The organism is Bradyrhizobium sp. CCBAU 051011, from assembly GCF_009930815.1.
GTDB lineage: Bacteria > Pseudomonadota > Alphaproteobacteria > Rhizobiales > Xanthobacteraceae > Bradyrhizobium.
The window spans coordinates 5,177,963-5,408,648 of record NZ_CP022222.1; the positions used below are offsets into that span (position 1 = coordinate 5,177,963).

Here is a 230,686-nt window from a genome sequence, read left to right on the forward strand (position 1 = left end):
CTCTTGGCCTCGTCGGCGTTCTTGGCGGCCGGCGCTGAACAGCCGCCGGACGCCTTCACATAGGTTTTGGCCATGTAGAGCTTGCCGTCGCTGAGTTCGGCCACGGAATGAACGTCGGTGTAATTGTTGACGCGGACACGGGTGGAGATTTCCGACACCCTGGCGTCAGGACCGAGCTGGAATTTTGCCGCCATCGGCGCAGGGTTCTGGTCGATGACCAGCGTAATACTTAGCACCTGACGGCTGTCATCAAGCGAAAGCTTGGTTCGCAAGGTCACCGGAACGATTGCCGCATCCTCAGCCCGGGCCGGCATCTCGATGCCGATCACGTCGCTGCCATCGTTCATCGGACGATTGTTGAAGATATCCTGGACCAGGCCGGGCCAGGGGTCATTTGTCTCGGCCGCGAGCGCCAGCGGCGCGCCAAACAGTAGCAAGGCAGCAACACCGAGCAGGCGGACGAGATATCCAAACATGGTCACCACCTTCACGCGATGGAAGCAACGGACGCAATATAGGGCAATGCGAATCCTATTCCCATTCAATTTCCGAGAATGCTGCGGTTGCGTTGCGGGCGTTGAAGTCGTCGAACAATTGCCATCGGGATCTCTCAGTCCCCGCTGCCGTGCCCGCTGCCGCGATCGGCTCGCCGCGGGCGACCAGCCCGCGTACATCTGAGGCCAACGTCTCGAGATAACGGCGTTCGTCGGCGAGGGCGGCAGGCCATTCGCTCACGGGGCCGTGACCGGGAACCACCCGCTGCGCGGGCAGGGCGCCAAGTTCGCCGATCGTGCGCAGCCAGCCGCGAAGGCTGCCATCCAGCACGGGCGTGTGAGCAAGAAACACGAGGTCGCCCGCGAACAGGGTTGCGGTCTTTTCATCAAGCACCGTGAGGTCGCAATCGCTGTGCGCGGCGGGCCACGCCCGCAAGACGAGCGTCCGTCCGCCGAGATCGAGATTGAGGGTGCCGTCGACGAGCAGCATCGGCGGTACGATGCGGACCTCGCCGATCAGTTGATCGCCCATCGTGCGGCGAAAGGCGTCAAGATAGAATTGTCCGCGCGCGGCCAGCGCTCGCGGCAGGTTAGCATGGCCGACAAAGCTCGTTCCGTCCTGCACGAAGGCGCCGTTACCGAAAACGTGATCGGGGTGGCCGTGGGTATTGATGACGTAGCGGATCGGCTTGTTGGTCCGGGCACGAATGGCCGCCAGCAATTGCCGTCCCTCGTGGAGGCTGCCGCCCGTATCGATCACTGCAACCGCATCGTCGCCAACGACGAATCCGACATTGGCGATCGCGCCGTGATTCTCGCGCGTCATCTGCGCAGTCTGGCCGGTGTGCACGAATACGCCATCCGCAATGGAGTCGACGGGCAACTCCGGTTGCTGCGCGAACGAGGATGACGCCGTAGCGAACATCGCGAGGGGGTGAGCCATATTTCGGCCTCCGTCTCACCACGAAGCGCTGCGGCATTTCCATGCGTCATCGCGGCGATAGTTTGCGTCGCAGCACAGGCAGCGAGTCCGCCACGAAGATTATTCCTGTTGCAGGCCCCAATTGACAAGCATAGCATTTTGCTTGTCTGCGGCTTCAACGGAACTTTGTTCGTCGAGGTCGCTGATGTTATTCCGAAGTTGGCAACCATGGCGGGCCGGAAGTGCAGCAGCTTTCGATGACATATGCCGGACAAAAGCGCTGGCTGGTGGTTTCCATAGCGGCGATCTTCGCCGTGCTGTTCGGGCGCGATGTCGCGTACGCGCAGATCAAGGAAGGCGGCGATCTGTCGATTGAACTCGTCGATCCCAAGGTGCTGCGCGTTTGCGCCGACCCGCACAATTTGCCATTTTCCAACGACAAGGGCGAGGGGTTCGAGAACAAGCTCGCTGAGCTGTTCGCCGAGAAGCTGAACAAGAAACTGGACTACATGTACTTCCCGCAGGCGACGGGCTTCGTCCGGATGACGCTCGGCGCCCATCGTTGCGACGTCATCATGGGCTTCCCGCAGGGAGACGACCTGGTTCAGGGCAGCAATCCCTATTACCGCACCGCCTATGCGCTGGTCGTCAAGAAGGGCAGCGGCCTCGAGGAAGTGACGACGCTGGAAGACGAGCGTCTCAAAGCCAAGCATATCGGCATCGTGGCCGGAACACCGCCTGCCACGAATATGGCGGTCAACGGCCTGATGGCGAATGCCAAGCCATATCACTTGATGGTCGATACCCGTTTGGAGTCGTCAGCGGAGGTGATGATAGCCGACCTGACGTCCGGCAAGATCGACGCCGGCATTCTCTGGGGACCGATGGCGGGCTTCTATGCGAAGAAGGCGAACCCGCCGCTCCAGGTCACGCCGCTCGTGAAAGAAAAGGCAGGCCCGCGATTGGCGTTTCGTATCGGCATGGGGGTGCGGGCGGCCGACCAGAACTGGAAGCGGCAGCTTAATCGCCTGATCCAGGAAAACCAGCCCGCCATCAACAAGATACTGATCGACTTCGGCGTTCCCCTGCTCGACGAGAATGACCGGCCAATCGGCGCGGAGACGGCAACGAAAGCGCCATGAGGGCTATGCTCGCAGGCCTGATCCTTGCGGCATTCCCATTCATCGTCTCGCCACTCGCGCAGGAAAGACCTCCCGAACCCGACGATTACCGCATGGAGGATTACCGCGCGCCGGTTCCTGCAACGCTTGCCGGCGCACGCGTTCTTGTTACCGCGGAGGCGGAATCGATCTGGCAAACGAAGACGGGCGTGTTCATCGACGTCATGCCCCGCGCGCCGAAACCGCCAAATCTTCCGCAAGGCACGATCTGGCGTGACAAGCCACGGCTTAACATTCCGGGTAGCATATGGCTGCCGGACACCGGCTACGGGAAGCTTGCGGCTGTGACGGAAGACTATCTGCGGCGCGGCTTGGTTCGTGCGACGGCCGGCAACATGGCCGCGCTGATTGTGGTTTACTGCCAGGCCGATTGCTGGATGTCCTGGAACGCGGCGAAGCGAATTCTGTCGTATGGCTATACCAGCGTGGCCTGGTATCTGGAAGGAACTGACAGTTGGGAGCAGGCCGGCTTGCCGCTGACTGAATCGCGGCCGGAGCCGCGGGCAGATGAGGGGATCGCATCGCCGCGTTAGCGGCTATTCGATCTCCTGCTGAATCGTTCGTCCGAGCGCGAACAGCCGTTGGTCGATTGCCGTCGGAACCTCGCAGACGAACTTGATGACATTCCGTCGGTCCTCGAAGATGCGCGTCTGCCAGACGAGCTGATTGCCGAGCTCGTCGACCTTGGTCTGGTCGCGCGGCGTTTCACCCTGCAGCGCCTGCAAGGCCAGCGTGTCGGCGCGGATCTTGTCCGCCGCCTCGCGTTGCTTGCGGGTGACGCGTTCCAGCCCGTTCATCACCTGGGAGCGTTGGGCATTGAGCGATTCGAACAGGCCGGAAAACAGCAGTTTTCCGCTGGCAGTCTTGTCGGCTGCACCGTTCAGATATTCCGTGATCGCCTTTTGCGCTTCCTCGAGCGGGATCCGCCTTGCCGCGAGCCGCGCGACCAGTGTGCTGACGTTGGGATTGTCCTTCCATTTGCCGGCGACGTCGTCGAGCGGCGGGCCCGCCCACACCGCGGCTAGCGAAATCTCGGGCACCTTGGCCTGGGTGCACGGCCAGTCCGGATAACGGGGATCGGCGGCATGGCAGAAGGCCGTCGTCACCGTAACGGCGAGCAATGCCGCGATCGCGATTCGATGTTTCATGTCTCGCCTCCGGCCGGCCCACGGCGGATCAGGCCGCGCGAGGGATCGTAGGCCAGGATCGCACCGACCATGAAGACGATCGTGCAGCCTCCGACGACCGCGAGCGCGATCCAGTTGATCTGTCCGTATAGCGCAAAACGTATCAGCTCCACGGCATGCGTGAACGGATTGAACAGGCAGACATAGTAGAGCATCGGGCTGCTTTCGAGGATGCGCCACAGCGGATAGAGCGCTGACGAAGCGAAGAACATCGGAAAGATGACAAAGTTCATCACGCCTGCAAAGTTCTCGAGCTGCTTGATGCCGGAAGAGATCAGCATCCCCAGCGCGCCGAGCATCAGGCCTGAGAGGACCAGCGCCGGCAGCACCGTGAGATAGCCGGCCGGCGGCGGCGCAATGTCCCAGAACCAGGCAATCAGCAGGAAGGCGTAGACCTGAAGCAGCGAGACCGCGGTTCCCGCCAGAAGCTTGCAGGACAAGAGAAACCAGCGCGGCAGCGGGCTCACCAGCAAGGTCCGCATATTGCCCATCTCGCGGTCGTAGACCATCGAGAGCGAGGACTGCATGCCGTTGAAGAGCTGGATCATCGCCATCAGGCCGGGCGCGATGTAGACCTCATACAGGATGTAGGTTTCGTAGGGCGGGATGATGGAGAGGCCGAGCACCTGGCGGAAGCCGGCGGCGAAGATGAACAGCCACACCAGCGGCCGCACCAGAGCCGAGATGAAGCGTTCGCGCTGATGCAGGAAGCGAAGCGCCTCGCGCCACACAATGCCGTTCAGGCAGGTGAGATATTCGGCGACCGAGAAGCCGCTCCGGCTTGGCGTGATGGTTGTCGAGGTCATGACGGAGCGTCTCCGCTCGGTCCGGCGGAGCCGGTCAATCGCATGAACGCCGTGTTGATGTCGCTACCCCCGGCCTCCGCGATCACGCGCGGTGCCTTGCCTTTGGCCAATACCCGACCCTGATGCAGGACAACGAGATCATCGTTTGCGCCGATCTCGTCGAACAGATGCGTCGCCCACAGCACGCTTATTCCCTGTTCGGCCACGAGTTGGCGGACGTGGTTGAGAATGTCGGCGCGCGCCTTGACGTCGAGGCCGACGGTTGCCTCGTCGAGTAGGAGCAGGCGCGGCCGGTGCAATAGCGCCCGCGCGATTTCCAGTCGCCGCATCTGGCCGCCGGAGAGATCGCGCACTTTGCTGCCGGCGCGGTCAGCAAGGCCGATGCGCGTCAGCACCTCGTGGCTGCGCGCACGGGCGTCGCGCCTGCCGATGCCGTGCAGGGCGGCGTGATAGAGCAGGTTCTGCGTCACCGAGAGGTCAAGATCGAGGGTGCGGGGCTGAAACACCACGCCGAGCAGCCGCAATGCTTCGCCGGGGGTGCGTGCGATGTCATGGCCGAAAATTCCGATTCGTCCGTGCTGGATTCCGAACAGTCGCGTGATCAGTGAGAACAGCGTGCTCTTGCCGGCGCCGTTCAGGCCGAGCAACGCCGTGAAACTTGCCGGTGCGACGGAAAAGCCGATGTCGATTAGCGCGCGCCGAGCGCCATAGGAATGGCTGACGCCGTCGATCGACAATGCCGGCGTCTCCATGGCGTCGGGCCGGGAAGGGATGTCCCGCGTACCCTGACCGGACGAATATGCGTCAGTGGCCGTCATGGTTGTGCAATCGTGATACCCCAGGGTAGTTCGCCGACCTGGATCGTCTTGATGACCTTTTGCGCGGCGACGTCGATCACAGAGACGTCGTTCGATACGCCATTGGTAGTCAGCAAATATTTCTCATCCGGGGTGAATGCCATATGCCAGACCCGCTGTCCCACCAGCAGATATTTCGTGACCTTGTGGCTGGCGACATCGACCACCGCGACGCGGTTGGCGGGGCCTAGCGCGACGAAGGCGGTCTTGCCGTCCTTGGTCATGCCGATGCCGACCGGCTGGATGGCTTCGCTCCGAAGCCCGGGAATCTCGAATGTGATCTTCTTGGTCACCTCCCGCTTGACCGGATCGATCACCGAAACGGTGCCGCCGATCTCCGACGATACCCATACTTCGGAGTTGTCGCGCTTGAACTCGGCGTAGCGTGGGCGCGCATCGACCAGCACATTGGCGACGATCTGGCGCGTCGCGGTGTCGATGAAATGCGCCATGTTGGTGGTCTCGGACGTATTGATCAGGATCTTGCCGTCCGGGCTGATGGCCATGCCTTCCGGCTCGACGCCGACCTGGATGTCGCCGAGACGGGAGCGCTTCTCGACGTCGATGATGGTCACCGTATTGTCGTTCTCGTTGGCGACGTAAAGTATCTTGCCGTCAGCATCGAGAGCGAACAGTTCGGGATCTGGTCCAGAGGGCAGGGTATCGACGACTTCCTGCTTGGCCACGTCGATGACCTGAATGCTGTCGTCGTCGCCGACGGCGACGAACACGAACTTGCCGTCCCGCGTGAACTCGATGCCGCGCGGCCGCTGACCGACCTTGATGGTCTTGATGACAGACCAGTTGTTCGTATCGATCACCGATACGGTGTTGCTCTTCTCGTTAGAGACATAGGCGATGAAGGCCGATGCGGGGCTCGCCGCCGCGAGCCAGAGGGCGATTCCGGAAATCAGGCAGTGACGCCACATGCGCAATCTCTTTCTCCTCAACGCAATTTGCATTTCGTTTCCGGCCGATCGGCGCCAAGCGTGTCGAGCTCGGACACCTGATGCAGGAATCCCTCTTGCGGCGAAACCGAGACCACCATGCGTCCATCGACCAGCAGGATCGGCTGGCGAAGCTGCAGGTTCCAGTCCCGCAATGTCAACCGCCGGCCCTTGAACGCCGCAATGGAAAAATCGGGCCCCTTGAGGAAATTCGATATCGGCTTGGAATCGCCGGACTTCGTGCGCGACGTCGCTTCACCGATCATGCGCGCTGCCGTCCACGCTTGCATGTCCAATGCGGTCATGTGTCGCGAGTTCAACTTTACAAACCGGTTTTGAATCTGGATCGCGCCCCATTGATCCTGCGCGGCATGCCAGCTGGTCGGAACGAGGCCTGCGGAGCCGGCGACCGGCCGCGGGTCCCAGGTGCGGTAGGGCAGGTAGGACGCGAACACCTCGCTCTCGTCAGCGGCAACGAGGACGTCATAGGCCGGCGCCTGCTGGGTGAAGGTCGGCATTTGCCGCTGGATCAGGGTGACGCCGCTGTCGGTGCGGCGGGCACCGCCGGTGTCCTCAAAAGTTCGTTCCTGAACGATCTTGGCGCCGAAGCGCGTGGCGGCGCGGCGCAAGGCGTCGGCAAAGAGCTTGTCCTGATCATGCGAGCCGACGACGAACAGCCAGCGCTTCCACTGCTTCCACACCAGATACTGGGCGAGCGCATCCGCTAGCATCGAGCGTGCCGGCGCGACATGGATGACGTTCGCGCGGCAATCCTGCTCGCGCAACCGATCGTCGATGGCGCCGGCGTTCAACAGCAGCGTTCCGCGATCGCGAAGCGCGTCAGCGGCCTTCAGCAGATCGTCCGCCGGGAGGTCGGCAATGATGAAGCCGGTGCGCTCGGCAAGCGTCGCCGCGGCTTTCGCGACGTCTTCGTTGTCCTTGAGCCGGACCTCTTCGAGCGTGAAGCGCTGGTTGAGGAATTTGCCCGTGGTGTTGTTGTCCTCGACGGCAAGACGGGCGCCGGCCACGCCATCGTTTTCGGCCGGCAGCTCGACGAGCGACAATTTCGCTTTCACGCCGGCGCGGCCGAGATAGCCGATGCCGATCTCGATGGGGTCGGCCGCGAGCACGGGGGCAGCCGCGACGCTCAAGCCGATCGCAGCGACCAACCATCGGATCATGGCTTCTCCCTAAAAGGTCTTCTCGACTTCGCGCTATGGAAGACCGTTAGCTTGAACCATGACCGAATTGTTTCGGCTTGCAACTCAATTCTGTTGCGCGGGCATCAGCCTTTCAGGCGTGCGGCATGCCAACGCAGATGATCGCCCATGAACGTGGAGATGAAGTAGTAGCTGTGGTCGTAGCCGGGCTGCCGGCGCAAGGTAAGGGGTATCTTGACCTTCTCGCATGCGCTTTGCAGCAGTTCGGGACGGAGCTGTTCCGTCAAAAACTGATCGGCATCGCCGTAGTCGACCAGTAGATCCGGCAGCCTGGCACCGTCCTCGATCAAGGCTACCGCATCGTGCTTGCGCCATGCTTGCCGGTCGGTGCCGAGATAACCGCCGAGCGCCTTGATGCCCCATGGCACCTGCGAGGGAGCGACGATCGGCGCGAATGCGCTGGCCGCGCGGTAGCGACCCGGATGGCGCAACGCGACTGTCAGCGCACCGTGGCCGCCCATGGAATGACCAAAAATGGATTGCCGAGCAGGATCGACGGGAAACTTGTCAGCGACCAGCTTCGGCAGTTCTTCCGTCACGTAGCTCCACATGCGGTAATTGCGGGCGAACGGCTCTTGTGTCGCATCGACATAGAAGCCGGCGCCAAGCCCGAAGTCATAGGCATTGCCGGGATCGCCGGGCACGCCTTCGCCGCGCGGGCTGGTATCGGGCGCAACGAAGATCAATCCAAGTTCGGCGCAGGCGCTGCGGAATTCGCCTTTCTCCGTCACGTTGGCATGGGTGCAGGTCAGGCCGGAAAGATACCAGACCACCGGCAGCCTGGCGCCGGCGGCGTGCGGAGGGATATAGACCGAGAAGGTCATGTCGGTGCGTGTTTCGCCGCTGGCATGTCGATAGACACCCTGCGTTCCGCCATATGAGGTGTTGAGCGAAACGGTCTGCATGCTCATGATCTTGCTACTCCGGCGCCGTGCGGCACGGTTACGCCGATGCCGCTTTCGATCGCCAGCCGCACCAATTCGGCGGAAGTTCGCACGCCAAGTTTCTGGCGCATGATCGACGATGTGTTGGCAACGGTCTTGTACGAGGAATGAACCAGCCACGCGATCTCGGAAAGGCTCTTGCCCGCGCTGAGCAGGCGGAGGATTTCCATCTCTCGCGACGTGAGTTTGGAAAGCGGGCTGCGGGCGAATGCAGGTCCGGCGAAGGCGATGCTTCGCGCGATCGCAGACGGCAGATAGACGCCGCCCTTGCCGACTTCACGAATAGCCTCGACCAGATCCTGCGGATCGCCCGTTTTCGCGACATAGCCCTTGGCGCCGATGTCGATGGCGCGCGCGGCGAAGACCGGATCGTCGTTCATGCTGAACATGATGATTCGTGCGGAAGCGGCGCGTGCAAGAATGCGCCGCGCCAGCTCGAATCCGGACACGGTCGGCAGGTTGATGTCGATCACGCAGATGTCGGGTCGTTCAGCGATGAACACCCGTTCACCGCTCTCCGCGTCGGCAGCCTCCAGCAGCACGACCTCCGGATCGTCGGCAAATACCGTGCGGCAGCCGGAAGCGACAATGGGATGGTCATCGACGATCAGTACACGCATTACATCGATCCCCGAGCTGCTTCGGCCGCGTTGTTGCATCGCATCACGTTACGTAGACGTCGGCGCGAGGCCGATCATGCAACGCCGACGCGATTGCTGTACGCTTCAATCTGATCGTCGGTTTTTCGACTGTCAACGGTCCTCTCGTCGGGGAACTGATTGCGACGCGATTGGGGCAAACGTTATGTGGCAGAAATTATCGTTGCGTTCCCGGATCAATTTGCTGCTGGCGGTGGGGCTTACGCTAGGTTTAGCGATCAACATCGCGCGGCTGGTGGTAGAGGCGGCGCCCCGTGTTCGCGCCGAAGATCAGAGCGTCATCCGGCTGGCGCGCGAGTTCGTCGAGACGATCGTGCCAAGCCTGAACGAGGCGCCGGACCCGGATGCGCGGCTGAACCAGATCGCGTCTGACCTCAGCCGGCTCCGTCATGTCAGCATCACACGGCAGGGCGACGCCGCCACAGGTGAACACCCCGGCAACAGCGACGGGGAGCGGTCGCCGCCGGCGTGGTTCATCGCGCTCGTGCATCCGGAAACCACAACCGTGAGCGTACCGATCACGATCCACGGCAAGCCGCAATCGCTGCTGATCACCTCGCATCCGAACGACGAGGTGGCCGAGATCTGGGACGGAATCGTGACCCAGCTCGCGGTCGGCTCCGCGCTCGCCATCGCGCTCTTTCTGGTTACGATGATAGTGATTGGCCGCGCGCTGGCGCCGCTGCAGGCGCTTTCGCAGACCATGGCGAACATCGAGGCTGGACAGTACGCATCGCGCGTCGAGCCCGGCGGCGCGCCCGAGCTGGCGGTAATCTGTACCAAGCTGAATCACCTTGCAGGCGCCCTCGGCGAGGCCGTCGAGGACAAGCGCCGGCTCGCCGAACGCACGGTCTCGCTGCAGGATATGGAGCGCAAGGAGATTGCGCGCGAACTTCATGACGAGTTCGGGCCGTATCTCTTTACGCTGCGCGCCCACGCCGGCGCGCTGACGCGGCTTTCCGAGGATGGGCGTGCGCCGAGCGCCGATGCGCTGCGCAAGCATGCCACCGCCATCATGGAGCAGACCAATGCGCTTCAGCAATTCAACCGCAGGATATTGGAAAAGCTGCGGCCTGTCGGGCTGGCGGAGCTTGGACTATCCGAGGCGCTCGGCGTGCTGCTGCGCTTGTGGCGTGAGTCTCGACCCGATGTTGCCATTGAGGCGAACATTGCATGCGCGCCAGGCGAGGGCGGAGAAGTCGCTGATCTGACGATCTACCGCACCGTCCAGGAAGCCTTGACGAACGCTTTCCGCCACGCCGACGCGACGTCCGTCAGCGTCACGGTCGAACAGGCCGAAGGCATCCATGGAAGTCGCGGCTGCGCCCTGGTGCGCGTGAGCGACAACGGCCGCGGCTTGGCGCCGGATCACAAGTCCGGCTTCGGCCTGGTCGGGATGCGCGAGAGAATACTGGCGCTGGGCGGGACGCTGAATGTCATCTCCGACAATGGGGGCGTAACGGTCGAGGCGGTCGTCCCCCACGGGTCGCATCCTTGATCGATTGCGAGTTGCTGTCCGGGAATTTGTCCCGGTCCCCGTCGGGAGGAATGCAAGGTGAGGAACCAGACCTTTTGCGGCTAGCGCGTATCGTTGTCTTCTCACTAGTATCGTCGACATCGAACCGGCAGGGGACAAGCCGGTATGTCGTGGGGTGGGGATATGGGTGCACGCGTACGGGTGGTCGGGACGATCTCGATCTGTCTGGCTCCCGGGCTGGACTGTGCTCAGGCCCAAACCGCACCCGCAGCCAGCGACGTTTTGCCGGCCATCGAGGTCGTAGCGCCGGCGACGAGCGCCAAACCAGCGCGCGCCCGAGGTGCAACTCGGGCGCCCGCAAGGAATGTTCGCAGGGTCTTTGTTTACCCGACCGCGCCTACGCCGACGGTCGGCTCGGGAATGGATGTCGATAAGGTGGCCGCAGCGGTCAATGCCGTCGGTGCCGGGCAGATTGCGCGCACCGGCTCGCTGAACATCGCGGATGCGCTGCAGCAACAGGTGCCGGGTATTGTCATCAGCGATACGACCGGCAACCCGTTCATGCCGGACATACAATTTCGAGGTTTCGTTGCATCTCCCGTCTCGGGCACACCCCAGGGACTGGCGGTTTACCAGAACGGGGTGCGCGTCAACGAAGCGTTCGGCGACACTGTCAATTGGGATTTGATCCCGACTGCCGCGATCAGGTCGGTTACCGTCGTAACCAACAATCCCGCGTTTGGTCTCAATGCCTTGGGCGGTGCCGTCAACGTGCAGATGAAGGACGGCTTCAACTATCAGGGCGGCGAAATCAACACGATGGGCGGCTCGTTCGGCCGCATCCAGAGTTCGGCGCAGTATGGCAAGCAGATCGGCAATTTCTCGGTCTATGGCGCGCTCGAAGGCGTGCGTGACAACGGCTATCGCAATTTTTCGGAATCGGCGATTCGCCGGTTTTACGGTGACGTCGGTTACCGGACCGACAGCAGCGAATTTCACCTCAACGTGGGCGTTGCCAAGAACAATTTCGGCGCGGCGGCGGCCGTTCCGGTCGAACTGCTCCAGAAATATTGGGGGGCGACCTATACGACGCCGCAGACGCACGACAACCGCGTTGCCTACGCCAATCTGACCGGAAAGGTCGAGGTGACGCCGACCTGGACGATCGAAGGCTCGGCGCGCGTCCGCGCGTTCCGGCAGAAGACGGTCGATGGTAATCCGACCGAGACGGCGCCATGTGTTGGCGATCCGACTCTGCTTTGCTTCAACGAAGAAGACACCGTGCCAGGAGCGCCGGCGAACGGGCTCAATGGAGTCCAGCTCGCAAATCCGTTCCCAACCGACGCCGTGCTGGGGCAGATCGACCGGACGACCACCCGTTCGACCACGACCGGGGTGACCCTGCAGGCCACCAATACCGACCAGTTGTTCGGACACAACAACCAGTTCATGGTCGGCACCAGTTTCGATTCCGGCGTCACCCGCTTCGGGGCCAGCGCGGAACTGGGCACGATCGGTTCAAATTACGTCGTCAGCGGTAGCGGCATCTTCCTCGGACCATCAGGCATTCCGATTTCGATCGGTCCGGTCTCGCTTCGCGCCACCAATAAGTACACCGGGTTCTACGCGCTCGACACCTTTGACGTGACGGACGCGTTTTCAATTTCGGGCGGCGGCCGCTTCAACCATGCAAATATCGTCCTTCAGGATCTGATCGGCACCGATCTCAACGGCAATCATACGTTCAGCCGCTTCAATCCGATGATCGGCGGCACCTACAAGATTATGCCTGAACTGACGGCTTATGCCGGGTATTCCGAAGCCAATCGCGCACCCACCCCGCTGGAACTCGCATGCGCCGACCCTGCGCGCCCCTGTATCGCCGCGGCATTCCTCATCGCCGACCCGCCGCTGAAGCAGGTTGTCTCCCGCACCGTCGAGGCCGGCTTCCGCGGCACCAAGGAGCTGAATATCGGCACGCTCGGGTGGAAAGTCGGCGCGTTTCGCGCGACCAATGCCGATGACATCCTGGCGATCCCGAGCCCGGAGTTGCAGGGATTTGGCTATTTCCAGAACGTAGGCCGGACGCGCCGCCAGGGCATCGAAGCCCAGGTCAATCTGACGTCGAAGACGCTGCAGCTCTACGCCAGCTACGCCCTAGTCGATGCGCGCTTCCTCGACGCCCTGCAGATCGGCTCCAATAGCCCATTCGCCGTTGACGACGTAATCCAGGTCCAGCCAGGCAATCGTATACCGGCGATACCTCGCAACCGGGTCAAGGTGGGCATCGACTATTCGGTCACCGACGCCTTCAAGGTCGGGGGCGATGCATTGTTCGTCGGCAGCCAGTATTTTGTGGGCGATGAATCGAACCAGGCCGCGAGGCTGCCCGGGTATTCGGTTTTCAACCTGCACGCCTCGTATCAAATCAACAAGACATTCCAGATCTACGGTCGCGTCGACAATATCTTCGATAATCGCTATGCGACCTACGGGACGTTCTTTGATACTGGTGACGTGCCCAATTTCACCAACGGGGGCGCGGAGTTTACCGATCCGCGTTCGGTCAGCCCGGCGCGGCCGCGCGCGTTCTATGCAGGGCTAAGGGCAACCTTTTAGGTGCGTGATGCGGGTTGTCTCAACCGGGACGTTCGCCTCAGGAAGCATCCAGCGCCGGATCGATGCAATGCGCCTTGTGGATGGTAGAGGGCGCGAAGCCAAAATGCTTCCGGAACACGCGGCTGAAGTGCGACGAGCTGGAAAAGCCCCAGGAAAACGCGACGTCCGTGATCGTCTTTCCATGCTGGGTCTCCAGCTCCTGCCGGCAGTGCAGCAGCCGCGCCCGCCAGATGTAATCGCTGACGGTCATGCCCTTGTCGCTGAACAGCATGTGCAGATAGCGCTTGGTGCAGCCCAGCGCCGCCGAGATCTGGTCGATGCAAAGCTCCGGGTCGCGCAAATGTTCCCGGATGAAAGCCTGGGCGCGGATGTACATTGCTTCGGGACCGACGCGATCGAACATCGTGTCGGCCTCGCGCAACGGCAACAGCAGCAAATCGATCAGCGAATCGGCGACGCCGATGGCGTTGTAGGGCGATAGCCGGTTCGCTTCATCAAACGCGGTGTGCACGAAGTCGTAGGCAATACGGCCGGTGCCGTTACGTGCGGAAAGCTTGCACGGCAACATCTTCGACGTGCGGAAGCCGCGTTCGTGAAGCAGTTCCTTCGGCACGATCACGACCTCGTGCCGGGTCAGCGAGGGGCTGACGATCGTGTGCGGGCAGGAGACGTCATAGGCGAGACAATCGCCGGGCATGATGTCCATGCGCCGGCCGGCCTGTTCGAAATGCGAGATGCCGTAGGTCTGGAACAGTATCTTGACGTAGGGGTGTTCGCTCAGCTTGGTGCCTGAGACCGTGTGCGCGATACGATGCTGGCTTGCCTCGATCTGGCACAGCTTCAACTGCGAGACGGTCGTGTAGTTTATCCGCCCCTCCAGCGAGGAACCTTCCAGCGGATCGACGTCGAACTGACCGCACAGATCCGTCAGCGCATCTGACCAAGTTTGCAGCTGCTTCTTCGGCGCCAACCCGGAAGTGCTGAGTGAGCGGACTGTATCGGACATGGTCGAAGCACCGATTCGAGAACAGGCCACGACCTCGGCAAAAGCTTCGGTCACAGGACGCTACATTTGCCTCGACTTAAGGCGGTCGTGGGGAAGTCGCGCAGATTCTTCCCAATATCCCTTTGACAATCCTCCAACTTAGTTTCGGCTGCGTCAAGGGGAACCTCAGCCTCGGGACGCGCGGGTGCTTGTGGGAACGAGCCCACGATTGATGCTTCGCAGCATGAGAGGGACGGCTCTCGACGTTCCCAAAATTAAAAAGTTTATTGTGTTTCGCTTCTGAGCAAACGCGCTTCGCTCTTGGGCAAGTTTCCCATTTCCGAACGGGATAGGAATAGGGACCAAGAATGGAAAATGGGCCGTCTCGACGGAAACCCTAAACCCTCAATCTGGGAGGAACCACTATGCGCAAAGTGCTATCCGCTGCCTGTCTCGGCGCCGTGGCGGCATTCGCTGCCGGCGTTGCGTATGCCAATGACGAACTGATCAAGATGTCGCAGAACCCAAAGGATTGGGTGATGCCGACGGGCGACTACGCCAATACGCGCTACTCGAAGCTCAACCAGATTACTGCAGCCAACGCCGGCAAGTTGCAGGTCGCATGGTCGTTCTCGACCGGCGTGCTGCGCGGCCACGAGGGCGGACCGCTCATTATCGGCAACATGATGTACGTCCACACACCGTTCCCGAACAAAGTCTATGCTCTTGACCTATCCCAGGAGCAGAAGATCGTTTGGGTATATGAACCCAAACAGGATCCGAACGTCATCCCGGTGATGTGCTGCGACACGGTGAATCGTGGCGTGGCCTACGGCGATGGAAAAATCTTTTTGCACCAGGCCGACACGACCCTTGTCGCCCTCGATGCCAAGACCGGGAAGCTGGTCTGGTCGGTGAAGAACGGAGATCCCAGCAAAGGTGAGACCGGGACGTCGGCACCGATGGTTTTTAAAGACAAGGTCCTCACCGGCATCTCGGGCGGCGAATTCGGCGTTCGTGGTTCGGTGACTGCCTACAGCATCAAGGACGGCAAGCGGGTCTGGCGCGGCTATTCGATGGGACCCGACAGCGACACGCTGATGGATCCGGTGAAGACCACGCATCTAGGTAAGCCGGTCGGTAAGGACTCCGGCATCGATACTTGGCAGGGCGACCAGTGGAAGATCGGCGGCGGACCGACGTGGGGCTGGTATTCTTATGATCCCGAGCTGAACCTGATATATTACGGAACCGGCAACCCCTCGACCTGGAATCCAAAGCAGCGGCCGGGAGACAATCGCTGGTCGATGACCATCTTTGCGCGGGACGCCGACACCGGCATGGCCCGCTGGGTCTATCAGATGACCCCGCACGACGAGTGGGACTACGACGGCGTCAACGAAGTGATCCTCAGCGATCAACAGATCGGCGGTCAAGCGCGTAAGCTACTGACCCATTTCGACCGCAACGGGCTCGCCTATACGATGGACCGCACCAACGGCGAATTGCTGGTGGCGGAGAAGTACGATCCGAAGGTCAACTGGACCAGCGGCGTCGACATGAACAAGAGCTCGCCCACCTATGGTCGACCGAAGGTCGTCGACCAATATTCGACCGACAAGCAGGGCGAGGACGTCAACGTCAAGGGTATCTGCCCGGCCGCGCTCGGCACCAAGGACCAGCAGCCGGCGGCGTATTCGCCGGACACGCAACTGTTCTACGTGCCGACCAACCACGTTTGCATGGACTACGAGCCGTTCAAGGTGAACTACACTGCGGGCCAACCCTATGTCGGGGCGACGCTCTCGATGTATCCGCCTCCTGGCGAAACCCACATGGGCAACTTCATCGCGTGGGACAACAAGACCGGCAAGATCGTGTGGTCGAACAAGGAAATGTTCTCGGTGTGGTCCGGTGCGCTCGCTACCGCCGGCGGCGTGGTGTTCTACGGAACGCTCGAAGGCTACCTGAAGGCGGTCGATGCCAAGACTGGCAAGGAGCTCTACAAGTTCAAGACCCCGTCCGGCATTATCGGGAACGTCACGACCTACGAACAGGGCGGCCGGCAATACGTGGCCGTGCTTTCCGGCGTGGGCGGCTGGGCCGGCATCGGCTTGGCGGCCGGGCTGATGAGCCCGGAGGGTGCCGCTGAATGGCAGGGCGCTGCGGGCCGTGCAGCGGCGGGCCGGGCATTGGAATCCGCCGCGAGGAACGTGGACACCGCCGGCCTCGGCGCCGTCGGCGGTTACGCTGCCCTTAGCAACTACACCGCGCTCGGCGGAACTCTGACCGTATTCGCTCTGCCGCAGTAAGCTGAGCCAACTTCGTTCCGGCGCATGGAGTTGCTCCATGCGCCGGTTCGCCTACCACCGAATCTCGAGGACAAGCTCTTGCGTAAAATCTGGTTTGTGGGTGCTGCGATGATCTTCGTGGTATCAGGAGGAATTTCCTTCGCCGAAAACGCGGTCGACCCGGCTGCCGTCAAATCCGAGGACGGAAAGTACCTCGACAAGGAAGGCAATCCGACCTTCAAGGTTGGGGCCGACGGAACGGTGGATTGGTACACCTACTCCGGTTACCGGCGCTATCACTCGGAATGCCACGTCTGCCATGGCCCCGACGGGATGGGATCGACCTACGCCCCTGGCCTCACGAATTCACTCAAGACCATGAATTACGGCGACTTCGTCGGCGTAGTCGCGAGCGGTCGCAAGAACGGCAACTCCGTCATGCCTGCGCTCGGCGATAATCCGAACGTCGCCTGCTACATGGACGACCTCTACATCTATCTGCGTGCCCGCGCCAATGACGCCGTCGGGCGTGTGCGTCCCGCCAAGAAGGAAGACAAGCCGGAGGCCTACACCCAGGCGGAGAATTCCTGCATGGGCAAGAAATGATCCGTCGGCATGTGCAAAGGACCAGTCACACTGCGTTGTTGCAGCGGCTCGAAAAGCGAAAGTGGAGTTGAAAATGAAGACACGCGCTGCAGTCGCATTCGAAGCCAAGAAGCCGCTTGAAATCGTCGAGGTCGACCTGGAAGGCCCGAAGGCCGGTGAAGTTCTCGTCGAGATCAAGGCGACCGGAATCTGCCACACCGATGCCTATACGCTCGACGGATTCGACAGCGAAGGAATCTTTCCTTCGATCCTCGGTCATGAGGGCGCGGGCATCGTCCGCGAAGTCGGCCCGGGCGTGACGTCGGTCAAGGCCGGCGATCACGTGATTCCGCTGTACACGCCGGAATGTCGCCAGTGCAAAAGCTGCCTGAGCGGCAAGACCAATCTATGCACCGCCATCCGCGCCACCCAGGGCAAGGGGCTGATGCCGGACGGCACCTCGCGCTTCAGCCATAAGGGCAAGCCGATCTTCCATTACATGGGCTGCTCGACGTTCTCGAACTTTACCGTGCTGCCGGAAATCGCGGTGGCGAAGATTCGCGAGGACGCGCCCTTCGACAAGAGCTGCTACATCGGTTGCGGGGTGACGACGGGCGTTGGCGCCGTGGTGAATACCGCCAAGGTGACACCTGGCGCCAACGTCGTCGTTTTCGGTCTCGGCGGCATCGGGCTCAACGTCATCCAGGGCGCGAAGATGGTGGGCGCCGACAAGATCGTCGGCGTCGACATCAACGATGCCAAGGAGGATTGGGGCCGCCGCTTCGGCATGACGCATTTCGTCAATCCGACCAAGGTCAGTGACATCATCCAGCATCTGGTCGGGCTCACCGACGGCGGCGCCGACTACACCTTCGACTGCACCGGCAATACCACCGTGATGCGGCAGGCACTCGAAGCGTGCCATCGCGGCTGGGGCGTCTCCGTCGTGATCGGGGTTGCTGAGTCGGGCAAGGAAATCGCTACCCGGCCGTTCCAGCTCGTGACCGGCCGCGTCTGGAAGGGAACGGCTTTTGGCGGCGCGCGTGGCCGTACGGACGTGCCGAAGATTGTCGACTGGTACATGAACGGAAAGATCGAGATCGATCCGATGATCACGCATGTGCTCAAGCTGGAGGAGATCAATCAGGGATTCGATCTCATGCACCAGGGCAAGTCGATCCGTTCGGTTGTCGTGTTCTGAATAGGGGAACTTCAAACACAAGGAGGAGAGGCCCATGACTGTTCACATCCACCCATCGGTTGACAGCGGCGTAAAACAGGGGACCGGCAGCTTCGCCGGCGGCACCTTGGTCTGCAAGTGCTCGGACAGGCCGGTCAAGGTCGCCATCAAGGGCGACGTTGCCCACAATCACGCTTGCGGCTGCACCAAATGCTGGAAGCCCGAAGGCGCGATCTTCTCCGTTGTCGCCGTCGTTCCGCGCGACAATGTGAAAGTGATCGAGAATGGCGACAAGCTGCAGATCGTCGACCAGGCGGCCACGATCCAGCGCTATGCCTGCAAGGCCTGCGGCACGCATATGTACGGCCGGATCGAGAACACGGGACATCCGTTCTATGGCCTCGATTTCATCCATCCCGAGCTGTTCCAGGAAGGCGGCTCGGCGGCTCCGGGGTTTGCGGCGTTTGTGTCGTCCGTTCTGGAGTCCGGCGTCCAACCAGGGGAGATGGCTGGAATCAGGGCTCGCCTGAAGGAACTCGGACTGGAGCCTTATGACTGCCTGTCGCCGCCATTGATGGATGCGATCTCGAGCCACGTCGCCAAGTCCAAGGCCAAGGCGGCCTAGACAAGGCGAAGCGGGCACTGGCCCGATCTAGCGAGATACCGAACTTGCGCTGATGGCGATCGCCGTCAGCGCAGAAGCAGGGCCACCATGTGGTGCCACTCCTTGGTTGAGCGCCGGCCGGAGAGGGTTGCGCAGCCATCACAGACCCGCGGCATTCCGGCGGGATTGTGCCGCATGTAATTCCCGGACATCGAATCTCGTAGCGGTCTTTGTTCGACCGCCATGCGCAAGACCAGATTGCCTGCGCGTGTAATCGGTCGCATTTGACCAATCGTCTGATTTTGCATGCTGCGGCGCGATGAACCTGTACCGGCGGCCGCGGTGCCGACGTCGGCCCCTCCCTGAAGGTGTTGACCCGTCCAGCGGTTTCCCTTCTATGGACGGTGCTGCCCTGACCGCACACACGCCCCCTCGCGAGGACTCCCACGATGCCGATCGTCACCGACGCTGCTTTCATCCTGCCCGACGATTTCGCCGACGCCGCGCTGATGGGGCGGATCTGGCGTCCCGACCTTGCCGGGCCGTCGGTGGTCGCGATTCGTCAGGACGGCGTGTTCGACGTCACCGACGAATTTCCCACCGCCAGCCAGCTTGCCGCCGTTGCCGATCCGGCCGGGGCGCTGCGTGCTGCGCGTGGCGAGCGGGTTGGCGCGCTGCAGGATCTCCTGAACAATACGCCGCCCGACACCCGCGACCCGGCCAGGCCATGGTTGCTGGCCCCGATCGACCTGCAGGTGATCAAGGCCGCCGGCGTCACCTTCGCCGTCTCGATGCTTGAGCGGGTGATCGAGGAGCGAGCGCGCGGCAATCCGGATTCGGCGGAAGCGATCCGGGCCGAGGTGACGCGGATCGTCGGCACCGATCTGTCGCAATTGAAGCCGGGCTCGGCCGAAGCGCAGCATGTCAAGGACGTGCTGGTTTCGCAGAACGCCTGGAGCCAGTATCTCGAAGTCGGCATCGGGCCGGATGCCGAGGTGTTCACCAAGGCTCCCGTGCTGTCGGCGGTCGGCACCTGCGTGGATGCGGGCCTGCATCCGAAATCGACCTGGAATAATCCAGAGCCCGAGGTGGTGCTGGTGGTAGCCAGCGATGGCCGCATCGTCGGCGCCACACTCGGCAACGATGTCAATCTCCGCGACTTCGAGGGGCGCTCGGCGCTGTTGTTATCCAAGGCGAAGGACAACAACGCGTCCTGTGCCATCGGCCCGTTCGTGCGATTCTTCGACGCGAGCTTCACGCTCGACGACGTCAGGAAGATGGATATCTCGCTGGAAGTGAAGGGACCGGAGGGTTTCGTCCTGCACGGCGCATCCTCGTTGACAAAGATCAGCCGCGATCCGGCCGACATCGTCGGGCAGACGATCAACGAGAACCATCAGTATCCCGACGGCTTCGTGTTGTTCCTCGGCACGATGTTCGCGCCGATCCAGGACCGTTTCGCGAAGGGGCAGGGGTTTACCCACGTGGAAGGCGATCTGGTGACGGTCGCCACGCCGAAACTCGGCCGGCTGACCAACCGCATGCGTCACAGCGGCGATTGTGAACCCTGGCGGTTCGGCCTGACCGAGCTCTTCGCCACGTTGATGCGCCGTAAGGCCGGCCGAAGCAGCAATTAGCGCCCCGAACCACGCCAGCAATTCGGTCTTGGTCGACGAGGGAGGCATTCCGCAGATGGCGAAAATCAGGATCGGCCTGGCCGGCTGCGGCTTCGTGTCCGAGCTGCACATGCATGCCTACCGTCGCGTTTACGGTGTGAACGTTGAGGTCGCCGCTGTTGCTGCGAGAGGCAATCATGTCGTCGAGTTTGCCGGCCGCCACCAGATTCCGACGGTCTATCGCAGCTTTCGCGACCTCATCGCCGATGCTGATCTCGACGTCATCGATATCTGCACGCCGCCCAATCTGCACACCTCGATGATCGTCGAGGCGATGCAGGCCGGCAAACACGTCATCTGCGAAAAGCCGTTCGCCGGCTATTTCGGCCGGGATGGCGACACGGCGCCGATCGGCAAGCATGTGCCGAAGGCATTGATGTATGAGCGCGTGCTGGAGGAAATGGAGAAGACCCGCGCGGCAATCGGCAACACCGGCAAGCTCTTCATGTATGCCGAGGACTGGATCTACGCGCCGGCGGTGACCAAGACTGTGGAGATCCTCAAAGCCACCAGGGACAAGATCCTGTTCATGAAGGGGGAGGAGAGCCACTCCGGCTCGCATGCCGCGCACGCCGCGCAATGGGCGATGACCGGCGGCGGCTCGTTGATCCGGATGGGATGCCATCCATTGTCGGCGGTGCTCTATCTCAAGCAGGTCGAGGCGAAGGCGCGCGGCGAGACGATCGGTGTTGCCAGCGTGACGTGTGACGTCGGCAACGTGACGGCGTGCCTGCGTCCGGACGAACGGACCGCACTCAAGGCCAATCCCGTGGATGTCGAGGATTGGGGCGTGCTCACGGCCACCTTCTCGGACGGTACCAAGGCCACGGTGTTTTCCGGCGACATGATCCTTGGCGGCGTCCGCAACCTGATCGAAACCTATACCAGCAGCGGCTCGCTGTTCGCCAACATCACGCCGAACACGCACATGATGAGCTATCAGACCAGCGAGGAGAAGCTGGCCAACGTCTACATTACTGAAAAAGTCGACCGGAAGACCGGCTGGCAATACATCTGCCTCGAAGAGGAATGGACGCGCGGCTACACGCAGGAAATCCAGGATTTCATGGAATGCGTGGCGACAGGCCGCCAGCCGCTCTCGGATCTGACGCTGGCCTTTGAGACCATCAAGGTCAACTACGCCGGCTATTGGGCGGCGGAGGAGGGGCGGCGCGTGACGCTTTAACGGCAATCTCTCTTCTCGCCTTGTGGGAGAAGGTGGCACGCGCAGCGTGCCGGATGAGGGGTTCTGTCCGCGGACTCAATTGCGAGAGGTTCATTCGCGGAGAGAGATCCGTCGCTCTTCGATGCGAAGCATCGAAGCCACCCTCTCCCAACAGCAAGGGGAGAGGGTGAAAGATCGACCTACGCCGCATACACCGACGATTTCGGCAGCGGGAATACCGGGTCCTGCGTCCTGATATTGGTCGGCCAGACCACCGAGATATGCTCGCCGGCATTCTGCATCACGACAGGGGTCGAGCGCTCGTTCTGGCCGGAGAGCGGCGTGCCGGGCCGATAGAATTTCACGCCATAGCCCTGGATGGTGCCGCCCGGCGGGATATCGACGTCGAGCGCCGCCTTGCGAATGGCTTCGGGATCGAAGCCGCCATACTTCTCCTTGGCCACCGGCAGCACGCTGTTGAGCAGGATCCAGGTCTGATTGAAGCCCATCGAGCAGTGCGGCGGAATATCGGTCGCGTTGGTCTTCTCCTTGTAGCGCGCGATCATCACCTTGGTGAGGTCGCCGATCCCGGGCGCGAGCTTCGAAGCATCGAGCAACTGTGCCGGCACCGGATCGATATTGCAGAAATTGTCGATGTCGGCGCCGAAGGTCGCCCGCAATTTGTCGAGCTGGCTGTAGCCGGCGCCGGCGCCGAACAGCATCTTGAACTTGAGGCCGTTCTCGCGCGCCTGGCGCAGGAACAGGGTGATATCAGGGTTGTATCCCGCGTGCGAGATGACGTCGGCCCTGGCGCGCTTGATCTTGGTTACCAGCACTGAGAGGTCGGGGGCGGATGCAGAATAGCCTTCCTTGAGCACGACCTGCAGGCCGGCCTCCTTCGCATAGGCCTCATCGGCGGCGGCGACACCGACCCCATAAGGACCATCCTCGTGGATCAGCGCGACCTTGACGTCCTTGGGCTCCATGCCGAGCTTCGCCTTGGCGTGCTCAGTGATGAAGCTCGCAAAGGCCTGGCCATATTGGTCGGAATGAATCTGCGCGCGGAAGACGTATTGCAGGTTCTTGTCCTTGAACACGGCGGTCGAAACCGCGGTCGTGATCCAGAGGATCTTCTTCTGCTGCTCGACCTTGGCCGCGAGCGGGACCGCATGCGAACTCGCGTAGACGCCGTTGATGATGTCGATCTTCTCCTGGTCGATCAGGCGATTGGCCTCGTTGATCGCGACATCGGGCTTGCTCTGGGAATCCGCGGCGATGGCGGCAACCTTGTACTTGCCGCCGACGCCACCCTTTTCGTTGACGAGGTCGATGGCGATCTGCGCACCGATCGAGGACGCGACGGAGCCGCCCGCGGCAAAGGGACCGGTCAGATCGTAAATCAGACCGATGCGGACCGTCTCGGCTTGCGCCTGCGCGCGGGTCCAATCGAAGGTGAATGCAGCGGCGGCAGCCGCAGAAGTCTTCAGCAGTGTTCTGCGTGAAGTCGGCATCGTGTCCTCCCTTTTTTATCTGTTTTATCTGTCGCCGGGACAGCTTGTCTGCGCTTTTTGCCAAGTATTTGGAGAAGAGGACAGGATGTCAACCTGTCGGCGACTGCTGCTTGATTAGGTCCGGTGGCGTGCCGGGAGGGAGGTACTCAGACTTTCGTCTCATCGCACCATCCAGGGCCGATGATCGGCATTCCGCAGTCTTTATTGGCTGCTCGGGCAACGTCACCGCCGCTTGCCGCGCGCCGACGTCCGGGTGATCCTGATCCTGCCCTGGGTTCGCGGCAGGAATTGCGCGCCGCGGGCGCTGAGGAAGTCCAGCATGGCGCGCGCCGGGGGCAGAAGGATCTTGTCCTTGCGGGAGAGGGCGAACCATTGCCTGACAATGGGAAGGCCGACTACATCCAGCGTGACCAGCCGTCGCTCGTCGAGTTCGGTGGCGACCGTATGCGCGGAAATAAATGCAATGCCGAGTCCGGCGATCACCGCCTGCTTGATCGTCTCATTGCTGCTCATCGCCATGCCGATGTTCGGGCGAATCCCTGCCGTCTCGAACAGTTGCTCCATCAGGCCGCGCGTCCCCGAGCCGGGCTCGCGCATCAGGAACGTCTCGTTGGCGAGGTCGCTCAGCGCAATGCGCGACTTTCGCGCCAGGCGATGGCTGGTCGGCGCGATAATGACATGCGGATGATCGCCGATCGGATGGACGTCCATCTCGATGTCGGCCGGGGGGCGGCCCATGATCGCGAAGTCGAGATCGTAGCCGCGTAGTGCGGTGCCGATCTCCTGGCGGTTTCCGATCGAGAGCGTGACATCGATATTCGGATGCCGTTTCGAAAATCCCGAGATCATGAACGGCACGAAATATTTCGCAGTACTGACCGCGCCGATCGAGATGCGCCCTGCCGTTTTGCCTGCGATCATCTCCAGCGAGGTTTCGCAGTCTGCAATCGCCGCTTCGATGCGCTCCGAAAGCGTCAGCACCTCGCGCCCGGCGTCGGTCAGCAGCATGCCGTCATTGGTGCGCTGGATCAGCGGCACACCCGCAATCTCCTGCAGATTGCGGATCTGCAACGTGACCGCCGGCTGCGTCAGATGCAGTCGCTTCGCGGCCGCGGTAACCGACCGATCGCTGTGAACGGCTGCCAGCGCGCGCAACTGGCGAATGGTCAATTCTCGCCGAAACCTGTTTGCCATGGGCCTGTCCAATATAAGAAAAACTTTGGCAAAGCCAAAGATAAGAAAATTTCACTAATTTTGCAAACTGGGTTGTTGTTAGGCGCGGAGTGCGGATGGGCACGACGCTTTGCAATCGCCCCGAAAGCGGGCGCCAAACGGGGAACGGCCATGGGCGCACGCGTGACCTTGTGCTCGCATCTTGATCAAACGGGGTCGGAGACACCGGTCGGGCCGGCCGTGTCCACCGTGATTGAGGCGATCGCTGCTGCGGCGATCGGCCTTGCCGATCTCATTGCCGACGGACCGTTGGCGGGCATTACCGGGAAAACCGATAGCGTCAATTCCGACGGCGATTTTCAGAGAGACATCGATCTCGCCGCCGACGGAATGATGCGCGCAGCGTTGCGCAAGTCGCCGGTCGCCGCCGTTCTATCAGAGGAATCGGAACTGCCGGAAGTGTTCGATGCCGGGGCATCGCTCTGCGTCGCGATCGATCCGCTCGACGGGTCCGCCAACCTCGAAAACAACATTTCCGTCGGAACCATCTTTTCGATCCGCTCGCGCGGCAACGACATCGTCTCCACTTTCTTCGAGCCCGGCACGGCGCAGTGCGCGGCAGGCTTCGTGGTCTATGGCCCGCAAACCACGCTGGTGCTGGCGTTCGACGAGCGCGTCGACATCTTCATTCTGGACCGGCGCGCGAGGGAATTCCTGCTGATCGCGCGCCGCGTCAGGATCGCGCCCGACACGCCCGAATTCGCCATCAATGCCTCGAACCGCCGGCACTGGCACGGACCGGTGCGGACCTATATCGACGAGTGCCTGGCCGGCACCAACGGCAGCTGCGCGGCCGATTTCAACATGCGCTGGATCGGCTCGCTGGTTGCGGAGTCGCTTCGCATTCTCGTTCGCGGCGGGGTGTTCCTGTATCCGGCGGATGCGCGACCGGCCTATCGCGAGGGACGTCTTCGCCTGCTTTACGAGGCGCATCCGATGGCACTGGTGATGGAGTGGGCGGGCGGTGCCGCGACCACCGGCCGCCGCCGCATCCTCGAATTGTCGGCGAAAACGCCGCACCAGCGGGTGCCGCTGATCATGGGGTCGATGCGCGGCGTTCGCGACGTCACCGCCATTCATGAAGGCACCCAGCCGATGTTCGACAACAGCGACGCGCCGCTATTCGCGCGGCGTGGCCTGTTTCGCTGACAGGGAAGAGCGCAGATGTCACGCAGCTACCCCATCATATCGATTACGGGTTCATCGGGCGCCGGCACGACGTCGGTGAAGAAGACGTTTGAAAACATCTTCCGCCGCGAGAACGTCGCCGCCGCCTATGTCGAGGGTGACGCCTTCCATCGCTACAACCGCTTTGAGATGCGCACGAAAATGGCCGAGGAAGCCGAGCGCGGCAACAAGCATTTCAGCCATTTCAGCCCGGAAACCAACCTGTTCGAAGAGCTGGAGAAGCTGTTTCGCGACTACGGCGAGTCCGGGACCGGCACCACGCGGCACTACGTCCATGACGATGAGGAAGCAAGACTGTACGGCGCAAAGCCGGGCACATTCACCGAATGGGCGCCGCTGCCGGAAAATTCCGATCTGTTGTTCTATGAGGGACTGCATGGCGCTGTCGTGACCGACAAGGTCAACATCGCGCAACATGCCGACCTCAAGATCGGCGTCGTTCCCGTCATCAATCTGGAATGGATCCAAAAGCTGCATCGCGATCGCCGCGACCGCGGTTACACCGCAGAAGCGGTGACCGACACGATCCTGCGGCGGATGCCTGACTACGTGAACTATATCTGTCCGCAGTTCACCGAGACCGACATCAATTTCCAGCGGGTGCCGACCGTCGACACCTCGAATCCCTTCATCGCGCGTTGGATACCGACGCCGGACGAATCGATGGTGGTGATCCGGCTGAAGAATCCGCGCGGCATCGATTTTCCCTATCTGCTGTCGATGATCCCAAACAGCTTCATGTCGCGCGCCAATTCGATCGTGATCCATGGCTCGAAGCTCGACCTCGCCATGCAGCTCATCCTCACCCCGCTGATCCTGCAACTGATGGAACGTAAGAGGCGCATGATATGACCGATCTAGCTCTATCCCGCGTTGCCAACGATTCGACTGTTTCGCACGCGGAAATGGCGAACGCGATCCGCTTCCTGGCCATCGACGCCGTCGAGAAGGCGAAGTCCGGCCATCCCGGCATGCCGATGGGAATGGCGGACGTCGCCACTGTGCTGTTCTCGCGTTTCCTCAAATTCGATGCCGCCGATCCGGCGTGGCCGGATCGCGACCGGTTCGTGCTGTCGGCCGGTCACGGCTCGATGCTCTTATATGCGCTGCTGAACCTGACCGGCTACGAGGGCGTGACGGCGGACGAACTGAAGGCGTTCAGGCAATGGGGATCGAAAACCCCTGGTCATCCCGAGTACGGACATACGCCCGGCGTTGAGACGACCACGGGCCCGCTGGGGCAGGGCATTGCCACAGCGGTCGGCATGGCGCTGGCGGAGCGCCTGATGAACGCGCGCTTCGGCGACGACCTCGTCGATCACTATACTTATGTGATCGCCGGCGACGGCTGTCTGATGGAGGGTCTCAGCCACGAAGCGATTTCGCTGGCGGGACATCTCAGGCTCAGCCGGTTGATCGTGCTCTATGATGACAACGAGATTTCGATCGACGGCGCCACGTCGTTGTCATGCTCGGATGACCAGCTTGCGCGCTTCAAGGCGTCCGGCTGGTCAGCGGTCCGGATCGATGGCCATGACCCCGAAGCGATTGCGGCAGCGATCCGTCGCGCCCGGCAGAGCGACCGGCCATCCCTGATTGCTTGCCGTACGGTGATCGGTTTCGGCGCGCCGAATCGGCAGGGCACCGAAAAGGCGCATGGCGCGCCGCTCGGAGCCGATGAAGTCGGGAAAACGCGCGGCGCGTTGAACTGGCCGCATGCGCCATTTGAGGTTCCGGAAGCCGTCATCGATGCCTGGCGCGAAATAGGTGCGCAGGGACATGCCTCTCGGCGCGCCTGGGTCGAGCGGAGCAGGCGGGTCAATTCGGCGGGACGGTCGCCGTTTCACGATGCGCTGAACCGGAATTTGCCCTGCGGATATGCCGACGTCATGGCGCAACTACGGGTCCGGTTCGGCAGCGAGCGGCCGCGGGTCGCCACCCGGCAGGCGTCGCAAACGGTGATCGACGCGATCGCCGAAGCGCTGCCGAATCTCCTCGGCGGCTCGGCTGATCTCACCCATTCGAACCTGACGCGCGCCAAGACGCAGCAATCGGTGCGGGCCGATAGGCTCGAAGGCAGCTATATTCATTACGGTGTCCGCGAACATGCGATGGCTGCCGCGATGAACGGCATCGCGCTGCATGGCGGCTTCATTCCCTATGGCGGCACGTTTCTCAGCTTCGCTGATTACAGCCGCCCGGCGATCAGGCTGGCGGCGCTGATGGGCATCCGCGTCATCCATGTCATGACGCATGACTCGATCGGCCTGGGTGAGGACGGTCCGACGCATCAGCCCGTCGAGCATCTGGCGTCGCTGCGGGCCATCCCGAACTTGCTGGTATTTCGGCCCGGCGATGCCGTCGAGACCGCGGAGGCGTGGGATTGTGCATTGCGGCAGCTCAGCGCTCCGTCCGTGCTGTGCCTGTCGCGGCAGGCGGTCCCGACGTTCCGTGAAGTCACTGACCAAACCAATCTGGTCGCGTTCGGCGCTTACGTCGTCGTTGAACCGGAGGCCGGCCGCGACGTCACTCTGATCGCAACGGGTTCCGAAGTATCGATCGCGCTCGAGGCGGCAAGATTGCTCGAGAAGGACAACGTCCGCGCCGCGGTGGTCTCGGCGCCGTGCTTCGATCTGTTTCGCCAGCAATCCCGCGAATATCGGACCGCCGTTCTGGGTCGCGTTCCAAGGGTAGGCGTTGAGGCCGCGGTCGAAGGCGACTGGGCCCACTGGCTTGGCGATCGCGGCGAATTCGTCGGCATGACCGGCTTTGGAGCATCCGCGCCGGCCGAGACGCTCTACCGCGAGTTCGGCATTACGCCGCAGGCGGTTGCGACCGCCGCCATGCGTTGCCTGGCCCGAACCAGAATGACGGAGACCTACGCATGATGATGAACGTAACGCCGAACCAGAAAAGGAGGCGCCGATGGCCAGAATCACGTTGAGGCAATTGCTGGATCATGCCGCCGAGCACGGCTACGGCGTGCCGGCATTCAACATCAATAATATGGAGCAGGGGCTCGCGATCATGGAAGCGGCTGCGGATGCGGATGCGCCCGTGATCATCCAGGCCTCGCGGGGGGCGCGCTCCTACGCCAATGACATCATGCTGTCGAGGATGATCGACGCGCTGGAGGAGATGCATCCGCAGATTCCGATCTGCCTGCATCAGGACCATGGCAACGAGGAGTCGACCTGCGCCACCGCGCTTCAGCATGGCTTCACCTCCGTGATGATGGACGGCTCGCTGAAGGCGGACGCCAAGACCGCGGCGGATTACGACTACAATGTCGACATTACCCGCCGCGTCGTCGAGCTGGCGCATTGGATCGGCGCGTCGGTGGAGGGTGAACTCGGCGTGCTCGGCTCGCTCGAACATGGCGGCGGCGAACAGGAGGACGGTCACGGTGTCGAAGGCGAGGTCAGCCACGATCAATTGCTGACCGATCCCGACCAGGCCGTCGACTTCGTTCGCGCCACCAAGGTCGATGCGCTGGCGATCGCGATGGGCACCTCGCACGGCGCCTATAAATTCTCGCGCAAGCCGGACGGCGACATCCTTGCCATGAGGGTGGTGGAGGAAATCCATCGCCGGCTGCCCAATACGCATCTGGTGATGCACGGTTCGTCCTCGGTGCCGCAGCCATTGCAGGACGCCTTCAATGCATTCGGCGGCGAGATGCCGCAGACCTGGGGCGTGCCGGTCGAGGAAATCGTCCGCGGCATCAGGCACGGCGTGCGCAAGGTCAATATCGACACCGATTGCCGGCTGGCGATGACGGCGGCGTTCCGCAAGGTCGCAGCGCAAAGCAAAAGCGAATTCGATCCGCGAAAATTCCTCAAGCCGGCGATGGATGCACTGCGTGACCTTTGCCGTGAACGGTTCGAGCAATTCGGCACGGCGGGCCATGCCTCGCAAATCAAGGTCATTCCATTGGCCGAGATGGCCCGGCGCTATCGCTCCGGCGCGCTCGATCCAAGGATGGGAGGGATGGCCGATGCCGCAGAATGACCTGACGACGCGTTCGATCCCGACCAGTCGCCGCACACCAGCCAAGGAGGCCGATATGAACATGCACTCGATGACTATCCGCGGCAAGGATCGCTACAAATCCGGCGTCCTCGAATACAAGAAGATGGGCTATTGGGAGCCTGACTACCAGCCCAAGGACACCGATATCATCGCGCTGTTCCGCGTCACGCCGCAGGACGGGGTCGATCCGATCGAGGCGTCGGCGGCGGTCGCCGGCGAATCCTCGACCGCGACCTGGACCGTGGTGTGGACCGACCGGCTGACGGCAGCGGAGAAATATCGCGCAAAATGCTACCGCGTCGACCCCGTGCCGAATGCGCCGGGACAGTATTTTGCCTACATCGCCTACGATCTCGACCTGTTCGAGCCCGGATCGATCGCCAATTTGTCGGCCTCGATCATCGGCAACGTGTTCGGCTTCAAGCCGCTAAAGGCGCTGCGGCTGGAGGACATGCGGTTACCGGTGGCCTACGTCAAGACATTCCAGGGGCCGGCGACCGGCATCGTCGTGGAGCGCGAGCGCATGGATAAGTTCGGCCGTCCGCTGCTGGGCGCCACCGTGAAGCCGAAACTTGGCCTCTCGGGGCGCAACTATGGACGCGTGGTCTACGAGGCGCTGAAAGGCGGTCTCGACTTCACCAAGGACGACGAGAACATCAACTCACAGCCATTCATGCACTGGCGCGAGCGGTTTCTGTACTGCATGGAGGCCGTCAACAAGGCGCAGGCAGCATCCGGCGAGATCAAGGGCACCTATCTCAACGTCACCGCCGGCACCATGGAGGACATGTACGAGCGCGCCGAGTTCGCCAAGGAGCTCGGATCGGTCATTATCATGATCGACCTGGTGATCGGCTACACCGCGATCCAGTCGATGGCCAAGTGGGCGCGGCGCAACGATATGATCCTGCATCTGCACCGGGCAGGGCATTCCACCTATACGAGGCAGCGCAGCCACGGTGTCTCGTTCCGTGTTATCGCGAAATGGATGCGGCTCGCGGGTGTCGATCACATTCATGCCGGCACGGTGGTCGGCAAGCTGGAAGGAGATCCCGCGACCACCCGCGGCTATTACGACATCTGCCGCGAGGACTATAACCCAGCGCGGCTCGAACATGGCGTGTTCTTCGACCAGCATTGGGCGAGCCTCAACAAGATGATGCCGGTGGCGTCGGGCGGCATTCATGCCGGCCAGATGCACCAGTTGCTGGACCATCTCGGCGAGGACGTGGTGCTGCAGTTCGGCGGCGGCACCATCGGTCATCCGATGGGCATCCAGGCCGGCGCCACCGCCAACCGGGTGGCGCTGGAAGCGATGATCCTCGCGCGCAACGAGGGCCGCGACTACCTGCACGAGGGACCCGAGATTCTCGCCAAGGCAGCGGCGACCTGTACGCCGCTAAAGGCCGCGCTCGAAGTCTGGAAGGACGTCACCTTCAACTACGAATCAACAGACATGCCGGACTATGTGCCGACCGCCAGCGTCGCGATGTAAGGAGAGAAGATCATGCGTATCACTCAGGGATGTTTTTCGTTTCTGCCTGATCTTACCGATGAGCAGATCACCCGGCAGGTGCAGTATTGCCTCGGCAAGGGATGGGCGGTGAACATCGAATTCACCGACGATCCGCACCCGCGCAATAATTTTTGGGAGATGTGGGGCCTGCCGATGTTCGACCTGCCCGATGCCGCGGGCGTGCTGATGGAACTCAACGAGTGCCGCAAGGTCTATGGCGATCGCTACATCCGGATGTCGGCCTACGATTCCAGCCATGGCTGGGAGTCGCTGCGGCTGTCGTTCATCGTCAACCGGCCGAAGGATGAGCCCGGCTTCCGCCTCGAACGCCACGAGATGGCCGGCCGCAACATCAGGTACACGACGACATCCTATGCCGCCGACCGCCCGGAGGGCCGGCGCTACGGGTAAACAACTCCTCGGGCCGGCGGACGAGTTCTCCCTGATCGTTGCTGCGTTCGCCGGAACTGCTCCGTCGCTGTGCAAGCGGCGACGGAGGTTTTTTGTTTCTCAGGAATGCGCGCTGAGGTTCGGCAGATGGATATGGATGTGCCAACAACCACGGACAGGGTAAGCCTTCGGGAGGAGCTCGAGGCCGTCGGCATCGAGGAAATCCTGACGCAGCTCGATCGCGAGCTGATCGGCTTGAAGCCGGTCAAGACGCGAATCCGCGAGATCGCGTCGCTGCTGCTGATCGAGCGCATCCGCAAGCGCATGGGACTGACGTCGGAAGCACCGACGCTGCACATGTCGTTTACGGGGAATCCCGGCACCGGAAAGACCACGGTGGCGCTGCGGATCGCCGATATCCTGCACAGGCTCGGCTATATCCGTCGCGGCCAGGTGGTGTCGGTGACGCGTGACGAGCTGGTCGGACAATATATCGGTCACACCGCGCCGAAGACCAAGGAGATACTGAAGAAGGCAATGGGCGGCGTGCTGTTCATCGACGAAGCTTATTACCTGTACCGGCCGGACAACGAGCGCGACTACGGCCAGGAGGCGATCGAGATCCTGCTGCAGGTGATGGAATCGCAACGTGACGATCTGGTGGTGATCCTTGCCGGCTACGGCGACCGCATGGACAAGTTCTTCGCCAGCAATCCCGGCTTCCGTTCACGCATCGCGCACCACATCGACTTTCCCGATTATTTCGACGATGAGCTGATCGACATCGCGGAACTGATGCTGCGGGAGATGAATTACAAGTTCACGCCGGAGGCGCGGGCGGAGTTCGTTCGCTACATCGCATTGCGCAAGAACCAGCCGCTGTTCTCCAACGCACGCTCGATCCGAAATGCCCTGGATCGTCTGCGGCTGCGCCAGGCCAATCGTCTGATCGCCGATCTCGACCATGTCCTGACGGTAGACGACATCAGGTCGATTGAGGCGTCGGACGTGCTGGCGAGTCGCGTGTTCAGGAAGGGAGAAAAATCCGCCGAAGCGAATTAGCGCGTGCCTTCTCGGCGCCGGATAGACGACTGCGATCAACGAAGCTAACGCTGTAATGCCGTTTCAGGGATCGCCCTGCGAACCACTTCGCGCATCGCAAAGCTCGAATGGATGCGCGCGACGCCGGGCATCCGCGAAAGGTGCTGTTTGTGGATGCGCTCGAAGTCGGCAATGTCGCGCGCGATCACCTGCAGATGGTAGTCATCGCTGCCCGACATCAGGTGGCAGGACACCACGTCGGGACAGCGGGCAATCGCCGCTTCGAACGCGGCGAGATAATCCTCACTCTGTTTTTCCAGCGTAATGGTGACGACAACCGTCGTGACGAGTCCGAGCGCAGTCGGTTCGAGATCGGCCCGATAGCCGCGAATGATGCCGGCTTCCTCGAGCTGACGAATGCGACGCGCGCAAGCGGTCGGCGACAGCCCGACCTTTTCGGCGAGTTCGATCTGGCTTGCCCTCGCATCGGAGAGCAGCTCAGCCAGAATCCGAAGATCAATACGATCTAGCCCTGTCACGCCGTTATTCTCTAATTTTTATCAGCAAAGAGAAGAATATCTGCACAAATGGATGCCGGCAAGCCGTAATTCGCAGAGAAGCGTTGCCCGTTCAGAGGTAGTTTTTCTGGCACAGGAAAGCAGCCTCCAATGCAGGAGCAGCGCCATGCGAATCGGTGTGCCCAGGGAAATCAAGGTCGAGGAATATCGCGTTGGGCTCACGCCGGCGTCGGTGCGGGAATATGTGGCGCATGGACACCACGTGATCGTCGAGCAAGGCGCCGGGCTCGGCATCGGCGCCAGCGACGATATCTATCGTTCGGCCGGCGCAGCGGTCGTGGACACGGCAGCCGAGATCTTCGCGACCGCCGACATGGTGGTCAAGGTCAAGGAACCGCAGCCGACGGAATGGCGCCAGCTTCGCGAGAACCAGATCCTCTTTACCTATCTGCACCTTGCGCCGGATACCGCGCAGACGAAGGGGCTTCTCGCGTCCGGCTGCACGGCGATCGCCTACGAGACGGTGACGGATGCCCATGGCGGGCTCCCGCTGCTGGCGCCGATGAGCGAGGTGGCGGGACGGCTGGCGATCGAGGCGGCAGGCGCCGCCTTGCGAAAACCGGCTGATGGCATGGGCAAGCTGATCGGCGGCGTGCCCGGCGTCGCGCCGAGCCGGATCGCCGTGATCGGCGGTGGCGTGGTTGGTACGCATGCCGCCAGGATGGCGGCAGGCCTGGGCGCCGATGTCGTCATCCTTGACCGCTCTCTGCCGCGGCTTCGCGTCCTTGACGAGATGTTCCTCGGTCGCGTTCGCACGCGCTATGCGACGCAGGAAGCGATCGAGGAGGAGAGCATCGGCGCCGACGTCGTCATTGGCGCGGTGCTGGTGCCGGGCGCCAGCGCGCCGAAACTCGTCTCTCGCGCGCATCTCGCCCGCATGAAGCGCCGCGCCGTGCTGGTCGATGTCGCGATCGACCAAGGGGGTTGCTTCGAGACGTCGCGGCCGACGACCCATCAGGCGCCGACCTATCTGGTCGACGAGATCGTGCATTATTGCGTCGCCAACATGCCCGGTGCCGTGCCGGTGACGTCGAGCCACGCGCTCAATAATGCCACGCTGCCGTTAGGCCTTGCGCTGGCCGGGAAGGGTATCCGCGCGCTGATCGAGGATCCGCATCTGCGCGCCGGGCTCAACGTGCATCGCGGGCAGATCACCAACCGTGCGGTCGCCGACAGCCAGAATTTGCCCGCGGAGACGCCCGAGAAAATTCTGGCGGCGTGAAGTCCGGCGGTCGAGCCTTGAGCACCCCGCGCGATTGTCTTTGATGAACAATCGTTTTGCGCCGACCCGGTATTGACCAGAGATGAGAAAAAAGGCGGCCAACGAATGCATGGCCGCCTCCTTATTGCTCTTCGCTACAAGTGCCGCGGCTACTTGCCTTTGGTATCGACCTTCTGCTTTTCGTCTTCGTTCATTTTCTTCACCACTGGATCGCGACTGGCTTCGCCGGTGGTCTGGGTTGTCGTGGCAGGCGGGGCTTCGTTTGGCATGGAGGTTTGCCCCGGCGGTGTCGTTGCCGGCCGCGTTGCGGTTGCGCTCGGCGGCGACGTGGTTTGAGCGGTCGCCGCCTGAGCATTCAATAGAAGCACGCCCGACAGTAGCGATACCGTGAGCGCCGTTGAGCTGGGTTTCATCGGCCTGAACTCCTCTCAGACCAAGGAAAACGGCCCGTCCGGTCTAAACGTTCCCCCTACACCTCCAATTGCTTGCCGATCGGCAGCGCGCGAATGCGCTTGCCGGTCGCGGCGAAGATCGCGTTGATCAACGCAGGCGCAACGGGCGGCAGTCCTGGCTCGCCAACGCCGCTGGGCGGCGTGTCGGGGCCCGCAGGCGCGATATAGACGTTGGTCACAGCGGGGGCTTCGTCGATCCGAATTACCGGGAAATCGTCGAAATTGCCCTGTTGCACCTTGCCGTCCTTGAAAGTGATCTCGCCATATTTGGCGAAGCTCATGCCCATGATTACAGCGCCTTCCATCTGCGCCTGGATTCGCTCCGGATTGACGTGAGTTCCGCAATCGATCGCGGTATCCACCCGGGGCACGGTGAGCTTGCCCTTGTCGTCGAAAGCTACCTCGACAATGGTCGCGATGTAGCTGACGAAGCTGCGGTGCGCGGCAATGCCGAGCCCGTGGCCCTTGGGCACGGACCGTCCCCAACCGCCCTTGTCCGCGACCAGCTCGACGACCTTGCGAAGGCGCGCGGTATCGATTGGATAGCTGTCATAAGGCTCACCATAGTTCCAGAGGTCCTTCACGGAATCTAGCTTGAGGATCCGGGGAGAGCCGATCAGCTCCAGCAGCATGGCCTTTTGATCGCGGTTGGTGGCATGGGCGAGTTCGCCCACCATCGATTGCACCGCAAAGGCGCGCGGGATATTCGACACCGAGCGGAACCAGCCGATGCGGGTCCGCGCGGCCGCTTCCGGATTCTCGCATTGCACATTAGCGATCTCGAAGGGCATGTCGACAAGCCCCATGCCAAGCTCAAACGGCGCCTGATGCACCGCGCCAGCCTCAAAGGTCGAGGCGATGGTCGGCGCGACGCTGCGATGCCGCCAGGCCGTCACCTTGCCGCTCTTGTCGAGGCCGGCCTCGATGCGTTCCACCGAGACGGTGTGCAGGAAGCAGTTGCGAATGTCGTCTTCCCGCGTCCATTGCACCTTGACGGGAGCGCCGAGCTCCTTTGAAAGCAGTGCCGCCTCGAGGGCGAAATCGCACTTCGACTTGCGCCCGAACCCGCCGCCGAGCAGCGTGACGTTGACGGTGACATTCTCCTGGGGAATGCCAAGCGTCTTGGCGACGTCCTCGCGCGTTCCGCCCGCGCTTTGCACCGGTGCCCAGATCTCCGCCTTGTCGCCCTTGACGTCCGCGACCGCGACCGGCGGTTCCATGCTGGCATGGGCATGATGCGGCACGTAGTACTCACCGACGATCACCTTGTCGGCGCCCTTCAAGGCGGCCTCCACGTCGCCCTCCTTGCGTACCACCAGGCCGGGTTTCCGTGCGGCTTGCTCCAGCTCGGCGCGGTAGGCGACCGACTCGTATTTGCCGTTGGCGCCATCGTCCCAGACGACCTTCAACGCGTTGCGGCCCTTGATTGCCGCGCCGGTGTTCCGCGCGATCACGGCAACGCCGCCGAGTGGCTGGAATTTGGATGGCCACGGCCAGCCCTTGACTTCCATGACTTTCTCGACGCCGGAAACCTTCATCGCTTCCGCCCCGTCGAACGACGCGACCTTGCCGCCGGTCACCGGCGGCCGGGCAATGACGGCGTATTTCATGCCGGGCAAACGGACGTCGGCGCCGTAACGAGCGGCGCCCACCGTGATGTCGCGACCGTCGACGATGCCGATCGCGCCCTTGCCGAGATAACGGAAGTCCTTCGGGTCCTTGAGCCTCAAGCCTTCGACACTCGGCACCGACTCCCTGGCGGCATCGGCTGCTAGCTCGCCGAAGCCAATGCGGCGTCCGCTCGCATTGTGAACGACCTCGTGATTGATCGCCTTCACTTCGGTCGCCGGCACGCCCCAACGTTTCGCCGCGGCGGCTTCCAGCATCGTGCGGGCGGAAGCGCCGATCTGGCGCATTGGCATCAGATAGTGCCGCGTGCTGCGCGATCCGTCGGTATCCTGGTTGCCAAACTTGACCTCGTCGCCAGGCGCCTGCTGGACGCGAACGCGCGACCAGTCGGCTTCCATTTCTTCGGCGACGATCATCGGCAGGCTGGTGCGGACACCCGTTCCCATCTCGGCGCGGTGCGCGACGATCGTCACTGTTCCGTCGGATGCGATAGAAACGAAAACGCGCGGGTTCACCACGGTACCGTGCGGCATCTGGTCCGCACCGGTCTGGTACGCAGCAAAGCCGGGGCGCGACATCACGGGAGCGGCGAGCACAAAACCGCCGGCCAGCCCGAGGCCCTTCAAGATACTGCGGCGTGAAACGTTGTCGACCTTGATGTGCCGTTCGAAGCCACGGAGCTTGTTGGGATTGGTTGACATATTCATGGTCACACCCCCGTCGATGCGAGATGCACAGCCTTCTCGATGCGTTGATAAGTGCCGCAACGGCAGATGTTGCCCGACATCGCTTCGCGTATCTGGTCGTGATTGGGCTTTGGATTTTCCATCAACAGGGCCGCCGCCTGCATGATCTGGCCGACCTGGCAGAAGCCGCATTGCGGAACATTGAGCTGGCGCCAGGCCTTCTGAACTGCATGATCGCCTGTGGGGTGAAGACCTTCGATCGTTGTGACCTCCCGGTCGACCACGTCGGAGACCGACGTGATGCAGGAGCGTACCGCCTGCTTGTCGACGATGACGGTACAGGCGCCGCAAAGCGCCTGGCCGCAGCCGAATTTCGTACCCGTCAGCCCGACTTCGTCGCGGAGGAACCAGAGTAGCGGAAGATCGGGATCGCCATCCCAGTTCTTTTGCTGGCCGTTAATCTTCAAAGTAATCATGATCGATCCTCGCTCTTCATAAGCTGCTGATGGTTGCTCCGACGTGCGCGATAACAGTCCTGCTGACCGCTCGACGCCGTCGCTTCGAAATTCCTTGCTGTCTGGCTGGGATTTCTGTGAGCCATCCTCCTGATCGTTATTATTGGCTGTTGTTCAGTAGGCCGCGCTTCTCGATCACTACCACAAGGCGTTCTACATTTTGCTTCCGCATGTTTGGCGAAAGCGGGGCATCGCCAAAGAATTGCATTTGGTAAGCGACGCTGACGCAGTGAGGGCGAACAATGCGCAATTGCGTCAAACTTGAATGTTCCCGTCGGGACAAAATGGAAGATCGCCTCGTCGACGTTGTGCGGCCAGCATCGGCGTGCACCGTGCGCGCAACGGACACCGGGATGCGCCGCTTGCGGGCCCGTAACGCACTGCACATCGCCAAAGGCTGAGCTGTTCTGCGAAATACGCATGAGGCGTCGAGCTGCAATGGCGATCTCAGGAAATGCGAAGGGTGCTTACTGTTACGGGCGTTTGTTGCAATCGCTGTCACCAGACGGAAGAAAAGTTTGCTCAAGGCGCAATCTGTCTGTCGCCTTTTTTTTGACCGACTCTCTCCTTCAGGTTGAGTGATGTGCAAATCAGATCAGGCAACAACGTCGATCACACGCACAGACACGGAGCTTGCGACAGCGATGTGTCAGGATCCAACGCGGCGCGCACTCATCCTGACGGCTCTTGCGACCGGGGCCTGCTTGGCGTCATCCAGCCCCTCCATTGCCGAGGAAGATTTGCCTGGAAGCAACGAGCGGCCCCAGAAGGGCGACGTTCTGGTTTTCGCCGAAGGGGATCGTGCGGGCGAGGTGATCAAGCCGCAGGATTTGCAGGCTGGTGGACCGCCGGTTCGGGCCTGGCCAAAGGATCCCAAGACATCGGTCGTGCGCAAGGGCTCGCGCCTGAACGAGGTGCTCGTCGTAAAACTGGAACCGACTGAGCTGGATGAAGAAACGCGCTCACGCGCCGCCGGCGGCGTGGTGGCCTATTCGGCAATCTGCGTCCACACCGGTTGTCCGATCACTGCATGGGTAAAGGCGGCAGGCGGCGACAAGGACGTGTTCAAATGCGTTTGCCATAATTCGGAATATGACCCCCGGCAAAGCGCGCAAGTCATCTTTGGACCGGCGCCCCGGCGTCTGCCGGCGCTTCCGTTGGCGCCAGATGACGGTCCGCTGACGGTGGCCGCAACATTCATTGGAAAGGTAGGTGCGCAGCAAGCCAGATGACGGCGGGAAGCCGTCGATCCACGACAAAAACAGAATTCGTGAGAGGAAAACAAAAAGGGGAGTGCTGCGCTATGGCCTTGAAGCAATGGATCTTGTCGGGTTTGCTTGCGTCCACATGCCTCGTTTCGATCGCTGCCGCCGGCCCGATCGAGAATTACAGCCCGGTAACCACCGAACGGCTCAAGAATCCCGAACCCGGCAACTGGATGCATTATCGCCGGACTTATGACGGCCAAGGATACAGCCCGCTCGACCAGATCAACACCTCGAACGTGAAAAACCTGACGCCAGCGTGGACATTCTCGACCGGTGTGGTCGAGGGACACCAGGCGCCGCCGATCATCAACAATGGCGTGATGTTCGTCTCAACGCCGGAGGGACAGGTGATCGCGCTCAACGCCAAGACCGGCGATGAGTACTGGCGATACAAACGCCAGCTTCCCGAAGATCTCTTTCAACTGCACCCGACCAACCGCGGCGTAGGACTGTGGGAGGACAAGCTGTACCTCGCCACGACGGACGACCATCTGGTCGCGCTCGATGCCAAGACCGGCAAAGTAGTCTGGGACACCAAGGTTCAGGACTACAAGAAGGGACAGTATTTGACGCTGATGCCGCTGGTCGTCGACGGCAAGGTGATCGTCGGCGGTTCCGGCGGCGAATTCGGCATCCGCGGTTATATCGTTGCCTACGATGCCAACACAGGCAAGGAGCTTTGGCGAACCTTCACCATACCCGGCCCGGGCGAGCCCGGCCATGACACGTGGAGCGGAGACGACTGGAAAACCGGGGGTGCACCTGCCTGGATGACAGGCACCTACGATGTGGACACCAGAACGGTCTACTGGGGCACCGGCAACGCCGCGCCCTGGCCAGGCGAAACCCACCCCGGCGACAATCTCTACTCGACATCGGTGCTCGCGCTCGATCCCGACAGCGGCAAGATGAAATCATATTTCCAGTACCATCAAAACGATTCCTGGGACTGGGACGAGGTGGACGCCCCCATGCTGATCGACCTGCAAAGGGACGGCCGCACCATCAAGAGCTTGGTTCATCCCGGACGCAACGCGATCTTCTGGGTGCTCGAGCGCAAGCCGGAGGGCATCAAATACGTCGCCGGCTGGCCTTTCGTTTATACCAACGTCTGGAAGAGTATCGATCCCAACGGCAAGCCGATTGCGGATCCCGCCCACAAGCCGGGAATTGGCAAGCGGGTTGAATTCTGCCCGTCCCTGTGGGGCGGCAAGGATTGGCCGTCGGCGGCATATAGTCAGAAGACCGGATTGGTCTACGTTCCCGCCAACGAGAATTTCTGCGGCGGCTTTACCGGCGAGAAAGTGCCGCTCGTTGCCGGCAAGCTTTGGCTCGGGACCAAGCCCGAGGATATCGGCTTGACGCCCCGTCCCGGCGCTACCCACTTTGGCGAACTGCAGGCGTGGGATCCGGCCACGGGCAAGAAGGCCTGGTCGCATAATTTCCCAAAGTCACAACTGTTCGGTTCGGTGACCGCTACCGCCGGCGACCTCGTCTTTGTCGGCGGCACCAATGACCGGATGTTCCGCGCCTTCCATGCCAAGACCGGTGAACTGCTTTGGGAGCAAAAGACCAACTCCGGGATCGTCGGCATGCCGATCGCCTATGAGGTGGACGGCACGCAATATATCGCCGTCCAGTCGGGTTGGGGTGTCGACGCGCAGCGCATTCAGGACGCATTGGTGGGCAAGGTCCCTGGCTTGGAGAATAACGTGCCGCAAGGCGGCGTCGTCTGGGTGTTCGCCGTTAAGAAGTGACGGCGAGCGGTCGCGTCGGACGTCTGGCTGCTGCGGCGGCAGTGGCGAGGCGCTGGCGCGATCCAGTCCTCTCACGCGTGCCGGACGGCTATGCCTCGTTCAAAGCCTGTGCGAGGTCTGCGATCAGGTCGGACGGGTGCTCGATGCCGATCGACAGCCGGATCGTGCAGTCGAGAACGCCGATTTTCTGTCGAATGTCGGCCGGAACGCCGGAGTGGGTCATGCTTGCGGGCAGGCTGGCAAGCGATTCAGTGCCGCCCAGGCTCACCGCCAGCTTGAAGATCTGCAGCGCGTTGAGGAATTTCGAAGCGGCGGCTTGGCCGCCGACGATGTCGAACGAGAATGTGGAACCTGCGCCGCTGCATTGGCGCGCGAACAGACGGCCGGCGACGGAGTCCGGTTCGTGGTGAGCAAGGTAATGGACCTTCGCCACCTTGTTGTGTTCGCGCAGGTAATCCGCCACGAGCCGCGCGTTTCGGTCTGCTTTTTCCATTCGCAGGCTCAGCGTCTCGAGCGATCGGCCGATCATCCAGCAGGAGTGCGGATCGAGTTGGGTGCCGATGGCGCTTCGCAGTGCCTTGATATCCTTCAAGATGGCTTTTGAGCCGATCGCCGCGCCCGCGATCAGGTCGGAATGACCGCCGACATATTTGGTCAGCGAGTACACCGAAAGATCAGCGCCGTGTTCGATCGGCCGCTGAAACACCGGCCCGAGCAAGGTATTGTCGCACGCAACGATCGGCGTGTGCCGCTGGGTCTGCCCGATCATATCGGCGACGCGGCGGATCATCGCGATATCGACCAGTCCATTGGTGGGGTTTGCCGGAGTTTCGATGAAAATCATCGCAACCCGGCCTTTCTGCATGGCATCCTCCGCCGCCAGCCTGACCGCAGTTTCGTCGAGGCCGTCGGCAAAGCCCACGGCGCCGATCGAGAGACCGGCAAGCGTCTTCGCAAGCAGCGTCTCCGTTCCGCCATAGAGCGGCTGAGAGTGCAGAATGACGTCACCGGGGCGGACGAACGCAAGAATCGTGGTCGCGATCGCCGCCATGCCCGAAGAGAACAGCGCGCAATTCTCGGCGCGTTCGTAGACGGAGAGCCTGTCCTCGACAATCTCGCTGTTGGGGTGATTGAAACGCGAGTAAACCAGACCCGCGCCCATCCCCTCCGGAGGCTCGCGCCGGCCTGAGACGAAATCGAAAAAATCCTGTCCGTCTTCGGCGGTCCTGAAGACGAAGGTAGAGGTCAGGAAGACCGGTGGCTTGACGGCTCCTTCCGACAGTTGCGGATCGTAGCCGTAGTTCAGCATCAACGTTTCCGGATGCAGCATGTGGTTGCCGATGTGGGTCTTCGACGGAAACGGTTTCACCATGGCTGTCTCCCTGTCGGGGATGCGGAGCGTCGCACTGCGTTGGAGGTTCGCAATGGCGAGGCGGTCAGGAGCGATCGATGCGGCGGCATCCAACGGCCCCAGCTAACGTCGCAAGCAGGGATCAGCGTAGCAAAATTCGGAACTGATTTCACCGCATCCCGGGCAGATTTCGCAAGCGCGCGATCGTCAGGCGTGAACCGCAACCTTCAGTGCCTCGGCGCGGATCTCTTCCACGAGCCGTTCCTTCAGGCTGACGAATTCGGGCGTGGTCTTGATCTTGTAGGATCGCGGGTGCGGCAGATCGATCGCGATCTCCGCCTTGATGCGGCCGGGACGGGCGCTCATGACGATAACGCGGCTGCCGAGGAAGATCGCTTCCTCGATATCATGGGTGACGAATAGTACGGTCTTCTGGTCGCGTTCCCAGATGCCGAGCAACATTTCCTGCATCAGCACGCGGGTTTGATTGTCCAGTGCGCCGAACGGCTCGTCGAGCAGCAGGATTTTTGGATCGTTGGCAAGGGCCCGCGCGATCGCCGTGCGTTGCTGCATGCCGCCGGAGAGTTGCTTCGGCCAATGATTCTCGAAGCCCGACAGGCCGACGCGCTGGATGAAGCCGTCGGCGATTTTTTCGCGGTCCGCTTCCGAAATCCCGCGTTCGCGCAGGCCGAACGCGATGTTTTCGCGCACGGTCAGCCATGGAAACAGCGTGTAGGACTGAAACACCATGCCGCGATCCGCACCAGGACCCGTGACCCCCTGTCCGTCCAGAATGACGCGGCCACTGGTCGGCCGGTCGAGCCCGGCGATGATGCGCAGCAGCGTCGATTTTCCGCAGCCCGACGGGCCGAGGATGGTGACGAAGTCATTGTTGCCGACGTTGAGGTCAATCGGTTCCAGGGCACGGGTCGGCGCATGGCCCTGGCGCGCGGGGAAGGTGCGGGCGACCTGATCGATTCTGAGTTCGGTCATGCCAGTTTCCACGGGAACAGCCAGGCGTTGAAAGCCTTGAACAGAAAGTCCGACACCAGGCCGATCAGCCCGATGACGATGATGCCGAAGATGATCTGACCGGTGTTGAGCAGGGCCTGGCTGTCGGTGATCATGTGGCCGATGCCCGAGGATGATCCGATCAACTCGGCGACGATGACATAGGTCCATGCCCAGCCGAGAACGAGTCGAAGGATTTCCGCGACCTCGGGGGCAGAGGAGGGCAGCAGCACCCGGTTGATGATGCCGCGGTCGCTGGCGCCGAGCGTGTAGGCGGCCTCAACGAGGTCGCGCCTGGTGTTGCCGACCGTCACGGTGACCATCAGGATGATCTGGAACACCGAGCCGATGAAAATGACCAGGAGCTTTTGCAGTTCGCCAATACCCGCCCACAGGATCAACAGCGGGATGAAGGCTGAGGCAGGCAAATAGCGGGCAAACGAGACGAACGGCTCCAGGAAGGCTTCGATCGGCTTGTACGCGCCCATCAGGACGCCGAGCGGAACGGCTATGATGGCCGCCAGTACGAAGCCGCCGACGACCCGCCAGATCGTCATGCCGATGTCGAACAGGAAGCCGTGCTTGGTCAGGAGTTCAAAGCCTTCCTGTAGCATGGTCAGTGGGTTCGCGAGAAACGTTTTGGATACGTAGCCGCCAAACGTTGCCCATGCCCACACGGCAACGAACAGGATGAAGAACGCCAGGCCATAGGCGGCGCGTTGCTTCGACGTCACAGGATCGAGAGGACGTATCACAGGGCATATTCCTCAAAGCGGTGCGCTGATCGCGGAACGTCCTGCTTCCACATCTGTGGAAGCAGGACCAGTGCGGCGCCGACCGAACCTACTTGATGAAGCTCGTGTCAACGAGGTCGTCGATCTTCGGAACCGATTTGATGATGCCGATCTCAAGCAACAAGTCCGCAGCCTCCTTGGTAAAGGCCTGCCACTCGCCTGCGAAGAACTTCTGGTTCGCGGCCTTGTCCTGCCAGCGCAGATACTTTGCCGAATTGCCGAACTGTTCGCCGGACTGCTTCACATCGGAGCCCATGATCTCGTAGGACTTGGCCTGATCTTTCTCGATCAAGGCGACGGCCTCGAAATAGCTGTCGGCCAGCGCCTTCGCGGCTTTCGGATTCTCGGTCAGGAATTTCGGCGTGCAGCCGAACGTGTCCATGATCATCGGGTAGTCGAGCGTGGTGGCGATGATCTTGCCCTTTTCCGGCGCGGCGCGCACGGTCGAGAGGTAAGGCTCATAGGTCATGGCTGCATCGTTCTGGCCGGACACGAATGCCTGCGCGGCTGCAGCCGGCTCCAGGTTCACCACGGTCACGTCCTTGACCGAAAGGCCGTTCTTCTTGAGCATCCAGGCCAGCGTGAAATAGGGCGCTGTACCGGGCGCGGAAGCGGCGACCGTCTTGCCCTTCAGATCCTTGATCGCTGCGATATCGTTTCGCGTTGCCATGCCGTCGGCGCCGTAGCTCTTGTCGAGCTGGAAGATCTGCTTGGTGGCGACGCCATTGGCATTCCAGGATATCCATGTCTCGACCGTGGTCGCCGCGCACTGGATGTCGCCGGAGGCGATGGCAAGATGGCGATCCTTCTGCGGGATCTTCTTGATCGTCACGTCGAGGCCGTTCTTCTTGAAGATGCCGGCCTGGTTTGCGAGCGTGAGCGGCGCAAAGCCGGTCCATCCGGAAATGCCGATGCCGACCTTTACGTCCTGAGCGGCGGCCGGTGCGGTGACTATGAGAGCGGCGGCTGCCGCGAAAAATCCAAAACTACGCATGGCTGTATCCCTTTTGCTGGTTCCTGGATGTGTCTTGGTCTGTTCACGTTTCTTGCATTGAAGCTCGTTGCGTCTAACTGCTGCATAGTCTGTGCCAGATCTTGCGTGCATCATTGTCCCCCTCAGCCGCCTTTGAAGCGAGCAACCAGTTTATGGGACTCGCCCGGATAGAGCAGGCGCACGGCGGTCAGCGGCCGGGCGCTGCGCCAGGTGTGCCGGTCGATCACGAGGCAGGGGGCGCCAATCGCGATGTCCAATGCCGCCGCAGCTTGCTCGTCAGCTACGATGGCGCTGATCGAATGTTCGGCTTCCGTCCATGGCACATGGTGAAGCAGCCACGTGCCAGGTGGCTCGGTCGCAAAATCCGCCGTGGCCGCTTCGGGCACCGCGTCGAGGTCGATCAGCCTGTCCTCGATGGCGAACGGCACGTCGTCGGCGCTGTGACGGCATGCAATCGCGATCACCTTGCCGGTTTTGCTTGCGCCGAGGCGGGCTCGGTCGGCGGCATTTGCGGCGCGTCGCGAGCACTGGATCAGCTCATAGCCGTAACTGCGGCCGAGCGCGCCGATCTCCGCACGGATGTCGGAGATCTTGAGCACCGCCGACAGAAATGTGGGCCGGCGGACAAAGCTGCCGGCCTTGCGCCGCCGCTCGATAAGATCGGCTTGCGCGAGCTCCGACAGCGCCTTGCTCACCGTCATGCGCGAGCAGCCATAGAGCGACATCAGCTCGTGCTCAAACGGGATGCGGTGACCGGGCGGCCATTCTCCGGTCAGGATGCGGCGCTCGATATCGATCCGGATCTGCTTGTACAGCGTCGGCTTGTCGGCTGCGACGGGTTTGCCGCGATCGGTGGCGAGGCTCATGCCACGAGCCTCCGGACCGTTGTGTTGAACGTGTCCCGCGCGCTCTCGCGGAGCCTGTGGCGTCCATTCTCGACGACCTTGGCGCCGCCTGCCCAGACCGTGTCGACGGCGCCCGCGCTCGTCGCAAAAATCCAGCCGTCGAGGACGGCGTCTCCGTGACGTCCGGCGAGCGAGGGTTGGGTGGTATCGAGGGTCACGATGTCCGCGCGCGCACCTGCCTGAAGCCCGGCGGTTGGCTGCGCGAGCGCCTGGGCGCCGCCGGTGAGCGCTGCTTCGAACAGCGCACGGCCGGTCGACAGGCCGGGACCGCTGGACAGCATATTGCGTTCGCCGTGCTTCAAGCGCTGGCCATATTCAAGCTGACGCAGTTCGTCGGTGACGCCGACCAGCACGTTGGAGTCCGTACCGATGCCGAACCGGCCGCCGGCCCCGAGGAATTCGCGGGCCGGAAAAATGCCGTCGCCAAGGCTGCCTTCGGTGACCGGGCAGAGTCCGGCGACCGCGCCGCTTCGTGCGAGCGCGATGGTTTCCGCCTCCGTCATATGGGTCGCATGGATGAGACACCAGCGCTGATCGACGGGTGCATGTTCGAGCAGCCACTCAACCGGCCGCCGGCCCGACCAGGCGATACAGTCCTCAACTTCTTTTGTCTGTTCAGCGGCATGGATATGCACCGGTCCGCCTTCTGCCAGTGGCGCCACGGCCGCCAATTCGTCCGGCGTCACGGCGCGCAGGCTGTGCGGCGCAATGCCGACATTGGCTCCGGGCAACGCGCGAATGGCGATGCGCGTCGCGTCGATCAGCTTCGTAAACTGGTCAACCGAGCAGATGAATCGGCGCTGGCCGGCATGGGGCGCAGCCCCGCCGAATGAGCCGTGTGCGTAAAAACTCGGCAGCAGCGTCAATCCGATGCCGGCGATTTCGGCCGCCCGCGCAATTCGCATCGCCATCTCGGCGGGATTGGCGTAGGGCGCGCCGTCGTGGTCATGGTGGAGATAGTGGAATTCGCCGACGCGCGTATAGCCTTGCTCGAGCATCTCGACATAGAGCAGCGTGGCGACGGCTTCGGTGTCGTCCGGCGTCATCTCGAGCGCGAAGCGATACATGGTCTCGCGCCATGTCCAGAACGTATCCGCAGAATCGCCGCGCGTTTCGGCAAGCCCCGCCATGCCACGCTGGAACGCATGGCTGTGCAGGCTCGCTATCCCCGGAATGGCCAGCCTGTGGCGTTCGTCGTGCGGTCCCGGCGGAACGCCGGCCGTAACCTTCGCGATGGTCTGTTCCGTCACCACCACCTGCACGTCATCGGCCCACCCGGAGGGGAGCAGCGCTGATGCGAAATGCAGTGTCGACATGTTTCGAAACCGGCTGGACAGAACACCCGCACGATTTTATGTATAGACATATCGATACGTCAAGCTCCTGCCGCGGAGGAGAACTGCATGGCCGAGCGCTTCGATCGAATCTGGCTTAACGCCCGGCTCGCCACGGTCCGGGAGGATCTGCCCGGGCTCGGTGTGATCGAGGACGGCGTGGTCGCCGCGCGCGGCGGCCGCATCGCCTTCGCAGGCAATCGTTCCGACCTTGCATTGGACGTCGACGCGAATGAACGGATTGATTGCGCCGGGCGCTGGATCACGCCGGGACTGGTGGATTGTCACACCCATCTGGTGTTTGGCGGAAACCGTGCGCATGAGTTCGAGTTGCGACTGCAGGGTGCAAGCTACGAAGAAATCGCGCGTGCCGGGGGCGGCATTGTCTCGACGGTCGCGGCAACGCGGGCGTCCAGCGAGGCCGAGCTTGTGGCCGGCGCGTTGCCAAGGCTCGACGCCCTGATTGGCGAGGGCGTGACGACGCTGGAGATCAAATCCGGCTATGGCCTCAATACGGAAACCGAGATGCGCCAACTGTCGGCAGCGCGGGCGCTGGGAGACAAGCGGCCGGTCGCCATCAAGACATCGTTTCTTGGCGCGCACGCGCTGCCGCCGGAAGCTGATGGCGACAAGGACCGATACATCGACCTTGTCTGCCGCGAGATGTTGCCGGCAGTGGCGCAGGCCGGATTGGCCGACGCGGTTGATGCCTTCATGGAAGGCATTGCGTTCTCGGGAGAGCAAACGACGCGGGTGTTCCGCGCGGCCAAGGCGCTCGGATTGCCGGTCAAGCTGCACGCGGATCAACTGTCGAACCTCGGGGGAGCCGCGCTTGCCGCGGAATTTTCCGCTTTATCCGCCGATCATCTGGAGCACACGGACGAGGCCGGCGTTGCCGCCATGGCGCGGGCAGGGACGGTGGCCGTCCTGCTGCCGGGCGCATTCTATTTCATTCGCGAGACGAAAAAGCCGCCGGTCCAACTGTTCCGCACCCACGGCGTGAAGATGGCGCTTGCCACCGACTGCAATCCCGGCAGCTCGCCGCTGACATCGCTGCTGCTGGCCATGAATATGGCCGCGACCCTGTTCCGAATGACCGTTGCCGAATGCCTCACCGGCGTAACGCGGGAAGGTGCGCGCGCGCTCGGCATTCTCGGCGAGACCGGTACGCTCCAGGCCGGCAAGTGGTGCGATCTCGCGATCTGGGATATCGAGCGGCCGGCCGAGCTCATTTACCGGATGGGTTTCAATCCGTTGCACAGCCGGGTGTGGAGGGGACAGTGAGCCACCCCGACTCCTCCATTGTGGTTTCGCCTGGAAGGGTCAGCCTCGACGATCTGGCGCAGGTCCTTGCCGGTGCTCCGGTCGTGCTCGATCCATCCTTCTGGCCGCGCGTTGAAGCTGCATCTTCGATCGTTGCCGCGGCTGCGCGCGCGGAAGCACCCGTCTACGGCATTAATACCGGATTCGGAAAACTGGCGTCGAAACGGATCGCGGCCGACCAGACGGCGCTGCTGCAGCACAATCTCATTGTGTCGCATTGCTGCGGGGTAGGGCCGCCGACGCCCGAGCCGATCGTCCGGTTGATGATGGCGCTCAAGGTCGTCTCGCTGGGGCGAGGCGCTTCAGGCGTGCGCCGCGAAATCATCGAGCAGCTTCAGGCCATGCTGGCGCGAGGCATTTGTCCGCTGGTGCCGCAGCAGGGATCGGTCGGAGCGTCCGGCGATCTGGCGCCGCTCGCACATATGACCGCCGTCATGATCGGCGAGGGGCAGGCGCTGGTCGGCGGAAGCGTTGTGCCGGCGCGCGAGGCGCTGGCCGCCGCCAATCTCACGCCGATCACGCTCGGGCCGAAGGAAGGCCTTGCTCTGATCAACGGCACGCAGTTTTCCACCGCTTATGCCATTTCCGGATTGCTGCGCGCCCATGGCCTGGCTTGCGCGGCGCTTGCGACAGGCGCCTTGTCGGTCGATGCGGCAATGGCTTCGACGGCGCCGTTTCGCCCGGAAATCCAGCAACTGCGGGAGCATGCCGGACAAATCGCGGCAGCCGCCACTCTGATGGCATTGCTTGAAGGCAGTGATATCCGCATGTCGCACCTCGAAGGCGATGAGCGCGTGCAGGATCCCTATTGCCTGCGCTGCCAACCCCAGGTGGCCGGCGCCGCGCTTGATCTGCTCACGCAAGCCGCTCGCACGTTGGCGATCGAAGCCAACGCCGTCACGGATAATCCGCTGGTCCTGGTCGACACCGGAGAGATCGTCTCGGGCGGCAATTTTCACGCGGAGCCGGTCGCGTTTGCCGCCGATCAGATCGCATTGGCGCTGTCCGAGATCGGCGCGATCAGCGAGCGGCGCATCGCGACCCTCGTCGATCCCGCGCTCAATTTCGGCCTGCCGCCGTTCCTCACTCCCGATCCCGGCCTCAACTCCGGCTTCATGATCGCCGAAGTGACGGCGGCCGCGCTCTACGCCGAGAACAAGCAACGCGCCGCCGCCTGTTCGATCGATTCGACGCCGACCAGCGCCAACCAGGAAGACCATGTGTCAATGGCCGCGCACGCCGCGCGCCGCTTGTCCGACATGGCGGACAATCTTGCCACTATCCTCGGCATCGAACTGCTGGTTGCAGCGCAGGGCATCACCCTGCGCGCACCGCATTCGACCAGTCCCGCCCTTGCGGCTGTCATTGCAGCGTTGCGCGAACAGGTGCCGGCGCTGGGTAGCGATCGCTACATGGCCGACGATCTCGCCAAGGCAACGGCGCTGGTTGCATCCGGTGCATTGCCGATGGCCGCGATGTCGGTCCTCGAACAGAACCCGTTTCCAATCCTTGCCGAGAGAGGCCATTTGCCATGAACCGCCGACTGGACAACGACCGCACGATCCGGGCGCCCCACGGCTCTGAAATCAGCGCCAAGAGCTGGCTGACGGAAGCGCCGCTCCGAATGCTGATGAATAATCTTGATCCCGACGTTGCCGAACGTCCGAGCGAACTTGTCGTCTATGGCGGGATCGGGCGTGCCGCCCGCGATTGGGAAAGTTTCGATCGGATCGTTGCCTCGCTGCGCAAGCTCGAGAGCGACCAGACGCTAGTCGTTCAGTCGGGCAAGCCGGTCGGAATTTTCCGCACCCATGCCGATGCGCCGCGCGTGCTGATCGCGAACTCGAATTTGGTGCCGCACTGGGCAACGCTCGATCACTTCAATGAGCTCGACAAGGCCGGGCTGATGATGTTCGGCCAGATGACGGCCGGCTCGTGGATCTACATCGGCAGCCAGGGCATCGTGCAGGGGACGTATGAAACCTTTGTCGAGGTCGGGCGACGTCACTACGGCGGCAACCTCGCGGGCAAGTGGATATTGACGGCAGGTCTCGGCGGGATGGGCGGCGCCCAGCCGCTTGCCGCGACCATGGCCGGGGCGTCGATGCTCGCGATCGAATGCCAGCCGAGCCGCATCGAGATGCGCTTGCGCACGGGTTACCTCGACCGGCAGGCAAGTTCGCTCGACGAGGCGCTCACGATCATGGCGGAAGCGGCGCAAAGCAAGAACGCGGTCTCTGTCGGCCTGCTCGGCAATGCCGCCGATATTTTTCCCGAGCTGGTGCGCCGCGGCGTCAGACCGGACATCGTCACCGATCAGACCAGCGCGCACGATCCGATCAACGGCTATCTACCGAAGGGATGGACGCTCGCCGAGTGGGAGGCGAAACGCAGCGACGATCCGAAAGCGGTTGAAGCGGCGGCCAAGACCTCCATGGTCGGCCACGTCCAGGCCATGCTGGATTTCCACGCGCAGGGCATTCCCACGCTCGACTATGGCAACAACATTCGCCAGATGGCGAAGGACATGGGACTGAAAAACGCGTTCGATTTCCCCGGCTTCGTTCCGGCCTACATCCGTCCGCTGTTCTGCCGCGGCGTCGGCCCGTTCCGGTGGGCGGCACTCTCGGGCGATCCCGAGGATATCTTCCGCACTGATGCCAAGGTGAAGGAGCTGATGCCTGACGACAAGCATCTGCACAATTGGCTCGACATGGCGAAAGCACGGATCAAGTTTCAGGGGCTGCCGGCGCGGATCTGCTGGGTCGGCCTTGGTGATCGCCATCGGCTCGGCATGGCGTTCAACGAAATGGTGGCGAAGGGCGAGTTGAAAGCGCCGATCGTCATCGGCCGTGATCATCTCGACAGTGGCTCGGTTGCAAGCCCGAACCGCGAAACCGAAGCGATGCGCGACGGTTCGGATGCGGTGTCCGACTGGCCGCTGCTCAATGCGCTGCTCAATTGTGCCAGCGGCGCCACCTGGGTCTCGCTGCACCATGGCGGGGGCGTCGGGATCGGCTATTCGCAGCACGCCGGCATGGTCATCGTCGCCGACGGAACGCCCGAGGCTGCGCGCCGTCTCGAACGTGTGTTGTGGAACGATCCGGCGACCGGCGTCATGCGCCATGCCGACGCGGGCTATGAAAGTGCTGTCGCATGTGCCCGCGCCAACGGGCTCGATCTGCCGAGTCTGACGTAATAGTGCACCGGATCGGCGCGTGCGTCGCCAGCGTCGTTGATTACCCTAAAAAGTGATCAAGCGTTGATACCGGTGATTTACCCTTTGGCGTCCTTCAGCCGTGGATTCCGGTCAGCCGACGGCCCTGGTCCGGCGGGCGGATTTACCTCTCTTGATTGTTGTGTATTCGCGCAACTTACCTATATAATGCAGTATGGGTCAGTGACCCGCGCAAATTTAGTTGGTTCTCCGGTCAGGCCCGTCATTCAGGCGGGCCGTTGCCGTTTTGGGACTACCGAAAGATGAGCCAGTCCAATCGTACCGACCATATCCGCCTGACATCGCATCCGGTGCCGGGTGCGACGCATGAATTCCCGATCGTGTGGGGCGCGCCGACCGCGCGCGAACGTGGTCCGATCATCGGGACGGTATCGCGTCCGCAGGATCGTAACGTGATTGGCACCCATGGCGGTTCCTATGCGGTTTACCGCGCGCTTGCCGTATCTTCCGGCACGCTGGACCCGATCCGTCGCCCTGATCTGACCAACACACACCCGGCCGCGACCGTTGGGCCGTTCTCGCAATGGATCGATCCGGAGCGCATTGTTGCCCTTGACCCATGGGGACATCTCGTCGCCGAGAACTTCCGCTCCGAAATCGCTGAGGGCATCGATATCAGGCCGAGCATCGCGATCACGCGCGCTCGTCTTGATTTGCCCGAAATTCAGGCGGCTCTGGCGGCCAAGCGCTTGGAGCCCGATGGCGAGTTCGTTCACGCCAGCGGTTCGGTCTCCGTCGTCAAGATCGCGATCGATCCGGTATGGTATCTGCCGGGGATCGCGCAGCGCTTCGGCACGAGCGTGACCAATCTGCGCCGCGCGCTGTTCGAGCAGACGGCCGGCATGTTTCCCGAGCTTGTCACGCGCCCCGATTTGCAGGTCTTCCTTCCGCCGATCGGCGGAACGACCGTCTATCTGTTCGGCGACGTCACGAAGCTTCCGGACCATCGGACCAAGATCACCTGCCGGGTCCATGACGAGTGCAACGGCTCGGACGTCTTCGGCTCCGATATCTGCACCTGCCGTCCTTATCTCATCCATGGCATCGAGGAATGCGCGCGCGCCGGACAAGCCGGCGGTTTGGGCGTCATCGTCTACAACCGCAAGGAAGGTCGGGCGCTCGGCGAGGTCACGAAGTTTCTGGTCTACAACGCGCGCAAGCGTCAGGAAGCAGGCGACGATGCAGCCGCCTATTTCGAACGAACGGAATGCGTTGCCGGGGTTCAGGATGCGCGCTTCCAGCAATTGATGCCGGATGTCATTCACTGGCTGGGATTGAAGCGGATCGACCGCTTCATCTCGATGAGCGACATGAAGTATGACGCATTGACGGGACAGGGCATCGATATTGTCGAGCGCGTCGCCATTCCCGACGACATGATTCCGGCCGACGCCCATGTGGAGATCGCAGCCAAGAAGGCCGCTGGATATTTTTCGCCTGACCAGAAGCCTGAGGACCTGATCGCCTCCGGCCGACCGCTCGAAAAATACTAGGGCGGGCCGGACCTTTGATCGTGACCGCAGACACGACCGCAGATGCCTTTTCTCTTTTGAGTGCGCAAGCGGTGCGCGCTCGCGCCCACAGGATGCTGGAAATCGGCTTGAACGACCAGCTTCGGCATTTCCGAGTGAACTTGGGCCGGCTCGACAACGCGGTTGATCTCGTGCTTGCGGCAACGCGCACGGCCTATCCGACGTTCGACGTGCCCTTTCATTCGCGCTGGCGCCATTTCGTCGTTGGCGGCGTCGATCGCTGGACGGCGCTCGCCGATGCGAGGGAATGGCGCAACGGCAACGAGCGCGCCCGCGCCGAATTCGACCTCGCCATCATCAGCGTGCTTCTCGACGCCGGAGCAGGTCCGTCGTGGCGCTATCGTGATCCCTTGACAGGCACAAGCATTGGCCGTTCGGAGGGGCTGGCGCTTGCCAGTCTGGATATGTTTGCGCGCGGAATCTTCTCGGCAAAGGTCGACGAACCGCTGCGGGCCGATGCCGCTGTCCTTCAGCGGCTGACCGTTGCCGATCTGGAGACCGGCTTTCAGATTGCGGACGACAATGCGCTGGTTGGCCTCGATGGTCGTGCCGGCCTTCTTCGCCGGCTGGGCGAACAGGTATCGGCAGCGCCGCAGGTTTTCGCCCGCAACGACACCGCCCGGCCCGGCGGATTGTTCGATCACCTCACGGGGGTGGCCGAGCAGGGGGCGATCGAGGCCCCGACGATCTTGTCGGAGCTGTTGCGCCAGCTGGGGTCGATCTGGCCGTCGCGGATAGCGCTTGGCGGAATTGCGTTGGGAGATTGCTGGCGTCATCCGGCGCTCAAGACCGAGGATGCGACCAGCGAGCTGGTGCCGCTGCACAAGCTGTCGCAGTGGTTGTCGTATTCGCTGATCGAGCCGATGCAGCGGGCGGGGCTGCGGGTGACCGACATCGACGGCCTGACGGGCCTTGCGGAATACCGCAATGGCGGATTGTTTGTCGACGCCGGGGTGCTGCAGTTCCGCGACCCCGTGGACGCGCAACGCGAACACGATGTCGCGTCTCCGCTCGTGGTCGAGTGGAGGGCGTTGACGGTTGCGCTGCTGGACGGGCTGGCGGATCTGCTGCGGCAACGCGTAGGTCTTGATGCCGTCTCGCTTCCACTGGCTAAGATTCTGGAAGGCGGCACCTGGGCGGCGGGAAGGGCGATGGCGTTCGAACGCCGGCCCGACGGTTCGCCGCCTGTCAAGGTCGTCAGCGACGGTACGGTTTTCTAAGCGCGATTATTCGCAAGAGGGCAAGAGCATGGAAGGCGTTACGATCGTGGATCACCCGCTGGTCCAACACAAGCTTACGCTGATCCGGGACAAGACGATTTCGACCAAGTCCTTTCGCGAACTCCTCAAGGAGATCGGGATGCTGCTCTGCTATGAGGTGACGCGCGATCTGCCGTTGACCGATGTGGAGGTCGAAACACCTCTTGCACGCATGCACTCCGCCAAGATCGCGGGAAAGAAACTGGTTTTCGTGCCGGTATTGCGGGCAGGGGTGACCTTTGTCGACGGCATGCTGGACCTCGTTCCGACCGCCCGCGTCGCGCATATCGGCCTCTACCGCGAACCGCAGACATTCGTGGCGGTCGAATATTTCTTCAAATCGCCGTCCGATCTTCACGAGCGGCTCGCCATCGTTGTCTCGCCGGTTCTTGCAACCGCAAACACGGCTGTGGCGGCGGTGGACAGGCTGAAGGAACGCGGTGCGAAGGATATCCGGTTGGTATGTCTGCTTGCCGCGCCGGAGGGGGTGGAGCGCTTCCGTGGCCTGCATCCCGACGTGCGGTTGTGGACCGCCGGTATCGACGAGGGGTTGGACGCGAATGCCTTTATTTTGCCCGGCCTCGGCGATGCCGGGGATCGCGCTTACGGGACGCGATAGCTGGCAGGTTGCGGCTTACTGGAAAGCCGTTTCCGAGAAGTTTCGAAGCTTGCGCGAATGTAGCCGCTCGAGCGGCATGTCCGCCAGCTTCTCCAACGCCCTGATTCCGATCGTCAAATGCTGGCCGACCTGCCGCTTGTAGAATTCGGTGGCCATGCCGGGCAGCTTCAGTTCTCCGTGCAAGGGCTTGTCTGACACGCATAACAAGGTTCCGTAGGGCACGCGAAAGCGAAACCCGTTGGCTGCGATCGTCGCCGATTCCATATCAAGCGCGATCGCCCGCGACTGCGATAGCCGTTGCACCGGACCACGCCGGTCGCGCAGTTCCCAGTTGCGGTTATCGATGGAGGCAACGGTGCCGGTGCGCATGATGCGCTTCAGGTCGTATCCGGAAAGTCCCGTAACTTCCGCCACGGCTTCCTCGAGCGCGACCTGGATTTCGGCGAGCGCAGGAATAGGGACCCACAACGGGAGATCGTCGTCGAGAACATGGTCCTCGCGCACGTAAGCGTGAGCCAGCACGTAATCGCCCAGCGCCTGCGTGTCGCGCAGTCCGGCGCAGTGTCCGAGCATCAGCCACGCATGCGGTCTCAGCACGGCGATGTGGTCGGTGATCGTCTTGGCGTTTGCCGGCCCGACGCCGATGTTGACCATGGTAATGCCGCCATAGTCTGGCTTCTTCAAATGATACGCCGGCATCTGCGGCAGACGTAGTGCCAGTGCGCCGGCATCCAGCCGCTGTTCGCCGGGGTAGGTGATGACGTTGCCCGGCTCGACGAATTCGGTATAGCCGCCGCCGCCCTTTGCCATTCGGTCCCTGGCGCGCGCACAGAATTCATCGATGTAGAATTGGTAGTTGGTGAAAAGTACGAAATTCTGGAAGTGCTGGGGGCTGGTGGCCGTGTAGTGCGTCAGGCGATGCAGCGAATAGTCGACACGCTGTGCCGTGAATTGCGCAAGCGGCCGCGGCCGGCCGACCGGCGCTTCATACGTGCCGTTGGCAATCTGATCGTCAGTTCCGTCAAGGTCGGGAACGTCGAACAGGTCCCGGAGCGGCCGCTTGATGTGCTTGGCGGCGCTGCCGTCAACATACGTGCCTTCGAGAAAAGCAAAATGCAGCGGGATCGGCGTATCCGATTCCGATACGACGACCGGAACGCCATGATTGTGCATGATGAGATCAAGCTGCTCGACGAGATAGGTTTCGAACAGGTCCGGCTGGGTGATTGTGGTTGAGAAGTGCCCGGGCGTTGGCATATGGCCATAGGCTTGACGGGAATCGATCTGCGTATACGAGTTCGTGGTGACGCTGACTTCTGGATAGAAGGCCCGGTAGCGCCGGTTACTGTCGGCACCAGCCGCGAGCGCAGCGAAGGAGTCGCGCAGGAACGAAGTGTTTCTCGCATAAATCGATCGCAAGGCCGCGACCGCCTCCCGCGCGTCGTCGAAGCTTTGCCGCGGGAAGGGCTCTGGCGTGGCGATTGAACCGATGGCTTGGGACTGGCCGTGATTCTTCATGGCCCTAACATAGTATCCTGGACGCCCCATGGGGAGGCTTGACGGGTCGGTCCGGTCAGGAACCTGTTTGGTCCAAAGCAGGCTCGCCTGCCGGTTTTCGTCCAGAAAATGCCCTGGCCAGACGCGACGGCGGCCCTGCTTCCGCCTTTGCGTCGCAGAATTACGGGTAACAGGTTGGCGCCGCCGTGAACGATCTCGGACTTCGCATCTTATCTGAGCGGGGGCCTGGTCTGTTGCCAAAGAAGCCACCTGAACTGCCACAGTCACAACATCAGGATCGGAATGGCGAACCGAAGCGCAGCGACGCTGATGACCGCGTTCTGTCCGGCGGAGCAGGGAGACGAGACGCCTCCGCTCCCAAGCGATGTTTTGCGGAATGATTGGATTGGAAACGTGCGTTCGTGACCAAATTCGCATATGTACGCAGCCTTGGGCGTAGCTCCCGCATCGGAGCGCGTCTGTTCGAAGCAATACGCGCCATCAGCATCGGCTGGTCGCGAATCAACGACGGATTCAACGTGGGTCGTTCCAGCAAAGCGCGCGTTGCCAGCAAGGCAACGAAGCGAAAAAGTTCTCTATCGCGAACTGCGATCTCTTCTTCATCGTCCCTGGGCATGGCGGCCCTCCATCTGCTCGCGCAGTGGAGGAAGTCGGGTCGCAAAGGCGTCGTCTTTCTTGCTGAAAGCGACCATAGGGCCGAGCGGCTGGGCGCCGTCATCCATGCCCTCGCCCCCTCGTGCGATGTGCTGGTCTTTCCGAGACTGAATACGTTGCCGTTCGATCAGCTGGAGCCGTCGCACGAAATCGCGGGTAGACGAAGCTCGGTCTTGAGGCGTCTTGCCAAGCCCGAGAAGCCAATCTTGCTTGTGTCCACGGCTGAGGCTGTGATGGAGCGCCTGCCTACGCCGGCGAGTTGGTCCCGCGTAATCCTCCGTTTGAAGGTGGGCGCCGCGTTTTCCGAACAAGATCTTCGGGCGCGGCTCGAGGCCCTCGGATACGATCTCGATGACGAGGCGGATTATCCCGGCGGCGCGCTGTTTCACGGGAAGACATTCGAGATTTTTCCCGCCGGCGCACTGGGACCGTTCAGAGTAGAGCATTCCGGCGGGGTGATACGCCGGATCGTGGCGTTCGACCCGATAGAACATGACATCGTTTCCGAGACGAAGGAACTTCTCATCGACCCGATGTCGGAGCGGCTGGCGTTCGGGAATGTGCGAGGAAAGCGCTCAACTCTGTTCGACTATTGTGGGCGGGCCAAGTGGATAGCGGATGCAGGGGTTTCAGCGCACGCTGATAGCTGGCTTGGCACGATCGAAGAGGCGGCCGGTCGCACGGACAGAGAGCACGAATACCTTGGGGGGCGCGAATGGAAGCAGGCGACCAGACGTATGAACGTGTTGTCGCAAAAAGCATCCTTCGCTCCCACACCGGACTTTTCGCAGGTCGCATCACCCAGGAAGGCGCTGCGTGCATTCGTCGACGAGACGCGACGCGCCGGCTCGCGATTGGTTTTCGTCGCAGCGCACGCGGACGACTTGCGCGCGATGGAGCGAATGAGCGGGATCAAGCCGGAGCGCTTTGCGGACTGGGATCAGGCGACGGCCGGACGCAATCGTGAAGCTGCGCTTCTGGCCGACTTCGACAGAGGTTTTGTCTTTCCTGGCCGGAAACCTCTTGTCGTCGTGACTGCTTCCGATGTGCTTGGCAGCAGGGCACATCATCCGCAGCCCCTGGCCAGGAACTGGAGTGCGGCTTTCGACCATGCAGATGTGCCGGAGCAGGGTACGGTGGTCGTTCATCTGCAGCGAGGACTGGCCTTGCTCGACGGCTTGCAGACCGTGGCAACGGGGGGCGGGTCGTCGCGCGAAATGGTCAGGCTCGTATTTGCGGGGGATGACGCGGTACTCGTTCCGCCCGCCGACCTCGCGATGATCTGGCCATACGCGTCGGAGCTCGGCGAGCTGACTCTCGACAAAGCGGATGGAAGTACGTGGTGGAGCCGGCGTACTGAGGCGGAGCGCGAAATCCAAATCGCTGGCAAGCAGCTCTCCAAACACATCAGCCAGCGACGCCGCCGACGAGCTCAGAAACTTGTGCCTCGGGGGCCCGTCTATGAGAGGTTCGTCGCGCGTTTTCCCTATTTCACGACGGTCGACCAGGCGAAGGCCATTCGGGACGTTTTGGATGATCTTGCGTCGGGCCATCCCATGGACAGGGTCATTTGCGGCGACGTCGGGTTCGGCAAGACCGAGGTGGCGTTGCGAGCCGCGGCCGCCGTGGTGTTGTCAGGGAAGCAGGTCGCGATCGCGGTACCGACCACGGTCCTGGCAAGACAGCATGTCGCGACTTTCCGCAAACGTTTCGTTCCGTTCGGTATCGAAGTGGGAAGCTTGTCGCGGACTGATTCCGGCGCGCAGACAAGAGAGGTGAAGGAGGGACTGAAGAGCGGAAGATTGAAGGTCGTCGTTGGAACGCAGGCTCTCGCCTCGAAGGACGTGAAGTTCGCCGACCTCGGCCTGGTCATCATCGACGAGGAACAGCATTTTGGAGCGGCAGAGAAGGCGAAACTTTCCGGGTTGGCCAAGAGTATTCATGCCCTTTGGATGAGCGCCACGCCGATCCCGCGGACCCTCGCGGCAGGTCTCGCCGGCTTCAGGGATCTCAGCGTCATTGCCTCTCCGCCCGTACATCGACTTCCGGTCGTCACCAAGGTCGCCCCGCTTTCGGACGCGGCCATCGCCGCGGCATTGCTGCGCGAACAAAGACGCCATGGACAAAGCTTCTTGATCTGTCCGCGCATTCAGGATCTCGATCCGATGCTGGCGCGAGTTCAGTCGATGGCCCCGGATCTCCGCATCGTCTGTCTTCACGGCAAGTTGCCCGCCGACGAGATAGACGACCGAATGATGAGTTTCGTGGAAGGCACGGCGGACGTTCTGCTGGCGACCAACATCGTCGAGAGCGGTCTCGATATTCCGCGGGCAAACACGATCGTGGTCTGTTGGCCCGAAAGATTCGGTCTTGCACAACTCCATCAACTCCGAGGAAGGGTGGGACGCGGCGGAATACGCGCGTTTGCGTATTTGCTGAGCGATTCGGACTCGGAACGATCCGAGAAGCGATTGGCTGTTTTGGAGGAGTTCAACAGACCAGGTGCGGGTTTTGCCATCAGCGCGCGGGATCTGGACCTCAGGGGGGCAGGCGACCTGCTTTCCGAGCGGCAGTCGGGCCATGTCCAGGTGTTCGGACCGGTGCTCTATAGCCACCTTCTGAAATTGGCCTCGGAGAAAGCAGACGACAGGGCAGCCGACCTGTGGGTGCCCGATCTCAACCTGCCGATCCCGGACATGTTGCCGGCAGGCTACGTGCAATCTGAGGCGGTTCGGCTGGAAATCTACGCCCGTGCCGCGCGGTGCCCAAGCGAAGACGAGTTGAACGACCTCGAGGAGGAGACTTCCCGTCGTTTCGGCAAATTGCCACCGGCGGCACGCGATTTCTTTGCCGCAGCAAGGCTCAGGATCGACTGCAGGCGAAGAGGAATCGTAAGGCTCGATGTCGGAGCGGATGCCGTAGCCGCGACGTTCTTGCCGGGAAGACTTGGCAAATCAAGGGCGAGATCCCTGCAACGCGACGGCGATCGGGTCGTCTACATCAGCAAAGATCGCGAGGGACCGCTTCGAAAGGTGGAAGGCTTCCTCGACGTTCTGGACGAGTGATCGCGACGAAGGCTGTTCATTCGACATCAGAGACAACTGATCCTGGTCTTTTCATCCGTCGCAGACCGCTCCGGGCCAACGCGAGTCGAAAACCCGCCGACCTTAGTTGTGCGGCGAGCCTTGCGCCTTCCACAAGCCTGCCTCCCGTTGAGTTCAGCTGAACTGCTTCGATTGTTCTTCACGCAGCATTTTTCCGCGTGCTGGCTGCGACGAAGAGGTTCGCTTCGTCCGGCTCGATCTGGCTCGAAGCCTCGACAACAACGCAGCCGCAAATATCGTTAACGTAACGGCGGATCGCGGAGGTACCTCGGAATTTCCAGCCGCATCGCTCCGTGTAACTACGGAAAAGCGCTGCCGCAGCAAGTGACAGCGTTTTGGCCGAACATTAGAGTGGGAAAAGTTGGCAATGGCTTCATCTGCCAACGCTTCTGGAATTTTTCTTGCCAGCGGTTCTGCAAATTCATCGTGAAAGAAGGGATTTCTCCTATGTTGAAATACTACGTCAAGACCACGGAAGCCCTGAAGCGTCTGCGCACGGACCAGGACGGCGTGGTGTCGTTCGAGTACATTATCGTCGCGGCCTGCATCATCGGCGCAGTGACTGCTGCGTTTGGTACTGGAGCCGGTGGTGCGATCGCGACGGCGCTGACTGGCGGGATCGCCGCTATCACCGCCGCTTTCACTGCGGCCGTGTAATCCAGGCATCTCGCCCCGGAGGGGGGCATAGGAATCTGCCCCCCACTTTATTGGATTGCTCCAGTCCTGCCTTCGGCCCAAAGTAAGGATTCCTCGTATGTTGAGGTATCGGGTTGAGTCCACGGACGCGTTGAAGCGTCTGCGCACGGACAAGGACGGCGTGGTGTCGTTCGAATACGTGATGGTGGCGGCTTGTGTCGTCGGCGCAGTGAGTGCTGCTTTCGGTACTAGCGCTGGTGGAGCCGCCGCGACGACGCTGACGAGCGGGATTAGCACGATCAGCGCCGCTATCAGCACTGCCGTCGGAAGCTAATGCAGCCGTCTGGTCTCATGGAGGCACGGGAGATCTGTCACCATATTTTCTAAGGCGATTTGATGAGTTGGATTGTTCCCATAACCTCGTTTCTCGAAATCCTATTGTTGCTCTATGTCGCAACGATCGATGTCGCGACACGATTGATCCGAAATGAGATCTGTCTGGCGCTGGCGCTCATTGGGATCGCCGGTCAACTTGCCAGCCCGATGCAGCTTGTCGAATCCATGATCGCCGCGACGATCTTGTTCTTGTTGCTGTTCATGATTTACCAGCGGGGGTGGATTGGCGGCGGCGACGTCAAGTTGCTGGTTGCTTTGGCGATCGGTCTGCCGTTGACGGCCGTGATTCAGTTGTTGACCGTAACCGCGCTGGCCGGCGGCATTCTTGCCCTGGTGCATCTGATGATGCGCCTCCTGCCATATCCCAGGCTAGCGCCCGCCGGATCGTCGCTCGTACGCCGCGTCTACGCGATAGAGCGTTGGCGCCATTTGCGACACGCGCCGCTACCTTACGGGGTTGCCATAGCGTGCGGTGGTATCTGGACCGTTCTTAGCAAAGGACTTTGATATGTCATCCGCTTTGCGCCTCTCGATCATCATGGTGTTTTTCTTCGCGACCGTTGCGCTCGGGCTTATCGCCTACAACATGAACCTGCCAAAACAGGCCCCGGTGGAAGTCGTGGAGAAGGCGCCGGTGGCACCTGCGACCGTCGGGTATTTCGTTGCGGCACGTCCGCTGTCCAAAGGTACGTTAGCCCGCGAAGAAGATTTCACGGTACGCTCGGCCCTGCCGGAACGTGTTCCGGCAGGGGCGATCCTTGAGACGCCCGACTCCAAGATCGGACTTCCCGGCTCCCTGGTTCGCAAGTTCGTCGACGCTGGCAGTCCCATCACTTTGCAAGAGATATTGCGCCCGCGGGATCGCGGTTTTCTCGCCAGCGTCCTGGCGCCGGATAGCCGCGCCATCAGCATCAAGGTTGACGAGGAGTCGGGCGTCTCAGGATTGATCCGACCGGGCGACTATGTGGATGTCGGACTGACTCAGCTGTTCGACAAGGTGGATCCCGCGCGTCGCGCCCTGAGCGAAACCGTTCTGCGCAATGTTCGAGTCATTGCGATTGACCAGGACATTGCGCAAGGCGGGCATGCCGCTAGCGCAAAAGGCAAGGCCGCCCAAACCGTGTCGCTGGAGCTCACGCCAGAGCAGGTCAAGAAGATCGCAGTCGCAAAACAGCTCGGGACGCTCTCCCTGGCCGTACGTGCAGCAGTCGAGCAATGGAATACGGCGGACACCGGCGCGATGTCCAGTTGCGACGTGTCACCGGAACTTGCGCGCCAGAATGCAATTGCCGGCCAAACGACAGCGGTGGTGGTTCATGTTGGCGGTGAGGTCAAGCAATACTCGGTCAGGAAGCAGTACGCGGACGACATCGCCGGCTGCGATGGATCACCGGACGTTGCTCGCCAGACTGCAGTCGCAACGGGATACGGTGGCAAGAGGTCGGAGAAACGTTGATGAATATCGCCGTAGTCAATGCGCCTGAAGCTGCATCTCCTGAAGCTGCATCTGTCGTAACGCGCGACCGGGTCGTCTGTTTCGTAAATGACGATCTTAGCGCTGCGGCTCTGCGCAAAGGTCTCGAAGGCAGCAACCTGTCGATCAGGCGTGGTACGATCCGCAATGCCATACGGATGCTCGAAACCGACACTGATCTATCCGCGTTGGTGACGGACATCAGTGGGATCGAAGATCCATTCACCGAACTGGAAAGGTTGGCCGGCGTCTGCCCACCCGACGTTCGGGTGGCTCTGATCGGTGAGAGCAGGGAGATCACCTTCTATCGCGAACTGATGGAGCTCGGCTTGACGGAGTATCTGCCGAGGCCGCTCACGCGCGATATGGTGCTGGACCAACTGCGCCCGAAGCTGCTTGGCGACGCGGCGCTCGGTCCGACGGATCGGGGCGGTCATGTGGTCTCGATCTGCGGTGCGCAGGGGGGCGCCGGAGCAACAAGTATCGCCATCAACCTCGCACTACAACTGGCCGAGACCACCAAGGCTAAGGTCGCGCTGCTCGATCTTCACCTTCAAGGTGGTGAAACGGCAGTGATGTTGGGTGTTCAGCCCGGGCCGGGCTTGCGCATCGCTCTGGAAAACCCGATGCGGGCTGACACGCTGTTCCTCGAGCGCGCGGCAATTGAAGTCAACGAGCGGGTTTGCCTGATCTCCGCCGATGAGGAGCTGGATGCGCAGCTGGACATCACTGAAGCGGGCGTGCGACACGTGCTGGGTCTGCTCCGTCAACGGTTCAATTACATCGTTGTCGACATACCGGTCCCATTTCCGCCATCGATTCATCCGGTGATCAACCTCTCCCGTCACGTGCTGGTGCTGCTGGAAGCGGAGGTGACCGGACTTCGCAATGCCCATGCACTCCGCAACGCCGTCACCAACATCGCCGGCAAAGATCGCGTCTTTACCTTGCTCAATCGTGCCGGTCGTGCCGGGGGCCTTCCCAGAGCCACGATTGTCAAGGCGCTGGGCGCAGAACCGGACATGGTGATTCCCGATCTCGGGAAGGGGATGACCCAGGCGGTCAATCTCGGAATTCCAGCTCTAAAGCACGTATCAGGACTGCGACGCCACCTCGCTCCGATTGTACGAGAGATCGCGGGTATCGGTGCCGAGCGGAAGGGATGGTTGAGAAGGCTGCTAAGGCTATGAAGAGATTTGGCCGCCGCGCAGACGATACGCCAGTTCGTTTGCCTTCATTAGTGCCAAGCCCGCCTGCGTCGGCGCCGAGCCCGTCTGTGCAGGGCTTGGCTGCATCCGCACCAGCCGCATCGACCACAGGTGTGCCCGCGTCGACGCCAAGGCGCGATGAACCTTCCGCTCATCATCCCGTGATGCCGGCTTCGCTGCGCGAACGAGTCATCGAGCAGATTGAGCCGTCGGTGGCCGCAACTGTTTCGCGCGATGTGCTTCGGCGGCAGATTGAGGAGATCATCCACGGAATCGCCAACGAGGAACGGCTTGAATTGTCAGGCCGCGAGCAGTTTCAACTGGCGGACGAGATTGCGGACGACATGACCGGCTACGGGCCGCTCCGCCCGCTGCTGCTGGATCAGTCGATTAACGACATCATGGTCAACGGAGCGAGCAACGTTTATGTCGAGCGGCACGGCAAGCTGGAACGGATCGCGGTACGATTCCGCGACAATGATCACATCGCCTCGGTGGCGCAGAAGATTGCAGCGCAAGTCGGCCGGCGCGTTGACGAATCCAGTCCGATGGTGGATTGCCGCTTGCCGGACGGCAGCCGGGTCAACATCATCCTTCCGCCGCTCGCGATCCATAGCCCGTGCATTTCCATTCGGAAATTTCCAAGCCGCCGCTTGAATATGACTGGAATGATCGAAAACGGCTCAATGACCCCGGCCATTGGACAGCTGCTGGAGATTGCCGCGCGATCCCGGCTCAATGTTCTTGTCTCTGGCGGTACCGGTTCGGGCAAGACGACGCTGTTGAACGCCATGAGCCAGTTCATCGATCACAGCGAACGCGTTGTCACCATCGAAGATGCAGCCGAGTTGCAGTTGCAACAGCCGCACGTGATCAGCCTGGAGACCCGGCCTGCCAGCCTGGAAGGCACGGGGCAGGTGACACAACGCGATCTGGTGTGGAATGCGCTGCGCATGCGTCCTGACCGGATCGTCGTAGGTGAGGTGCGCGGCGCTGAAGCGTTTGACATGCTGCAAGCAATGAACACAGGCCATGATGGTTCGATATCCACGGTGCATGCCAATAGCGCCCGCGACGCAATGACCCGTATTGAAAACATGGTCCAGATGGGACAGCCAAATCTGCCACTCCGGGCAATTCGATCTCAGATCGTCGCTGCGTTGGACATCATTGTGCAGGTAGAACGCATGCGGGATGGACAGCGTCGCGTTATCCAGATTAGCGAGGTGATCGGGCTGGAAGGCGAGGTGATCACCACCAATGACATCGCGGCGTTCGAGTACGAACACGAGGATGTTCACGGCCGGATATCGGGCGCCTACAGGTCCACACACGCAGTCCCAAAGTTCAAGAGCCGTCTTACCTATTATGGGCTTGATCGAGCCTGGGCCGAGGCTATGAGGCAGCTATAATGCCGCAGTTTCTGACCACCATTGACCTGGTGCTCCTGATATGCGCGGCAGCCGCGACGTTGTGGCTCGACGCACGAGAACGGCGCATCGCTCGTCAACTATCGATAGCTCTGCCAATTTCGCATTCAGCGAAGCTGCCCTCCATTCGTCGGTTGGAGGCCGGGTCCCGCTCGCAGTTTCTCTTCCGCATAGCCGGTTACAAGACTGGGATAGTTTACGCTTGGCACCCCGCGTATGTGCTGTTTGCCGGTGTGATCGCAGCAGTCGCAATCCTTTACGCCAATAGCGTGCTGAAGTTTTCTAACTTCTACGCGTATCCGGCGGCTGCAGTTGTCGCCATCATGGTCGTGCGAGGCCTGTTTGGATGGCAACGACATCGCCTCGCCAGTCAACTGTTCCGACAGCTACCCGACACGATCCAGCTGGTTACGAGTACTGTTCGAGCTGGGCTACCCGTGACCGAAGCATTTCGCACCATTGCTCGCGAGATGCCGCAACCAACAGCTGGGCAGTTTGCAATCGTATGCAGCGAACTGAGTATGGGGAGACCTCCAGAGGAGGCTGTAGAAGCTGTCTATCGGCGAACGCAAGTGACAGAGTATGGGATCTTTGCGGTCACACTTGCAGTCCAGCTAAAGTCAGGTGGCAGTTTGACCGAAACCTTACAAACACTGGGAGATACTGTGAGGCAGCGCGTTGCGCTCGCTGCTCGCGCGAAGGCTCTGGCTGGAGAGGTGATCTTTTCCTCACGAGCGCTTTCATTGTCGCCCGTAATTGTAGGTGGGTTACTATACTTGATCAATCCGCTGACAGTCGATCTGCTGATCTATGATCGGACGGGAAACAAGCTCCTGGCTTACGCAGCAGCCTCAGTGATTGTCGGGTCCCTTGTGATACGTTGGATGGTCAGAAGGGAAACAGAACTATGACTTTTGGTCTCAGTTTGGTGGCCCTCACCATAGCACTTGCGACCGCGACCGTCGTGCTGATCATCCACGAACTGCACATTCGTGCGTTGAACATGCGGGTGTCAAACGCCGTGTTGGGCGTTCCTGGCCGGTCAGCGCCCCTCCAAGACGTGACCGGTTGGCTTTCGTCGCTCGGCATGCGGTATCGGCACTTCTACTCTGCGGAGAATATCGACCAGCTCCGAACGATCGTTCAATCGTCAGGTTTGAATCCTCATCGAACCGTGCCGATCTGGATCGGTGTCAAAACTGTCAGCATGTTCTTATTTCCGATCATTGCCCTGTTTGTCGGGCAGCTTCTTGGGAAGCCACTGACCGATGTGCTGATCTTCAGTCTCATTGGCGTGGTGCTCGGAATTATGGGGCCGCGGTTGATCCTGTTGGTGCTGAAGCGGCGCTTCAATGCCGCCATTCGGCAAGGCACGCCGGATATGATCGATTTGCTGGTTGTCTGCAGCGAAGCGGGAATGGGTCTGGAGAGCGCGCTGGAACGAGTAGCGGAAGAAATGAACCAGACTAATCCTGCGATGGCCCGGGTTTTGTACGGCCTTCTTGATGATCTCAGGATATTGCCAAATCGCAGCGAGGCATTCGAGAAGCTGGCATTTGCGTCAGAAGGACTTCGCCGGTTCGGCACCATGGTTAGCCAGAGCCTGCAGTACGGAACGCCACTGAGCCAGGCCCTGCGCAGTATCGCTATCGACCTCCGGCGAGAACGTATTACTAACCTGGAGGAACGAGCGCACAAGTTAGGCGCCAAGCTGACCATTCCGATGGTGTTGTTCTTGCTTCCAGCCATGTTCGTCATTCTGGGTGGAAGTCCGTTTCTGCACCTCGTGCGTACATTCTCCAGTATCGGGGTGAAGTGAGCCATGAGCACGGTTACCGTGTCGAAGAACTGGTCTTACGAATGGATGATGCAACTGCTCGGCAGTATGTGGTTTCTGTTGCTGGCACTTTGCGTCGCCATCAGAATTGGGTCATTTACCGATCCCTGGCCATCGCTGCTATCAAGTTTTTGCCTTGCCGTCTTCTACATGCTCCTGGCGCTGTTGATCATGACCAGATCACCGGCAAAAGCGCATGCGGATGGGTTGCTGCCCAGGGTAGCCGCGTTCGTCGGCAGCTATATGCCATGGACAATCTCCTTCTTCGGCAAGTCCGACCAGGCGTTGCCAAACTTGCTGTCCACCGCTTGCGTGCTGATCGGCATGATCATGATGCTTGTCACCATCCGACACCTAGGGCGGTCGTTCAGTTTGGTGCCACAGGCGCGTTCAGTGGTGCAAACCGGTCCCTATCGATGGATCAAGCACCCGCTCTACCTCGCAGAAGAGATCGTAATACTGGGTGTAGTGCTGCAATACCTGACACCGGCAACGGTGATCGTACTGGTCCTGCATATCGGCGTTCAAGTATGCCGAATTCTTTACGAAGAAGACCTGCTTCGGCGCACTTGCCCAGAGTATTCCAGCTACGAAGCATCGCGTTGGAGATTGGTCCCTTATGTTTGGTGAGCGGCTATGCGTGGCCGAATTGTCATGGACATCGTTCAAATCGCTCGTGCTCGGGGTCGTCATTCGGACGTGGTAAGTGTCCGTCGAGGCAGGCGCGCGAGCCATCGAAAGTCTTTCATCCCGGATCAGCGCGGTGCCGCCGCGTTGGAAATGCTGGTTGTCTTCGCGTTCTTGGGGGTGACTCTGCTTCTGCCGCTTGCCGACGTTGCTGCCGCTGGCTTTCGGTTTGTAGCCGCGTGGGAGGCATTGCGCGCCTTCGGGCAAAGAATCCAGTACAATCCGCCACCTGACGTTACAGATTGGGCAGGCTGGAAGTCAGGGCTCCCCACTTCGGTTTCGGGTTATCCCATCAACAATCTCCAAGTCGTTTGCAGCGACTCCATGGCTGCCTGCTCCGCAGGCAACTCTGATTCGCCCAAGCACTACACATACACGACGACCGTCACCGTGGCGCCGATCGTGCTGAGATCGGTGATCTGTCGGAGTGGTAACGCCGATCCTTGTTCGTTCACACTGCCTTACGCAGAACGGTTTCAATAGGAGTGGTCCATGCGTGGCTTGCTTCACTCTCGTCGTGGTTCCGTCGCCTTCGCAACCGTTATCGCCCTGGTGCCGCTGATAGGTGTGGTCGCGCTCGGGGGCGAGGCGGGATCGTGGTACGTCACCAGGCAACACGCGCAGAATGCCGCCGATGCGGCAGCCTATTCCGGTGCCGTGCAGCAATTATGCTTATCGAACCCGCCGTGCGCGGCGGGTCTAGAATCAGTGGACTATCGCGCCAAGCAATCCGCGGCACAGAACGCGTTCTGCAACGCGGGCGGCACCTCCTATCCCGGCTCCCAGTGCGCCGGTAGTCTTCCATCAGGAGTCTCGCAGACCGTCCAGGTCGCTTCGCTCACTTCATGGAAGGGGGCGGCCGGAACTTACGTTCAGGCCACTGTCAGCCAGCAACAGCCAGCATACCTGGCGAGAGTGCTTGGCTTGTCCACTGTCAATATAGGCGCGACAGCCGTGGCCAAAGTACAAAGCCTGACGGCGCCGCCGTGCGTGTTGTCATTGACCGGCTCTATCAGTTTTCAAGGCAGCCCGAACATCGATGCGCCTAATTGCGGCATGGCCTCGAACAGTACGGCCAAGGATGCAATCAACTTCACTGGCGGCGGGATGAGCATGAATCTCGGCTCATTATCGACTGTCGGCGGCTGCACGGGTGGCGCATCGTTCTGTAACACCGCGCTCACTTATATGCCGGCGCCGATCCCAAATCCCTTCTCCGCGCTTGACGGAGTTACGATACCGACGCTCGCGAAGTGTCCGGATAACACTCTGACCGCTTCCAGTGCAGCGACCCCTTGCAGGAACGACAAGTTTAAATTGACCGGTAATGCTAGTGACTCCCCCGCTCCATTGACGGGTGGGGTCTACTTCATCTCTGGCGAATTCACCCTCAGTGGTGGCGTGTCGATCTCCGGCACAGCACTTTTCATCCTGTTGCCCGGTTCGAGCTTGAAGATGAATGGCGGGAGTTCCCTCAATATCACTGGCAACCCGTCGGTCGCAGCCTCGCAGCTTCCGTCTGCACTTCAGTCCTACGCCAGCCTGTTCGCCAATATGGCGATCTATAAGATCCCTGATCCTGACACGAGCAAGAATGGCCCGAACGACCTACAATTCGGCGGAAATTCCGGTATCAATTTGAAAGGGGTCATGTACTTGCCGAGCGCGAATGTGACGTATCAGGGCGATCCGACGCTCGACTTAGCCGGCGGCAAGTGTGGCGAGTTGATCGCCAAGTCAGTCGAGTTCAACGGTAATGCCACCTTTGACACCACAGGGTGCCCGTCGCAAACGAAGCTGACTAGCAGCCAGTATGTCCAGTTGGTGCAGTGATGAGAACGCTCGATCAGCGCGGCGTAGGGGCGATGGAATTTTGTCTCGTCGCGGTGCCGCTTTTCATACTGATGTTCGCCATCTTCGATTTGGGGCGTTACGCAATCACCATGCAGTCATTGCGCACACTCGCGAATGCTGGTGCTCGGACCTGGATGATCAACGATTGCTTCGTCAATAGCGCACTCCAGAAAGTTCCACCAACCTGTTCCGGCGACCCCCTGCCATCTGCTGCGGAGAAAAAGGCCGTTGCCCCAATGCTGTTTGCCGGCGGTCTCACGCCAACGCTGACCACCACGACGGGAGCCAGCGCAATTACTGTTACGGCATCGGAACCGAGTTTCAACATGCTGATGCCGATTTGGGGCACCGCATTGAACGCGCCGAGCGCCTCCACGACCATCCCCTTCTAATCGGCATCGTTCTGGAGTTCGTGCGGTAAGTGCTGGAGGAGTTTGACCTGACTGTCTGAACGGATGTGCCGCATCGGTCAGGGAGCCTTTGCCGAGGCGAGCTGCCAAGCGGAGAGAGGGCAGGTAGGCACGCAATGCACGCAAGCGGGCATAGCAGTGGTGCCTTGGCAACATTCAAAAGTTTTCTCCGGTGCTGCACAGCCCGATAGAGGTCTCTCCTTGCCAACGATGCAGATGAGGGGATGATGAATTTAGTGCCGCATCCGCGGCGAAGACTTGGCCTCTGTGAGGCGGCGCTGAGTTTGTGCGTAAGGCCGGTGTGCGCAAGGACAAGGGATTCGGACGTAACGATTTATATTGGAACAGCTTGTAAGCTCTACGGCCTGGTGTGCGAGGGAGAGTTTTAGGACGCCGAGGCCGTAAATTTACGGGGACGGAAGTGGATCGCGGCGAGGGGAATGGAATGGGCGGTCGCGTTTTTTGTAAGGCACGAGGGAGGCTTTTCGCCTCGAGCACGATAGTTCTTGTCGCTGCGCTTGCCATGTTTGATACCGTCGACCAGGCGGGGGCTGCCGATCGGCGAAGCTCCGGCGGCGGCGTCTTTGTCAGCGAAATGAACGACGTCCAGCGCGTCAAGGTGACCCTCAACAAGTCACGCACCTTCAGGGTCAATACGCCGTTTTCGACGATTGTCGCGGGCTCGCCTGACATCGTCGACGTGAAGTCCCTGAGCGATCACCTGATTTACATCCAGGGCAAGCAGACCGGCACCACCAACGTCATCCTGTTCGACTCGTCGATGAAGCAGATCGGCATCCTCGATGTCGAGGTAGCGATCGACACCGGAAATCTGCAGCAGAACATCCGGACCAGCACCGGCATGCAGGGGATTCGTGTCTCGTCGTCCGAAGGGCAGGTGGTGCTCAGTGGAACCGCCGTTGACGCCGTTGCGGCGGAGCGGGCGATGGCGATCGCCACCAGCACCGTTGCGAAAGGGGGCGTCGTCGTCAACGCGATGAGCGTCGCGGCACCGCAACAGGTGATGCTGGAGGTGCGCTTCCTCGAGGTTAATCGGGAGGCTGGGCGTAATCTCGGGGTGAACCTGTACGCTGCCAATGCCAATGGCACCAATGTCGGGAATACGGGACTTGGCAATTTGAACACTGCGGCAGGCCGAACACCGATTGGTGGTATTAATACGGTCCAAAACCCCATTGGTAATACTGGCGGCACGCCTGTTGGTGCTTCTCCTACCGGCAGCCTTCCGTTACTCGGAACGTTGGGAGCGCTCGTCGGCACCGCGGGCGGCGTCGCCCCGATTCCGTTCGGAAGCTTGTTGACCAGTATTGTTCGAACCAGCAACGGCGGTTCGGTGGACTTGCTGATCTCTGCATTGGAAACGAAAGGATTGGTTCGCCGGCTGGCGGAGCCGAATTTGACCACGCTTTCCGGGGATGCCGCCCGCTTCCTGGCTGGCGGCGAATTTCCAGTGCCGATCCCGAACACGACGACGACCGGTTTTCCCACCATCACCATCGATTACAAGAAATTCGGTGTTGAGCTGGCCTTCGTGCCCACCGTTCTCTCGCGGGGCGTGATCAATCTTCGGGTGGAGCCGTCGGTGAGCGAGCTTGATTTCACCAATGCTGTGACGATTCAGGGGACGACAGTTCCTGCTTTGACCCGGCGCGACGCGCGCACCACGGTCGAATTGCGCGACGGCCAGAGTTTTGCCATCGCCGGCTTGCTGCAGACCCGTAACCGGCAGGACGTTTCGCAATTGCCGTGGATCGGCTCGGTGCCCGTGCTTGGAACCTTGTTCAGCAGCAAGTCCTACCAGCAGGAGGAAACGGACCTCGTCATCATCATCACGCCGCGCCTGGTTGCGCCAGCGGTGCCGGGGCAGGCGCTGGCGTCGCCGCTCGACTCACGGCTGCCGGCCAACGATGTCGACTTCTTCCTCAATGGCCAGATGGAAGTGCGCAAGCGCTACAACGACTACGTCAATTCCGGAGGCGAGGTAAAAGGACCCTACGGTCACATCATCGCTCCTGAGGTCACTGCGACGATTCCGGTACCGGCCCCCGCTGCAAACCAGCCGGTTGTGAAAACGCTCAACTGAGAAGGAAGCGAGAGATGACCATCAGGTATCTGGCTCTGTTCGCACCCATCCTCCTCGGGGGATGTTACGGACTGTACGGTCATGACGAGGTGGACCGCTACTTCCAGCGATCCGACACCATCACGATGAGCGCTGGCGATGCCAAACAGGTCAACGCCGTCACCCACACAATCCATCCATGGCCGCGAAACGTCGGCGATCGCAGGATCTCGTACGACGCCCGGCGCGTCGGTGCGGCCGTGACACGCTATGGCAACACGAAACAGCCGGTGGATCAGCTTCCCGACATTGGCGATGCGACGAAACAGATGGGCGTGCGGCCTACCCCAACCCAGAACATCAGCGTGGAAGGATTGGGGGCTGGATCGACTGCTGGAGTATCAGTGCCGGTTGGTGGCGCAGAGAGTAGGTAACTGGTTTTGGTAAGTAAAATTAGCGGTGATTTTTTACGAACGGCGCAGTGAGGCCGCTGGGCCGCGCGGGGGACGAGGGGTTATGCGGCGTCTGATTTTAATGCTGGCCTGCTGCTGGTTGGGGATAGTCCTTGGCGGGTGTGAATATACGCTGAGGGAGGCCGCGATCGTGGCGCCCGTGGATCCGCCGGGCGGGGACCCCGTGCAGGAACCGACCGACGTCAAATACTATCCTTCCGACGAGCCCGTGCGGCTGGGGCTGGAGCATTTCAACCGCGGCAGTTACGGAAACGCCCAGCGCTATTTCAAGGATGCCGTGGAGAAATCGCCGAAGGACGTCACGGCCTGGGTTGGACTCGCAGCAAGCTATGACCGGTTGCGTCGCTTCGATCTTGCCGATCAAGCTTATGCGCAAGCGATCCGGCTGGGAGGCGAAACCGTTCAAGTCCTGAATGATCAGGGGTATTCGTACATGCTGCGCGGCAACCTGACTGCGGCGCGGCGAAAGTTCGAGAAGGCTTATTCGCTCGATCCGACCAATCCGGTGATTGCCAATAACCTTGAGCTTCTCAATGGCAGCCGGCGGTTCATTGAAAGACCGCCGAACAATCAGCCATAAAGCGTAACCTGGCTTTGAGGCTGTAAGAACGAAATCCAGACGATCTAATACGGCGGCAACACCGCGTCGGCCTTTTGACTGTCTCTCCTGACGATGATGATCGCTCCGTTTCGGATGGCGAACCGTGCGCCGACCAATTTGGGCACCTTCTCCGTTAGCGAGGATGGCAGAGGGATTGTCCCTCCCGTGACGGGATCGCCGACATTAACGGCTGGCGCCGCCGGGCCCGTAAACGGCGCCGGCTTGATGTATTCACGGATCAACTGAACTTCCTCGCGCGAAAACGCGAGCGGCGGCTGTTGGGGCAGGCTTTGCGCCAAGGCTTTGCTCTTTTCGGCGGCGGCCTTGATCTCCGCCTCCCTGACCTTCTCCGCCTGATCAAATCTCGCCAACCGTTCCCTTGAGGAATGCAGTTCGCGCTGGAGCGAGGCGATTTCGGTTTTCAGGGATTTGATCTGAGTGAGTGCGACCACCGCGCCGGCGCAGATGATGATGACGAGCAAGGTTAGGAGTGCAAAGGTTCCACCGCCAATCCCTGCGGCTCTGCGCGGGGCTGTTGCATTCGGTGTATCCCGCACCAGGTGGCCGCGCCAGATGCCGCCCAGCCGCTCGAACCTTGCGGCGATCGCCCTGAGAAGCTTCTGTCGCCGTGAAGCGTCCCGCAAGGGCGGTTGGAACTCGGAGCCAAGACTCCGCGTCAGGAAAGCAGGCGAATCCGCGCCGCGATCGGGAACGCAAGGCTCATTACCGGCTTCGAGCGTGCTCAAGAGCGAACGGCCGGCGTCAGTGATCTGTAGTTCGCGACTTTCGAGGACCACCAGACCGGACTGAATGATGTCGATATCGCCGAGTGGTGGGAGCTCTTCCGTCGCTTGGTCCTGATCTTCGTTCGCGGCAAAGATGCCAACTTCACGACTGACTTCCTCAAGTGTCGCACGCCCATTTGGGCGTCGGGCCAGCGCAGTCAAGATAGCCAACTTGAGGTGCATGCTAGCCCTCGCCATCCGCGAAACGGCTGAGTTCGGCCTCTGGCGGCGTTCAACAATCTCGCCGCCGTGGAATCGAGCGTATCACGCAACGTCAATATTTGCGAAGGTCGCTACGGTCGTCATCTACCCTTTCATCGCGTAATGACAGCGCGTCCCGCGGCCGTGCGATTCTGCCAGCCATGCCTGACGAGCTCTGGATCGGTGTGTTCTTCTTGCGGCCACCCGACACACAGGTAGGCGATGAGTTTCCAGTCTTCGGGAACTTGCAGGACTTTTGCAATATTCGCCGGGTCAAGGATTGAAACCCAGCCTACTCCAAGCCCAATAGACCGGGCCGCAAGCCAGAACGTCGCGAGCATGGCGACGACCGAATATTCGAGCGTCAGCGGGATGGTGCGGCGCCCGAGATTAGCTCCTTGATCCGTGCTTTGATCGCAAAACACGGCAAACTGCACGGGCGCAACCTGCAGCCCTTCCAGTTTAAGCCGTGCGTAAGCGATTGCGCGGTCCGCTTCATAAGAAGCAAGTGCCTCCGCGTTGCAACGCGCGAAGTCCTCTCGGATTCTGTCTCTTGCGTCTTTGCTTTCGACGTTCACCCATCTCCAGGGTTGGCTGTTGCCGACGGAAGGAGCAAGTTGCGCGAGATCCAGCAAGGCATCGATCGTCTCGGCCTTGACCGTGTCGCCGCGGAAGCGCCTCACGTCACGACGCCACGCGACAAGCTGCGCAAATTGGGCCCGAAATAGTTCATCGAAAACCGGCGGAATCGACGTCGGAAGGTTTGAACCGGCGAATGGCTCGCGGCTTGCTGTGCTTTGCTGGTCAGGGTCGGGCATCAGGATTCCGCGATGATGTGAAAGAAGCTGCCGGTCACCCGGCCACGGCGGCTTCCCGTGGGCGCGAATTCGCTGCCGTAAGCATCGGTGAGAAAGGCGAACGGCTCGTCCGAGCCATGAGCAGTGACGTCAGCATAATGGAATTCGTGTCCCTTCAGCGTCTTTCCCAGGGGACCGAGGCACCCAGAGGCTGCAAGGCGCGCTTCCCTGTAGCCGAGACGCATTTTCGGTTTGGAAAGGCTTGTTTGAACGCCGAGAAGTCCAGCCATCGGATAGGTCTTTCCCGCCGCGTCGGTCAGGGTCTCACCCAGGATCATGTAGCCGCCGCATTCGCCGTGAACGGGCTTGATAGCCGCGAAATGTCGCAGCCCCTCGAGAAAATTGCTCGCTGAGGCAATTTGCGCGGCATGAAGCTCCGGATATCCCCCTGGCAGCCAGCAAATATCGCAGTCGGCTGGCGGAGGCTCATCAGCAAGCGGAGAGAATGTTTGTATTTCCGCGCCGCTGTTGCGCCAGCCATCCAGGATATGGCGATATGTAAATGAAAACGCCTCGTCGTGAGCGATCGCGATGCGCTGTCCCGGTGGCTGCAGTGCTGGCGCGTGCGGGCCCGTCTGCGAGGGAAGAAACGCTTCCGCGCATCCGAAGAGCTCGTTCATCTGCACGTGTTGGGCCACGAACTCGGCCATTGCGTCCAGTTTGTTTTCCAGTTCCGGGGTTTCACCGGCCTGTACCAATCCCAAATGGCGCTCCGGCAGAGCGATGCCGTCGGATTTTGGCAAGCTGCCCAGGATGGGGATTGCAAGTTTGGTAATTCCATCACTTACCAGGCGAAGATGCCTTTCGCTGGCGACGCGGTTCAGAACGATGCCAGCAATTTTCACCCGTTCATCGAAGGTCATAAACCCCTTTACGATTGCGCCCGCGGATTGCGATTGCGCGCTGACATCGAGCACCAGCACAATGGGAAGGCCGAGCGCAGATGCCACGTCCGCAGATGAACCGCTGCGACCGGGTTGAACAGGAACGCCGTCGAACAAACCCATGGACGCTTCGCAGATCAGCAGATCGCTGTCCTTCGCAGCTTCGGCTGCAAGCTGTGCGATCAGGCCAGGTTTCATTGCCCAGCTATCGAGATTGACGCCAGGCCGGCCGGAAGCGGCACCATGAAACGCCGCATCGATATAGTCCGGTCCACATTTTGCGCCGGCCACGCGAATTCCACTTCTTCGGTAAGCACGGAGAAGTCCGATCGTCAAAGTAGTTTTGCCGCTGCCAGATCGGGGAGCAGCTATCATGAGACCGCGCGGGGGAGGGGCAGCAATCATTCTGCGCGCCGATTACCGAGCGCAAAAATCACCTGCGCGACGCTGCCTGCGACGGACGAATCTGCCTGCACTAAGGTCACAGATCCAATTTCCTCGAATCGATCTCTCGCCATCTGTTGATCAACTTAGGTTTGGCCCAAACGATCGCAGCGGTTTCGCCTTGCGGTCGATCCGCGCGTGAATCACATCCGCAAGTATTTGATTATACTTTAGAAAGGTTCGGCGGCTGCGTTGGGTATCAGGTTCTTTCTTGTCATGCGGTAACTGACGCAACTCCGCTGATGGGTCAACCGCCGTTGACCGGGGCATCTTCGGCGGTTAGCGTCATCGGCGATGGTCCTTCCCTAGGAAGGTGAAAAGGGAAGCCGGTGCGACAAACGTCAACGCCGGCGCTGCCCCCGCAACTGTAAGCGACGAGCCCGCGCCGGTGCCACTGGGAAATCCCGGGAAGGCGGCTACGGGCAGTGACTCGCGAGCCAGGAGACCTGCCATCACGAACTGTGCTTTGGAGGCGTCTGGGCGGGGTGCACCGGACGGGAGCGAGCCCGATGGCGCCGTTTGCCGTCGAGCGCGACCCAACAAAGCTCGCGGCCGCAAGGCCATGATACGAGCAACTGATGGATCGCGACAGCGCTACTAAGCCCGCCCGTCAAGCCTTGATCGAACAGCCGCAGGCCAACCTGCCTGACAGGCCCGTCGTCGTGAGTGTTTGCATCACCTGCAAGGCGGCGGACGGCGCTGCTGTGGTCGGCCCGGAGATGTACGCGGCTGTGCAGGCTGCGATCGGGAAGGACGCCAACATTGCCGTCCGCCCGGTGCAATGCCTTAGCGTTTGCAAGCGCCCAGCGACGGTCGCGGTCACGAGTCCCGACGGATATACATTCATGTTTGGCGATCTGCAGACCGAAAGCGGCGCTGCGGCGCTGGTATCATTCGTGCAATCCTACCAAAAATCCGATTTCGGTCTGGTCCCCTGGCGGGAACGTGCCGAGGTGCTGCGAAAGGGCATGGTGGCACGGGTACCTCCCATCCGTTGGTCACCGGACGACGGACGCGCACCGAAATGACGGATCTGGCCACTACCTTGGTGCTGGGTGGCGCCCGTTCCGGCAAATCTGCGTTTGCAGAATCGCTTGTAGGCGCCAGCGCGCTGGCGAAGGTCTATGTCGCGACGGCTACCGCCGGCGACGAGGAGATGAAGAGCCGGATTGCGTTGCACCGCGCCCGCCGTGGCGAGGGCTGGATCACCATTGAAGAGCCGCTAGCGCTGGTCGACGCGTTGACGCGCGAAGCCAGCCGCAATCGCGTCGTGCTGGTGGATTGTCTCACCTTGTGGCTGTCAAATCTGATGTTCGCTGGACGCAATCCAGACGTCGAAGCTCAGCGTTTGACGCGATTTCTCGGTGTCGCAAAGCATCCTGTCGTCTTTGTCTCGAACGAGGTCGGCCTTGGGCTGGTGCCGGAAACGCCGCTCGGCCGGACGTTTCGTGATGCGCAGGGGCGACTGAACCAGGTAGTCGCCGCCGCCGTTCCGCAAGTTGTGTTCATGGCAGCCGGACTTCCGCTCTGGCTCAAGCGCTAGTGGCTCAAGGAGAATGAAATATGTCGCGTGTTCCGGTTACCGTGCTGACTGGGTTTCTTGGCGCGGGCAAGACCACCTTGCTGCGCTCGCTGCTGACCCAGGCCGACGGACGCCGCATCGCCGTCGTCGTCAATGAATTCGGCGACGCTGGCTTCGACGGCGGCCTCGTGGAAGAATGCGCAGCGAACGCCTGCGCGCCGGGAGACGTCATCGAACTTACCAATGGCTGCATCTGCTGCACTGTGGCGGATGACTTCATTCCGACCATGGAACTGCTGTTGGGGCGCGACAAGCCGCTCGATGCCATTGTCATCGAGACTTCAGGGTTGGCGCTGCCGCAACCCTTGCTCAAGGCATTCGCATGGCCGGCGGTGAAAACGCGCGCCACGGTTGACGGTGTCGTTACAGTCGTCGATGCGCTTGCGCTGTCGGAAGGTCGGGTTACGCTCGATGAGGACGCAGTCGCAGACCAGCGTGCCGCAGACGAATCCATCGACCATGACGACCCGATCGAAGAGGTGTTTGAAGATCAATTGGCCTGTGCCGACCTGGTCGTGCTCTCGAAGAGCGACCTGGTATCGCCCATGGCGCTTACCGACATTGAAGCACGGTTGAAGGCTACGCTCCGCCCAGGAGTCAATGTTGTGCGGTCGATGGGCACATTGGCGCCCGCGGTGTTGATCGGAATGAACGCCGAGGCCGAGGAAGACGTGGCTGCCCGCGCTGGCCATCACGGCGAGGAAGAGGAACATTATCACGACGATTTCGACAGCATCGTCGTCAAGCCGTCGATCGCCCTCAGCGTCGACGAGATGCGTGCTCGGATCAGCGACGCGCTCGGTCTCGAAGGTGTGTTGCGCGTCAAGGGCCATGCGCGGGTTTCGGACAAGGTCGCGCCCGTGGTGGTGCAGGCTGTCGGGAGCCGCGTCGATCTGGTGTTCGGCCGGCCGGATGCGAAGCAGGCCGAGCGTCTCGTCGTGATCGGGCTAAAGGGATTTGACGGGACCGCCGTGCGGCGGGCGTTGGTGGAGTAATCCGCGAGAGTCAGATGCACCTCAAGCTCGACACCTCAGGCGGCATCGACGATGGCGATGTCGCGCGCGATCTCGGACAGGATAGTGCCGACATCGTTGTGCTGTCTGCGGCGGACAGCGATCTCGCCGCATTTGGCATCGCCTATGCAGGGATGCCGGACGGCTTTCCCACGGTGCGGCTGACCAATCTGTTGGCGTTGGGTCATCCTGCGTCGGTGGATGCCTTTGTCGAGCGTACGCTGAGCGAGGCAAGAATCGTTGTGCTGCGCATGCTGGGGGGCGAAAGCTACTGGCCGCACGGCGTTGAAAGCGTGCGGAGCGACGCATTGCGTCGAGGTTCGCTGTTCGCCTGTATTCCCGGCGAGATGGATTGGAATGCGTCGCTGGCCGCACGCGGGACACTTGATCGCGATAGCACGTACGCGCTATGGCGTTATTGCACCGAAGGCGGCGTCGAAAATGCCCAACTCGCGCTTCGCTTTGCTGCGCACCTGATCGGCAGAGGTGAAGCGCCGCCGCAGGCGCGGCCGATGCCTCCAGCGGGGTTCTGGTGCTTTGAACCGCCAAGTTCCGATCGCCCCAATGCAATCGTCGTGTTCTATCGCGCGCTAGTGGCGGGTGGCGATACCGCCGGCATCGACATGTTGCGCCAGTCGCTCAATGCGCGCGGGCTCAATTCGGTCTGCCTGTTCGTGACCAGCCTGAAAGACGGACGGTCAGGAGCGTTCTTGCAGACGGCGCTGGCCGCCTATCCGCCTGACATCATCATCAATGCGACGGCGTTTGCGACGGCGACCGCGAACGACGATACCGGCGTGCTGGCTGCATCAGGTTGCCCGATCCTGCAGGTGGCGCAGGCCGGTATATCCCGGGCCGGGTGGGAAGCTTCGACGCGGGGCCTGCCGCCACGGGATCTCGCCATGAATGTCGTGTTGCCCGAAGTCGATGGCCGCATCTTCGCGAACGTCATCGCTTTCAAGGAATGCGTTGAGAGCGTAGGCGAGTTTACGCCAACAGCGTTTCGCCCGCTTCAGGACCGGGTCGATGCAACGGCCGATCTGGCGCTGGCCTGGGTGCGGCTGCGCCGTAAAGCGCCGGCCGAACGCCGGGTAGCGCTGATCCTTGCCAACTATCCGAACCGCGATGGCCGGCTGGCCAACGGCGTCGGCCTGGATACGCCGCAAAGCCTGATCGACGTTCTCGATGCCTTGGGAAGGGCAGGGTACAATACCGCGGAAGCGCCTGTCGACGCGGATGCTATGATGCAACTGCTGCAGCAGGGGCCTACCAATGCGCTCGAGCAGCGCGCCACGCGCGCAAACGGCGTGACATGGTTGCTGGCGGACTATTACGCGGCTTTGGCGGCGTTGCCGGACACTGTAAGGCGCGCAGTTGAAGGGCGATGGGGTAGCGCCGAACAGGATCCGCATGTCGTCGATGGTGCGTTTCGCCTTGGCCTGCATCGCTTTGGCAACGTGATAGTCGGCGTTCAGCCGGCGCGCGGTTACAATATCGATTCGAAAAGCAGCTATCACGATCCGGATCTGACGCCGCCGCATCACTATCTCGTATTCTATTTGTGGATCAGGCGGGTATTCGACGCGCACGCGGTCGTTCATCTCGGCAAGCATGGCAATCTCGAATGGCTTCCGGGCAAGAGCACTGGTCTGTCGCAGGATTGCCTGCCGGAAGCCGTGCTGGGTCGGTTGCCGCATCTCTATCCGTTCATCGTCAACGACCCCGGAGAAGGTATCCAGGCCAAGCGCCGTGCCGGCGCCGTGATCGTCGATCACCTGACGCCGCCCATGACGCGTGCCGAGTTGCACGATGATCTGGCGCGGCTGGAGACGCTGGTCGATGAATTCGCGCTTGCCGCCGATCTCGATCCCAAGCGTGCCAATTCAATTGCGGAGGACATCCTGTCGCTGGCACGGGCCCAACGGTTGGATGCCGACGTAAATGTCACCCGGGACACCCCGACGGCGGAGGCGCTGCGTGCGCTCGATGCGCATTTGTGCGACCTCAAGGAGATGCAGATCCGCGACGGCCTGCATGTGTTCGGTCGCGCGCCTTCCGGGCCGCAACGTGACGACCTCCTGGTATCGATTGCCCGGCTGCCGCGCTCGGATCTGAAAATGCAGGATGCCTCGCTGCATCGCGCACTGGCGAGCGATCTCGGCCTCGGCGATTTCGATCCGCTGACACGCAATCTGGCCGATGAATATGCCGGCGCGCGCCCGAATGAACTCGCCGGGCTTGGGAATGGTCCATGGCGCACGGTTGGCGACACGGTGGAGCGCATCGAAGCGCTGGCGCTGGCCCTGGTCGCCGGCAAGCGCGACATCGATCCCGCATGGACGGCTACGCGTGCGGTGTTGGACTGGATCGACATTGCCTTGCGCCCGGCCATTGACCGCTCCGGGGATGCCGAGATGGAGGCACTCCTTGCTGGGCTCGATGGCCGTTTCATTCGCCCCGGTCCTGCCGGCGCTCCGACGCGTGGGCGGCCCGATGTGCTGCCGACCGGTCGAAATTTCTTTGCTGTCGATGTTCGTGCGGTGCCGACGCCGTCGGCATGGCGCATCGGCCGGCTTTCCGCCGAGCGGCTGGTTGAATCCTATTGGCAGGAAGCCGGCGAGTGGCCGCGTTCGATCGCATTATCGGCCTGGGGTACCTCGAATATGCGCACCGGCGGCGATGACGTCGCCCAGGCGCTGGCGCTGATTGGCGCGCGCCCGCTGTGGGAGGAGATCTCCGGCCGGGTGACCGGTTTTGCGATCACGCCGCTGTCCGAGCTGAAGCGTCCGCGCGTCGATGTCACCTTTCGTGTATCGGGCCTGTTCCGGGACGCGTTTCCGACGCAGATGGACCTCATAGGGTCGGCCATCCGGGCGATTTCTCGGTTGGACGAGCCGGCCGAGGCAAATCCAATTGCCGCGAATGTTCGCGCAAAGAAGCTCGCGCTCGAAGCCGCCGGCCTCGACGGTGCCGCCGCTGAGCGGCAAGCGAGCTACCGCGTCTTCGGCTCAAAGCCCGGCGCATACGGCGCAGGATTGCAGGCGCTGATGGACGAGGGCGGTTGGGACGCGCGATCCGACATCGCCAACGTCTATCTCTCCTGGGGCGGCTACGCCTACGGCGGTGGGACCGAGGGAGAAGCTGCGCGCGACGATTTCGCGGACCAGCTCAAGGACACCGACCTCATCGCGCAAGCGCAAGACAACCGCGAACACGATATTCTCGACTCCGACGACTATTACCAGTTCATGGGAGGCCTCGCGGCCACCGTGCAGACCCTGCGCGGCACCGCGCCGCGCATCGCCCATATCGATACGTCTCGGCCCGAGGCGCCGCTGGCGCGGCCGTTGTCCCATGAAATCTCCCGCGTGGTGCGTGGCCGCGCCGCAAACCCGAAGTGGATTCGCGGTGTGATGCGCCACGGCTACAAGGGCGCTTTCGAAATCGCCGCTACCGTGGACTACCTGTTTGGCTTCGCCGCCTCGACCAATGCCGTCGCCAATCATCATTTTGATCAATTGTTCGCGGCCTACCTCGAGGACGAGGGCGTCCGCGAATTCATGCGCGTATCCAATCCCGCAGCCTTGCATGAAACGGCCGCGTGCTTTGCCGAGGCGATCCGCCGCGGGTTGTGGACGCCACGTTCCAATCGCGCCGGCGATCTGATCGCCGAACTTCTGCCGAACCAGCAACGGGAAATCGCATGAACGACCCTTTAAATGTGCAGAACGATCATGACGCTGAAAACGCGCGCCACAAGGAGAAGGCGCAAAAGCACAAGGCAGCGCGCGACAAGATCATGGCGACCAAAACCGGCGAAAAGGGCTTGCTGATCGTCCATACCGGCGCAGGAAAGGGAAAAACCTCGGCGGCGCTGGGCATGGTCTTTCGCCATATCGGCTACGGCTTTCCCGTGGGTATCGTACAGTTCACCAAATCGCCGGGGTGGAACACCGGCGAAGCGCAGCTTCTGAGGACGTTCCCGGATCTGGTGACGCTCCACATCATGGGAGAGGGCTTCACCTGGCTCACACAGGATCGCGAGCGGGACATCGCGGCCGCCACTGCCGGCTGGGAGCGTGCCAAGGAGATGATCCGTGACGACCGCCATCGCCTGGTGCTGCTGGACGAGCTCAACATTGTGCTGCGCTATGACTATCTCGATCTCGAATCGGTCCTGAAATTCCTCCGCGACGAGAAGCCGGCGGACAAGCACGTCGTCATCACCGGCCGCAACGCCAAGCCGGCGCTGATCGAGATGGCCGACCTCGTCACCGAAATGACGCTGGTCAAGCATCCATTTCGCGCCGGGATCAAAGGCCAGAAAGGCATCGAGTTCTGATGAACACGCGTACGCCAGCGTTGATGATCCAGGCAACCGGCTCCAATGCCGGAAAGTCGACGATCGTGGCGGGTCTGGCGCGGGCGCTGGTACGGCGTGGCTTGAAGGTGGCGCCGTTCAAGCCGCAGAACATGTCAAACAATGCCGCTGTTACGGTGGATGGTGGCGAGATCGGGCGGGCCCAGGCGGTGCAGGCCCGCGCCGCGCGGATGCCGCCGAGCGTGCATATGAACCCTGTGCTTCTGAAACCGGAGACCGATACCGGTGCCCAGATCATCGTTCAGGGCAAACGCTGGGGTACCCTTCGCGCGAAGAGCTTTCTCGATAAAAGGACGGCGCTGTTGCCGGCGGTGCTGGAGAGCTTTTCGTTGCTCGCCGATCACGCCGACCTTGTTCTGGTGGAAGGCGCCGGCAGCCCTGCGGAGATCAACCTTCGCCCCGGCGACATCGCCAATATGGGGTTTGCGTCAGCAGCCAACGTTCCGGTGGCACTCGTCGGCGATATCGATCGTGGTGGCGTGATCGCGAGCCTCGCCGGCACGCATCTTGTGCTCGAGCCTGACGAGCGGGCGCGCGTCCGCGGTTTCATCATCAACAAGTTTCGCGGCGATGTAAGTCTGTTCGATCAGGGTCGCGTCGCGGTGACGCGCCTGACCGGCTGGCCGTCCCTTGGTGTCGTGCCATGGTTGCCGCAGGCGGCCTGGCTGCCCGCCGAGGACGCGGTCGACCTCGACCGTATCAACGCATCGTCGTCCACGCGCGTTATCGCGGTGCCGGTACTCGCCAGAATTGCGAATTTTGACGACCTTGATCCCCTGGGCATGGAGCCCGACGTGAAGCTGATCTTCGTCCGGCCGGGCGAAGCGATTCCTGGAAATGCCGACGTGATCATCCTGCCCGGCAGCAAGTCAACGATCGGCGACCTCGCGTTTCTGCGCGCGCAGGGGTGGGACATCGACATCAAGGCTCATGTCCGTCGCGGCGCTCGCGTGCTTGGTCTGTGCGGCGGCTATCAGATGCTCGGCAAGACCATCGCCGACCCCCAAGGCGTCGACGGCGCGCCCGGCATTGTCGAGGGCCTTGGTTTGCTCGATATCGCAACCGTGATGAGTGCCGACAAATCGACCACGCTGGTCCGGGGTACCCATTGCACCACAGGTGCTGATGTCGAGGGGTACGAAATCCATCTCGGCCGCAGCGAAGGACGTGACTGCGAGCGGCCGCTGATCATGATCGACGGCCGGCCGGATGGCGCGATATCCGCTGATAGGCGCGTGGAGGGTACCTATGTCCACGGCCTGTTCACGGGGGACACTTTTCGCAAGAAGTGGCTGGCTGATCTGGGGATCGCGTCAAGTCTCGCCTATGAGGCGCAGATCGAAGCGGCTCTTGACGCGCTGGCCGATCATCTGGAAATGCATTTGGACATCGATCAGATCTTGAAGATTGCCCATAGCCGTCAGAGCAGCAGCGCGAGCGTGGCATAGATCGCCGCCTGCAGCAGGCAGGCTGCGACGAACAAATCCAGCGCGCGCCTGATATCATCGGGCGTGGCCGCCTCGCGCGCACCGGCGTTGAGAAAGGGGTCGTTGACGAGACCTTCGGCGTAGCGGCGCGGCCCGGCGAGCGCGATCCCGAGCGCGCCAGCCATCGCGCTTTCTGGCCACCCGGCATTCGGCGACCGGTGATAGGCCGCATCGCGGATCATCACCTGGAATGACGTTGCGGCCGATCCGTTCGCTACCGGGGCAACGATGGCGATCAACGGTCCGGACAACCTGGCCGGAACGAGATTGACGAGATCGTCGAGCCGCGCCGCGGCCCAGCCGAACCACCGATAGCGCTCCGAGCGGTGACCGATCATCGAATCCGCAGTGTTGATGGCCTTGTAGGCGAGGAGCCCGGGCAGCCCCAACAGCGCCAGCCAGAATACCGGTGCGACGATGCCGTCCGAAAAATTCTCCGCGGCCGATTCAATCGCCGCGCGGCTTACTGCGGCTTCATCGAGTTGATTGGGATCTCGTCCCACGATCATCGAAACCGCGATGCGGGCGCCGGCGAGCCCGTCGGATGTGAAAGCCAAGCGTACCCGGCTGACGTGTTGGTAGAGGCTGCGCTGCGCGATGAAGATCGATGCGACGAGCGCAAGTATCACGTTTCCGCCCGTGACGTAACGCGTCATCTCGGTGAGAAAAAAGCCGGCAATCCCGGCAATCGCGACCAGCACTGCGATGGTGGCAATGCCGGAAATCTTGCGCAGCGACGGCGGCCAGGCGTCGCGATTGAACAGACGGTCCAGCATGGCGATCAGGGCCCCGAACCACGTTACCGGATGCGGCAACCGCCGCCAAAGCCAATCGGGATCGCCGATCAAGGCATCGAACGCCAGGGCTGCGATGACCACGAAGAGCGTGTCACCCCAGATCAGCATCAGCGGGTCACGCGCTCAAGCTCGGAGGCGAGGCGTTCCAGCGCATCAATCAATGTAAGCCCGCCGCAAACGGTCAGCTTTTCCGGGATCACGATCCGTTTCGTCGCGGGATAGAACCGATCGAGCGCGGGATGGAGCAGAAACGCCCCACCTTCGTCCTGGACAAAATCGCTGTTGCTGGAAACCAGGAGAAAGTCCGGCTTCAAGCTGACGATGGCCTCCAGCGAGGCGAGGCCTCCCGTTCTGTTGCCCAGCTCGCCCGCGGCGTTATTCAAGCCGACGGTCCTGAGCAGTGAGCTTGTCAAGCTATCGCTGCCGGCGACCCAGCCGCGTCTCGACACCGCCAGCACCCGGTAGGATTTGCGCGATGCGACCTCCCGGACATGAGCGACCGCCGCATCGAGCTTGCTGATCTCGCGCGCCGCCCGATCCGGATGTTGCACCAGCTCTCCCATTTGGCGGATATGCTTCTTCACATCGTCAAGGGAGCGGGCAACGTCGAATTCGACGACGCGAAAGCCCTTCTCCTTCAGCAGTTCGCGTGTGGCGCGCTTGGTGAAGCGGCCGGACACCACGACATCTGGATCTAAAACCAGCACATCCTCGGCTCCGCCCGACAATGGAGTAAATTGCGCGGCCTTGGCGGCATCCCAGGAGCGAACGGGATCGCGCGCATAGGGGCTGAGACCGAGAATTTGCGCAGGATCGGCAAGCGCCACCAGCAATTGATCGGTACAGAGGTTAATCGACGCGATGCGCGGAAGTTCGGCGGCAGCAGCTTTATTTTGCGAGCCGATTGCCATAAACATCGTCACCGCGAGGAGCACGTTGCAAATCGTTGCGCGCGTCGATTGAGGCATTGGCATTTGTTGTCGATAGTACATGGAGGCGATCTCACGGAGGCGATAGCGCGCCATGGCGGCACGCCGCAGCAATGGCTCGATCTGTCGACGGGGATCAACCCGTGGCCATGGCCGATACCATCTGACCTGCCCCCCGCTGTTTGGCAACGCTTGCCCTCGCGGGTCGACCAGGACCAACTCATCGCGGTCGCCCGCACAGCCTATCGGGTGCCCGGCGGGGTCGAGATCACAAGCGCCCCGGGAACGCAGGCGCTGATCCAATGGATGCCAAGGCTGGCTGCCCCTGGACCGGTCGCGATCATGGGACCGACCTATGGCGAGCATGCGTTGACGTGGCAGCTGGCAGGACACGAGGTCGTCGCATGGCATGATCCCGGCAAGCTGCCTGAAGGCGTGCGCCACGCCGTCATCGTGAATCCGAACAATCCCGATGGACGTGTCGTCAGCCCCGACGCGATTGTCCGGCTCGCTGCCCAATTGGGCGATCGTGGAGGCTGGCTCGTTCTGGACGAGGCGTTTGCCGACGTCGAACCCACCGTCAGTGCCGTCGCAATGTGCGAAGGACTGCCGATTGTGATCCTGCGCTCGTTCGGCAAGTTCTACGGGCTTGCCGGATTGCGGCTCGGCTTCGCCGTTGGCTCGCCCAACATCGTGCAGCGCATCGTCGCCGCACTGGGGCCGTGGTGTTGCTCCGGTCCGGCCTTGCATATCGGGGCCCTTGTGCTGGCGGATCGACAATGGGCCGACGGCGCGCGCGACAGGTTGAAGCGCCAGGCGAACAAGCTCGATGATGTCCTGGCGAGGGCCGGTTTCGAAGTCGTGGGCGGTACGTCGCTGTTCCGTCTGGCGCGTCATCGGGATGCTCTGAAATGGCATGCTACGTTGGCTCGGCAACATATCTGGTGCCGCTGCTTTGAGCGGCATGAGGATCTGCTTCGATTTGGCCTGCCGCCCGATGAAGCTGGTCTCCATCGCCTGTCCGCTGCCTTCGCCAGGGGCGAGTAGCCAATTCATCGCTCAACACCGGTCCATGGCACGATCACGTGTTCGCGCCGATAGCCGGCACGATATGCCGTCACCTTGAACACATCGGCCATGACGGCTTCGGATAACGCCTGCTGCGGTGTGCCCTGCGCGACGAGGCGGCCGTTCGACAGTACAAGAATGGTGTCGGCGAACCGGGCGGCAAGCGCGAGATCGTGGGTGACCACGATCACCAGAACGCCGCGGTCGGCCGTGCTACGAAGATTCTTCATCGCGTCGATCTGATAACGAGGATCGAGGGAAGCCGTTGGCTCATCCGCCAGCAGGACCGGCGCCTCGCCCGCCAGCACCCTGGCGAGCGCGACACGGCTACGTTCGCCTCCCGAGAGCTCGGTAACGCGACGCGCTGCGAGCGCCATGATTTCGGTCGCCTGCATCGCGCGAGTTATGGCAATTTCGTCATCCGATGAAAGGCGTGCCGGATCGGTCGCACCACGTGGGTAACGTCCGAGCGCGACGATGTCTCTTACCTGCAGCGGCCAATGCACTACATGTCCCTGCGGAAGATAACCAAAACGCTTGGCGCGTTCGCGCAACGGCAGCGACGACAACAGGTCGCCGCCGACCTCGACGGTACCCGTCGACCGCACCAATCCAGCGAGCGCCCGCAGCAGCGTGGTCTTGCCGGCGCCGTTCGGACCAACCAGTGCCACGAGGTGCCGGCTTGAAAATGACAGCGAGACGTCCTCCAGCACGGCACGGCCGGACAGGGTCACGCCAAGGTTGTCAACCCTGAGAAGTGCGCCGTTCATGCAACCCCTCCAGCTAATGCCCGGCGCTCACGCACGATCAGATAGAGAAAGAATGGTACGCCGATGACAGAGGTGAGGACGCCGACCTTGATATCGGTGTTCGAGGGAATGATCCGCACGGCAATGTCGGCCGCGGTCAGGAGCGCCGCGCCGGTCAGTGCGCTCGGCAGCAGCAATCGCGCCGGGTCGTAGCCGACCACCGGCCGCATCAAGTGCGGCGCGACAAGGCCGATGAAGCCGATAGTACCGGAAACGGCGACCGCTCCGCCGATTCCCAGCGCGACGCCGGTGATGACCAGGAGCCGCACCCGTGTCACATCGATGCCAAGGCTCTGCGCGGTCTCCTCTCCAAGGCTGAGTGCGCGAAAGGCGCTGCGTTGACTCCACAGCAAGATGGCGCCAGCCACAATAAACGGCATGGCCAGCATAACGTGGCGAAAACTGCGATCCTCCAGGGAGCCAAGCAGCCAGAACGCAATTTCCAGGCTGGCGAACGGGTTAGGTGACAGGTTCATTGTCAAAGCGGTTGCCGCTCCCGCGAGGCTGGAGATCGCTAGCCCCGCCAAAATCAGCAGCAGCAATCCGGCGTTACGGCCGGCGATGCTGAGCAGGACGAACACCGACACAAACGCCATGGCAATGCCGGCCACCGGCAGCGCATAGGAACGGACGTCCGCCCATCCCAGCGCGATCATCAGAACCGCACCGAAAGCTGCCGATTGTGGTGCGCCGAATAGCGATGGCGAAGCCAATGGATTGCGCAACAGGCCTTGCAGGGCTGTGCCGGACAATCCAAGCACAGCGCCGATCGCCGATGCGAGGATGGCACGTGGCAGGCGAATTTCCCGAATGATCGTCTGGTGCGCGTCGCTGCCTCCGCCGAACAAGGCATTGACGACCGTGGCCGGCGAAAGCCTGACAGGTCCCGTTCCAAGCGAAACCAGCGCCAGCAGCACGACCAGTACGACAAGACCGACCGTGGTGGCGTATGCCGGCTTCGTTGCAGATTGACTCACCATGTCGCGTTAACCCCGGCATAGACTGCAGGACCCGTGGTGCCGAAGTTGAACACCTCCTGATAATGCTCGTTCAGGATATTTTCGCCCCGCGCGAAAACCTTCCAGACGGAATCGATCTTGTATTCGGTATAGAGATCGACCCGGGTATAGGGATCGAGCAGATTGGTTTCGTTGGCGCCGCTGTAGCGTTTGGAGACAGTGAGCACGCGCGGCTCAATGAGCCATTTGTCAGTGGGCGTAATGGCCAGTGCGAGCCGGGCCACATCGGAAGGACGGCGTTGCAAGGTAAGATTGGTCCTGAGATCGACAGCATGCAAATGGGTGTAGGCGGCCTTCAGCTTCAGATACCCTGGCAGGAGAACTAGATCCGACCCGAATTCGATGCCGGAGGTCTCCGCGCGGGTGACGTTGACATAGTGCCCGAGGGGATTGGCGGCATCGATCGAAAATTCGATCAGATTGGAAAATTTGTTGGCGAACGCCGTGACCGACAGTGTCAGTCTCCCGTTGAAAAGGGTTTGGTCTATTCCGGCGTCATATCCGAAGCTCTGCTCGGGACTGAGCGAACTATTGCCGTAAGTTGGCGCGTAGAGCTGATAGAGGGTGGGGGCCTTGGCGCCGGTGCCGGCGCTGGTACGCAGCTTGGTGCCGGTTTCGACAATCGTGTAGGCCGCGGTCGCGCGCCAGGTCTCGAACCGGGCAACGTCGACGACATCGTCGATCCGTCCACCAAGGCTGATGTTCAGCCGCTCGCCGATCGGCAATTGCCACAGCGCAAACACCGAATTGATATCTTGCGTTCCCTTGAGCTGGGGCGTCTGCGGCCCCGGAATCGGGAGCAGCTTGGTAGCATAGGTGTTTGCGGTTTCGTGTTGTGTTCTGGAGCCAAAAATAAGCGATCCTAGCGGCCCCATTTTCAGGTTGCCCTGGTATTCGGCGCCGACACTGTTGCCGACGTAATCGGAAATGGTCGATGTCGTGTTCTGCGGCAGTTTGTTGATCTTGTAGCTTACCTCGTTGAAGGAGCGGTCGATGTGGGTCTCGAACACGTTGAAGCTATGGTTCAGGACTCCGTCGAGCGTATCGAAAGAGGCGCGTCCCCAAACCTGCTGGAGCAGACGCGTGGCGCTTGAAGGCGTGTCGGGAAATGCGCCGGTCGCCGCATCATATGCCGATCGCGTGAACGAGGAGAGAACTCCGGATTCCAGCCGCACACCTTCTCCGGCGTCGTAGCCGATGCGCGCCGAGCCGCCGACGCGATCAAATCCGTCGCGCTCGAGCGGGCCATACTTGGCCTCAAGTGCCGGAATGCGATAACCAAAACGCGAGAAGCCGTTGCTGTGTTGTCCGCCTGCGGCAACAGCGTATGACCACGGACCAGCGGAGCCTGTCACCGATCCGCTGGTGGCGGCAGTGCCATAGCTTCCGCCCTCGGCGCGGACGTTGAATTGGGCGGGGCCGCCGCCCTTCCTGGTGATGATGTTGACGACACCGCCGATCGCGTCCGAGCCGTAGAGCGCACTTTGCGGCCCCTTCAACACCTCGATTCGCTCGATCGAGCTCGGCATGAGCATCGCGAAATCGAAGTCGCCGCTGGCGGCGGTTGGATCGTTGACACGAATGCCATCGATCATCACCAGGGTCTGACCGGTGTTGGCGCCGCGCAACCGGATGCTCGTCGTCGCGCCGGGGCCGCCGCTTTCGGTGATGTCGAGGCCCGGAACGGTTCGCAAAGCATCGACCAGGGACCCCGGATTGGTAGTTGCAATCGTCTCCTTGTTGACGACGCTAACGGCGCTTCCTGTACGGCTGAGCGGCTCCGGCGTTCGGTCCGGTGTGATCACCAATTCGGACGGTTGCGGTGGCGAGGAATCGGGCCTTGCCGGCACAGCCTGCCTCGTGCGCGCTGCGTTGTCCGTTCGGCGAACGGGCTTGGCGGGCTTGGCCGACGGCTTGGGTTCGACCACGACCTCTGGAAGTTTCTGCGGACCCGACTGGGCGATCGCCTCTTCAGGAAGGCCAAACAGGCCAAATAACGCGGCGAAGCCCGCGGCAAACCTACAGAATCCCATGACCACCTTTCCTTCGACCCACCGTCGAACGAGTTGAGCTTGGTCATCGGCCGGTCTCCTGGCTCGCGGTCGTCTCCCGGTCCGCCTTCCCAAACCAATGCAGGTTCAGTGGCTATGTTGGACTGAGAATGGCCGCTTACAGTTGCGGGGGCAGCTGCGGCATTGGGGGTGTTTCCCCGCACCGCATTCCCGTTTCACCTTCTACGAAGGCACCGATGACGGATGGAACGAAGCACAGAGCGACATCCGACGCAACCATTGGCGTCGACCCGCTTACGACGAGGCTCCGGACGATCGTGCGGAGAACCTATGAAAAAAAACACCGGTGAGGCAACCAAGCAACGCCCAGAACAGCAGGCTCGTAATGGTCACGGAGACCACGAACTGATGCGAGAGCGCATCGGGAACGTCGCTATGCGCGCCGGCATGCTGTGGCGCGCCAACCAGGTGTGGAGAGACGACCAGGCAAAATCCCAGCACGGTGGCCCAGACGGCGCGATGCAGAAAAATGAGACCCATGCCGAGGGCAGTTGCCAGTGCGGTCATGGTCCACCAAAGCTGACGTGCCCCCAGGGCGGCGACCGGTGCGCCCGGGAGCTCGGGCGGCAATCCAAGCCCCGGCGCGGCGGTGAAGACCACAAAGCCGCTTAGGCCCCACAACAGTGCTTCGTGCCGGTCTACGCCGCCGCGCATGGCATAGAAGCCGGCCAGCAAGAGCGAAAATCCAATTGCCGTGAGAATATTGGCGGCAGCCGTCAGGCCGTTGCGCTGCAATCCTTCGGCTGGTTTCCAAGCGGTGGCCTCATGTTCGTGAGAGGCGTGATTATGGGGCGCATGCCCCTTGGTGGATTCGCCCGTCGGCTTGACACCGGCTTCCGGCGCCTGGTGTTCGTAGGTTTCGGCTTTGAGGATCAGCGGGACGGTGCTGAAGTATTGCAGGACAGTGACCGCGGCACCGCCGATCAGTCCGCTCAAGACCGCGGAAAAGACAATCGAACGAAAAATCGACATCGCAAATCAGTGGCAGGGAAACGCATTCGAATGACGGACGTCGTGCGCGGCGTTGTGGACGGCATCGATATGGGAGAAACCGACGAACCCCACGATGAAGAGACCGAGAGCCATGGCGAGAGCTGCCTGGTAGACCACGCTCAGGTCATGACTGGCGATCGGCAAACTGGCAGCGGTACGAGTCTGTTGCATGACGGTTCTCCAAGGAAGCAGGCATTTCTAGCGGAAACGAATGTCTTTCGCGACCCCTAATTGCCCATTTGTTCGATTACGTCCCGGCTGGTGAGGTGAAAATTGACCCCGCGCGCAATTTCTCTTCGAGCAATTTTGGCCGCCGCCGCGGCACGGAAGGCGCGCTCCTGGTTGCGAAAAAAGGCCAGGCAATCATCAGGCTCCGGAAAAAACTGCAGTAGCGTTCGAAAGGCAAGCCGATGCACCATGCAGAAGCCGCGATGGTTGTCCGGCTCGAACGCCAAAGCGTCGATATCATCCCGCCAGCAAACTGGATTGTCGCTTTGATGCAACGGTAACTCCGGAGTTCAGCCCAGCGGAGCGGATTCGCTTTAGCCGCGCAGGTAGCGCCAGCCGATAACGACGCCGCTCACCGAGACGATAGCGCCCAGAATCGACAGCAGCCACACCACAATGTCCCAAGCCGGGCGGTACATCAGGAACAGTTGAAAGTCGAAACTGTGCAGCGCGTTGAACAACCAGCGATATGTGCGTCGGCTGCTGTCCACGCGGCCGATGATATCGCCGGTGACCGGGCTGATGTGAAACCACGTCTTTGCGTCATCATCAAACACCGCACGCAACACCGGCAGTTCGCGGTCATGATGATGTGCATACCAGTAAGTGTCGTATTCCTTGAGGGTCAATCGCTCCGTGATGTGAGCGTGCGGCGGCAGTTTTGCTGCGGCAGTCCAGAGGCGATCCTGCGAAAGCTTTGCAAATTCGCCCGATGTCACATCCAGTGGCGTCTGCGTGCCATCACGTGATGCAACGATGATCATCGGGCTGCCATCGAGCCAGACGAAACGCGCTTCAGTCGCGCCGAATTGCAGCGTTGGCAGCTTCGCCGCAATGGTCGGTATGTCATGGCCGGCATAGCGTTGCAGAACTTCGCGCGTTGTGTTGCGCCCGGAAAAATACTCGCCGGGATTGAGCGAAAGCCAGCCGGAGAACATCCAGGTCAGCACGAAGATGCCGGCAATCAGGCCGGTGATGTGGTGCCATGCCATCCAGCCGCGATACGGTGTGATCCTGTCGCTGGCATAGCGCTGCCTCAGCCGCACGCGCAGGATGCCGATCAAGATGCCGGTTACGCCGACGATCATGCAGATGCCAGAGATCCACAGCACCACCAGCCGCCACAGCGGGCCGTCCTTGCGCAGCACGGTCGGATAGATCCAGTGCGGGATCGAGCCGAGCCAGTTCCAGACGCGCTCGGTGCGGCTGGTGTCGAGCGCGATCTGGCCGGAGCGCGAGGAGACATAGAGCTTGGTACTGGCATCGTCGCCGAGCGCAATCAGATAAAGCGGTCGCAGCGGATCGTAACGGGCAGTCACGCTCCATTGGTCGCGATCAACGATCTCTTCGAGCTGCGGTGTTTTGCTCGCGGGGTGGTATTGCGCGATCGCCAACGCCTGTCCTTCGGAGAGGTTGGTGATGGCGCGGCCATTGGCGGCAGAGATCACCTGCCGCGTGCCGTCCCAGGCAGTCATGCGATATACGGGCTCGTCGGCCAGCATCGAAAGCCGGAGATCGCGCGGATAGCGGGTGGCGCCAGCCTGCTTCATTGCGTCGTCCGGTGACAACGCCACCTTCTCCCATCGGATATCAGGAAGCGCTGCCAGCCTTTCCTTGTCGGAAAGGCCGGGAAACGCGACATACATCATCACCACGCCGGAAATGAACCACATGGCGAAGAACAGGCAGGTGATGATGCCGATCCAGCGGTGGCCGATATACAGCCACCGCCGGAGCGTGCGTTTCAGGGCGCGTGACACGCTCAGAACTTCACGTTGACGGCGAGCTGGGCCGTGCGAGGCATTCCGAGCAGCCATTGAGTGGTGCCGCCCGACGTCGTGTAAATCTCATCGAAGAGATTGTAGACGCGAAACGACACGGTGGTATTGAGATCGGGCTTCCACTGCACACCGGCATTGACGATGTTGTAGGCCGGACGTGTGAGCGTGTTGGCATTGTCCGCAAAGGTCTTGCCGACGATCTGCACGCCCGCATTGGCCGACCAGTTCGGTGCAAAGGCCCATGTCGCCCAGATATTGGAGACGTTCTGCGGCACATTGACAGGCACGTTGCCGGCATAGTTCACGCTTCCGCCGCCGACCGCCTGCACGAAGTCGTCATACTTCGCGCGCAGGAAGGCTGTGTTGGCATCGATTCGCCAGCCATAGTCGAGCAAGAGGCCGACCGATGCTTCGACGCCACGCGATGATTGCTGGCCGACCTGAACGGTCAGCGACGGAATGTTGGGATCGCGTGCGAGCAGGCTGTTCTTCACGATCTCATAGCCGGCCAGAGTCCATTCGCCGCGGCCGCCCCGGAAAGATTGCTTGACGCCGACCTCGATCTGCTTGCCGGTTGCCAGGTCGAAATTCTTGTTTGCGGCGGACAGCGAGATGAGCCCGCCGACCGGATCGACCGCGGTGGAGTACTGGCCATAGAAAGCGAGATCCTTGACGGGCGTATAGACCGCACCCGCGCGCCAGGTCGTCGAGGAGAACGACTTTTCGAAGCTGTTGGCGGGCGAGACATAGTCGGTGCGTGTGATTGTCGGCTCATCCTGACGGATGCCGGCAATCAAGGATAGCTGCTCGGTCACCGACAGTCTGTTCTCGGCAAACAGCGCGTTTTGGTTGGTCACGCTGCCAAAGCCGGGAACCGTGGCGTTCGGGCTGTTGAATACGCCTGGAACGAAGTTGAATGGGTTGACGGATGACAAGCCGCCATAGGGCGAATTGTTGGTATGAGTAAAATTGATGCTGTTGACGTCGTAGCCTGCGACGAACTCATTGACCATGCCAAGCACATGTCCGCGGAATTTCGCATCCATGCGATTGCCGAACTGCTGCTGATCGTGAAAAATCTCGATGTAACTGCTTCGATTGATCAGGCCGGTGGCGGGATTATAGGCGTAGCTTTCGACGTCCTTCCAGTGTCGCTTGGAGCTCAAATAATAGAGCGTGTTCTGAATCGAGATTCCATCAGCGACCTGCCATTCGGTCTTCACCTGGTTCCAGCTATCCTGGTAGCGGATGTGGCTGTCGCTGACGTTGTAGTTCTTGAATCGTAGCTGTTCATCGAGCTTGCCGTTGATCAACGGCGTGCCGAAGTACCGCGATGGATTGCGGTCGCCGTAGTCCGTGGACAGCGTCCAGGTGACGTCTTCGTTCTGCCTGATCTGGGCCACGGCATGAAGGGCGACATTCGAGGTGTTGTCCCGATCGACCCAGCCGTCCGACAGATTGCCGGCGGCGGTGATCCGATACGCGACGTCCTTGCTGACCGGCCCGCCGCTATCCACGGCAATTCGCCGCGTCATGTTGCTGTCCAGCGAGACCTCGGCCTGGTTGCGAGGGACCCACAACGGCAGTTTCGAAACCACGTTGATGGCGCCGCCGACCGCGCCCGCGCCATACATCACCGACGCAGGGCCGCGCAGCACCTCGATGCGCTCGGTCGACCAGGTGTCGAACGGAAACGTCGCCGTGCCGGCACCGATATAAAGCTGGGTGCCGTCATACAACGTCATCACGGACCCGAGGCCGGTGAAGCCGCGGGTATTGAACGAGACGCCGCCATTGCCGGGTGCCGGGCTCGCCGTGAAGCCGGTGGCGTTTTGCGTCACCGCGTCGAGGATATTCTGCTGGCCGCGCTCGGCGATGGTTTCAGCCGAGATCACCTCCACGCTGGCGGGGGTCTGCAGCCGCGTCAGGCCGAGCCGGCTGCCAGCCGTGCTGGTGCCGGTGAGGTTGAGCGTCGGTGCGGCGAAGGCCGGACCTGTCGGCGTGGCGACCGGCGTAGCGCCGTGGACTGCCACGTTGCGTTGCTGGCGGAGACGCGCGGCGCGGCTAGCAGCGCCGCGTCGGACGCTGCGGGCATTCGGCGGCGTTGCCGACGGATGCACCACCACGGGGTCGAGCGTCTGGTTCGGCCTTCCGGATTGTGCCCAGCCATCAGCGGGAAGAAGCAGGCAGGAGAATGCAATCGAACTGAGAAACGCCCGGCGGTGCCGCGGCGCCAAGATCGTATGGGAATTCATCAATATGGCTCGCGATAACGTGGCACGTCACCGCGAACGCAGTTTGGCCGCTGCCTCGAGAAGAGAACGGCTCAACACCCACCAGGACACCCCGCCCAATGTGCTCGCGTGTGACCACGACTGACGGCAGGTCTCCTGGCTTGCGGGTCGTTGCCTATCGCCGCCTTCCCAGGCCCGCAGGCCCAGTGGCATTTGGCGAAGGCTCACCGCTTACAGTTGCGGGGGCAGCCACGGCGTTGGGGAGATCCCCGCACCGTATTCCCTTTTGATCTCCCGAAGGAGAACCGTCATGTTCACCATAATTTTAATTTGAAAGAGCTGTCAATCGCGCGCCTCCCCACGACTGCAACATCAGCGTGGCGCTTACTCTAAAAGAGAGCGGCTCAACGCCATCCCAAAGCGGGTGCGACGTGAGTGAGAATTGCTTCGATTACATGGGCGTTGTACTCGACCCCGAGTTGATTGGGGACGGTCAGGAGGAGGGTATCGGCTTCGGCAATCGCCTCGTCCGCTCTTAGTTGCTCGATCAGCGCATCCGGCTCGGCAGCGTAGCTGCGCCCGAAAATTGCCCGTGTCCTTTCGTCGATGAATCCGACCTGGTCTTCACCTTCGCCTCCGCTTCCGAAATACGCGCGATCGCGGTCGTTCACGAGTGCGATGATGCTGCGGCTGACCGAGATCCGCGGCTCTCGTGCATGGCCAGCCTCTTTCCAGGCAGCACGGTAGGCCCGAATCTGAGCGGCCTGCTGGATGTGGAAGGCTTCTCCGGTCTCGTCGCTCTTGAGCGTCGAACTCTGCAAATTCATGCCGAGCTTTGCCGCCCAAATTGCCGTGGCATTCGAACCGGCACCCCACCAGATCCGCTCGCGAAGGCTTTCGGAATACGGCTCGAGACGCAGCAGCCCGGGCGGGTTGGGAAACATGGGCCGGGGATTTGGTTGCGCGAAACCCCGGCCGCGCAAGAGGTCCAGGAAGACCTCTGCGTGGCGCCGCCCCATGTCGGCATCACTTTCGCCATCGGCCGGCTGAAAGCCGAAATACCGCCACCCATCGATCACCTGCTCAGGCGATCCTCTGCTGATGCCGAGCTGCAGACGTTGGCCGGAGATGAGATCGGCCGCACCGGCATCTTCCGCCATGTAGAGCGGGTTCTCATAGCGCATGTCGATCACGGCCGTGCCAATCTCGATTCGGCTGGTCTTCGCGCCGACGGCAGCCAACAAGGGGAAGGGGGAGGCGAGCTGGCGGGCGAAGTGGTGGACGCGGAAATAAGCGCCGTCCGCGCCCAACTGCTCGGCCGCAACGGCCAGGTCGATCGACTGCAGGAGCGTGTCGGCGGCTGAGCGTGTCTGGGATTGTGGAGAAGCGGTCCAATGACCAAAGGAGAGAAATCCGATCTTTTTCATAGGGGCAGTCCATCTTCACGAATAGCTTCAACCGCCTTGCAGGAGGCGATCCTTGATCCCGAGGCGCTACCCGCCATCGATAGCGAATGTCTTGCGGTCGCTTTAGGAAAACATCTGCAAGGAAACATCTGAATGTATGTTGCCTCGCTGATCATGTAATCATCGATGCTCAAGTCTGGTCTGTCTGTCTCGCCAAATATCAATAGCAAGAGCTGCCCATGTTCCTGACTGAACACGATCTGACCAAGCTGATGGCATGGCGCCGGGAACTTCACAGTAAACCCGAATTGTCGGGGCAGGAAGAAAAGACCGCGGCGGCCGTGCAGGCGCTGCTCCATGCAGCAGGCGCCGACAAGGTCGTTACAGGGCTTGGCGGTCATGGCGTACTCGGAATCTATCAGGGGGACGCGCCCGGCCCGACAATCATGCTTCGAGCGGAGCTGGATGGATTGCCGATACAGGAGACCTCGGGGCTGGCGCATCGGTCATTGGTGCCGGGCAAAGCGCATCTCTGCGGGCATGACGGACACATGACTATCCTGGCGGCGGTCGCGCGGGGCCTGGATCGACAGCGGCCGAAGCAGGACGGGCCATGCTGCTGTTCCAGCCGGCTGAAGAGAATGGCTCCGGTGCCGCGGCGGTCCTTGCCGATGCGAAGTTCGATGAGGTGCAGCCCGACTTTGTTTTCTCGTTGCACAATTTGCCGGGCCTTCCGCTCGGGCAAGTTTCAATTGCCGAAGGTCTCGTCAATTGTGCGTCGCGCGGAATGCAGATCGTTCTGACCGGGCGAACCGCGCATGCCTCCAGCCCCGAGTTCGGCGTTTCGCCGCAACGGGCCATTGCAACGCTATTGAACGAAATCACCGCGCTGGGACGAGGCGGCGATCTGGATCAAGCGTTTTCGATGGTGACGGTTACCCATGCAAGGCTGGGCGAGCCGGCATTCGGCATCTCGCCCGGTCAGGCCGAACTCTGGGTGACGCTGAGGACGCTGACCGATTCGACGATGGAGCTGATGCGTCAGCAGGCGGAAGATCTGGTGCAGCGCGTGGCGGCGAGCGAGGGGCTGCAAGTCAGAATCACCTATCGCGACGTTTTCAGTCACTGCCTGAACAATGCGGAGGCAGTTGTGCATCTAAAAGCCGCGCTCGATGCAGAAAACGTGCGACATTCCGCGCAAGGCCTTCCGATGCGGGGGTCCGAGGATTTTGGACGATTCAACGCGCGATCCAGGGCCGCGATGTTCTTCCTTGGCGCAGGAGAGCAGCATCCCAGCCTGCACGAGCCGAACTATGATTTTCCCGATGAGCTCATTGAAATTGGTGCGAGAGTCTTCATGCGGACCCTGCGCAACCTGTTGGATTGAAACGTTTGAACATATGCAAGGCCGCAGTGATGATGGTCATCCGTCGCGTTTGACGATCACGCAGCAAATTAGAACTGATAAAAATTAGAAAGATTCAAAGCATGATGGCGTGTGGAATCGTACGAACGAAATTCCTTCGTTGAAACGTGTGTCCGAAAAATCTTCGCGCAGGAATTTAGAACAATTAGAAAGTGCGGTGTTGCTCTATCGCCACTGATGCAATCCGCTGTGCGCACGCAGCATCACATTAGATAGCTTCTACTCGCTGTTTCCACTTCGGAAGTTAGAACGAGCGCGGACCTGCTTGTGGGCTTTTGGGGTGGAAGTATGACGTATGAAGTCGCTGCCAGAAATGTTGTGCGCGCTGTTTCGCTGGGAGCGGTAAGTTATCTCGCGCTTTCACTGGATGTTTCGAGCGGCGTTCCGAAAGCGTTTGCACAAGGCAATCTGCCGCCGGTGACGGTGGATGCTCCCTCACAGCAGCCAAGAGCGCGACAGGCGAATCGCAGGCCGCAAACTTCCAACACCCGTACGACACGCCGTGTCGCGGCACCGGCGCCCCGCCAGGTGGAGCCAGTTCCATATGTGGTGCCGTCGACCGGTGCGGTCGGTGCTCCGCCCGCGCCGTATGCGGGAGGACAGGTTGCCACCGGATCCCAACTCGGATTCCTCGGCAATCGCGGCGTCATGAACACGCCGTTCAACCAGGTGAGCTACACCGCGCAGCTCATGCAGAACCAGCAGGCGCGCACCGTGGCCGACGTTCTGTTCAACGATCCCTCAGTCCGTTCCAAGACCCCCGCCGGCAACGGCATCGACGGCCTCTATATCAGAGGTTTCTACTACGACAGCGGTGACTACGCCATGAACGGCCTCTATGGCATGGCGCCGGCCTATTCGACTTCGGCCAACTATCTGGAACGGGTCGAGGTTCTGAAGGGGCCGGGTGTCATGCTCGGTGGTATGCCGCCTGCCGGCGCCATCGGAGGCAGCCTGAACCTGGTGACGAAGATGGCTCCCGACTTCGATATCACGCAGCTCACCGGCATGTATATTTCTAAGTCCCAGTTCGGTTCGTTTATCGATGTGGCGCGCCGCTACGGCGAGCACAAGGAATTCGGAATCCGTTTCAACAGTGGCGGACGAGGCGGACAGACCCCGATTGACCGTCAGACCGACGAACTCGGCAACGCCGTGCTGAACATGGACTATCGCGGCGAGCGTGCACGTGTTTCCGTGGACCTAGGTTATCAGGCCGAGAATCTCAGTCCGCCGCAGCGGTTCCTGACGTTCACGACCAGTCCGCCCTTTCCACCCGCACAGGCCATTCAGGTACCGCCCGTCCCGAAGCCCGGCACCAATTACATGCCGGACTGGGCGAGCTGGAAGCCGAGAGATTCGTTCGCGATGGCGCGCGCCGAAGTCGATATGACCGACTGGCTCACGATGTATGCCGCGGGCGGCTATCACAGAAGCGAGAACAACTACCAATACGTTTCGCCGCGCATCACTAACGCCGGCGGGGTGGTGGGAAATTGGTCGAATCCTGCTCTAAAGGGGGTCGACATCCTTGACAATTATGCGAGCGAGATCGGCTTTCGCGCATCTGGTCACACCGGACCCGTCCACCATCTCTTTACCGTCAACTACTCGACCTTCGATCGCGACTATTCTTCGTTCGGCAGGTCAGGCGGGATCGTCAATTCGAACCTGTACAATCCGGTTCCGATCCCTTTGCCGAACTTCACTACCATCGTCCAGAATCTGCGAACCCAGACCAACATGAACAGCGTTGGCATCGCCGATACGATGTCGATGTTCGGCGACAGGCTGCAGTTCGTCGTCGGAGCCAGGCGGCAGGCGGTGGGTGTCGATAGCCAGAACTTATTGACCACACCGCCCGGCACTTCACACATCGACATTCCAGTCTGGAGCCCAGGCTACGCGGTCATTGTGAAGCCCGTCGAGAACGTTTCGCTTTATGCGAACTACATCGAGGGTCTCAAAATACCGGAAGTCGTCTCCGGAAGTACGACGTATTCGAACGTCGGAGAGATACTTCCTCCCGCCCAGACCAAGCAAATGGAAGCCGGCGCCAAGGTCGATATGGGCCGCATCACGTTCACAGGCAGCTATTTCGATATTACTGCTCCGAATGCAACCGCAGTTCCAGTGCCGGGACAGGCTCTGCCTGCGAGGAGACTTATCGGCGAGCAGCGCAACCGCGGCATCGAACTGTACACCTTCGGTGAGCTGGCGCCCTGGTTCCGGGTGCTCGGCGGCGTGACGTTCATCAACGGCGAAGTGGTCTCGCAGTCGTATACGTATCCAGGGTTTGGAGTGGTCAACTACAATGGAAAAACGCCGGTGGGCGTGTCGACGATCAATGCCAATTTCGGCGTTGAATGGGATACCCCCTTCGTGAACGGTCTCACCCTGACGGGTAGGGTCATCTACACCGGTGATAGTTACGCCGACGATGCGAACTTGCTGGTGCTTCCGGCGTGGACGCGAGTCGATCTCGGCGCGCGCTATACCTTCCTGTCTCCCTGGAACGGCAAGCCGATCGTTATTCGCGCTGCTGTCGAGAATGTTTTCAACGAGGCGTACTACAACTCCTATCGGACGGTCAGCAGTGCCGTTTCGCTTGGCGCCCCGCGAACCTATCTCATGTCGACGACGTTCAACTTCTGAACTCTGCGCCGCTACACATCGCTGCAATACGCGCCGCCGCGGATCTCGTCCGCGGCGGTTTTTCTTTGATCTGTATTGTCCGCAAAATTCGCTCATCGATATTGATGACAATGTGATGAAAGATTCTACGAGTGCCGAGTGTACGATTTTCGAATCTCGAAAATTGTTCCGATCTCCCGCACTAGCAGGCTGCTGAAAAAGCTGATTGCAGGAGCGATTTTCTTGATCGGCGCGAGGATGCGGCGACTTCCGAGGTCTGAACGACGCCGTAGGCGGTGTCTCGGAGGCGATTTTGCTTCATTTTCGATGCTCCAGACAGACTCATGCCGTCGTTGCCAGAATTTTCGGGATGCGAACGAGGTTGTAGGCGGTCGCGGTCAATACGAAGAACCACTCGACCAATCCTCGGCCGCGATGGCGTGTCTTGCGCAGCCCGCCAACGGTCTTGATCCAGCCGAACGGCTCCTCGATCCGCTTGCGCTTGATCGTGCTGATGCGATAGCCGGGATGACGGGTGGTGCGCGCATCGATCGCCGAGCGGCGATTGGCATTGTTCTGGGAGACATGCGGGGTGCAGCCGCGCTCACGACAGCCTGCGACGAAGTCGGCAGTGTCGTAGTTCTTGTCACCGCCCACCGTGCTGCCAGGCTTGGCATTATCCTCGATCATGTCGAGCGCGGTGGTCCGCTCCGCGGTGCCGTTGGCCTCGGTCAGTCGCGCATCGACGATCAGCCCGTTGCGGTTCTCCGTCATCAGATGACCCATGTGACAGAGCTTGGCCTCCTTGCCGGCGCCTTTGCGGAACAGCCTGGCATCCGGGTCAGTGTTCGAAGAATGCGTGTCATTCTTGCGCTTCTCGCCATGGAAGTCGCGCTCGGCGTTGCGCCCGCCACTGCCCTTGGCCGCCGGCGGTCTGCCATCGCCATCCTTCGGCACAAAACTCTTCATGCTGGCCCAGGCCTCGATCAACGTGCCGTCGACGGAGAAGTGCTCGCTGGACAGCAGCTTGCTCACTTGCGGAAGGTTGAGAACGCTCGCGAAAAACTTCGCCGCGATATCACCGTCGAGCAGGCGGTCCCTGTTCTTGCAGAACACGGTCGCGTCCCACACCGTATCGTCCGCAGACAGGCCGACGAACCAGCGAAATAGCAGGTTGTAGTCGAGTTGCTCCATCAGCTGCCGTTCCGAGCGCACCGTGTAGAACGCCTGCAGCAGCAGCGCTCGCAACAGCCGCTCCGGCGGGATCGACGGCCGTCCTTCGCGCGCATACAGTCGATCGAACGATCGCGACAAATCCTTCAGCGCCGCGTCAACAAGCTCCCGGATCGCTCGCAGCGGATGGTCCGTAGGGATCCGTGTCTCCAGCCGCACGTAGCTGAAAAGGCGTTCCGCATGCTCATCTTCGCCGCGCATCCCGATCCTCAGTCGAAAGGAATCAACCACATGCACAGAATCACACTCCGATCGCCTCGCAAAACGACTTTTTCAGCAGCCTGCTAGAATTGCAAGAAACTGTGTATCGTTTTGCAAATCAGTGGCTTGTCATGCGCAATGGCGCGCAAGCGCGGAGGTTGCATCGTGTCACGCTATCGCCAACTTGGAGCTATTAAAAACTTCGACGCCGATATTGCTTTGACCATCATTTGCTTCTGACTTAGTCAAACGCCATTGCTTTCGTTTTCCGAAAAAGGGGCCGAACCAATGATGGTGTTCGACAGAGACGACGTCACCTTCACCGTCGTTATCAATCACGAAGAGCAATACTCCATCTGGCCGACGTTCAAGGAAATTCCGAGCGGCTGGAAAGCGGTGGGTATGACGGGCAGCAAGAAGGAATGTCTCGAGCACATCGAGCAGGTGTGGACCGACATGCGCCCGCTGACGCTGCGCAAATTCATGGATGAGACGGCTCCGCAGAAGTCGGCCTAGCACAAACAGGGCCCTGTTCCGATGCGGCTTCTTTGTCTGCCTTACTCCGGCGGCAGCGCCATGATCTATGCACGATGGCGCAGGCTTCTGCCGTCGTGGATCGATGTCTGCCCGGTGGAGTGGCCCGGGCGCGGCGCGCGCATGGACGAGCCGCCGATGACCGATCCGCGCGCGCTCGCCTCGCAGCTTGCTCGCGAACTTGGCACTCAGCTTGACGCGCCTTACGCGCTGTTCGGGCACAGTCTTGGTGCAGTGATTGCGTTCGAGCTCGCGCACAGCCTGCTCGATCGCGGCGCGCCGGCGCCGGCCATTCTCTTTGCCTCGGGCGCGGAGGCGCCGGCCGTTCGAGACGGCAGCAAATGGCGCCAGCCTCTGAGCGACGAGGCGTTGCTGCGGGAATTGCGCAACTTGCAGGGCACGCCGGAGGAAGTGTTGGCGAACGCGGATCTCATGCGATCGGCCCTGCCGGTGCTTCGCGCCGATTTCCTGATGTGCGGTGCCTATGTCTACCGGCCGCGACAACCGTTGCCGTGCCCTGTGCACGTCTTCGGCGGCATCGACGACGAAACCAGCCGCGAAGCGCTGCAGGCCTGGCGGCAGGAGACCTCGGCGTCATTCACGCTTCATAGGCTGCCGGGACATCACTTCTTCATTCACACGCAGCAGGCTGAACTGATCGACCTGATCGGCACGGCGCTGGCCCGGCAATCGGGGCGATCGATTGGTTTGTACCGGAGCGAGGATCATGAGCGCGTTCTCCGTCCAGCCACTCATTGAGGGCAGAAGTCTTCCGTTGCTGCTCAAGGCCGACACGGTCGGGCAGCCTCTCGGCGAGGCGCTGCCCATGCTGCGCGAGACCATCGACCGGCATCTGACCGATTGCGGCGGCATCGTGTTTCGCGACTTCTCGCTCGACGGTGCTGATGCGTTTCGGGCGTTCGCGGCCGCTTTCGGTCATCCGTTACTGACCTATGAGTTTGGATCGACGCCGCGCTCGAAGGTCACCTCCGGCGTCTACACGTCCACAGAATATCCGCCGCACCAGCATATCCCGCTGCATAACGAGCAGGCCTATACGCGCGATTGGCCGATGAAGATCTGGTTCTACTGCATGCAGCCGGCGCTGGAGGGCGGCGAAACGCCGATCGCCGACAGCCGCGCCATCTATCGCGATATGCCGCCGGCGATCCGGGAGCGCTTCGCCGACAAGGGCGTGATGTATGTGCGCAACTACGGCAACGGCCTCGACGTCGATTGGCAGCAGGTATTCGGCACCGACTCCAGGTTGGAAGTCGAGGCTTACTGTGCCGGGCATGACATCGAATGCGAGTGGAAGGAAGATGGCGAGCTTCGCACGCGCCAGATCTGTCAGGGAACGGCGCGTCATCCGGTTACGGCGGAGTGGGTCTGGTTCAATCAGGCACATCTGTTCCATGTTTCGAACCTCGAGCCGGAGGTGCGCGAGAGTCTGCTCGACGTGGTCGGCGACGAGGTCGATCTGCCGCGCAATGTCTTCTACGGCGACGGATCTCCGATCGACGATGAAACGCTGTCCACCGTCCGCGGCGTCCTCGAGAAACACAAGCTCAGTTTTCCCTGGCAGGCCGGTGACGTTGTGATGCTCGACAATATGCTTACCGCGCATGCCCGCGCGCCGTTCAAGGGACCGCGCAAGGTGATCGTCGCGATGGCTGAAGCCCATCGGCAGAGCTGATCGCCTGCATTCATCGCCCCGATGATCAGGGATTATCAGTTCGCGTTCGGACAGGATTTGGGAAGATGCACAAAGACAGCCTTGTCGAACGATTGCGCGAACACGCCGCGGTGCGCCCGGATAAGGTGGCGTTGCGTTTCCTGGAAGGCGACGATGTCGCCGACGAGCTGACATTTGCCGCGCTCGATGCGCGGATAAGGTCCGTCGCGACCAGATTGCAGCAGTTGAACGGCGCGGGCGAGTGGGCGGTGATCCTGCTGCCGAGCGGAATCAACTATGCCGTCGCCTTTTATGCCTGTCTATATTCGGGTGTGATCGCGGTGCCGGCGTATCCGCCGGAGGGCGGTCCCGAGCGCTATGCAGGACGGCTCAATGGCATTCTGCGCGACGCGGCGCCTCGTTTCATCCTGGTGGATACCGCACTGCGATCGGCGGTGGTATCAGCGCTGCCGGAACTGGCCAACGTCCAGGTCATTGCGGTGGATACGATCCCGCCTGAACTCGCCGCGGAATGGCGCGAGACGAGACCTGCGGCTGATACCATCGCCTTCCTGCAGTACACTTCGGGCTCGACATCGCAGCCGAAAGGCGTTTGCGTCTCGCATGAAAATCTGACGGCCAACGAGAAGGCGATCCAGGCCGTGGCCGGCGGAACGCCCGATGATATCTTCGTGAGCTGGCTGCCGCTCTATCACGACATGGGATTGATCGGCGGGTTGCTGAATCCGCTGTTCACCGGCTTCACCGCCGTCCTGATGTCGCCGCGCAATTTCCTCGAGCGGCCGCGGCGCTGGCTCGAGGCGATCGATCGCCACGGCGGTACGATCAGCGGCGGGCCTGACTTTGCCTATGCGCTTTGCGCCGATCGCATTTCCGATGACACGATCGGCCGGCTCGACCTCAGCCGCTGGCGGTTCGCATTTTCCGGATCGGAATTCGTCCGCAAGAACACGTTCAGGCGGTTCAGCAAGCGATTCGAACGCGCCGGGTTCGACCGGCGTGCGTTGACCGCCTGCTACGGCCTGGCCGAGGCGACGCTGCTGGTGTCGGCGGGTGACTTCAAGACCGAAACCGCCAGCTATACGCTCGATACCGCAGCGCTTGCCGCGGGCCGCGTTGCGAGCGCTGAAGAGGGCACCGACCTCGTGGCGTGCGGGAAAACGGTTGCCGGTCACGCCACGCGCATCATGCGCGTCGACGGATCGGCAACGGCCGAGGCGGACGAAGTGGGCGAGATCTGGGTCGCCGGTCCCAGTGTCGCGGCTGGATACTGGAATAATCCGGAAGCTACGCAGAAGGCCTTCGTCGACCGCGACGGCTTCCGCTGGCTGCGCACCGGTGATGTCGGCTTCGTCAGGGACGGCGCGCTGGTCGTGACCGGCCGGCTCAAGGATCTCCTGATCGTTCGCGGACAGAACGTCTATCCGACGGACGTCGAACAGGCGGTCGAAGCCGACGTGGAACAGGTCCGTAAGGGGCGGGTTGCCGCTTTTGCGGTCGAGATCGACGGGCGGGAAGGCATCGGGGTCGCGGCGGAGTTCAGTCGTGCCGTTCTCAAGCGCAGCGATCCCGAGGCCCTTGCGCATGCGGTCGGCGAGGCGGTGCTGCGGCAGGCGCAGGAATATCCGGCCGTGATCGTCCTGTTGAATCCGCAAGCGATGCCGCTGACGACCAGCGGCAAGCTGCAGCGTTCGGCCTGCGCGGCGCGTCTGGCCGACAATACGCTCGACAGCTTTATGGTGTTCGAGAGGGGACGCCGCCGCGACGGCGCCCGGTTGACGGCGCCGGCGACCGATACCGAGCATGCCGTGGCCTCGATCTGGTGCGATGCGCTCGGCGTAAGGGCCGTGCATCGCGAGGAGGATTTCTTCGTGCTCGGCGGAAACTCGATCGCGGCCGGCCAGGTCGCGGCCGCGATTCGCGAACGCTTCAGCGTGGAATTGGAGCTACGCAGTTTCTTCGACACGCCGACGCTCGCAGCCTTCGCGGGTCATATCGATAGTCTGGCGCGAACCGGCGCAGGACGGGCACTGCCGCCGATCCCGCGGGCAGCGGCCGCCGATCGCGCGACGCTGTCGCATGCGCAGCAGCGGCTATGGTTCCTCTGGAATATGGATCCCACTGGGACGGCCTATACCGTTGCCAGCACAATCCGCCTGAAGGGACGGCTCGATCATGCCGCCTTGTCGCGCGCGATCGGCGAGATCGTTCGGCGCCACGAGGTGCTGCGCACCACGTTTATCGCCAGAGATGGTCGTGCAACGCAGATTATCCACGATGCCATGAACGTCGGTATCAGGCACGAGGATCTCAGCTTACATCCCGCGGGCGACCGCGACGAACAAGCCGGGGAGGTCAGGCGGTCCGAGCTCGGCACGCCATTCGACCTCGTGAACGGGCCGTTGTTGCGGGCGGTGTTGCTTCAGTTCGCTGATGACGCGCATGAACTGCTGCTGCTCGCCCATCACATCGTTGTCGACGGCTGGTCGCTCGACGTCATGCTCGAAGAGCTGGCCGGTCTCTACCGCAGCGCCATCGGGCAGGACACCGGCGCGCCGCCGATCCCGACGATTCAATATGCCGATTTCGCAGCCTGGCAACGAAACTGGCTCGCGGGAGGCGAGGGTGACCGGCAATTCGCGTATTGGCGCGCGAAGCTGGGCGATGTGCATCCGGTTCTCGCTTTGCCTCACGACAGGCCGCGAACGGCAACGCAAAGCCATGCCGGGGATACGATCGGCCTTGCAATCGACGGCGCACTGGCCGCGCGGCTTCGGGAGATTGCCGCAAAGCATCGCGTAAGCGTGTTCATGCTGCTGCTCGGCGCGTATCAGGCGCTGCTGTTTCGCTATACCGGACAGAACGATCTGCGCGTCGGCGTGCCGGTCGCGGGGCGCCGGCAGGCGCAGCTCGAACGTCTCATCGGCTGTTTCGTTAACACGCTGGTGCTGCGCGCCGAGATTGCCGATGACGCGACGTTTCCGAACCTGCTGCAGCAGGTCAAGGAATCGGTGATCGAAGCGCTGTCGCATCAGGATCTGCCCTTTGAAATGCTGGTCGATAGCCTGCGCCCGGAACGCAGCGGCGGCCACAACCCGCTGTTTCAGGCCAAGTTCAACTACATGACGGCTCCGCGAGGATTCGACGGCGTCGACGGGCTCACTGCCGAGATCGACATCATGGATCTCGCGGGCTCGCATTTCGATCTCGCGCTTGATGTCGTCGACGGCGCCGGTGGCATGAAGGCGACGTTCAACTATGCGACTGATCTTTTCGATTCCCCGACGATCGCGCGCCTGGTCGCACAGTTCGGTTCGATGCTGCGCGAGATCGCTGCCAATGCAGAGCGACGGGTATCGGAGTTCGTGATTGAGGATACGAACCGGCAGATCGTGAACAGCCAAACCGTCGCGTTTGGATTCACCGATGTGATCAGCCTTCACCGCGCGTCGACAGCCGACAAGCAGGCGACGGTTGCCGTCCGATGCGGCAGCGAAACCCTGACCATGGCAGATCTCGAGCAAAGATCGAACCGCATCGCGCATATTCTCGCCGGCAAGGGCGTGACGCGTGAGGTGCCGGTTGCGTTGTGGATCGAGCGCTCACCCGCCTTCATCGTTGCGCTGCTCGGTGCGCTGAAGACGGGCGGCGCCTATGTGCCGCTCGATCCGAAATGGCCGCTGGAGCGCGTCAGGCGCATCCTGAAGGATGGGGACATCGAAATCGTGCTGGCGGCCGGCGAGAAGCTGGCCGAAGCGCGTGGGCTCGATTGCCTGGTGCTCGATGCGGACGCTGAGGCGACGCGCGAAGAAACACCAAGTGTACCGCCGGACACGGTGATCCACCCGGCGCAGACTGCGTATGTCATCTATACGTCGGGATCGACCGGATCGCCGAAGGGCGTTGCCGTCTCGCACGGTGCCCTGGCCAATTACGTGCAAGCCTTCTTGCAACGCCTGCAGCCGCGACCATCGGCAACCATGGCGATGGTCTCGACCGTGGCGGCCGATCTCGGCAACACCGTTTTGTTCAGCGCGCTCGCCTCCGGCGTGACGTTGCATCTCTTGTCTCACGAAGCCGTGTTCGATGCGGATGCATTCGCGCAAACCATGCGCGACGGCGACGTCGGCATCCTCAAGATCGTGCCCGGCCATCTGCGCGGTCTGCTGCAGGCACAGCGATCGGCCGATCTGCTGCCAAGCGATGTGCTCATTCTGGGTGGAGAGGCCTGCGATGCAGCGCTGCTCGAAGAGATCAGGCAGTTGCGGCCGCAATGCCGGATTCTGAATCACTACGGGCCGACGGAAACGACAGTCGGGGCGGTGACCCATGAATGCAAGCCTGCACGTGAGAAGGAGCCGATACCGATCGGGCTGCCGCTCGCCAATTTGCGCGCCTATGTTCTGGATTACGCACTGAATGAAGTACCGATCGGCGTCACCGGCGAACTCTATATCGGCGGCGCTGGCGTCGCGCAGGGCTATCGTGGCGCGGCGGGCTTGACTGCCGAGCGTTTTGTGCCGGACCCATTTGGACCGACCGGAGGGCGGCTCTATCGAACCGGTGATCGCGTCCGCTGTGACCGGGAAGGCCGGCTGATTTTCCTCGGCCGCGCCGACGATCAGATCAAGCTGCGCGGCTATCGCATCGAACTTGGCGAAGTCGGCCGCGCCATCAAGGCGCTGAAAGGGGTCGATGACGCCGTGACTATCGCCCGCGCGATCGGCGGGAGCGCCGAGCGGCAGGAACTCGTGGCTTACTGTGTGCCCGCCAATGGCGAGACCTTGCAGCCGGAGACGGTTAAGCAGCAGCTCTCTGCGGTCGTACCCGAATATATGGTGCCGTCACACATTATTATTATGCAGCGACTGCCTCTCACGCCCAATGGCAAGGTCGACCGCAGAGGGCTGCCGGAACCGACGGAAGCGGCGGCCGCGCCGGGCTATGCCGCGCCCATGGGAGACACGGAGGAGGCAATCGCGGCAGTCTGGAGTGAAGTGCTCGGTCGCGATCGCATCGGCCGCAATGACAATTTCTTCGAGCTCGGCGGCGATTCCATCCTCAGCCTGCAGATCATCGCCCGCGTGCGCAAGCGCGGCATCCGCCTGACGCCGAAGCAGATTTTTGGCCAGCAAACGATTGCTGCCCTGGCAGCCGTCGCGGCCGTGACGGCGACACCGAATGCTAATAAGGAGAAGCCGGACACACAGACAGCGGCCGGCGGCGATCCGGCGCCCGGTATGCGTCATCTGCTGCCGATCCAGGCGCGCTTCTTTGCCGAAGACATCGACAACCGGAATCACTGGAACCAGGCGGTGCTGCTGATCCCGCAGGCGCCGATCGACTGGGAAACGCTGCGATGTGCGCTCGCGGCCGTCGCGGAGCACCACGATGCGCTGCGCCTGCGGTTCAAGCAGGCGAGCGGTGCGTGGCAGGCGGAGCAGGGCGTTCTTCCGGCACCGTCGGAATTATTGTGGCTTCATGCTGACGTCGGTGATGCGACACAGGTTACCGTGCTTGCTTCCGCCGCGCAGGAGAGCCTGTCGCTGTCGTCGGGTCCTTTGCTGCGCGCGGTCGGGATGGATCTTGCCGGTGGCGGCCAGCGGCTGCTGCTCGCCATCCATCATCTGGTTGTCGATGGCGTATCCTGGCGGATCCTGCTCGAAGACCTGGCCTCGGCCTATGATCAGCTGAAGCAGGGCGGCGCCGTTACGCTGGCGCCGAAGAGCGACTCCTATGCGTCATGGGGCGAGCGGCTGCACGCCTACGCGGCGACCTCGGAGCTGGCTGACGAACTGCCCTTCTGGCTCGATTGCAGGGCAGGGGCGAGCTTGCCATGCGATGACGATCATGGCGGCGTCGATCTCGTCGGGGACGGCGAGGAAGTGTCGCTGGTCCTCGATGCCGAGATGACATCGAGGCTGCTTGAGGAAGCGCCCTCCGCCTATCGGACGCAAGTCAACGATCTGATTCTGGCGAGCCTGGCGCGCGCCGTCTCGCGCTGGAGCGGGCGTACCGATGTGACGGTCGAGCTTGAAGGCCACGGTCGCGAGGACATGTTCCCCGGCGCGGATGTTTCCCGCACGGTCGGGTGGTTCACGACGGCATTTCCGGTGCGGCTGCAAGGCGGATCTAGCGACGACGCTTCGCTGATCAAATCGGTCAAGGAAAGGCTTCGCGCGATTCCGAGCCGCGGGCTTGGCTATGGCGTGTTGCGCCATCTCGGCTCCGAAGCCCAGCGTCATGCCCTGGCGCAGTTGGCGGAGCCGCAGGTCGTCTTCAACTATCTCGGCCGGTTCGATGGCAGCATAGGCGCATCCTCGCGCTTTGCGTTTGCGTCCGAGAGTGCGGGTCCGTCTCGGAGCCCTGCTGCTTCCATGCGTGGCTGGCTTAACATCACCGGTCTGGTGCGTGACGGACGGCTGCAATTGTCCTTTGGATTTGGACGCAAGCGCTATCGGCGCGAGACGGTCGAGCGGCTGGCAGGGCTTTACGAGACGGCCTTGCGCGAACTGGTGGCCCATTGCTGCAGTGGAGCGTCTGGCCTCACGCCGTCGGACGTTACGTTGTCCGGGCTCGGGCAGGCCGATCTCGACCGGCTGGGCACGGCGCTGGATCTTCGCGCTGTCGAGGACATCTATCCGCTCTCGCCGATGCAGCAGGGCATGCTGTTCCATGCACTCCGGGATGGCGACAATGATGCCTATGTGAACCAGGTCGGGCTCGAACTGTTCGAGTTCGATGCCGATAAGCTTCGGACGGCGTGGCAGACGGTGAGCAACCGGCACGCCGCGCTGCGGACCGGCTTTGTGTGGCAGAGTCTTTCGGGCGCCGCGCAGCAGGTGGTTTACCGCCATGTGGGGGTGCCTTTCGTCGAAGAGGATTGGCGCCAGCGCGCGGCGGCGCTTGAACGCAGCGGAGAACGTGCAGGGCTGGATGCCGCGCTGGCCGAAGTCTCCCGGCGGGAGCGCGAGCAAGGCTTCGACGTCGCGCAGCCGCCGCTGCAGCGAGTGCGCCTGATCCGGCTCGACGACAAGCGCCACTGGCTGATCTGGACCCATCACCACATCTTTGTGGACGGTTGGAGTTCGGCCCGGCTAGTTGCGGAGGTACTGCAGCATGTGAACGGCGGTTCGCTGCCGGCCGTGCAGGGCAGCTATCGCGACTACATCGCGTGGCTACAGGGCCGCGATCACGCAGGTGCCGAAAAATTCTGGCGCGATGCGTTGGCCGGGCTCGAAGCGCCGACCCTGCTGGCGAATACGCTGGCCACGGACAAGACATCGGCCGAGGGACACGGCAGCATCGCGCTTGCGGTAAATGCGGAGCGGACCGAGCGGCTGAAGACGTTTGCGAAGCATGAGCGCGTGACGCTCAATACGCTCATTCAGGGCGCGTGGGCGCAGTTGTTGCGGCGGCTTTCGGGACAGGCGGCCGTCAGTTTCGGCGTGACCGTATCGGGGCGTCCGGCCGAACTGCCAGGCTCCGAGGAGATGGTGGGTCTCTTCATCAACACACTGCCGATCGTCGATGCGCCAAGCCCGCAAGCTGGCGTCGGCGATTGGCTGCGTCAGTTGCAGGAGCAGAATCTCGCGTTGCGCGAGCACGGCTGGACGCCGCTCTACGAGATCCAGCGCCTTGCCGGCCATGCCGGGCAGACGCTGTTCGACAGCATCCTGGTGTTCGAAAACTATCCGATCGATGAGGGCCTGCGGCGAACCGGGGAGAGCGGCGCTGGCCTGGGGCGCGTCGACCATGTCACGCCCACCAACTATGCGCTGGCGGTGGCCGTGTTTGCCGGAACCGACCGACTCAATCTCGAGTTCAATTACGACGCGGCACGGTTCGACGAGGCGGCCATCCGGCGTCTTCGCGACATGCTGCACGGATTGCTGGAACGGATCGTGGCCGATGCTCACCGCCCGCTCGGACATCTCGGGTCGGCAGTCGGTGACGAAGCTCGGAGGGTCCTCAACTGGAGCCGCGCGGCGCATTTGGCATCGCCTGCTTCCTCTATCGGCGTCGTCGCCCATATCGAGGCGCAAGCCGCGCAGGCGCCGTCTGCTGTCGCGATCTTGTGGGGCGACCAGCGCGTCAGCTATGGCGAGCTGAACGCCCGCGCAAACCAGCTTGCGCGGCGACTTGGTCGCTGGAACATCGGCACGGATCGCCTGGTCGGCATCGCTTTGCCGCGCAACCCGGCAATGATGGTCGCGCTGCTCGCAGTCCTGAAGGCAGGCGGCGGCTATCTGCCGCTCGATCCGGACTATCCGGCCGAGCGGCTCGCCCACATGCTGCGCGACGGCGGGGCGAGCCTGGTATTGACGCAAAGCGCGCTGCTCGAACCGCTCGCGCCGGTGCTAAGTGGGGCCGGCGTCGAGGTCTGCTGTATCGATGAGGCGTCGCCGCTCGGCGGGGAAGACACCGGCAACCTGAACAATGAAATCCATCCGGACAGCCTTGCCTATGTGATCTACACGTCGGGATCGACCGGCATGCCGAAGGGCGTAGCTGTCGCGCACGGGCCGCTCGCCATGCATTGCGAAGCGATCGGCCGGTTGTACCGCATGACGTCGCGCGACCGGGAATTCCAGACGGCGTCGATGAATTTCGACATCGCCCACGAGCGATGGCTGGTGCCGCTGATGACCGGCGGGTCGCTGGTCCTGCCGTCCAGGCCAGGCCTGCTGATCGACGACCTCGTCAGCGAGATTGAAAGACACTCGGTCTCGACGATCTTTCTGCCGCCAGCCTATGCGGATCAATTGAGCGCGGCGTTGTGGCAGAGGGGGCGCAGGCTCGCGATCAGGGCGTGCATCGTGGGCGGCGAAGCCTGGTCGGATACGGGCATCAAGGCACTCCGCCGGGCCGTCGATGTTGATCTTCTCGTCAATGCCTATGGCCCGACCGAGACGGTGATCGCGCCGACGGCGTGGCCCGTCAACGCCGCCGCGCTGACGCCGGGCCAGGCCGCGCCGATCGGGCGGCCCGTTGGTAACAGGTCCGCCTACATCCTCGATGCCGATCTCAACATCGTGCCGGTTGGCGTCACCGGCGAGCTGTTCATCGGCGGTATCGGATTGGCCCGCGGCTATCTGAACCAGGGCGCGTTGACGGCGGAACGGTTTATCCCGGATCCGTTCGGCGATAACGGTGCCCGTCTCTATCGCACCGGCGACCTTGCGCGCTGGCGGGCGGATGGCGTGATCGAGTATGTCGGTCGCGCCGACCAGCAGGTGAAGATACGCGGCTTCCGGATCGAACTCGGGGAAATCGAGGCGCGCCTGCTCGAACAGCGTGGCGTACGCGCTGCGGCCGTGGTGGCGCACGAGAGCAGGACCGGACGCCAATTGGTCGCCTATGCGAGCGGCGAGGCTGCGCTCGACGGCCGCAAATTGCGCGACGCGCTGTCGGCCATTCTGCCCGATTACATGGTGCCGGCGACAATCGTCGTGCTCGAGCAGTTGCCGCTGACCCTCAACGGCAAGATCGACCGGCGGGCGTTGCCGGCGCCGCACGAGGCTGCGCTGGTCCGCCGTGGCCATGAGGCGCCGGAGGATGAAATCGAGATCGCGCTGGCGAAGATCTGGGCCGAACTGCTCGGCGTCGACAGGATCGGACGCAACGATCACTTCTTCGAGCTCGGCGGGCACTCCTTGCTTGCCGTGCGGGTGCTCAGTCGGGTGTCGCAGGAGATCGGCGTATCGATCCCGGTCTCGGATCTGTTCGTTCACCCGGACCTGGCCTCGTTCGCGCGTGTCGTATCGATCAGGCTGATCGAGCAGGAGTTCGATGCCGAAGAACTCCAGGATCTGATCGCGGCGGGGCAGTGAATATGGCTGATGCAGCAAAGCCGAGTTTACGCGATCTGGATCCCGCGCAGGTGAGGAAGCTCCTGTCGCTGGCCAGAGATCGCGGCAAAAATGTCATCAGAAGTGGAGCCAGCTCGATTCCTGCGGTGCCGCGCGATGGGCCGCTCGAACTGTCCTTTGCACAGCAGCGGCTGTGGCTGCTGGCGCAGCTCGATGGCGCCAATTCCAATTATCACATTCGCGGCGCACTGCGCCTTTCGGGTGATCTTGATGTCGGGGCATGGTGTCAGAGCCTCGACCGGTTGTTTGCGCGTCACGAAGCGCTACGCAGCGTCTTTCGTGTGGTAGATGGACAGCCGCGCGTTGTACTGTTGCCGGTTAACGAACATCTTCCGGTGCTCCAACATGATCTGCGCGGTCGCGACGATATCGAACAGGAACTCGCGCGCCTGTGTCGCGAGGAGGCCGGTGCGCTGTTCGATCTTGCCGCAGGGCCATTGATCCGCGGCCGCCTGATCCGGACGGCGGAGAGCAAGTATCTCTTCCTGCTCACGCAGCATCACATCATATCCGACGGCTGGTCGATGGCCGTGCTCGTGCGCGAGCTCGGGGCCCTTTACCAGGCATTTTCGGCAGGCCAGGACGATCCGCTGCCGCCGCTGGCAATTCAATATCCGGACTATGCCGCCTGGCAGCGGCAGTGGCTGGCGGGCGAACGATTGCAGCGTCAGGTCGATTATTGGCGCCGGGCGCTCGCGGATGCGCCCGCCGTGCTGGAATTGCCGACCGACCGGCCGCGATCGCCGGAGCGATCACTCGCCGGCGCCTCGTTGCCGATCGAGATCGATGCTGATCTTGCGATCGGCATCAGGCGGCTCGGCCAATCGCACCGCACGACGCCATTCATGACGGTACTGGCGGCATGGGCGGCGGTGCTGGCAAAGCTTTCCGGGCAGACCGATCTCGTGATCGGTACGCCGACAGCTGGCCGCAACCGGCGTGAGATCGAGGGCCTGGCCGGCTTCTTTGTGAACATGCTGGCGCTCCGTGTGAATCTCTCGGGAGAGCCTGATGTAGCCGGGTTGCTCGACCGGGTGCGCACCACGGCGCTCGCGGCCCAGGATCATCAGGATCTGCCGTTCGAGCAGCTCGTCGAGATCATCCAGCCGCCGCGGCGGCTAGAGCATCCGCCGGTCTTTCAGGTCGTGTTCGCCTGGCAGAACAACGAAGCGGCAGTTCTTGAGCTGCCCGGGCTCAAAGCCGAGATCGCCGATATCCCGCTGCAGCAGGTCAAGTTCGAACTCGAGCTCAATCTGGGCGAGGCGGACGGCCGCATTGTCGGCACCTTGAACTATGCAACGGCGCTGTTCGACGAAGCGACGATCCGCCGTCAACGGGATTATCTGCTGTCCTTACTGCGCGCGATGGTTGCCGATGCGGATCAGATCGTCGACCGGATCGATATTGTCGGCGCCGAGGAACGCAGGCTCGTTCTGAATACATGGAACGAGACTGCTGCTCTGTTCCCGTCCGAGCGCTGTATCCACGAGCTGTTTGTGGAGCAGGTTCGGAGAGCGCCCGAAGCCGTTGCGCTGGTCCACGAGGGCGTTCGCTTGAGCTATGGCGAATTGGATGCAAGCGCCAATCAGCTCGCACGGCACTTGATCGCATTGGGTGTCGGCCCGGATCAGCCGGTCGCAATCTGCCTGCGGCGCGGCATCTCTATGGTCGTCAGCCTGCTGGCCGTGCTCAAGGCGGGCGGCGCCTATCTGCCGCTCGATCCGGCCGATCCGGCGGAGCGGCTGCGAGAGATCGTCGAGCATGCAAAGCCGAAACTGCTGGTCGCGGATCATGCCGGACGCGCGATATTCGCGAATGCGACGTGCGAGATTCTCGATCTGGAGGCGAGTGCTTCGGCCATTGCCGGCCTGGCGACATCTGCTCCGGCCGTTACAGGGCTTACATCGCGGCATCTCGCCTACGTCATCTACACGTCCGGTTCGATCGGAGGGCCGAAGGGGGTGGCGGTCGAACATCGCGGCCTGGTAAATCTGGCGCTGGTCCAGCGCGCGCTGTTCGAGGTTTCTCCACGCAGCCGCGTCGTGCAGTTTGCCTCCTTCAGCTTCGACGCCAGCACCTGGGAAATCGTCATGGCGCTGTGCTCGGGGGCCGCGCTGTTTCTCGTCGGCCCGCGCGAGCTTCAAAACACTTCGGAACTGCTCGGCTACCTCGCGGATAACGCGATCACGCATGCGACCTTGCCGCCGGCGATGCTGCAGGGACGTAGCGACCTCGACAGGCTGGCATCGCTGCGGGTGCTCGTTCTCGGCGGAGAATTGCCCAAGGCTGAACTCATGAAGGGACTGCCGCCGGGCGTTGCCGTCTTCAACGGCTACGGTCGGACGGAAGCAACGGTCTGCGCCACCACCTGGCGGCGGCCGGCGGGCTTTGGCAACGACGTCGTCCCGATCGGCCGCCCGCTTCCGAATACGCGGATCTATCTGTTGGATGGATTTGGTGCGCCCGTTCCGCTCGGGGTGGTCGGCGAGATCTATATTGGCGGGGCAGGGGTCGCCCGTGGATATTTCAATCGCGCCGATCTGACGGCGGAGCGCTTCGTGCGCGATCCCTTCGCGGGGGATGTGACCGCGCGCATGTACCGCACCGGCGATCTCGGCCGTTACCTGCCGGATGGCAACATCGAATTCCTCGGCCGCAATGATCACCAGGTCAAGATTCGCGGCTTCCGCATCGAACTCGGTGAGATCGAGCTTCGTCTCAACGAGCACGCCGGTGTGGCCGCTTCGGTAGCACTGGTGCGTCAGGATCGAAGCGGCGACCCGCGGCTGGTCGCCTATCTGGCCGCGCGCGGGGACGATAACGCGGCACTCGATGCTGGTGAATTCGCGGCCGCGCTGCGCAGTCATCTTCGTGCGCGCCTGCCGGAATACATGGTGCCGTCTGCCTTCGTGCGGCTGGACGCACTGCCGCTGACGCCGAATGGCGAGGTCGATCGTAAGGCGCTGCCTGCGCCGGAGGATGATGCTTTTGCAAGACGCGGCTTTGAATCGCCGCAAGGCGAGATCGAGAAAACCGTTGCAAAGATCTGGACCGAGGTGTTGGGCGTCGACCGGATTGGACGCAACGATCACTTCTTTGAACTAGGTGGCCACTCGCTGCTTGCGATCCGCATGCTGGAGCAGTTGCAGCGTCATTCGCTCCGCGCCGATGTGCGCACGCTGTTTGCGAAGCCGGTGCTGGCTGATTTCGCCGCCGGCCTCAATGGTGACGGAGGGGGCGACGTTCCGGCTAACCTGATCACGCCGCGGACGACGGCGATTACGCCTGAGCTGTTGCCGTTGATCGCGCTGACACAGTCCGACATCGACAGCATCGGGGCGGGGGTGCCCGGCGGCGTCGCCAACATTCAGGATATTTACGGCCTGTCGCCGCTGCAGGATGGCATCCTGTTTCACCATCTGCTGTCGCAGGAAGGCGACCCATATTTGCTGGTCGGCCAGATGGCGTTTGCAAGCCGCGACTTGCTCGACCGCTATCTCGCCGCCGTTCAGCAGGTCATAGACCGCCACGACATTCTGCGAACGTCCATTGCGTGGGACGGGTTGTCCGCTCCGGCGCAGGTGGTCTGGCGAAAGGCATCCGTGGTTGTGAGCGAGGTCGTGCTGGATGGCGAAGGTCTCGCGCATGACCAGCTTGCGCGGCGCTTCGACCCGCGTCGCCATCGGATCGACCTTGGCCAGGCGCCGCTGCTGCAGTTTGCGGTTGCGCGCGATCCCGGCAAGGAGCGGTGGCTGCTTTTGGTGTTGCTGCATCATTTGATCGGCGATCATTCGACGCTGGAGGGGATGCACGACGAAGTCCGGAAGATATTGTCCGGGCGCGGTCACGAGCTTTCGGCTCCGTATCCGTTCCGAAATCTGGTGGCGCAGTCACGCAGGTTGGAGGCTACCGCCGAGCATGAGCGCTTCTTCCGAAGCATGCTGGCCGATATCGACGAGCCGACCACGCCGTTTGGCCTCGATCGGGTGCATGGTGACGGTGGTGGCGTGACGGAAGCGCAGCGAATGCTGCCGGACCAGCTCAACGCACGGCTTCGCGCGCTGGCGCGGCATATGGGCGTGAGTCCTGCCAGCCTCTGCCATCTTGCCTGGGGTCAGGTGGTGGCGCGAAGCAGCGGCCGGGAGCACGTCGTGTTCGGCACCGTCCTGTTCGGCCGCATGCACGCCGGCGCCGGCGGCGATCGCACCATGGGCCTGTTCATCAACACATTGCCGCTGCGGCTCGATCTCGATGGCACGGCGGTCGAAGACAGCGTTCGCAAGGCGCATGCTCGGCTGGCCGAATTGATGGCACATGAGCACGCCTGGCTGGCGCTCGCGCAACGATGCAGCGGCGTTGCCGCGCCGGCGCCTCTGTTCAGTTCGATCCTCAACTACCGGCACAATGCGAAGCCGGAGGCGGCGTCAGCGGATCAGGGCGGCGCAGGCCTGCACGGCATCGAGTGGCTCGGCGGCGAGGAGCGTACGAACTATCCCCTGATGATGGCGGTCGAGGATTATGGCCAGGCGCTCGGCCTGACCGCCCAGGTCGTCCATCCGCTCTCGGCCGATCGCATCTGCGCCTTGATGCAGCAGGCGCTGGATCAACTGGCTGAGGCGCTGGAGCAGGCGCCTCGCTCTCCGGTACGGCAACTTGATGTTCTGCCCTCCGAAGAGCGTCGGCTTCTGCTGGAGACGTGGAATCGGACGCAGGCACAATATCCACGAGACCGCTCGTTTGTCGCGCAATTCGAATCGCAGGTCCGCCAATCGCCGGAGGCGATTGCGCTGGTGTTTGGCGAGGAGGAGTTGAGTTATGGCGCGTTGAATGCGCGCGCCAACGGGCTGGCGCGGCGGTTGCGAAAGCACGGCATCGGAACCGATGGCGTGGTCGGGCTGGCGCTCGACCGCGGCGTCGAGATGATGGTGGCGCTGCTGGCGGTGCTGAAGGCGGGCGGGGCGTACCTGCCGCTCGATCCGGATTATCCGGCCGAGCGGCTGGCGCACATGCTGCGCGACAGCGGCGCCGCGCTGGTGTTGACGCAAAGCGCGCTGCTCGATCAGTTCACTCCGGTGTTGGAGGAGACCGGCGCCGAGGCGTGGCTGCTCGATGAGCAGGAAGGCGCGGGCGGCGACGAAGGCAATCTTGATGTTGCCGTGCATCCCGAGAGCCTCGCCTATGTGATCTACACCTCGGGCTCGACCGGCCTGCCTAAGGGCGTGATGGTCCACCACGACGCGGTGACGAACTTTTTGGCGACCATGGCGGAGCAGCCGGGCATGACAGCCATGGACCGCGTGCTCGGCCTGACGTCGTTGTCGTTTGACATCGCGGTGCTGGAGCTGTGGCTGCCGCTGACACTCGGGGCGTGCGTGGTGCTGGCGGATCGCGCGGCCGCGCATGATCCGGCCCGGCTCAAGGCCATTGTCGCCAGGCAGGGCGTCACCATGATCCAGGCGACACCCTCGACCTGGCGGATGCTGCTCGACCATGACGGCTCATCGCTGCCGGCGAACTGCCGGGTGCTGTGCGGCGGCGAGGCGCTGCCGCCGGATCTGGCGCGGCGGCTGGTGGCGCAGGCGGGCGAAGTCTGGAACCTGTACGGCCCGACCGAGACCACGGTGTGGTCGGCGCGTCACCGCCTCGATCTGCAGGACGACCGTCCGGTGCTGGGCGGTCCGATCGGTAACACCACGCTGCACATTCTGGATAACGACCTCAACCTCGCGCCGGTCGGGGTTGCCGGCGAACTCTATATCGGCGGCGCAGGATTGGCGCGCGGCTACTGGCGGCGCGGCGCGCTGACGGCGGAGCGCTTTATCCCCGATCCGTTCGGTCCTCCTGACTCGCGGCTCTACCGCACCGGCGACGTGGCGCGGTGGCGGTCCGACGGCGTGCTCGAATATGTCGGCCGCGCCGATCACCAGGTGAAGATCCGCGGCTTCCGGATCGAGCTCGGCGAGATCGAAGCGCGGCTGTTGGCACAGGATGGCGTGCGCTCGGCGGTGGTGGTGGCGCGCGAGGCCGGCGCGGGGCGCCAGCTCGTCGGCTATGTCAGCGGCGAGGCATCGCTGGATGCGGCGGCGCTCAAGACCGCGCTGTCGTCGGTACTGCCGGATTACATGGTGCCGGCGCGAATTGTGGTGCTGGACCGGCTGCCACTGACACCGAACGGCAAGATCGACCGCAAGGCGCTGCCGGCGCCGGATCAGCTGGCGGCAGCCACGGAACGCGTCGCGCCGCGCACGCCGGCCGAGGTGAAGCTCGCTGCGATCTGGGCCGACCTGCTGCGCCAGCCCGACATCGGCGTCACCGACAATTTCTTCGAGCTCGGTGGCGACTCTCTCATTGCCGTTCAGCTCGTCAGCCGCATCAAGCGCGATCTCGGCCACGACCTGCCGCTGAACCGGCTGTTTGAAATGACGACCGTCGAAACCATGGCGGCTGCGCTCGCGCCTGAGATCGAGGTCGACAAGCGCAGCGACGACATCGCCGCGATGCTCGACATGCTGAAGGAAGTCGAACTTGCCGATGAGTGACACCGCGACCACGCAGAAGCAGCAGCTTCGCGACATCTCTCTACGCTTGATGCGCCTTGATGCCAACAAGCAGCATGCGTTCCTGACGCAGCTCGCGGCGAAGGGCGTCAATCTCGCGATGCTGCCGATTGCGCGCCAGGAGCGGACGCGGGCGCCGCTGTCCTTTGCGCAATCGCGCCTCTGGTTCCTGTGGCGGATGGATCCGGATAGCGCCGCCTACAACATCTCGGCGACCGTGCGGGTGCGCGGCAAGCTTCAACGGCGCGCGCTACAGCAGGCCTTCGACACGCTGATCAGCCGCCACAGCGCGCTTCGCACGGTGTTTCGGCAAGAGGGCAGGGAAGCCGAGCAGATTGTGCTCGATCCGCGTCCGGTCGCGTTGCGGCAGGTGACGCTTGACGGCGACGACTGCGAAGGGCAGGCGCGTCTGCTGGCGCGGCAGGAAGCATCGCTGCCGTTTGATCTCGAAGCCGGCCCGCTCATGCGCGCTGCGTTGCTGACGCTGGGAGAGGACGATCATTTTCTCGTCGTCAGCCTGCACCACATCGCGGCCGATGGCTGGTCGATGGGCGTGCTGGTCGACGAATTCTGGAAACTGTACGCGGTGGGTGCGTGTGACGAGACGCCGGCGCTGCCGGAGCCGGATATCGAATATACCGACTATGCCGAATGGCAGCGGCTCTGGATGAGCGCGGTCGATGGCGAGCGGCAGGTCAAGTATTGGACCAGCCGTCTCAAGGACCCGGCCGTGCTGCAGCTTCCTATCGACCGGGCGCGGCCGGCGGTGCCTGGTCTCGCCGGATCGGCGCTTCGCATGACGCTCGATCCGGCGCTTGCCGATGGCCTGCGCGCGCTGGCACGGCGGCACCAGACCACGCTGTTTGTCGTCCTGCTGGCGAGCTTCAAGCTGTTGCTCTATCGCTACACCGGCCAGTCCGATATCAGCGTCGGCGTGCCCGTCGCCAATCGCCACCGCGATGAAACCCGCGGCGTCATCGGGCTGTTCGTCAACACTCAGGTGCTTCGCACCGATATCGACGGGCGTGCGACGATCGCGGACTTCATCGCGTCGGTCCATGCAACCACGATCGAAGCGCAGGAGAACCAGGATCTTCCGTTCGAGCGATTGCTTGAAATCCTGCAGCCCAAGCGCAGCCTGAGTCAGAATCCGCTTTTCCAGGTTCTCTACAACCACCAGCGCCGGCGCGTGTCGGGCAATCCGCCTGACCAGACCGGCCTGCAGATCGAAAAGGTCGAGCCCGAAATCGAAACAGTCAAGTTCGACCTCGCGCTCGACAGCGAGGAGGGGCCGTCGGGCGAAATCCGCGCGCTCTTCACTTACGCAACCGCGCTGTTCGAGGCGACGACGATCGACCGTCTTGCGTCGCACTGGATCACGGTCCTGAAGGCGATGGCCGACGACGGCGCGCAGCCGATCGCCGGCATGGCGCTGCTTTCCGAACAGGAATGGGCTCGGCTGCGCCAGTGGAACGGCGTGGATGCCGGGACGGCCACGCCGTTCGCGCCGGTGCATCAAACGGTTGCCAAGTTCGCGCGTGAAACGCCCGATGCTCCGGCGCTGATCTTCGGCGATGAGGTGATCTCCTATGCCGAACTCGATCGTCGGGCCAATCGGCTCGCGCACCGCCTGATCCGCCTGGGCGTCGGTCGCTCCGACCTCGTCGGCATTTCGGCGCGGCGTTCGCCGTCTCTCGTCATAGCCTTGCTTGCCATATTGAAGGCGGGCGCGGCCTATCTGCCGCTCGATCCCGAGCATCCGGCGAAACGGCAGGTCAGCACGATGCGCGACGCCGGCGCGCGCTTCGTGCTGGTGGACGCAGAAGGTTCTGCGCTGACGTCGCCACCGCCCGGCATCGCCGTTGTGTCACTCGATGCGACTGATCCTGACCGTGAGACCGAGGGTGATCCGCGGATCGCGGTGGCGCCAACAAACCTTGCCTATGTGATCTACACGTCGGGCTCCACGGGCATTCCGAAGGGCGTCGCGGTCGAGCACGGGCCGTTCGCGATGCATTGCGAGGTGACCGCAGGGCTCTACGATATGGACCGGCGCTCGCGCGAACTGCACTTCCTCTCCTTTACCTTCGATGGCGCCCATGAGCGGCTCTGGACCGCGCTGGTTTGCGGCGCTGCGCTCGTGATGCGTGACGCGAATTTGTGGTCGGCCGAGCAGACGCTCGACGTGCTGCGCCAGCAGCGCGTCACCAACGCCGGCTTCCCGCCGGCCTATTTGCAGCAACTCGCCGACTTTGCGGCGTGCCGCGGCGATCCGCCGCCGGTCGAGCTTTATTCCTTCGGCGGAGAGGCGATGCCGAAGGCGGGCTTCGACAAGGTCAAGCGGGCGCTTAAGCCGCGGACTTTAATCAACGGCTACGGCCCGACCGAAACGGTGGTGACGCCGCTGGTCTGGAAGGTCGACGCCAGCGAAGAAATCGACGGTAACTATGCGCCGATCGGCCGTCCGGTCGGACGCCGCTCGGCCTACATTCTGGACGGTGATCTCAACGTTGTGCCGGTCGGGGTGACCGGCGAATTGTTCATCGGCGGCGAAGGATTGGCGCGCGGCTATTGGCGGCGCGCGGAACTGACGGCAGAGCGGTTCATTCCCGATCCCTTCGGTGCGCCCGGCGCGCGGCTATATCGCACGGGCGATCTGGCGCGATGGCGTGTCGATGGTGTGATCGAATATGTCGGCCGTTCCGATCATCAGGTGAAGATCCGCGGCTTCCGGATCGAACTCGGCGAAATCGAGGCGTGGCTGATGCGGCAGGGTGGCGTGCAGTCGGCCGTCGTCGTTGCCCGAGAAGCCGGCGTCACCCGCCAACTGGTCGGCTATGTTGCGGGTGACGGTGCGTTCGACGAAGCGGCGATGCGCGCTGCACTCTCGGACGAGCTACCCGACTACATGGTGCCGGCCCGCATCATGAAGCTAGAGCGGCTGCCGCTTACGGCTCACGGCAAGGTGGACCGCGAAGCCCTGCCGGCTCCCGAGACGCCCGCTGCAACTTCGGCGCATGTCGCGCCGCGAACCGTGGCCGAGACGACGCTGGCCGCGATCTGGGCCGAACTGCTTGGCCAGCCTGTTATCGGCATCGACGACAATTTCTTCGAGTTGGGGGGCGATTCCATCATCTCGCTGCAACTGGTCGGCCGCGCCCGCCAGGCAGGCCTCGTGATCGAACCACGTGACGTTTTCCGGCATCAGACGTTGCAGGAGCTGGCGCTGATAGCGCGCATCGAACAGACGGAGAAAGAGGTCGCTCCTGAAAAGGAGATTGAGGGAAGCGACCATCCGTTGTTGCCGATCCAGGCGCGCTTCTTCAACCAGGATGCCGGCGAGCGCCATCACTGGAACCAGGCCGTCCTGTTGACGCCGAAGGCGAGGCTCGATTGGTCAATCATGGAACGCACGGTTGCCGCGATCGTAGCGCATCATGCCGCCTTGCGCCTCCGCTTCGAGGAGATCAATGGGGCCTGGCGGGCGACCTATGGTGCCGCGCCAGTAATTTCGGAACTGTTGTGGGCTCGAAGCGGTATACGCGATGCCGCCGAAGTGACGGCGGTCGCTTCTGCGGCTCAAGCCAGCCTGTCGCTCGCGGGACCGCTGTTGCGCGTGGTCGGCATGGACCTCGCCGACGGCAGCCAGCGACTCCTCGTCGTCGTGCACCATCTCGTCATCGATGGCGTGTCGTGGCGCGTGCTGCTCGAAGATTTTGCCGCGGCGTACGGACAGATTCAGCAAGGCGCGTCGTCGATCGCGTTGGCGAAGAGCCAATCCTACGCATCCTGGGCTGCGCGGCTGCAGGCCTATGGCGGCACCGAAGCGCTGGCGGCCGAGTTGTCCTATTGGCTCGAACGAGGGGCGTGCGCCGATCTGCCCTGTGACGACGATCACGGCGGCGTCGATCGGGTTGCCGATGGCGAGGAAATTTCGCTAGTGTTCGACGCGGGCTTGACGACGCGGCTGCTGAAAGAGGCGCCGTCGGCGTACCGGACCCAGGTCAATGATCTCTTGCTGGCGGCACTGGCGCGGGCGGTATCGCGCTGGAGCGGATTTGACGATGTCGTTGTCGAACTCGAAGGGCACGGCCGCGAGGATGTTTTCGCAGGCTTCGATATTTCCCGCACCGTTGGCTGGTTTACCACCGCTTTCCCCGTGCGTTTGCCGGGCGGCTCCGGTGACGACGCTTCGCTGATCAAGTCCATCAAGGAAGAGCTCCGGGCGATTCCGGCCCGTGGGTTGGGCTACGGCATATTGCGCTATCTCGGCACCGAGGTGCAGCGCAACGCGCTGGCGGCGCTTGCCGAGCCGCGCATCGTCTTCAACTATCTCGGTCAGTTCGATTCCAGCGTGGGTGAGAGCGCGCCGTTCCGCCTTGCGCAAGAGAGCGCCGGGCCGGCACGCAGCGACAGCGCGCCGCTTGGCCGCTGGCTGAGCGTCAACGGCCAGGTGCGGGAAGGGCAGTTGCGGTTGTCGTTCAGCTACGGCCGCAGGCGTTACCGCCGCACGACGATCGAGCGCTTTGTGGAGCATTATGCGGCGGCCTTGTGCGAACTCGTCGACCATTGCACGGGCGGTGCCCGCGGCATGACGCCTTCGGACTTTGCCCTGTCGGGATTGAATCAGGCCGATCTCGACCTCTTGAGTGAAACGATAGATTGTCGCGAAATCGAGGACATCTATCCGCTGTCGCCGATGCAGCAGGGCATGCTGTTCCATGCGCTGCGCGATGGCGAGAGTGGCAATTATGTCAACCAGGTCGCCCTCGAAGTGCGTGGCCTCGATCCCGACCGGCTGCGCGCCGCCTGGCATGAGGTCAGCGCTCGCCATGCGGTGCTTCGAACCGGCTTTGCATGGCGCGAACTATCCGGCGCGGCGCAGCAGGTGGTCTATCGCCATGTGACGCTGCCGTTCCTGGAAGAAGACTGGCGCGAACATGCGGCCATGGACCAAAACGAACGCGAGGCCGCATTGGCCCGCGCAGCGCAGGCCGAGCGTGCCAGGGGATTCGATCTGGCGCAGGCGCCGTTGCAGCGCGTGCGGTTGATCCGGCTCGATGAAAGTCGCCACTGGCTGATCTGGACGCATCACCATATCCTGCTCGATGGCTGGAGCTCGGCGCGACTGATGGCCGAGATATTGCAGCACGAACGCGGCGGCCGCTTGTCCCCGGTGCGGGGGCGCTACCGCGACTACATTGATTGGCTGCAAAAGCAGGACCGCGATGCTTCGGCGACATTTTGGCGCTCGGCAATGGCCGAGCTCGACGAGCCCAGTTTCCTCGCGGATACGCTGGGAGGCCCCGCGACGGCAGGCGCATCAGGTCATGGCTCGCTGGACCTGCTTCTCGCCGTAGATCTAACGACAAAACTGCAGGCGTTTGCCAAGCGTGAGCGCGTCACGCTGAACACGCTGCTGCAAGGCGCGTGGGCGCAATTGCTGCGCCGTCACACCGGCCAGCGCGTAGTCTGTTTCGGTGCGACGGTGTCGGGCCGGCCGGCGGAGATCAGCGGCTCCGAGGATATGGTGGGCCTGTTCATCAACACGCTGCCGGTCGTGGATCTGGCAAACCCGCAAACCGATGTGGGGACGTGGCTTCGCGACCTGCAGGAACGCAACATCGATCTGCGTGATCACGGCTGGATGCCGCTCCATGAGATACAGCGTCTCGCCGGCCGAGCCGGGCGCGCGCTGTTCGACAATATCCTCGTCTTCGAGAACTATCCGATCGATCAGGCGCTGCGCGGCGAAAACGAAAGCGGCCGTCGCTTTGGAAAAGTCGAGCAGGTCTCGATTACTAACTATGCGCTGACGGTGGCGGTGTTCGCCAAGAGCGACGGCATCAATCTGGGTTTCCGCTATGATCGCGGCCGGTTCGATGACGACCAGATCAGATATCTGCAGGCGTCTCTCTCGCGGCTGCTTGCCGAGATCGTGGCGGATGCCTCCCGACCGCTCGGTGAACTCAGTGGCCTCGATGCCGATGAGACGCGGAGGGTGCTTGGCTGGAGCGGCGGCTTTGCCAAGGCTCCGAACTTCGGCGGCAGCATCGTTGCACAGGTTGAGGCACGTGCGGCTGCCTCGCCATCCGCGATTGCGCTGGTGTTTGGCGGCGAGGAAGTCAGCTATGGCGATCTGAACACGCGCGCCAATGGCCTGGCGCGACGGCTGCGCGACCATGGCATCGGTCGTGACCGGCTGGTTGGCCTTGCGCTGGAGCGCAGCGTCGAGCTGATCGTCGGTGTTCTCGCCGTGCTGAAGGCAGGTGGCGCCTATCTGCCGCTCGATCCGGATTATCCGTCGGATCGGCTGTTGCACATGGTGCGTGACAGCGGAACAACCCTGGTACTGACTCAAGGCCGATTGCTGCAGCGCCTCGCACCGGTGATGGCTGGAGCGGTCGCTGAGGCCTGGACCATCGAAGGAGAGAGTGAGGCTTGGACGGGCGAGCCGGCCCGCAATCTCGCCGTCGCGATGCATCCGGATAGCCTGGCTTATGTCATGTACACGTCCGGATCGACGGGCATGCCCAAGGGCGTGGCCTGCTCGCATCGTGCCCTCGCTGCGCGACTCGGCTGGATGCAGGCGGAATATCGCCTCGATGCCGGCGAGACCTTGTTGCAGAAGACGCCGTTCAGCTTCGACGTCTCGGTCTGGGAGATCCTGTGGCCGCTCGCGGCCGGCGCACGGCTTGCGATTGCCGCGCCCGGCGCACATCGCGAGCCGCGACTTCTGGTGGAAGCCATTATCGCGCATGAAGTGACGACGCTGCATTTCGTGCCGCAGATGCTCGAGCATTTCGTTGCCGAGCCCCAAGCCAAACGCTGCGTGTCGCTCAAGCGCTTGTTTGCCGGCGGCGAAGCCTTGTCGGTGGAGCTGAAGGCGCGCGTGCTGGCAGGGTTCCCCGATGTGCGCTTCGATAATCGCTACGGCCCGACCGAAGCCTTGATCAATGCGACGTTCTGGAACTGCCGCGATGACGATGCGGCGCGCGTGCCGATCGGACGGCCGATCCCGGGTACGGCAATTCGCATCCTCGATGCTGAACTGAACATGGCCCCGGCCGGCGTGACGGGTGAGTTGTTCATTGGCGGGGAAGGACTCGCGCGCGGCTACTGGCGGCGCGGGAAACTGACGGCGGAGCGCTTCATTCCCGATCCCTTCGGCGGGCCCGGCGCGCGGCTATATCGATCGGGAGATCTGGCGCGCTGGCGTGCCGATGGCGCGATCGAATATGTCGGGCGCGCCGATCACCAGATCAAGATTCGCGGCTTCCGCATCGAGCTTGGCGAGATCGAAGCGCGGCTGCTGGAACAGCCCGGTGTTCGGCACGCGGTGGTGGTGGCGCGCGAGGTCGGGGCCGGACGCCAGCTGGTCGGTTATGTCAGCGGCGCGGGCGAACTTGAGGAAGCGTCGCTGCGGACGGCGCTGTCATCCGTTCTGCCCGATTACATGGTACCGTCGCGGATCGCGGTGCTGGAACGGCTGCCGCTGGCGCCGAACGGCAAGATCGACCGCCAGGCGCTGCCGGCGCCTGACGCTGTCTACGAAGGCGCAGAGTACCAAGCACCACGCACGCCCGCCGAAGTGGCGCTTGCGGCAATCTGGGCCGAATTGCTCGCCCGGCCTGCCGTTGGTCTTGCCGACAATTTCTTCGAACTCGGTGGCGATTCGATCATCTCGCTGCAGATGGTGAGCCGGGCCCGTCGCGCCGGCTATCTGATCGAACCGCGCGATGTGTTTCAGCATCAGACGCTGGAAGCGCTGGCGCTTGCTGCGCGCACCGATCAACACAGTGAGGTGCTCGCCGATCAGGGGCAGGTCACCGGCCCGCATTCACTGCTGCCGATTCAGGCCCGCTTCCTTGCCGAGGACGCAGGAAGGCGCGACCACTGGAATCAGGCAATACTGCTAAGGCCGAGGGACCGCCTCGATTGGGATGTCATGCGGCGCGCGCTAGCGGCCGTGGTCGATCATCACGACGCGCTGCGGCTTCGATTCGAAGAAGGTGATGGAGGTTGGCGCGCGGAGCACGGCGTTGCGCCAACTGCGGCGGATCTGCTTTGGGTCCGAAGTGCGGCCGATGGAGAGGGCGTGACGGCGCTGGCTTCGTCGGCGCAGGCAAGCCTCTCGATATCCGAAGGGCCATTGCTACGTGCGGTCGGCATTGACGTCGCCGATGGCAGCCAGCGCTTTCTGATCGCGATCCATCATCTGGTCGTCGACGGCGTGTCATGGCGGATTCTGCTGGAAGACGTTGCCGCCGCATACACGCAACTCGCGCAAGGCATGGTCGCGCTTCCGTCGAAGAGCCATTCCTATGCATTGTGGGGTGAGCGGCTGCATACCTATGCAACATCGCCTGCGCTGGTCACGGAACTGTCCTATTGGGTCGAGCGCCATGTGAAAGCGGACATCCCTTGCGATGACGATCATGGCGGCATCGATCATATCGCCGACGCCGACGAAGTGCTGCTCTCATTCGAACAGGAATTGACGCAGCGCCTGTTGAGGGACGCGCCATCCGCCTATCGCACGCAGATCAACGATCTGCTTCTCGCCGGCCTCGCACGTGCCGTCTGGCGCTGGAGCGGACAGGACGAGGTCCTGGTCGAGTTGGAAGGCCATGGCCGCGAGGATCTGTTCAGCGATCTCGATATCGCGCGCACGGTCGGCTGGTTCACGACCGCGTTTCCGGTGCGGCTGGCCGGCGGGGCGCAACAGCCGTCCGCATTGATCAAGAGCGTGAAGGAGGAGCTGCGCGGCATTCCCGGCCGCGGGCTTGGCTACGGCGTATTGCGCTATCTCGGCTCTGAAGAACAGCGCGCGGCGCTTTCAGGTATTGCCGAGCCCAAGATTGCCTTCAACTATCTCGGCCAGATCGACGGCGGCACCGGCGAGGATGCATTGTTCGCCATGGCGACGGAGAGCGCGGGCCCTTCGCGTGACGCATCCAGCCCGTTGCGGCGCTGGCTAAGCGTGAACGGCACGGTGCGCGAAGGCCAGTTGCGGCTCTCGTTCGGCTTTGGTCGCAAGCGCTATCGGCGCGAGACGATCGAGCGATTGGCGGCGTTGTATGAAGCGGCGATGCGTGAGCTGGTCGATCACTGCACCAGCGGCGCCCGCGGCCTGACGCCGTCGGATGTGGCATTGTCGGGCCTTGGCCAGGCCGAGATCGATCATCTCGGGCTCGATTGGCGTGAGGTCGAGGACATCTATCCCTTGTCGCCGATGCAGCAGGGAATGCTGTTCCATGCGATGCACGACGGCGAGAGCGGACTTTACGTCAACCAGGTTGCTGCGGAGATCCACGGCCTCGATGCCGCAAAGCTGCGTCGCGCCTGGCAGGCGGTCAGCGATCGCCATGCGGTGCTGAGAACCGGTTTTGTCTGGCGCGACCTGTCCGGCTCGCCGCAACAGATTGTCTATCGCCGTGCGGAAGTACCGTTTGTCGAAGAGGACTGGCGCGCGCGGGCTGCGGCGTGGGATCAGGACCAATTGGACGCCGCGCTGGCCGATGTGTCGCGGCAGGAACAGGCCGCAGGGTTTGATCTGTCGCGGCCGCCTTTGCAGCGGGTGCGGCTGATCCGGCTCGGAGACGATCGTCATTGGCTGATCTGGACGCATCATCACATCCTGCTCGATGGATGGAGCTCGGCGCGGCTGATCGCCGAGGTGATGCAGCATAACGGCGAAGGCCGGCTGCCGGCATTGCAGCATCACTATCGCGATTACATCGCGTGGCTGCAGGACCGGGATAGCGATGCTTCGGCGGCGTTCTGGCGCGATGCGATGGCAAGGCTCGATGAGCCGAGTTTCCTGGCCGAACATGTGGACGGGGAATCGTCCGGCCACGGCATGCTCGCGCTGGAGCTGGATGCCGCGCTGACCGGGCGGCTGCAACGGTTTGCGGCGCGCGAACGCGTCACGATGAACACGCTGGTGCAGGCCGCATGGGCGCAGTTGCTGCGGCAATATACCGGACAGAGCACGGTTTGCTTCGGCGTCACCGTGTCGGGCCGGCCGCCGGAACTCGCCGGCGGAGAAGATATGGTCGGCCTGTTCATCAACACGTTGCCGGTCGTCGACGACGTTGGTCCGCAGCAGAGGGTTGGCGCTTGGCTGCGTGAATTGCAGGATCGCAATCTGGTCTTGCGTGAAAACGGCTGGACGCCGCTCTATGAAATTCAGCGTCTCGCGGGGCGTGCCGGACGGCCGCTGTTCGACAGCATTCTCGTATTCGAGAATTATCCGGTCGACCATGCGCTGATGGGGAAGAACCGGCAGATCCGTGTCGGCGAGACCAGGATCGTCGAAACCAGCAATTATCCGCTGTTCACGAGCGTCGGGCTCGATGAACGGCTGCGGCTGGTCTTCAACTATCAGCGCCGGCATTTCGATGAGGCGCAGATCGCGCGGCTGCAACGTGCTTTTGTGCGGCTGATTGAGGCGTTGAGCATCGATGCCGATCGGCCGATTGGCACGGTCGTGGCTGGCGATCCCGCGGATGATGCGCTACTCGCCCGAGCCAACAGCACGCGAGGCGATGAACCGCGCCTGGGAATTGTCGCGCAATTCGAATCGCAGGTCCGCCAATCGCCGGAGGCGATTGCGCTGGTGTTTGGCGAGGAGGAGTTGAGTTATGGCGCGTTGAATGCGCGCGCCAACGGGCTGGCGCGGCGGTTGCGAAAGCACGGCATCGGAACCGATGGCGTGGTCGGGCTGGCGCTCGACCGCGGCGTCGAGATGATGGTGGCGCTGCTGGCGGTGCTGAAGGCGGGCGGGGCGTACCTGCCGCTCGATCCGGATTATCCGGCCGAGCGGCTGGCGCACATGCTGCGCGACAGCGGCGCCGCGCTGGTGTTGACGCAAAGCGCGCTGCTCGATCAGTTCACTCCGGTGTTGGAGGAGACCGGCGCCGAGGCGTGGCTGCTCGATGAGCAGGAAGGCGCGGGCGGCGACGAAGGCAATCTTGATGTTGCCGTGCATCCCGAGAGCCTCGCCTATGTGATCTACACCTCGGGCTCGACCGGCCTGCCTAAGGGCGTGATGGTCCACCACGACGCGGTGACGAACTTTTTGGCGACCATGGCGGAGCAGCCGGGCATGACAGCCATGGACCGCGTGCTCGGCCTGACGTCGTTGTCGTTTGACATCGCGGTGCTGGAGCTGTGGCTGCCGCTGACACTCGGGGCGTGCGTGGTGCTGGCGGATCGCGCGGCCGCGCATGATCCGGCCCGGCTCAAGGCCATTGTCGCCAGGCAGGGCGTCACCATGATCCAGGCGACACCCTCGACCTGGCGGATGCTGCTCGACCATGACGGCTCATCGCTGCCGGCGAACTGCCGGGTGCTGTGCGGCGGCGAGGCGCTGCCGCCGGATCTGGCGCGGCGGCTGGTGGCGCAGGCGGGCGAAGTCTGGAACCTGTACGGCCCGACCGAGACCACGGTGTGGTCGGCGCGTCACCGCCTCGATCTGCAGGACGACCGTCCGGTGCTGGGCGGTCCGATCGGTAACACCACGCTGCACATTCTGGATAACGACCTCAACCTCGCGCCGGTCGGGGTTGCCGGCGAACTCTATATCGGCGGCGCAGGATTGGCGCGCGGCTACTGGCGGCGCGGCGCGCTGACGGCGGAGCGCTTTATCCCCGATCCGTTCGGTCCTCCTGACTCGCGGCTCTACCGCACCGGCGACGTGGCGCGGTGGCGGTCCGACGGCGTGCTCGAATATGTCGGCCGCGCCGATCACCAGGTGAAGATCCGCGGCTTCCGGATCGAGCTCGGCGAGATCGAAGCGCGGCTGTTGGCACAGGATGGCGTGCGCTCGGCGGTGGTGGTGGCGCGCGAGGCCGGCGCGGGGCGCCAGCTCGTCGGCTATGTCAGCGGCGAGGCATCGCTGGATGCGGCGGCGCTCAAGACCGCGCTGTCGTCGGTACTGCCGGATTACATGGTGCCGGCGCGAATTGTGGTGCTGGACCGGCTGCCACTGACACCGAACGGCAAGATCGACCGCAAGGCGCTGCCGGCGCCGGATCAGCTGGCGGCAGCCACGGAACGCGTCGCGCCGCGCACGCCGGCCGAGGTGAAGCTCGCTGCGATCTGGGCCGACCTGCTGCGCCAGCCCGACATCGGCGTCACCGACAATTTCTTCGAGCTCGGTGGCGACTCGATCATCTCGCTGCAGATGGTGAGCCGCGCGCGCCGCGAAGGCGTATCGATCGAGCCGCGCGACGTCTTCCGGCATCAGACGATCGAGGCGCTGGCGGCGGTGTCCCGCGACGTCGGCCCGTCCGAGGATACACCGGTATCCGAACGCGGCTCGCTCGCGGGGCTATCCAGCGAGCAGCTCGAGCGGCTTGGTCTCGACTGGAACCGCATCGAGGATATCTACCCGCTGTCGCCGATGCAGCAGGGCATGTTGTTCCACAGTCTGCGCGATGCCGGCAGCGGCGTCTACGTCAACCAGGTCAGCGTCGAGATTCGCGGCCTCGACCCCGAACGTCTGGGCCGGGCATGGCATGAGGTGACCGCGCGCCATCAGATGCTTCGGACCGGATTCCTGTGGCGCGAGCTTTCCGGATCTCCGCTGCAAGCGGTCTATCGCGACGCCATCGCGCCGTTCGAACAGGAAGACTGGCGCGGGCAGGCGATCAGCGACGAACGGATCGCGGCGGCGCTTGCCGGCGAACGCGCCGCCGAGTTCGATCTCTCGACACCGCCGCTGCAGCGCGTGCGGCTGTTGCGCCTCGATGACGACCTCTACCGGCTGGTCTGGACCTATCATCACATCCTGATGGACGGCTGGAGTTCGGCAAGGTTCGTCGGGGAAGTTCTGCAATGCTACTACGGCGGCGCGCCTGCAGCGAACCCGACGCGTTACCGCGATTACATCGCCTGGCTGCTGGCACAGGACGCCAAGGCGGCTGAAAGCTTCTGGCGCGAACAGCTCGAGGCCTTCGATGAGCCGACGCAACTGGCCGATGCCTTCGGTTCGCGCCGCCACCAGGCATCCGGCCATGAGCGCTGCTATACACGGCTTGGAGAGACGGCGACCGCAGAATTGAAGGCGTTCGCGCGCCGTGAGCGGATCACGCTCAACACTATCGTTCAGGGCGTCTGGGCCCTGCTGCTGCAACGCTATACCGGCCAGCAGACCGTGACGTTTGGCGTTACCGTCGCCGGCCGCCCGGCCAATCTCGACGGATCGCAGCAGATGCTCGGACTCTTCATCAACACGCTGCCGGTTATCGAAACACCGTCGTTCGCCAGCACGGTCGGAGAATGGCTCCGCGCGCTGCAGGACCGCAATTCGGCGATCCGCGACTACGAGCATACGCCGCTCTACGACATTCAGGGCTGGGCCGGTCGCGCCGGGCAGACGATGTTCGACAGCATCATCGTGTTCGAGAATTATCCGATCGAACGCAGCATGCACCAAGGCGATGGTTCGCTGCAGTTCAGCGGTCTCAGAAACGTCGACGTGACGAACTATCCGATGGACCTGTCGGTGCTCGTCGAGGACACGCTGCAGATCGAGTACACCTATATGCCGAGCCATTTCACGGCGGCACAGGCGGTGCAGATCAAGGCGCAGTTCGAACATCTGCTTGTCGCGCTGACGCGGGACGCAACGGCAATGCTTGGCAGCATCGATCCGGTGACGGAGATCGACGCCGCTCTCGCCGGGAATTGCAATCGCCACGCGACGCCGGCCGTGCCGCTGCCGCCGGTGCATGAGGCGATCAGCCGCCATGCGAAGCGCCACCCTGAACGGACGGCGCTTACCATCGGCGGCAAGGTGCTCTCATTCGGCGCGCTCGACGCCAAGGCCAATCGTCTTGCCCATCATCTGATTGCCCGCGGGCTCAGGTCCGAGCAGCGTGTCGGCGTCGTGGTCGAACGAACCGAAGCCACGATGGTCGCGCTGCTGGCTGTGTTGAAGGCGGGTGGGGCGTACGTTCCGCTCGATCCGGAGCTTCCACCCGAGCGGCGCGCGTTCGTCATGCGCGATGCCGGGATCTCGTTCCTGCTGACGGGGCAGGTGGACGTCGAAGGTGGCATGGATCGTCTTGCAAGAATCTCGCTTTCCACATTCGATTTCGATGCGGGACCGGACCATGCGCCGCAACGGGAGTTGCATCCCGACAACCTCGCTTACCTGATCTACACGTCCGGTTCGACGGGAACGCCAAAGGGTGTCGCCGTTGCCCACGGGCCGCTCGCCATGCATTGCGACGTCACGGGCAGCCTTTACGAGATCGACGAGGGCTCGTGCGAGCTGCATTTCCTTTCGCTGGCCTTCGATGGCGCTCATGAACGCTGGCTGACGGTTCTGTCGCATGGCGCGCGGCTTTTGATGCGTGACGCCGAACTGTGGACGCCGGAACAGACGGTCGAGAACCTGCATGCGCATCGCGTCAGCCATATCGGATTGCCGCCGGCCTATCTGCAGCAGGTCGCAGAAGCGGTCGAGCAGACGGGCAACCCACCGCCGGTCAAGCTTTACTCGTTCGGCGGCGAGGCGATGCCGAAGGCGGGCTTCGACAAGGTCAGGCGCGTCCTGAAGCCGCGGATCCTGATCAATGGCTACGGACCGACGGAAACCGTCGTCACGCCACTGGTCTGGAAGGTCGATGGCACGGGCGAATGCGATACGCCGTACGCGCCGATTGGCGTGCCGGTCGGTGACCGCCGCGCCTACATTCTCGATGGCGCACTCAATATCATTCCCGCCGGTGTTGCCGGTGAACTCTATCTCGGCGGCTTTGGACTCGCGCGCGGCTATCACGGCAAGGCGGGCATGACCGCCGAGCGGTTCGTACCTGATCCATTCTCGGCGCTGCGGGGGGCCCGGCTGTACCGCACCGGTGATCTCGCGCGATGGCGCGAAGACGGCACCGTCGAGTATCTCGGTCGCAGCGATGACCAGGTCAAGGTCAACGGCTTCCGGATCGAGCTTGGAGAAATCCAGACCACGCTGCTTCGCCATGAGGAGATCGAGCAGGCGGCAGTGGTGGCGCTACCGGGCGCGGCAGGTAATCAGCTCGTTGCCTATGTCGCACCGAAGGCGGCAAAGGACGCATCAGAAGATGCCGCCGACGCGCTGGTTGAGAGATTGACCTCGTTCCTTAAGCAGACCTTGCCGGCCTACATGGTGCCGGCGCGGATCATAGTGCTGGAGCGGCTGCCGGTCTTGTCGAGCGGCAAGATCGACCGGCGTGCGCTGCCAGCGCCTGATGTGGCAGCGCGAAGTTTCGTTGCTCCGGAAGGACCCGTCGAAACCGCGATGGCGCGGCTGTGGGCCGATATCCTCAAGGTGCCGCAAGTCGGCGTGACAGATAATTTCTTCGAACTCGGCGGCAATTCGATTCTCAGCCTCAAGGTCGTGGCCCGGCTCCGGCAGGACAAGACATTCGGCATCGAGATCAAGCTGCGCGATCTCCTGCAGAAACCGACGATCCGAGCGCTGCTGGCCGATAGCGGTGCCGCGGCTTCCGCCGCTACGCCTGCGCCATCGGCGCTGCTGCCGCTGAACGCGGCGGTTCGTGGTGCGCAGCCGGTGTTCTGTGTGCATGGCGGCTTCGGCACCGTCTTCGATTATGGGCCACTGGCGCGCCGCCTCGAAGGGCGCCGGCAGGTGATCGGGCTGCAGTCGAGAATGCTGGTCGACAGTTCGTGGAGCGACGGCTCGCTCGACGCGATGGCCGCAGACTATGCGAACGAGATCAGGCAGGTGCAGCCGCATGGGCCGTATAGTCTGGTCGGTTGGTCGCTCGGCGGCCTTCTGGTCACCCTCGTTGCCGCCGAGCTCGAACGTTCCGGTGAGCGCGTGGCGTGTCTTGCCATGGTCGACAGTTTCGTGTTGCAACGGCAAGGCGGTTCCAACCGGCAGGAAGCGGCAGTCCACTGGATCGACGATCTCACGGGATTGCTGTCTGCGGTACTTCCGCAATCCGCGGCCGCCGTGCGCACCAGTTCGCATGTCGAAGCAGCGAAACGCGCTGATCTGCCGGAGACATCCGAGAGCGTCCGGCATCTGGTTGCACAGATATCGGGGGAGGGAGTATCGACGGACGACAGGTCACTCGGCGTCGACGACATAGCCGGTGCTTTTGCCGTCGGGCGACATCTCAAAATCTTGACGCAGAACGCAACGCCGCCGCGCTGTCTTGCGGCAAGGCCATTGTGCTGGTGGACATCGAGCCGATTGGCACAGCGCGATCGGCTGGAGACGCAACTGCCTGACGTCGTCGATCGTGGCGTCGTCGGAGACAACCATTTCACGATCCTCAGGGATGCGCGCCTGCTCGACGAGATCTGCGGACTGCTTGTGCCGGAGGCAGCATCGATGGCATCGCCGGACACGGTTCCGGAGCCGGCGGAATGAGTAATCCCATGAATCTTGATCCAGACATCGCCGCACTGCTCGAGATGGTGCAGGCGGGGACCGAAAGCGGTGCCCGCATCCCGTTTCCGCAACTGACGGCCGTTCAGGCGCGGGCCGATTTCGATGCGTCCTCGCCGCTGCTCGATGTCGATCCGCCGGCGCTTGGCCATGAACGTCAACTCTCGCTGCCGACGCGCGATGGCGCGACGATCGACGCGCGGCTCTATGCGCAGGCGGAGCCAAGCAGCCGCAATCCGGTGCCGATTCTTCTTTATATGCATGGCGGCGGCTTTGTCGTCGGAAGTCTCGATTCCCATCAGCCCTTGTGCCGCGGCCTTGCCGAAGACAGCGGCGCGGCCGTGCTGTCGGTCGGCTACCGGCTTGCGCCCGAGCACAAGTTTCCGACCGCCTTCGAGGATGCCGTCGATGCGCTGACCTGGATCGGTCGCGAGGGCCTCGCGGCGGGACTGGATGCCGGCCGCGTCGCCATCGGTGGCGACAGCGCCGGCGGGACGCTTGCCGCAGCGCTCGCCATCGAGGCCAAGGCGAACCGAAGCCTGCCGCAGCCCGTGCTCCAGGTTCTGGCCTATCCCGGCCTGAGCCCTCGGCAAACGTCGGATTCCTACGAGCGGTACGGTTCCGGCTATCTCCTGGAACGCAGCACCGTCGACTGGTTCTTCCGGCAATATCTTCGCGACGATGCCGACCGCGATGACTGGCGCTTTGCGCCGCTCGCCGCCGGGGATCTCTCAGGACTGCCGCCGGCGCTCATCGTGCTGGCCGAATTTGATCCCCTGGTGGATGAGGGACGCGACTACGCAGCAAGGCTCCGCGCCGCCGGCGTTCCCGCCGATCTGCAGATCTATCCGGGAATGATCCATGAATTCCTGCGTATGGGAAACGTCGTGGCTGATGCCCTGCAGGCGCGGGCGGCGATCGGGCAGGCGCTGGCCAACGCTTTTCGTTCTGCCGGCGAAAAGGCGGCGTGATGTGGAAATGCAGCGGGAATGAGGGTATGTCATGGCTGTTACCCTCCGCGGCTTCGCTGCAAGGCTTTCCTGAGCCGGATTTCCATGAGCACGTTTGTCTCCGACTACAGACTATCCCGCCGTGCGCTGCTGAAAGCGGGCATCGGCGGCGCGGCGCTTGCCGGTGGGTTGCCGATGGCATTTGCACAAGTCGGTGGATCGCCATCCGGTCCCCGCGTTGCCGCACTTGGCTGGGCCTGTGCGCAGACGATACTGGCGCTCGGCATGGTGCCTCTGGTCGTTCCGGAGATCGAGCGTTACGGCAGGCTCGTCGTCGAGCCGGCTGTTCCGTCAAGCGTTCAGGAGATCGGTCTGCGTTCGGAGCCAAATCTCGAGCTGCTGCAGAGTTTGACGCCCGACATCATCATCATCGATCCCAGCATCACGGCCGCCATGCCCCGGCTCAAGCTGGTCGCCCCGGTCGAGGTGTTCACGATCTTCAAGCCCGGCGGGCATCCCCTCGATACCGCGCGCCGTTCGACGATGGAGCTTGCGAAGCGTCTCGGCATCCGGGCGGCGTGCGAAGCCTATCTCGCGCGTTTCGATGTCGCCATGGCCGGCTATCGCGAACAGGTTCGAGGACGCGGAGGCAAGCCGCTCTATCTCGTCAGCGAAATCGCGCGCAATCGTGCGCTCGTATTCGGCCCGAACAGCCTCTATCAAGAGGTGCTCAATGAATTCGGGTTGAAGAATGCCTGGACCGGGCAGAGCGGCCCGTGGGGGCACACGAGCGTCGGCCTCGAAGTGCTCGCTGCGGTTCCCGACGCGCGACTGGTGCTGTTGAGCTCGCGCGTTGCCGATGTCGAAGCCCTGCTCAAGACGGGTCCGGTGTTGCAGACCCTGCCGTCCCTTCGGTCCGGTCGGCTGACGGTGCTCGGCAATCAATTCTTCTATGGCGGCGTGCCGGCGGCCGAGCGCTTCGCGCGTCTGCTGGCCGAACGTTTGCCGCAGGACAACAATGAACAAGGTTGACGCGCTGCCCGCCCGGTCCGGGATCGAGATGCATCCGGCCGCGCTGATCGGCTTGCTGTTTGCAGCGGCCTTTGCGCTGACGTGGCGGCATCTGTCGGGATATCTGCCGGCTGGCGCATGGTTATCGGTGCTGTGGCGGCCCGAGATCAACGACCCGCAGCAGATGCTCGTGCACTATACCGTGTTTCCGCGCATCGCGGTGGCGTTGCTGGCCGGCGCGGCCCTTGGTCTCGCCGGCACCGTCTGTCAGCAGGTGCTGCGCAATCCGCTTGCTGAACCGAGCACCCTCGGCGTCCTGAATGGGGCCTATCTGGCGCTGGCTATCACGACGCTGTGGGCGCCGTCGCTGCTCGCGTTCGGCCGCGAGTGGATCGCGCTGGCGGGCGGGTTCGCTGCCTTCCTGTGTGTGTTCGGATTAACCTGGAGGCGTGCGCTATCGCCGGTCGTGCTGGTGCTTGCCGGGCTGATCGTCGCCTATTACTGCGCCGTGACAACCCAGGCGCTGGTGTTGCTCAACCACGAATACCTGATCGGCCTGTTCATCTGGGGCGCCGGCTTCCTCAATCAGCAGGACTGGAACAACGTGACGTTCCTGGCGCCGCGATTGCTCATTTCCTTCGTGCTCGTCGCGGCGATGGTGCGTCCGCTGACCTTGCTCGGTTTCGACGACGAGACTGCGCGCAATCTCGGCCTCGGACTGACGCGAGCGCGGGTCTGCGCGCTGGCGATTGCGATCGCGCTCAGCGCTTCGGTTGTCAGTGTGGTCGGTGTCATGGGCTTTGTGGGCCTTGCTGCGCCGGCCATCGTCATGCTGTCGGGCGCGCGCCGGTTTCGCGACCGGCTGATCTGGGCCCCGCTTTGCGGTGCCCTGCTGCTGTGGCTGACGGATGAACTTGTGCTGCTGATCCCGCCCGGTTATCGCGAAATGCCGGCTGGCGCAGTGACAGCCCTGATCGGCGCGCCGATGTTGCTTATGTTGCTGCCGCGGCTACGCGCCACGGTGCTGGTCGGAAATCTCACGCCATACGTTCCGCCACGTCTCGATCATCCCTGGCGGATCATCCTGTTCGGGCTCGCCTTGCTGCTGTTCGTCATCTGGATCGCGCTCGCCGTCGGGGTCGGATCCGAAGGTTGGCGCTGGAGCGGCCTTGCCGGTATCCAGGAGTTTTGGCCATGGCGCTGGCCGCGCGTGGTGTCGGCGATGGCGGCGGGCGCGACGCTTGCCGTGGCCGGCACATTGCTGCAGCGCATGACCGGAAATCCGATGGCCGCGCCGGAGGTGATGGGCATCAGCTATGGCGCTGCGATGGGCGTCATCGCTCTTCTCTATCTGTTTCCCGCTCACACGCGGCTGGCGCAGATTGCAGCGGGCGGGATCGGCGCCTTCCTCGTGCTGGCACTGGTCCTGCTGTTCAGCCGGCGGTCCGAGTTCAGTCCGGAACGGGTGCTGCTGGCGGGCGTCGCCATGAGCGCGGCGTTCGGTGCGATCATTGCCATGGCGCTGGCGACCGGGGATCCCCGCATCGGCATGCTCCTGTCGTTGCTGACGGGATCGCTGTATCAGATCGGTCCGGCCGAGGCCTTGGTCCTTGCCGCCGCGGCGCTGATTCTGCTGGTCATGGTGCCGATGCTGTCCCGCTGGCTCGACATCCTGCCGCTCGGCCCGGCGGCATCGCGTTCGGTCGGCATCTCGCTGGGCAGAAGCCGCATCATCATCATGCTGCTGACGGCTTTGCTGACGGCGACGGCGACGCTGATGGTGGGGCTATTGAGCCTGGTCGGGTTCATCGCCCCGCATATGGCGCGGATGATGGGGGCGCAGCGCGCACTTCATCAGGCCGCGCTCGCTGCAATGATCGGCGCTATCCTGATGGTATCAGCGGATTGGGCCGGGCGCATGGTGATATTTCCATTCCAGATGCCGGCCGGCATTTTCGCGATGATGCTCGCCGGGCCTTATCTCATCTGGCTGTTGCGTCCGCGACGCGGATGAGAGCGCGGTGAACGTGGATCGTCACCGCGCGAAGCTGATGAGATGGCCGTGATCCGGCGACGGCATCACCCCCATCGCAATGCCGTAGATGGTTTCGAGCTCGGCCGGGGTCATGATCTTGTCCGGGGTGCCGCGGGCAATCAGCTTGCCCGAATGCAACGCGATGATCTCGTCGCAGAAACGCGCGGCCATGTTGACGTCATGGAGCACGACGACCACGCCGAGATCGCGCTCGCGGGCGAGCTGCTTCACGAGCGACAGAACCTCGATCTGATGGGCGATGTCGAGTGCGGAGGTCGGCTCATCGAGCAGCAGGCACTCGGCATCCTGTGCAACCAGCATGGCGATCCAGACTCGTTGGCGCTCGCCGCCTGACAGCGTATCGACCAGCCGGTCCGCAAACGGCTCGATGTGGGTCAGCGCCATGGCTTCCGCGACTTTTTCGCGGTCGGTGTCGCCAAACCGGCCGAGCGCGCCATGCCAGGGATAGCGGCCGAGCGCAACCAGTTCCCTGACCAGCATGCCGGCGGCGGGCGGCGTCTGCTGTGGCAGATAGGCGACCTTGCGGGCGTAGTCCCGATCGCTCCATTCGCGCAAGCCGCGTCCTTCGAAGCGGATCGTGCCGAAGGAACTCGGTTGCTGCCGCGCCAGCAATTTCAGCAAGGTCGATTTGCCGGAGCCATTATGCCCGATCAATCCCACGACGCTGCGCGTGGGAAGGGTAAGCGTGAGCGGTTCGAGCAATGCGCGTCCGGCGACCGCGAAGCCAACCTGATCGAGTTCGAACAAGGACGCGGGCGCATCAGGCGCGGCTTGCGCGATTTCGTTTGGTCGAACTACGTGCATGAGAAGGGGCCTGCAATGCGGTGCGAGGCGGGCGCCGTCCCGCCGACCTGCGTGCGTCGGGACGTCATGGCTGGCGCAGGCTCCAATACGCGACCGCCAGGTGCTGATTGCGGGCGAGCTTTCGATCCTCGCGCAGATGATTTCGCAACACCTTCAGGGCCTGCGCTTCGCACGCCACCCACGCAAAGATGTCGCGATGGTCGGGCCATCGCACGGCCTTGACGGCATCGACCAGTAGCTGCGTCGTCCCGGCCGAATGGTCGCCGCGATGCAGCCAGCGGACCGATACGCCGTTTGGTGCGACCAGCGGAACCTCTTCAAGTCGGTCGGCAACTTCGATGAAGACTTCGCCCGTTGCCGTTGCCGGCAGCATCTCGAGAATTCGCGCAATGGCGGGCAGGGCGGTCTCATCGCCTGCCATCAGCACCCAGCGCGCCGGGCGAATGCTTCGCCCGAGCGGGCCGGCCATGCCGCAAATGGCGCCGGCTTGCGCGTTGACTGCGAATTCCGAACCCGGTCCGGCATGATCATGGACCACGAAATCGATATCGATCTCGCCGGCCTGCAGATCGATGCGGCGGATTGTGTAGTAGCGCGTGACGGGTCTGCGGTCGGGTTCCGGCCACAGGATACGTCCGTCCGGGGCAGGCCACGGCCATTCGGGCTTGGCGAGGCCTTCGGGCGGGAAATACAGCCGGACATGCAGGTCATCGTCGTTCACGAAGCGCGCGATGTCGTCTCCGGTGAAAGTCAGCCGGCGCATCCGCGGTGTCAGATCGGTTACGGCCTTCAGGCGGACCTCGCGGAAGTTCGCCAGCGTGCCGCCATCGGACTCATGGCCGGACCAGACGATGGTCGGAGCTTCGTCGCCGGCGAATTCGATCACATGGGAGGCGACGACCGAGCGCAGCATTTCGAGATTGCCCTTGTCGTTGGCCTCGACGCGGATCTTGAGCGTTTCGGCCTCGACGGCGAGCGAACTGGTTCCAAACGGCAGCTTCGCCACCATCAGGCCGCCCTGGTCCTCGAAGGCGATGTCATGCTCGGCCAGATGATCGATCATCCGGGCAGCGAGGCCGGCGGCATCGGCAAGCGCGATGCGGGTCTCCGAGATCAGCGAATCCAAGTCGTCCTCCAGTCGGCCTGGCCGATGCTGGCCTGCAAGCGCTTCGATGTCCTGAAATCGCGGCCCGACACAGCGGCTGGATCAACGTCCTACTCGCTCCTCGGCTGCGATGCAAAGGCGGTACCACTCACATTTTATTAAACGCGCAGCCGATCACAAATTAGAATCCATCGAAAAGGGCTGAAAAATAAGCTCTGGAATAGCGATGCTGCCATCATGTATTCGCATCACACCAGCAAGGCTGTTCGTACCAGGACGGGCCGTGTAGGTTCGCTTCAGCTCTACTCCAGCGCGCGGCACACATGATGAACCCACGAAGCGGCCTGACGGCGCAGATCCTGCATCTCCTGCGGCCATACTGGCCGATCGTGCTCGGCGGCATCGTCCTCGGCGCCGTCGGCGGCGCCAGCGTTGCGGGATTGCTCGCGGTGGTCAACCGCGGCCTCTACGCGACGCAAGGCGACGTCGCAACGCTGTTTCTCGCGTTTGCGGGCCTGTGCCTGTTGATCCTGATCGGCTCCATCGGCGCCGATATCAGCGCCAACTATGTCGGCCAGCGGATCATTGCCGAACTTCGCAAGTCGCTCGCCGCCAGGATTCTGGCCGCCCCGATCGATCAGCTCGAAATTTATCGGACGCATCGCCTGATCCCGGTTCTCACCCAGGATGTCGATACGATCAGCGATTTCGCGTTCTTCTTTTCCTCCTTCTTCGTCTCCCTCATCATCACGCTCGGTTGCATGGTTTACCTGGCGGTGCTGTCGTGGCCGCTATTTCTCATTACGGGGCTGGTCATTGCGCTCGGTTCGCTTGCGCATGCATTTGCGCGAACGCGGGGCGTTCGAGGGTTCAACGCTGCCCGGGATTCGGAAGACGAGCTGCAGAAGCATTATCGTGCGATCGCCGAGGGCGCGAAGGAGCTGCGGCTGAACCGCGCGCGCCGCCAGCGCGTCTATGTCGAGCAGCTCCAACGTACGGTCGACCGGATCAGCGCGGTGCAGGTCAAGTCGATCAATCTCTTCGTGACGGCGCGGGCGCTCGGCACGATGCTGTTCTTCGTCGTGATCGGCGTCGCGCTCACCTTGCGACCGTCCTTCTGGCCCGACAGCCCTGCCGCGGTTTCGAGCGGGTTCGTTCTGGTGCTGCTCTATATGCGGGGACCTATCGATCAGGTCATCGGCATCCTGCCATCCCTGGGCCGTGCGCAGGTGGCGATGCGGCGCATTGCCGATCTTTCGGAGCAGTTCTCGACGCCCGAACAGGACTTGCTGGCCGTGCCATCCACCGCGCCGGATGGATCAGGCAGGATCGAATCGATCGAGCTCCGCAATGTGTCGTACAGCTTCCGTGCTGTGCCGGGCAGCGAGCCCTTCGTTCTCGGGCCGATCGACCTGCATGTCCGCCGGGGAGAAATCGTCTTCATTGTCGGCGAGAACGGCAGCGGAAAGACCACGCTGATCAAGCTGCTGCTCGGCCTTTACGCACCGCAGAGCGGCACAGTGCTGCGCGATGGCCGGGCGGTCGAAACACAAACGCGCGATGACTACCGGCAGCTCTTCACCACCATTTTCTCAGACTATTACCTGTTTGAGGATCTTCTGCAGGCTGGTGGAATGGTGCCTGAGGTCGCCGAACGCTACTTGAAGCGATTGGAGGTCGCGCACAAGGTATCGGTCGAGAACGGCGTGTTTACGACGACGGACCTCTCGACCGGCCAGCGCAAGCGGCTGGCGCTGATGAATGCGTGGCTCGAGGAGCGGCCGGTCCTCGTTTTCGACGAGTGGGCCGCGGATCAGGATCCCGCCTTCCGTCACATCTTCTACACGGAATTGCTGCCCGACCTGAAGCGCATGGGCAAGACGATCATCGTGATCTCGCACGACGATCGCTATTTCGGCGTAGCGGATCATCTCGTGCGACTTCGCCACGGCAAGCTTTTGGCCGGGGAAGCGATAGCGCATGACGTCATCAAGTCGTCATCGGTTCCAACCAGCACGTCTCTTTAGAGCTATTTTATTCTCGGGAGAAATTTGAATCGAAGTTCATGTTCTTGCGAGATGGATGCCACCGAAAGCGCATGATGTCTCGCGACGCTGTCTTGTCAGATTTGTAAGGAATCTAAACTGCGTGTGGTGGCACTCCTTGTCATCTTGTGCGGGAGTGCTTTAGATCGCAAGCGCGACTGAAGATCGCGTTTCGTTTTGAGCAATCACGTTTGCGATGCGAGGGCCGGATGAAGAAAGCTTCGAGCTCCGCAATTGGGCCCCGCGCGTTGCCGATCGGACCGCACTCTGCAATGACGGTCGTTCAGGACGGCGGCAGAGACCTTCGGGTTGCCATGGGCGCCACGACGGTGATGCGGCTGCGGCTCGAGGAGCCGCTGGATCGCTTGAAACTATCGGATACTCCCGACGATCCGCACCTCGCGATATCTGCGGTTGCGGCGGCAGCAGAAGCCATGTTCGGATGGCGGCCGACCCTTGACCGGCTTGTGCTGGATCTGGCCGGTAGAGAATCTCTTGCGCGCGAACTGATGAACCATGGCCTCGTTGTCATAGCGGGAACGGAGCTCGTTCTGCTTCCAGAATTGTTGATGCAGCGGCCGGATAATTGGCTGGTCAATGCCGAACAGCCGCCAATGCCGCAACTTCATGTGATGACGGACGGCAAGCGTCATCCGCGGCGCCCGGCCAAGCCCGTGGGCAAGGTATATGCCCGGTTCATACCCTGGCTCGCCGAGGTGATCTCCTTTCGCGTCGCTGACCTGGACAAGGACCTGCATCTGCTGCACCGGTGGATGAACGATCCCCGTGTCGACGCATTCTGGAACGAGGCGGGCGATCTCGAAAAGCATCGGCGCTATCTCTCCGGCATTCTGGCAGACCCACATATGCTGCCGCTCATCGGCTGTTTCGATGACGAGCCGTTCGGCTATTTCGAGCTCTATTGGGCCAGGGAAAATCGCATCGCGCCGTTCTACGATGCCGACGACTACGATCGTGGCTGGCACGTCGTCGTGGGCGAGGACGCCTATCGTGGGCGCCGCTACATCAGCGCCTGGTTACCGTCGCTGATGCACTACATGTTCCTGGACGATTGCCGAACACAGCGAATCGTCGGCGAGCCGGCGGCGGCGCATTCGCAGCAGCTTCGCAATCTGGAAGTTTCGGGCTTCGCGAAAATCAAGAATTTCGATTTTCCGCACAAGCGGGCCACCCTCGTCATGCTGCTGCGCGAGCGCTTCTTCGGCGACCGGCTGTGGTTGCCCGCAGCCACAGCTCCGGCGGCCAAGTCTTAAGGCCTGAACGGAGCGCGGCTTCATGTCTCACCAGCTTGCGATCGAGCACGACGTCGTCGGCGTCGGATTCGGGCCTTCCAATCTTGCGCTTGCCATCGCGCTGGACGAATGCGCCAGAAGGTCACGTCTGAAATGCGCGCCGCTGTTCGTGGAAAAGCAGCCGCATTTCACCTGGCACGGCGGCATGCTGCTGCCGGGCAGCGACATGCAGATCTCATTTCTCAAGGATCTGGTTTCGCTGCGCGATCCGACCAGTCCATTCACCTTTGTGAACTATCTGCACAAGCGTGGCCGTTTGCTGGATTTCATCAATTGCCGGACGTTCTATCCGAGCAGACTGGAGTTCAACGACTATCTCCGGTGGGTCGCCGACCAGTTCAAGTCTCGGGCTGCCTACGGCGAAACCATTGTTGCCGTCGAGCCGGTGACGGCCGGGCAAACCGTGACGTCCTTGCGGGTTCATTCGCGGACGCTTGCCGGCGGAGAAACTGTGCGGCTTGCAAGGAATCTGGTGATCGCTGCGGGAGGGCAGCCGTATGTCCCGCAGGTGTTTGCGAAGGCGGCCGGCGATCCCAGATTGTTCCACACCAGCCGCTACCTGGATGCGGTCGAGCGCGCCGGCCTGGACGGCAGGACAGCGCGCGTGGCCGCGATCGGCGGAGGACAGAGTGCAACCGAAGTGACGGTCGACCTTCACGGCCGTTTCCCGCAGGCACGCATCGATTTGATCTTTCGCGGCCATGCCTTGAAGCCGTCCGACAGCAGCCCGTTCGTCAACGAGATTTTCAATCCTGATTACACCGACTTCATCCATGCGCAGTCTGCCGAGCGGCGGGACGCTATCGTTCGCAATTTCCGGAATACGAATTATGCGGTGGTCGATTCCGATCTGCTCGATCAACTATATCGACTGCTCTACCAGCAACGTGTTGGCGGCGAGACAAGAGTAGCATTGCATCCGCGTAGCGAAATTACGGATGTGCATGCTACGCCTGAGGGGATCGAGATAAGCCTGGTCGACAAGTTCGGGAGCGAAAATCGCCGCTCGACCTATGATGCCGTCGTTCTCGCCACCGGATACGACAGAGAAACGCCGCACGCGTTTCTCGCGCCAATTCAACGCTACATTCGCGACAGCGTGCCGGATCGCAGCTACAGGCTTGTCACCAGTCCGGCGTTTCGGCCGCAAATCCATCTCCAGGGATATTCGGAAGCTTCGCATGGCCTCAGCGATACGCTGCTCTCAGTTATTGCCGTGCGTTCGCAGGAAATCGCCGAATCGCTGCTTGCGACGATTTCGCGCCGGGAACTCATCGCCTAAGTTCGATTGGATAGACAGAGCGGCGTGCGCCAAGGATTTGAAGCGGGCCGCGAGACCGCCTTGTCAAGGAGCCTTGCTTTCGGGTTTCAGGGGGCTGAGGCGATCACGCGCCATTGCGCTGCGGATCCAAGTGCAGCCGGCACGGAGAGCACTGCAGGAGACGAACCCGCATCAACGATCAATGTGTCAGGTGGAATCGTGAAACCGACGCCGGCGGCCTTGAGGATTGCCTCCTTGAGCGTCCAGTAGCGAAGGAAGAGGCGAGAGCGCTGAGTTGCGGGGGCTTTCGCCAGCTCCCGAAGCTCTTCTGCCGCCAGGACGATTTCGCTCATCGCGTCCATATCTGCAATTTGCCGCAGGGGCTCGATATCCACGCCGATCGGCATGTGTGCCACTGCAGCGGCGACAGCGCCTCTCGCGTGGCTCAGGCTGAAGTCGAGGTCTGCGGGGGCATCAACGAGCACGGGTTTGCCCAGCGCGGATTGTTCGAAGCGCAACCCGTCGGCTGCCCGTCCCGCGATGGCTCCGAGCAACAGGCGCGCACCCGCATGCGCGGCGAGATAGCCCATGCGATCCTCGATATGGAGGAAGCGTGCCAGACGATCGGTCTCGTCGGCATCGAGCACTTGCATGGCTTGCCCGACCCTGAGCGTATCGGGTTCGCCGGCGACCACGTCGCCGGGCGGAGCTACCTTCGCCAGCCAGAGAACGATCTCTTCCGACTTCAGCCGTCCGATCGGGCGCGCGAAACCTGCATCGTACAGGCATCGCAAGCGTAATTGTTCCCGCTCTGCCGTGCATTTGACAGCGAGCGACCACACGAGGAAGGCGTTTGCCTGATCGATCGAAAGCGGTGCAGCAAATGGCCCGTGTGCTGCCTTTTGAAAATTCGTCATGTCAGTTGGCTCGCCGCCTCTGCACAACCATATGCAATCCGCGGGTGTATTGATGCGCACGTGGAGGCGATCTGACTTAGAATCCGTCTAACTGAGCGTCATCGGCACCATGTGTGGTTGCAACAAACACGAGTTGTGCTGATAGATTCATTCTTAAGCGCATCGGCGCGATCTGCAGACGTATATTTGGAAGCGACCATGACAAAATCCGCCCCTGTCGAGCAATCTATGGAAAGCTATCTGCCGGAGCGGATTGCAACCATACTGGTTGGCAGCCAGCATGCAGGCCTCATCAGCAAGGAGCCAGCCACGCGCATCGACTACCTGCTCGAGATTGCGTCGCTTCATACCAGGAACGAACTCCTCAGCCACCCGGGCCTGGGACGCGTGGGCGTCCAGCGGATCGAAAAGTGGATGAGGCTTCATAGCCGGCGCCTTCGCCGCAACGAAGAGAGCCTCGATAGTGTGATCTGCCGATTCGGCTTTCGGCAGGCATTTGCCGACGCCAGAGCCGGTCGGGCCGGGCCCGTATTGGTGATCTCGCCGGAGTCCAGGGACAAGGTCCTGCGTGGGCTCGGTTCATACGATATGCGCGCCCAACAGCCGACAGTTCGCGATGATGGCATTTCGGCGCCATCGAGCATGAAAGCTGAACCCGAGCCGTTCGGAAAATGGCCATCCTTCGTGAGTCAAAACGAAGACAGCCTCAAAATTTGTTGGCCCCCGATCTTCACGCCGCCGACAGCGGTCGATCGACTGAATAGCTGTGTCATTGGAACATATTAGCAGCGAGAAACTTTCGTTAAGCACTGCCGGCGGCGGAGCGCTCGTTGCAAAATAGTTTACCGATTGCTCTTGACGGATTTGCAAATCTCTGTGCATACCGCTGCCCCACAAAACGCCGTCGAACTCGCCGGCGCTCTTTAAGGACCGAAACCGTGTTGCGATTGCGCTCACATATCGTCGCGAATGCCGCCCCCGCGCTGCCGTTTATCCGGTCGTGCGATTGGTCGCGCATGTCCGTGACGGAACACGGTCCACGCTATCTGACGAAGCCCGACAATCTCGGGACCAGCAGGATAGCAGGCAGAGCGTAACAGGCAGCGGGAATCCCCCTCTGCCAATCAGGCGGAGGGCAACATGGCCCGCAACAGCACCACCAAGACAGGACTCGAGAACCGTACCCGCGAGAAGATTTTCTCCTCGCCGGTCGCGCTCGCCTTCGTGCGCACCGTTGTGGCGCTGCGAGGGATCTCCGAGACCGAAGCCCGCCAGATTTATCTCGACTACATCAACCGATCGCGGTCGGCGGGTAACCGCGGCCGCCGCGTGATGACGTGAAGTGATTTCCGAATACAGGATGGTCGCCCCTGCAAGGACATAAGGCGATCCGCTGACCGGTACCGGTCTCCTTCAGTGGAGCGGCAAACGGTGGTTTCAGGCAGCGATTACTTTTGGCCGGGCATCCCCCGGCCGTTTGTAGATTTCACGCCGGCGTAGCACAGCGGAAGTGCAGGGCTTTTGTAAAGCCAAGGTCGGGAGTTCGATCCTCTCCGCCGGCACCATTTCGCTCCACTAGCCCAACTGGTAGAGGCGACGGACTTAGATTCCGTGCGGTGGCGGTTCGAATCCGTCGTGGAGCACCAAACATTGCAATTCCATTGCATAGGCAATGACTCGACAAATGTCCGTGTAGCCCAATCGGTAGAGGCGGCGCTTTCAAACGGCGCGCGATCGCGGTTCGAATCCGTGCACGGACACCAAGCGCGCGCTTAGCTCAGCGGTAGAGCGCCTGTCTTACACACAGGATGTCGGCCGTTCGATCCGGTCAGCGCGTACCAACTCGCGTCCGTAGCTCATTCAGGAGAGCGCCGCTGTGACATGGCGGAGGCGGCAGGGGCAGAGCCTGCCGGACGCACCATCAATTCCCTCTCGTAGCTCAGTGGTAGAGCAATCGCTTGATAAGCGATCGACGGATGTTCGATTCATCACGGGAGGACCAAACAGCCAGGAGGTCACCATGAGCGAGAACTTACCTGCCGGCGTGCACCGTCTCTCCGCCGAGAGCCAGCTCGCGCTTGCCCGATCAAAGGCGAGGGGCGACGCCATCATGGCGCGTCACGCGAAACCGGAGCGGCTGGCCGCCGCGACCATCAAGACAATGGATCCGGAGCGTTAAACCTGAATGGAGATGGAGCGGACTTTTAACCCGTGCGCAAGTGGTTCGAAACCACCCGGATCCTCCATCACGGACCTGTGCCCCCAGCGGCTAAGGGAGCGGATTCTTAATCCGTCGCGAAAGCATCGTCGGTTCGAGTCCGACCAGGTCCTCCAACTGAATTTTCGCGCTCGTGGCGAAACTGGTAGACGCGCCGTCTTGAGAGGGCGGTGGGAGACCATGTCGGTTCGATCCCGGCCGAGCGCACCAATTGCCCAACCAATTGCCCATGTCCCCATCTGGCGAAGGGACCGGACTGTCGATCCGGGAAGGCGAGTTCGATCCTCGTCATGGGCGCCAATTCCAGGATGTAGCTTAGCCCGGCTAAAGCGCACGCCTCGGGCGCGTGAGACCCGCAGGTTCAAATCCTGCCATCCTGACCACTTCGGGCGTCTAGCTCAACGGTAGAGCCGGCTGCTCATAACAGTCCACGTATCGGTTCAAATCCGGTGGCGCCCACCACCAAAGAGAGGAGAGGGCAATGTTCGCAGCAAATCCCTCCCTTGTCCTCAACGCCGACTTCCAGCCGCTCAGCTATTTCCCGCTGTCGCTGTTCAACTGGGAGGATGCCGTCAAGGCGGTCGTGAAGGGATCGCATGTCGTCGTCGCAGAATACGAACAGCTTGTCCGCAGCCCGTCGACGGTGATGCGGCTGCCGTCGGTCATCGCGCTGCGCGAGTACGTGCGGCCGCCGTCTCGAGTAGCCTTCACCCGGTTCAACGTCTTCCTCCGCGATCGCTTCCGTTGCCAGTATTGCGGCGACCAGCACCTCCGCGGCGAACTGACGTTCGACCACGTTATCTCGCGAGTAAACGGCGGCCAGACGTCGTGGACAAACATCGTGGCGGCTTGCAGTCCCTGCAACACGCGCAAGGGCCGCTTCTACCTGAAGCCGCTGCGGGAGCCGTTCGAGCCGACGCAGTACGACTTGATGGCAGCCCAGCGTCTGTTCCCGCCGAACTTTCTGCACGAGACCTGGCGCGACTATCTGTACTGGGACGTCGAGCTCGAGAAGTAACGGCGCCGGCGGCGAGTTTCTTCCGCCGGCGTCCATCACCACGTAGCTCAACTGGACGAGCACGACCCTCCGAAGGTCGAGGATGTAGGTTCGAGTCCTATCGTGGTGGCCAAATTTTGATGCCCGACAAGCGGGAGGCCCGCGCTCTTAAGCGGGAAACTTGAAACGGCCGTGCCCGCGGCGATAGCCGATGGTGCTGCCCTGGATGACGAACCGGACAAGCGTGCCGGCGCTGCCTTGAAAACAGACGGGCGCCGCGAGGCGTTGCGGTGCAAGTCCGCCGTCACTCCGCCATTTGGACAGTGAACCGGCGCGCCGCCGGCCTCGATTGGAAATCGAGTGGGCGCTTCGGCGCTGGGGATCAGGGCCTCCGCTGTCCGCCACCTAGATGTGAGCTTTCAGGAGGTTGTCCATCCAGTCCTGAACGAGGAAGCTGAAGTTGTCGAAGCTTTAGCCAATCCCCGGAGGACCGAATGGACACCCATAAGAATGCGCCTCTGACGCCGAAAGGTCGAGAGGCCATGGTGCGGAGCGTGATCGAGGGCGGCCTGACGAAGGCCGCAGCCGCGCTCCGGTTCAACGTCACAGCGAAGACGGTCGCCAAATGGGTCAAGCGCTCCCGGGAGGAAGGTGTTGATGGGTTGCGTGATCGCTCCTCACGGCCCCATTCATTGCCAGGCCAAACCCTGCCTGCCACATGCGCTGCGGTCGAGGCGCTGCGCCGACAGCGCCACACGGGCAAGCAGATCGCGGCCGAACTCGGCATCTCTCCGGCGACTGTCAGTCGTGTCCTGCGGCGACTGGGATTGAACCGGTTGCGCGACCTGGAACCGGCCGAACCGGTGCGGCGCTACGAGCGTGAACATCCCGGCGAACTGATCCACATCGACATCAAAAAGCTCGGCAAGTTCAACCAGGTAGGCCATCGCATCACCGGCGATCGAACCGGTCAGAGCAACCTGCGTACCCGCGGCGAAGGGCCTGGCTGGGAATACGTCCACGTCTGTATCGACGATGCTTCCCGGATCGCCTTCAGCAAGGTCATGAAGAGCGAACGGCAGGGTTGCGCCGTGGCCTTCCTCAAAGCTGCGATCGCTTACTACGCCAGCCTGGACGTCAGGGTCGAGCGGGTGATGACCGACAACGGTTCTTGCTATAAATCGCGCGCCTTCCGCAAAGCCTGCCAGCGCCTCGGCCTCAAGCACATTCGCACCAAGCCATACACGCCGAAGACCAACGGTAAGGCCGAACGCTTCATTCAGACCAGCTTGCGCGAGTGGGCTTATGCCCGCGCCTACAACACCTCAGGAGAACGCGCCGCCGAACTGCCAAGATGGCTTCACCGCTACAATTGGCATCGCCCTCATGGCAGTATCGGCGCGATGCCACCCATCAGCAGACTCGCTCTAACCGGGAACAACCTGTTGAGGCTCCACACCTAGAGCATGATCCGGATCCGAAGGGCCGCGTCAGCGCAAAGTGGACACCGGTTTTCCCTCGCGACAAACGCGGAACGCGTTTGCGCGGAGATCATGCTCAAACAAAAAGACAGATTGGGATGACGATTCGAAGAAGCGGCACCCCAATCTTGGAGAGTCAACCGGACAGGCGCGCCGGCACGGCTTCGAACACCGATGGCACCGAAAGGTGTGAGGCTCAGGTCCTCGGCTCTCCGCCATCAACGATCGCGCCAGGCCGGATGTACGCCGGCGCCGCTGAGGAGTTGCAGCCTCGGCATTATTTCGCGGGATGACCGGAGCGGTAACCAGGCCCCCGGCCGTGGCTCATAACCACGAGACGCGCGTTCGATTAGCGCTCCCGCCAACCAATCCGGGTAACGCCAAGTCTGGGGACTGAGCGGGCCTGTAAAGCCTGCGCCTTTGTGCCTGCCTGGTTCGATTCCAGGGTTACCCACCACGCATCATTGCGGACGTAGCTGGAAGGTCGAGCACCTGAGTGCCACTCAGGAGAATCGGTTTCGATTACCGACGTCCGCGCCATCTAGCCCAGTTAGCAAATCTGGTGATTGCACGCGCCTGAAGAGCGCAGGAGGCCAGTTCAAATCTGGCGCTGGGCACCATTTCGGGGCAAGCAGCGGGCTGCAGTTGATCCTTGCAAGATCGACGTCCGGAGTTCGACTCTCCGTTGCTCCACCATCTCGTTCCCGTCGAGCCATCTCGGTGAAGGCGCTCCGCTGTTAACGGAGGAAGGCACGTTCGAATCGTGCGGCGGGAGCCAATGCACCACTTCCGATCTCGGGCCTGACTTAGGACGCCGAAACGGAAACGGCCGCCATTGTAAGTCGAAAAAATGGACATGCTGCCATCGTCTAGCGGCAAGGATGCCCGGTTCTCAGCCGGTCGACGCGGGTTCGAGTCCCGCTGGCAGTGCCATAATCATCTTCCCGTAGCTCAACTGGATGAGCAGCGCGCTACGAACGCGAAGGTATGCAGGTTCGAGTCCTGCCGGGAAGGCCAATCTCTCCTGGGTAAAGCTCGTGTGGAAGAGCACCGCGTTTGGGCCGCGGAGGCGCGTGGTCGGAGCACGCTGCCCAGACCATCATCGCGCGCTGGCCGATCGGCTAGGCAGCGGACTCTGAATCCGCTCAGACAGGTTCGACTCCTGTGCGCGCAGCCAATTTGGCCCCGTGGCGAAACAGGAACGCGGCGGTCTGCAAAACCGCTATGAGCCGGGGCAGCACCGGCCGGGGCTTCCAGCATGCGCTCGTGGACCAACTGGATGGTCAGCCGTCTTCTAAACGGCCCTATGCTGGTTCGAGTCCAGTCGAGCGCGCCATCATCATGTGAGTTGGAGAGTTGGCCGAGCGGTAAGGCAACGCGGTGCTAACGCGTCGAGTCCTTCGGGACGCACAGGTTCGATCCCTGTACTCTCCGCCATCACGCCAACCCCGGTAGGCGAACCCATCCGCGATCGATCGGATCTTCCTGCGGGCGTGGCGTAGTGGGCTGCGCGCCTGTCTTCCAAACAGGAGGTGTTCGGTTCGATCCCGACCGCCCGCACCAACCTGCCATCGCCTGGTGCCAAGGGTACGGCGCTTTCAACGCTGGACTTCGCGGGTTGAACTCCCGTTGGCAGGACCAGATTCATGAGCGCGTCGCCGAGCTGGGCAAGGCGCCGGATTTTGATTCCGGTGGTTCGAGTCCTGCCGCGCTTGCCAATTCCTCGCGGGGCCTCGGTAGGGAAGGGGCCGGCTCATAAGGCTGGAGTGGCGGGTTCGACCCCCGTACCCGCGACCATTTCCGGCAGTTCGGGGCTGGCTTGACCCGTTGTGTCCGCTGATCACCAACGGCTCGACTTGCTCGTCATCCAGCCGCCGCCGACTACGAGATAGTGGCCATTCAATCTCTCCTGATTTCGTTCAATGGCAGGACGCTCGGTTGTGGACCGGGAGACGCGGAGTTCGATTCTCCCAGTCAGGACCAGATGCCGGTTTAGTTCAGTGGTAGAACGCGGGCCTCCAAAACCCGATTCGACTGTTCGATTCAGTCAGCCGGTGCCAACTTCTTCTCGTGCCCTGGCGGTCCGCTCGTGCGGTATGCAGCGCGCGGCCGTGCCGCGGTATGAAGTTTGCGCTCCACAATCTTGCTTTTCTGCGCAATCGCGCGCCCGATGCCGAGCATAGCGAACTGACCTGCCTTCGTGTCGCCGGTGGGGCAGGGGGCTTCTATTCAGAGTAAGGGCGAAAAATGCTGACGTCGGGGTTCGAGTCGCTCCCCTGCTACGACGCGAGTTCCCCGGTGGCGTGAGGTGTCTGGCTGTAGCGCCCTTCCGCTACCAAAGCTGCGGTTGTCCGGCGCTCAGGGCACCTTGATCCCGGCGCGCTCGATCACACGCGCGTACCCTGCACGCTCCTTAGCGAGCGCTTCGGCGTAGGCCGGACCGGGCAGTTCGGTCTGAAGTACACCAAACTTTTCGAGTGCGGTGCGGACCTCGGGGATCTTGCCGACCGCGACCAGCTCTTCAATGAGCTTCTTCACGATGTCGGGCGGTATGTTGGCGGGGCCGACCCAGCCGAATGCCGGCATCAGTTCGAAGCCCGGTAGGGTCGCGGCGGTCGGCTCGATCTCCTTGGCGAGCGGATAGGGCCCAGGCGACGTGATCGAGACGGCACGCAGTTTGCCGGCTTTCACCTGCTCGTATGCCACGGCGAAGTTGTCGCAGGCGAGCCGGATCTGACCACCAATCAGATCCTGGATGCTGAGGTTTGATGCGCGGTAGGTGACGGCCGTCATCTTGAGCCCCGCGGCGTCCTCCAGCATCGCGCCGCAGATATGCTGCGTCGTGCCGGGGCCAGATGTCGCATACGGCGTCTCCGGGTTCGCCTTCAGCCAGGCGATCAGCTCCGCCATGGTGTTGGCGGGGACGGACGGGTTGACGAGCCAGATGTTCGGCTGCGCCGCCATGCCATAGAGGTAGGTGAAGTCTTTCTCGACGTTGTAGGGGATCTTGTCCTTGATCAGTATCGGATTGATGGCGATTCCACCGGAGGTGGCTACCGCAACGGTGTAGCCGTCCGGCGCCGCGCGCGTCGTCGCGTGCAGGCCGTTGACCCCGCCCGCGCCGGGCCTGTTCTCGACGACGAACTGCTGGCCGAGCCGCCTCGTCAGTTGCTCTGCAAAAATGCGCGCCATGACGTCCGTGTTGCCGCCCGCGGCGAACGGCACGATGACAGTCACGGGCCTCGATGGCCACTTTTCTTGCGCCGTCGCAGCGCCAGTGAGCAAGCCAAGCGTCACGGCCACCACGGCGAGCCTTGCGAGAATACGGGACGGCATTTCGTTCTCCGATCTCTGACGAGCGGTACTGCAGCAAGAAAGTCGGTCAGCCCGAGGCTCGACCGAGCGTTCCGAAGGATATTTCGCCAGACGCAAATATGTCAATGACAGGCCGAACCCATCCCGTGGTCCTTTGGGTTTGCGAGGTGGAATTCACAGGCGTCGCGCGCGTCCCTCGGCGTGAACTTCTGCGCCCGATGGGTGCTGGAAGCGTTAGACAGCGTCATCACACTGCTCTCATTCTACTGAGGTGCTTCCTCAAATACGCTGACGTCGGAGCGCGCATGATCTCTTCAGTTCGCACTTGATCAATGCGGACTTCATTGCCAAAGCTGATTTTTATTTCGTTGAACGTGTATCGTTGTCGGCGTTTCATCGCGTCGCTCGCGTTGCGATGTGAATTGGGAAAGAAATGCTTCCAGCGACAATCTGCGTGCTGGATCGGAATGCAATTAGATGAAGGTCGCCACGCGTGTGCACTCGGGTTTTCGTGTGCACCATGTGTGCATTGAGAATGCAAAATGTGACGATTTGGCTTCCAATCGGAGCGGATATGGCCCTAGAAAAACCGGGGTAAACAGACTTGCTAATGCCGAATTTGCCAGTCGGTCCAATCCCTTATAGGATCGATTAGTGACAAAAAAGCCTAACGAAATGAATGCCTTAGACTATCTCTTTTCCGTCGCCCCGATGATGGATTGGACCGGGACATCTCAAAAAGCGAAGCCGCAATCAGCACTTAAGCACGGTCGCCAAGCGTCATGCTGTACCAAATGCTGTACCGACCGACCTTTGAGGAGACACAGGCGAGCAATTTCGCGGTCTCTACGGAAATCAAAAAGAGCGATCCGAGTTGGTGAACAAGGCTCGCTTTCCGCCAAGCAGGACCCGGTACTGAGCGAGTGGCCATACAGCGGCGAGGCCGACCCGGCGACTTAGATGGATCGCTCGATCGTTGCCAACGTGGACAGCAACATGCGCACCCCAGGCATTGTGGGTCGGACTAAAGAGCAGGAGATCAAGCGGCTGATATTGATCAACGGTGATCGTGTGCTCGGTATCGTCCCATAAATTGCTTGATCGGAAATAGGGTACCTGCCGGCCAAAGTGCCGTAGCAATTCGTAGGCAAAGTTTTGACAATTGGCGCCGGTTTCAATTCCCACCAGCGTCGCCGAGTCGCGGTAGTGGGCAATGTCGTAGGGTATCTTCCAAAATCGATCTGGAATGTCGGGGACGATATCTGCGACGAAGAGCGGCATAGATGGCTCACGTTCCATGAGCCAACAAATATCATTTTTCGGCGGCGACAGTAAAGCCAGCGGGAAGGACGGCGAAGATAAAACTCTTGGCCGAATGCATCGCGAAAGAAGCGACTATAGCTGTGCACGGCGATGACATCGAACGCGTTATCGCCGTCGCAAGCGGGAATGAAACTAGGGGTGCAGCAGTCCAAACTCGCGGCGATCGACCGGCAGCTCAGCGAAGTCTATCGCGCAGCGCTGAAGAATGACGCAGCAAATCGAGAGCGCGCCATAAGCAACAAAAGTAGTAGGTTAGCCGAGGGGTAGCTGCTTTCAAAGCAGGACCGCCCGAATGCGTCTTTTTGTTTGGCTGGACGCTCGATCGGAACCAAAATCAGGCTACGGCGTTCGAATCATCTCAGGCTACGGCGTTCGAATCATCGGAGACGTGTCATGTCGACGATGACGATGGAGACGGACCAGGTTCGATTAAGAGAATGGGATGACGCGCTTTGGTCAATGGCGGCCGTGCTAATACCTGCAAGTTGGGGGATGGCAAAAGGCGAGTGCGCTCCTCGACGCGTGATCGAAAAGCTTCTGGCAAGGGGTTGGATTGAATGGAAGCCGCTTTCCGCTGACCGCGTCCTTTATCGAAATACTGAAAAAGGCACCACCGCCAAGAAAGCTCGGATCCCGCAGCTTACGCTGCCCGCTAAGGCTCGACGCTGATCGCGCGTCGGTGTGCAACAAGAAAATGAGTGTCGCCAATGTGGAGGCGATAAGATGAGCAAAAAGACGTTTTCAAATTCTGGTATTTCTGCGGCAGGTCGAGAAGCGCACAAGCATTTCAAAACCACTGAAGCAGAAAAAGTCCTGACTGATAACGAGAAGGCGCAAGAGACCTTTCACAAAAATCGCGAACGATTGAAGTCGGAACGGCTTGCGCGAGATGCTGCCAAGGCGAAGGGAAAGTGAGCGAGCCGAACATGCTCGATCCGACGCCAGAGCTACCTGATGATACGCCGATCAGCAATGTTGAATTTCCGGCGCGAATTTGCAACGTGTTGGCGGCCGCCGGCCTGAAAACGGTCGGGGAAGTGCGCGAGACGTCGGACGAAATCCTGCTGAGCTTCCAGGATCTAGGGAAGGCCTCTGTCGCCTATCTTCGCGAGACGCTGGGTCTACCGTCGTGCGATGGGGTCAGGCTTTAGGCAAAAAGCCGGCCTAATTTTGCCGAATTGACAATTCCCCACTGGGGAGTTTGGTGCGTTTGCGCGGTGCCCGCCATGGCAGTTGGAGAGTGCGATGCATAAGGCTACGACCTTCGAGCACGGCGGCAAGGTCTACGAAGTTCGCGCGATCCCGACGTTAAACGGTTGGAAGGTTCGCATTTTCGTCGAGGGCATCCCGGCAAATGGCTTCACTTATTCAGTCGACTCAGAAGTCTATCAAGATGCTGCGATCGACGGAGTGCCGGAAGATTTGGTAGCCGGGCTGATGGAAACAGCGGAGCGTGATTTTCGGCGCGGCCTTGCCCAGGAATTGGTGATCGCCGAAGAGACTACCGACGACGATATCGCGGCGGAAAACGATAAATTCAAACCATGAGATCACCCCCCAGGCGCTCTTGCGGATAACGGCCCGGTTGGCTTTCGTCTTGGCTTCTTCAATCAGGCGGTCCGGCTCCGCTCAACTTAATTGCGAAGCGTCTTCATAATTTCGTCGCGCGTCTTTTTGCTTTTTTGCTTTTGCGGGTCGCGGCAAGTCGTTGACCGTACCTTTCAAGTCGGTGCTTTTGGGCGCGGTCGGTGCGAGCGGCGAGACGAATCTAGCGGCCCACCGCTTCTCAAACTTTCTTTGAAGGTGAAGAGGAATAGTGCTCACAGTCAAAGCTCCGCGTTCGTCGTCGCCCCGGTCTCACGGCCCCAACGCGCGTGGGTCGCCTAAGGGTCCGCCGGATTCACCAGCGGTCTTCCCAGATCGGCACACGGCCATCGAGGGCGTGGAGCATGCCGGGATCCTAAGCCGGCGCTCGCAGCCCGGAAGATATCCACCTCATCGATTTGGTCTCGGTGACCACCTTATCGACGTGATCGCAATTGACGCCCTGACACGTGCGCACTCGAATCCGATGCGCGAGGGCCTGATACGCGCCAGGACCATTGGGCCCAGACATTTGGGACAGTTGTGGGACTGAATCGCTATGCGGCTTGAATTCAACAAGACTGCTAGTGATGGCATGATGCTCACCCAAACTCAGGCGGGAGCGTTACAGAACTCTCAGTCACCGATAGATGCCGTGATGGGACGGTGATGGAGTCACCATGGGATCATTGCTATCTCCGCCGCTGTTCCATTTTGCTCACTTTCGAAAAGTTAACGAATTAGGGCACCCGGGAAAGCACAACGCCACCAAGCCAATAATGCCTGGTGGCGTTGGATTAGGTCCGGAAAGTGCAATCCCCCGGTGATTACCAAAACAGCGGATATGCACTGCGATAGTTCAAAATTGCTCACTTTCAAAAAAGGCCATTGTGGTCGCACAGGCCAGAACCCACCGTCCGGTGTGGTCCTAATTAGGCCGCCTGCAATTTGAAATTAGGACAGTGAGCAAAAGTGAGCAGCGCGCCGCTGCTGGATGTGGTCGGCTGCAACGGAAGCCGCAGCCATTCTGTGGTTTCCCTCAAGACCCAGACGGCGCTGTGCCGTGTGAGGATCGATAACCATGCATCGCGACAGTTTCCTGATACTCGATCACCTCGTCAGCGCAGTCGACACAGTGAGTGTGGAATGGCAAGAGCTTCAGGCTACGTCACATCTGCAAACCGGCTTCCTGTGCACGCAGGAACATAGACTGACCTTGTCGGTTAGGTCGCCGGGACTTCATCTTAGGGAGTGTGCGCCATGGAGACGAATCGAATTGCCGGCTCGGCGAAGGATTTCGCTGGTAAGCTCGAGGGCGCCGTAGGCGAGATCGCCGGCGACGCAAAGACCGAGGCAGCAGACCGCGTCCGCGAGGCGACAAGTACCGCGCAGAATCTGTACGGCCAGGCCAAGGATGCAGCGCGCGAGGCTACGGATGCCGCCGTCGACTTCGCCAAAGACGCTTATGAGAACAGCGGCGATACTTTCCATGACGGCTCGCAAGCGATTGCGAGGAGGGTGCGGGACAATCCGCTCGGTTCGATGTTGATCGCGGGCGGGATCGGCTTTGCGTTGGCGCTGTTGCTGACGCGCCCGCCGCGCCGTCCGCCGCAGCGCGCGCGATAACGGCTACGACGGCCATCTAGAACAATTCACGCCTTTTGATTGATTGGCCGCTGTTGATTTGGAGATTCAATCGTGAGTGATGACATTCCGCTGGCCCCTTACGCCCACGAAGGCTTGGGTCCCGCTCCAGAACCGAAATCCGCCATCGCGGAAGTCTCCGAAGCTGTGAAAGAGACAGTCCATCGAGTTAGCGGCGCGATAGAAGCGGGTCGGAAGCCAGGGATGCCGTTGAGCATCTTGAGCAATATCGCGCGTGAAGCGCCACTTGGTTCGCTGTTAGTCGCGTTCCTGTTGGGTGTTGCCGTCGCCCGCCGATGATGGTTGGGGGCGCGCCAACCGTCCCGGGCTGTACAAATGGCTGACTGCTCGGTGGATGCTTAGAGCGGGTACCCGATACCCGCGGTCGGCGGATGGCGTCCAAAATCGGCAGACTCTCGCGCGACACGCCCCTCCGCGCATGCCCTTCACCGGCTAAAGAGACCGTCGCACTGCCACAGCTCAACATCGTGAGCCAAATTGACTGTTGCAACAAAACGGCAGATGCGCCCGGCCATACTAACAAAAGACCGGTCCCCGTGAGGGCGGCTCTTGGATCGTTGTCGAGCGTTAGTACTTAAACTCCGGCATGGCCTTCAATTCATCCTTGGTGGCGCTATACACCGCGTGATCAGGATACCAATGCGTACTGGCGCTGGTTGTGGTCGTTGTCGTGGTGGTAGTTGCAGCACCGGTGGTGGTTCGCGTGGTGCTGTCTGGAGCGGAAGTAGTTGCAGGCGCATTCGCCGGTGCGGACGTTGTTGACGCAGTTGTCGAGGTCACCGGCTGGTCAACCCACTTCAGCTTATCGAAGGCGACCGCCACGTAGCGTTCGCCCAGGCCGAGAAAGCCACCCACACCCAGAATGACATTGGCCACTTTGCCTGACCTATCCAAAATCACGTCGTGGATATCGCCGATCTTCTCGTTTGCTTCATTGTACACATCGACGCCGGCGAGCTTGGACGCGCGCCATTCACCCTCCTTGTGCGCGGTAGCACTGGTTGTCGAAGCCGCTTGGTTTGTGGCTGTTTGCGCCGCCGCCGCGAAGGTCATCGACGCGATTGCCACGAATGCTATTGCAAGACATTTGGAAATCATGATGTTCCTCCATCGTTTTGGGGAACAATAACGCGGTATGACTTTGGTTCCAGCGACGGAACAGTAAATCCCCCTCGCGGCGAGGTTCCTGAGAAGCGACTGACACCCGGGCTCAACCATTGCGCGTCTCACTCGATCACTTCGTCGGCGCGAGAGCAGCGTGAGTTGCAGCCTTCTCTATAAACTTGGCTGCCAAGCGGACGTACGGCCCTCCTGATCAGATTTTTGCACCTAAAGGTGCGTTTCGCTCGTTGGCGATCGCGGCGGATTCGACGGCGATCGCTTGTCGCTACCGGGCAAACTGCGCCTGGTGATCATCATACGCACATACAAGCACCGCCTAATTAGAAAGCGAGAATCGAGGTTCCGAAGCAACCATTGGTGGTGCGCGACGTTGGTTCACTGTTAAACAAACAAAGGAAAGTCCAAAAATGTCGAATAAAAATCAGATTCACTCGAATCAGAATTTCGAGCACCAACCGAATAGTAACGAACAAATCGATACAGGGACCGCGTCATCCAACGCCTTCCTGGCGATTGCCACTGCTTACGGTGACTACACGAAGAAGTCGTTTGAAGACACGAAACTGTTCGTTGAGAAGCTCTCTGGCGTGAAGTCGCTCGACAAGGCGATTGAAGTTCAAACCGAATTCGCCAAGACGGCCTACGATACGTTCGTTGCGGAGTCACAGAAGATTGGCGCACTGTACAGCGATCTTGCCAAGCAGTCCTACAAGCCATTCGGTGACCTTGTTGCAAAGATGACCCCGACAAATCGATAATTCTTCCCCCCGCGGTGTCAGAGCACAATTGCCCTGCTCATCGCGAGGTTTTTCCAATCATCACTTAACTCGTCTAATCCTCGCAACTGAGAGCTTGCGCTCGCGCTTGCTACGAGGAGGAGCATTATGTCCAATCCTGATCCGCTTATCCAAAATTTGTCCTTTGATCCAGAGCAGGTAACCGCCGTGAACCAGGCATACGACCAGGCATGTCGAACGCTTCAGAATATCGGTCAGCTCGAGGTAGATCGCGAAATCATTGCCAGGGGTATTTTGCAGGCTGCAGGCAGCGGCGAGCGGGACGCCAACAAACTATGTGAGCGTGCTATCCTGGGTTTGACGCCGCTCGACTATCGGCAGCATAGCACCTAAAACAACCAACGGAGCGATCGGGTTCGGCTTCGATGACGGAGACATCGGCCTGCCAAGAGACCAGGAGACACTTTTTGATGCCGAGACCGCCGGCCGACCCGACGCGGCTTGTTCCCACCTCCGCCGTGCTGCAGCGGCTGCATGATGAAGTACCAGCGAACCATTTCACCTTGGGCTGGCTGATGCACAGCCTTCGCAAGCGATCCTTCGGGATCGTTATGCTCCTGCTCGCGCTGGTCGCGATCGCACCGGGGCTCTCGATCGTAGCTGGCCTGTTGCTCATGATTCCCGCGTTTCAGATGGTCGCGGGCAAACCCGCTCCGGTCTTTCCACACCGCATTGCCGCTCGTTCCTTGCAGACGAGGCACCTCACTGCTGTGGTGCAGCGATCCCTACCGGTGCTCAGATATCTTGAGAAGGTGGTTCATCCACGCTGGCACACTCCGCTCGGGGCAACCAAGCGCCTGGTTGGCACCATCGTCGTGGTACTGAGCGCCACCCTGGTGTTCATTCCAATACCCTTGAGCAACGTCGTCCCCGCCTTGGTGATTGCCTTGATCTCCCTTGCCTATCTCGAGGAGGATGGGGTCCTGCTCTCGATCGCCTTGCTGGCCGGCGTCATTGTTTTGGCGGTCGCGGCGGCGGCAGCTTGGCAGATGGTCGTCGGCGCAAAATGGATCATCGATCTCTGGTAGCGCCCTGTCTCTGGTAACGAACCGTGCCGTGCCGCTTGTTGGCCGCGCCAACAATACTCGCCTCGCTTCTGCCCGGAAGACCGTTTGAAGCCGCAACCACAGGCATCAGCCCTGCTTCGCTCGACCACACGACCGGCGGAGCTATGAACCGTAGCGCGAAAGAATACCTTGCAGGCGGAAGAAACTTTTCCTTTGGATCGATGTTGTCATTCCAGCAACGGAACCAGGCGACTGGCAGTTGCTTGAAAAGCCGCTCGGCGTAATGCCCGGGCGGCTTTCTTCTTTTAACGTGGGAGGGCGAAATGTCGAATGATAAGCCCCTCAAGCCCGACGACTTCCCGGTTGAGGTTGAGGGCGACGAATTAATGACCGCGGACGGCAAGCCAATCGCCAAGGCGAAAACGCCAGACATCGCAGAGGATATCGCGGACCGTCTCAACGAAGACGATTACCGCAAAGAGCAGAACAGATGGTCGGCTTGATTTTTAGCTCGTGGTCGCGGCGAAGCATGCCGCTCACAGGCCGCAGCAATATCACACCGGATGCGGTGACGCCCCCGAGGCGTATCGACCCAACTTGCCCGTAAGCGCGCGTTCGCAGCCTTGCGGTTCATCGCCAGTTCGAAAACCGTTGGTGTCTCCCCCGGCAGATCGCCGGCGTTGGTACCCTACAGAATTCTGTCGAGAGTACGCACCCGCCACCACGCGCGCTGAAGGTTCTGGCGACACAGCCCCATTGATCGACGCGATCTCACTCGCATATCTCCAATACATTTCCGAACCCAAGAAAGAAGCGGAACGTTACGCTGCTGGGGCCGTTCCATCTCTATGGCCGACCTTCGTCGGCATAGAGTCAAATTGAATTGGAAAAAATCAGATGAGAAAGACATTAATGGTTTCGGTGGCCGTTGCGGCCTTATTGGCGGCGACCGGGCTTGCGACTGCTCAAGGCGTTAATCAAGGAGCAGCGAAGGAATCTCCGACTGCCGCTTCGCCTAAAGGTGATACTGCGGCGCCGATGAATGCACCGGCAGCAAAGGGAGCCGAGACAGCAACCCCCGGCGCTGGGTCGAAAGAGGCGGTGCCTCCACGTGCGGAGGGCAAGCCGGATGCAAAGACGACCGGCGACATGAAAGCCGATGGCAAGTCAAAGGCATCAGATTCAACTAGTCCGACCACCACTTCGAAGGACTTGAAGAGTCCGACCGCCGAAACGAAGTCGCCTTCTGACAGCAAGACGGTCGGCGAGACGAAAGCCGACGGTAAAACGAAAGCGCCTGATTCGACCACCACTTCAAAGGACTTAAAAACTCCGACTGCCGAGACCAAGCCTTCGAACCCCGACAGCAAGACGACCGGCAATGCCGCCACCGCGGCGACAGCAGCGCCTCCCGCCGAAAAGCGCACCCAGATAACCTCGGCAATCAAGCAAGAGAAGGTCGAGGAAGTTAAAGACGTGAACTTCAATCTCTCAATCGGAACGGCTGTCCCGGCAGGTGTCCGCTATCACCCGATGCCGTCACGTATCGTGGAAATCTATCCGGAATGGCGTGGATACGATTTCATCCTGGTGCGCGGCAAGTACATCATTCTTCGCCCACACACCCACGAGATCGTTTACATCATCGAAGGTTAAGCGAATCCGCCAGCAAACTACAAGCAAACGAGAGGGCGGCTTAACAGCCGCCCTCATTTTCTGAGCCAACCACCGCCGGTGCGTCCTAATTGTCCTTCGAGAAGAGTCCCATTCTTGAAAGCGAGCAATATTGACCAGCGTGGATAGATCCCAAGACGTATGTTGGTTCGATCACGGTCCCACCGATTGGCAACAATCGGTGACTGAGAATGTCGCGCTCCCGCCTGGTCTTACGGGGAGCGTCATGCTGTCGACTCAATCCAATCCAATTTTGGTGTCGAGATGCGGCAACCCGATGAGGTTGGTCTGCGTCGAGCCGGACCTGGTTTTGATCTGCGCACCTTTGAATGCGCAAAGTGCAATGCCGGCACAACCTTCCTCGTTGCCATTTAGGTGGGGCTTCGTCTTGCGGAGAGTCGGTGTTGGAGTTGTCCCTATTTCACTGGGGATGGCGAAGGACGATCATTGAGCATCGCCGCTCCTTCCCATGTATGGGCGTCCAGCCACTCCTCGTTCTTGAACAGGGTACGAAGTGATAAGGCTATCTGCCGGCGCTGATTGCGATCGGCCCCAGGTGGGAATGAGCGAGCATAGCGCAACATATCGCGCCTTATTCCGACAAGTTCCTCAATACTGTGACGCTGCTCGACCAACCGGTGTACAGAAGGCATGATACTTCCCTTGAGGTTATGGGCGGGAGCGTTACCGAACTCTCAGCACCGAAAGCTGCCACGGACGGGGCGGTGATGAGATACTTTGCGCCCTTGCGGTGCCGGGCACTGGTCAATATCGCTCAGTTTTCGAAACTTACTTCTTGGGAATTTCGAGTGGTCTATTTCGGCCAATGGTTCGCAATCCTGCTGGCATGGATCGCCCGTCAGCGAGCTAACGAATCACGCCGCTAGCTCATTTCGCCGTTAGCCAGTTTTTCATGTCTGCGGCGATGCGAAGCTGTGCTGCTTTTCTGATGGCTTCGGATCGCTTCAATCCGGGCGGCAACTTGTTGGCCTGCGCCAGAGCTTCAGATGCCCGGGCAGCCCAATCGTGACTATCGATATCGTTGCGCGTCAGTTCTGTCATGTCATCGTCCTTAATGTGGCGCGGAGGTCGCTGTGCTCCCGGCCGATAACATCGGACTTCATCGGATCGGCGTTTACTTGCGCGTCGTGGATAAGGCCGCACTTAGTGCACCGCAGGGTCCAGTGCTCGAACCCAGAACGTGCTGAAGTAATATGCTGGATCTCCATGCGCGACTGGCATTTGGGACAACGAGGGCGCTCCGCCACGCGAGGCGATAGGTTGGATGCTTGTGAATTGGGCAACAGATGCCTCCGGTTAAATCAGGCGGGAGCACTACCGCGCTGTCTCCGATGGGTGCCGGAACGGTGCGGTGATCGCAGCAGTATGCCGACTCGGCGTTATGAATGCTGATCAATTTTGCTCACTTCCCAATAATGAATGAGACGTTCTTCCCGGATTAAGCGAGGATGGCTGGAACGAAGGCGATCTCACAATATTGGTCCCTCGGCGGTATTGTTACCGACCAGATGGAGGCTATCCATGAGAAAGATCAGTATTGCACTCTTGGCTGGCGCAGGCGTTCTGTTCGCGAACAGCGCCATGGCTGCCGACGTGTTTACCAACGATGCCACGTATCTCGGCATGAACCAGCCGAACGTGGAGCAAGTGCGCCTGGTTTGCGATGACTCCGGCCGTTGCTACCGGTCCCGTGGACCGCGGCGCGTGGTCATCCAGCAGGGCTACGACGATTCGTACAACTATGCTCCCCGCGAGCGGTATATCGAGAGGCGCGGTTATTATGACGATCAATCGCGCTCCGGCATCGGCTTCGGCGCGCCGGGCGTGAGCATCGGTGTGGGCGTCGGTAACGGTCGCTGGTAAGTACATGAGGCCGAAGAGATCGTTGCGGCCGTTTTTCTCCTATCCCTCAATCGGAGTGTGTAATGAACATTTTTTACATCATCGGCGTCGTGGTTGTCATAATCTTTGTTGCCGGATTCCTCGGGCTGCGTTGAACAAACCATCCGATATGATTCTGACCTGATCTTATCATGGCTGGCCAAAGGCAGTAATAACTGAGAGCAATCCGCTTGCGCTTGGTACAACTTTCGATCCCAAGAACGCCGTCCACGCCAGCTGAATTGTTGATGCTGGCCCCCGGCTCAGGTCAAACCGGTGACAGAGCACGCCATAGCCAACACCGAGCGCCCTTTCATCCTCTCGCCCGAGGTCGACCGAAGCGGTATGATTCCTGTCTGGCACGATGACATTCGCGTCCGGGAGGGAGAACAATGATTGCTGCCTCACCGCCACCACAGCGGCCCCCTATTACGCCCGTCTCAGACGACCATCTGCCAGAGCCAGATGCCGCAGCGACGGAAGCCGCCGACGAGACGGAGATGCCGCTGCCGTCCGATCCGCGGACGTTCTTCCTCGGTGGTTTGTTCGGGTTGGGTGCCTTGGCGGCGCTCTACGTGGCAAGCGCGATCATCCTACCCATCGTACTCGCCTTCGTGTTGAATCTCCTTCTTCAACCCGCTGTCCGTCTCTTGGGGTGTTTGCATCTGCCCCGTACAGTTGGCGCGCTCTTGACTATCTTTCTGGTCATTGGAGCGCTTGCAGGTCTCGTGGCGGCCTTATCGGTACCGACCGCGACTTGGGCTGAACGGCTGCCCGAGGGCATACCGCGCCTGCAGGCACATCTGCAGGTTATCAGAGTGCCAATCGAAGCGTTGCAAAAGGTTATCCAACAGGCCGAGCAGGTTGCAGACGCTCCACCTGGCCAGGGCTCGATCGTCTCGGTTCGCCGCGATCTTGGCCTGACGGGCGCACTTTTCGCAGGGACGCGCTCCGTACTCGATGGCCTGTTTACGACTGTCCTGGTGCTCTATTTTCTTTTGGTTGCGGGCGACATATTCCTTCGACGCATTGTTGAGATCCTGCCGACATTCGGTGACAAGCGACAGGCCGTCGATATCTCTCAGCAGATCCAGGAGGACATATCGGGCTATCTGGTGACAATCACGGCCATGAATGCCGCGGTCGGTGTCACGACGGCGGCCGCGATGTATCTTTGCGGTCTGGGAGACCCGTTGTTGTGGGGCACCACAGCCTTCCTGCTCAACTACATTCCAATTTTGGGGCCGCTTTTCGGCGTCGGCATCTTCGTGTTGGTCGGAATGCTGAGCTTCGAAAGTCTATGGTGGGCGTTGCTGCCGCCGGCCCTTTACCTTGGCATTCACCTCATTGAGGGTGAAACAGTAACGCCGATGCTGCTGGCGCGGCGCTTCACGCTGAATCCGGTGTTGATCATCCTGTCGCTGATATTCTGGTTCTGGATGTGGGGCGTGCTTGGCGCAATCCTGGCCGTTCCGATGCTGGCTATCCTGAAGATCATCTGTGACAGGTTGCGCCCGCTCAAGGCCCTGGGGCACTTCCTCGAAGGGGAATAGCGGTATCTCCCTCTCGTTTATCATGTGTTGCCATCGAACGAACTCGGTAGCAACGAGTTGTCCTTGATGGCTAAAAGCAAATCACCATCGATTGGTCCAATGAGCGTGCAGCCTATCGAGCACAGCTTGACCGCGCGGAACCAACTGCCGACCATGATGTCAACGCGCGGCGAAGACAAGAGGACGCCCCTCCCGAAAAACGAGCAAGCCAGGATGGAAGCAGTCCGCGTCGCGAGAGCCAGAATTATGCGGCGCAATTCCCTGCGGAAGCAGCGACAAGCTCAAGAGTGCTAATCTCGCCACGATGCTTGTTCAGTTTCTGGAGTCATTTGCCCGGTCCAGCTCGCGAAGGTACGACAGTCCATGCACCGTCAAGCGGTGCTCGTCTTTTTCGCCCCCTAGGTACAATTCCATCAGATGCCTGGAAAGCCGTTCACGGGCCCCCTTGGTCTCGGAACGGTCTGCAAGCGTGCCGTATAGGCTCAGCGCGCGATCAACGGGGAGGATACTCATTGGATTCAACTCACAGGATCATTTCAAGCTCTCAACAAGGTTCGCTGCTTCGCATTGTTCCGGAAAAACATCCCAGCTCGTGAAGCAATTTTAGGCGCGAAGTGATGGCGCCCGTACACCAACGGGCTAAAGCCAACGCCGAGACGCGGGGCGTTGAGCGGCATCGCGGACAAGGTGTCGGTCATACGAGATTTCCTAGGCACGGCGTTAGTCGGGGGTAAGTTGGATAGCAGGGCGCGAGCCGGTCAAATGGCTAGCGGGGGTTATTTCATGAATTTTTCTAAATGAGCAGAATTGAACAGCGCCGAGATGGCGAGGGGTCCAAGGTCACTCCGATATGCGCTATGGAACAAGCGATCCCGATAACAGGTGCCCAGTGACGAACCCGAGTTGACCGTTGATTTAGATGTCGCCGGAAGGTCTGGTTTCACGGCGGTGTATTTGAACCGACATCGGTCTTCAAAGCGAAATCACCGAGAAGCTTTCAGATCAAGGGGAGATATAGGCCATGCGTGTCTTGATCCTCGCATTGTCGGTCCTGGCATTTTTTGTCAGTGCCGATGCTGGCAAAGCCGGTCCGAGCACGGCCAACCGCGACCTGTCGGCATCCGTCGATCCGTCGATCTTTGTCGACGAAGCAACTCAGGAAACCGAGGATCAGATCGGCCTCGACAAGCGAAAGCGGCGCGACGTGCAGCGCCGGCTGACCGGTCTCGGCTTCGACACCAAGGTCAACGGCAGGTTCGACGAACAGACCCGCGCCGTCATCACGCGCTGGCAGGGGGCACGCGGCTATCCCAGGACTGGCTTCCTCAGCACGCTGCAGCATCGGGCGTTACAGACCGAGTTCGTCTCGGCGGCCCAGGCCAGATTCACGAGCAGCGACAAATCAGATGGCGGCGATCCGGCCCGTCATCGCGGCCGGGGTGGCGCTCGCCATCACCGCAGTGGTGGCGGTCCCGGTGGCTTGATTGGTGGCGTGATGGGCGGCATGTTTAGGTGACCCGACCAACTGTACGACAATCATGCGGAGCGTGAGTTCTCTCGGTCCGCACGATCAGCGGGGCCCGTCGTCGTCCCGAATTGCTGATCCAGTCAATCCGGGACTGTTTCGAGCTCCAAGTGGCCCGGTTTGACATCCGAACATTCGAGTGTCCTGAGTGCGACCACGTCCATCAAACTGTAGTCGAGCTGGTCGATCCGATGAAATCGCGCAAAACCAACGCTTGGCTTATGGGGCAACTTCGAGCGCCAACGCGAGGCCGCCTACCACGTTTCGCTGTTGGCCTCCGGAACCAATCGCCTGGAGATCACTTGGTGATGCACTACCGGATGCCTTTCCCCAGAGTCATCCGATGAATGCGGCCCCAGTCGCCCCCGTGCTGGGGTCGTTTCTTTTGTGCGAAGAGTCTCCTCTGAAAGCCCGTTATCGTTGTCAGCGGCCGTCCGGATTTCGCTACCAAAGACCCCAGCTCCTAATGTAACCGACCGTGCAAAGCCACCCGAAGTATGCGGTCAATCTTACATGTGATCAAAATTGCTCAGACGGTGACGACATCATGAGCGACCTTGGTTGAAGGCGGGGGAGTGCAGTGATGCTCGCCTGGCGACGAGGAAGCCTCGCTTACCGACGCAGGCTGCCTCGCTCCTCATGGACAGGAACGCTTTTTTGACGCTCCCTGCCTGAAAAATCGCTAAGATAGACGTCCATCGCGGGGACCATGCCGGACATGCCAGACCACACCGATCAGGCTTCTTTTGATCCCAAGGAATTTCTCGCCAAGGTGGGCGAGGGGAAAACCATTGTTGAATTTCGTAAGGATCAGGTCGTTTTCGCCCAAGGAGATGTGGCGAACACGATTTTCTATATTCAAAAAGGTCGCGTCAAGGTTGTTGTCATATCTGAACAAGGCAAGGAAGCGGTGGTCGGAATTTTAGGACCAGGCCAATTCTTTGGCGAAGGCTGCATGAACGGCCATTCGCTGCGCATCGCGACAACGACCGCGATGGAAGATTGCCTGGTCACCGCGATAACGAAGGCGGCCATGCTGGCGGCACTTCACAGCCAGCCAAAATTTTCCGAATTGTTCATGGCCTATTTGTTGACCCGGAATAGCCGAATTGAAGAGGACCTGATCGACCAACTCTTCAACTCCAGTGAAAAACGGTTAGCGCGCCTGCTGCTCCTGCTGGCGAATTTCGGCAAGGAGGGCAGCCCTCAACCGATCACTCCGAATATCAGCCAGGAAACATTGGCCGAAATGATTGGAACGACGCGATCCCGCGTCAGCTTCTTCATGAACAGATTCCGCAAGCTTGGCTTCATCAGCTACAACGGGAAGATCGAGGTCAACAGTTCATTGCTGAACGCGGTCTTGTACGACAAGCCAGAAATCAAGAGCGAGCCGTGATGAAGATATCTCCGGATGCGCCCAGCCTCCAACTGCGTTGAATTAATCCTGACGCGGGCGGCGGGCGCTTCTATCGGCGCCACCAGCTCCTTTGCCAGCCCCGTCCGCCACCGAGAAGGAGATGCACAATAAGCAGGAGCACTACGGCGCCGATCGTGGCGTTGACGATGGCGCTGATCAATCCAGTACCGAGATGGATTCCGAGTTGCGGGAGCAACCAGCTTCCGATAAAGGCGCCCACGATACCGACAACAAGTACACGTAATGCAGTCAGTAATCGCTTATCGGCTCGGGAAAATGAGGTTTGAAAGCGGCGTGGTGCTCTTTATCTCCTTGGCAAGGCTTCACCTGCTTCTCCATTTCAGTTTAAGCCACTCGCACTTCGCCTCGACCAACGCAAACGAAGCCACTAGAGGCTCTTGCAGTAAGGGAACATCTTGCGCGATTAACAATAAACCAAGAGGCAACATCCAGAGGCCCAAGACAGGCAAAAAACTAAAGATGCCTCCGAGAATGAGAAGGATTGCAATGACCAGACGAATTGCAAATGAGGAGGGCATACGCAACCAACGAATGAACTGAGAGACGCTAATCGGCACTCGCCGATCAATCATCTCGAAGTACCTGTTCAATTCCGCTCTTGTTGTTGTTGTCATTCTGTAAGCTTTGGCAAATAACTACTCAGGTGGCTTTCCATGCGTCAAGGTAACGTTCGGATTGCCCAAAGGTCCCCATAGAGTTTCGTGGCAGCCCCGTTATTCGCGGATGGGCGCTCCAGATCGAACCGATGAACCATCTGCAAAACCGGATCGAAGAACTCAATCCAATGGCGTCATTACCGTCGATAGCGATAGATCGTTACATCACGGCCCGGCATCTATCGATGATCAAGGCCCTGGCCGATATCGGCGTTCGATCACGGCACGTCGGGAGGCAGCGAATTCATCGCTCGCATGTATTTCGCCCCACATGACCGTCTCGGAGCCACAGGCGCTTGAGGCGGGGACCGTCCGAGCTAAGCGCGCGAGAGCCGCTGGGATGTCCCCAGCGGCTCGCGCGTTGCGTAGCGATGTGGTGCGACGCGCAGCGTCGCGTGGTGGAACGTTGCGATGCGCCGAGGCGCGCCGCGTTGCCTACCATGATGTCGATAAGTCCTACGCGTCTCATCGACCAGGCTAACATGGCTGGTCGCGAGGCGACTTCAAGACAGCGCTGCTGCCGTAGTCGCGATCTCTTTCGATCGCGCCGAAAAAGCCGCGACTGCCGGAACGAAAACCTGTAACGGTCGGCTTTGGCGCTGACGACTACGATACTTGCGCATGGTGTCGTTGAGCCAGCGTACCTGCCAAAAGCGTGATATGCTTAGTCGAAAGCAGCGGGAGACCTAGATGTCAGAAGACGCCCTTATCGTCATAACAAGCGCCATCAAAACCGCTTTCATTGACCATCCCGGTTCTGGGCACGGCACGACGTGGGACCCAGTGACGAAAAGTGACGAAGAGAGTATTCATCTCGCCAAGGCTGTGCTGGTCGCTCTTCGCAAAGCCGGATATTCCGTTACCAAGATCGAAGACCAGAATGCCCCAAAGCCCTAAAGGCGAGAAGCTTCTCTCGACGTGATCGGAGATGCCATTTGCCGATGCCGCTTCTGCTTGCCCGTTCGTTAGATTGGTGTGGCCGGTAAAGCAAACCCTAGCGGCGAACATCGACCATCCCGCGTCGGCGACGGACGACCGGAGCCATTTGCCTCCACGAGCAGATCTCATGCCTCTGCGGTTTAGCTCCATGGCCATGGATGCGAGTGTGAGCGCGCCGGTAGGCCGATGGCTTGGACGACAGGAATTAGACTCGATTCAAAATCGTCCACCGCGCGGGCCAGCGCCGCTCTGCCAAGACAGCCGGCATGATCAAGCTTGTGACGGTTGCCGAGTCTTGCTCCAGCCGCACTTGCTGCCAGCGCACCTTTAGTGCGCTCCGCTATCAGTCGTAGCGCCTTCTCAGCCGGGGCGGCATACAGGTGCATTGGCATGTCTCAGAGGTGCCAACAGGCGACACTGTGATTTACGTCGCGCCAAGAAACGGACCGGTGATAGGTTCGTTTACTTCGTTTGGCAGCAAGCATTGCCGAGATCGCTTTAGTTCGCGGCGCTCACGATCGCTGGCGTCTGCCATGAACCCTCATCGCGCGGCATTATCGAGGGTGGCAGACTCATTCACCGCGGCAAACAACTAAAGTAAAGTTGTTCGATCGTTTCGTCGGTGCCGCATTTCTTCTCGCCCGCCGGCCCCCGAAATCAATTTGCGCATGAGCGAGAAAGATCAGCCCCAAAGTCTACTCCCTTGCGTTAATGCAACCGGAACACCCCGTCGGTGGTGTGCAATTCGGCTGGCTTGATCAGTCTCGGGTGCGCAACGGTAACTGCGAACAGAGGTCCTTCGAGTGATTTTTCCCAGAACGCGAGGAAATCCCTTAGCGCCGGAAAATTTGGAAACAGATCGTTGTCCTGCCAGACGTAGGTTTGCAGCAGCCAGGGACGATCCGGACGGCGATAAACGATTTCCGCCGTCGTCAGTCCGTAGCCCAAGACCTGCTTCCTGAAATCCTCGGAAACCGCTTCTTTCTCGGCCATGGCAACCTCCAGCAAGCAGCGACCGCTTCGACGGCGGTTTCGAACAGGCCATTCCGCCAAAAACTAGTAGACGCCGATCGACCCTAGCGCGGTTACCTTTGTATTGGGGCAAGCCCTGACGGGCGGGGAGGTGCGGGGTCGTTCTCTACAGCTTCAGGGATCCGTATTTGTCAATAGCTGAAGGGCCACTGCCGATTAGGGGAAGGCGACGGCGAGGAAGCGCTTTGCCGTCGAGGTATTGCCACCGAAGTGCGCTGATGCGAACGCCGAATGCCATCGAACAATCGAACACCACCTCTGCTACGACACCGAATCGGCGTGGCCCGGTGTAGCGGATCGCAGGAAATCGTGGATTCGGCGGAGTTTGGCGTGCCAGCGTTGATGAAACTGATAACTACGTTTCCGCTGGAGCGCTTTGATATTCCAGCCATCGGGCTGCGAATGCAGCCGCGCGCATCCGAGACTCGCCAAAGCTACTACTCCGTAGCGCTCGCTCCTCGGATGTGTGGAGCAGATGAAGCGCCCGGTTAAACCCCAACTTATGACGTCCACAGCCTGAAACTATCAGCGAAAAGTGTAGGTGGCACGACTCATTTCTTGCCGTTTCGACGACATCGGTTGTTTGAGGGCACGAAACGGGTGGCAGCGCTGCCTACCCAACTGTTAGATAGCCATGACGCAACCTTCAGGGGAGCTCGTTATGGAACTGAAAAACAAGTCGATCATCGTAACTGGGGCAAGCAGTGGGATCGGCGCAGCGGCGGCTTTGTTGTTCGCAGCCGAAGGGGCCAATGTGGTCCTTGGCGCGCGCCGATCGGCGGAGATGGAAACCCTTGCAGGGCAAATCAATCAAAGCAATGGCAGGGCTGTATTCCTTTCCGGCGATGTAAAGGATGAAAGCTACGCCAATGCTCTCGTTGATCTCGCCATGAAGGAGTTCGGTGGGTTGGACGGCGCATTCAATAATGCCGGCATCGTGGGGGAGATGGGGCCGGTCGCCGATATGGGAATCGGTAATTGGAACGATGTCATTTCGGTCAATCTGACAAGCGCGTTCCTGGCCGCGAAGGCCCAGATACCGGTCATGAAGAAACGAGGGCAGGGCTCCATTGTCTTCACGTCTTCCTTCGTTGGCTTCAGCAATGGCGGAATGCCGGGAATGGGGGCCTATGCGGCGTCCAAAGCCGGGTTGATCGGCCTAGTGCAGTCGCTGGCATCCGACCACGCCGCAGATGGCGTCCGCGTCAATGCACTGTTGCCGGGCGGCACGATCACGCCAAGCGGAGGAGAGGGAGATCCTGCCGCTTTGGATTTCATCGCAAATCTGCATCCAATGAAGCGAATGGCGAATGCAAAGGAGGTTGCGCAGGCAGCCCTTTTCCTCCTTTCCGACCGGTCGACCTTCATGACGGGAAGCCCGATGATCGTGGATGGCGGCATGTCCGTTCGGCTGACATAGATACCGCGCGCACGTCCTCCGAATGGCTATGATGGCCGAGACGCAAATTGGAGCTAGCATATCCTTCTTGCCTTGATGCCTCCCAAACAATGCCTGCCGCCCGCTGTACGACAACGAATTTCTGCAGTCGTAGTCTGGCGTGGGCTTGTTCGCGGGAAGTCGTAGATTCGGCGGAGATTGGCGCACCCGACACGATTCGAAGGTGTGGCCTCCACCTTCGGAGGGTGGCGCTCTATCCAGCTGAGCTACGCTTACGCAATGCCTACGCGGATTTCTTGCGGTATGAAGAAATGACGACAGATCTCGCAAGTCCTTGAATTTCTAACCTCTTGCAACCGCGATGCGACACCGCATAGAAGCGAACTCTTCAGTTCTATTGGTCGTTATCGCATTACGATGTTGCCGACACGGATGTTGTCGTAATGGATCAGCCAAGTAACTTGATTGGCGTCGGGATCGCGGTGGCGGCTATACGTCGGGCGGAGAACAGCAGATGTGCGCGATCGGCCGCGCGCTGATGTCGCGCCCGAAGATGATCCTGCTCGACGAGCCTTCGATGGGCCTCGCGCCGCAGATCGTTGAAGAGATCTTCGAGATCGTGAAGGATCTGAACGTCAAGGAAGGTGTCTCGTTTCTTCTCGCCGAGCAGAATACCAACATGGCGCTCAAATACGCCAGCTACGGACATATCCTCGAAAATGGCCGCGTGGTGATGGACGGCGAGGCGCGGGCGCTCGCTGCGAATGAGGACGTCAAGGAATTCTATCTTGGCGTCGCCGGGGAGAAGCGAAAATCATTCCGCGATGGGAAGCACTACAAGCGGCGCAAACGCTGGCTCATTTAGGCAATGGCGCTAAGCGATCGGCGCGCGTTGAGTGTGCCCGCCGCGATCCGCGGCGCAAGACCAGACCGTGGTTTGTCTCACACCGGCATCCGATCAGTGCGACATCAATGTCGGTTTGGTCATCGAGGCAAGCATACCACGTGTCGTTCCGCCAAGAATAAATTCCCGCAGCCGGGAATGCCCGTACCCGCCCATGACAATCGGCACCTGTATCGGCTGCATATGACAGGATTGCATTGGAAACATCGATCTTGCTGACGGGAATGCGCTCGATCGCGGCGTTTACTCCGTGACGGGACAGATGGGTCGCGATATCCGAACCCGGAAGGTCTGCGCTTTTGGCGCTCTGAGTGTCCGCAACAACAATACTCGTCTTGCCGGAGCGGGTAAGAAACGGCATGGCATCGGCGATCGCTCGCGTGGCTGCCCGGCTGCCATCCCAGCACACCATGACATGATCGAGTTTAAGGCGATCCTTCTGAATAAAAGGAACGATCAGCACCGGTCTTCCGGATTCGAACAGCCGCTCAGCCCAAGTCGCGGCCGGTACCGATAAGGCTGCCACAAGACCTACCAGCGCTCCAATAACGAGGAGGACGGTCAAGAGCGCTCCGACAGCGCGGGGCAGATGCACACGCCCTAAAAGACGGACAGCGGGTTGAAGAAGGAGGTTCAACACGAAGGCAAGTATGACGGGAAGGATGATCGCGCTTGCCAGGTAGAGCACCGCAAAGACACCCAGCGCGAACAAACCGCCGAGAAAGAATGTCTGTGCATCGGACGGCAGCGGCATCTCCGTCTCGTCGGCGGCCTCCGTCACCGCTGCATGTGGCTCTGGCAGATCGTCGTCTGAGACGGGCGAAATAGGGGGGCGCTGTGGTGGCGGTGAGGCAGCCATCATTGTTCTCCCTCCCGGACGCGAATGCCATCGTGCCAGACAGGAATTATACCGTCTTGGTCGACCTCGGGCGAGAGGATGAAAGGGCTTGATGTTGGCTATGGCGTACCCTGTCACCGGTTTGGCCTGCGCCAGGGCGGGGCAGCATTGACAGTTCAACTGGCGTGGAAGGCGTTCTTGGGGTCGAGAGTTGTACCAAGCGCAAGCGGATTGCTCTCAGTTTCGGGTCAAAATCATCTCAGCCCTAAGAATCCGGCAACAAAGATTATTACGACCACGACGCCGTCCCCCGACGAAGATGAACGGCAGTTCCGGGTGGCAATTTAGCTTTGCCCGTTATCAATTGCTTACCGTCAACAGTCTCGAACATATCGGCGAACTGCCACGACCCCTGTTGCGGTAAGAGCGTCGATTTTGGGGCGAGGACATGAACTCACCAACGAAAACCCGCCCGATGGGGATCATCGAGCGGGTCGTCTCCCGGGTCAGGTGGGGCTCTGAACAGAGGCCACGTGATTCCGTTTTTAGTTGCGGTCGCGCTCGATGATCACCTTGCGATCAGGTTCCCTGTCGCGCTCCCTGATGACCGTTGTTTCGCGTGGCTCGCGCTCGCGTTCCTTGATTACGGTCGTTCGTTCGCGATCTCGGTCGCGGTGATCCGAACCTACCGTCACTCCGGCTCCGACCGGGCCGACTCCGACACCAACACCGACCTCTCCCGCGCTCGCCGGTACTGCGGCGCATATGCTTGCCGCTGCAATGATTGCCAATACGTACTTCATGAAACGCTCCTAGCGTTGTGCGCACCCATGGGCTCAATCCGATGGGGCAGCTTTCGTTCCGACCGGATCGATCATTGGACAGCATTGCGCCTTCGAGCGTGTGAGTCCGCAGCCATTTCTGGTTTCGGAAAAGCGTCCGAAGCGAGACAGCGAGCTGCCGATGCTGATTGCGCTCGTTTCCGGGAGAAAAAGTGCGGGCGTAGCGCAATGTATTGCGCCGTAGTTCCGTCAGCTCATCTAGGCTGTAAAGACGCTCGGCGCGGGGATCGACGGTAGTCATTGAATCGGGCTTGCGCCTTCCGCGGCGCGAACGCGAGTAGTTCGCGATCACATTAAGCGCAACGGTATGTACGCCACACGAGCAACAGACGGCAAGCCACCTATGTCTTCACCGGGTGATGCCGGTGATTCAGGCGGTCTGCCACTCGGAGTTCCCGAATCGCTGGTCAATAATGCTCACTCTTACATTGCCGTATCGCCGCAGGCGGAACGCTTGCGGGGTATTAGACATGGGCTCAGTTGGAGGTGGCCGATGCCACATTATTATTTCGATATCAAGGACGGCCACAGGTTCGTGGACGCGTCAGGATTGGACCTCAGAAATGACGACGCCGCCATCGCCAAGGCGAAGGTGCTCGCTATTGGGGTTTCGATCGACAAGCCCGAAGTCGATCCGAAGCGGCACATTGCTGTTTTAAACGGATCACGGGAGCAAATCTTTAGCGTGCCCGTTTATTCCAAACCATCAATGAGCACCACGTAGGCATTCGCAGAATCAATCGGGCTTCGAGCGCGAAGCAGCCTCAGGTGGGGGACGAACGCAATGGCAGAGAGCCACAATCAGACGGACGTGCGCTACATCCGCCGGCATCCGAACACGACCGATTTCCGGTACTGCGGCTCGGCTTCCCATGTGCTATTCTGAAAGATCACGCGCCGCCGATCAGGGAGGAAAGCTCAGCGTCGGTTTGCTCTTTCAATTCAACGCCTATTACCTTTAAACAACTCGTCGGCAAAGCGGTGGTTCACATCGCGGTGGCCGGCCTCGTCGGCCCGCACGGCGATGACGACGTCCTTGAGGCGCGCGTCGGGCCCGAGCTTCCAGTAGTCGATGGCGATTTGTGGCGCAGCGACATTCTCGATCCGCCCGCCCTCGATCTCGGCCAGGTACTCGGTATAGCTGACGATCGCCTCCTGCTCAAAATAGCCGACCGCCCGATGGGCCGTGCGGGATGAGACGAGATAGAGCAGAAAGAAGCCGTTGTAAAACACGCCCTGCGCGAGAAGCACCAGCCAGCGTTCAAGCCAACTGGGTTTGGCGATTTCGATGAACGTCATCAGGTGCATGCGCTCGTTCTCGGCCTCCGCCAGCAGGGCATGGATCCAACCTCCATCATCCTGCAAGCGCCGCAGCGATTTGAGATGCTGCAACGTTGCGCCGACCATGCCCGGCACCGCTGCAACCGTCTCGAGCACGACCGCTCGATGGCCGTAACGTTTGGCAAAGAACGTGTCGGCGATGAAGCGGAGAAACCTGGTGAAACTGAAGGCGACCCGGTCGGAGAATGTCCTTGGATCATGCCGAGTCGTCAGATCGGCTGGCGTGGTGGGCATGGCGCACCTGAACCTATGAGAAGAGCGCTTTACGATCGTCAAACGATAAGCGATTTACTAATCGAATGCGGTGAGTCACTTCCGGATTTGCCTCGTTAGCTTGCTGCCTTTTAGCACTTCGTTGCGCCGAATTGCTTGTTGGATTGAGTCCCGCACATTATTCGTTTTCGCGAATGGAGCTTCGAGCCGATATTCCTCAATCTCCGATTCAACGCGTTCATGGTCGCCAGGCTCTCAGGCCGCCGTTATTTAGCTTTCGGCTGCTGTTCTTCATTTCTTCGCACCTGGCGTGCGAGATCACCAACGGTCGTTCGGTCGTTTCTTTGCGCAACTCAGCCGTTTCGGGATCCTCGATCTGCTGAAATTGGAAATGACGACTGAGCCTGTCGTGGATTTGAAGAATTTTCGTCGACTCCTTCTCGGCCAGTAAGTTGATCTGAAGACCTAAATGGTTCCGACGGTCGGCACGCATATCCATTTGATTTTGTCGTATCAACACGAAGGAGGTAAGCAGAACAGCTTCTAGCGATAAATGCCCGACAGTAGCGAAAACGGGTGTGGATCAAAGGTCCAACTATTCCGACGAGATCAGCGTTCACAATCAGCCAGCAAGCGACCGCCAGTAACTGAAGGCCTACAAAGGTCGCCGTGCCGACAAACCCGCCGACCGCTTGTAGAATTCTTTGGGATCGAGAATGGCGCCTTTCGTCCTGTTATGGCCCAGACGACAATCAATCCTACAGCCAACAGGAAAGTAAGAGCTCGCCCCGCTGCCCGTGCGGCGGCGTTGGCCACATCGGCAAAAAATTGGCTCGCTTGGTCGGCGTGGGGTTGATTCTGCCTCTCGACGGCAGCTCGTTTGTCCGCCATGTCGGAGCGTTCCAGGCCTTCATCTCATCGCTCAGGCTGGCGGATCTTGCGTCTAACGCTTGGGCTGGTGAGAGATCAGCCAAACTCGCATTTTTCTGCTGGGCTGAGCTAATCGGATCCGGCAGCGTTGCAGCGCCGTGCCAACTTTAGATCAGCCGCGTTTAGTACCAGCGTCCACGGCCGTACCAGCCGCCGCCGCCAAGCAGCAGAATGAGAAGTACAATGATGAGAAGCGTGGTGGTATCCATGTGCGTTTTCCTCGGTGCTGCGTATTGCGCAGCCTGAAATTCTGCACTTCTGACAACGTTTAGCCGGTCGTCCGGTTCCAGGAATCCACGTGGCGAGATGGCGCAGGTCATGGTGCCCGCGCTAGGATACTCGTCTACCGCATGCGCGCACAGACCCCCGGCGCCCCAACGAACGAGCGATATATTGGCGTCTGCTTAGCTGTGATGTCGTCTTCCGGAACAAATGTGGGATGAGGGCTTCAAGCCACCTGGCGGGGCGGGAGCGGAGGCTCCTTGCGTTTGCGCAGCCAGCGTCCCAGTAAGCGCCTGCGGTTATCAAGCGGAATCAGATCAATGTCGCTGACAAACCTCGCCCCGCCTTTGCGGCGCTCAAGCGTGATCTTGCGGCTGTGGAACGCCTCCAGTTCGGCGCGATGGGCAACGCTGACGACGGTCGCGTCCTTCAGTTCCTCGTTAAGTAGCTCCATCAGCTTGTCCTGACTGCGATCATCGAGCGCGGACGTCGCCTCGTCAAGCACGATGATATCCGGGCGATGAAGAAAGAGCCGCGCGAAGGCAAGCCGCTGTTTCGCCGCCCGACAACGTCTGGTCCCAGGGAGCCTCCTCCTCGATGCGCCCCTTCAGATGACCCAGCCCCACCTTGTCGAGCGCTTCCCCGATCTGCTCGATGCTCCAATCTTCGGCGGCCGCGGGATAAGCGGCAGCGCGACGCAACGTGCCCGACGGCACATAGGGTTTTTGCGGCAACATGAACAATCGGCGATCCGCATGGAAATCGATGCTGCCGCCACCCCATGGCCAAAGTCCTGCAATGGCGCGCACCAACGTGCTCTTGCCAGTCCCGGACTCGCCTGACACCAGAACCCACTCGCCAGGTTCGATCAGAATTTCCGCCTCGCCAACCACGGCGGTGCCATCATCAAGTGTGACTGATAGATCATTCAAACGAAGCATTGTATTGCCCTCGGTTTCGCCGCGCTTGATGCGATTGAGGCCCTCGCCAGTTTCCGCACGTTCAAGCCCATCGAGGGACATCATCAGCGATGCAATGCGGCGCGCTCCTGCATTCCATTCTGCCAGGCGGGGATAGTTATCCACCAGCCAGCCGAAAGCGCTTTGAACGATGGTGAACGCCGATGCGGCCTGCATCACCTGGCCCAGCGTCATGCTGCCTTCGAGAAATTTAGGCGCGCAAAGCAATATCGGAATGACGGGCGCGATCAGGCTCGATCCTTGCGAAACGATGGTGGTGCGCATGTGCTGGCCGCACAGCAGCGCCCATTGCTTCAGGACTTTGCCGAACGATCTGTCGATGCCCGAGCGCTCCTCTTCCTCCCCGCCCAGAAGCGCAATGCTCTCACCGTTCTCGCGTACGCGCATCAGGGCGTAACGGTACTCAGCTTCAGTCTGATTCTTGCTTTCCGAAATGGCCACGAAATTTCGCCCGATGACGACCATCGAGCCGCTCGCGATCGCTGCATACAGCACTGCCGCGACGACGAGAAAGCCTGGAATCGTCACAGTGGCGCCTGCAATTGTCAGCGTCAACGCACCGCCGATCGTCCAAAGTACGATGATGAATGTCGTTGCCGACAAAAACGCGGACGTTACGCCGGTGGCGAAATCAACCGGGGCGTCGGTCGCCACGCGCAAGTCCTCGGCAATGCGGTACTCCGGATTCTGGTGATCGCCGCTGACCAGGTTGAGCTGGTAGTAGCGACCGTTCTTCAGCCAGCGGGAAATAACCGAACTGGTCAGCCACGCCCGCCATCGCCTCTGGATGCCCATGCGGGTGTAGACCTGAATTACGCCAAGCAGCACGCTGCCGATTGCCAGCGGGAAGAACACCACCGTAAGATGGAGCACGACGGCTGCATCCCTCCTCTCGATGGCATCGAAGATCGCTCTGTTCCAGAGGTTGATGCCGTACTGGAAAGAGAGCTGCAGGAATATCAACACCAGCAATCCGCCGGTGAGAACCCAAGCAAGCCTGCCACCAGCCACTCCCCAAAAGCCCTTGGCACTGATCCAAAAGCGCTTCAGTAAGTACTTGCGGCGAATCTGCTCGGCTTCTTCGGGAGACAGTCCTGGATCCGTTTCGAGAATCTCTGGTGGTGGGGCGTCGACCGTCTTGCCGGTTTCAGCGACAACGTCCTCGATCGGCTGCCGATTCATGCGCTGTCAACGCAAATGGAACCTGAAAGTTCCATTCCATGTACCAATTCGGCGGTTCGGCTCGCGCAACTGATTGCACGGGGCCGGACCGGAAGGCTCGCGCAACCGATCGATGAATGGGTAGATGGCTGGCGTCGCCGTGGCGCGGACTTCTTCCTGAATCGAGGCCCTTCACGGTGGCATGATTACCATGCTGCGACGGCCATTCATTGCGGTAGTCAAAATTCCCGTACTCAGATCCCCCGGATCTGCTGGCCAACTCGATAAATTCACCCCAACTTATCAAAGCATGGCCGACTGCTTTGGGGTCGGGGTCAATGTCCGCATCGGGGTCAAAAACAGACTTCACCGGAACGACCGCTTCTGGCGCAAACCCGAGGTTCATTGATATTTGCGCTCTTGCATCGTTCGGCCTCATTATGCGTCCTTGATGGAGCTCGGGACCGATGACCGCAGCGAGCCAGGGAGAACAGACATGACAGTTTCGGCGGAACGGGCAGTCCTTGCCGGCGGCTGCTTCTGGGGTGTGCAGGATCTGCTGCGCCGGTATCCTGGCGTGATCTCGACCAGAGTGGGCTACACCGGCGGCGAGGTGCCAAACGCGACCTACCGCAACCACGGCAATCACGCCGAAGCGATTGAGATCACCTTCGATCCGCAGACCATCAGCTATCGCAAGCTGCTGGAGTTCTTTTTCCAGATCCATGATCCCTCGACGCTTAACCGCCAGGGCAACGACCGGGGCGCGAGCTACCGGTCGGCCATCTTCTATACCAGCGACGCGCAGAAGCGGATCGCGGAAGACACCATCGCCGATGTCGACGCTTCCGGCCTTTGGCCGGGCAAGGTTGTCACCGAGGTGGCCCCTGCCGGACCGTTCTGGGAGGCCGAGCCCGAGCATCAGGATTATCTGGAAAAATATCCTGACGGCTACACCTGTCACTTCATTCGGCCGGAATGGACGCTGCCGCATCGGGCGGAGAAAGCTGCAACAGGCGTGAGCGGAGTTTCGGCCGCGTGACAAAAGCCTCCGATTTGCTGGTGGCCGCCCTTGAGAACGAGGGCGTCGGGTACATCTTCGCCATTCCCGGCGAGGAGAATCTCGACGTGCTGGAGTCGCTGCGGCGCTCGAAGATCAAGCTGGTGCTGACGCGGCACGAACAGGCTGCCGGCTTCATGGCGGCCACCTACGGGCGTCTCACCGGGCGCGCGGGCGTCTGCCTGACGACACTGGGTCCCGGTGCGCTCAATCTGACGACGGCTGCGGCCTACGCGCATTTGGGCGCGATGCCGATGGTCATGATCACAGGACAGAAGGCGATCCGGAGCGGCCGCCAAGCGCGCTTCCAAATCGTCGACATCGTCGCGACCATGCGGCCGCTCACCAAGATGGCGACGCAGATCGTCTCCGCGCAGAGTATTCCGACCCTGGTTCGCGACGCTTTCCGGGTCGCGCAGCAGGAGCGGCCGGGCCCCGTGCATCTCGAACTACCCGAGGATATCGCGGCCGACGAAGCCGCCGCCGACATCGTTCCCCCGCATGTCGTCGAACTTCCGGTCGCGCCTGCCGCGGCCATCGAACGCGCAGCAGCCATGATCATGGGCGCCAGCAGGCCGCTAGTCATGCTGGGCGCCGCGGCGAGCCGCCCGCATCTCGCCGAACCGCTGTCGGCGTTTGTGCGACGATGCAGGATTCCATTCTTCAATACCCAGATGGGGAAGGGCGCGGTCAATGCTGGCTCCAACCTCTATATGGGCACGGCCGCACTGTCGGAGCGGGATTGGGTCCACAAGGCCATTGACCAGGCCGATCTGATTATTTCGATTGGCCACGACACCGTCGAGAAGCCGCCTTTCCTGATGGGCCATGATGGACCGCAGGTTATCCATGTCGGCGCCACGCCAGCGACGGTGGAACAGGTATACTTCCCGCAGGCGGAGATCGTCGGCGATGTCGGCGCGAGCCTCACAAGCCTGGCCGATCGCCTCGAAGGCAAGCTCCCCGACGGTCAGGCATTGCTGGGTTTGCGGGAAGGGATCCTTGCCCACCTCGCCGAGCGGTCGACGGAGGATCGGTTTCCTCTGACGCCGCAGCGCATCGTGCACGACGTCCGCCAGGTCATCCCACCGGACGGCATCGTTGCCCTCGACAACGGCATGTACAAGATCTGGTTCGCCCGCAACTATCGCACCAGCGTCGCCAACACGCTGTTGCTTGACAACGCGCTCGCGACCATGGGTGCTGGTCTTCCCTCCGCGATCGCGGCGTCGCTGATCCATCCGGATCGGCGCGTGCTCGCCGTCTGCGGAGACGGCGGCTTTATGATGAATTCGCAGGAGCTTGAGACGGCCGTGCGGCTCAAACTGAATCTCGTCGTGCTCGTGCTCGAGGATCGCGCCTACGGCATGATCCGATGGAAGCAGGAAGTCGACGGGTTTTCCGACTTCGGCCTCGACTTCGGTAATCCTGATTTCGTCGCCTATGCCAAGTCATATGGCGCCAGGGGCTCCCGCGTCGGCAAGGGCTCGGAACTCGTGACAATGCTGGAAGCTGCTTTCAGCGAAGGCGGTGTGCATCTCGTCGTAGTGCCCGTCGATTACAGCGAGAACATGCGCGTGCTCGTCAATGAGCTGCACTCGGTACCCCAGACCGTGTGACATTTTAAATCACCGCGTCAGCGCAAATTGCCATAGGCTATCACCGGTGCTGCCATTTCCGGCACGGGGAAAGCAATGAGCAACGACGTCATCGCCAATGGCTCCTTGTCAGAAGACCTGAAGGCAATATTCGTGAAGACGATTTCCGCTTGTAGAGAGCCCGATACCGACACCCGAGCAGGGCCAGGTCCTGGTTCGCAATCTCTGGATCTCGTTCGATCCCACCCAGAGCGGCTGGATGAGGAGAGACACCTATATTCCGATGATCCCGCTTGGTGACGTCATGCGCGCGGCAAGTGTCGGCCAGGTGATTCAATCCCGGCATCCGGGCTACAAGCCCGGCGAGCCTTCGGAAACGCTGCGTCAGGCAGCCCGCGAACGTAGTGGCGGCGACGTAGCCGTGAATGGAAGCCGGTGCAGCTCGGACCGCGGTGTGGACTTTTGGCAAAGCGCATAATCCGCTTGCCAATGCTCGCTTAGCCACCAAACCTCACTTCGTATCTTTGGAGATTGATGGAAGTTGAACTCCCCGGAGGCGACGAAGATGAGAACAACTGAATCGCAGAATACTGTCAGGCATCTGAAGTCTTGGGCTCCGACCTTGTTCGTCGCCGTTCTTCTGTTCGGTTTTGCGTTCATCGCACTGGAAGTGACCGAAGGAGAGCCTATCGCGTTCGACCGTTGGTTGATGGTCGCCTTTCGCCATGCGTCCGACTTGTCGCGGCCAATCGGGCCGCCATGGTTGCTTGACGTTGTGCGAGACATCACCGCACTGGGCAGTACCGCGGTACTTGCGCTGCTGGTCACGGTTGTGACTACGTTCCTTTTTGCCATAGGCAAACCTCACGCCGGTTTGTTCGTCCTGACGACGGTCCTGAGCGGCGCCATTCTCAATACACTTCTCAAGCTTGCGTTTGCGCGAGCGCGCCCCGATCTCGTCGCTCAACTCACTCAGGTCTCTACGCTGAGCTTTCCGAGCGGGCACGCTGCGATTTCGGCTGTCTGCTATCTGACGCTCGGCTTGATGCTCGCTCAAACGCAAGCGTCCCGCTCTGTTCGCATCCATCTTATAATGACCGCCGCGATCCTTACTCTGCTGGTCGGAGTCAGCCGCATATATCTCGGAGTTCATTATCCGAGCGATGTGTTGGCGGGCTGGTGCTTCGGCACTTCGTGGGCGCTAATTTGCCAGATGCTCATGTCGTATTTTCAGCGCACCGGAAGGATCGAGCAGCCGAGCGACTAGTCGGCGTTGCGCCGCTCAGGCGGCAACTTTGCTCGCCTGCACTGACGAAGTGATCGAATGAGGACGTCGGACTTCTGCTATTGGCGCAAAGCGGTCGTTGTGGCCCAATGTTGGATTTGGCTATATCCGGCTGGCTGGACCTAGCTCAAACTTCCTCATGATGGATTGGGAGAGAGTGCGATTCATTCAAATGGCTAGATGTGAGCGTGTGCACGACGTGTGCACCGGGAGGTCAAGAGAAATCTATTGATGGCAATCTGAGCAGCTCTCCGAGGCGTGTTGTAGACGTCGGGTGCGACGCGGACGGATCGGATTGATTGGAACAGAATGCTCCACTTTCGATCGAGAAGCTGAACTCACTCGTCTGAAATGGAGAACGGGACCAACCTTCGTCTTTGCCGGCGGGGCAGGGGAGCTGCTGGTTCAGCGAGAGAGCGACGAATTCTGATGACGGGAGCTCGAGTCGCGCCCCCGCTACTCAGTTCTACGATGTTGCATATTTTTCTTATTTTTCTGCGATGAGGAGTGCGAGCCTACATGCCTCATCGCCGAAAATGCCCGAAATCACAGTCCTTGAAACTCCTCCTGTGCCCACTCGCGATCAACTCGCGCCTTCAGGATGCCGTCCAGATCTACGCGCTCATCTGCACGAGCGCTCGGTCCTCGCGCGGCAGGTCGAGCCGCTCCCAGACATCGATCAGCGCGCTGGCGAGCGCTTCGATCATGTCGTCGTCGTGATGGGGCGAAGGCGTGATGCGCAGCCGCTCCGTACCGCGCGGCACGGTCGGGTAGTTGATCGGCTGGATATAGATGCCATGCTCGGTGAGCAGGAGGTCGCTTGCCTCCTTGCAGTGTTCTGGATCGCCGACGAGGATGGGTATGATGTGCGTTTCGTTCGGCATGACCGGGAGCCCGGCCGCAGTGAGCACTGCCTTCGTGCGCGCCGCGCGGTGCTGGTGGTGCTCGCGCTCCCAATTGGAGCGCTTGAGGTGGCGGATCGCCGCGGTTACAGCGGCACAAATCGCTGGCGGAAGGGCTGTGGTGAAAATGAAGCCAGGCGCGTATGATCGCACCGCATCGATCAGCGCGGCATCGCCCGCAATGTATCCGCCAAGACAGCCGAACGCCTTGGCAAGCGTTCCTTCGATGAAGTCGACGCGGTGCGCTGCGCCTTCGCGTTCTGTGATGCCGCCGCCGCGCGGGCCGTACAGGCCGACCGCATGCACCTCGTCGCAATAGGTCATCGCCTCGTAACGCTGGGCAAGATCGCAAATGCCGTTGATGGGGGCGACGTCACCATCCATGGAATAGAGGCTCTCGAACACGATCAGCTTCGGCCGTTGGGGCTCGGCCCGTTTGAGCAGCTCTTCGAGGTGGCCGAGATCGTTATGGCGCCAGATATGCTTGTCCGTCCCGGACTGGCGCACGCCCTCGATCATCGAGTTGTGGTTGAGTGCGTCGGACAGAATCACGCAGCCCGACATTAGCCGGGCAATCGTTGCAATTCCGGTCTGGTTCGAGACGTAACCGGAAGTGAACACAAGCGCCGCCTCCTTGCCGTGCAGGTCGGCCAACTCGCGCTCAAGCTCGACCAGCGGATGACTGGTGCCGGCGATGTTACGCGTGCCGCCCGCACCGGTGCCCATGCGGATCGCGGTTTCGACCATGGCGCCGATCACCTTCGGGTGTTGCCCCATCGCGAGGTAGTCGTTGGAGCACCAAATCACGACGCTGCGCGGGCCCGCAGGCGAGTGCCAGATGGCGCGGGGATAGCGCCCGGCGATGCGCTCAAGATCTGCAAAGATGCGGTAGCGCCGTTCGTCCCGTAAACGCGCAAGGGCGCGTTGGAAATAGCCGTCGTAATTCATGACAGCCCTCCGGTTTGCGAGGGTCTCAGATGTTCGTGCGACGCCCTTGGTCAGGACGCGCTCTCATTGCGTTGATCGTCCCCGATGACTTGCGTTCTAGCGAGCCTTTGCCATGGCGCCGCGCACCACCTCGGCGATGCGCTCGCCTGGCGTGTCGGCGTCAAGACCGCGCACGAATTCACCTTCAGTGTCCATCAGGTAGAGATAGGTGCTGTGGTCCATGACATAGTCTTCGGCGCCCGGCCCGCTCTTACGAGGTTCATAATAGACCCCATACTCTTGGGCGACGGCAGCGATCTGTTGCGGCGTGCCAGTGAGTCCGACGATCCTCAAATCAAATGACTGGGTGTAGTTCCCCATGACCGTCGGCGTATCGCGCTGCGGATCGACGGTAATGAACAACGGTTGGAGCTTGTCGGCGTCGGGGCCGAGCTTCTCGAGCGCGGCGGAAATCTCAAGGAACGCCGTAGGGCAGCTATCGGGACACGAAGTGAAGCCGAAATAGACTAGAAGCCATTTCCCACGGTAGGTCTGTTCCGTGACCGTTGCCCCATCAGGTGAGGTTAGTGTGAACGGGCCGCCGATCATGACCGGCGAGTTGGCTGCACGCACGAGCGGTTGGCTCAACACCAAGGCGGTGGCGACAGCAATCCCGAAAGGGATTGCTCGTCCGAGGACCGAAAATATGGGATGGCGACGCATCAAATGCCTCCCTGCGGCGGCGGTGCTTAGCCGCCACAAACTTCTCTCCCGTTTCAGCGGGTATTTCTTAGACGATTTTTGCTCTCAAGCTTCATAAGCTTTGCTTAAGGTCTCGCAAAGCAGTTCTGATTTTCCTAACCCCTGCAAATGGCGGTTAGCTCTCGACGAATTCCTGCGGATATCAAAGATCAACACCAAAGATCAAGAAAGAGTGCTGTGATGACTGGCTTAGCTATGAAGTGGCTGATCGGGGTGTCGTCGATGGTCGCGGCGGTAGCAACGCCGCTCCCGGCGCAAGCCTACGAAGCGGGCCCGGTCGCCGGCGGCGGATCGATCACCGGCAAGGTCGTGTTCAACGGCCCCCCCGGCACCCGCAAGGTCATTCCGACCAAGGACATCGAGGTGTGCGGCGGTCCCTACGAGGAGACGCTCATTCAGGTCGGGCCGGACAAGAGCGTGCAGAACGCCGTCGTGTATCTGGCCGATATCGCGAAAGGAAAAGCCTGGCCGGAGCAAGCCAAGAAGCCAGAGATCGACAACAAGAAGTGCAAATTCGAACCTAGCATTCAGGTGATACGCGTGGGCGGGCTGGACGTCGTCAATAGCGATCCGATGCTCCACAACACGCACGGCTATTACGGCAAGCGCACCGTGTTCAACCTCGCTCTGCCCAACCAGGGTCAGCGAATTCCCGTCGAATTGCCGCGGCCGGGCGAGGTGCGCATCGACTGTGACGCGCATGGCTGGATGGAAGCGTTTATCTATGTCGCCGACAATCCCTACTACGCCGTCACCGGCGCCGACGGAAAGTTCACCATCTCCGACGTTCCGGCCGGAACCTACAAGCTGGTGGCGTACCAACCTTTCACCGGCCCGAACGAGCAGACGGTGACCGTTGCGGCGGGGAAGTCGAGCGATCTGAACATCGAACTGAAGAAGGGCGCCTCGGCGGTTCAAGGCGGTTCCGGCGCGAAGTAACGGACTTCTGCGGCTCGACCGGCGACAATCGAGCCGAAGGAACAAGAAAATCTGGCGAGGTGGCAAACAACCAGAGTCGCCTAGTGGAGAGGAGCAACGCTGTAACGACCAATCGCAAGGGAGGAAGCCCATGTCCGAGCTTGAGCGCGACCGGCGTGAAATAGCTGCGGTACTCCAACAGCCCGGAGTGCGTCCTGACCCCTCGCTGCGGATTACCCGGCGCACCTTTGTTCACAGATCATGTCTCGTCGGAGCCGCGACCGTAGCCGAGACCTTCGCCTGGTGGCCGCTGCTCAACACTCTCGATGTCGCTTATGCGGCCGAGGCGCCATTCAAGTTTGCCTGGATTTCCGACACCCATCTCTATCCGAAATCCCTCAATACGCGCTTCGTCGAGAAGACGGTGCGTGCCGCCAAGGAGGTGCAGGCGATGAGTCCGCCGGCCGACTTCCTGATTTTCGGCGGCGACCTGGCCCAGCTTGGCAAGGTCGAAGAACTTGAGCTCGGTGTGGAGATCCTGAAAGAAATCAACATCCGCAAGGTCTACATTCCGGGCGAGCACGATTGGTACCTCGACATGGGTAAGAAGTGGGGCGAACTGTTCGGTCAGCCTAACTGGACATTCGACCATAAGGGCGTGCGCTTTGTCGGGCTCGATACCGTCAGTCGCGGTCCGGACTATTGGACGGCGAAGAAGATGAGTCCCCAGGAGCGCATGGGTCACATGGCCACGCTCGACGGCACCGTCGCTGGCCCGTGGGCGGGCGTCGGCCGCGATCAGCTCGACTGGCTGCAGAAGACGCTTGCCAATTGGGACCGGAACCGGCCGGTCGTCATCTTCAGCCACAATCCGCTCTACGAGTACTATCCGCCGTGGAACTTTTGGGTGCGCGACTGGCGCGAGGTGAACGAGGTGCTCAAGCCCTACACCAAAGTCACCAACATTCACGGTCACACGCATCAGGTGCTCTACAACGAGATCGGCACCATGCGTTCGATCGGCATGCTGGCAACCTCATGGCCTTGGCCTTACGCCCCGGAGGGGGTGCCGAAGCTTACAAAGCCGATGATACGGGTCGACCCTGGTGATCACTTTGACGGGGTAGGTTGGGCGAAGATCGACGTCAGCGCCGAGGACAAAGTCGACGCCGAATACGTAATGTGGCGCAAGCAGGTATACGCGCAGTCTCCAGATGACTATGCGAAGAGCATTCCCGAGGTTTTGCGGCCCCGGATCGCTGACAGTATTTGGCCATATTAGGAGGAATGGGCATGACCGCGTCGACAACATGCCGTTTCATTCTGTTCCGCGCTGTCCCAGCGGTAGCACTTGCCGCCCTGGTCGGCCCTGCGGGTGCGCACAAGGATCCGGTGACGCCGCAGCTGCTGAACTCCTACCAGCAAGTGTTCATGGAGCAGGTTCGCAAAGGCGACCTGCTGTTCCACGGCGATGCAGCAACCGAAGAGGCGATGGGTGTCGTGTTGTCCAAAACTGGAATGGCATGCGCTATGTGCCATCCCATGACGGCCGATACCCACCCCGCCACGTTCCCGAAGTTCCAGGCGCAGATGGCCAAGTTCGCGACGCTGCGCGACATGATCAATTGGTGCATCGAGAAGCCCAACCAGGGAGAAAAGATCGCCGATGACTCGGACGCGATGAAGGCTTTGGAAGCGTATATTTACTGGTCGCAGAGCGGCTCGGTGTTGAACCCGGGCAAGTTCTGATTTCGATGCTGCGAAGCGGAGGCTTCTAGCGCGCGTCATTGCTGTCGAAGGTGCGCTGACTGAGAACAGGAGAGAACGCATTATCAGACAAGCAAAGGGCAATGCTCCATGGCGGAAGTGCTTCCTGCAGAGAGATTGCACGGCAGGTTCGCCGGCATCAATCTGGATGATCTGGTCGACTGGGTGGTGGTCCGAACCTGGCTTTATTTCGGAATGTTCTGGCTCCTTGTCACACCATCGATCGGCGTCGCCCTCTCAAGCCTCTTCAATCATCCCGATTATCTCGGAAACGCAATAGGGCTCACCTTCGGCAGGCTGCGGCCTGTGCACGTCAACGGCGTCATCTTCGGCGCCTTTTCGACGCTGTTCATCGGCGAATGTTACTATCTTGTGCCGCGCCTGTGTGGCGTCCGCGTGGTCTGGCCGCAACTGGGCGTTCCGCTGGCCTGGCTATGGAGTATCGCCGTTTTCGCCGGTCTGGTGTCGCTGGCATTCGGCCAGAATCACGGTCTCGAAGCCGGCGAGCTTCCGCTGTTCGCTGAAATCCCGATCTTCATCGTCGTTGCCACGGTGACCGCGCAATTCCTGATCACCATCGGGCAGCGACTGGAGCCGCCGCTTTATGTTGCACTTTGGTACCTGATCGCCACCTTCATCTGGACGACGATGAATCTCGTACTCGGCAGCTTCATCCTGCCGTACACGATTTCCGGAATCAACAGCGCGGCGTTCCACGGTCTCTACATCCACTACATCGTCGGGCTGTGGCTGACGCCGGCCGGCTATGTGCTGATCTACTATTTCCTCCCCGTTGCCGCGCGCAATCCGCTGTTTGCGCACAAGCTCTCTTTGGTCGGCTTCTGGTCACTCGCCCTGTTCTATCCCTTCGTCGGCATCCATCATTATCTCTACAGTCCAATTGCCGACTGGGCCGAAACGCTGGCGATCATCACCTCGATGCTTCTCATCATTCCGGTGTGGACCGTGCTGGTGAATTTCTTCGGAACAATGACGGGCAAGTGGCACGAGTTCGGGCGGAACCTGCCGGCTAAGTTCCTGATCATGGGCTCTCTGATGTATCTCGTCGGGTGCTTCCAAGGCTCGACCGAAGCCTTGCGCTCAATCCAGCAGCCCACCCACTTCTCCGACTTCGTCATCTCCCACTCGCACCTCACCGTATTCGGGACCTTCGTGGTCTGGGCGATGGGAGGTCTGGTCTATGTCTGGCCGCGGGCATTCAAGCGTGAATTGTGGTCCTTCAGGCTTGGCAATTGGTCATTCTGGCTGATTACCGTCGGCATTGCCACCATGGGCCTAGTGCTAACCGCCGCTGGCCTGCAGCAGGGCTTTCAGTGGATGAGCGGCACCGAATGGCTTGATACCGTAGTGTGGATGCAGCCCTACTGGCTGGTGCGCACGATGTCTGGCATCAGCATGGACATCGGCATGTCTCTCTTGGTCATCAATTTGGCAATGACGGCGCTGACCAGTCAGGTCGTGGCCCCGGCGCCGGCGATTGAGCCCGGAGTGATCCCGGTTGGGAGGCCGGCCGAATGAGCGCGCATGACGACGGCACTCGGCCGCGTGGTGGAGAGGGCGAAAGCCGTGCCGCCCGGTGGCGGGCCTGGTTGCGCTGGCGCTGGAAGCCTGAAGCCATTAGCGCGCGCTTTGTCGCACTGGTCGCCGGCATCATCTTCTTCTTCCTCGCCGTCCTCACCCAGGGCGTTCTCCCCTTCATCGAGCCCTCAGCCCGGACTACCGAGGTGACTGCCGTCGTCCGTACCGACTACGGCCAGCTTAAATGGATGCTCAGCGACGCCACCGATTACACGCCGACGCAGCAACTCGGCCGCCAAGTCTATCTGCGCGAGGGCTGTTGGTATTGTCATTCGCAGTATGTGCGCCCGGTAACCGGCGAGACGCGCCGCTGGGGCCCGGTGAGCGAGGCCGGCGAATACGCCTATGATGTGCCGCATCTGTTCGGCACCCGGCGCATCGGGCCGGACCTGACCCGGGTTGGGCTCAAATACAGCAACGAGTGGCATTTGGCCCACTTCTGGAATCCGCGCGAGCTATTGCCTGACTCGATCATGGCACCGTATCGGGCACTGTTCGAAACACCCCGGGAGCCAGTCAAGATCGTCGATGACGGGGCCGGAAATCGCACGCTGGAAAATAATGCCATCACGCAAAAGCTGTTCGACTTCGAAAGCAAGGTGCAGATCAAACTCACGCCGAACGCCGGCGGGCTGCTGTTCGTCCCGTTGGAAGCACGCGATAAGGCACCGGCGATCCTGATCCCGAACAACGAATATATCGGCAATACGGTTACGATCGCGGCCGAGACGAAAGAACTCGAAGGTCTGATCGCTTATCTGCAAAAGCTCGGCATGAACCGTGGCAAATGGCGCGACGTGTTCGAGCCGCAGCAGCTTGAGGTGACGCAGGCCACGCTGCCGCGCTCTTCCGAGTGGATTGACTATGGCCGGGTTGTCTATGAGCGGCGGTGTGTCGGCTGTCATGGCGTCAAGGGCGACGGGAACGGCCCCGCGGCGACGTTCCTGTATCGGCAGCGGCCGCGAAGCTTTGCAGCGGCGGTCTTCAAGTTTAGGCTGACCAAGGAACCTGTCCCGACCGACGGCGATCTCTTGCGCACGATCACTCGGGGCGTGCGCGGCACCGCCATGCCGCCCTGGTATGAGCTGCCCCTGACGGATCGGCTCGCGGTCATCCAATACATCAAATATGAGCTGGCGGTCGATCGCTCCGATCCGGCGAAGCCGTATTCGTTCTTCATCGAGGAACCGCCGGGCGCTCCTTTGTACATCCAGCGGCCACCGGCCCCGTCGCAGCAGATCCTTGCCCGCGGCAAAGAGGTCTGGCGGATCGCCAAATGCTGGGAGTGCCACGGCAATTCCGGCAAGGGCGACGGCGAAAAGGCTGCTGGCTTGAAGGACGATCTCGGCTTTCCGATCCCGCCCGCCGATCTAACCACCGGCCAGTTCAAGTCGGGTCCGGCGGTCGAAGACATCTTCCGGACCATGACGACCGGGTTGAGCGGCACGCCTATGCCTAATTACCGCGACTCGCTGCCCGAGGAAGACCGCTGGGCGCTCGCCTATTACGTGCTCTCGCTTTCCGCCTTCACGGATCCCATCACGGGCGAGCCGCTTCCTATCACATCCGCCGATCGCACTGCGCTCAACGACCCCAAACTGCAAGCGGACACGCCGGACAAAGCCTATATTCCGAACGGGCGCGCGCAGAGGACCGGCGGCTCGAAGGCGGCGCGTGGCAGTTCGCGTGGGGAGGCCGCGGCCAAACAACCTTGAGCGGCCGCCAAGGAGAATGAACCATGATCACCAATTTCGAGATCGTCGGCCCCTATCTCGCCGCGTTGATGATGAGCCTCGGCGCGGTCTGCATCTTCGTTTGGGGCGTGTTCTCGGGCGCGTTCCACGGGGCAGACGAAGCAGCTTTACGATTCTATCAAAGGGAGGTCGGCGATGACGGACCTGCAGCAGAGCGACCCGGAAAGCCCGACGCACCCCAAGCTGGAGGTGCGTGAGAGTTCGCCTCCGGAATTGGAGGAATATGCTGGCGGCACCATTCAGGCCCGCGTTGGATATATCCCGGTGTGGCTGCTTGTCACCTACGCGGTCCTGTTCGCCTGGGGCCTGTACTATATGTACGCCTATTGGGGTGGCGTTGGGCCGGGGCGGCCTGGTTAGGCGGCCGGCTGAAGCTGGGACTTGTTAGAATCTTGTTAGAATAGGCAGAACGGACATGCTGGCAGCGAAGATTGTTCTCGTGGTCGCGGGCCTGAACCTGCTGTTCCTGGCGGCTGAGTTGACTATGAACGTGGTGCTGATTTCCCTGCGCTGACGGAGGGACCATGTTGGAACACACCGCTTTCTTGTTGGCTGATGCAGGCCCATCCCAAGTCGTCGCCTTCCTGATCTACGGGATCTGCACCGTCGGCTTCTGCGCCTGGCTGATTTACCTCGTTCGGGAATAGGGGACAGCGCGGCTAAAGCTTGCGGTGATGAGTAAACAGGGCGTATGCGATGACCGCCTATATTGTCATTTTCGCAGCGGGGTTCGCCGGCAGTTTTCACTGCATCGGTATGTGCGGCGGGTTCGCTTGTGCGCTCGGCCGCGATCCGCAGGGACCTGGCGCGACAGTTCTGCGTCATCTGCTGTATAATACAGGTCGATTGACGACCTACTGCTTTATCGGCGGACTTGCGGGCGCCCTCGGTCAGCTCATATGCACGCCGCAGGGAACGACAGTCCCGCTGCTGAGCGGTTCGCTTGACAGCGGTCAGCGGATTCTCGCGATCCTCGCCGGGCTGCTGATGATCGCCATGGCGCTGCAGTTTTTTGGCCTGCTGCCGCGCCTGCATCGCATCACGACAGGCTCCGGCAGCACCCTCGCGACATCCCTGCGCAGCCTGTTGACGGCGCCGGGACATGCCGCCCCGCTCGCGTTTGGCGTATTCAATGGCTTCCTGCCTTGTCCGCTGGTCTACGCCTTTGCCGCGCAGGCGGCGAGCACGGCCGGAGCGTTGCCGGGCTTTCTCACCATGGCAGCGTTCGGGCTTGGGACCTTCCCCGCAATGCTTCTGATGGGCGGCGTCGGCCGAGCGCTGGCGCCGGCGTGGCGGCAGCGCGGCGTGTGGCTGGCCGGCAGTTGCATTCTGCTCCTCGGTCTCGTCACCGTTGGCCGCGGCATCCTGCCCTTCGCCGTGCACTTCGCGCATGGTTGGACAGAACCAGCATGACGGCCCAGGACCGTGCGCTGTGCAGCCACTGCCTGTTACCCATCGGGCGGCGGGCGATGCGACGCACGGTAAACGGTGAGGCCTGCGCATTCTGCTGCTACGGCTGCTGTATCGCCTACCAGGTCAAGCACGGCAAAACCGAGGAATGGGAGGCCGCTTGGCTGCTGATCCGGCTCGGTGTCGGCGGCTTTCTCTCCATGAATATCATGCTGTTCAGCCTGCTCCTGTACAGCGACGCCTTCAGCGGCGCGGATGCCGAGATGCTTCCCTGGATTCATCTCTTGCTCTGGCTATTTGCCACGCCCGCGGTGATCATTCTCGGCGGACCGTTTCTGCGCGAGGCGTGGCTCCACGGCATGGAGGGACGCCTGACCTCCTCGGCTCTCATTGTGCTCGGCGTCGGCGCCGCCTACCTTTATTCCGCTTTTGCCACCATCGAGGGCAGCCCGCAGGTTTACTTCGATACGGCCACCATGGTGCTGATGCTGTTCACCGCGGGCTACTATCTCGACGCCGCCGGGCGTGCACGGGCGGCGCGTGACCTGCAGCCGCTCTTGGCCGCGGAAAGTGAGTGGGCCACCGTCGTCATTGGCGATGGAGAGTACCGCCGGCCGGTGCGCGAGGTTGACGCGGGTGTGCTGGTTCGAGTTCGGCCGGGCGAACGCATTCCCGTCGACGGCGTGATCATGGAGGGCGAATCGCACACCGACGAGGCCCTGATCACAGGCGAAAGCCGGCAGATCGCCAAGGGCGTCGGCTCGCATGTGATCGCCGGCAGCATCAATCTTGACGGGCCGCTCCTGATCCAAAGCAGCGGCGTGGCAAACGCGACCCGCTGGGCGCAGATTTGTCGATCAGTACGGGATGCATTGATCCGCCGCAGCCCGAGCCAGCGTCTCGCCGACAACATTGTAGGCGTCTTCGTGCCGATTGTTCTCGTGCTGGGCATTGGAGCGTCGGTGTACTGGGCGCGGCATTTGCCGTTCGACCGTGCGCTATTGATCGGTCTTGCGGTACTGGTGGTGGCCTGTCCCTGCGCGGTCGGGTTGGCGGCACCGATGGCCACCTCGCTGGGCATTGGACGGCTGGCCCGATACGGCTGCCTGGTGCGCGACCCGGCCGCGCTTGAGGCGCTGGCGCGCATCCGGCTGATCGCCTTTGACAAGACCGGCACGCTCACCTCGGGTCAGGCGCGCGTTGTCTCTATCGACAGCGATGGAACCAGCGCCGATGTGGTGCTCGCGCAGGCCGCCGGACTGGAGCGCCATTCCGAGCACGGCTTGGCTCGTGCTATAGCTGCAGCGGCAGCTGCTCGTGGACTCGAGCCAGTCGCCATCCACGACGTTCGAGTCGTGCCGGGGCGTGGCATCCGTGGCAAGTCGGACGGCCGGATCGTAGCGGCAGGCAGCGCCGCATTGATGCGGGAGTTGGGTTGGTCGCTGACGCCAAATCTGGCTGATTACGGGAGACGGCGTGAAGCGAGCAGCCATTCCGTGATCTATGTCGGCTGGGGCGAGCGGGCATATGCTGTGCTTTCACTTGACGATACGCCGCTGCCGGAGGCGCGCTCGACCATCGAAGCGCTGCGCCGCCGTGGGGTCCGCGTGACGTTGTTGACCGGCGATCTTCCGGCAGCCGCAGTGCGGATTGCCGCTGCGGTCGGAATTGAGAGCGGCGATATCGAGGCTGGCCTGACACCCGAGGCCAAACGCGCGGCGCTGGAACGCCGTCGGCATGCCCATGGCATGGTAGCGATGGTCGGCGACGGCCTCAATGACGCGCCCGTGTTGGCCGGAGCCGATGTCGGGATCGCCGTCGGTTCGGCGACGGACCTTGCTCGCGAGGCTGCAGCAGTCGCGCTCCCGCCCGGGGGGCTACGGACGCTGCCGTGGGTGATCGACGTCGCTCGCGCAGTTCGCGCGACCATTCTCACCAACCTGGCCTGGGCGTTCGGTTACAATTTCATCGCCATTGGGCTGGCGATGGTCGGAGTCCTCCAGCCAGTGCTGGCGGCGGCAGTGATGGCCGGCTCAAGCATTATCGTCGTCCTGAATTCGCTGCGGCTGGAGCGGCTACCCGAGCCAGCTCCATCCGCCGCGGCGGAGAGCACTCCTGCACCTCGCAGCACGGCCACTTCAAATCAGAAAGCTGCATAGCCGAAGGTGTCACGCGTAAAGGCGGTGTACCAGCTTTGCGCCTCGCGTGCGGCCTGGTGGCGGGTTTCGGCGCTTTCGTGCACCTGGCTGACGAAGTTGTCGACGATCTTGATCGTTCCGGCCGCGGGCTTGAAGCTGATAGCATTGCTCACTGCATCGTCGGGACTAAGAAAAGTATAGCAGGTGTTGAATAAATGAGGTGGTTGGCGTTCGGACCCGGTCAGCGCCGCGATGATGGCAAACGCGCAGGCCTTGGCCTGGCTATTCGCAACGAACGCCGATTTCGGCATGTCGCCAGCACTGCTCGCATCGCCCACCACATGGATTCCCGGCTGTAGCTTTGATTCGAACGTTATGGGATCGATCGGGCACCAGCCAGATTGATCCACGAGGCCATTTTGCTGCGCGAACTGGCCGGCCATTTGCGGGGGTATAACATTTGCAACCGCGGCCTTGAATGTCTCGCTCGCAGTCTTGACGGATCGCTCCTTCACGTCGATGGCCTTTATTCCACCGGTGAATTGGGCAGGTAGCCATTCGATCATACCTCGATAGTGTCGCTCCCACGCATCCAGAAATAGATCCTGCGCGTTGAAGCTATCTTTCGCATCGAGGATCAGGATCCTCGAGCGCGGCTTATGCTGTTTGAAATAATAAGCAATCAGAGAGGCACGTTCGTATGGGGCGGGCGGACAGCGGAACGGGTTAGGGGGCGCGACGAGCACGAAGACGCCGCCATCCTCCATGCTTTCGAGTTGCCGTCGCAACAGCTGCGTCTGTGAGCCCGCGTTCCAGGCATGCGGGATGACCTGCGTTGCCGCCTCGTCATACCCTGCGAGGGCCTCGTAATTGAAAGCGATGCCAGGGGCAACGACGACTCGGTCGTAAGGCAATTTTGGACCACTCTTGAGCCCAACGGTTTTTGCGACCGGATCGACCGCTGCCACGGAGTCATGAACAACATTGATGCCATATCGTTGCGCCAGCGTCTCATAGCCATGCGTAAGCGACTCGAGCGAACATAGCCCGGCGATATAAAGGTTGCTGAAAAAGCAGGTCGTATAGTTCGGATTTGGCTCAACCAACGTGATCTCGATCGTTCGCGCGCTGGCGGCCAAGTACTTGGCGGCCGTGGCACCGCCGATGCCGCCGCCAACAACGACAACCCTCGCCTTGGATTCGCTTGCAGCCAATCGAGGGCCGAGCCCTGCAAGGACTATTGCTCCGGTCGAGCGGCCGAACTCTCGACGCGTCCAGGACTTCATGGCCTAACCTGCTTGTTCAGAGCTGCGAGATGGCGCGCCACGGTTGCGATTTCTTCATCACTGAGCGATAGGGCGATGGCGCGCATGATATGGCTTGGGCGCTCGTGCGCTCTGTACGCAAGCATTGTGCGGGTGAGCATCTTCGGACTCATGCCAAGGATCGTCGGAATACCACCATCGCCGCCATCCAGACGATGGCACGACGCGCACATCGCGGCGAGTTGGGCTCCACCATCGCGGTCCGCTGCCTGGCTGGGATCGGCGACAGTAATGAACGAAGCAGCAATGGAAGCGGCGATGATTTTGCGCATGCTGAGTCCGGCTCCATCCCCGTGTCTGCGATCGCCGATCCCTTTGCTCATGGCGTGAAAGGAGCATGGCAACATCACTACAACATCATTAGGCGACAGTGAGCTGGTGCTCCAACACATAGACGCCGCCGCCATCCTCTTCCCAAACGAACTCGAGCCGACCGCTCTCCGTCGCGCGCAAGTAGAATTCGATAAACGGATTCGCCGCCATGGCTTCGTGGAGATCGACGCTGAACACCACGACGCCATTGTGGCGACAGGTAAACTTGTTGATGATCTTGCGCGGGATGGCGTTGCCGCGGTCATCGTGCCGCAGCCCGGTCTCCATCTGATGGCTGATCAGCGTCTTGACCGGAAACACTTCACCGGTCGCGGCGGATCTTGGCACTTGCACACGGGGTGCCGGAGTGAACATTCCGCACCTCCTTCCGTCACTTGCATCCGTTGGTTGCGACCTCGACCCAGCTTTCTGTCATCAGCAATGTACCGTCGTTCATCTCCGCAACCGCCAGAACATATTGCGGTTCGGCAAGGCGAATGCGTGCCGACACGCGGGGCTCGCTGCGTTGTGGGACGAAATGAAAGGTGGCGACCTCAATCAGCGGGTTTCGTGGCGCCAGCACAGAAACGTGCCTGACGTGATCGGCTTCCGTCATGGGACTATCGATCGCGAGCGTAAGCGGCACTGTGTATCCATTCGGAAAGGTCCGCGGCATCACCAGATGCAGACGATCCGACGCGGTCGGGGTTTTTCCAGTCAGTCGCTTAACGATATCCACCACGTCATCGCTGGGCGGCTGTGTCGAGGCGAGAACGGCGCTCGCAAATCCGGCGCTCCCCGCAACGGCGGCGGTCAAGATGGTTCGGCGCGTAACGCCAAGTGGTTTTGTCTTCAACGCGAGATCCTCGCTACCGATAGGCGGAACTCTCCAAGCGGGCGCTCGATATTTCTGACGTTAAAATCTACCATGGGTGCTCCCACAAAACGACTCCTGGGCCTGCGACTGTAGGCGCGGCCGAGGGCGCCGTGTGCGCGATCGCGATCGGCTCAGAATTCCATGTCGCCGCGATGGTGGTCGTGGTCATGGCCCGGCAAAGGTGGAGGCGGCGGCGTCGGCAGCTCGGCAACCATGGCCTCAGTGGTGATGAGCAGGCCGGCGACCGAGACTGCGTCCTGCAGCGCGGTGCGCACCACCTTGGTTGGATCGATGATGCCCCTGGAGACCAAGTCGCCGTACTCGCAGGTCTGGGCATCATAACCCCAGTTGTACTGCTCCTTCTCCAGGATCTTGCCGATCACCACCGAGGCGTCGTCGCCGGCGTTTAGTGCTATCTGGCGCGCTGGCCAACCGATTGCCTTCTTGACGATGTCAACGCCATGCTTCTGGTCCTCGTTGGCGGGCTTTACCCGGTCGAGCACCTTGGCGGCGCGCAGCAGCGCGACGCCGCCGCCCGGCAAAATACCTTCCTCGACCGCGGCGCGCGTTGCATGCATCGCGTCGTCGACGCGATCCTTGCGCTCCCTCGCGTCGATCTCGGTTGCCCCGCCGACATGGATCACCGCCACGCCGCCGGCGAGCTTGGCGAGCCGCTCCTCTAGCTTCTCGCGGTCATAGTCGGAGGTGGTCTCCGCGATATGCTTCTTGATCTGGTTGATGCGGGCGTCGATGTCCTCCTTCTTGCCGGCGCCGCCGACGATCGTGGTGCTTTCCTTGTCGATCAATACCGTTCTGGCGCGGCCGAGCATGTCGAGCGTGGCGTTCTCAAGCTTCATGCCGAGATCTTCCAAGATGGCGGTACCGCCGGTAAGGATGGCGACGTCATGCAGCATCGCCTTGCGGCGATCGCCAAAGCCGGGCGCTTTCACCGCCGCGACCTTGAGGCTGCCGCGCAGCTTGTTGACCACGAGGGTGGAGAGTGCTTCTCCTTCGACTTCTTCGGCGATAACAAGCAGCGGTTTACCCGTCTGCGCCAGGGCTTCCAGCAGTGGCAGCAGTTCACGCAGGTCCGAGAGCTTCTTCTCATACACAAGGACGTAAGGATTCTCCATCTCCACCCGCATCTTGTCGGAATTGGTGATGAAGTAGGGCGAGACATAGCCGCGATCGAACTGCATGCCCTCGACCACGTCGAGCTCGGTCCCGAGCGACTTCGCCTCATCGACCGTAATCACGCCCTCGTTGCCGACCTTCTTCACGGCCTCGGCCAGCAACCTGCCGATTTCGGCATCGCCATTGGCGGAGATGGTGCCGACCTGAGCGATCTCGTCGTTGGTAGTTATCTTCTTCGAGTTTCTCTTGAGATCCTCGACGACCGCCTCGGCCGCAAGGTCGATGCCGCGCTTCAGGTCCATCGGATTCATGCCGGCGGCGACTGCCTTGGTGCCTTCGCGAACGAGGGAAGCCGCCAGCACGATTGCAGTGGTTGTGCCGTCACCGGCGACATAGGAGGTCTTGCTCGCGACCTCGCGCACGAGGCGCGCCCCCATGTTCTCGAATTTGTTCTCGAGCTCGATATCTCCGGCGACCGTCACACCGTCCTTGGTAATGCGGGGTGCGCCAAACGACTTTTCCATTACGACGTTGCGGCCCTTGGGCCCGAGCGTCACCTGCACCGCGTTGGCGAGAATGTCGACACCGCGCAGCATGCTTTCACGCGCCCTGCCGGAAAATGCGATTTGCTTGCCTACCATGGATGGTTCCCGATTTGACCAGGTGACCTCGCGGGCGCCGCGGGCGTTCTAAGTCCGAATTTGCGGTCCTCCCTTGCTTGCCCGCACAGCAGCGACCCTCGGAGCGTGCACGTGTGGCGCGCTTGCGCTGGTGATTTCAACCCGCACGATTTCAAGCCATCCAATGTTTTAAGCTAGCGGCCAAAAAGCCAATCAAATTGCTTTGCCGCGGCATTAAGAATATCTTATCGGGGTGATCACGACCCGGCAGCTATGTTATCTTGATGCGCTTGCCCGTCATCAGCATTTCGGACGAGCCGCGGCGGAGTGTTGTGTCAGCCAGCCCGCTCTTTCAATGCAGATCCACGAACTGGAAGGGCTTCTCGGCATAGAGTTGATCGAGCGGCGTCCGGGCGCGCCGATGTTCACCGAACTTGGCATCGAGATCGCGCAACGCGCCGGAGTGATCCTTGGTGCAGTGCGCGACCTGACAGACCTGGCTCAACATAGAGCCAAGGTGCTGAGCGGAACGTTGCGCCTTGGCGTCATCCCGACGCTGGCGCCGTATATATTGCCGCGGTTGCTGCCGCAACTGGAACTCGGGTATCCCGATCTGCGCCTTGATTTGGTGGAAGCGCAGACCAAGGTGCTGCTCGCGGATCTCGAGCGTGGCGCTCTCGAAGTATTGTTGCTGGCGTTGCCGCTCAAGGCGGCCGCGGTTGAAGTTTTCCACCTCATGAGAGACCGCTTCCTCTTTGCTGTACCAGCCGACGACCCTCTTCCGGAAACGGCGCGCGTGACGCCCGGCGAGGTGAAGAAGCGTAAGCTCATTCTGCTCGAAGAAGGCCATTGTCTGCGGGATCAGGCGCTCGACTATTGTGTCAAGGGGCGTTGGACTGTGGCCTCGAGCCTCAGTGCAACGAGCCTTGCAACGGTCATGCAGATGGTGGCGAGCGGATATGGCGCCACGCTAGTTCCAGAAGTCGCGGCCGATGTCGAGTTGCGCGACGACCGAGTGAAGCTCCTGCGTTTTGTCGAACCGCAACCCGGCCGCAGTATCGGGCTTGCGTGGCGCCGGACGTCTCCACGCAAGGCCGACTTCCTGGCACTTGGTCAGATGGTGAAGAGCGCGCTGGACGCACCCATCCGGCCGCAATGTGTCCGCCACGAGCACACGGGCCTGCGAACGAAAATCCAGTGATTCTGATTTAACCAACGCGCCTTTTCGGGGATTTCCGGTAACTTGCAAACATGAAGGCGGCAAGATACGCAAGGCATCGTGGCATGGTGAAGGCTCGGCTGCGGATTCCAGCGATGGTAGCCAACCGCAGAAGCGACTAAGCTAACCGGCTTCATCGATCCAGATGTAGCTCCTCGCGCGCCTCAAGGAGGCGGGGTTCCATCCTTCCGCAAGGTGCAGCCATGGTCGTGGCAGCAACTTTCCGAACTTTCATTGCCGAAAATAATGAGCGATAATCAATAAGCCGGCCGCGGCGGCAAGTGCCGAGCGGACGGAATCGGTGCACGAAGATGGTAAAGGCCGATGCCTGAGCGAACGTACAGTCGAGGCAGCGATATCGATGCCACGAGAGCAAGCGCTCGTTTGGCCGGCCTCGACATCGACATCATTCACCGGCAATCGCCGACTGGTGATTGGGAGCAGATATCAATCAACCTGCGGGCAACGCCATCCTTCGAAGCGCTCGGGTCCTCGTTCGAGGCGGCTAACCCTTTCACGTTTTGGGTGCAGGCCACGCGATTCATGTGGATGCCGTGGCTGCTCACGGCGCAGACGATGATGCTGCCGGCAGGCTGGCCGCGAACGCTCCCGAGCGTCGTCCACCCTGAGCAAGAGGCGCCGACGGCTAACGGTTAGCGAGCCAAAGGATCAGGGAAAGGATCACGCTGACCAGCAGCGATGTTGCGAGCGGGATATAAACGCGGAAGTTGTCGCGCTCGATGACGGTGTCGCCGGGCAACCGGCCTAAGCCGATCTTGTTGATCACTGGCCATAGCAGCCCAAGCGCAACGAGCGACAAGCCGAAGATGATGAGGAGACGCGAGATCGACATTGCGCCGAGCCTACGATCACAGTGGGCGAGCCGATTGAGGGAGAGCAAGCCGGATTTGGCGTGCTGCTGTGACCGCGGTCCGTCGTGCGGCTCGGATGAGTCAGTATAGCGTTTTCGAGCGAGGTGGACACACGCAGTTGGGCAGGCTGACACCAATGATTGCCCTGTTCACGGATTTTGGGTTGCACGGCCCGTATACGGGTCAGATGAAGGCGGTGCTGCACCAGATGGCGCCGCGCATTCCCGTTGTCGACCTCTTCGCCGATGCGCCAGTCAGCAATCCCAAGGCATCGGCGTATCTGTTGGCCGCCTATGCTGCATGGTTTCCGGCACGAACCGTCTTTCTCTGCGTTGTCGATCCCGGCGTCGGCGGGACGCGGCCATCCATTTTTGTCGAAGCCGATGGCCGCTGGTATATCGGCCCCGGCAACGGCTTGTTTGAGCTGATCCGGCGCAGAGCCCAAGAAACGCGCAGCTGGGACATCGACTGGAAGCCGAAGCATCTCTCGGCCAGCTTTCACGGGCGCGACCTCTTCGCCCCGGTGGCAGCCATGCTGGCGCGCGGTGATCCGCCCCCCGGCCGGCCACGTCATGATGGCGCAGATCGCAGGGCAGACTGGCCGGATGACCTCTGCGAGATCGTTTACGTCGATCACTACGGCAATGCCATGACCGGGCTGAGGGCGGCTATGCTGCCGCCCGGCGCAAGGCTGACCGCGGCAGGTCGGGTTCTGGACCGCGCGAGGACCTTCAGCGATCTGCTGCCAGGCGCGGCCTTCTGGTATGAGAACTCCAACGGGCTTGCCGAAATTGCCGTCAATCAGGGGCGGGCGGACCGCGATCTCGGGCTTGCCATCAGCGGTACCGTCGAGATTGTCGCATGAACAAAGGCCTGCCGCTTTGACCCGAAGGCAACATTCGACCAAACAGCGCCCTCATCCGCATCGGCCGAAGCCGCCGGAGCGCCGCGACAAACCGCAGGCTAGCGCTAACAGGCGCCTTGCGGAGCAGATCCGCAAGATCCTGCGCAAACACTACATGAGCAAATACCGGGTGCAGTGAAATCGCGAAGTCTGAACTTTGAAGCAAGCACTGGGGTGCTACTTTGCATGGGGTTGTTTTCGAGAAACGGCTCTTCAGTCTATACAAATTTGAAGCGGCCGCTATCGGGCCGGCCAAAAAGCCGAGCAACTACACAGAGCACGACTGGTCCGCTCCCGGAACGACATTCCGGAATCTGCGCATTCGCAAGATTTCTTGCTCCATCATTGCCGAAACTACGATCGCACTTGTGTAGCTCTAGGCGCGGGCAGGGCAGCACGTTACTTTGTCTGAGCTTAGTGGATCGACAAGAAGGGTAGGAGTAGGTGCAACATCGCGGTATTGCAAGAACCCATTCGGTACTGCGACGTCGTACGGGCGAGGCGCAGCATCGCTGAAGCACGAACGGCGATCCGCTTAAGCACTTGAAATGAAAGGAAAATGCCTCGACTGTCAGCTTGAAACTTCTGTCGGCCCAAAAATCAGCTATACCGGACGAGACGATAAAGTGAAATAATATCAATATGTTAGGTCACAAATTTTGCATTGCACCCATGATGGATTGGACCGGGACATCTCAAAAAACGAAAGCGCAGTCAGCACTTAAGCCATGTCTCGATTGGTCATGTCGTACCAAATGAAGTACCGCCGCTAGTTCGGAGCTTCGATGAGCAAGCGATTTCGCGCTCCTGCGTTTGTTGAGCGGCTGCAGCGCAGGGCAGGGTAATATGCTATCCGCCCGGCAGCTGCTGATGCGGCTCCGTCGCTGCATGCAAAGCATGGCGGCGCTATCGCTTCCATTTCGTATTTGCCTGGCGCGCTTTCGGTGCGCGTCCTGTTTTTGCTCGATTGCTACCGCTGCACTACCTCCACTCCCGGCGGTGATGTTGAATAGTCTGCAATAGGGGAATTCATTCGTTCGCAGGCTTTTGACGCTATTCGAGCGATCACAGTCCGACACTTGCTGAACGAAAAGCCGGACCGCTCAGCACACATGTGCATCGTGGTCCGGCTTAGATCTGGCGTCACTGAACCACATCAAGCCGCGGCAACATCGGCTGGCCAATGGCAAAGCCGCGCACGCGCCTTGATGTGTCTCAGAAGGTACTGCGTGTCGGCGACGGCTACTTCTTTTTCTTCTTGCCGGTCGCCTTCTTCGCCTTCTTCGCTTTCTTCGCTTTCTTAGCCACGTTGCCCTCCGCAATCCCAAGATTGGTTCAATGCAAGTCGACCCTCGACGTGCATAAATACAGAGTACACCACAATTGCAAAATTGATACTGCGCGCTTCGAAGAAGGTAAACGGCGGTAAACCATCGCGCGTTGCAGGTGAGCGAACCACGATCCGTCGGAGCGATAACTGGACATGGCTTGTTGCCAAGCTGGAGAATATCCGTGACGAGATTGACACGGAGCCATGCCGCCAATGGCAAGCAGCTTGGAGGTGATGCGATCTTGCTCGGAGCTAAGCGTGCTCCTTGATCAGAGCGCCCGTCATGTTGGTGGCAACTCTGTCTAGGTCGCGCTGATAAAGGCGGGGGGCTGGAGTGGCGCCTAGGTCGTTAAATCCATCATTTCTTTTCTGGCGGCCTCAACTCGAGCGTCCAGATATTTGGCTAGATCCAGAAGATGGACGCCCTTTGCACATTTCTGGCTTGTTTCCATTCGGACTAGAGGAATTACTATTTCACCTGCGCTGACCTTCTGCACCAGCTTGGTCGGATTTAGGTGTGAAAAATAATCCCGACAGACGTCCTCGATCGGGATGATGGCCTTACCTCCATACTGAGCCATCAAAAGAAACGCAGTGTTCATTGAGCCACTTTCCATTTTGACCAGGGCCAAGCAGTGCTTTCACATCTTGTGCGCGGGCAATCGAACATTGGCCTTAACTGCTCGGCAGCCGGCATCAAACTAGAAAACTCTCCGCCTTGGCAGATCCTTTTCCGTTGGGGGCGGTATTTGGCTTTCCTAGCGTAATAAAGGGAGGCCCGGCTCGTGCGGCGGCAATAGCATCATGAGGTTGTCAGGTGAGCTGAAAGAGCCACTCTTCCGTTCTAAGCCCGGCAGGACTCGAACCTGCAGCCAGAACGTTATGAGCGGCGGGATAACGATCGGCTTCGTTGATGTTGCTGTCTTTTTGTCCCAATCCGATCGCGTACGTTGCGCTTCGGTTGGGTCGTTTCTGGTGCGAAACTGGTGCGGTCACGCCTGCTCGTGCAGACGAGTCGGGATTGACATCTATAGGTCTCTATCGCCGAACTCTTTTCAGGATGATCATCGAGCGGATCGACTTGGCCCTCTCAAGGCTGAAACAGGGGTTCGATTCCCCTAGGGAGCGCCAATGATTTCAAGCACTTCTGGAATTTCGCGAGTTTCGGTCCAAAGCTGGGTAAGCGCCGCGTAAGCAGTCGCATTGGCTTCGGCGCGATAATTCGATTTTCCGGGTATTTTCCAGCGAATTAGTTGTCCTTTGAAATCAGGCAAAACTCTCGATCCGCCGATAATTGAAATTCCCCTTTTATGGGGTGCGCAACTTGAGGCGCATTGCCGAATTTTGTGAGTTGCCAGATTTGGCCCGTGATCGTGTCCAATAGATATTGATCGCCCCGAAGCAGTGGCTGAGTTTCTACGCCGATCGGCTGCAGAGGTATCCGAATTGCTATGACTGCTTTGGTCTGTAACGATGAGCGAGGGGCCCGAAGCACGTTGGACGGGAGAGCAATATGACGATCTACATTTCGCAAGGGCGCTATACTGCGACGGCGATCCGCGCAATGACGGCGAAGCCGGAAAACCGTTCCGAAGCGATCGCCGAGATGCTCGCCGCCGCCGGCGGTCGTCTAGGTACCTCACGCTGGGACGGTACGATTGGCTGATAATAGCCGAGGCACCCGATGAGCGTACCCTAGTTCGGCTGTACTTGCCGCAGCAGCTGGCGGAAGCCTGTCAGACATAACTACGACCGTGGCACTCTCGGCCGAGGATACAGTGAAGGCTTTCGGCCAGGCGGGTGAGCTTTCTAAGAGGTTCAGATCGGCCGGAGCCGACTATTACGGGGTCCCGGTCGAGTTGGCTCAAAACCTGTAAAACGCAAAAAACCGACAGCAACGACGATGGAATACCCAACGAGCGCCTCGAAGCATTTCTGAAGGGGGCGTGAGCGGGAGGGATCGCTCTAATAACCAGCGGGACCTAACTTCGGCTCTGGGTCAATCGCGTCATCTTGGTCGTCGGCCGACTACTTCCGGTCTTCCCCTAACTGCGGACATCACGCTTCGGGACCACCACTTCCGAAAAGTGCCATGAACGGAAGTGCCCGGTCATTCGATAACCTTGCCGCGCGCAGTGATTGCCCCTCTCATTCGGGGCCACTGGATGGCGGTACCATTGAAGCCTAGGGCTGCTTGTCCGCGGGCGCAGCGAGTACGGCGCCGCCATCCGCACGACCGACTTTCGCTCTGTCAAATACCTCGTCCATGATTTCTCGGACGGTGCGGGCGCAGCGACCGCACCGAGCTCTGCAGCCAAGGCAGCTGTAGACATAGCTGGTGGTTCGGCGCGTCGCAGTCTTGGCGACAGTTCGCACATCGGTGTCGCTTAGGACGTTGCAGGAACAAACGATCATCGGAAGCCCGCTAGCTGAGATATCTGCTTTGCCCCTGAAAGCGGACGTTCAACGATGCGGCGACGATGTGTGTTTTGTGCCAGAAGCGGAAGTGGGCAAGCTTTATTCACTCGCTTCGTCGGCTTGCGCGACCATCGTCCCAATCACCCGCCACGATCGCCTGATAGTCGCTCGGCTGATAGGGCGCGAACAGTTCCTTCAGCGGTGCAAAGATGCCGCGCTTGCGCAGGGGGTTGGCGCCGAAGTCGCGGAGAAGCTCATCGTGGTAATACAGCATGTGCAATTGAAGACGGGCGCCGCGGGCGGCGCTGAAGGGCATCCACCCTCGCTTCCAGACCCTCAGTTGCGCGATCTCCGCCAACATGGCTTCCCGGCCAGGAAGGCCAAAGCGCCCAGCGATCAGCTCAGCCAACCAGCGCGCTTGCAGGCAATAGGTGAGAATGTTGAGAAAGGTCGACGTGCGACCGATGAAAATCAGGTTCGGCAGGTCGGGATGCAGCATGTGACGGTAGAGATAGAAGCCGTCCGCGTCCGTACCGAGGGTTTCCCGTGCTTCGTTGGAAAGAAAACTGTAATCGCTGTTCCAGCCGGTACCGAGGACCACGCAGTTAACCCTGAGCGTGTCGCCATCTCGCAGGGCGATGCCATCGCGGGTAAAGGCAGCGATCTCGGTGCGGTGCGCCACAATACGGCCCTGGCGGATCAGCCTGTACAGCTCGGGGCGGGGCAACATGGTGGCTTCGCCAAAACAGTCTACGTCCACGGGCTTTAGTGGCACCAGGTTCTTACCGTTCGCGATCCTGGTCCCGAGACCCCACTGGATAAAGAGAAGGCATTCCACGAGCCGCCAAAAGCTCCACACGAGCGGCTTACCCAGACCATGCAGCCAACGCACCACCGGTGTCGGACGCACGTAGGGCGGGGCCAGTGCACCGGTGAATCGGCTCAGCATGCCCCATTTGAAAGGCAGGATTCCGGCGAGGTTGCGCGGCACCGGCCAGTGCGGTTCGCGAAGAACAATGTGAACGTCGTCGGCCACTGCCGCCGCTTCCAAAGCTGCATCCGTGGCGCTCTTGCCGTAGCCGAGCACGGCTACGCGTTTGCTGTCGAGCGGCGCGCGGGTCTTCACCTGCGAGATATGCAGGACCTCGCCCTCGAATTCCTGCTGACCGGGGATATCGGGCAAGTTGGGAACATTGGAATAGAGACCGGTTGCAATCACCACGAGGTCGAAGTCTTCGTGATGCAGCCCACCACTCTCCTCTATGGAGACGGTCCAGCCCGGCGTACCGTCGGATCGTGGGGTCAGCGCCATCACCTGTGCCCCGAGGCGAATGTGCGAGCGGATCTGGAATCGATCGGCATAGTCCTCCAGGTATTTTTGGAAGATGGGACCCGGCGTGAAATTTGGAGTGCCCTCGGGCAGCGGCCAGTCCGGGAATTGGTAGAGCTCCTTTTGGACCTGGACACCAAAGTTCGAATAACCGTCCGCCCAGACCCCGCCCAACCGTTCGGCGCGTTCGAAGATGGTGCAGTCGAGCCCTTCAGCCTGAAGGGTCTTCGCGGTGGCGAGTCCGGCAACTCCCGCCCCGATGATTCCAACGTGCTGTACGCCCCTCAGGTCCACGTGCTGGTGTCCTACTCCTGGCTCGGTGTCCGCTGACGAGCCGGCCGTGGTCTATCGCGCCGTGCGCCGCCCTGGGACCAATCGAGCAACCAGGTAGGCGATCGAACCAAGGACCCAGAGGGCAAGGACCCAGGCCCCAAAGAGAGTCCAGAGGGCGAAGGCCCAAAGACCATAATAGAGTCCGATGGCTCTGCCGCCTGTCGTACCGTTGGCCAAAGCGCACACTGCCTGCTGTCGGTAAAGGTAGATGCCGTGCAGCATCCCCAGGATGGCACCAAAGGCGCTTCCAAGCCAAAGGAAGTAGTCCATGCCAAGTCCCTATGCCGAGGGCCTTCGACTACAGTCGACGCCGAAAGATTAGTCCGATGTTCTCGATGAGTCCATCTGACTGCCGGAGCGCGCAGATGTTCCGACCGTGTTGGTCTGCGACTTCTGTTCCGGGTCTTGGCCGTGTAAAAACGGTTTCGGAGATAAGCTATCCAGAGGGCCGGAACGGGTGTGTTTCAGGCCACGATCGCAGCGATCAGTGGCCTGATTCCAATGATATTCATCGCGCGTGTCAGATTATAGGCCAGAACCGAGAGTGCCATTTCGGCGGCTACTTTCGGAAGCGTTTTGGTCAGGAAGTGCGTCGCCCCCATGCGGGCCTTCATCGTGCCGAACGGATGCTCGACTGTCTCTCGGCGCTGGCGCATGGCTTGTGGATTTGCATCAAGGCGCTGCTGCACAGCTTCGAGCAGATGCTCATGCTCCCATCGCGGAATCCGCCGCTCTGGCCCCGTCGTGCACTGGGATTTGAGCGAGCAGTTCTGACAGGCTGTGGTTCAGTAGCGCCTAATCCGCTTACCATCTTCCTCGCCCGTAAAGCGATATAGCAGCCGCTCGCCAGCGGGACAGCGATAGGCGTCCTCCTCCGGTAAATAGATGAAGTCCTGCTTGCCGAAGCGCCCATCTGACTTGGCACCCGACGTCTGCGGCTTGGGCAGAGTGCGGCGGCCGAGAGCGCGCGGGTCAACGATCTGATAGCGATGATCATCAGGCCTATGGCTCTCGATCCTGGTCGGCGTCGACCGTCACCGCGGCCCGCAGAACGGTTGGTGTCGGAGATAGGAGAGATAGGACCAAGAAAATCGATGTCCGCCGACTAAGAGTTGTAATCATAGCATGCTCCGTCGTTGCCGCGCTTGTCTGCAAGCAACCCCGTAGCAGCATCCTAAAAACAGTCGGCGTGCGGGTACTCGGTCTTGGGTCCTGGCAACACGGACGGAGTCGTTGCTTCAGAGCATAGACGGATTGACGAAACCTCGGCGTGTCGAGGGAGGCAGCCGATATGTGGCAGGCGCTCGGCTCAATCGCCGGCGGCACCTGAAGCTACGTTTGCCAACTATTGCCTGCAGAGCGGCTCGCGTTGTGCAAGCGGTCGGATGTCCGGGGTGGGTCAATCGCGTCACTTTGACCGTTGGCCGTCTACTTCCGGTCCTCCCTTGATTGTGTTGCAAAAGTCGATTTTCGCCGATGACCAAAATTCCGCGGGCCGCGGGCGCGACTTTCGTGTACAAGATGTGAGGGACCTCACGGCCTCACGCAAATTCACAGGCGACTTCGGTAACGCGATTGAGGTCATGCGACTGAGCAATCGCTCGCTGCTTAGTGTTTTCGCGAGAAATCTTGAGCCCAGCAACTTTCGACTTTTGCAACAGTATCCCCTTGGAAGCGGACATCGTCAGGGTCGGTCGCCATGTCTCAAAGGGGCCGATTGTGTTGCAGAACTCGATTTTCGCCGATGACCAAAATTCTGCGGGCCGTGGGCGCGACTTTCGTGTACAAGATGTGAGGGACCTCACGGCCTCACGCAAAATTCACAGGCGACTTCGGTAACGCGATTGAGGTCATACGAATCAGCGATCGCTCGCTGTTTAGTGTTTTCGCGAAAAAGCTTGAGCCCTGCAACTTTCGACTTTTGCAACAGTATCGGCCAACAACGGACATCCTCATAACGGCACCTTGATTTCGCAAACAAGCCCGTCTTTGCGCCAGTCAAACCGAACTTCCCCCTTTTGCTGGACGATCATTTGTTCGATGATACGGCTACCAAGTCCCTTTCGCGTAGGTTTGTGCGCGACTGGTCCGCCCGTCTCCGTCCAGCGCAGTCGCAATCGACCGTCAGCTACGTGTGACCATTCCAAGCGGACTTGGCCGCCGGGCGCGGACAAAGCACCGTATTTCGCGGCGTTGGTCGCTAGTTCATGCAACGTTACCGCAACTGCCTGAGCGGCATCTGGCGCTAGCATGGTTTGTGGACCATCTATCAACGTTCGCTTTCCATCGAAATAAGGAGCTAGTTCCTGTGTCGCAATCTCCGATATCTCCGCACCGATCCAACGCGTTGCCGCGAAAAGCGAGCAAACATTAGCAAGTGCCTGGATGCGTCCAGCGATTATCTCTTTGAGACCTTCTGGCGAGCTCGACTGAGAAAGATTTACAGTTGCCAACGCGTTCGCGAGCAAGTTCTTGCTGCGGTGTTCGGCCTCCCGTGCCAGAGTCACGATCAGCTCCTGATTTTTCTTCTGCTCAGTAATATCTCTCGCAATCTTTGATGCGCCGACGATTCTTCCGTCTTCATCTTTGACAGGAGAAACGGTCAGCGACACGACGATCATTACGCCGTTCTTGCGTTGCCGAATGGTCTCAAAATGGTCGACGCGCTCCCCTCGTCGGATGCGCGTTAAAATCTCACGTTCTTCGCCTTGCCGATCCTGAGGGATCACAAGTGTAATGGGCTGACCAATGGCCTCGCTGGCAGAGTAGCCAAAGATGCGCTCAGCACCGCTGTTCCAGCTTGTAATAACGCCATCCAGATTCTTGCTAACTATCGCGTCGTCGCTAGATTCAACAATGGAAGCCAGCCAACGCAATCGTTGCTCGCTCTCGCGAAGTGCCGCTTCGATTTGCTGTGCGCGCGCAATTCCCACGTCGTGTTTCTGCGTCATCGGCCCCCGACGGTCCACTTGATGACAACCTTATAGCACCTACAATGGTCTGTGGATGAAATTTGATGTCTCTTGCTGGTCAATCGCGTCACTTTAACCGTGCGCCGATCACTTCCGGTCTTCTCCGGTAAGCAGACATGATCTGCACCTGCCGGCATGTCTCAAAGGTGCCAACAGCCGACATCGTTCGGCTCGCTCATCGCATAAAGAGTCGACGGAAGTGGCCACCATCAACAGCCGCGACGCACTTTTGAGGCTGAGCCGTGGGCACTGAGATACCTCAGCCGTCGAGAGTCATGTGAAGTCCCGAATCCAGCCTCACTTGCGTCAAACTTCCTAACTTTACGCAATCGGGAAAACTTGGCATCACACCTACTAGGCTCGGCTCTCAATGATAGACATTTTGCTGACGCGCGGCGCCGTCGCCGCGAGTATGGTTGCGCTTGTGCTCGGATTCGCCAGTGTATTCTCGAGCATCGAGTTGGGCTCGGGCGACAGTTCAGTGCAGAAGATCGCACTCGTCATTATCTTCAGCATTGCTTTGCTCAGCCTGTTCTATGGAAACGTCGTCTACCAGTTGACGCGAATAGGCCAGCTTAAGCGTCATTCCAACGGCTCCGATAATTCCCAACTTCAATCGTTCTATGAAGACGATGGCAGCCCGACGGTGAGGATCCTCGTGCCATCCTATAAGGAACAAGTTCCTGTCGTGATGCAAACGATCATGTCCGCAGCACTGTCGGAATTTCCTAATCGCAGCATCACCTTGCTTCTCGACGACCCGCCGCTCTGTGTCGGAGACGATCTGATTACGCTTTCGGCAACGCGCGACCTTGTAGACGAACTGAACAAGATTTTCGCCGCAGCGGCAGATCGGTTTCGTATCTCGGGGCGCGACTATTTGGAACGCACCTCGTCGGGAACAGTGAATATCTTACGCGAACAACGGGTCATCGGAGCTCTCTTCGACGATGCCGCGGCAGTGGTTGAAGACCTTGGAAGACGATACGCTGAACTTTCGCAACCAGCCTTCGCCCACGCCGATGAGCTGTTTGCGCGCGAAGTCATTGAGCGTTTAGTTCGAGAGCACCGCGGCACGGCGGCGCAACTTCGGAACGGGAAGAGCATCGATGCGGCGAGACTGCAGTTGGAGTACGGACGTCTCTCGAAACTGTTCGCTGTGCCCATTGACGTGTTCGAGCGCAAGCAATTTGCCAATCTCTCGCATGCGCCCAACAAGGCAATGAACCTTAACAGCTATATCGGGCTGATCGGACGGACATTCCGCATTTCGAAATCTGCGAATGGCGCTTCGCTGTTAGTGGAAACGCCCGCAGCCGAGGCAGAGGTCACGGTTCCCAATGCCGATTACATCATAACTATCGATGCCGACAGCATCATTCTTCCCGACTACGTCCGCAAGCTCGTCTCAATCATGGAAGCCGACCGGCGCATAGCGATCGCGCAGACGCCCTATTCGGCTTACCCCGATGCGCCGACAGTGCTGGAACGGGTGGCGGGCGCCACCACCGATATCCAGTATCTGGTCCATCAGGGCTTCACAGCCTACAATGCCACGTTCTGGGTTGGAGCGAACGCGGTTCTCCGCCGCGAAGCCCTAGACGAGATCAAAACGATGACAGAGGAGCGCGGTAATGCGATCCCGATCTTCATCCGGGATAAAACCCTCATTGAGGATACCGGATCGACCATTGATCTTGCGGCATGCGGTTGGCGTTTGCACAACCATCCGGAGCGTCTGGCATTCAGCGCGACCCCGTCGGATTTCGGCGCTCTCGTAATCCAGCGCCGCCGCTGGGCGAACGGCGGGCTAATTATTTTCCCGCGTCTGATCGAACTTTGGTCTGGAAAGCAGTCACCCCGGGCCGGTACACTTGAGACGATCATTAGGTCACACTATCTGCTATCGCCAGCCTTGGCGAATGTGGGGTTGCTGCTGTTGTTGGTTATCCCCTTCGGCAGCGAGTTCTCCAGCATTTGGTTTCCCGTCGCAGCCGCTCCGTATTATTTGCTGTATGGTCAAGACCTAACGAGGACGGGCTACAAATGGCGTGATCTGTTGCGGGTCTATGCGCTTACACTGCTGCTTGTTCCCGTTAATCTTGCCGGCGTCTATCGTTCGCTGGAGCAGGTGGTCACGGGCCGCAAGAGCCCGTTTGCACGCACACCCAAGATCGAAGGCCGAACAGCCGCGCCAGCATCTCATCTGCTTGCGCTGTGTGCCCTCACGGCGACTGCCATCTTTTCTGCCGGGGCGAACCTGTGGTCGGGCAACCTGTTGTTCTTCGGCTTCTGCTCGATCAATGCGGGCTTCTTTCTCTATGGCTTCCTACGCCTGATTGGGTGGCGAGAGGCCATCGTGGACATCACAGCAGGCTTTGGCGGGCGTATTTCAACCAGAGTGGCGTCGGCGACAACGTGATCAAATGATTCGGCCCGCGACCAAGATGCGTTGCGAGAAGTCTCTGCTTGAGACCGTCGCGGTCAATTGGCTCGTAGCCCTGGCTGCGCTGGTCTCGATGAACCTCGCGAGCGCCAGCGCAGAAGAACCGCCTCGATGGTCGCTCCAAAGCACCAGCGATTTCGCTTCTTACGGAGCTTTCTATACAGACTTGACCGGGACTTACTCTCCTTTTGGAAATCTGTGGGAGCAAGGCTGGCGTGTGCAAGGAATCGCGTCTGCTCGGCGCTATAGCTTCATGGATTCGGGCACGAAACGCATCGGCCTGGACACCACACTCGACGGCTTAGTCGGATATCAGTTCATCTCAAATGGCTGGTCATGGCTTCTTGCCGCAGGTCCATCGATGGTGAACGCCCATCTATACGCAGCACCTGGTCTGGGGCCGTCCAATACCACGCTGTTCGGCATCAAAGCCCTGTCCTCAGTTTACGGCAATCCGACCAGCAACACGATGCTTTACGCCCAGGCGCACTACAACACGGGGTCGGAGTTCTTCTATGTGCAGGGCAAGACAGGCGTCGCCATCGGAAAAAACCTGTTCATTGGACCCGAAGCGGCCTTCTCGGGCAGCTGGACTTATGACCAGATCCGGATCGGAGGCCACATAACAGGCTTCAACGTCTTTGGTATGCAGTCTGGTGTGTCGCTGGGTTTTGTTCGCGACTCGACGTACGGAAGTGGCTTCTATACTGGCCTTAATCTTCAGACCAATTTCTGATTTTCCGACGTGCTACAGGCACCGTGGCCAGACACGGCCTAAACACCCCTGGATGCGCTTTCAGTTCGGGTCCTTCGAAGGATATAGTGGAGACGCTGCGAAGGTCTGCAATGGGTCAAACTGAGAAGTTCGGACGCGCAAAGGGGAAGTCGGCTTTAACTTCGAATGTGTTGCAAAAGTCGAAAGTTGCAGCCCTAAGAATTTTTCGCGAGAATCTAAAAAGCGAAGCGATGGCGATTCGGATAAGCTCAATTGCATTACCGACGTCGCCTGTGAGTTTAGCGTGAGGCGATGAGGTCCCTCAGATCTTTACACGAAAACCGTGCCTGCAGCCCTCGGAATTTTTGACCACCCCTGTAAAACGACTTTTGCAACACAATCACTTCAAGAACGGACATCGTCAGTCCGGCCTGTCAGGTCCGAAAAGTGCCCGCAACTGACCCTGTGCTCGGCATGGCAGCCTCCTATATGTTGCGCGGGGAGGGCGCATGCTCGCGGGTCATGAATTGGCGACGACGATGCTTTCAGTCGCGTTACACATAAGGCAGGCGTACGTGCGCAAATCGAAGCCGGGCCTATCCGGTTCAAGATGCGAAAGGATCATCGGAGACTCGCAATCCGCACAGAACGGACGCTCGCTAGTGGGTTTGCCATGGAAGAACGAGGGGGTGGGATGGTTTAGCATTGGCGTTTCCCTTGATTAGGCGGGAGGGCAATACTCTCAGTCACCGATAGATGCCGTGACGGGGCGGTGATCTAACTACCATACGCCTGTCGTTGCGAGATTCTGGTCAGTTTTGCTCACAATAGCATTTGGTGGCGAGCGCCGTAGGCGGAGCAGGTAAGGACCGATCTATCTGGGGAGTAGCTGCGTAAAGATCTCGGCCAATTTCTCAAAACTAAACGGTTTAATCAGCAGTGGGCGGTCGCGGTAGCCGTCTCTCATATCCCGACCGCTGTAGCCTGTTGAGAAAATGAATGGCACGTCTCGTGCTGAGAGCGCGTCGGCCACCGAATTTGTCTTGTCGCCGTCCAAATTCAAATCGAGCATGGCGGCATCGAAGACTTGCGCGCCTATCAGCTTTAGCGCCTGCGGGACTGTTGCGGCGGTGGTGACGGCCTCGCATCCGAGATCGGACAGCATGTCTTCAATCAGCATCAGGATCATCATTTCATCCTCGACAACAAGGATGCGGCGGCCAGATAGTAAGTTATTCATCGCCAACACCTCCTGGAGCAGGAATGTTGATCGTACAACTTACGCCGTCCACCGGGTATTCGAGGTTCACGGTCCCTTCCAATTCATGTGGTAGGCCGCGCTCGATCACGCGAGAGCCAAAGCCCTTCCGGGTTGGTAGTGTAACGGGTGGTCCACCCTTCTCCAGCCAATGCAGAATTAGCCGATTGCCTTTGGTTGTCATCCACTCGATCAGGATTGATCCCGCATCATTTGAAAATGCACCGTACTTTACGGCATTTGTTGCGAGTTCGTGGAGTGCAATACCAAGGGCCAAGGTCGCCTTTGGCGGGAGACGGACATTGTTACCCGTTATTACAATGCGCTCCGTCCGCCCGTCCGCGACGCCGAACGGCGCTAACGCCTCATTGACAAGGTCCAGCAGCCCCGCGCCTTCCCAGTTCTCGCGAGTTAGCAAGTCGTGTGACCGGGAGAGAGCAAAGAGACGAGACTCGATAGACTCGCGTACCGCCTCGGGAACGGCATTTTTTCGCAAAGCCTGCCAGACAATCGACTGCACCGTTGAAAGGGTATTTTTCACCCGATGGTTCAACTCGTCGATCATCATCGCGGAGTGAGCGGTCTCTTGCTTCTGGTGAGTGATATCCACGAATGACGCAAAATGTTCTACAACATAGCCGTTCTGATCGCGAACGGGGTTGATAAAGACAGCGGCGCAGAACACGCTGCCGTCCTTGCGGCGGTAGCTAATCTCCGATGAGTGGTCGGTACTCTTTGCGAACGCGGCTTCGATTAGCGCCAGCGCCTTCGGATCGGCACCGCGGGCCATCAGAAAATTGAAGCTCTGACCAAGCACCTCTTCTCGGTCGTATCCTGATAAAGTCAGAAAGCTGTCATTGGCAAAGATGATCGGATTGTCAGGGTCGTTCGCATCTGTGAACACCATCGCCATTCGCGTTGTGTCAGCGGCGACGACAAACGGGCCACGCTCCTTCCGATAATTTGCAACGTCGGCCTCGGCCGCCTTTTGCTTTTCGGATTTGCTCTTCAATTTCCACATTACAAGCGCGATCGGTTTCTGGCCCCCTTAAATGGCGAATGAAAGTGCAAGAACCATAATTTCCGAGAAGGGCCTATCCTTGCGCTAGTGGCTGGGGGGCGAGCCATGGTGCGCAGGGGCGTTCGTTCAAAACGCGCTGTGCTTGCGAGAGTTCCAAAGATTGTCGGGGCGCGATGGGCCTTCGCAAGCGTAAACGCTGACCGGGTGAAGCTGGCGGGGGCGGTTCAAGATACTCGCCGACCTCAAGTCTGCTTTGGGGGTCAAAAACCAGAAGTATTCCGGCTTATCAGGCATCTCCGACTTACCTTCAATGAACAGACATTGTTAGCTGCAGCACCCGCTAAAACCAATCACGTATGAGCAATTCTGCTCAGTATGCCTCCTCGCTCAGTGCTATTCATTGTGGCGGCCACGATCGCGCAGCCGTCCGCTTCTGGAGGGCGAAATATAGAGATGGTTTTAAGGTCACCAGAAACCCGTGCGTTGATGCACCTGCTCGCCCGTTATAGCGAGCCGAACAGCGCGCGCGGAGTGTTCGAACTGGTGATCACGGTTGTGCCCTTCATTGTCATTTGGGCTCTGATGTGGGTGGCTCTAGATCATGGCTATTGGATTGGCCTGCTGCTCGTGGTACCGGCGGCGGGATTTCTCGTCCGCCTCTTCATGATCCAGCACGACTGCGGCCACGGGTCGTTCTTCTTCGGCCGCCTTGCAAACGATTGGGTCGGCCGAGCCATCGGTGTCGTGACCCTGACTCCGTACGATCTCTGGCGACGAAGTCATGCACGCCATCACGCAAGTTCAGGCAATCTCGATCGTAGGGGGATCGGCGACATTGACACGTTGACCGTGCATGAGTTTCGGTCACGGCCTCGATGGGGTCAGATCCTTTATCGGCTGTACCGGCATCCGATTGTGATGTTCGGCGTCGGTCCCTCGTATATGTTCATCTTGCAGCATCGCCTGCCGATAGGGATGATGCGAGGCGGCTGGATGCCATGGCTAAGTGCTATGAGCACGAACACGGCCATTGCAATTCTGGTGGCCGCGATGATCTGGCTGGTCGGCTTTGGGCCATTCCTGCTTATACACCTTCCGATCATGGTCCTGGCGGCGTCGATTGGTGTGTGGCTGTTCTTTGTTCAACACCAATTCGAAGACACCTCCTGGTCCAATGAAGAGCTTTGGAGTTTTCACGACGCTGCCCTTCATGGCAGCTCTCATTATCACTTGCCCGCAATTTTCCGTTGGTTCACGGCAAACATTGGCGTTCACCACGTTCATCACCTATGCAGTCGGATCCCTTGCTATCGGCTACCCGAGGTACTGTGGGATCATCCGGAGCTGGCTGCCGTCGGTCGAATCACGGTGTTTCAAAGTTTTCGGTGCGTCCGAATGGCTTTGTGGGACGAGATGGGGCAGCGGCTCATTTCGTTTGAAGAGGCGGCAAAGTCCGTAGATCGGCAGCCTCAGATGCTCTACATGTCTAAGTTGGGTCTTGGCCGTGTAAAAACACCCTTCCCAGGGAAGCCGGTGAGAAGCAAGAATCGGCTCGGTCTCAGGCCACGATCGCAGCCATCAGCGGCTTGGTCCCGACGATGTTCATGACCCGTGTCAGATTGTAGGCCAGGATCGAGAGCGCCATCTCGGCGGCTACTTTTGGAAGCGTTTTGGTAAGGAAGTGTGTCGCCCCCATGCGGGCCTTCATCGTGCCGAACGGATGCTCGACCGTCTCCCGACGCTGGCGCATGGCTTGTGGATTTGCATCAAGGCGCTGCTGCACGGCCTCGAGCAGATGCTCATGCTCCCATCGTGGAATCCGCCGCTCTGGTCCTGTCGTGCACTGCGATTTAAGCGAACAATCTTGACAGGCTGTGGTCCGGTAGCGCCGTAGCCGCTTGCCGTCTTCCTCGCTCGTAAAGCGATATGGCAGTTGCTCCCCAGCTGGACAGCGATAGGCGTCCTCCTCTGGCAAATAGACAAAGTCCTGCTTGCCGAAGCGGCCATCTGACTTGGCGCCCGAGGTCTGCGGCTTGGGCAGAGTTACAGTGATGCCGGCCTCGTGGCACGCGAGGATCTCCAGGCTGCTGAAGTAGCCGCGATCGGCAACGGCCTCAAGCGTCTCGGTCTTAAGAACAGCCTTCGCCTGCTTGGCCATTTTGGCCAGTTGAGCCCGATCTGAGCCGCTGTTCGTGACCTCATGCGTCACAATCAGATGGTGCTCGGTATCCACGGCGACCTGCACATTGTAGCCGACAACGCCGGAACCACGGCCGCTCGTCGCCATCGATCGGCTGTCGGGATCGGTCAGTGAGATTTGCTGGTCGGGCGACGCGAGCATCTGCTTCTCGTAGACGGCAAGCTTGCCCATTTCCGCCTTCAGCTTCGTCAGTTTCTCGGTGAGCCTTGTTACTTTCTCCGCCAGCGCCTCCGTCGGTTCCTGTCGATCGGCGGTATCAAGTTGGCTCAAATAGCGCGCGACGCTCTCCTCCAGCTGGGCGCGCCGCCGCTCCACTTTCGCCCGTGTGAAGTTCTTGTCCCGGTTGTTCACGGCCTTGAACTTACTGCCATCGATGGCGACGCTCGCCGTCGCGAGAAGGCCCATCTCACGGCAGAGTTCGACGAAGCGAGCACATACCTTGCGCAATGCCAGGCCATTGTCTTTGCGGAAGTCCGCGATCGTCTTGTGATCGGGAGCGAGCCGGCCCAATAGCCACATGACCTCGACATTGCGTCCGGCCTCGCGCTCCAGCCGCCGGCTCGACTGCACTCGGTTCAGATAGCCATAGATGTACAGCTTCAGCAGAACCGAGGGATGGTACGACGGTCGACCAGTTGCCGCTGGCTCAACCCCCTCGAAGCTCATCTCGGCCAAGTCGAGCGCACCGACAAACACATCGATCACCCGAACAGGATTACTCTCGTCAATGAAATCATCGAGGCATTCGGGCAACAGCGTCCATTGCCCACGATCCGCCTCTTCAACGAAGCGCCTCATCAATTCCCCCGCAGAATCACGAGGGAATCATACCAGCGGCACAGCGTTTTCACACAGCCAGGGTCATTCGCGTCGATTTTGGCACGTCTGCCGGATGTCCGGTTACGGGGTGCCGGCTCAACCGGTCGACGCAACACAGGCGTTAAATCTCTCTGCTGGTGTTTCAAATTGCAAGGTCTCACGTGGTCGTTCGTTTAGCTGACGAGCCACTTTGTTCAGATGGGCTTGCGAGTGCACCGACAAGTCGGTGCCCTTCGGGAAGTATTGTCGCAGCAGGCCATTGGTGTTCTCGTTCGACCCGCGCTGCCACGGGCTTTGCGGATCGCAAAAATAGACGTCGATTTTGCTCGCCAACGTAAAGCGACGATGATCCGTAAGTTCCTTGCCCCGGTCCCAGGTCAGGGATTTATATAGCTCCTTTGGTAGCTTCTTCGCCTGCTTGATGAGCGCGGAGACCACTGTCTGGGTGTCCTTGCCTGCCACCTTGGCCAACATCACGTAACGGGTATGACGCTCGACCAAGGTCGCGATGTAGGTGTTGTTCGGCCCGGACAGGAGATCGCCTTCCCAATGACCAGGCACCGCCCGATCTTCAACCGCCGCCGGTCGCTGACGGATTGAGACGATATCCTTGATATGCCCCCGTTTATCGCCATTCGGGTCAACCGGCCTGGAGCGACGCATCAAGCGCTTCGATCGAAGATGGCTAAGCAGCTCTTTCTTGAGCACGCCGCGCGCTTGGACAAACAGGCTGCGATAGATGGTCTCGTGTGACACCTGATTACACTCGTCTTCAGGATGCGTTCTCTTCAGCCAGCCGGCTATCTGCTCGGGTGACCAATCCAATCTGAGCTTCCCTGCCACCGCCTGCCGAAGCCGCGGATTGGTCGCTAACTTACAACATTTTGGACGACGAGATCGCGCCCAGGCGTTCTCGTCCGCAAGTGTCGCTCGGTAGCGATCATAGCCGCCATTGCGACTCATTTCCCGGCTCACCGTCGAGGGTGAGCGGCCAAGCAGTTTGGCGATCGACCGTGCTGATTGATGTGCCGTAACGCCTCTGGAAATCACCTCGCGTTCCGCGAGCGTCAACGCCAGCCTGGAGCGACGCCGCTCCGCAGGACGAATTCCACCATGCGGAGCTACCAAAAAATAGATCGACGATGATTGCTTACCAAAAGCTCGTCCAATCGCCTTCAGCGACTCCCCACGCTTCCAGCGATCCCATAACTCCGTCTTCTCTGCCGCAGTAAAACCTCTATGAAACCTTCGTTCCATCCCACACTCCATCTTTTCCCTCTAAGATAAAGTGTTGCGGCGACCGGTTGAGACCACCGGGTAATCTCGGAAGCTCCGGTTGTCCGATTTTGCCGGTTGAAGGCATCTGTTTGGCCGTGATTCAAGCGACCAAACGGGAACCTCGAATCATGCGGTATGAACTCGCGCCTCCTGGCCGATCTCGCGGTGGTCTGGGAGGAGCACGGGGTGAGCGTGTTGCAACGCCTGGCTGTCACTGATCCAGGCAAGCTGGCGCAGATCGCCTACGGGCTATTGCCTCGCGACGTCTTCATCAGCGTTGAACAGCGAACGCCGGGCAACCTCGATGCCGATGAGTGGCAGATCCTCCGCAGGGTGATTGATCTCATCAAGCAGAACGCCAACGGCGCCGAGCTTGGACCGGTGTTGCAGACCATCGAGGATGCGTTGCGGGCCGACCAGGCCAAGATGATCGAGGCGGAGTGAGTGGGGCCGCCGGAGGGGGCTATCCAGCGGCGACCCCTGCCGACCGCTTGGTGAAATGCTGGTGCGGCCGACCTGATTCAAGTTACGCCCGGCCGGTCATGTTCCAATTCATCAAGCACAACGCGAACGGCGCCGAGCTGGGGCCTGTGCTGGAGACGATCGAGAATGCATTGCGTGCTGACCAGGCCAAGCTGATCGAGGCTGAATGACCGCTTGGGGCCGCCGGTGGGCTATCCACCGAACGGCCACAGCCTGTCGCTTGCTCCTCGGGTGAGGTCGGCGACCGACGCGGTTCAACGTGACGAGGCAAGCCGCGTTCCAAACGGAAACGCCGCCCAGCGGCAATGATTGCTGGTGCGGCGTTGGCATTCCCGAGGTCGGACACTGAAATTCCGGCAGGGAACAAGTAGCAAGCGCTATGCCATCTTTTGTGACGCGTAATGGGGCGTTCGGCTCACCTGCGCGATTTTTTTCTAGGCCGCCCTTCTGGAGGTGCCACCTTCTCTGACATCGCTCGTGATCTCGCCGACAAGTTCCTTGCCGCGATAGACCTGCACCCTTTCGTCGGGCGCGATTGGCCACGCGTTGCCGCCATACAATCGGACTGCATCGGCGGTCCGGATTTCCACGGTCCGCTCGCAGCGGCGGCAGGAGATGCGCAGCACGTGGTGCTGAAATTCCGAAAGACGTCTCAGCCGTATCTGGTCCCCGGTCGCGCCGGCGCGAGGGTCTTTGAGGACCGATTCCCAGTATTCGGCCGGGAGGGGCGCATCCGGAGCCGCAGCGGAGGGGCCCGGCCTACGGACGGCTTCAGCGGCCAGCTTTTCCATCTGCTTTTGGGGTCGGCATGCGCCAGCTCGCGGGTAGGTCGGTCATTCCGGATTAGAACATAAAGAGAACAAAAGTCGAGTCCGCTCCCGCCCGTGCCGCGAAAAAATCATCCTATTGGAAGGGGCGCGGTGTCGGAACCAAGCCGGGCCATTCGTCTTGAATCCAGCATCAGTATTGGAGTTCCCCCCGTCATGGCACCCCGCGCTAACTGGAAAGGCTTCCTGCGTCTTTCCCTCGTCACCTGTCCAGTAGCGCTCTATCCGGCCACGTCGGAATCCGAAAAAGTCTCCTTCAATCAGCTCAACCGGAAGACCGGCCATCGCATCAAGTACGCCAAAGTCGATGCCGACACCGGCGAGGAGGTCGCCAACGAGGACATCGTCAAGGGCTACAAAGTCGACACCGACACCTTCATCGAGGTGACCAAGGAGGAGCTTGAGAACGTGGCGCTGGAATCGACGCGAACTATCGAGATCGACGAGTTCGTCGACCGGAGCGAGATCGATCCGCGATATCTCATCCGCCCCTATTACCTGCGTCCCGATGGCAAGGTCGGGCACGACGCCTTCGCTGTCATCCGCGAGACTATCCGCGAGATGAACAAGGTCGCAATCGGTCGTGTGGTGCTGACCAATCGCGAGCACATCATCGCGCTGGAGCCGCTCGACAAGGGGCTGATGGGGACGCTGCTGCGTTATCCCTACGAAGTCCGCTCCGCGGATGAGTATTTCGACGATATCCAGGATGTCAAAGTCACCAAGGACATGCTCGACCTCGCCAAGCACATCGTCAATCAAAAGGCGGGTCACTTCGAGCCGGATAAGTTTGAAGACCAGTATGAAACCGCCCTCATCGATCTCATCAACCAGAAGCGCGCCGGCAAACCCATCACCACGAAAGCGCGTCCGCGCGGTGAGAACGTGGTCGACCTGATGGACGCGCTGCGCAAGAGCATCGGAGGAGGCGCGGCGGCATCGACAGAGACGCCGAAGAAGCCAGCCAAGAAGGCGCGCAAGGCGGCGCCCGGCCAGAAGGAAATGCTAATGCCGATCGCCGGCAAGAAACCGGCCAAGGAGGCCGCGGCCAAGAAGCCGGCGGCCAGACCGCAGCGGAAGTCAGCCTAGCGTGTCGTGAAGCCAGACTGGCGTTGCTTCGTCGTCCGCGTCAGGCTATGGCGGATGGCGAATCCCGGTCTCGACGAGGTGAAGTGAGCCGATCTCGTCGGTCAGCTGATGGCAGCCCCGAGCCCAAGGACGAACGTCGGCTGCTCGCCTCTGGCTGCGGCATCACGGCAGTCGTTCGTCGCCCGACGCCCGATGGCTTTCGGAGGCGCCCCGCATGGGTGCTGCCCAATCCTGGCGGCCTCAATCGAGGCTCAGCCTCGATGCACGCGTCCAGGCGTATTCGGCATTCCGCGTCGAGATTCGAGCATCGCCCCGATCTTGGCCAGTTCGAGGACCGCTCACGCCTCGACCGCTCGGCGGCCGCTGCATCGTCCTCACGGACAGCCGGTCCCCAGGCTTAGGCATCGACGAAATTGACCGCTCCAAGAAAGTCCATCTTGCCGACGTCGACGCCGCTGTTGCGAAGGATCGCGTACACCATCACAATGTGGAAGTAGACATTCGGAATCGTCATCTGCAGCAGGTAGTCCTTGCCGCCCAGGACCTTTCCGGGCGCCCACGACAGGCTGACTTTCCGGCCTGCCGCGCCCTGATACTGCTCTTGAGGAACGCTTTGAGCGAAGTCGACCGTCTTGCGGATGCGCGCGCGCAGCTCTTCCACCGTCTTCTCATTGTCTTCGTGCTCGGGCGGCCTCTGTCCCGACAGCCAGGCGGCCCCGGCCTTAACGTAGTCGCAAGCGCTCTGGACCTGATAGATCAGCGGCTTCATGTCCGGCGCCAGTCGGCCATTCAATATGGAGTCGACATCCACGTTTTTCGCTTCGGCGAAAGCTATGGTTTTATTGAGCCAGCCCTCGACAAGCTTCAAGGACTGCGTGCATTGCGATATCGCTTCATAATACATCGTCTGATCCTCTCCTGAATTGTGGGCCTCCACGACCGTGGTGCAAGCCGCGTCGCGTGGGTTTTCCTTACCGCGTATCGCGATGAAAGACTTTGGCCGCCTTCTTCTGCAGCGCTTCCATTGCCTCGGCATACGGAATCGGCCCGTAGCTCACACGAGCGACGCCCAGCCTCGCTAGTTTGTCATTAGACGGCACGCCTTCCATCACCATGACATTGACCGGCAGCGTCGCTTCGCTCGCGATCCGCTTGATCTGATCGGCGTCCGTCAGGCCGGGAATG

At 61.1% G+C, this 230,686-nt stretch carries 179 protein-coding genes, 30 tRNA genes, 5 pseudogenes and 3 riboswitches (2 of these 217 cut by a window edge); of the genes and pseudogenes, 138 read left to right on the forward strand and 76 right to left on the reverse strand.

Annotated features, from left to right (window positions below):
• Together ACH79_RS24165 and ACH79_RS24170 are read right to left on the reverse strand one after the other, a co-directional pair.
• A protein-coding gene (locus tag ACH79_RS24165; protein ID WP_161853250.1) for a quinoprotein dehydrogenase-associated SoxYZ-like carrier crosses the window boundary here: on the reverse strand, window positions 1-476 show its 5' portion. The gene continues 343 nt to the left of window position 1, outside the view; 476 of the gene's 819 nt are visible here — the first part of the coding sequence; the start codon lies at window positions 474-476; its stop codon lies off the left edge, out of view.
• A 55-nt stretch (window positions 477-531) separates the two neighbouring features.
• Window positions 532-1,437 carry a quinoprotein relay system zinc metallohydrolase 2 gene (locus ACH79_RS24170; RefSeq protein ID WP_161853251.1) on the reverse strand — a complete coding sequence of 302 codons (906 nt, stop codon included), beginning with the start codon at window positions 1,435-1,437 and terminating at the stop codon, window positions 532-534.
• A 236-nt stretch (window positions 1,438-1,673) separates the two neighbouring features.
• On the opposite strand from ACH79_RS24170, the gene ACH79_RS24175 reads away from it, so the two are divergent.
• Together ACH79_RS24175 and ACH79_RS24180 are read left to right on the forward strand one after the other, a co-directional pair.
• Entirely contained in the window at window positions 1,674-2,558 is an 885-nt protein-coding gene (locus tag ACH79_RS24175) for a substrate-binding domain-containing protein (protein WP_161853252.1), read from the forward strand.
• Window positions 2,555-3,130 (forward strand): PQQ-dependent catabolism-associated CXXCW motif protein, encoded by a 576-nt coding sequence (locus ACH79_RS24180; RefSeq protein ID WP_161853253.1) that lies wholly within the window; start codon window positions 2,555-2,557, stop codon window positions 3,128-3,130. Before ACH79_RS24175 ends, ACH79_RS24180 begins: the two co-directional genes overlap by 4 nt.
• 3 nt (window positions 3,131-3,133) lie before the next feature.
• Here ACH79_RS24180 and ACH79_RS24185 read toward each other — a convergent pair whose 3' ends face one another.
• The 7 genes from ACH79_RS24185 to ACH79_RS24215 all read right to left on the reverse strand — a co-directional run bounded on the left by ACH79_RS24185 (window position 3,134) and on the right by ACH79_RS24215 (window position 9,178).
• Complete coding sequence (locus ACH79_RS24185) at window positions 3,134-3,745, reverse strand: hypothetical protein (protein WP_161853254.1); 612 nt, start codon at window positions 3,743-3,745, stop codon at window positions 3,134-3,136.
• A complete protein-coding gene (locus ACH79_RS24190; RefSeq protein ID WP_161853255.1) occupies window positions 3,742-4,590 on the reverse strand; it encodes an ABC transporter permease in 849 nt (282 codons plus the stop codon). Before ACH79_RS24190 ends, ACH79_RS24185 begins: the two co-directional genes overlap by 4 nt.
• Window positions 4,587-5,342, reverse strand: coding sequence for an ABC transporter ATP-binding protein (locus ACH79_RS24195; protein WP_161856525.1), 756 nt, complete (start codon window positions 5,340-5,342; stop codon window positions 4,587-4,589). Before ACH79_RS24195 ends, ACH79_RS24190 begins: the two co-directional genes overlap by 4 nt.
• 62 nt (window positions 5,343-5,404) lie before the next feature.
• Complete coding sequence (locus ACH79_RS24200; protein WP_371419265.1) at window positions 5,405-6,376, reverse strand: YVTN family beta-propeller repeat protein; 972 nt, start codon at window positions 6,374-6,376, stop codon at window positions 5,405-5,407.
• 17 nt (window positions 6,377-6,393) lie between these two features.
• A complete protein-coding gene (locus ACH79_RS24205; protein WP_161853257.1) occupies window positions 6,394-7,575 on the reverse strand; it encodes an ABC transporter substrate-binding protein in 1,182 nt (393 codons plus the stop codon).
• Window positions 7,576-7,679: 104 nt separating this feature from the next.
• Window positions 7,680-8,525, reverse strand: a complete 846-nt coding sequence (gene fghA, locus ACH79_RS24210) for an S-formylglutathione hydrolase (RefSeq protein ID WP_161853258.1) — start codon at window positions 8,523-8,525, stop codon at window positions 7,680-7,682.
• Window positions 8,522-9,178, reverse strand: a complete 657-nt coding sequence (locus ACH79_RS24215) for a response regulator transcription factor (protein WP_057857651.1) — start codon at window positions 9,176-9,178, stop codon at window positions 8,522-8,524. The genes fghA and ACH79_RS24215 overlap by 4 nt, the downstream gene beginning before the upstream one ends.
• Before the next feature lie 184 nt (window positions 9,179-9,362).
• Here ACH79_RS24215 and ACH79_RS24220 point away from each other — a divergent pair, with 184 nt between their 5' ends.
• Both ACH79_RS24220 and ACH79_RS24225 read left to right on the forward strand, forming a co-directional pair.
• Window positions 9,363-10,715 carry a histidine kinase gene (locus tag ACH79_RS24220; protein ID WP_161856526.1) on the forward strand — a complete coding sequence of 451 codons (1,353 nt, stop codon included), beginning with the start codon at window positions 9,363-9,365 and terminating at the stop codon, window positions 10,713-10,715.
• Window positions 10,716-10,859: 144 nt separating this feature from the next.
• On the forward strand, window positions 10,860-13,313 hold the full coding sequence (locus ACH79_RS24225) for a TonB-dependent receptor (protein WP_161853259.1): 2,454 nt from the start codon (window positions 10,860-10,862) through the stop codon (window positions 13,311-13,313).
• Between the two features lie 37 nt (window positions 13,314-13,350).
• Here the strand turns inward: ACH79_RS24225 and ACH79_RS24230 are convergent, their stop codons facing one another.
• A complete protein-coding gene (locus ACH79_RS24230; protein WP_161853260.1) occupies window positions 13,351-14,319 on the reverse strand; it encodes a helix-turn-helix domain-containing protein in 969 nt (322 codons plus the stop codon).
• A gap of 404 nt (window positions 14,320-14,723) precedes the next feature.
• Between ACH79_RS24230 and xoxF5 the strand changes: the two genes are divergently transcribed.
• The 6 genes from xoxF5 (at window position 14,724) to ACH79_RS24260 (ending at window position 21,820) form a co-directional block, all read left to right on the forward strand.
• On the forward strand, window positions 14,724-16,610 hold the full coding sequence (gene xoxF5, locus ACH79_RS24235) for a lanthanide-dependent methanol dehydrogenase XoxF5 (protein WP_161853261.1): 1,887 nt from the start codon (window positions 14,724-14,726) through the stop codon (window positions 16,608-16,610).
• Between the two features lie 108 nt (window positions 16,611-16,718).
• The gene (locus ACH79_RS24240) at window positions 16,719-17,195 is read left to right on the forward strand and encodes a c-type cytochrome, methanol metabolism-related (protein WP_161856527.1); all 477 of its coding nucleotides are present in this window, start codon (window positions 16,719-16,721) and stop codon (window positions 17,193-17,195) included.
• Window positions 17,196-17,268: 73 nt separating this feature from the next.
• A complete protein-coding gene (locus ACH79_RS24245; protein ID WP_161853262.1) occupies window positions 17,269-18,375 on the forward strand; it encodes an S-(hydroxymethyl)glutathione dehydrogenase/class III alcohol dehydrogenase in 1,107 nt (368 codons plus the stop codon).
• Between the two features lie 34 nt (window positions 18,376-18,409).
• On the forward strand, window positions 18,410-18,979 hold the full coding sequence (gene gfa, locus ACH79_RS24250; protein ID WP_161853263.1) for an S-(hydroxymethyl)glutathione synthase: 570 nt from the start codon (window positions 18,410-18,412) through the stop codon (window positions 18,977-18,979).
• 428 nt (window positions 18,980-19,407) lie between these two features.
• A complete protein-coding gene (locus tag ACH79_RS24255) occupies window positions 19,408-20,595 on the forward strand; it encodes a fumarylacetoacetate hydrolase family protein (RefSeq protein WP_161853264.1) in 1,188 nt (395 codons plus the stop codon).
• A gap of 55 nt (window positions 20,596-20,650) precedes the next feature.
• The gene (locus ACH79_RS24260) at window positions 20,651-21,820 is read left to right on the forward strand and encodes a Gfo/Idh/MocA family protein (protein WP_161853265.1); all 1,170 of its coding nucleotides are present in this window, start codon (window positions 20,651-20,653) and stop codon (window positions 21,818-21,820) included.
• A 179-nt stretch (window positions 21,821-21,999) separates the two neighbouring features.
• Here ACH79_RS24260 and ACH79_RS24265 read toward each other — a convergent pair whose 3' ends face one another.
• Window positions 22,000-23,310 (reverse strand): ABC transporter substrate-binding protein, encoded by a 1,311-nt coding sequence (locus ACH79_RS24265; protein ID WP_161853266.1) that lies wholly within the window; start codon window positions 23,308-23,310, stop codon window positions 22,000-22,002.
• A 222-nt stretch (window positions 23,311-23,532) separates the two neighbouring features.
• A complete protein-coding gene (locus ACH79_RS24270) occupies window positions 23,533-24,504 on the reverse strand; it encodes a LysR family transcriptional regulator (protein WP_161853267.1) in 972 nt (323 codons plus the stop codon).
• Window positions 24,505-24,654: 150 nt separating this feature from the next.
• On the opposite strand from ACH79_RS24270, the gene ACH79_RS24275 reads away from it, so the two are divergent.
• The 7 genes from ACH79_RS24275 (at window position 24,655) to cbbX (ending at window position 32,731) form a co-directional block, all read left to right on the forward strand.
• Window positions 24,655-25,692 (forward strand): class 1 fructose-bisphosphatase, encoded by a 1,038-nt coding sequence (locus tag ACH79_RS24275; protein ID WP_161853268.1) that lies wholly within the window; start codon window positions 24,655-24,657, stop codon window positions 25,690-25,692.
• Between the two features lie 15 nt (window positions 25,693-25,707).
• On the forward strand, window positions 25,708-26,583 hold the full coding sequence (locus ACH79_RS24280) for a phosphoribulokinase (RefSeq protein ID WP_057857681.1): 876 nt from the start codon (window positions 25,708-25,710) through the stop codon (window positions 26,581-26,583).
• Window positions 26,580-28,619: a transketolase gene (gene tkt / locus ACH79_RS24285; RefSeq protein WP_161853269.1), complete on the forward strand. Its 2,040-nt coding sequence runs from the start codon at window positions 26,580-26,582 to the stop codon at window positions 28,617-28,619. The genes ACH79_RS24280 and tkt overlap by 4 nt, the downstream gene beginning before the upstream one ends.
• Before the next feature lie 37 nt (window positions 28,620-28,656).
• On the forward strand, window positions 28,657-29,742 hold the full coding sequence (gene fba, locus ACH79_RS24290; RefSeq protein WP_161853270.1) for a class II fructose-bisphosphate aldolase: 1,086 nt from the start codon (window positions 28,657-28,659) through the stop codon (window positions 29,740-29,742).
• Window positions 29,743-29,797: 55 nt separating this feature from the next.
• Window positions 29,798-31,258 carry a form I ribulose bisphosphate carboxylase large subunit gene (locus ACH79_RS24295; protein WP_161856528.1) on the forward strand — a complete coding sequence of 487 codons (1,461 nt, stop codon included), beginning with the start codon at window positions 29,798-29,800 and terminating at the stop codon, window positions 31,256-31,258.
• 12 nt (window positions 31,259-31,270) lie between these two features.
• On the forward strand, window positions 31,271-31,690 hold the full coding sequence (locus ACH79_RS24300; RefSeq protein WP_161853271.1) for a ribulose bisphosphate carboxylase small subunit: 420 nt from the start codon (window positions 31,271-31,273) through the stop codon (window positions 31,688-31,690).
• A gap of 132 nt (window positions 31,691-31,822) precedes the next feature.
• Window positions 31,823-32,731, forward strand: coding sequence for a CbbX protein (gene cbbX, locus ACH79_RS24305; protein ID WP_246738089.1), 909 nt, complete (start codon window positions 31,823-31,825; stop codon window positions 32,729-32,731).
• 44 nt (window positions 32,732-32,775) lie between these two features.
• Here cbbX and ACH79_RS24310 read toward each other — a convergent pair whose 3' ends face one another.
• A complete protein-coding gene (locus ACH79_RS24310) occupies window positions 32,776-33,249 on the reverse strand; it encodes an Lrp/AsnC family transcriptional regulator (RefSeq protein ID WP_161853273.1) in 474 nt (157 codons plus the stop codon).
• Between the two features lie 145 nt (window positions 33,250-33,394).
• Between ACH79_RS24310 and ald the strand changes: the two genes are divergently transcribed.
• Entirely contained in the window at window positions 33,395-34,510 is a 1,116-nt protein-coding gene (gene ald / locus ACH79_RS24315; RefSeq protein ID WP_161853274.1) for an alanine dehydrogenase, read from the forward strand.
• 149 nt (window positions 34,511-34,659) lie between these two features.
• On the opposite strand, the gene ACH79_RS24320 is transcribed toward ald, so the two are convergent.
• Genes ACH79_RS24320 through ACH79_RS24330 form a run of 3 tightly spaced genes read right to left on the reverse strand, consistent with a single transcriptional unit; the run spans window position 34,660 to window position 37,753 of the window.
• Window positions 34,660-34,923, reverse strand: a complete 264-nt coding sequence (locus tag ACH79_RS24320) for a hypothetical protein (protein ID WP_161853275.1) — start codon at window positions 34,921-34,923, stop codon at window positions 34,660-34,662.
• 56 nt (window positions 34,924-34,979) lie between these two features.
• Window positions 34,980-37,298 (reverse strand): xanthine dehydrogenase family protein molybdopterin-binding subunit, encoded by a 2,319-nt coding sequence (locus ACH79_RS24325; protein ID WP_161853276.1) that lies wholly within the window; start codon window positions 37,296-37,298, stop codon window positions 34,980-34,982.
• 2 nt (window positions 37,299-37,300) lie between these two features.
• Window positions 37,301-37,753: a (2Fe-2S)-binding protein gene (locus ACH79_RS24330; protein ID WP_161853277.1), complete on the reverse strand. Its 453-nt coding sequence runs from the start codon at window positions 37,751-37,753 to the stop codon at window positions 37,301-37,303.
• 683 nt (window positions 37,754-38,436) lie between these two features.
• On the opposite strand from ACH79_RS24330, the gene ACH79_RS24335 reads away from it, so the two are divergent.
• Together ACH79_RS24335 and ACH79_RS24340 are read left to right on the forward strand one after the other, a co-directional pair.
• Window positions 38,437-39,024 (forward strand): ubiquinol-cytochrome c reductase iron-sulfur subunit, encoded by a 588-nt coding sequence (locus ACH79_RS24335; protein ID WP_246738090.1) that lies wholly within the window; start codon window positions 38,437-38,439, stop codon window positions 39,022-39,024.
• Window positions 39,025-39,095: 71 nt separating this feature from the next.
• Window positions 39,096-40,817 carry a methanol/ethanol family PQQ-dependent dehydrogenase gene (locus tag ACH79_RS24340; RefSeq protein WP_161853279.1) on the forward strand — a complete coding sequence of 574 codons (1,722 nt, stop codon included), beginning with the start codon at window positions 39,096-39,098 and terminating at the stop codon, window positions 40,815-40,817.
• Window positions 40,818-40,905: 88 nt separating this feature from the next.
• On the opposite strand, the gene ACH79_RS24345 is transcribed toward ACH79_RS24340, so the two are convergent.
• The 6 genes from ACH79_RS24345 to ACH79_RS24370 all read right to left on the reverse strand — a co-directional run bounded on the left by ACH79_RS24345 (window position 40,906) and on the right by ACH79_RS24370 (window position 47,188).
• Window positions 40,906-42,189 (reverse strand): cystathionine gamma-synthase family protein, encoded by a 1,284-nt coding sequence (locus ACH79_RS24345; RefSeq protein ID WP_161853280.1) that lies wholly within the window; start codon window positions 42,187-42,189, stop codon window positions 40,906-40,908.
• Window positions 42,190-42,375: 186 nt separating this feature from the next.
• Window positions 42,376-43,161: an ABC transporter ATP-binding protein gene (locus tag ACH79_RS24350; protein WP_161853281.1), complete on the reverse strand. Its 786-nt coding sequence runs from the start codon at window positions 43,159-43,161 to the stop codon at window positions 42,376-42,378.
• Window positions 43,158-43,931 (reverse strand): ABC transporter permease, encoded by a 774-nt coding sequence (locus ACH79_RS24355; RefSeq protein ID WP_202639328.1) that lies wholly within the window; start codon window positions 43,929-43,931, stop codon window positions 43,158-43,160. The genes ACH79_RS24350 and ACH79_RS24355 overlap by 4 nt, the downstream gene beginning before the upstream one ends.
• A 91-nt stretch (window positions 43,932-44,022) precedes the next feature.
• The gene (locus ACH79_RS24360; protein WP_161853283.1) at window positions 44,023-44,967 is read right to left on the reverse strand and encodes an ABC transporter substrate-binding protein; all 945 of its coding nucleotides are present in this window, start codon (window positions 44,965-44,967) and stop codon (window positions 44,023-44,025) included.
• A 122-nt stretch (window positions 44,968-45,089) separates the two neighbouring features.
• A complete protein-coding gene (hutC, locus tag ACH79_RS24365) occupies window positions 45,090-45,833 on the reverse strand; it encodes a histidine utilization repressor (RefSeq protein WP_161853284.1) in 744 nt (247 codons plus the stop codon).
• Window positions 45,830-47,188, reverse strand: coding sequence for a formimidoylglutamate deiminase (locus ACH79_RS24370; protein ID WP_161853285.1), 1,359 nt, complete (start codon window positions 47,186-47,188; stop codon window positions 45,830-45,832). The genes hutC and ACH79_RS24370 overlap by 4 nt, the downstream gene beginning before the upstream one ends.
• 87 nt (window positions 47,189-47,275) lie before the next feature.
• Between ACH79_RS24370 and hutI the strand changes: the two genes are divergently transcribed.
• From hutI to upp, 6 genes are all read left to right on the forward strand, one after another.
• Window positions 47,276-48,490 (forward strand): imidazolonepropionase, encoded by a 1,215-nt coding sequence (hutI, locus tag ACH79_RS24375; RefSeq protein ID WP_161853286.1) that lies wholly within the window; start codon window positions 47,276-47,278, stop codon window positions 48,488-48,490.
• Complete coding sequence (gene hutH / locus ACH79_RS24380) at window positions 48,487-50,064, forward strand: histidine ammonia-lyase (protein ID WP_161853287.1); 1,578 nt, start codon at window positions 48,487-48,489, stop codon at window positions 50,062-50,064. Before hutI ends, hutH begins: the two co-directional genes overlap by 4 nt.
• Complete coding sequence (gene hutU / locus ACH79_RS24385; RefSeq protein ID WP_161853288.1) at window positions 50,061-51,728, forward strand: urocanate hydratase; 1,668 nt, start codon at window positions 50,061-50,063, stop codon at window positions 51,726-51,728. Before hutH ends, hutU begins: the two co-directional genes overlap by 4 nt.
• Before the next feature lie 281 nt (window positions 51,729-52,009).
• Window positions 52,010-53,260 carry a GTP cyclohydrolase II gene (locus tag ACH79_RS24390; RefSeq protein WP_161853289.1) on the forward strand — a complete coding sequence of 417 codons (1,251 nt, stop codon included), beginning with the start codon at window positions 52,010-52,012 and terminating at the stop codon, window positions 53,258-53,260.
• Window positions 53,261-53,352: 92 nt separating this feature from the next.
• Window positions 53,353-54,519, forward strand: a complete 1,167-nt coding sequence (locus tag ACH79_RS24395) for a DUF1688 family protein (protein ID WP_161856529.1) — start codon at window positions 53,353-53,355, stop codon at window positions 54,517-54,519.
• Window positions 54,520-54,547: 28 nt separating this feature from the next.
• A complete protein-coding gene (gene upp, locus ACH79_RS24400) occupies window positions 54,548-55,177 on the forward strand; it encodes a uracil phosphoribosyltransferase (protein ID WP_057857674.1) in 630 nt (209 codons plus the stop codon).
• Between the two features lie 15 nt (window positions 55,178-55,192).
• On the opposite strand, the gene ACH79_RS24405 is transcribed toward upp, so the two are convergent.
• Window positions 55,193-56,695 (reverse strand): AMP nucleosidase, encoded by a 1,503-nt coding sequence (locus ACH79_RS24405; RefSeq protein ID WP_161853290.1) that lies wholly within the window; start codon window positions 56,693-56,695, stop codon window positions 55,193-55,195.
• Window positions 56,696-57,309: 614 nt separating this feature from the next.
• Between ACH79_RS24405 and ACH79_RS24410 the strand changes: the two genes are divergently transcribed.
• From ACH79_RS24410 to ACH79_RS24480, 15 genes are all read left to right on the forward strand, one after another.
• Window positions 57,310-60,414: a DEAD/DEAH box helicase gene (locus ACH79_RS24410; protein WP_161853291.1), complete on the forward strand. Its 3,105-nt coding sequence runs from the start codon at window positions 57,310-57,312 to the stop codon at window positions 60,412-60,414.
• A 390-nt stretch (window positions 60,415-60,804) separates the two neighbouring features.
• Window positions 60,805-61,110, forward strand: a complete 306-nt coding sequence (locus tag ACH79_RS24415; RefSeq protein WP_371419266.1) for a hypothetical protein — start codon at window positions 60,805-60,807, stop codon at window positions 61,108-61,110.
• Window positions 61,111-61,207: 97 nt separating this feature from the next.
• The gene (locus ACH79_RS24420; protein ID WP_161853292.1) at window positions 61,208-61,423 is read left to right on the forward strand and encodes a hypothetical protein; all 216 of its coding nucleotides are present in this window, start codon (window positions 61,208-61,210) and stop codon (window positions 61,421-61,423) included.
• A gap of 62 nt (window positions 61,424-61,485) precedes the next feature.
• Window positions 61,486-61,992 (forward strand): prepilin peptidase, encoded by a 507-nt coding sequence (locus ACH79_RS24425; protein ID WP_161853293.1) that lies wholly within the window; start codon window positions 61,486-61,488, stop codon window positions 61,990-61,992.
• 1 nt (window position 61,993) lies between these two features.
• On the forward strand, window positions 61,994-62,941 hold the full coding sequence (gene cpaB / locus ACH79_RS24430; RefSeq protein WP_161853294.1) for a Flp pilus assembly protein CpaB: 948 nt from the start codon (window positions 61,994-61,996) through the stop codon (window positions 62,939-62,941).
• A complete protein-coding gene (locus tag ACH79_RS24435) occupies window positions 62,941-64,149 on the forward strand; it encodes an AAA family ATPase (RefSeq protein ID WP_161853295.1) in 1,209 nt (402 codons plus the stop codon). Before cpaB ends, ACH79_RS24435 begins: the two co-directional genes overlap by 1 nt.
• Window positions 64,146-65,579, forward strand: coding sequence for a CpaF family protein (locus tag ACH79_RS24440; protein WP_202639329.1), 1,434 nt, complete (start codon window positions 64,146-64,148; stop codon window positions 65,577-65,579). Before ACH79_RS24435 ends, ACH79_RS24440 begins: the two co-directional genes overlap by 4 nt.
• A complete protein-coding gene (locus ACH79_RS24445; RefSeq protein WP_161853296.1) occupies window positions 65,579-66,508 on the forward strand; it encodes a type II secretion system F family protein in 930 nt (309 codons plus the stop codon). The genes ACH79_RS24440 and ACH79_RS24445 overlap by 1 nt, the downstream gene beginning before the upstream one ends.
• Entirely contained in the window at window positions 66,505-67,416 is a 912-nt protein-coding gene (locus ACH79_RS24450) for a type II secretion system F family protein (RefSeq protein ID WP_161853297.1), read from the forward strand. The genes ACH79_RS24445 and ACH79_RS24450 overlap by 4 nt, the downstream gene beginning before the upstream one ends.
• A 3-nt stretch (window positions 67,417-67,419) precedes the next feature.
• Window positions 67,420-68,064: an isoprenylcysteine carboxylmethyltransferase family protein gene (locus tag ACH79_RS24455; protein ID WP_161853298.1), complete on the forward strand. Its 645-nt coding sequence runs from the start codon at window positions 67,420-67,422 to the stop codon at window positions 68,062-68,064.
• Between the two features lie 549 nt (window positions 68,065-68,613).
• Entirely contained in the window at window positions 68,614-69,954 is a 1,341-nt protein-coding gene (locus ACH79_RS24460) for a pilus assembly protein TadG-related protein (protein ID WP_161853299.1), read from the forward strand.
• Window positions 69,954-70,367 (forward strand): TadE family protein, encoded by a 414-nt coding sequence (locus ACH79_RS24465; RefSeq protein ID WP_246738091.1) that lies wholly within the window; start codon window positions 69,954-69,956, stop codon window positions 70,365-70,367. The genes ACH79_RS24460 and ACH79_RS24465 overlap by 1 nt, the downstream gene beginning before the upstream one ends.
• Before the next feature lie 463 nt (window positions 70,368-70,830).
• The gene (locus ACH79_RS24470; RefSeq protein WP_161853301.1) at window positions 70,831-72,489 is read left to right on the forward strand and encodes a type II and III secretion system protein family protein; all 1,659 of its coding nucleotides are present in this window, start codon (window positions 70,831-70,833) and stop codon (window positions 72,487-72,489) included.
• Window positions 72,490-72,503: 14 nt separating this feature from the next.
• Window positions 72,504-72,902 carry a hypothetical protein gene (locus ACH79_RS24475; RefSeq protein ID WP_161853302.1) on the forward strand — a complete coding sequence of 133 codons (399 nt, stop codon included), beginning with the start codon at window positions 72,504-72,506 and terminating at the stop codon, window positions 72,900-72,902.
• A gap of 82 nt (window positions 72,903-72,984) precedes the next feature.
• A complete protein-coding gene (locus ACH79_RS24480; RefSeq protein ID WP_202639026.1) occupies window positions 72,985-73,521 on the forward strand; it encodes a tetratricopeptide repeat protein in 537 nt (178 codons plus the stop codon).
• A 44-nt stretch (window positions 73,522-73,565) separates the two neighbouring features.
• On the opposite strand, the gene ACH79_RS44115 is transcribed toward ACH79_RS24480, so the two are convergent.
• The 3 genes from ACH79_RS44115 to ACH79_RS24495 all read right to left on the reverse strand — a co-directional run bounded on the left by ACH79_RS44115 (window position 73,566) and on the right by ACH79_RS24495 (window position 76,674).
• On the reverse strand, window positions 73,566-74,510 hold the full coding sequence (locus ACH79_RS44115) for a hypothetical protein (RefSeq protein ID WP_246738092.1): 945 nt from the start codon (window positions 74,508-74,510) through the stop codon (window positions 73,566-73,568).
• A gap of 131 nt (window positions 74,511-74,641) precedes the next feature.
• On the reverse strand, window positions 74,642-75,346 hold the full coding sequence (gene bluB, locus ACH79_RS24490; protein ID WP_161853303.1) for a 5,6-dimethylbenzimidazole synthase: 705 nt from the start codon (window positions 75,344-75,346) through the stop codon (window positions 74,642-74,644).
• The gene (locus ACH79_RS24495; protein ID WP_161853304.1) at window positions 75,346-76,674 is read right to left on the reverse strand and encodes a cobyrinate a,c-diamide synthase; all 1,329 of its coding nucleotides are present in this window, start codon (window positions 76,672-76,674) and stop codon (window positions 75,346-75,348) included. The genes bluB and ACH79_RS24495 overlap by 1 nt, the downstream gene beginning before the upstream one ends.
• A gap of 317 nt (window positions 76,675-76,991) precedes the next feature.
• A riboswitch (cobalamin riboswitch) is annotated at window positions 76,992-77,182 on the forward strand.
• Between the two features lie 109 nt (window positions 77,183-77,291).
• Here ACH79_RS24495 and ACH79_RS24500 point away from each other — a divergent pair.
• From ACH79_RS24500 to ACH79_RS24525, 6 genes are read left to right on the forward strand one after another with little or no spacing between them, the layout of a single operon-like run.
• Window positions 77,292-77,741: a DUF1636 domain-containing protein gene (locus ACH79_RS24500; protein WP_161853305.1), complete on the forward strand. Its 450-nt coding sequence runs from the start codon at window positions 77,292-77,294 to the stop codon at window positions 77,739-77,741.
• The gene (cobU, locus tag ACH79_RS24505) at window positions 77,738-78,256 is read left to right on the forward strand and encodes a bifunctional adenosylcobinamide kinase/adenosylcobinamide-phosphate guanylyltransferase (protein WP_161853306.1); all 519 of its coding nucleotides are present in this window, start codon (window positions 77,738-77,740) and stop codon (window positions 78,254-78,256) included. Before ACH79_RS24500 ends, cobU begins: the two co-directional genes overlap by 4 nt.
• 20 nt (window positions 78,257-78,276) lie before the next feature.
• Window positions 78,277-79,290, forward strand: coding sequence for a cobalamin biosynthesis protein CobW (cobW, locus tag ACH79_RS24510; protein ID WP_161853307.1), 1,014 nt, complete (start codon window positions 78,277-78,279; stop codon window positions 79,288-79,290).
• A 14-nt stretch (window positions 79,291-79,304) separates the two neighbouring features.
• A complete protein-coding gene (gene cobN, locus ACH79_RS24515) occupies window positions 79,305-83,015 on the forward strand; it encodes a cobaltochelatase subunit CobN (RefSeq protein ID WP_161853308.1) in 3,711 nt (1,236 codons plus the stop codon).
• Entirely contained in the window at window positions 83,012-83,650 is a 639-nt protein-coding gene (gene cobO / locus ACH79_RS24520) for a cob(I)yrinic acid a,c-diamide adenosyltransferase (RefSeq protein ID WP_161853309.1), read from the forward strand. The genes cobN and cobO overlap by 4 nt, the downstream gene beginning before the upstream one ends.
• On the forward strand, window positions 83,650-85,137 hold the full coding sequence (locus ACH79_RS24525) for a cobyric acid synthase (protein ID WP_161853310.1): 1,488 nt from the start codon (window positions 83,650-83,652) through the stop codon (window positions 85,135-85,137). Before cobO ends, ACH79_RS24525 begins: the two co-directional genes overlap by 1 nt.
• Here the strand turns inward: ACH79_RS24525 and cbiB are convergent.
• Window positions 85,110-86,081, reverse strand: a complete 972-nt coding sequence (cbiB, locus tag ACH79_RS24530) for an adenosylcobinamide-phosphate synthase CbiB (RefSeq protein WP_161853311.1) — start codon at window positions 86,079-86,081, stop codon at window positions 85,110-85,112. The two genes, ACH79_RS24525 and cbiB, sit on opposite strands and share 28 nt — an antisense overlap.
• Window positions 86,081-86,998: an ABC transporter substrate-binding protein gene (locus ACH79_RS24535; protein WP_371419267.1), complete on the reverse strand. Its 918-nt coding sequence runs from the start codon at window positions 86,996-86,998 to the stop codon at window positions 86,081-86,083. The genes cbiB and ACH79_RS24535 overlap by 1 nt, the downstream gene beginning before the upstream one ends.
• Between ACH79_RS24535 and cobD the strand changes: the two genes are divergently transcribed.
• Entirely contained in the window at window positions 86,951-87,949 is a 999-nt protein-coding gene (cobD, locus tag ACH79_RS24540; RefSeq protein WP_371419268.1) for a threonine-phosphate decarboxylase CobD, read from the forward strand. The two genes, ACH79_RS24535 and cobD, sit on opposite strands and share 48 nt — an antisense overlap.
• A gap of 5 nt (window positions 87,950-87,954) precedes the next feature.
• Here the strand turns inward: cobD and ACH79_RS24545 are convergent, their stop codons facing one another.
• From ACH79_RS24545 to ACH79_RS44130, 10 genes are all read right to left on the reverse strand, one after another.
• A complete protein-coding gene (locus tag ACH79_RS24545) occupies window positions 87,955-88,740 on the reverse strand; it encodes an ABC transporter ATP-binding protein (RefSeq protein ID WP_161853312.1) in 786 nt (261 codons plus the stop codon).
• On the reverse strand, window positions 88,737-89,759 hold the full coding sequence (locus ACH79_RS24550) for an iron ABC transporter permease (RefSeq protein ID WP_161853313.1): 1,023 nt from the start codon (window positions 89,757-89,759) through the stop codon (window positions 88,737-88,739). Before ACH79_RS24550 ends, ACH79_RS24545 begins: the two co-directional genes overlap by 4 nt.
• Window positions 89,753-91,831: a TonB-dependent siderophore receptor gene (locus ACH79_RS24555; RefSeq protein ID WP_161853314.1), complete on the reverse strand. Its 2,079-nt coding sequence runs from the start codon at window positions 91,829-91,831 to the stop codon at window positions 89,753-89,755. The genes ACH79_RS24550 and ACH79_RS24555 overlap by 7 nt, the downstream gene beginning before the upstream one ends.
• A 30-nt stretch (window positions 91,832-91,861) precedes the next feature.
• A riboswitch (cobalamin riboswitch) is annotated at window positions 91,862-92,063 on the reverse strand.
• Between the two features lie 41 nt (window positions 92,064-92,104).
• Window positions 92,105-92,842 carry a CbtA family protein gene (locus ACH79_RS24560; protein ID WP_161853315.1) on the reverse strand — a complete coding sequence of 246 codons (738 nt, stop codon included), beginning with the start codon at window positions 92,840-92,842 and terminating at the stop codon, window positions 92,105-92,107.
• A gap of 6 nt (window positions 92,843-92,848) precedes the next feature.
• On the reverse strand, window positions 92,849-93,034 hold the full coding sequence (locus ACH79_RS24565; RefSeq protein ID WP_161853316.1) for a CbtB-domain containing protein: 186 nt from the start codon (window positions 93,032-93,034) through the stop codon (window positions 92,849-92,851).
• A gap of 56 nt (window positions 93,035-93,090) precedes the next feature.
• Window positions 93,091-93,366, reverse strand: a complete 276-nt coding sequence (locus ACH79_RS24570; protein WP_161853317.1) for a hypothetical protein — start codon at window positions 93,364-93,366, stop codon at window positions 93,091-93,093.
• A 39-nt stretch (window positions 93,367-93,405) separates the two neighbouring features.
• Complete coding sequence (locus tag ACH79_RS24575; RefSeq protein ID WP_161853318.1) at window positions 93,406-94,851, reverse strand: PepSY domain-containing protein; 1,446 nt, start codon at window positions 94,849-94,851, stop codon at window positions 93,406-93,408.
• Window positions 94,852-94,853: 2 nt separating this feature from the next.
• Window positions 94,854-97,127 (reverse strand): TonB-dependent siderophore receptor, encoded by a 2,274-nt coding sequence (locus tag ACH79_RS24580; RefSeq protein ID WP_161853319.1) that lies wholly within the window; start codon window positions 97,125-97,127, stop codon window positions 94,854-94,856.
• A gap of 107 nt (window positions 97,128-97,234) precedes the next feature.
• A riboswitch (cobalamin riboswitch) is annotated at window positions 97,235-97,431 on the reverse strand.
• 79 nt (window positions 97,432-97,510) lie between these two features.
• Entirely contained in the window at window positions 97,511-98,533 is a 1,023-nt protein-coding gene (locus tag ACH79_RS24585; protein WP_161853320.1) for an LLM class flavin-dependent oxidoreductase, read from the reverse strand.
• A complete protein-coding gene (locus tag ACH79_RS44130) occupies window positions 98,530-98,913 on the reverse strand; it encodes a hypothetical protein (RefSeq protein WP_246738788.1) in 384 nt (127 codons plus the stop codon). Before ACH79_RS44130 ends, ACH79_RS24585 begins: the two co-directional genes overlap by 4 nt.
• Between ACH79_RS44130 and ACH79_RS24590 the strand changes: the two are divergent.
• Window positions 98,821-99,899 (forward strand): annotated as a pseudogene (locus ACH79_RS24590) (amidohydrolase). The gene ACH79_RS44130 and the pseudogene ACH79_RS24590 sit on opposite strands and share 93 nt — an antisense overlap.
• Before the next feature lie 327 nt (window positions 99,900-100,226).
• Window positions 100,227-102,593 (forward strand): TonB-dependent siderophore receptor, encoded by a 2,367-nt coding sequence (locus ACH79_RS24595; RefSeq protein WP_161853321.1) that lies wholly within the window; start codon window positions 100,227-100,229, stop codon window positions 102,591-102,593.
• 321 nt (window positions 102,594-102,914) lie between these two features.
• Here the strand turns inward: ACH79_RS24595 and ACH79_RS24600 are convergent, their stop codons facing one another.
• Window positions 102,915-104,006 (reverse strand): IS5 family transposase, encoded by a 1,092-nt coding sequence (locus tag ACH79_RS24600; RefSeq protein WP_161853322.1) that lies wholly within the window; start codon window positions 104,004-104,006, stop codon window positions 102,915-102,917.
• Window positions 104,007-104,294: 288 nt separating this feature from the next.
• Between ACH79_RS24600 and ACH79_RS24605 the strand changes: the two genes are divergently transcribed.
• The 9 genes from ACH79_RS24605 (at window position 104,295) to fhuB (ending at window position 143,051) form a co-directional block, all read left to right on the forward strand.
• Window positions 104,295-104,522, forward strand: a complete 228-nt coding sequence (locus ACH79_RS24605) for an MbtH family protein (protein ID WP_161853323.1) — start codon at window positions 104,295-104,297, stop codon at window positions 104,520-104,522.
• Window positions 104,523-104,582: 60 nt separating this feature from the next.
• Complete coding sequence (locus ACH79_RS24610; protein ID WP_246738093.1) at window positions 104,583-105,299, forward strand: thioesterase II family protein; 717 nt, start codon at window positions 104,583-104,585, stop codon at window positions 105,297-105,299.
• On the forward strand, window positions 105,268-106,236 hold the full coding sequence (locus ACH79_RS24615) for a TauD/TfdA family dioxygenase (protein WP_161853325.1): 969 nt from the start codon (window positions 105,268-105,270) through the stop codon (window positions 106,234-106,236). Before ACH79_RS24610 ends, ACH79_RS24615 begins: the two co-directional genes overlap by 32 nt.
• Before the next feature lie 65 nt (window positions 106,237-106,301).
• The gene (locus ACH79_RS24620) at window positions 106,302-116,069 is read left to right on the forward strand and encodes a non-ribosomal peptide synthetase (protein ID WP_161853326.1); all 9,768 of its coding nucleotides are present in this window, start codon (window positions 106,302-106,304) and stop codon (window positions 116,067-116,069) included.
• The gene (locus tag ACH79_RS24625) at window positions 116,066-122,647 is read left to right on the forward strand and encodes an amino acid adenylation domain-containing protein (protein WP_371419269.1); all 6,582 of its coding nucleotides are present in this window, start codon (window positions 116,066-116,068) and stop codon (window positions 122,645-122,647) included. Before ACH79_RS24620 ends, ACH79_RS24625 begins: the two co-directional genes overlap by 4 nt.
• Window positions 122,640-139,058 (forward strand): non-ribosomal peptide synthase/polyketide synthase, encoded by a 16,419-nt coding sequence (locus ACH79_RS24630; RefSeq protein WP_161853328.1) that lies wholly within the window; start codon window positions 122,640-122,642, stop codon window positions 139,056-139,058. The genes ACH79_RS24625 and ACH79_RS24630 overlap by 8 nt, the downstream gene beginning before the upstream one ends.
• Window positions 139,055-140,047 (forward strand): alpha/beta hydrolase, encoded by a 993-nt coding sequence (locus ACH79_RS24635; protein ID WP_246738094.1) that lies wholly within the window; start codon window positions 139,055-139,057, stop codon window positions 140,045-140,047. Before ACH79_RS24630 ends, ACH79_RS24635 begins: the two co-directional genes overlap by 4 nt.
• Window positions 140,048-140,131: 84 nt before the next feature.
• On the forward strand, window positions 140,132-141,058 hold the full coding sequence (locus tag ACH79_RS24640; protein ID WP_161853329.1) for an ABC transporter substrate-binding protein: 927 nt from the start codon (window positions 140,132-140,134) through the stop codon (window positions 141,056-141,058).
• A complete protein-coding gene (gene fhuB, locus ACH79_RS24645) occupies window positions 141,045-143,051 on the forward strand; it encodes a Fe(3+)-hydroxamate ABC transporter permease FhuB (RefSeq protein ID WP_202639027.1) in 2,007 nt (668 codons plus the stop codon). Before ACH79_RS24640 ends, fhuB begins: the two co-directional genes overlap by 14 nt.
• Window positions 143,052-143,072: 21 nt before the next feature.
• On the opposite strand, the gene ACH79_RS24650 is transcribed toward fhuB, so the two are convergent.
• Together ACH79_RS24650 and ACH79_RS24655 are read right to left on the reverse strand one after the other, a co-directional pair.
• Complete coding sequence (locus ACH79_RS24650; RefSeq protein ID WP_161853330.1) at window positions 143,073-143,897, reverse strand: ATP-binding cassette domain-containing protein; 825 nt, start codon at window positions 143,895-143,897, stop codon at window positions 143,073-143,075.
• A 64-nt stretch (window positions 143,898-143,961) separates the two neighbouring features.
• Window positions 143,962-145,023 (reverse strand): siderophore-interacting protein, encoded by a 1,062-nt coding sequence (locus ACH79_RS24655; RefSeq protein ID WP_161853331.1) that lies wholly within the window; start codon window positions 145,021-145,023, stop codon window positions 143,962-143,964.
• A gap of 305 nt (window positions 145,024-145,328) precedes the next feature.
• Here ACH79_RS24655 and ACH79_RS24660 point away from each other — a divergent pair, with 305 nt between their 5' ends.
• The 3 genes from ACH79_RS24660 (at window position 145,329) to ACH79_RS24670 (ending at window position 149,642) form a co-directional block, all read left to right on the forward strand.
• On the forward strand, window positions 145,329-147,029 hold the full coding sequence (locus tag ACH79_RS24660) for a cyclic peptide export ABC transporter (RefSeq protein ID WP_305764702.1): 1,701 nt from the start codon (window positions 145,329-145,331) through the stop codon (window positions 147,027-147,029).
• 290 nt (window positions 147,030-147,319) lie between these two features.
• Window positions 147,320-148,321 carry a GNAT family N-acetyltransferase gene (locus tag ACH79_RS24665; protein ID WP_161853333.1) on the forward strand — a complete coding sequence of 334 codons (1,002 nt, stop codon included), beginning with the start codon at window positions 147,320-147,322 and terminating at the stop codon, window positions 148,319-148,321.
• Between the two features lie 22 nt (window positions 148,322-148,343).
• The gene (locus ACH79_RS24670) at window positions 148,344-149,642 is read left to right on the forward strand and encodes a lysine N(6)-hydroxylase/L-ornithine N(5)-oxygenase family protein (protein WP_161853334.1); all 1,299 of its coding nucleotides are present in this window, start codon (window positions 148,344-148,346) and stop codon (window positions 149,640-149,642) included.
• Window positions 149,643-149,728: 86 nt separating this feature from the next.
• On the opposite strand, the gene ACH79_RS24675 is transcribed toward ACH79_RS24670, so the two are convergent.
• Window positions 149,729-150,598, reverse strand: coding sequence for a 4'-phosphopantetheinyl transferase superfamily protein (locus tag ACH79_RS24675; protein ID WP_161853335.1), 870 nt, complete (start codon window positions 150,596-150,598; stop codon window positions 149,729-149,731).
• 138 nt (window positions 150,599-150,736) lie between these two features.
• On the opposite strand from ACH79_RS24675, the gene ACH79_RS24680 reads away from it, so the two are divergent.
• The 33 genes from ACH79_RS24680 (at window position 150,737) to ACH79_RS24835 (ending at window position 157,294) form a co-directional block, all read left to right on the forward strand.
• On the forward strand, window positions 150,737-151,324 hold the full coding sequence (locus ACH79_RS24680) for a hypothetical protein (RefSeq protein WP_161853336.1): 588 nt from the start codon (window positions 150,737-150,739) through the stop codon (window positions 151,322-151,324).
• Window positions 151,325-151,678: 354 nt separating this feature from the next.
• Entirely contained in the window at window positions 151,679-151,879 is a 201-nt protein-coding gene (locus ACH79_RS43110; protein ID WP_202639366.1) for a hypothetical protein, read from the forward strand.
• Between the two features lie 149 nt (window positions 151,880-152,028).
• Window positions 152,029-152,103 (forward strand) — tRNA-Thr (locus tag ACH79_RS24685).
• A 4-nt stretch (window positions 152,104-152,107) separates the two neighbouring features.
• Window positions 152,108-152,184 (forward strand) — tRNA-Leu (locus ACH79_RS24690).
• Between the two features lie 40 nt (window positions 152,185-152,224).
• A tRNA-Leu gene (locus ACH79_RS24695) sits at window positions 152,225-152,301 on the forward strand.
• A 3-nt stretch (window positions 152,302-152,304) separates the two neighbouring features.
• Window positions 152,305-152,379: transfer RNA gene (locus ACH79_RS24700), tRNA-Val, on the forward strand.
• A 4-nt stretch (window positions 152,380-152,383) separates the two neighbouring features.
• A tRNA-Val gene (locus tag ACH79_RS24705) sits at window positions 152,384-152,459 on the forward strand.
• 7 nt (window positions 152,460-152,466) lie between these two features.
• A tRNA-Ile gene (locus ACH79_RS24710) sits at window positions 152,467-152,540 on the forward strand.
• Window positions 152,541-152,558: 18 nt separating this feature from the next.
• Window positions 152,559-152,717, forward strand: a complete 159-nt coding sequence (locus ACH79_RS24715) for a hypothetical protein (RefSeq protein WP_161853337.1) — start codon at window positions 152,559-152,561, stop codon at window positions 152,715-152,717.
• Between the two features lie 71 nt (window positions 152,718-152,788).
• Window positions 152,789-152,872 (forward strand) — tRNA-Lys (locus tag ACH79_RS24720).
• An 11-nt stretch (window positions 152,873-152,883) separates the two neighbouring features.
• Window positions 152,884-152,966: transfer RNA gene (locus ACH79_RS24725), tRNA-Leu, on the forward strand.
• Window positions 152,967-152,981: 15 nt separating this feature from the next.
• Window positions 152,982-153,056 (forward strand) — tRNA-Asp (locus ACH79_RS24730).
• Window positions 153,057-153,060: 4 nt separating this feature from the next.
• Window positions 153,061-153,139: transfer RNA gene (locus ACH79_RS24735), tRNA-Pro, on the forward strand.
• 4 nt (window positions 153,140-153,143) lie between these two features.
• Window positions 153,144-153,218, forward strand: a tRNA-Ile gene (locus ACH79_RS24740).
• A gap of 19 nt (window positions 153,219-153,237) precedes the next feature.
• The gene (locus tag ACH79_RS24745; RefSeq protein WP_161853338.1) at window positions 153,238-153,774 is read left to right on the forward strand and encodes an HNH endonuclease; all 537 of its coding nucleotides are present in this window, start codon (window positions 153,238-153,240) and stop codon (window positions 153,772-153,774) included.
• A gap of 36 nt (window positions 153,775-153,810) precedes the next feature.
• Window positions 153,811-153,886, forward strand: a tRNA-Arg gene (locus ACH79_RS24750).
• A 361-nt stretch (window positions 153,887-154,247) separates the two neighbouring features.
• Window positions 154,248-155,216, forward strand: coding sequence for an IS481 family transposase (locus ACH79_RS24755; RefSeq protein ID WP_161853339.1), 969 nt, complete (start codon window positions 154,248-154,250; stop codon window positions 155,214-155,216).
• A 301-nt stretch (window positions 155,217-155,517) separates the two neighbouring features.
• Window positions 155,518-155,602, forward strand: a tRNA-Met gene (locus ACH79_RS24760).
• A 4-nt stretch (window positions 155,603-155,606) separates the two neighbouring features.
• A tRNA-Tyr gene (locus ACH79_RS24765) sits at window positions 155,607-155,691 on the forward strand.
• 9 nt (window positions 155,692-155,700) lie between these two features.
• Window positions 155,701-155,774: transfer RNA gene (locus ACH79_RS24770), tRNA-Gly, on the forward strand.
• A gap of 4 nt (window positions 155,775-155,778) precedes the next feature.
• Window positions 155,779-155,854 (forward strand) — tRNA-Phe (locus ACH79_RS24775).
• An 82-nt stretch (window positions 155,855-155,936) separates the two neighbouring features.
• Window positions 155,937-156,012 (forward strand) — tRNA-Asn (locus ACH79_RS24780).
• An 80-nt stretch (window positions 156,013-156,092) separates the two neighbouring features.
• A tRNA-Glu gene (locus ACH79_RS24785) sits at window positions 156,093-156,167 on the forward strand.
• Window positions 156,168-156,174: 7 nt separating this feature from the next.
• A tRNA-Arg gene (locus tag ACH79_RS24790) sits at window positions 156,175-156,251 on the forward strand.
• A gap of 86 nt (window positions 156,252-156,337) precedes the next feature.
• Window positions 156,338-156,411, forward strand: a tRNA-Gln gene (locus ACH79_RS24795).
• Window positions 156,412-156,415: 4 nt separating this feature from the next.
• Window positions 156,416-156,490, forward strand: a tRNA-Cys gene (locus ACH79_RS24800).
• 4 nt (window positions 156,491-156,494) lie between these two features.
• Window positions 156,495-156,570: transfer RNA gene (locus ACH79_RS24805), tRNA-Arg, on the forward strand.
• A 14-nt stretch (window positions 156,571-156,584) separates the two neighbouring features.
• Window positions 156,585-156,671: transfer RNA gene (locus ACH79_RS24810), tRNA-Ser, on the forward strand.
• Between the two features lie 50 nt (window positions 156,672-156,721).
• Window positions 156,722-156,797: transfer RNA gene (locus tag ACH79_RS24815), tRNA-Gly, on the forward strand.
• Between the two features lies 1 nt (window position 156,798).
• A tRNA-Glu gene (locus ACH79_RS24820) sits at window positions 156,799-156,875 on the forward strand.
• Between the two features lie 7 nt (window positions 156,876-156,882).
• Window positions 156,883-156,952, forward strand: a tRNA-Gln gene (locus ACH79_RS24825).
• Window positions 156,953-157,142: 190 nt separating this feature from the next.
• A tRNA-His gene (locus ACH79_RS24830) sits at window positions 157,143-157,217 on the forward strand.
• A 3-nt stretch (window positions 157,218-157,220) separates the two neighbouring features.
• Window positions 157,221-157,294: transfer RNA gene (locus ACH79_RS24835), tRNA-Trp, on the forward strand.
• 298 nt (window positions 157,295-157,592) lie between these two features.
• Here the strand turns inward: ACH79_RS24835 and ACH79_RS24840 are convergent.
• Window positions 157,593-158,570: a tripartite tricarboxylate transporter substrate binding protein gene (locus tag ACH79_RS24840; protein ID WP_161853340.1), complete on the reverse strand. Its 978-nt coding sequence runs from the start codon at window positions 158,568-158,570 to the stop codon at window positions 157,593-157,595.
• Window positions 158,571-159,404: 834 nt separating this feature from the next.
• The gene (locus ACH79_RS24845) at window positions 159,405-159,830 is read right to left on the reverse strand and encodes a cell wall hydrolase (RefSeq protein WP_161853341.1); all 426 of its coding nucleotides are present in this window, start codon (window positions 159,828-159,830) and stop codon (window positions 159,405-159,407) included.
• 435 nt (window positions 159,831-160,265) lie between these two features.
• Between ACH79_RS24845 and ACH79_RS24850 the strand changes: the two genes are divergently transcribed.
• From ACH79_RS24850 to ACH79_RS24875, 6 genes are all read left to right on the forward strand, one after another.
• Window positions 160,266-160,541, forward strand: coding sequence for a hypothetical protein (locus tag ACH79_RS24850; protein ID WP_161853342.1), 276 nt, complete (start codon window positions 160,266-160,268; stop codon window positions 160,539-160,541).
• 54 nt (window positions 160,542-160,595) lie between these two features.
• Window positions 160,596-160,787, forward strand: coding sequence for a hypothetical protein (locus tag ACH79_RS24855; protein ID WP_161853343.1), 192 nt, complete (start codon window positions 160,596-160,598; stop codon window positions 160,785-160,787).
• The gene (locus ACH79_RS24860) at window positions 160,784-161,023 is read left to right on the forward strand and encodes a DNA-directed RNA polymerase subunit alpha C-terminal domain-containing protein (RefSeq protein WP_161853344.1); all 240 of its coding nucleotides are present in this window, start codon (window positions 160,784-160,786) and stop codon (window positions 161,021-161,023) included. Before ACH79_RS24855 ends, ACH79_RS24860 begins: the two co-directional genes overlap by 4 nt.
• Window positions 161,024-161,117: 94 nt before the next feature.
• Entirely contained in the window at window positions 161,118-161,420 is a 303-nt protein-coding gene (locus tag ACH79_RS24865) for a hypothetical protein (RefSeq protein ID WP_161853345.1), read from the forward strand.
• A 1,296-nt stretch (window positions 161,421-162,716) separates the two neighbouring features.
• On the forward strand, window positions 162,717-163,082 hold the full coding sequence (locus tag ACH79_RS24870; RefSeq protein ID WP_161853346.1) for a CsbD family protein: 366 nt from the start codon (window positions 162,717-162,719) through the stop codon (window positions 163,080-163,082).
• Between the two features lie 72 nt (window positions 163,083-163,154).
• Complete coding sequence (locus tag ACH79_RS24875; RefSeq protein ID WP_161853347.1) at window positions 163,155-163,400, forward strand: hypothetical protein; 246 nt, start codon at window positions 163,155-163,157, stop codon at window positions 163,398-163,400.
• A 288-nt stretch (window positions 163,401-163,688) separates the two neighbouring features.
• On the opposite strand, the gene ACH79_RS24880 is transcribed toward ACH79_RS24875, so the two are convergent.
• Window positions 163,689-164,219 (reverse strand): PRC-barrel domain-containing protein, encoded by a 531-nt coding sequence (locus tag ACH79_RS24880; protein ID WP_161853348.1) that lies wholly within the window; start codon window positions 164,217-164,219, stop codon window positions 163,689-163,691.
• Between the two features lie 431 nt (window positions 164,220-164,650).
• On the opposite strand from ACH79_RS24880, the gene ACH79_RS24885 reads away from it, so the two are divergent.
• From ACH79_RS24885 to ACH79_RS24905, 5 genes are all read left to right on the forward strand, one after another.
• Window positions 164,651-165,001, forward strand: coding sequence for a phasin family protein (locus ACH79_RS24885; RefSeq protein WP_246738095.1), 351 nt, complete (start codon window positions 164,651-164,653; stop codon window positions 164,999-165,001).
• Between the two features lie 126 nt (window positions 165,002-165,127).
• Window positions 165,128-165,373, forward strand: a complete 246-nt coding sequence (locus ACH79_RS24890; protein ID WP_161853349.1) for a hypothetical protein — start codon at window positions 165,128-165,130, stop codon at window positions 165,371-165,373.
• A gap of 77 nt (window positions 165,374-165,450) precedes the next feature.
• The gene (locus ACH79_RS24895; RefSeq protein WP_161853350.1) at window positions 165,451-166,068 is read left to right on the forward strand and encodes an exopolysaccharide biosynthesis protein; all 618 of its coding nucleotides are present in this window, start codon (window positions 165,451-165,453) and stop codon (window positions 166,066-166,068) included.
• A gap of 302 nt (window positions 166,069-166,370) precedes the next feature.
• Window positions 166,371-166,550: a hypothetical protein gene (locus ACH79_RS24900; RefSeq protein ID WP_161853351.1), complete on the forward strand. Its 180-nt coding sequence runs from the start codon at window positions 166,371-166,373 to the stop codon at window positions 166,548-166,550.
• A gap of 394 nt (window positions 166,551-166,944) precedes the next feature.
• Complete coding sequence (locus ACH79_RS24905) at window positions 166,945-167,703, forward strand: DUF1236 domain-containing protein (protein ID WP_246738096.1); 759 nt, start codon at window positions 166,945-166,947, stop codon at window positions 167,701-167,703.
• 906 nt (window positions 167,704-168,609) lie between these two features.
• On the opposite strand, the gene ACH79_RS24910 is transcribed toward ACH79_RS24905, so the two are convergent.
• A complete protein-coding gene (locus ACH79_RS24910; RefSeq protein ID WP_161853352.1) occupies window positions 168,610-168,783 on the reverse strand; it encodes a hypothetical protein in 174 nt (57 codons plus the stop codon).
• A gap of 480 nt (window positions 168,784-169,263) precedes the next feature.
• Here ACH79_RS24910 and ACH79_RS24915 point away from each other — a divergent pair, with 480 nt between their 5' ends.
• The 4 genes from ACH79_RS24915 (at window position 169,264) to ACH79_RS24930 (ending at window position 174,100) form a co-directional block, all read left to right on the forward strand.
• Window positions 169,264-169,605, forward strand: a complete 342-nt coding sequence (locus ACH79_RS24915) for a hypothetical protein (protein WP_161853353.1) — start codon at window positions 169,264-169,266, stop codon at window positions 169,603-169,605.
• A gap of 410 nt (window positions 169,606-170,015) precedes the next feature.
• On the forward strand, window positions 170,016-171,176 hold the full coding sequence (locus ACH79_RS24920; protein WP_161853354.1) for an AI-2E family transporter: 1,161 nt from the start codon (window positions 170,016-170,018) through the stop codon (window positions 171,174-171,176).
• Window positions 171,177-172,197: 1,021 nt separating this feature from the next.
• Window positions 172,198-172,692 carry a peptidoglycan-binding domain-containing protein gene (locus ACH79_RS24925; protein WP_161853355.1) on the forward strand — a complete coding sequence of 165 codons (495 nt, stop codon included), beginning with the start codon at window positions 172,198-172,200 and terminating at the stop codon, window positions 172,690-172,692.
• Between the two features lie 727 nt (window positions 172,693-173,419).
• A complete protein-coding gene (locus ACH79_RS24930; protein ID WP_371419270.1) occupies window positions 173,420-174,100 on the forward strand; it encodes a Crp/Fnr family transcriptional regulator in 681 nt (226 codons plus the stop codon).
• 70 nt (window positions 174,101-174,170) lie between these two features.
• Here the strand turns inward: ACH79_RS24930 and ACH79_RS24935 are convergent.
• The 3 genes and pseudogenes from ACH79_RS24935 to ACH79_RS24945 form a co-directional block, all read right to left on the reverse strand.
• Window positions 174,171-174,356 (reverse strand): annotated as a pseudogene (locus ACH79_RS24935) (GlsB/YeaQ/YmgE family stress response membrane protein); the annotation flags it as partial.
• A gap of 1,135 nt (window positions 174,357-175,491) precedes the next feature.
• Window positions 175,492-175,806 carry a hypothetical protein gene (locus ACH79_RS24940; RefSeq protein WP_161853357.1) on the reverse strand — a complete coding sequence of 105 codons (315 nt, stop codon included), beginning with the start codon at window positions 175,804-175,806 and terminating at the stop codon, window positions 175,492-175,494.
• A gap of 639 nt (window positions 175,807-176,445) precedes the next feature.
• A complete protein-coding gene (locus ACH79_RS24945; RefSeq protein WP_161853358.1) occupies window positions 176,446-176,730 on the reverse strand; it encodes an usg protein in 285 nt (94 codons plus the stop codon).
• 700 nt (window positions 176,731-177,430) lie between these two features.
• Here ACH79_RS24945 and ACH79_RS24950 point away from each other — a divergent pair.
• Window positions 177,431-178,189 carry an SDR family oxidoreductase gene (locus ACH79_RS24950; protein WP_161853359.1) on the forward strand — a complete coding sequence of 253 codons (759 nt, stop codon included), beginning with the start codon at window positions 177,431-177,433 and terminating at the stop codon, window positions 178,187-178,189.
• Between the two features lie 178 nt (window positions 178,190-178,367).
• On the opposite strand, the gene ACH79_RS24955 is transcribed toward ACH79_RS24950, so the two are convergent.
• Window positions 178,368-178,438 (reverse strand) — tRNA-Arg (locus ACH79_RS24955).
• A gap of 199 nt (window positions 178,439-178,637) precedes the next feature.
• Here ACH79_RS24955 and ACH79_RS24960 point away from each other — a divergent pair.
• Window positions 178,638-179,033 (forward strand): annotated as a pseudogene (locus tag ACH79_RS24960) (ATP-binding cassette domain-containing protein); the annotation flags it as partial.
• On the opposite strand, the gene ACH79_RS43115 reads toward ACH79_RS24960, so the two are convergent.
• Complete coding sequence (locus ACH79_RS43115; protein WP_202639028.1) at window positions 179,026-179,931, reverse strand: hypothetical protein; 906 nt, start codon at window positions 179,929-179,931, stop codon at window positions 179,026-179,028. The pseudogene ACH79_RS24960 and the gene ACH79_RS43115 overlap by 8 nt on opposite strands.
• Before the next feature lie 524 nt (window positions 179,932-180,455).
• Window positions 180,456-180,713 (reverse strand): hypothetical protein, encoded by a 258-nt coding sequence (locus ACH79_RS24970; RefSeq protein WP_161853360.1) that lies wholly within the window; start codon window positions 180,711-180,713, stop codon window positions 180,456-180,458.
• A 532-nt stretch (window positions 180,714-181,245) separates the two neighbouring features.
• Here ACH79_RS24970 and ACH79_RS24975 point away from each other — a divergent pair.
• Window positions 181,246-181,476, forward strand: a complete 231-nt coding sequence (locus tag ACH79_RS24975; RefSeq protein ID WP_161853361.1) for a hypothetical protein — start codon at window positions 181,246-181,248, stop codon at window positions 181,474-181,476.
• Between the two features lie 218 nt (window positions 181,477-181,694).
• On the opposite strand, the gene ACH79_RS24980 is transcribed toward ACH79_RS24975, so the two are convergent.
• The 4 genes and pseudogenes from ACH79_RS24980 to ACH79_RS24995 all read right to left on the reverse strand — a co-directional run bounded on the left by ACH79_RS24980 (window position 181,695) and on the right by ACH79_RS24995 (window position 185,620).
• A complete protein-coding gene (locus ACH79_RS24980) occupies window positions 181,695-182,327 on the reverse strand; it encodes an alternative oxidase (protein ID WP_161853362.1) in 633 nt (210 codons plus the stop codon).
• A gap of 217 nt (window positions 182,328-182,544) precedes the next feature.
• On the reverse strand, window positions 182,545-182,805 hold the full coding sequence (locus tag ACH79_RS24985) for a hypothetical protein (RefSeq protein WP_246738097.1): 261 nt from the start codon (window positions 182,803-182,805) through the stop codon (window positions 182,545-182,547).
• A 110-nt stretch (window positions 182,806-182,915) separates the two neighbouring features.
• Window positions 182,916-183,197 carry a low affinity iron permease family protein gene (locus tag ACH79_RS45160; RefSeq protein ID WP_161853364.1) on the reverse strand — a complete coding sequence of 94 codons (282 nt, stop codon included), beginning with the start codon at window positions 183,195-183,197 and terminating at the stop codon, window positions 182,916-182,918.
• Between the two features lie 487 nt (window positions 183,198-183,684).
• A pseudogene (locus tag ACH79_RS24995) lies at window positions 183,685-185,620 on the reverse strand (ABC transporter ATP-binding protein/permease).
• Window positions 185,621-186,095: 475 nt separating this feature from the next.
• Here ACH79_RS24995 and msrA point away from each other — a divergent pair.
• From msrA to ACH79_RS25015, 4 genes are all read left to right on the forward strand, one after another.
• Entirely contained in the window at window positions 186,096-186,641 is a 546-nt protein-coding gene (msrA, locus tag ACH79_RS25000) for a peptide-methionine (S)-S-oxide reductase MsrA (RefSeq protein ID WP_161853365.1), read from the forward strand.
• Complete coding sequence (locus ACH79_RS25005) at window positions 186,638-188,278, forward strand: acetolactate synthase large subunit (RefSeq protein WP_246738098.1); 1,641 nt, start codon at window positions 186,638-186,640, stop codon at window positions 188,276-188,278. The genes msrA and ACH79_RS25005 overlap by 4 nt, the downstream gene beginning before the upstream one ends.
• Before the next feature lie 190 nt (window positions 188,279-188,468).
• Complete coding sequence (locus tag ACH79_RS45165) at window positions 188,469-188,735, forward strand: hypothetical protein (RefSeq protein ID WP_371419472.1); 267 nt, start codon at window positions 188,469-188,471, stop codon at window positions 188,733-188,735.
• Window positions 188,736-188,822: 87 nt separating this feature from the next.
• Window positions 188,823-189,524 (forward strand): phosphatase PAP2 family protein, encoded by a 702-nt coding sequence (locus ACH79_RS25015; RefSeq protein ID WP_161853367.1) that lies wholly within the window; start codon window positions 188,823-188,825, stop codon window positions 189,522-189,524.
• Window positions 189,525-190,156: 632 nt separating this feature from the next.
• Here the strand turns inward: ACH79_RS25015 and hemA are convergent.
• Both hemA and ACH79_RS25025 read right to left on the reverse strand, forming a co-directional pair.
• Window positions 190,157-191,392 carry a 5-aminolevulinate synthase gene (gene hemA, locus ACH79_RS25020; RefSeq protein ID WP_161853368.1) on the reverse strand — a complete coding sequence of 412 codons (1,236 nt, stop codon included), beginning with the start codon at window positions 191,390-191,392 and terminating at the stop codon, window positions 190,157-190,159.
• A gap of 96 nt (window positions 191,393-191,488) precedes the next feature.
• Window positions 191,489-192,094, reverse strand: a complete 606-nt coding sequence (locus ACH79_RS25025) for an SCO family protein (protein ID WP_161853369.1) — start codon at window positions 192,092-192,094, stop codon at window positions 191,489-191,491.
• Window positions 192,095-192,313: 219 nt separating this feature from the next.
• Here ACH79_RS25025 and ACH79_RS25030 point away from each other — a divergent pair, with 219 nt between their 5' ends.
• From ACH79_RS25030 to ACH79_RS25070, 10 genes are all read left to right on the forward strand, one after another.
• Window positions 192,314-193,072: a carboxypeptidase regulatory-like domain-containing protein gene (locus ACH79_RS25030; protein WP_246738099.1), complete on the forward strand. Its 759-nt coding sequence runs from the start codon at window positions 192,314-192,316 to the stop codon at window positions 193,070-193,072.
• 130 nt (window positions 193,073-193,202) lie between these two features.
• The gene (locus tag ACH79_RS25035) at window positions 193,203-194,333 is read left to right on the forward strand and encodes a metallophosphoesterase (RefSeq protein ID WP_161853370.1); all 1,131 of its coding nucleotides are present in this window, start codon (window positions 193,203-193,205) and stop codon (window positions 194,331-194,333) included.
• Window positions 194,334-194,344: 11 nt separating this feature from the next.
• The gene (locus ACH79_RS25040; protein ID WP_246738100.1) at window positions 194,345-194,800 is read left to right on the forward strand and encodes a c-type cytochrome; all 456 of its coding nucleotides are present in this window, start codon (window positions 194,345-194,347) and stop codon (window positions 194,798-194,800) included.
• A gap of 108 nt (window positions 194,801-194,908) precedes the next feature.
• On the forward strand, window positions 194,909-196,357 hold the full coding sequence (locus tag ACH79_RS25045; RefSeq protein WP_161853372.1) for a cbb3-type cytochrome c oxidase subunit I: 1,449 nt from the start codon (window positions 194,909-194,911) through the stop codon (window positions 196,355-196,357).
• The gene (locus ACH79_RS25050; protein WP_246738101.1) at window positions 196,354-198,132 is read left to right on the forward strand and encodes a cbb3-type cytochrome c oxidase subunit II; all 1,779 of its coding nucleotides are present in this window, start codon (window positions 196,354-196,356) and stop codon (window positions 198,130-198,132) included. Before ACH79_RS25045 ends, ACH79_RS25050 begins: the two co-directional genes overlap by 4 nt.
• Window positions 198,133-198,155: 23 nt before the next feature.
• Window positions 198,156-198,368, forward strand: coding sequence for a hypothetical protein (locus ACH79_RS25055; protein ID WP_161853373.1), 213 nt, complete (start codon window positions 198,156-198,158; stop codon window positions 198,366-198,368).
• Window positions 198,307-198,531 carry a hypothetical protein gene (locus tag ACH79_RS25060; RefSeq protein ID WP_161853374.1) on the forward strand — a complete coding sequence of 75 codons (225 nt, stop codon included), beginning with the start codon at window positions 198,307-198,309 and terminating at the stop codon, window positions 198,529-198,531. The genes ACH79_RS25055 and ACH79_RS25060 overlap by 62 nt, the downstream gene beginning before the upstream one ends.
• Before the next feature lie 164 nt (window positions 198,532-198,695).
• Entirely contained in the window at window positions 198,696-198,818 is a 123-nt protein-coding gene (locus tag ACH79_RS44805; protein ID WP_256380269.1) for a hypothetical protein, read from the forward strand.
• Window positions 198,819-198,867: 49 nt separating this feature from the next.
• On the forward strand, window positions 198,868-199,584 hold the full coding sequence (locus tag ACH79_RS25065) for a sulfite exporter TauE/SafE family protein (RefSeq protein ID WP_161853375.1): 717 nt from the start codon (window positions 198,868-198,870) through the stop codon (window positions 199,582-199,584).
• Window positions 199,581-201,740 carry a heavy metal translocating P-type ATPase gene (locus ACH79_RS25070; protein ID WP_246738102.1) on the forward strand — a complete coding sequence of 720 codons (2,160 nt, stop codon included), beginning with the start codon at window positions 199,581-199,583 and terminating at the stop codon, window positions 201,738-201,740. The genes ACH79_RS25065 and ACH79_RS25070 overlap by 4 nt, the downstream gene beginning before the upstream one ends.
• On the opposite strand, the gene ACH79_RS25075 is transcribed toward ACH79_RS25070, so the two are convergent.
• The 5 genes from ACH79_RS25075 to groL form a co-directional block, all read right to left on the reverse strand.
• Window positions 201,725-203,005 carry an NAD(P)/FAD-dependent oxidoreductase gene (locus ACH79_RS25075; protein WP_161853376.1) on the reverse strand — a complete coding sequence of 427 codons (1,281 nt, stop codon included), beginning with the start codon at window positions 203,003-203,005 and terminating at the stop codon, window positions 201,725-201,727. The genes ACH79_RS25070 and ACH79_RS25075 overlap by 16 nt on opposite strands.
• Complete coding sequence (locus ACH79_RS25080; RefSeq protein ID WP_246738103.1) at window positions 203,002-203,316, reverse strand: c-type cytochrome; 315 nt, start codon at window positions 203,314-203,316, stop codon at window positions 203,002-203,004. Before ACH79_RS25080 ends, ACH79_RS25075 begins: the two co-directional genes overlap by 4 nt.
• 88 nt (window positions 203,317-203,404) lie before the next feature.
• A complete protein-coding gene (soxZ, locus tag ACH79_RS25085) occupies window positions 203,405-203,731 on the reverse strand; it encodes a thiosulfate oxidation carrier complex protein SoxZ (RefSeq protein WP_161853377.1) in 327 nt (108 codons plus the stop codon).
• Window positions 203,732-203,747: 16 nt separating this feature from the next.
• Window positions 203,748-204,032, reverse strand: coding sequence for a thiosulfate oxidation carrier protein SoxY (locus ACH79_RS44135; RefSeq protein WP_246738709.1), 285 nt, complete (start codon window positions 204,030-204,032; stop codon window positions 203,748-203,750).
• Window positions 204,033-204,364: 332 nt separating this feature from the next.
• Entirely contained in the window at window positions 204,365-206,008 is a 1,644-nt protein-coding gene (gene groL, locus ACH79_RS25095; RefSeq protein ID WP_161853379.1) for a chaperonin GroEL, read from the reverse strand.
• Window positions 206,009-206,240: 232 nt separating this feature from the next.
• Here groL and ACH79_RS25100 point away from each other — a divergent pair, with 232 nt between their 5' ends.
• Together ACH79_RS25100 and ACH79_RS25105 are read left to right on the forward strand one after the other, a co-directional pair.
• On the forward strand, window positions 206,241-207,188 hold the full coding sequence (locus ACH79_RS25100; RefSeq protein ID WP_161853380.1) for a LysR substrate-binding domain-containing protein: 948 nt from the start codon (window positions 206,241-206,243) through the stop codon (window positions 207,186-207,188).
• A gap of 402 nt (window positions 207,189-207,590) precedes the next feature.
• Complete coding sequence (locus ACH79_RS25105; protein WP_161853381.1) at window positions 207,591-207,863, forward strand: hypothetical protein; 273 nt, start codon at window positions 207,591-207,593, stop codon at window positions 207,861-207,863.
• On the opposite strand, the gene ACH79_RS25110 is transcribed toward ACH79_RS25105, so the two are convergent.
• Window positions 207,853-208,059 (reverse strand): DUF2905 domain-containing protein, encoded by a 207-nt coding sequence (locus ACH79_RS25110; protein WP_371419271.1) that lies wholly within the window; start codon window positions 208,057-208,059, stop codon window positions 207,853-207,855. The two genes, ACH79_RS25105 and ACH79_RS25110, sit on opposite strands and share 11 nt — an antisense overlap.
• Window positions 208,060-208,214: 155 nt before the next feature.
• Between ACH79_RS25110 and ACH79_RS25115 the strand changes: the two genes are divergently transcribed.
• Both ACH79_RS25115 and ACH79_RS25120 read left to right on the forward strand, forming a co-directional pair.
• Entirely contained in the window at window positions 208,215-208,943 is a 729-nt protein-coding gene (locus ACH79_RS25115; RefSeq protein ID WP_161853382.1) for an S-adenosyl-l-methionine hydroxide adenosyltransferase family protein, read from the forward strand.
• 1,222 nt (window positions 208,944-210,165) lie between these two features.
• Window positions 210,166-210,411 (forward strand): hypothetical protein, encoded by a 246-nt coding sequence (locus tag ACH79_RS25120; protein WP_161853383.1) that lies wholly within the window; start codon window positions 210,166-210,168, stop codon window positions 210,409-210,411.
• Window positions 210,412-210,653: 242 nt separating this feature from the next.
• Here the strand turns inward: ACH79_RS25120 and ACH79_RS25125 are convergent, their stop codons facing one another.
• Window positions 210,654-210,914, reverse strand: coding sequence for a pyocin activator PrtN family protein (locus ACH79_RS25125; protein WP_161856547.1), 261 nt, complete (start codon window positions 210,912-210,914; stop codon window positions 210,654-210,656).
• Between the two features lie 464 nt (window positions 210,915-211,378).
• On the opposite strand from ACH79_RS25125, the gene ACH79_RS25130 reads away from it, so the two are divergent.
• Window positions 211,379-211,443: transfer RNA gene (locus ACH79_RS25130), tRNA-Glu, on the forward strand.
• Here ACH79_RS25130 and ACH79_RS25135 read toward each other — a convergent pair.
• Window positions 211,431-211,586, reverse strand: coding sequence for a hypothetical protein (locus tag ACH79_RS25135; protein WP_161853384.1), 156 nt, complete (start codon window positions 211,584-211,586; stop codon window positions 211,431-211,433). The genes ACH79_RS25130 and ACH79_RS25135 overlap by 13 nt on opposite strands.
• 239 nt (window positions 211,587-211,825) lie before the next feature.
• On the opposite strand from ACH79_RS25135, the gene ACH79_RS44140 reads away from it, so the two are divergent.
• A complete protein-coding gene (locus ACH79_RS44140) occupies window positions 211,826-211,978 on the forward strand; it encodes a GYD domain-containing protein (protein ID WP_246738104.1) in 153 nt (50 codons plus the stop codon).
• Window positions 211,979-212,833: 855 nt separating this feature from the next.
• On the opposite strand, the gene ACH79_RS25145 is transcribed toward ACH79_RS44140, so the two are convergent.
• The 3 genes and pseudogenes from ACH79_RS25145 to ACH79_RS25155 form a co-directional block, all read right to left on the reverse strand.
• Window positions 212,834-214,354, reverse strand: a complete 1,521-nt coding sequence (locus ACH79_RS25145) for an NAD(P)/FAD-dependent oxidoreductase (protein WP_161853385.1) — start codon at window positions 214,352-214,354, stop codon at window positions 212,834-212,836.
• Between the two features lie 503 nt (window positions 214,355-214,857).
• Window positions 214,858-215,343, reverse strand: a pseudogene (locus ACH79_RS44150) (transposase); the annotation flags it as partial.
• 1,002 nt (window positions 215,344-216,345) lie between these two features.
• Window positions 216,346-217,344, reverse strand: coding sequence for a PAS domain S-box protein (locus tag ACH79_RS25155; RefSeq protein ID WP_161853386.1), 999 nt, complete (start codon window positions 217,342-217,344; stop codon window positions 216,346-216,348).
• A gap of 391 nt (window positions 217,345-217,735) precedes the next feature.
• Between ACH79_RS25155 and ACH79_RS25160 the strand changes: the two genes are divergently transcribed.
• Window positions 217,736-219,787, forward strand: a complete 2,052-nt coding sequence (locus ACH79_RS25160; RefSeq protein ID WP_161853387.1) for a glycosyltransferase family 2 protein — start codon at window positions 217,736-217,738, stop codon at window positions 219,785-219,787.
• A 4-nt stretch (window positions 219,788-219,791) separates the two neighbouring features.
• Window positions 219,792-220,547 (forward strand): cellulose biosynthesis protein BcsS, encoded by a 756-nt coding sequence (bcsS, locus tag ACH79_RS25165; RefSeq protein WP_161853388.1) that lies wholly within the window; start codon window positions 219,792-219,794, stop codon window positions 220,545-220,547.
• An 853-nt stretch (window positions 220,548-221,400) separates the two neighbouring features.
• Here bcsS and ACH79_RS25170 read toward each other — a convergent pair.
• Both ACH79_RS25170 and ACH79_RS25175 read right to left on the reverse strand, forming a co-directional pair.
• Complete coding sequence (locus ACH79_RS25170; RefSeq protein WP_161853389.1) at window positions 221,401-221,766, reverse strand: response regulator; 366 nt, start codon at window positions 221,764-221,766, stop codon at window positions 221,401-221,403.
• Complete coding sequence (locus tag ACH79_RS25175) at window positions 221,759-222,805, reverse strand: HWE histidine kinase domain-containing protein (RefSeq protein ID WP_161853390.1); 1,047 nt, start codon at window positions 222,803-222,805, stop codon at window positions 221,759-221,761. Before ACH79_RS25175 ends, ACH79_RS25170 begins: the two co-directional genes overlap by 8 nt.
• 453 nt (window positions 222,806-223,258) lie before the next feature.
• On the opposite strand from ACH79_RS25175, the gene ACH79_RS25180 reads away from it, so the two are divergent.
• Window positions 223,259-224,413: a fatty acid desaturase gene (locus tag ACH79_RS25180; RefSeq protein WP_161853391.1), complete on the forward strand. Its 1,155-nt coding sequence runs from the start codon at window positions 223,259-223,261 to the stop codon at window positions 224,411-224,413.
• Here ACH79_RS25180 and ACH79_RS25185 read toward each other — a convergent pair.
• On the reverse strand, window positions 224,364-225,803 hold the full coding sequence (locus tag ACH79_RS25185; RefSeq protein ID WP_161853392.1) for an IS1182 family transposase: 1,440 nt from the start codon (window positions 225,801-225,803) through the stop codon (window positions 224,364-224,366). The genes ACH79_RS25180 and ACH79_RS25185 overlap by 50 nt on opposite strands.
• 117 nt (window positions 225,804-225,920) lie before the next feature.
• Entirely contained in the window at window positions 225,921-227,081 is a 1,161-nt protein-coding gene (locus ACH79_RS25190; RefSeq protein ID WP_161849302.1) for an IS30 family transposase, read from the reverse strand.
• Window positions 227,082-227,237: 156 nt separating this feature from the next.
• Here ACH79_RS25190 and ACH79_RS25195 point away from each other — a divergent pair, with 156 nt between their 5' ends.
• The gene (locus ACH79_RS25195) at window positions 227,238-227,546 is read left to right on the forward strand and encodes a hypothetical protein (RefSeq protein WP_161853393.1); all 309 of its coding nucleotides are present in this window, start codon (window positions 227,238-227,240) and stop codon (window positions 227,544-227,546) included.
• 473 nt (window positions 227,547-228,019) lie between these two features.
• On the opposite strand, the gene ACH79_RS25200 is transcribed toward ACH79_RS25195, so the two are convergent.
• Window positions 228,020-228,376, reverse strand: coding sequence for a hypothetical protein (locus ACH79_RS25200; protein ID WP_246738106.1), 357 nt, complete (start codon window positions 228,374-228,376; stop codon window positions 228,020-228,022).
• Window positions 228,377-228,568: 192 nt separating this feature from the next.
• Here ACH79_RS25200 and ACH79_RS25205 point away from each other — a divergent pair, with 192 nt between their 5' ends.
• Window positions 228,569-229,501: a Ku protein gene (locus ACH79_RS25205; RefSeq protein WP_161853394.1), complete on the forward strand. Its 933-nt coding sequence runs from the start codon at window positions 228,569-228,571 to the stop codon at window positions 229,499-229,501.
• 397 nt (window positions 229,502-229,898) lie between these two features.
• On the opposite strand, the gene ACH79_RS25210 is transcribed toward ACH79_RS25205, so the two are convergent.
• Together ACH79_RS25210 and ACH79_RS25215 are read right to left on the reverse strand one after the other, a co-directional pair.
• Window positions 229,899-230,405, reverse strand: a complete 507-nt coding sequence (locus ACH79_RS25210; protein WP_161853395.1) for a DUF1993 family protein — start codon at window positions 230,403-230,405, stop codon at window positions 229,899-229,901.
• A 67-nt stretch (window positions 230,406-230,472) separates the two neighbouring features.
• Window positions 230,473-230,686: the 3' end of an isocitrate lyase/phosphoenolpyruvate mutase family protein gene (locus ACH79_RS25215; protein ID WP_161853396.1), read on the reverse strand. The gene runs 545 nt beyond the window's last position; the window shows 214 of its 759 coding nt (coding positions 546-759); its start codon lies off the right edge, out of view; it ends in the stop codon at window positions 230,473-230,475.

Excerpts from the sequence above, each read along its gene's own strand:
- ACH79_RS24170 (WP_161853251.1), bottom strand. The coding sequence starts at position 1,437 with ATGGCTCACCCCCTCGCGATGTTCGCTACGGCGTCATCCTCGTTCGCG.
- ACH79_RS24175 (WP_161853252.1), top strand. The coding sequence starts at position 1,674 with ATGACATATGCCGGACAAAAGCGCTGGCTGGTGGTTTCCATAGCGGCG.
- ACH79_RS24180 (WP_161853253.1), top strand. The coding sequence starts at position 2,555 with ATGAGGGCTATGCTCGCAGGCCTGATCCTTGCGGCATTCCCATTCATC.
- ACH79_RS24185 (WP_161853254.1), bottom strand. The coding sequence starts at position 3,745 with ATGAAACATCGAATCGCGATCGCGGCATTGCTCGCCGTTACGGTGACG.
- ACH79_RS24190 (WP_161853255.1), bottom strand. The coding sequence starts at position 4,590 with ATGACCTCGACAACCATCACGCCAAGCCGGAGCGGCTTCTCGGTCGCC.
- ACH79_RS24195 (WP_161856525.1), bottom strand. The coding sequence starts at position 5,342 with ATGGAGACGCCGGCATTGTCGATCGACGGCGTCAGCCATTCCTATGGC.
- ACH79_RS24200 (WP_371419265.1), bottom strand. The coding sequence starts at position 6,376 with ATGTGGCGTCACTGCCTGATTTCCGGAATCGCCCTCTGGCTCGCGGCG.
- ACH79_RS24205 (WP_161853257.1), bottom strand. The coding sequence starts at position 7,575 with ATGATCCGATGGTTGGTCGCTGCGATCGGCTTGAGCGTCGCGGCTGCC.
- fghA (WP_161853258.1), bottom strand. The coding sequence starts at position 8,525 with ATGAGCATGCAGACCGTTTCGCTCAACACCTCATATGGCGGAACGCAG.
- ACH79_RS24215 (WP_057857651.1), bottom strand. The coding sequence starts at position 9,178 with ATGCGTGTACTGATCGTCGATGACCATCCCATTGTCGCTTCCGGCTGC.
- ACH79_RS24220 (WP_161856526.1), top strand. The coding sequence starts at position 9,363 with ATGTGGCAGAAATTATCGTTGCGTTCCCGGATCAATTTGCTGCTGGCG.
- ACH79_RS24225 (WP_161853259.1), top strand. The coding sequence starts at position 10,860 with ATGTCGTGGGGTGGGGATATGGGTGCACGCGTACGGGTGGTCGGGACG.
- ACH79_RS24230 (WP_161853260.1), bottom strand. The coding sequence starts at position 14,319 with ATGTCCGATACAGTCCGCTCACTCAGCACTTCCGGGTTGGCGCCGAAG.
- xoxF5 (WP_161853261.1), top strand. The coding sequence starts at position 14,724 with ATGCGCAAAGTGCTATCCGCTGCCTGTCTCGGCGCCGTGGCGGCATTC.
- ACH79_RS24240 (WP_161856527.1), top strand. The coding sequence starts at position 16,719 with ATGATCTTCGTGGTATCAGGAGGAATTTCCTTCGCCGAAAACGCGGTC.
- ACH79_RS24245 (WP_161853262.1), top strand. The coding sequence starts at position 17,269 with ATGAAGACACGCGCTGCAGTCGCATTCGAAGCCAAGAAGCCGCTTGAA.
- gfa (WP_161853263.1), top strand. The coding sequence starts at position 18,410 with ATGACTGTTCACATCCACCCATCGGTTGACAGCGGCGTAAAACAGGGG.
- ACH79_RS24255 (WP_161853264.1), top strand. The coding sequence starts at position 19,408 with ATGCCGATCGTCACCGACGCTGCTTTCATCCTGCCCGACGATTTCGCC.
- ACH79_RS24260 (WP_161853265.1), top strand. The coding sequence starts at position 20,651 with ATGGCGAAAATCAGGATCGGCCTGGCCGGCTGCGGCTTCGTGTCCGAG.
- ACH79_RS24265 (WP_161853266.1), bottom strand. The coding sequence starts at position 23,310 with ATGCCGACTTCACGCAGAACACTGCTGAAGACTTCTGCGGCTGCCGCC.
- ACH79_RS24270 (WP_161853267.1), bottom strand. The coding sequence starts at position 24,504 with ATGGCAAACAGGTTTCGGCGAGAATTGACCATTCGCCAGTTGCGCGCG.
- ACH79_RS24275 (WP_161853268.1), top strand. The coding sequence starts at position 24,655 with ATGGGCGCACGCGTGACCTTGTGCTCGCATCTTGATCAAACGGGGTCG.
- ACH79_RS24280 (WP_057857681.1), top strand. The coding sequence starts at position 25,708 with ATGTCACGCAGCTACCCCATCATATCGATTACGGGTTCATCGGGCGCC.
- tkt (WP_161853269.1), top strand. The coding sequence starts at position 26,580 with ATGACCGATCTAGCTCTATCCCGCGTTGCCAACGATTCGACTGTTTCG.
- fba (WP_161853270.1), top strand. The coding sequence starts at position 28,657 with ATGGCCAGAATCACGTTGAGGCAATTGCTGGATCATGCCGCCGAGCAC.
- ACH79_RS24295 (WP_161856528.1), top strand. The coding sequence starts at position 29,798 with ATGAACATGCACTCGATGACTATCCGCGGCAAGGATCGCTACAAATCC.
- ACH79_RS24300 (WP_161853271.1), top strand. The coding sequence starts at position 31,271 with ATGCGTATCACTCAGGGATGTTTTTCGTTTCTGCCTGATCTTACCGAT.
- cbbX (WP_246738089.1), top strand. The coding sequence starts at position 31,823 with ATGGATGTGCCAACAACCACGGACAGGGTAAGCCTTCGGGAGGAGCTC.
- ald (WP_161853274.1), top strand. The coding sequence starts at position 33,395 with ATGCGAATCGGTGTGCCCAGGGAAATCAAGGTCGAGGAATATCGCGTT.
- ACH79_RS24320 (WP_161853275.1), bottom strand. The coding sequence starts at position 34,923 with ATGAAACCCAGCTCAACGGCGCTCACGGTATCGCTACTGTCGGGCGTG.
- ACH79_RS24325 (WP_161853276.1), bottom strand. The coding sequence starts at position 37,298 with ATGAATATGTCAACCAATCCCAACAAGCTCCGTGGCTTCGAACGGCAC.
- ACH79_RS24330 (WP_161853277.1), bottom strand. The coding sequence starts at position 37,753 with ATGATTACTTTGAAGATTAACGGCCAGCAAAAGAACTGGGATGGCGAT.
- ACH79_RS24335 (WP_246738090.1), top strand. The coding sequence starts at position 38,437 with ATGTGTCAGGATCCAACGCGGCGCGCACTCATCCTGACGGCTCTTGCG.
- ACH79_RS24340 (WP_161853279.1), top strand. The coding sequence starts at position 39,096 with ATGGCCTTGAAGCAATGGATCTTGTCGGGTTTGCTTGCGTCCACATGC.
- ACH79_RS24345 (WP_161853280.1), bottom strand. The coding sequence starts at position 42,189 with ATGGTGAAACCGTTTCCGTCGAAGACCCACATCGGCAACCACATGCTG.
- ACH79_RS24350 (WP_161853281.1), bottom strand. The coding sequence starts at position 43,161 with ATGACCGAACTCAGAATCGATCAGGTCGCCCGCACCTTCCCCGCGCGC.
- ACH79_RS24360 (WP_161853283.1), bottom strand. The coding sequence starts at position 44,967 with ATGCGTAGTTTTGGATTTTTCGCGGCAGCCGCCGCTCTCATAGTCACC.
- hutC (WP_161853284.1), bottom strand. The coding sequence starts at position 45,833 with ATGAGCCTCGCCACCGATCGCGGCAAACCCGTCGCAGCCGACAAGCCG.
- ACH79_RS24370 (WP_161853285.1), bottom strand. The coding sequence starts at position 47,188 with ATGTCGACACTGCATTTCGCATCAGCGCTGCTCCCCTCCGGGTGGGCC.
- hutI (WP_161853286.1), top strand. The coding sequence starts at position 47,276 with ATGGCCGAGCGCTTCGATCGAATCTGGCTTAACGCCCGGCTCGCCACG.
- hutU (WP_161853288.1), top strand. The coding sequence starts at position 50,061 with ATGAACCGCCGACTGGACAACGACCGCACGATCCGGGCGCCCCACGGC.
- ACH79_RS24390 (WP_161853289.1), top strand. The coding sequence starts at position 52,010 with ATGAGCCAGTCCAATCGTACCGACCATATCCGCCTGACATCGCATCCG.
- ACH79_RS24395 (WP_161856529.1), top strand. The coding sequence starts at position 53,353 with ATGCTGGAAATCGGCTTGAACGACCAGCTTCGGCATTTCCGAGTGAAC.
- upp (WP_057857674.1), top strand. The coding sequence starts at position 54,548 with ATGGAAGGCGTTACGATCGTGGATCACCCGCTGGTCCAACACAAGCTT.
- ACH79_RS24405 (WP_161853290.1), bottom strand. The coding sequence starts at position 56,695 with ATGAAGAATCACGGCCAGTCCCAAGCCATCGGTTCAATCGCCACGCCA.
- ACH79_RS24410 (WP_161853291.1), top strand. The coding sequence starts at position 57,310 with ATGGCGGCCCTCCATCTGCTCGCGCAGTGGAGGAAGTCGGGTCGCAAA.
- ACH79_RS24420 (WP_161853292.1), top strand. The coding sequence starts at position 61,208 with ATGTTGAGGTATCGGGTTGAGTCCACGGACGCGTTGAAGCGTCTGCGC.
- ACH79_RS24425 (WP_161853293.1), top strand. The coding sequence starts at position 61,486 with ATGAGTTGGATTGTTCCCATAACCTCGTTTCTCGAAATCCTATTGTTG.
- cpaB (WP_161853294.1), top strand. The coding sequence starts at position 61,994 with ATGTCATCCGCTTTGCGCCTCTCGATCATCATGGTGTTTTTCTTCGCG.
- ACH79_RS24435 (WP_161853295.1), top strand. The coding sequence starts at position 62,941 with ATGAATATCGCCGTAGTCAATGCGCCTGAAGCTGCATCTCCTGAAGCT.
- ACH79_RS24440 (WP_202639329.1), top strand. The coding sequence starts at position 64,146 with ATGAAGAGATTTGGCCGCCGCGCAGACGATACGCCAGTTCGTTTGCCT.
- ACH79_RS24445 (WP_161853296.1), top strand. The coding sequence starts at position 65,579 with ATGCCGCAGTTTCTGACCACCATTGACCTGGTGCTCCTGATATGCGCG.
- ACH79_RS24450 (WP_161853297.1), top strand. The coding sequence starts at position 66,505 with ATGACTTTTGGTCTCAGTTTGGTGGCCCTCACCATAGCACTTGCGACC.
- ACH79_RS24455 (WP_161853298.1), top strand. The coding sequence starts at position 67,420 with ATGAGCACGGTTACCGTGTCGAAGAACTGGTCTTACGAATGGATGATG.
- ACH79_RS24460 (WP_161853299.1), top strand. The coding sequence starts at position 68,614 with ATGCGTGGCTTGCTTCACTCTCGTCGTGGTTCCGTCGCCTTCGCAACC.
- ACH79_RS24465 (WP_246738091.1), top strand. The coding sequence starts at position 69,954 with ATGAGAACGCTCGATCAGCGCGGCGTAGGGGCGATGGAATTTTGTCTC.
- ACH79_RS24470 (WP_161853301.1), top strand. The coding sequence starts at position 70,831 with ATGGGCGGTCGCGTTTTTTGTAAGGCACGAGGGAGGCTTTTCGCCTCG.
- ACH79_RS24475 (WP_161853302.1), top strand. The coding sequence starts at position 72,504 with ATGACCATCAGGTATCTGGCTCTGTTCGCACCCATCCTCCTCGGGGGA.
- ACH79_RS24480 (WP_202639026.1), top strand. The coding sequence starts at position 72,985 with ATGCGGCGTCTGATTTTAATGCTGGCCTGCTGCTGGTTGGGGATAGTC.
- ACH79_RS44115 (WP_246738092.1), bottom strand. The coding sequence starts at position 74,510 with ATGCACCTCAAGTTGGCTATCTTGACTGCGCTGGCCCGACGCCCAAAT.
- bluB (WP_161853303.1), bottom strand. The coding sequence starts at position 75,346 with ATGCCCGACCCTGACCAGCAAAGCACAGCAAGCCGCGAGCCATTCGCC.
- ACH79_RS24495 (WP_161853304.1), bottom strand. The coding sequence starts at position 76,674 with ATGATTGCTGCCCCTCCCCCGCGCGGTCTCATGATAGCTGCTCCCCGA.
- ACH79_RS24500 (WP_161853305.1), top strand. The coding sequence starts at position 77,292 with ATGGATCGCGACAGCGCTACTAAGCCCGCCCGTCAAGCCTTGATCGAA.
- cobU (WP_161853306.1), top strand. The coding sequence starts at position 77,738 with ATGACGGATCTGGCCACTACCTTGGTGCTGGGTGGCGCCCGTTCCGGC.
- cobW (WP_161853307.1), top strand. The coding sequence starts at position 78,277 with ATGTCGCGTGTTCCGGTTACCGTGCTGACTGGGTTTCTTGGCGCGGGC.
- cobN (WP_161853308.1), top strand. The coding sequence starts at position 79,305 with ATGCACCTCAAGCTCGACACCTCAGGCGGCATCGACGATGGCGATGTC.
- cobO (WP_161853309.1), top strand. The coding sequence starts at position 83,012 with ATGAACGACCCTTTAAATGTGCAGAACGATCATGACGCTGAAAACGCG.
- ACH79_RS24525 (WP_161853310.1), top strand. The coding sequence starts at position 83,650 with ATGAACACGCGTACGCCAGCGTTGATGATCCAGGCAACCGGCTCCAAT.
- cbiB (WP_161853311.1), bottom strand. The coding sequence starts at position 86,081 with ATGCTGATCTGGGGTGACACGCTCTTCGTGGTCATCGCAGCCCTGGCG.
- ACH79_RS24535 (WP_371419267.1), bottom strand. The coding sequence starts at position 86,998 with ATGGCGCGCTATCGCCTCCGTGAGATCGCCTCCATGTACTATCGACAA.
- ACH79_RS24545 (WP_161853312.1), bottom strand. The coding sequence starts at position 88,740 with ATGAACGGCGCACTTCTCAGGGTTGACAACCTTGGCGTGACCCTGTCC.
- ACH79_RS24550 (WP_161853313.1), bottom strand. The coding sequence starts at position 89,759 with ATGGTGAGTCAATCTGCAACGAAGCCGGCATACGCCACCACGGTCGGT.
- ACH79_RS24555 (WP_161853314.1), bottom strand. The coding sequence starts at position 91,831 with ATGGGATTCTGTAGGTTTGCCGCGGGCTTCGCCGCGTTATTTGGCCTG.
- ACH79_RS24560 (WP_161853315.1), bottom strand. The coding sequence starts at position 92,842 with ATGTCGATTTTTCGTTCGATTGTCTTTTCCGCGGTCTTGAGCGGACTG.
- ACH79_RS24565 (WP_161853316.1), bottom strand. The coding sequence starts at position 93,034 with ATGCAACAGACTCGTACCGCTGCCAGTTTGCCGATCGCCAGTCATGAC.
- ACH79_RS24580 (WP_161853319.1), bottom strand. The coding sequence starts at position 97,127 with ATGAATTCCCATACGATCTTGGCGCCGCGGCACCGCCGGGCGTTTCTC.
- ACH79_RS24585 (WP_161853320.1), bottom strand. The coding sequence starts at position 98,533 with ATGAAAAAGATCGGATTTCTCTCCTTTGGTCATTGGACCGCTTCTCCA.
- ACH79_RS44130 (WP_246738788.1), bottom strand. The coding sequence starts at position 98,913 with ATGACCGCCAAGCCCTGTAACGACCTTGTCGGCGCCTGCTGCATGGAG.
- ACH79_RS24595 (WP_161853321.1), top strand. The coding sequence starts at position 100,227 with ATGACGTATGAAGTCGCTGCCAGAAATGTTGTGCGCGCTGTTTCGCTG.
- ACH79_RS24600 (WP_161853322.1), bottom strand. The coding sequence starts at position 104,006 with ATGCGCGGCGAAGATGAGCATGCGGAACGCCTTTTCAGCTACGTGCGG.
- ACH79_RS24605 (WP_161853323.1), top strand. The coding sequence starts at position 104,295 with ATGATGGTGTTCGACAGAGACGACGTCACCTTCACCGTCGTTATCAAT.
- ACH79_RS24610 (WP_246738093.1), top strand. The coding sequence starts at position 104,583 with ATGATCTATGCACGATGGCGCAGGCTTCTGCCGTCGTGGATCGATGTC.
- ACH79_RS24615 (WP_161853325.1), top strand. The coding sequence starts at position 105,268 with ATGAGCGCGTTCTCCGTCCAGCCACTCATTGAGGGCAGAAGTCTTCCG.
- ACH79_RS24620 (WP_161853326.1), top strand. The coding sequence starts at position 106,302 with ATGCACAAAGACAGCCTTGTCGAACGATTGCGCGAACACGCCGCGGTG.
- ACH79_RS24630 (WP_161853328.1), top strand. The coding sequence starts at position 122,640 with ATGAGTGACACCGCGACCACGCAGAAGCAGCAGCTTCGCGACATCTCT.
- ACH79_RS24635 (WP_246738094.1), top strand. The coding sequence starts at position 139,055 with ATGAGTAATCCCATGAATCTTGATCCAGACATCGCCGCACTGCTCGAG.
- ACH79_RS24640 (WP_161853329.1), top strand. The coding sequence starts at position 140,132 with ATGAGCACGTTTGTCTCCGACTACAGACTATCCCGCCGTGCGCTGCTG.
- fhuB (WP_202639027.1), top strand. The coding sequence starts at position 141,045 with ATGAACAAGGTTGACGCGCTGCCCGCCCGGTCCGGGATCGAGATGCAT.
- ACH79_RS24650 (WP_161853330.1), bottom strand. The coding sequence starts at position 143,897 with ATGCACGTAGTTCGACCAAACGAAATCGCGCAAGCCGCGCCTGATGCG.
- ACH79_RS24660 (WP_305764702.1), top strand. The coding sequence starts at position 145,329 with ATGAACCCACGAAGCGGCCTGACGGCGCAGATCCTGCATCTCCTGCGG.
- ACH79_RS24665 (WP_161853333.1), top strand. The coding sequence starts at position 147,320 with ATGACGGTCGTTCAGGACGGCGGCAGAGACCTTCGGGTTGCCATGGGC.
- ACH79_RS24670 (WP_161853334.1), top strand. The coding sequence starts at position 148,344 with ATGTCTCACCAGCTTGCGATCGAGCACGACGTCGTCGGCGTCGGATTC.
- ACH79_RS24680 (WP_161853336.1), top strand. The coding sequence starts at position 150,737 with ATGACAAAATCCGCCCCTGTCGAGCAATCTATGGAAAGCTATCTGCCG.
- ACH79_RS43110 (WP_202639366.1), top strand. The coding sequence starts at position 151,679 with ATGGCCCGCAACAGCACCACCAAGACAGGACTCGAGAACCGTACCCGC.
- ACH79_RS24715 (WP_161853337.1), top strand. The coding sequence starts at position 152,559 with ATGAGCGAGAACTTACCTGCCGGCGTGCACCGTCTCTCCGCCGAGAGC.
- ACH79_RS24745 (WP_161853338.1), top strand. The coding sequence starts at position 153,238 with ATGTTCGCAGCAAATCCCTCCCTTGTCCTCAACGCCGACTTCCAGCCG.
- ACH79_RS24755 (WP_161853339.1), top strand. The coding sequence starts at position 154,248 with ATGGACACCCATAAGAATGCGCCTCTGACGCCGAAAGGTCGAGAGGCC.
- ACH79_RS24840 (WP_161853340.1), bottom strand. The coding sequence starts at position 158,570 with ATGCCGTCCCGTATTCTCGCAAGGCTCGCCGTGGTGGCCGTGACGCTT.
- ACH79_RS24845 (WP_161853341.1), bottom strand. The coding sequence starts at position 159,830 with ATGCCGCTCTTCGTCGCAGATATCGTCCCCGACATTCCAGATCGATTT.
- ACH79_RS24850 (WP_161853342.1), top strand. The coding sequence starts at position 160,266 with ATGTCGACGATGACGATGGAGACGGACCAGGTTCGATTAAGAGAATGG.
- ACH79_RS24855 (WP_161853343.1), top strand. The coding sequence starts at position 160,596 with ATGAGCAAAAAGACGTTTTCAAATTCTGGTATTTCTGCGGCAGGTCGA.
- ACH79_RS24865 (WP_161853345.1), top strand. The coding sequence starts at position 161,118 with ATGCATAAGGCTACGACCTTCGAGCACGGCGGCAAGGTCTACGAAGTT.
- ACH79_RS24870 (WP_161853346.1), top strand. The coding sequence starts at position 162,717 with ATGGAGACGAATCGAATTGCCGGCTCGGCGAAGGATTTCGCTGGTAAG.
- ACH79_RS24880 (WP_161853348.1), bottom strand. The coding sequence starts at position 164,219 with ATGATTTCCAAATGTCTTGCAATAGCATTCGTGGCAATCGCGTCGATG.
- ACH79_RS24885 (WP_246738095.1), top strand. The coding sequence starts at position 164,651 with ATGTCGAATAAAAATCAGATTCACTCGAATCAGAATTTCGAGCACCAA.
- ACH79_RS24890 (WP_161853349.1), top strand. The coding sequence starts at position 165,128 with ATGTCCAATCCTGATCCGCTTATCCAAAATTTGTCCTTTGATCCAGAG.
- ACH79_RS24895 (WP_161853350.1), top strand. The coding sequence starts at position 165,451 with ATGCCGAGACCGCCGGCCGACCCGACGCGGCTTGTTCCCACCTCCGCC.
- ACH79_RS24900 (WP_161853351.1), top strand. The coding sequence starts at position 166,371 with ATGTCGAATGATAAGCCCCTCAAGCCCGACGACTTCCCGGTTGAGGTT.
- ACH79_RS24905 (WP_246738096.1), top strand. The coding sequence starts at position 166,945 with ATGAGAAAGACATTAATGGTTTCGGTGGCCGTTGCGGCCTTATTGGCG.
- ACH79_RS24910 (WP_161853352.1), bottom strand. The coding sequence starts at position 168,783 with ATGACAGAACTGACGCGCAACGATATCGATAGTCACGATTGGGCTGCC.
- ACH79_RS24915 (WP_161853353.1), top strand. The coding sequence starts at position 169,264 with ATGAGAAAGATCAGTATTGCACTCTTGGCTGGCGCAGGCGTTCTGTTC.
- ACH79_RS24920 (WP_161853354.1), top strand. The coding sequence starts at position 170,016 with ATGATTGCTGCCTCACCGCCACCACAGCGGCCCCCTATTACGCCCGTC.
- ACH79_RS24925 (WP_161853355.1), top strand. The coding sequence starts at position 172,198 with ATGCGTGTCTTGATCCTCGCATTGTCGGTCCTGGCATTTTTTGTCAGT.
- ACH79_RS24930 (WP_371419270.1), top strand. The coding sequence starts at position 173,420 with ATGCCAGACCACACCGATCAGGCTTCTTTTGATCCCAAGGAATTTCTC.
- ACH79_RS24940 (WP_161853357.1), bottom strand. The coding sequence starts at position 175,806 with ATGTTCGCCGCTAGGGTTTGCTTTACCGGCCACACCAATCTAACGAAC.
- ACH79_RS24945 (WP_161853358.1), bottom strand. The coding sequence starts at position 176,730 with ATGGCCGAGAAAGAAGCGGTTTCCGAGGATTTCAGGAAGCAGGTCTTG.
- ACH79_RS24950 (WP_161853359.1), top strand. The coding sequence starts at position 177,431 with ATGGAACTGAAAAACAAGTCGATCATCGTAACTGGGGCAAGCAGTGGG.
- ACH79_RS43115 (WP_202639028.1), bottom strand. The coding sequence starts at position 179,931 with ATGGCTGCCTCACCGCCACCACAGCGCCCCCCTATTTCGCCCGTCTCA.
- ACH79_RS24970 (WP_161853360.1), bottom strand. The coding sequence starts at position 180,713 with ATGAAGTACGTATTGGCAATCATTGCAGCGGCAAGCATATGCGCCGCA.
- ACH79_RS24975 (WP_161853361.1), top strand. The coding sequence starts at position 181,246 with ATGCCACATTATTATTTCGATATCAAGGACGGCCACAGGTTCGTGGAC.
- ACH79_RS24980 (WP_161853362.1), bottom strand. The coding sequence starts at position 182,327 with ATGCCCACCACGCCAGCCGATCTGACGACTCGGCATGATCCAAGGACA.
- ACH79_RS24985 (WP_246738097.1), bottom strand. The coding sequence starts at position 182,805 with ATGGATATGCGTGCCGACCGTCGGAACCATTTAGGTCTTCAGATCAAC.
- ACH79_RS45160 (WP_161853364.1), bottom strand. The coding sequence starts at position 183,197 with ATGGCGGACAAACGAGCTGCCGTCGAGAGGCAGAATCAACCCCACGCC.
- msrA (WP_161853365.1), top strand. The coding sequence starts at position 186,096 with ATGACAGTTTCGGCGGAACGGGCAGTCCTTGCCGGCGGCTGCTTCTGG.
- ACH79_RS25015 (WP_161853367.1), top strand. The coding sequence starts at position 188,823 with ATGAGAACAACTGAATCGCAGAATACTGTCAGGCATCTGAAGTCTTGG.
- hemA (WP_161853368.1), bottom strand. The coding sequence starts at position 191,392 with ATGAATTACGACGGCTATTTCCAACGCGCCCTTGCGCGTTTACGGGAC.
- ACH79_RS25025 (WP_161853369.1), bottom strand. The coding sequence starts at position 192,094 with ATGCGTCGCCATCCCATATTTTCGGTCCTCGGACGAGCAATCCCTTTC.
- ACH79_RS25030 (WP_246738099.1), top strand. The coding sequence starts at position 192,314 with ATGACTGGCTTAGCTATGAAGTGGCTGATCGGGGTGTCGTCGATGGTC.
- ACH79_RS25035 (WP_161853370.1), top strand. The coding sequence starts at position 193,203 with ATGTCCGAGCTTGAGCGCGACCGGCGTGAAATAGCTGCGGTACTCCAA.
- ACH79_RS25040 (WP_246738100.1), top strand. The coding sequence starts at position 194,345 with ATGACCGCGTCGACAACATGCCGTTTCATTCTGTTCCGCGCTGTCCCA.
- ACH79_RS25045 (WP_161853372.1), top strand. The coding sequence starts at position 194,909 with ATGGCGGAAGTGCTTCCTGCAGAGAGATTGCACGGCAGGTTCGCCGGC.
- ACH79_RS25050 (WP_246738101.1), top strand. The coding sequence starts at position 196,354 with ATGAGCGCGCATGACGACGGCACTCGGCCGCGTGGTGGAGAGGGCGAA.
- ACH79_RS25055 (WP_161853373.1), top strand. The coding sequence starts at position 198,156 with ATGATCACCAATTTCGAGATCGTCGGCCCCTATCTCGCCGCGTTGATG.
- ACH79_RS25060 (WP_161853374.1), top strand. The coding sequence starts at position 198,307 with ATGACGGACCTGCAGCAGAGCGACCCGGAAAGCCCGACGCACCCCAAG.
- ACH79_RS44805 (WP_256380269.1), top strand. The coding sequence starts at position 198,696 with ATGTTGGAACACACCGCTTTCTTGTTGGCTGATGCAGGCCCATCCCAA.
- ACH79_RS25065 (WP_161853375.1), top strand. The coding sequence starts at position 198,868 with ATGACCGCCTATATTGTCATTTTCGCAGCGGGGTTCGCCGGCAGTTTT.
- ACH79_RS25070 (WP_246738102.1), top strand. The coding sequence starts at position 199,581 with ATGACGGCCCAGGACCGTGCGCTGTGCAGCCACTGCCTGTTACCCATC.
- ACH79_RS25075 (WP_161853376.1), bottom strand. The coding sequence starts at position 203,005 with ATGAAGTCCTGGACGCGTCGAGAGTTCGGCCGCTCGACCGGAGCAATA.
- ACH79_RS25080 (WP_246738103.1), bottom strand. The coding sequence starts at position 203,316 with ATGCGCAAAATCATCGCCGCTTCCATTGCTGCTTCGTTCATTACTGTC.
- soxZ (WP_161853377.1), bottom strand. The coding sequence starts at position 203,731 with ATGTTCACTCCGGCACCCCGTGTGCAAGTGCCAAGATCCGCCGCGACC.
- ACH79_RS44135 (WP_246738709.1), bottom strand. The coding sequence starts at position 204,032 with ATGCCGCGGACCTTTCCGAATGGATACACAGTGCCGCTTACGCTCGCG.
- groL (WP_161853379.1), bottom strand. The coding sequence starts at position 206,008 with ATGGTAGGCAAGCAAATCGCATTTTCCGGCAGGGCGCGTGAAAGCATG.
- ACH79_RS25110 (WP_371419271.1), bottom strand. The coding sequence starts at position 208,059 with ATGTCGATCTCGCGTCTCCTCATCATCTTCGGCTTGTCGCTCGTTGCG.
- ACH79_RS25115 (WP_161853382.1), top strand. The coding sequence starts at position 208,215 with ATGATTGCCCTGTTCACGGATTTTGGGTTGCACGGCCCGTATACGGGT.
- ACH79_RS25120 (WP_161853383.1), top strand. The coding sequence starts at position 210,166 with ATGGCAAAGCCGCGCACGCGCCTTGATGTGTCTCAGAAGGTACTGCGT.
- ACH79_RS25125 (WP_161856547.1), bottom strand. The coding sequence starts at position 210,914 with ATGAACACTGCGTTTCTTTTGATGGCTCAGTATGGAGGTAAGGCCATC.
- ACH79_RS44140 (WP_246738104.1), top strand. The coding sequence starts at position 211,826 with ATGACGATCTACATTTCGCAAGGGCGCTATACTGCGACGGCGATCCGC.
- ACH79_RS25155 (WP_161853386.1), bottom strand. The coding sequence starts at position 217,344 with ATGACGCAGAAACACGACGTGGGAATTGCGCGCGCACAGCAAATCGAA.
- ACH79_RS25160 (WP_161853387.1), top strand. The coding sequence starts at position 217,736 with ATGATAGACATTTTGCTGACGCGCGGCGCCGTCGCCGCGAGTATGGTT.
- bcsS (WP_161853388.1), top strand. The coding sequence starts at position 219,792 with ATGATTCGGCCCGCGACCAAGATGCGTTGCGAGAAGTCTCTGCTTGAG.
- ACH79_RS25170 (WP_161853389.1), bottom strand. The coding sequence starts at position 221,766 with ATGAATAACTTACTATCTGGCCGCCGCATCCTTGTTGTCGAGGATGAA.
- ACH79_RS25175 (WP_161853390.1), bottom strand. The coding sequence starts at position 222,805 with ATGTGGAAATTGAAGAGCAAATCCGAAAAGCAAAAGGCGGCCGAGGCC.
- ACH79_RS25180 (WP_161853391.1), top strand. The coding sequence starts at position 223,259 with ATGGTTTTAAGGTCACCAGAAACCCGTGCGTTGATGCACCTGCTCGCC.
- ACH79_RS25185 (WP_161853392.1), bottom strand. The coding sequence starts at position 225,803 with ATGAGGCGCTTCGTTGAAGAGGCGGATCGTGGGCAATGGACGCTGTTG.
- ACH79_RS25190 (WP_161849302.1), bottom strand. The coding sequence starts at position 227,081 with ATGGAACGAAGGTTTCATAGAGGTTTTACTGCGGCAGAGAAGACGGAG.
- ACH79_RS25195 (WP_161853393.1), top strand. The coding sequence starts at position 227,238 with ATGAACTCGCGCCTCCTGGCCGATCTCGCGGTGGTCTGGGAGGAGCAC.
- ACH79_RS25200 (WP_246738106.1), bottom strand. The coding sequence starts at position 228,376 with ATGGAAAAGCTGGCCGCTGAAGCCGTCCGTAGGCCGGGCCCCTCCGCT.
- ACH79_RS25205 (WP_161853394.1), top strand. The coding sequence starts at position 228,569 with ATGGCACCCCGCGCTAACTGGAAAGGCTTCCTGCGTCTTTCCCTCGTC.
- ACH79_RS25210 (WP_161853395.1), bottom strand. The coding sequence starts at position 230,405 with ATGTATTATGAAGCGATATCGCAATGCACGCAGTCCTTGAAGCTTGTC.